Below are 228,053 nucleotides of genomic sequence, written 5' to 3' on the forward strand. Positions count from 1 at the left end.
GGCTCTCCGACAGTTCCCGCTCGGCAGGCAGCCGCGTCTCACCGGCATGATCCATCTGGGCAAGATAGGCCTGCAGCTGAACCAGGGCGGCGTGGCCGCCATTACCGGGATCGTCCATCAATTTAACCAATCCGCATATGATTTCCCTTGTCGGTGTTAAAACGATTAGCTCAAACCGTCAACTGCCGAGTTTTCTGGGCACACCCGTTCGATAGGGTGCAGTTTCTCCTTGACCAATCCGTCCCATAGTCTTAACCAATCAAGGAAATGGTTACAAAAAACGGGAGGAATGACAATGGCCGGCGTGTCCAGACGTACCATCCTTGCCACCGCTTTCGCCGCGGTCCTGGCATGTGCAGCGCCCTTGTCGGCCGCAAATGCGGGCGACATGCGCATCGCATTCGGCGACCTTCCGGGCATCGAATCCATCCAGACGCTCGCCGCGATAGAGCGCGCCAAGGAACGCGGCGTGAATGTCGAGCTCATTGTTCTCAATGACGAGGATCTGGCTGCCCAAGCCATTGTCGGCGGCCAGGCCGATGTCGGCATCGGCGCGCCCTATACCTTGATCCAGAAGGTGGGCGTGCCGATCCGCATTTTCGCGCAGATATCGACGCTGCGCTTCTTTCCCGTCGTCAACAGCGAATTCTACAAGGAATGGAAGGATCTCGACGGGCAGGAGGTCGCCGTCCAGGCGCGCGGCTCCGGCACCGAGGCGGTCATGCTGCTGATGGCGAAAAACCACGGCATCAAGCTCGGCAACATCAGCTATGTCCCGGGTTCCGAGGTTCGCCGCAATGCGCTGCTCCAAGGGACCATCAAGGCGTCGATCGTCGATGCCGCCAACCGGCGTGCGCTCGAGGCCGAAGCCCCCGGCAAGTTCATCGTTCTGCCGGTCGAGGATCTCGGCGCCTCTGACGAAGCGCTTTTCGCGACCGCGGACTATCTGAAGAACAACGCCGCCGACGTCGACATCCTGGTCGAGGAACTGATGAAGACCGCGCGCGAGATCACCGCGAACCCCGCGGTCGCCGTCGAGCTTCGCAACAAATATAAACTGCTGCCGGATCTCGGCGCTGAAGCCGACAGCGAAATCACCGAATACTACAAGGAAACCGCGGAGGCCGGCAGCCTTGCGCTGAACGGCGGCGGAGCCGATGCGGCCAAGGACGACTTTGCCTTCTTCAGCCTTGCCGGCCAGATCGAAGGCGATCCCGCCAGCCTCAAGGTCGAGGACTTTTGGGACGTCTCCGCAATCGACCGCGCCGTCGCAAAGCTCGGCAAGAAATAGGCGCCCAAGCGGATGGCCGTAAGCATCAGAACCGACGGCGAGGCTGCCGGCCTCGCTCCTCTTTCCAATCGCAGCGCAACGGGCGCATCGTGGGACCAGCCGGTCCTGCTCAGGCTGGTGTCGATCGCCCTGTTCGCGGGAATCTGGGAGGTGGCCGGGCGTATTCCCGTCAGCTTCGCTTTCCCGACCTTTTCCGACACGGTCGTCGCGTTCTTCGGACTGCTCGCCGACGGCAGCCTGGCGACCGCCTACCTTTCGACGCTGCAGCCGCTGGTGCTTGGCGTTGTCCTGTCGGCGTTCCTGGGTGTCGGCCTCGGCACGATCTGTGGCCTGTGGCGCACCGGCGAATGGCTGGTGATCCCTGTGTTCATCGTGCTTCAGGCAGCACCGGTCGCCGCCTTCATTCCGATGGTCACCTTTGTCTACGGAATAGGCATGACCGCCAAGACGCTCGCCGTCATGATCCTGGCGCTGCCGGTCATCGTGCTCAATACCTACAAGGCCGTGCGCAACGTCAACGAGTCGCTGCTCGTCATGTGCCGATCGTTCCTCGGCACCCGCTGGCAGACCGTCGCCAAGATCATCCTTCCGGACGCAAGCCCGGTGATTTTTGCCGGCTTGCGCCTTGGAGTCGCTGCCGGCTTCGTCGGCGTGGTGCTCGCCGAACTGCTGATTACCCCGACCGGCATCGGCGACCTCATCACCTTTCACCGCTCGCGCGCAGACTACGCCGAGATGTACGCAACAATCGCCTCGATCATTGCGCTTTCCACCCTGACGCTCGTCTTTCTGCAGTGGGTGGAAGTCCGCGTTTTCAGGCCCGAGAGCAGAGGTGCTTAAGATGGGCGCGACCGCATTGCGAAATGGACCGTCGCCGGTTCCCGCACCGATCGATTCAATCGTGGAAGTGAGGGGAATCTCTAAGACCTACGGCAATGTCGAGGCGCTGCGCGGCATCGACCTCGACTTTCCCAGGGGCAAGCTGACCAGCCTTCTCGGACCCAGCGGCTGCGGAAAGACGACGCTGCTGAAGATCATAGCGGGGCTGATACGGGCCGATGGCGGCACCGTCGCGATCAACGGCAAGCACGTCACCGCACCCGGCCCCGAACGCGCTTTCGTGTTCCAGGATTTTGCGCTGATGCCGTGGGCGACCGTGATGCGCAATGTGGCCTTCGGACTTGAATTGCGCGGCACCAACAAGGCCGAGCGCGAAGCGATCGCCCGACGCTACATCGCCGAGGTGGGGCTCGCCGGATTCGAGGACAAATATCCGCATCAGCTGTCGGGCGGCATGCGCCAGCGCGTCGGCCTGGCGCGCGCATTGTCGGTCGATGCCGACGTCCTGCTGCTCGATGAACCGTTTTCGGCGGTCGACGAGCAGAACCGGCGGAAATTCCAGGAAGACCTAATCCGGCTGCGCACCAACCAGAACAAGACCTTCATCTTCGTGACGCACTCGATCGAGGAAGCGGTCTACATCTCCGACCGCATCGTCTTGCTGTCGCCGAGACCCGGCCGGGTTTCGCAGATCATCGAACCGGAAATCGATCGCTCCGGCGACCCCGAGCGCATCCATCGCGACAGGCACTATCTCGATACTGTCGAGGAGATCTGGCAGGGGCTGAAGCAGTATGTGGAGTGAGCGGCCGTGACCTTGTTTGGCTACCGTGTGCCAATGATGGCGTCCCTGCTGGTCTGGTGCGTCGTATGGGAAATCGTCGGCCGGCTCGACCTTGTCTTTCTGCTGCCGCCGTTTAGCGACGTGCTGGTTGCAGCGGTCAGCCTGGTGCAGACGCCGTCCTGGCAGAGCGCGACAGTCACGACCCTTCGCGCCTTCGCGACGGGCATGGCCCTGTCGATCGTTGTCGGCGTGCCATTGGGTGTCCTGATGGGACGCGTCAAGATCGCCGACGACCTGCTCGGCATGTGGGTCAACATCTTTTCAAGCGCACCGCTCTCGGCGATCGTCCCGGTGCTGATGATCCTGTTCGGCTTCGGCGAGAAGACGATCGTTGCGGCGGTGTTCCTGTTTGCGATCTGGATCATCGTTCTCGACACCCGCGCCGGGGTCCGTCATATCTCGCCGTCGCTGATCGAGATGGCGCGTTCCTACGGCGCCTCGCGCCCGGCGCTCTATAGCAAGATCATCCTGTGGGCGGCCCTCCCGGAAATCCTTGCCGGCATTCGCCTCGGCCTCATCCGCGGCGTCAAGGGCGTCGTCATCGGCCAGTTGCTCGTCGCCATCGTCGGCTACGGTGCGCTGTTCGAAACCTTCTCGCGAAATTTCCGCATGGCCGAATTCTGGGCCTTGACCATCATCCTTTTTGCCTTCGCCCTGCTGATCGCCGAACTGATCGAACGGGCCGAAGCCAAAGTCGAATACTACGCAGGAGCAAGACAGTGAACATGCACGGCACGACTTCAAGCTACGTCATCGAACCGACCGCAATCCCGAGCATCCCGGTGGCGGGAACCGACAAGTTGTTTCCGGTGCACCGGGTCTATTGCGTCGGGCGGAACTATGCCGCGCATGCCGTCGAGATGGGACACGACCCCGACAAGGAGCCGCCATTCTTCTTCCAGAAGAACCCCGACAACCTCGATACGACAGGAGAATTTCCGTACCCTCCGGCCTCTAACGATGTTCATCACGAGATCGAAATGGTCGTGGCGCTGAAGAGCGGCGGTACCGACATCCCGGTCGAAAAGGCTATGGACTGCGTGTTCGGTTATGGCGTAGGTCTCGATATGACGCGGCGCGACCTGCAAGGGAAGGCGAAGGACATGGGCCGTCCATGGGAGGTCGGCAAGGCCTTCGAGGCATCGGCGCCATGCACGCCATTGGTTCCGGCAAGCTCGACCGGCCATCCCAGCCAGGGCGCGATCTGGCTGGACGTCAATGGTCAGCGAAAGCAGACCGGCGACCTCAACCAGATGATTTGGAAGGTTCCGGAAATGATCAGCTATCTCTCAGGGCTTTTCACGCTGATGCCGGGGGACATCATTCTTTCCGGCACGCCGGCGGGCGTCGGCGCGGTCGTGCGCGGTGATGTTCTTCGCGGTCATATCGATGGCGTCGGCGACCTAGAGGTTCGCGTTGTCTGAAGCGGCCTCGATCATTGAGCGGCTTGCCGCCGGAGCCGACGATGCGCCGGCGATTTCGGCACCCGACAGGATCACGCTCGCGCATGGCGGACTGCGCCGCCTGATCTCCGAGACGGCAGCGCAATTGCATGCACTGGGCCTCGGCCGTGGCGACCGGGTGGCCATCGTGCTGCCGAACGGGCCGGAGATGGCGACGGCCTTTGTCGCAGTGGCGGCGGCGGCGTCGACGGCGCCGCTCAATCCGGCCTACCGGGCCGACGAGCTCGATTTCTATCTGACCGACATCGGCGCCAAGGCGATCCTCGTCGCCGAAGACGAAAGCGGCCCGGCGGTGACCGTGGCCGAGCGCCTCGGCATAGCGGTGCTCAGGCTCACGGCACTGCGTGACGCACCAGCCGGCACTTTTGAGATCAAGGGCAAACCGGTTGGTCCGTCTGTTTCGCCCGACCTGGCTGAAGACGGCGACATCGCGCTGTTGCTGCACACGTCCGGCACCACGTCACGGCCCAAGCTGGTGCCGCTCAGCCACGCCAATCTCGCCGCCTCGGCCGCCCATATCGGCGCGACGCTCGGCCTGACGGCCGGTGATCGCTGCCTCAACATCATGCCGCTGTTCCACATTCATGGGCTGATCGCGGCGGTGCTGTCCTCGCTCGCCGCCGGCGGCAGCGTCTTCTGCACGCCGGGTTTCAACGCGCTGCGCTTCTTCCATTGGCTGGGCGAGGCGCGGCCGAGCTGGTACACGGCCGTGCCGACCATGCATCAGGCGATACTGCCGCGCGCAACGCGCAATGCCGAGGCATTGGCGGTGGCGCCCTTACGCTTCATCCGCTCGTCCTCGGCATCGCTGCCGCCGCAAGTGATGGCCGAGCTTGAGGCGACCTTCGGCTGCCCGGTGATCGAATCCTACGGCATGACCGAGGCCGCGCACCAGATGGCTTCGAACCGGCTGCCGCCTGGCTTGCGCAAGCCGGGCAGCGTCGGCGCCGCCGCCGGACCGGAGGTGGCGGTGATGGCGCCGGACGGGCGATTGCTGCAGCCCGGTGACACCGGCGAGATCGTCATTCGCGGGCCTAATGTCACCGCGGGCTACGAGAACAATCCGGACGCCAATGCCACGGCTTTTGCGCATGGCTGGTTTCATACCGGAGACCAGGGCGTGCTCGATGAAGACTTCTATCTGCGCGTCACCGGCCGGCTCAAGGAGATCATCAACCGCGGCGGCGAGAAGATCTCGCCGCTCGAGGTCGACGACGTGCTGATGGACCATCCGGCGGTGGCGCAGGTCGTCACCTTCGCCACGCCGCACGACAAGCTCGGCGAGGAGGTCGCGGCTGCGATCGTGCTGCGCGAGGGCATGGCCGCCACAGAAGGCGACATCCGCAGTTTTGCCGCGACACGGCTTGCCGACTTCAAGGTGCCGCGCATTGTCCTGATCCTGGACGAAATCCCGAAGGGCGCGACCGGAAAGCTGCAGCGCATCGGCCTCGCGACCAAACTCGGTCTTGCCAAACCTGGGCTGGGATAATGCGGATCAGCATTTTTGGCGCTGGCGCGATCGGCGGCTATCTCGCGGCCAAGCTTGCCATGGCCGGCCGCGTCGATCTGTCGATCGTGGCGCGCGGCGCGCATCTCGACGCGATCAGGACGGCCGGTCTTCGCCTGATCGAAGACGGTCATGAAGCCGTCGCCTCGGTCAGGGCCGCCGCGCAGGCGCAGGAGCTAGGCGTCCAGGACTATGTCGTGCTGGCGCTCAAGGCCCATTCGGTCGCACCAGCGCTCGACCAGATCGCGCCGCTGCTGGGCGAGGGAACGGCCGTCGTCACCATGCAGAATGGCGTGCCGTGGTGGTATTTCCACAGGATCGGCGGGCCGCTCGAAGGCACGCGGTTGCAAGCGGTGGATCCCGGCGGGGTGATCTGGGACCGGCTTGGGCCGGATCGCGTCATCGGCTCGGTCGTCTATCCCGCGGCCGAGGTGGATGCGCCCGGCCTGGTTCGCCATATCGAGGGAAAGCGGTTCTCGCTCGGCGAGCCCTCGGGCGAGAAGAGCGAGCGTGTCACGCGGCTTGCCGAGGAGATGGTTGCGGCGGGGCTGCAGACGCCGGTTCGCGACGACATCCGCAGCGAGATCTGGGTGAAGCTGTGGGGCAATCTCTCCTTCAACCCGATTTCCGCGCTGACCGGCAGCACGCTTGCGGCAATCGCTGCCGACGAGGCCACCCGCGCGCTTGCCCGCACCATGATGCTGGAGGCGCAGGCGATCGGCGAAAGCTTCGGCGTTCGTTTCCCGATCTCGGTCGACCGCCGCATCAAGGGTGCCGGCGACGTTGGCGAGCACAAGACCTCGATGCTGCAAGATCTGGAGCGTGGCCGGCCGATGGAGATCGACGCGCTGGTGACGGCGGTCCAGGAACTCGGCCGGCTGACCGGCCAGCCGACGCCGACCATCGACAGCGTGCTGGCGCTGGTGCGCCGCCTCGCCATCGAGCGCGGCTGCTATCTGGTATGAGACATTTTTATCAGGCGCTCGCCTTGAGGAGGTGGGCGGAACGCCCTTGTGAAGAAAGAAGCTTCACAGCCTTTTTGTCAAAGGAAACGAAGACTTCCCCGCCTAGCCAGCTACCATCATAGGCAATCACACCATCAGCAAAATCACCGCCAGCAGCAGGAACCGATAGGCCAGCTTCAACTGCGGGTCGATTGACCACGACATTTTCCGTGTTCAGCAGGGCACGGATCGCGGCGGAAATGTCTTCACAGGCAGTCTTGTATTGGCGCGCCAAGACCCACGTGAATTCACAAAGGGACTGTAAGCTTACAGCCACGATTTCAGCACTTGCCAGCAACTCGACAGCGGCACTCGCCTGCTTGGCGTCGTCAGCCACATAGGCGCGGAGCGGAACATTCGTATCCAGCCGTGATCTTCATTCCTTGCCCGTCCCGGTGGCGGCACCAGCCTCGGCAATTGCCTCATTGATTTCCTCAATAGTGAGGGCTTGGCCATTCGTCTTCCCTTTCAGGAAGCCATGAAGGTCCCGAAACGATCCCATCGGCCGCGATGCCTTTAGCTCTGCGCGGCCATACGGCAGCAAATCCAGTTCGATTTTATCTCCTGGCTTGATGCCGAGGTGTTGAAGCACTTCTTTCCGAAAAGTGACCTGCCCCCGTGCCGTTACGGTCAGTGTCGTCATGGCAGAATCTCCTGATTGGCAGCAAACGTAATGCAAAAGCGCATTACATACGAGCACCGGCCTTACCCGGCCGACTCGATCTCCACTTGACGCTCCAGTTTGTTCCTGTTTTGTTTCACGCCTTCGTCGCATCAAAAGCGGGCGACAATTGCAGGCCATTAGCCTGAACAGGAGGATCATATGACCACCGCGGAAATTGCCAAGGATTTCACAGATCTGCTCAAGCAAGGTCAGAACGATGTTGCGGCTGAAAAGTACAAGGCCGACGACATCGTCAGCTACGAAGCTATGGAAGGGCCGATGGCGGTCTGCAATGGCAAGGAGGCCGTGAAGCAGAAGGGCCAGTGGTGGGAGGAGAACAACGAAGTTCATGACGGCTCGGTCGAGGGCCCATATGTCAACGGCGACCAGTTCGCAGTGCGCTTCAAGTTTGACATAACGCCCAAGGCTACAGGCGAGCGTGTCAGCATGGATGAGGTTGGTCTGTACACGGTCAAGAACGGCAAAATTGCCGAAGAGCGCTTCTATTATTGAGGCTGAAACCGGATTTCCAGAACCCTGAGATGCTCGACCAAGGAGGGCAGGCCATATCGAACGGCTGAGCTGGCTCGCTGACCGAGACGGGGCTTCTGTTCAGTCGCTCGACAGCTCGGCGGCCGCGTTGGATTGGCAAGCGCCCGGAAGACACGGTCGATCGACTGCTGGCTGGTGGAGTGCAGGTTTGTTGCCACGGTCATGTCGTCTCCTCGCGTCACATGCCTGCGGGGCTGGCAATGCTTGAACGGTGGTTTAGGGTGCGGCTGATTCGATGAGCGACCAGCCCGAGGGCCAAAATATTGACGATCACCATGTACGGCATCACCAATTGCGACACGATCAAAAAGGCGCGTATCTGGCTGGAAAGCCACGATGTCGCCTATCGTTTTCACGACTACAGGGTCGAGGGGCTGGAGGCGGATAGGCTCGACGGCTGGTCCAGCAAGGTCGGCTGGGAAACCCTGCTCAACAAGTCGAGCACGACGTTTCGCGAACTGTCGGACACGGACAGGCTGAGCCTCGACGAGAGGAAGGCCAAGGCGCTGATGCTGGCCAAACCGACGATGATCAAGCGGCCGGTCCTCGATCTCGGCGATCGTATCCTCGTCGGCTTCAAGCCTGATGTCTATCAGCAGGCGGTAGGTGGGTTGAAGTAGCCGGACGGACGCTTTTCACGCTCCAGTTCGCCAGGCGAATTGGGTAGCGGAAAAGACCTTGGCCTGCCTGGCCGAGAGCGCGTCCCACGCTGCGCGGCAGCTGGGGTCGGGCTCGATTGTCTCGGCAATGCTCGTCATCGCATCCGCAGCCTCAGCAAAACTTTCGAACCATCCGATGCCGACCGCCGCGCTGATCGCTGCGCCGAGCGAGGAGGCTTCGGCATTGTGACCCTTATGGATCGCGATCCCGGTCGCGTCCGCAATCATCTTTGTCCAAAGCCTGCTGTTGGCGCCGCCGCCGATCGCCACCATTTGCGCCGGCGAAAGACCATGGCTGCGCATCTCTTCGAGAGCCCGGGCGGTTTGCAGCGTCATTGCCTCGAGCCCTGCACGATAAAAATGACCGAGCGTGTGCGAGGGGTGCATGCCGATGAAGCTGGCGCGTGCGCTCGGATCCCAGTGCGGGTCCATGCAGCCGACCAGGGTGGTGCCGGCGAGAAGTCCGTCCGCGCCGATCGGCACGGCCGCCGCTTCCCTTTCGAGGCGGTCGAAGATCGCCGGATCGGAGCGCCCGCCGGCAAACATGTCGACGAACCAGTTGACGAAATAGACACCCGCCCGCTGCACGGCCTCGAGGAAATAGCCATCGCCGGTTGGCGAGGTCATGGTGCGCCAGAAGGCGCCGACCACCGGTTCTGGCGACCAGATTCCCGCGATGATCGCGGTTCCGAGATTGAGATAGACGACGCCGTCGCGCATGGCATTGACGCCGAGCCCGGCGCATTGCCCATCGCCGCCGGCGGCAATCACCGGGGTTCCTTCCGAAAGGCCGGTTGCGGCGGCGGCTGCGGCATGAACAGTCCCGACTCGCGTGCCGGACCGCACCGCATTGGGAAGTTGCGACGGTTTGATGCCGAGATGATCGAGGATCGGCTGCGACCATGCCTTGCGCGAGATGTCGAAGAGACCGAACGGATCGGCGCTGGTCCAGCTCGCGCTTGGCGTTCCCGTCAGTCTCAGCGTCAGATAGCCATGCACGTCGAGGATTTTGTTCGCCTGGTCCAACCGTTCCGGCTCGTTCTCGCGCAGCCATTTCAGGCGATAGACGACCGGCGTCACGTCGATCGGCTTACCGGTGATCTGGTGCAGTCGCTCACGGCCGATCTCCGCCGCGAAACGGTCGACCAGCCCGGCGGCGCGTTCATCGAGCCACAGGCTGGCGGGTCCGATCGGCGCGCCGGCGCCGTCGATGAGGGCAACGGTCTCGCGCTGGTTGGAGATCGCGATCCCGGCGATGCGTGTCGCGTCGACCGCGTCGACAAGCTGTCGCAGCGCCGCTGTTGCGGCCCGCCACCAGTCGGTGACCTCCTGCTCGACATAGTCCGGCCTCGGCTTCATCAGTTCGAGCGGCGCCCGGCCTTCCGCCACGGCTCGTCCGTCCCGGCTCCAGGCAATCGCCTTGCAGGATTGGGTGGAACTGTCGAGGCCGACGACAAGAGGTCCGTCGCTGCTGCCCATGATTGTCCTCCCGAGACGATGAGTTCCACCGGTGCTGGTTGGTCCAAGTGCCGGTTATTCCAAGAGACTGTTCGCGGTGGCCAGGTCGGTGACAAAATGTGTCGCATATCCGCCGCCGAGCCCGGCCCTGATCGCCGCCATCTTGCGGGCGCCACCGGCGGCGCAGATGCGGACCGGCACCGCTTTCAATTCATCGAGCGTGATGCCGACGGTGCGTCCGTCGAGCGGTGTTGCGAAAGGGGCTCCTTGGGCGTCGATGAACCGCCCGATGATGACGCCGAGCGCGCCCTGCTCGATCATGCCGGCAAGTGCGGCGGCATCCGATATCCCGGCTCGGGCATAGGTGCTCTCCGGCCCGATATCGCCGATCCCGAAGATGACTTTGCCGGCGGCATGGATCATGCGGAACTGGTTGACGAGCATCGGCTCCTGCATGAGTTGGTCGTGCAGTTCGTCGGTGGAGACGATCGCCGGGGCAAGCAGGTTTATGCAGCGGGCGCCGAGCCGGTTGGCCATCAGCGAGGTGCAGAATTCCGGCGAGAAATCGCTGGTGCCGATCGAGCTTCCCGAGAGCTGGACGACGGTGAGGTTCCGATCATGCCGTAGTCGTGGGATCGAGCGGGCGGCAGCGAGCACCGTTTTTCCCCAGGCAACGCCGATCGTGTCGCCCGGATCGACCATCGACGCCAGCAGCCGTCCTGCCGCTTCGCCGATGCGGCGGTCGGCATCGTTTGGATCAAGGTCGGGGATAACCGCGGCGCCGCGAAGCCCGTATTTTTCCATGAGACGCCGCGAGGTCAAGGTGCGGGCAAAAGCGTCGTGATCGACCTGCACGGCGACAAGTCCGCTTTCGCGTGCCTCCTGCAGATAGTGCACCACGCTCGCCCTGGAGACGTTCATGACCTTGGCCACATCGCTCTGGTTGAGCTGGTCGACATAGTAGAGCCAGGCAGCCCACGCCACCGCGCTGTCGAATTCGGGCGGCAGTGCCGAGAGCCCAGATGGTCGGACCATGTCGATGTCGGCGTTGGCATTCATGTCCCTTTTTCCGCAGGTTTGCAGAACGAAGTCAAGCGTCGCGGGCGAATGCTTGACAAAAGACAGAGATAGATGACTATTGTTCAATGACGCAACGCTCCTCCGCCTCGATTAGAGGGTTGCCCCAGAATGAGGACGCCATGACGAATCCGGCAGCCGGATACTGGACGACATTAATCGACGACATTTTGGACGGGCGCTGGACCAACCCGGAGACCGGGAAAAAGGCGGTGGTCCCGTATGACCGGATTGTCATTGAAGAAAGCCTCGAAGGGCGGGCGGCCGATCTCGTTTCGGAGCTCGATCTGGGCGAGCGGTTCACGGTCGTGGCGGATGGCGCCACCTATGATGCGCTTGGCGAGCGCGTTGCGCGCGAACTGAAGACGCTCGGCCCTGTCGATGTGGTGATCCTGGATCACCCACATGCCGACATGGCCAATGTCGAAAGCCTGGCCGTCAAACTCGCCGATGCAGACGCCGTGGTCGCGGTCGGTTCTGGGACGATCAACGATCTCTGCAAGTTCGTCACCGGAAGGAATGGACGGCGCTATTGCGTGTTCGGGACGGCCGGTTCGATGAACGGCTACACATCGACGACTGCGTCCATCACACTCGAAAGCGGCCTGAAGGTATCGCTGCCTTCCCACGCCCCATCAGGCTTTTTCGTCGATCTTGGCGTCTCCGCTGCCGCCCCGACCTATCTGTCGGCAGCGGGGTTCGGTGACTGCCTTTGCCGCTCGGTCGCCCAGATCGACTGGTGGATGTCGCACCGCCTGCTTGGCACGGCCTACCATCAGGTCCCGTTTCTCATCCAGGAAAAGGATGAGGCGGCGCTCAACCAGCGTGCGGCAAAGCTTGCCGAACACGACATCGAGGCCAATGGCTACCTCTATCGCGTGCTGACGCTCTGCGGTCTCGGAATTTCCTTCACCGGCGTCTCCAATCACGGTTCCATGGGCGAGCATCAAATATCGCACTACATCGACTGTTTCGCCGGCGAGCGTCACCCCGGCACGCTGCACGGCACCCAGGTCGGCGTCGCTTCGCTCACCATGGCGCGATTGCAGCAGGCAATGCTTGCAAGCGACAAGCCGCCGTTGGTGAAGGCGACGAAGATCGATCCTGACGACATGATCCGTCGCATGGGCCCGGCTGTCGCCGCACAATGTCTCGACGAACTGAAGAAGAAGGCCTTCGACGAGACTGCCGCCGCGGCATTCAACGTGCGGTTGCAGGAGCTCTGGCCGACACTCAGGCAGGAGCTCAAGCAATTCATGGTGCCTGTCGACGAGATGCAGTTCCTGCTGAAATCGACCGGCGGGCCGATTTCAGCGGGCGAATTGGGCACGCCGGCCGATTTCTATCGCGAAGCCGTCGTTCATTGCCGGGAGATGCGCAATCGCTTCTCGTTCCTCGACATTGCTGCGGATGCAGGAATGCTGGAGGATTTTGCGCGTGGGGAAGTCTGACCGGATGCGCGACCTCGCCGAATTCGGACCCGAAACTGCATCGCGCATTCGCGGCGTCTTCTGCGATATCGACGACACCTTGACCACTGAGGGTCGTCTTCCGGCCGACGCCTACCGTGCGCTCGAACGCTTGCACGAGGCGGGCCTTGTCGTTGCTCCCATTACCGGGAGACCGGCAGGCTGGTGCGACATGATTGCCCGGTTCTGGCCGGTCACCGGCGTGGTAGGCGAAAATGGCGCTTTTTACTTCGCTTATGATCAGGCAACGCGAAAGATGATCCGGGTTTTCGCGGCAAGCGCTGACGAACGCCGGGAAAACAGGCGCAGGCTCACCGAACTGGAAAAGCGCATTGTCCAGGAGGTGCCGGGTTCGGCAGTATCCGCCGACCAGCAATATCGCGAAGCCGACCTGGCCATCGACTTTTGCGAGGATGTTCCGGCGCTGCCGCTGTCCGATGCCAGGCGCATCAAGCAGATTTTCGAGGAGGCCGGCGCTGTCGCCAAGATTTCGTCGATCCATGTGAACGGCTGGTTTGGCCGATACGACAAGCTGGCGATGACGCGCCGCTTTGCAAGCGAGAGGCTGGGAACCGATCTCGTTGCTGAAAGGCAGGCCTATGCTTTCGTTGGAGACAGCCCGAACGACGCCCCGATGTTCGGGTTCTTTCCGAACGCGTTCGGGGTCGCGAATGTGGTGGATTTCCAGGGACAGATCGACGCCGAACCCGCTTTCGTCGCCAGGTCGCGGGGTGGCCGCGGCTTCGTCGAGATTGCCGATATGATCCTGGCGAACCGGAGGTCGGGATTGGGCTGATCGGCGGGCGCGAAAAATGCGGACTGCAATAGACGCAAAAAAAAGGATGTTCTGCAGGCGATGGAACCGAACCAGGGACGGCTTAGGCAAGCGGGCGCGATGCGCCAGGCAACATCGCACGGCAGCTTCGGCTGCCGCCGCAACCCCGGCCGGTCACAGCGAACTGCCCGTCCCCTGGTCGGTGATGAGGCCGGTGAAGAATCCCTTTTCCAAGAGCTTGGTCATGATGCCGACCTTGTTCTTTCCGCCGGAAACGAGGATGCGCTTGGGAATGTTCAGCGTGTCGCGAGGATAGACCCCGACAATGCGCTCGTTGACGGGATGGTCGATGAGTTCGGCGTCCCGGTCGAAGAAATAGCCGAGAAAGTTCCCGATCGGCTTCAGTCTCAGGATATCGTCGAATTCCTCGTCGGTCATGTAACCGACGCTCCGCAGCGTCGAACTGGTTGTGCCGCCGACGCTCATCAGCGCAAGGTCGGCGTTCAGCGCCTTCTGGATAACCTCGCGCGCGCTCGGTTGCTGCAGGATCGTCTCACGGCTTTCACGGCTGTCGCAGATGATGGGTCCGGGGAGATAATAGGATTCGGCCTGGGTGCGCTGGGCAAAGACGGCGGCCGCGTCGTATTTGTCGATCGACGACCGGCGCGACAGCGAGCCGAGAAGCGGCACGACGGTAACGTTTCTGAGCGCCACCGGCTCGATGTTGGAAGCGAGCCATCGCATGGTTCGGCCCCACGCCATGGCGACCGTCATGTCGTCCCTGAGCAGCGTCTCGACGGTCTGCGCGGCATAGATGCCGATCACTTCGGAGAGCCCGAGTTCCGACCCGGTGTCATCAGGTGTGACGCTGCATATGTCGAGCCGGTACTTCCGCCTGAGCTGTTCTTCCATTTCGAGCGCCTGGGACGTCCCGGCATTGATGCGGATCGAGACGATGCCGCGCTCCTTCGCCTCCGCCAGCAGCCTGTGGATCTTGGTGCGGTTGATCTGCAGCCGCTCGGCGATGGCCTGCTGCGTTTCGCCCAGCACGAAATACTGATGGGCAACCCGTGCCAGCAGACCGATCGACGTCATGAGGGTCCTCCGATGCTTGTGGCGCACCCATCCGAATGCCGCTGTAGCCGGCCAACAAGTGCTTGCCACAGACAGGGCGACGATATAGCATTTGAACAAATGCACAAGATATGAACATTTGTGCATCGCAAAACGAAGCGGTTCGGGAGGAACGCGTGCGGGTTGCCCAAGCCAGACGTTTCGTCATTTCGGATCACCCGCTGCCCTGGCTGCTGCCGCTGGTGGCGATCCTGCTTGTCTTCACCGTGTATCCTCTCATCTACAACATCTGGCTGAGCTTCCATGAGTTCGTCCCGCGCCGGCGGGCGCTCGAATTCGTCGGAACGGAAAACTGGGTGCAGCTGTGGAACGACACGCGGTTCTGGCAGTCGCTCGTCATCACCTTCACCTATTTCGCCATCGCGCTGATCTTCGAGCTGGTGCTCGGCATGGCGATCGCGCTGCTCCTCGACAGCGACGGCTTCGGTTTCGGATTCCTGCGCGGCGTGCTGACGATGACGCTCGTCATCCCGCCGGCCATTGTCGGCATGATGTATCTGCTGATGGAGGATCCGCAGTTCGGCGTGATCAGCTATCTCCTGCAGTCGATCGGACTGCTCAATTCGAACAACCCCATCCTCGCCACCGCGTCGACCGCGCTTGCCGGCGTTCTCGTCGCGGAAATCTGGCAGTGGACGCCGTTCATGGTGCTCATCTTCCTTGCCGGTCTCAGGGCGCTGCCGCCGGAGCCTTACGAAGCCGCGATGATCGACGGCGCCTCGTCGTTCCAGATCTTCCGGCGCATCACCCTGCCGATGATGTCGAAGGTGATCGCCATCGCCGTGCTGGTCCGCGGCATCGATCTGTTCCGCGTCTTCGACTACGTCTTCGTCATGACCTCCGGCGGGCCGGGAGCGTCGACCTATTCGCTGTCCCTCTATGCATGGCAGCAGACGTTCAGCTTCGTAAAATGGGGCTATGGAGCCACGCTCAGCCTCGTCACCTTGGTGATCATCCTCGTCATTGCCAACCTCTTCATCCGTATCGCCAAGGTGAGGTGGTAGAATGAACGGCTCCTTCTCGACCCGCATGCTTCGCACCATCGCCGCCTGGGTTGTGGTCGCAATCTTCTTCTTTCCGATCTACTACTGGACGTCGGTGGCGTTCAAACACGGCAATGACATCTTCAACCGGCCGCCGAAACTGTTCGCCTTCACGCCGACCTTCGACAATTTCCAGAAGGTGTTCGGGATTTCGCTGGGCAGCGGCGGCATCACGGTGACGCCGGGCGGCGGCAATTTCTACATGGCGCCCCGCGTCTGGGATTCGATTGTGATCGCGACGCTGTCGACCGTGCTCGCCGTCGCCGTCGCCACGCTTGCCGCCTATGCCCTGTCGCGCATGAACTTCCGCGGCCGGCACAGTTTCGTCGGCTGGGTGTTGTCGACGCGCATGATGCCGCCCGTCGCGGTCGCGGTGCCGATGTTCTTCATCTACAAGAATTTCGGTCTCATCGACACCTATACCGGCATGGTGCTGATCCACGCGCTGATGAACCTGCCGCTCGCCGTCCTCCTGATGAAGAGCTTCTTCGACGACATTCCTTCCGAGATCGACGAGAGCGCCATCGTCGACGGCGCCAGCCGCTTCATGATTTTTCGCAGGATCGTGCTGCCGATGGCCAAGGGCGGCATCGCCGCCACGGCGGTGCTCTGCTTCATCTTCAGCTGGACCGAATTCCTCTTTGCGCTAACCCTGACCACCACGTCGCTCAAGACCGTGCCTGTCGTCTCGTCGACCTTCGTCACCTCGATCGGCACCGCCTGGGGCAACATGGCCGCGCTTGGCGCCGCCTCCATCATTCCCGCTTTCATCTTCATTCTGTTGGTTCAGAAGCACCTCGTGCGCGGTCTCACGATGGGATCGTTGAAACAATAGATGGGAGGCTCGAATTCGCAGCCTTGAGAAAATCGCGAATTAAACCGGAGGAGTAGACAATGAAAGACAGCATCAGAAAGACGCATCTTGCCTCTGTCACCGACCGCTTCGTTCGCGGACAGATGGACCGCCGCTCGTTTCTTCGCGCAGCAGGCATTCTCGGCCTCGGCGCCGGCGCGCTCGGCATGGGCCTGGGACGGCGTCCGTTGTACGGCATCAGCCAGGCATCGGCTCAGGAACAGGAACTGAAGCCCAGCGCCGAAATCACCAAATGGCTCTCGGATGTCGGCAAGCCCTTTGCCGGAACGACGCTCCGTCTCGCCACCGAATCGACACCGCCGTCCAATGCCATCGCCACGCAGCTCAAGCAGTATTTCGAGGAGGCTACCGGCATCAAGGTCGAGATCGAAGTGCTGCCGCTCGAGCAGGTGCTGCAGAAGCTGACCCTTGACGTGGCTTCGAGCCTCGGCACTTACGACCTCTACTATATCGACCAGAGCTGGGCGGCGAGCTTCAGCCAGGACGTCTTCGATCCGCGCGAGCAGCTCAAGAACGCCGACCTGGCAATGCCGAACTACAACATCGACGACTTCCTGAAGCCGCTCGTCGACGGTATCGCCATGTACGAGGACCGCATGGTCGGCGTGCCCTACGACATCCCGATCTTCATCATGCAGTACCGCAAGGACATCTGGGACGAGCTCAAGCTGCCGCCTCCGGCGACTCTGGACGATTTGCTGAAGGCGTCTGCGGCGATCACCGACGCCAAGGGCCCCAACATGTACGGCACCAGCGGCCAGATGAAATCGGGCCATTACAGCCTCGAATGCGATTGGACGGCGTGGCTTTGGGGCCATGGCGGTTCGATTTTCGGCCCCGACGGCAAGTTCACCGGCAATGACGACGCCGGCTTGGCTGCCATGGCCTACTGGGACAAGCTCAAGGCGACGATGCCGCCCGGCGTCGACGGCTGGACATGGGATGGCGAGGGCCAGTCGGTCGGCCAGGGCGTCGCCGCCTCGATGCTGTCCTGGGGCGAATTCTTCCCGTTCTTCGACGATCCCAAGGCCTCCAAGGTCTCGGGCCTGATGGAAGCGATGGTTCCGCCGAAACCTGCCGCGACGCTGCGCACCGTCGAGCAGACCGGGTTCGGCGAAATTCCGGGCGTTGGTCACCAGGGCGGCTCTTCGCTCGCGGTATCGAAATACTCGAAGAGCCCGGACGCCGCCTGGATTTTCATGCAGTGGGCGACCTCTGCCGACACCCAGGCGCTGATTACCGTTCTGGGCGGCGGTACCGGGCCAACGCGCACCAGCGTCTATGACGATCCGCGAGTGCTGGCCAATGCGCGTGTCGGCGCCGGCACGACCCGCCACTTGCCGGTCGTGCGCGACACCATCGCCAACTACATGGGATCCGAGCCCGACCTGCCGGCATGGGCAGAACTCTCGAGCGACATGATCCCGGTTGCGCTGGGCAAATATTTCGCCGGCCAGTCGGGCTCGGCCAAGGAGTCGCTCGACGCCCTGAAAACGCAGGTCGACGATCTCGTCGCCAAGGGCTGAGTCTTCCCCCGGGCTGGCTGCCCGAAGGCCGCCAGCCCGGGGTATCGACAATTTCGATTGAGGAAAGCCATGGCTGGAAAACAGCTCGTAGCAGTGACAGGAGCCAGTTCTGGTATCGGCGAGGCGGTCGCCAAGGCGTTTTCCCGCGCCGGCCACCCTGTTTTGATGATGGCCCGCCGTCTGGAGCGCATGGAGGCGCTGAACCTGCCCGACAGCATGGCTCGGCAGGTCGATGTCCGCGACCGCGCCGCGATCGCGGCTGCCGTGAAGGAGGCGGAAGCCGAATACGGACCGGTCGACATGCTGTTTGCCAATGCCGGCATTGCGCGGCTTGCCGACATAGGCCGCCAGCCGCCCCAGGAATGGGACGAGATGATCGACATCAACACCAAAGGCGTGCTGAATTCGGTCCACGCCGTGATGTCGGGCATGATGGAGCGCCGTCATGGAACGCTGTTCATGATGAGTTCGATCGCCGGCCGAAAAGTCTATCCGGATCATACGGTCTACTGCGGGACGAAATTCTTCGTTCACGCCGTGTCGGAATCGCTGCGCGACTATCTTTCCGACTATGACGTCCGCGTCGTCGTGCTTTCGCCCGGGGTGATCGAAACCGAGGTTCTGAGCGGTGTCCTCGATCCGCAGACACTCGCCAACTACAAGGCCAACAAGCTCAAGATCGGCGGCGGCATCGGCCCGGAGCACGTCGCAGACCTCATGCTGCACACCTACCAGCTGCCACAAAACGCTCTCGTGCAGGAAATCGTCATCACGCCGACCAGGCAGAAATACTGACGACCCTGACCCGGGCGTCTGGAGACAGAGAATGGCCACCGTAGAATATAAGAACATCGCCAAGAGTTTCGGCCATGTCGAGGTGATGAAGGATATCTCCTTCGGCATTGCCGACCGCGAATTCGTCGTGCTTCTTGGGCCGTCGGGCTGCGGCAAGACCACGCTCCTGCGCATGACGGCCGGGCTCGAGCGCGTGACCAACGGCGACCTTTTGATCGGCGACAGGCGGGTCAATGACGTTCACCCGCGCGATCGCGACATCGCGATGGTGTTCCAGAACTACGCGCTCTATCCGACAATGAAGGTGTTCGACAACATCGGCTTCAGCCTCGAAGTGGCGAAAGTGCCAAAGGCGGAGATCAGGAAGAAGGTCGAATGGGCGGCGGAAATCCTGAATCTTACGCCCTACCTCGGGCGCTATCCCAAGGAACTGTCGGGTGGCCAGCGCCAGCGCGTCGCCATGGGCCGCGCCATGGTGCGCAATGCCGCCGTCTTCCTTTTCGACGAGCCGCTCTCCAATCTCGACGCCAAGCTGCGCACGCATATGCGCGTGGAAATCCGCCAACTCCATAATCGTCTCGGCACGACCACGATCTACGTCACCCATGACCAGATCGAGGCGATGACGATGGCCGACAAGATCGTGCTGATGCACGCCGGCAGGATCATGCAGATCGGCACGCCCGACGAGGTCTACGAGCGCCCGAATTCGAAATATGTCGCTGATTTCATCGGCTCGCCGTCGATGAACTTCATCGCCGGCGCTGTCGAGACCGCAGGCGGCAGTCCTCGCTTCGTCGCCGAAGGCGTGTCGATCGGCCTGTCACCGCAGATCAAGGCAAAACCAGGCCAAAAAGTCATCATGGGCGTCCGGCCACACGATCTCGGCATTTCGGATACGGGTGAGATCAAGGGCGAGGTCGTGCTGTCCGAAACGACCGGCGCGGATGTCCAGATTCATTTGCGCGTGGCGGGATACGACGCCGTCGCCGTGGTGCCGCGTGACGAGCGCCGCAACGCCGGCGCCGCGATCAACCTTTCGGTTCTGCCGGGCAAGGTGCACCTCTTCGATGCGGCCACGGAACTGCGTGTCGCCTGAGCTAGCGATGACGGCGTCGGCAGAGCGCTGCCTCAGCCCTTCAGGCTGAGATAATCAGCCAAAGCCACTGCGTTGTTGTGCAACTCGTCCTGGGCGCCGTAGAGCAGCGTCACCCGGCCGTTGTCGAGCAGGGCGCGCAACTGGCCGACCGCCTCGCTGTTCCTGTCGAGCTCGCCGCGATAGCGCTGCTGGAATTCCATCCAGCGCGTCGGCTCGTGGCCGAACCATTTGCGCAGTTCATCGCTTGGCGCGACGGTCTTCAGCCACAGTGTCAGCGCGGCGTCTTCCTTGCGGACGCCGCGCGGCCATAGGCGGTCTATGAGCACCCGCTGCCCATCGCCAGGCGAGGCCGGCTCGTAGATGCGCTTGACCCTGATATCGAGTTTCATTGCCAACTCCGGGGTTGGCCGCCATGTCGTCTTGCTGGCCATGTCGTCTTGCTGGCCATCACGGCTTGCTGGCGGCTGCTTACGCCCCCACTCGCCCTTACGCCCACTCGCCCTTGCGCATCACCGGCACGCGGCCGCCGTCCTTGCCGACGCCGTCGATGTCGACCTTGTCCGAACCGATCATCCAGTCGATATGGATGAAGCTCTTGTTGCCGCCGCGCGCCGCGATCTCGTCCTGAGTGAGCGAGGCGCCGTCGACAAAGCACTTCGAATAGCACTGCCCGAGCGCGATATGGCAGGCGGCATTCTCGTCGAACAGCGTGTTGAAGAACAGCAGGCCGCTCGCCGCGATCGGCGAGGAATGCGGCACCAGGGCGACCTCGCCGAGCCGGCGTGCGCCTTCATCGGTGTCGAGCACTTTTTTCAGCACATCCTCGCCGCGGCTGGCCTTGGCCTCGACGATGCGACCCTGCTCGAAACGCACCGCGATGCCGTCGATCAGCGTGCCTTGGTACGACAGCGGCTTGGTGCTCGTAACATGGCCTTCGACGCGCCTTGCATGCGGCGTGGTGAAAACCTCCTCGGTCGGGATGTTCGGGTTGCAGGTGATGCCGTTCCTGGCAGTCGAGGCGCCGCCCATCCATTCATGGCCGTCGGCCAGGCCGACGGTCAGGTCGGTGCCGGGTCCGGTGAAATGCAGCGCATGGAAATTATGGCCGTTCAGCCATTCGGTGCGGCTGCGAAGAGCCGCATTGTGCGCCTTCCAGTTGCCGATCGGGTCGTCGACATCGACCCGTGAGGCGGCAAAGATCGCGTCGGCGAGCCTCGCCACCGCGACGTCGTCGCTGTCGCCCGGAAACACCTGCCTGGCCCAGGCCAGGTCGGGGTAGGCGACGATGTTCCAGTTGATGTCGAAGCCGGTGATCTTTTCCAGTGCCGGCTGGTAGGCGATCGAGTTCGCCTTGTTGGCGCGCGCCACTTTCGCCGGATCCTGCGCCGACAGCAGCGACGGATCCTCGCCGCGCACGGCCAGCCGCGCCGCATTGTTGGCGAAGGCCTTGGCCATGCCCTCGTAAAGCCAGCCGGCGGCGTGGTCGAAACCGGCATCGGCGCCGTAGCGGAAGCGTGCCAGCGTCATCTCGTCGTCGTTGAAGATCGGCGTCACCAGGCCGGCGCCGGCCTTGTAGGCGTGCTCGACGATCCGCCGCGTCAAAGGCAGCGCTGCGATCGACGATGTGAGCACCAGGTCCTGCCCCGGTTGCAATTGCAGCCCGACCTTGATGGCGACTTCTGCCAGCCTGTCGAGCTTCACCGGGTCGATCGTTGCGGAAACGCCGCGCGAATGTGTGGTCATGATCCTGCCTGTCGCGATGTGGGAGCCTGGTTCTTACATAGACCGGTGCCATCGGTCTTTCCACCGTGATCGACCGGGCCTGCTCAGGCCGCGCCGGCGAGCGCGCCGAACTGCGCCATCGTCGCCTCGATCTCCTCGCGGATCCAGATCTTGAAATCGCGCACCTTGCGGCTCTCGCTCTTGCTGGCCGAGGTCACCAGCCAGTAGCCCAGCCCGCTCTCGGCGCGGACGCCGAACGGCGCGACCAGCCGGCCGTCGGCGAGAGCATCAGCCGTCAGCAATTGCCAGCCGAGCATGACGCCGTGGCCGGCGATCGCCGATTCCAGGCACAGCATCGGGTCGGTGAAGCGCGCGCCCTTGAGGAAGCTGACCGGCTTCACCCCGGCCGCCTCGAACCAGCTTTCCCAGCTGATCATCGCTTTTTCGTCGGTGATCGCGCAGGTCAGGGCGAGATCATCGATCGATTTCAGTTTGTCGGCGATCACCGGGGCGCAGACCGGGAAGACTTCCTGCGCCAGCAGCAGTTGCGCGCGCACGCCCGGCCATTTGCCGTCGCCAAGCCGGATGGCGATGTCGATGTCCGAGCGATCGAGATCGGCAATCCGCACCGAGGCGTCGATACGCAAAAGCACATTCGGATGCCGGGCGAAGTGGCGTGACAGTCGAGGCAGCAGCCACTTCGAGGCAAAGGCCGGCGCAACCGAGACCACCAGCGTGCATTCGGAGGCCTCGTCGGCGAGCGCCACGGCTTGGGCGAGCTCGCGGAAACCTGCCCCGAGCCGGGCGGTGAAGACGGTGCCGAATTCGGTCGGCACCAGACCGCTTGCCGTTCGCTCGAACAGCGCCTGGCCAAGTTGCGCTTCCGTCCGCTTGACCTGCTGGCTGACGGCGCTGGCGGACACGTTGAGTTCGCTCGCCGCAGCCGAAAGCGATCCCAGGCGGGCGACGGTTTCCACGGCGCGCAGGCCGTTGAGGTGGACGCGGTTCAGCATGGCCATACAGTTTTTCTAAACCGGCACGGTTGAAATCTCAATTGAACTGCGGGGAGGAACGGCAAATTTTAAGGAACAAGCAGACCTGTGGAGGAAAAATACGATGAAGATTTTGTCACTGCTCGGGGTCTTTTCCGCTGCCGGCGCGCGGCAAAGCCGGTCGCATGAAAGCGAGGCCACCCGATGGGCCACCGATCCGCTGTCGCATCCTGTGCTCGACACCATGTCGGAGCGCGAACTCGGCGACCTGCCATTCCGGATGACAGCCCGGCGCACGGCCTACGAGACGGGCACTGGCCAGGTCGGCTGCGGCTGAAATCCTCCGCACACAGAGGATTTGACTTTAATTAGACCCGAAAAGGACTGCGGGCGGTCGCTGCGGAAACGTTCGCGGGACAGCGCCCCCCTCTGTCCTGCTGGACATCTCCCCCACCAGGGGGAGATTGGCTTTCATCTCCGCTTTCGCCAAATCTCCAGAAGTTGAAGAAGGAGAGCCGGCGCCGAAGCTGCCGATCTCCCCCCTCGTGGGTATGCCCGGCAGGGCAGAGAGGGGCGCGAAGCATCGCCGACGTTCGTTCTGTACCGCCGCGGCGCTCGGATACGGTCCTTGCAACCCGCCCTGGCCCAATAAAAGGCGGATTGTCTCACCGGCTCGTGCACCTATTGTGCACTGCAATGAACATCGCTTCGCCGTCCCCTTTGCGCCTCGCCTTCGCCGGCATGATTGCCCTGGCCGTTGCCATGGGCATCGGCCGCTTCGTCTATACGCCGATCCTGCCCGGCATGATGGAGGAACTTGGCCTGACGCCGGCCGATGCCGGCTGGATCGCGTCCGCCAACTATCTCGGCTATCTCGTTGGCGCGCTCGCAGCCGTCGGCGGCTGGGCACACGGTCGCGAGCGCCTGCTGATGCTTGCCGGTCTTGCCGCCACCGCAGTCCTCACCGGGCTGATGGGCCTGGCCGACACGATGGCGGCCTTTCTCGTCATCCGCTTTCTTGCCGGTGTGGCCAGCGCCTTCGTCCTTGTGTTCATGTCCAGCATCGTTTTCGGCCATCTCGCCGCGGTCGGCCGAAACGACCTGCAGGCGCTGCATTTCGGCGGCGTCGGCCTTGGCATAGCAGCGTCCTCGGCGCTGATGGCAACACTCGTCACCGGACATGCCGGTTGGCCGGCGGGCTGGTTCTGGTCCGCCGCGATCTCGGCCTGCGCCATTGCCGTCGTGATGCTGCTGCTCGGCAGCACTGCGACCGCCAACGGCGCCGATGGTCGCGAACCGGCGCTGCCAAAGGACCGCGCGCTGGTGAAGATCATCGTCGCCTACGGGCTGTTCGGCTTCGGCTATATCGTGACGGCGACGTTCCTGGTCGCCATCGTCCGGCAGGGCGGCGGCGGCCGCGTCTTCGAGGCCGTGGTGTGGATGGTCACCGGCCTTGCCGGGATTCCATCGGTCTGGCTTTGGCAGAAGATCGCGGCAAAGATCGGGCTCTACCGGGCTTATGCCTGGGGGTGCCTCGTCGAGGTGGTTGGGGTCAGCGCGAGCGTCACTATGGGCGGACACGTGGGGCCGCTGCTTGGCGGGTTTCTGCTTGGCGGCACCTTCATCGCCATCACCGCGCTCGGCTTACAGAGCGGAAGGCAGCTTGCCCCGCAAGCGCCACGCCGGATCCTGGCGTTGATGACGGCCTCCTTCGGCCTCGGTCAGATCATCGGTCCGATCGTCGCCGGCCTGCTTGCCGAAGCCTCGGGCGACTTCTTCCTCGCATCGATCGTGGCCGCCGCCGTGCTGCTTGTCTCCGGCGCGGTCATCTGGTCGGCTGCGCCAAAATCGCCATGATTGTGGTCTTGCTCGGTGCCGGGCATCACGCACCGGCCATTTTCATTCCGATCGATGTGTGACCTTATGCCCGCTGAACAGCAACGCCGCTGATTTGCGCATCGACCGAGGATTTCCTAACAGTGTTCGTATCCTTCTTCCCCCAGCCGAAGTTGTTTTTCACTTCGGCCGTCGCCTGGAGCCTTCTGCTCGTCCTCCTGTGGTTTTTCGGCGGCGAGCACCTTGGCACGATGCTCGGCATGCCGCCGGTCGACCCGCAGGCAGCACCAGTCATCAGCCCGATAAGATTCCTGACGCCGGCATTCCTCTGGTTTTACGGATATTTCTTCGCCGGTATGGGCGTATTCTACCTTTTCTGGGCGCTGTATTCCCCGCATCGCTGGCAAAACTGGTCGATCCTTGGCTCTGGTTTGATTATTTTCGTCACCAATTTCATCGTGCAGATCAGCGTGGCGCTCAATGACTGGCGCGGCATGTTTTACGACATGGTGCAGAAGGCGCTGACCACGCCGGGCTCCGTTACCCCTGCCGAGCTGTACTACGGAGTATGGCAGTTTCTGTCCTTGGCGCTGGTCTATATGAGCATTGCCGTCCTGAACGTCTTTTTCGTCAGGCACTATGTGTTTCGCTGGCGCACCGCGATGAACGATTATTTTACCGCTTACTGGCCGCGGCTGCGCCATATCGAAGGGGCGTCGCAGCGCGTTCAGGACGACACGATGCGCTTCTCCGGCACAATGCAGGGGCTCGGCGTGAACTTTATCGACTCCATCATGACCCTGATTGCATTCCTGCCCTTGCTGGCCTCCCTTTCTCTCCATGTCTCAACGCTCCCAATCGTCGGAGCAATCCCTTATCCGCTGGTCATTGCGGCGATCACCTGGTCGCTGTTTGGCACTGGCTTGTTGGCAGTCGTCGGCGTCAGGCTGCCCGGGTTGGAATTTCGCAATCAGCGGGTTGAAGCCGCGCTGCGCAAGGAACTTGTCCTCGGCGAGGACGACACGGCACGAGCGCAGCCACCAACTCTGGCCGAGCTTTTCAGAAATGTTCGCAAGAACTATTTCACTCTCTATGCACACTATGTCTATTTCGACATGGTACGCTATCTATACCTTCAAGTCGACAACGTATTCGCCACGCTTATTCTTGTTCCGACCTTGGCAATCGGCAAGATAACATTTGGCGTTTTCCAGCAGATTGTCACCGCCTTTTCACAAGTCGCCACTTCGTTCCAATATCTCGTGAATTCCTGGCCGACCATCGTCGAGCTGATATCCATCTACAAGCGCCTGCGCGCCTTCGAGGCGACACTTGAAGGGGCGCCGCTGCCGGAAATCGACCAGGCCTATCTGGAGCGAGAGCGAGCCGGCTTGCGGCCTGAGGATCAGCCGGTAAGTTGAGAGTGACGGGGCGGCGAGCGCTTTCGGTTCAGCCGCCCACCGACGCCCACTTTTGCCGGCGTTGGCGCGAAACATAGTCGCGATAGCTGATGCACTCGACATCGGGCCTGGTGCAGACCTCGCCGGCAAAGCGCTCGAGCGCCTTCCAGTAGGCGCCGTCATTCATCAGTGTGAAATGGAAGCCGAGTTCCAGCGGAATGCGTTTGCCCTGATATTGCGCTTCGAAGGCGGCGCGAAAGGCGTCATGGGTCCGGTTGGCGAATTCGTCCGCCTGGCTCGGCCGCTCGAAGCCGCCGGAATGCCTGACATAGAGATTGTAGTCCATCGCGATCACCGGCCTTGTGTCAGGACCTTCCGGAATCTTCGGCAGTGAGAAGCGCGTGATGCCGTCGCTGGTCGGTGGCCGGGCAGGGCCGCGCGACACACCGCTCGCGTCGAACCAATAGCCCGCCCTTGGCAGCGCCTCGTAGAGCGCCTTGTTTGCCGACAGATAGGGTGCGCGAAAGCCAACCGCCTTACGTGCAATTTCGCGCCAGCCTGCGGGTTCGGAGGTAATAGCGTTGATCGAATAGGCATTTTCGAGAATGCGCTTGAACGAACCGAACTCGCTCAGCCAGTCGGCCTTGTTCCAGTCCTTGCCGTCGAAATGGCCGCAAGCGTGGCTGCCGATGTCATGGCCTTCCGAGGCGGCAAGGTTTATCTGCTCGAGCCGGTCAGCGATTTCCTGTTTCGAGGCGGCGAAGCCGATATTGGATTTGCCTGATGCCTTGCCGGGCGCCGTGTATTGCTTGCGCGTCTCCGGCGAGAGCAGGAAGACGCAGGACACGAAGTAGGTGAAATGGGCGCCGGTGCGCTGGGCCAGCGCCCGGCTGCGCTTCCATTGCAAAATATCGCGGGCGCTGTCGAACGAGATGAGGACGGCCTGCTTTGGCTTTGCCGGCGCTGGCGGGTCGGCGACAGCAGCGCCCGCCGCAGCAAGCGACGCGATCGAAAACGCAACAGCGCGGGACAAACGAGGCATCAGTGTCTGATCTGGATTTTGAGGAGGGTTCGCGCACCGGCTATCGGCGAAATGTGGCGTGGGTGCGGTCGCCCTTTGCAGTCATCCTTTACATCGTCGTCCGGCGATTAGCCGATTTTCCGGTCGAACCCCTTCCATGCCGGCAAAATTTCGCTAAAACGCGGGCTACCGCATCGGCCTGAAGTGCAGAATTGATTTTTTTTCAGGAAACACGATGCGCAAATTCAAAGTGTTAGAGCGTACTTTCCATGGACGCACGTCGCTCTAAACCGCCCTGAGGCGGGCAGGATGGTTTTGAGATGTCGGACGACAGTTTTATCCGCGAAGTCAATGAAGAGATGCGTCGCGATCAGGCGCATGCGCTGTGGGACCGTTTTGGTCCTGCCTTGCTTGCGCTCGCGATACTGGTTGTGGTCGGCACCGCCGCCTTCGTCGGCTATCGCTATTGGGACGAGACCCGCGCCAATCGCTCGGGCGATGCCTTCTCGCAAGCGCTGAAGCTCGCCAATGAAGGCAAGAGCGACGAAGCGCTGGCGGCCCTCGATGCGCTGGAGAAGGATGGCTACGGCGCTTATCCGCTGCTCGCCCGCATGCGGGCGGCAACAGTCAAGGCGGACAAGGGCGACGTCGCCGCCGCCGTCAAGGACTTCGACGAGGTCGCCGCCGATGCGCACATTCCATCGGGTCTCCGCGATATGGCGCGCCTCAGGGCAGCGCTGCTGCTCGTCGACCACGGTTCGTTCGCCGATGTTTCGAGCCGAGTCGAGACGCTCACCGCCGACACCAATCCGCTGCGCCATACGGCGCGCGAGGCGCTCGGCCTTGCCGCCTGGAAGGAAGGCAAGGCGACGGACGCACTGAAACTGTTCGACCAGATTGCCTCGGATGACAGCGCCCCGCGCAACGCGCGCGAGCGGGCCACGTTGATGTCCGAGCTGATCCGTGGGTCGGGCGGCGTGTCGTGACAGATGACGTTCAAAGTCGCCATCATTGGCCGGCCTAACGTCGGCAAATCGACCCTTTTTAACAGGCTGGTGGGAAGGAAGCTGGCGCTTGTCGATGATACGCCGGGCGTCACCCGCGATCGTCGCGTCCATGCCGCCAAACTCTACGATCTGCATTTCGACGTCATCGACACTGCCGGCTTCGAAGATGCCGCTGCTTCGACGCTGCCGGGCCGCATGCGCGCCCAGACCGAGATCGCCATCCGCGAAGCCGACCTGATCTTTTTCACCATCGATGCCAAGTCCGGGCTGATGCCTGACGACAAGACCTTCGCCGAGATCGTGCGCAAGTCCGGCAAGCCGGTTGTCGTCGTCGCCAACAAGGCCGAGGCGCGCGGCGCCCAGGGCGGCATGCTGGAGGCCTGGGAACTCGGCCTTGGCGAGCCGATCCCGGTCTCGGCCGAACACGGCCAGGGCCTGCCCGATTTGCGCGATGCGGTGATATCAGCACTGGGCGAGGCGCGCGCCTTCGGCGAAGAAGAAGATGCCGACGAGGAGGCCGCCGCCAGCGAGGTGCTGATCGGCGAGGACATCACCGATCCGGATGCCGAGCCGAGCTATGACGATACCAAACCGCTGCGCATCGCCGTCGTCGGCCGTCCGAACGCCGGCAAGTCGACGCTGATCAATGCGCTGATCGGCGAGGAGCGGCTCCTGACCGGTCCGGAAGCCGGCATCACCCGCGATTCCATCTCCGTCGACTGGGACTGGCATGGCCGCCGCCTGAAACTGTTCGACACCGCCGGCATGCGCCGCAAGTCCCGGATCCACGAAAAGCTGGAAGTCATGTCGGTGCAGGACGGCTTGCGCGCCATCCGTTTTGCCGAGATCGTCATCATCGTGCTCGACGCCACCATTCCCTTCGAGAAGCAGGATCTGCAGATCGCCGACCTGATCATCCGCGAGGGCCGCGCGCCGGTGATCGCCTTCAACAAATGGGATATGATCGACCACCCCCAGGAACTCCTGGCGGAACTGCGCGAGAAGACCGAGCGGCTGTTGCCGCAGGCGCGCGGCGTCCAGGCGGTGCCGGTCTCGGCCGAGACCGGGCGCGGCCTCGACAAGCTGATGGATGCCGTCATCAAGACGCACAGGGTGTGGAACAGCCGCGTCTCGACCGGCAAGCTCAACCGCTGGCTGGAAGGCATCCTGGCGCACCATCCGCCGCCTGCCGTCGCCGGTCGCCGGCTGAAGATCAAATATGTCACCCAGGCCAAGACGCGGCCGCCAGGCTTCGTCGTGTCCTGCTCGCGGCCGGACGCGATGCCGCAATCCTATGTCCGCTACCTCTCCAACAGCCTGCGCGAAGCCTTCGACATGCCCGGCGTGCCGATCCGCATCGCCTTGCGGACCTCGGAAAATCCGTTCGCCGGCAAGGCGAAGAAACGCCGCTGAGCGCCGCGTCTTTTGGGCGCCAGCGTCAGCCACGACGCGCTAATGGGCGGTGTAAGCTCCGTCGACCAGATGGTAGCTGCCAGTGATAAAGCTGGCCTGATCGGACAACAGGAAGCACACAAGAGCCGCTACCTCTTCCGGTTTGCCGCGCCTGCCCATCGGTTGAAGGGCTGCCATGCGCCTGGTATTGGCTAATGCCTCCGCTTGCTCCGATAGAAGAGGCGTTTCGATCCAGCCGGGGCCGACGACATTGATCCGGATGCCCATCCTCGCATATTCAATCGCAGCAACCTTGGTCAGCCCAACGACCCCGTGTTTCGCTGCCGTGTATGCGGACGCAGTCGGCAAGCCGACGGAACCGAGAATTGAGGACATGTTCACGATGGCGCCTCCGCCTCGATCCAGCATGGCGGCGATTTCGTACTTCATGCTGTAGAAAACGCCATTCAGATTGACGTTCATCAGCCTGTGCCAGTTGTCGAGCGGATAGTCTGCCGTCGCTTTTCGAACGCCGTCGATGCCGGCATTGTTTACCGCCATATCCAGTCCGCCGCATTTCTGGACAGTGAACTCGATCAGCTTTTCGACGGCTGCCGCATCCGTGACATCGACCGCAAAATCGTGGGCCCTGCCTCCTTGCGCGCTTATTTCGGCAGCCATGCAGCGCGCGGCCTCGGCATCAAGGTCGGCGACAACAATTTCGGCTCCTTCTTGCGCGAGTTGCCGTGACACAGCCGCTCCTATTCCGGAGCCTGCGCCGGTCACAATCGCGACTTTACCATGGAAGTCAGGCTTCATCGTCTCTGTCCTATGCCCATTGTGGCCTAACCGAACAGAGGCGGACGGTTATCGCAAGAAGTTTCGCTCCAATTCGCTCGTCAATCCTGTGAATTCATTTTGCCACCCCACAGCGAGACTTGGCCCGCAGGCCTTGCAATGGTAGAGACGAGGAAGGGCGGTAGATTGACCAGTTTCCTAGCAGGTAGAAATGGAAGAACACAACATTGCGCGCCGGGGGCTCGTGCTGGGAAGTCTGGCTCTGATGCTCTCCGGGTGTACGTCCACGTTACAGCAGGTGACGGAGCCGATTTCATCCGCGTTCGGACCAAGGAATGGCCTCAATCCTCGTTTCCGACGGAAGCAAGTGCGGTACGACGGGAACGAGCCGCCTGGAACGATCGTCGTCGATACTTCGCAACGTTTTCTCTATGCCGTCGAGGGCGACGGGTGGGCGACGCGCTACGGCGTCGGCGTCGGCGAGCAGGGGCTTTCGTTCAAGGGTACAGCGACCGTCGCCCGCAAGGCGGACTGGCCGTCGTGGACACCCACCACCAACATGATGAGGCGCAAGCCTCGCCTGGTGAAGTATGCAGGCGGGGTCCCTGGTGGACCAAACAACCCGCTTGGTGCGCGTGCCCTTTATCTCTATCGCAACGGGCGCGACACCTACTTCCGGATACATGGTACAAACGAGCCATGGACGATAGGCACAGCGGTATCGAACGGGTGCATCCGTTTGACAAATGACGACATCATCGACCTCTACGAACGGACTCCTTTGGGCACGACGGTGGTGGTGGTTTGATGGTGGGCAGGCCCGATCTCCGTTGCATGGTGAGCCCTGCCGGCACGTCACCGCAACGATTTCGGCTGCAACCGAATGCCGACTGTGTCATTTCTGCACTAGGCTTTGGTGTAGATCGCAGCTAACTTGGTTGGGCTGCATATCTTTTTATTTGTGGCGATTCTATAGGCTGTTCCGCCCCTGGGGAAAGGATTGCTTGATGAGCAGAATGTTGATTGTAATGGTTGCTACCCTCGCCGTTACCAGCCTGAGTGGCTGCGCGAACGGGATCGGTAAAGGAAAGGGGAAGGCTCCTCCGCCGGAACCCGTTGCCGTAGAAGAGCCCGTGATTAAATAAGCACCGGCTTTCGGAGATTTGGGGAAGGGCCGCCAGGCCCTTCCCCATCGATATGCAGGGGCCAAGGCCGGATTCGCAGCCTACATGCGGTTGGCGGGCATAGGCTGGCACCAGGTCTGCCTCGGAGTTCTGGATGAGATGACGCTTGTAAGTGGCCGTTCAACAATTGTGGCCCTGCTCGCGCTTGTCGCGGCGTCATGTCAGTCGCAGGACAACAAACCCCAGCCGACTTTTGTGTCCAATGAACGGGCACTGAGTACCGCGGCGATGCCGGCGCGCGCGGCCCAACGGCATTTCATCGAGTTCCGCTCCCGGTACGCCCTTACCTACGGCCATTCCTACGTGATTTTTGGACGATTGAACCAGGCGGGACGGATGGTCAACCCCGAAGTCGCGGGGCTCGCTCCGAAGTCCGATGATCCCAATGTCTATGTTCTCGGCCATGTGGCGCCCGTGCCAGCCACGACCGGGTGGACGGACGGCGACCTGGAAGATGCCTACCGGTCGGCAAGCTGGCGCGTTTTACTTACCGAAGCCGAATATAGGAAAGTCGTCGCGAGCATACGAAAGCTGCAGGCCAGCTCTCCGCTTTGGCACGCCTCACTCTACAACTGCAACGCATTCGTAGCGGACATCGCCAGATCGATGGGGTATAAGACCCCCGGTACCTGGCTCCGGCCGCAACAATTCATAACCAAGCTTCGGGAGATGAACGGCGGTTGAAATGCGATTTGCAAACCCGCTCTCGCCTCATTCGCCCGGTCAACTCCGAATGCAGCGCGCTCTGAATGTCTTCGGTCGACAATTCGGACGCTGACATCGTTGCGACGGTTTATCGTGGTCCCAGATCGAGAAAAGGCTCCGGTGACCTGAAGTGACCATTTCTGTAGCTTCACTTGGCGAGATCATATGGGTGATCGGTCTCGTTGCCTGGTATGTGATCCGGTATCCCTTCGAGCGCCGGGCAAGGCGCGTGCGAATTGTAGCTGGCGGCCGCTCGCGTTCCGACACCGTCGGGCTTGCATCGGCTCTCCTTGGCCTGGCGATCCTGCCTGGCTTCTATGTCGCCACCGGCATCCCCGCAGCGGCTGACCATCCGGCCAGCGTGTGGTCGGTGGCGCTCGGAACCATCATCTTCTGCTCCGCGCTGTGGATTTTTCGCATGTCCCACAAGGAACTTGGCCGTAACTGGTCGATCACGCTCGAGATTCGCGAACGGCACGAACTGGTCAGCGCCGGGCCATACGCCTTGGTCCGTCACCCGATGTACACCTCGTTCCTGCTTATGGGGCTCGGCCAGCTCTTTCTGCTGCCGAACTGGGTTGCGGGCATATCCGGTTTGATTGGTTTCGCCGTCCTTTTCCTGCTGAGAGTGGACAAGGAAGAGCGTATGATGCTTGAGACTTTAGGCCCGCAATACCGTGCCTATATGGAAAGGACCAAGCGAATAGTCCCTTATCTTTATTAGAGGTCGTTTGATGCGAGGTCGAGCCATCAAGCTTTCGGCGCCCCGGCGCCTTGTTGGCGATCTGATGAGGTTTTCGATCGGCGTGCCACGGGTCGCGGTGCAGCGTCAGATGAATCTCGGCCCACTCGTAAGGGCTAGAATGGCGCAGCAGACCAGGCCCTCGTGGACCGCGATCTTCCTGAAAGGCTATGCGCTTCTCGCCCTGGAGATGCCGGAGCTGCGGCGCGCCTATGTCAAATTGCCCTGGCCGCAGCTTTACGAGTATCCGGCAAGCGTGGCCTCGATTGCCCACGAGCGCGAATATGATGGCGAGCCGGCCGTTCTGCTGAGCTGCATCAAATGCCCGGAACGCTACTCCATCACGGAACTTGAGGGGTCCATCCACGCGGCTCGATCACGGCCGATCCTCGAGGTCCCGGAGTTCCGGCGTGCCTTGCGCATGGCAGCTGCGCCCGCGCCTGTCAGGTGGCTGCTTATGTGGCTAGGGTTGAACATCGCCCGGCAAAGGGCAAATTACTTCGGTACCTTCCAACTGTCCGTCTATTCTGGTCTCGGTGCGGAATCACTCAACCCGCTGACACCATTGACCACGCTTCTGAACTACGGTCCGATCGGCAACGACGGATCGGTGAATGTCCGCATCCACTACGATCACCGGGTGATGGATGGAGCGAACGTTGCCCGAGCACTGGAGCGATTCGAAAAGATTTTGAACGGCACTGTCGCCAATGAAGTGGTGCTGCTCGGTCAGGGTGTTTCCGCTCCTGCAAGACAGAGGAACGCGACGTGATTTCGCACAGTGGATTGCGGCCGGCCGTCGTCGTGATTGGCGGCTCGGGTGGAATTGGCCGGGCAATTGCGAGCGTCGCTGCACGGGAGCACGGCGCGGTTGTGCTGGTTGCCCGCTCGCGCGAGGGTTTGGCCGCCGCGGCGTCTGAGGTTCGGGAGGCGGGTGGCGAGGTATTCACGCTCGAGCTGGATCTCGTGGCAGGCGATGCGCCAATTCGCCTGGAGGGCTTTCTGTCCGCACACGGCCTGGTCTGCGATGTCCTGGTCAACAGCGCCGGCTATGGCCTGCGGGGTGCGACGACGGCGCTGCCTGTTGATGGTCAACTCGGCATCATCGATCTCAACATACATTCCCTCACAGAACTGACCCTCCATTTTCTGCCCGGAATGGTGGCGCGCCGACGGGGCGGGGTGCTCAATCTCAGTTCCGTGGCCGGGTTCCTTCCCGGACCTTATATGGCTCTGTATTTCGCCAGCAAAGGTTTCGTGCGCTTCTTCTCAGAGGCGCTTCACCAGGAATTGCGTCGAACCGGTGTGACGGTCACGTGCGTGGCACCGGGCCCGGTGTCGACGGAGTTTCTCGCAAGGTCAGGCGCCAATCAGACGGTGCTCTTCAACGTCTTGCCCAAGGTGGATGCGGAATATGTGGCCGAACGTGCGTGGCGAGGGTTCAGATCCGGTCGTCGCCTCGTCGTGCCGGGAATCTCGGCCAAGTTGGCTGCCCTTGCGGCATCGCTCCTGCCTTCCGCAGCGCTGCTGCCCCTGGTCGGCCGGCTGCAACGCGGCGGCAATGATCAATGTCCCTGCGGTTCAGGTATGAAGTTCAAGAAATGCTGCGGTACCCGCCAGATCCAGCTGCGCCGGGGTCCTCGGGGAATTGTCCCCTGACCGGACCAGCACGCCACCGAAAAACCTTATTGAGGCAAGAGACCGCTCGCCGATGGCGGGCCGTTAAGCAAGTTCGTGGCATCGCCGTTAAGCATGTTCGTGGCATAGAGGAGGCTCCTCCATCTCTGAACAGCGCTCTGGGGAGTGGTTAACGGGACCGTTGGAGCCGTTTCCAACAAAAGCCTTTGAAATGATTGGCGCCGTCGACCTCCGTTAACGCCCCATCAAGGTTAATGCATCATCGTGCCTCTCCAGTGGGTCCGTTGCGTTTCTGGAGAGTTCCGTGCATCGACGTGTTTTGAAGCGGCTTGTCGCTTTCGCCGGTGAGAAAAGACGTTCCTTTCTGTCTTCTCTGGTCATTGGACTTGGCATTTGGGTCGGCTTTCCCAATGTCATCGCCTACCAGGACATGACGAGCCTGGTTTCGGGCCTCAAAGCGCCGAACGCCCGCTGGAACGCCTATGTCGAGAAATCCGTCGCCGGCTCGGTCCATGCCGCCGAAATGCCTTTCCTCGATACCGACATCACCGGCTCGATCTCGGGTTCCGGCGTCCGGTTGCCCGGCATCGGCGCCGTGTCGTTTCGCGGCAAGGGCAGCGTGGCCAGCACGACGCCCGACGAGGACCGCATCATGCGCGCCGACAAGAAGGGCCGCATCATCATCGTCTCGCCGGTCGCGCCGCCGAGGAACTTCAATGCCGGCTCGGTGTTTGAGCGCACCTCCTCGCTGCTTCGCCCGAGCATGGACAGCGGGCTGAAGATGGCGTTCGCCAAGCCCGAGATCAAAGGCAAGGAGATCCAGATTGCCGCCGCGTTCCATAGGCGCGTAGACAAGAAGCCGGATCCCGGCGTGCCGGCCATGCTGGCCGCGCTGGTCAACAACGACCGCCCCGACGTCCTGGCGACGGCCTACGCAGCGGCCGCGCCTGACTATGCCCAGGCTTCGCCCTTCGAGGCCTTGCTTCAGGACGAGCAGCCGAACGATGGCCGTTTCATTCCGCCGGTGGCAAAGGGCGATCATTCGTGGATGCAAACTCCGCTGCCGGCGAGCGTCTTCTCCAAAGCGGAACAGGCTTGCCTCGCCAACGGCATCTATTTCGAGGCGCGCGGGGAATCGGTGCGCGGCCAGGCCGCCGTCGCCCAGGTCATCCTCAATCGCGTTCGCAATCCGGCCTATCCGAACTCGATCTGCGGCGTCGTCTACCAGAACGACAAATGGTTCAACCGTTGCCAGTTTTCCTTCGCTTGCGACGGCAGGAAGAAGCGCATCCAGAGTCCCGCCCACTACAAGACCGCGCAAGACATCGCCATGGCGGTCACTGCCGGCAAGATCTTCATCCCGGAAGTCGGATCGTCGACGCATTACTACGCCAACTACGTCAACCCGGGTTGGGCGCGGACGATGAAAAAAATGACCAGGATCGGCCTGCACATTTTCTATCGCACCTATGGCGGCGGCTGGAGCTGAGCGCTCCGGCAAGGCCCCGGGCGCGGCCGATCGAAGACCCGTCGCTGCAGGGATTCGGCCGCGACACGCCGGCGGCGGTAGCGGGCACGATGTCGCACCCTGGCAAGTTATTGATTTTCATTGGAAAAATACTTGACGATGAAGTCCTGCCCGTGGCTTGACGGGCGGGGACCCTCTAACTATGTTGCCGGCGACTTAAGAGCGGACGGACGGTGACGATCTGACCGGGCAAGGGGGTTGCGATGGCCGACAAGAATGGGCCAGACGGAACCGGAGAAACCGGCCGCGGCAAACAGCGTCAAGCCGATATCCGCGACGACGATCTTGAGCGCCGCCGGCGCGACCTTGAAGCATCGCTTGCGACAAGGCGGCCGGACCGGCTCGAGGGGAAAGACGACGCGAAAGCGGGCAGTGCGGCCGGATATGGCCAGGCGCTCAAGCTATCCAGCGAATTCATCGCCGGGATAGTGGTTGGTGCGGGTCTTGGCTGGATCATCGACCGTGTGGCGGGGACATCGCCATGGGGTCTGATTGTTTTTTTGCTGCTCGGTTTTGGCGCCGGCGTGCTCAATGTCCTGCGCTCCGCGGGACTTATGGCGGAATTCGGGCAGGGCGATAAAGCCCGCGATCCGAAAGAATGACTTGAGGCGCCGCTTGCCGGCGCAGTGAACAGGACACTAAAGCCGCGCGCGGCTTTGATGGGGATTTAAAGTGGCTGCTGACAAGGTCGATCCGATCCACCAGTTCCATATCAACAAGCTGATTCCGATCGAGATCGGCGGCTACGACCTGTCGTTCACCAATTCGGCGCTCTTCATGGTCGCGACCGTCGCCGTTGCCTCGGCGTTCCTCTATCTCAGCACCTCGAGCCGCAGCCTCGTTCCCAGCCGTCTTCAGTCGGTCTCGGAAATGGCCTACGAATTCGTCGGCAACATGCTGAGGGACGCGGCCGGAACCCAAGGCATGAAGTTTTTTCCCTTGGTATTTTCGCTGTTCATGTTCGTGCTCGTTGCCAATCTGCTCGGTCTTTTTCCATATTTCTTCACCGTCACAAGCCATATCATCGTCACCTTCGGCCTTGCCGCGCTGGTGATCGGAACCGTCGTCGTCTACGGCTTCATGAAGCATGGCCTTGGTTTCCTGAAACTGTTCGTGCCGCATGGCGTGCCGGTTTACCTGCTGCCGCTGGTGGTGCTGATCGAGGTGATTTCCTTCGTATCGCGCCCGGTCAGCCTCTCGGTTCGTCTGTTCGCCAACATGCTGGCCGGCCACATCACGCTGAAGGTGTTTTCGGGCTTCGTGGTGAGCTTGAGCGCGCTTGGCACGCTCGGCATTGCCGGATCGGTCCTGCCGCTGGCGATGGCCGTGGCGCTGACGGCGCTGGAGCTGCTGGTCGCCTTCCTGCAGGCCTACGTCTTTGCCGTGCTGACCTGCATGTATCTGAACGACGCCCTGCATCCCGGGCACTGACCCAGTTGACCCAAGAGTTTCCGGCCCTGCTGCCGGGATAGAAATCGCAACGGAATTTTTAGATCCAAAGGAGTTGAACACATGGAAGCAGAAGCAGCAAAGTTCATCGGCGCCGGCATCGCATGCCTCGGCATGGGTGGCGCCGGTATTGGCCTTGGCAACATCTTCGGCAGCTATCTGGCGGGCGCGCTGCGCAACCCGTCGGCCGCGGATGGCCAGTTCGGCCGCCTGATCTTCGGCTTCGCCGTGACTGAAGCGCTGGGCATCTTCTCCCTGCTCATCGCGCTTTTGGCCCTGTTCGGCTGAGCCCCTGTTCGGCTAACATTGGGAATTGGAAGGGCCGGCCGCAAATCGGCGGCAGGCCTGACATCAGGGGATAGTCGATGTTCGTGACATCTGCCTTTGCGCAAGAGTCCGCGCCCGCCGTCGAAGGCGGCCATACCGGCACGGAAGGCGATACGCATTCCGGCACCGGTGTGCCTGCCGAGGCGCACGGCGTGTTCCCGCCATTCGATCCGGCGACATTCCCGTCGCAGCTTCTGTGGCTGGCGATCACCTTCGGGCTGTTCTACCTGTTCCTGAAGAAGGTGGTGATGCCGCGTGTTGGCGGCATCATCGATGTCCGCAACGACCGCATCACCCAGGACCTCGACCATGCCGCCAGGCTGAAGGGCGAGGCCGATGCCGCCGTTGCCGCCTATGAGCAGGAACTGGCGGAGGCCAAGACCAAGGCCAATGCGATCGGCCAGCAGGCCAACGACGCCGCCAAGGCGGAAGCCGAGGCCGCCCGCAAGAAGGTCGAGGCAGCGCTTGACCAGAAGCTTGGCGAAGCCGAGGCTCGCATTTCGACCATCAAGGCCAATGCCATGAAGGAAGTCGGCACGATCGCCGAGGACACGGCTTCGGCAATCGTCGAGGCGCTTGTCGGCGGCAAGGCCAGCAAGGCCGAGATCGCGGCAGCCGTCAAATCCGTGGCCCGGTGAGGAGCGCATCATGGACGGCACATCACTCGCGACGCTTTGGGCCACCGTTGCCCTCGTCATTTTTCTGGGCATTGCCGTCTACGTCAAGGTGCCTAAGCTGATCGCCAAGGCGCTCGACGCCCGCGCCGACAAGATCAGCAACGAGCTTGAAGAAGCGCGTCGGCTACGCGAGGAGGCCCAGCAACTGCTCGGCCAATACCAGCGCAAGCGCAAGGAAGCCGAGCAGGAGGCCGCCGACATCGTCGCCGCCGCCAAGCGCGAGGCCGACATGCTGGCTGCCGAGGCGCACAAGAAGACCGAGGACTATGTCACCCGGCGCACCGCGCTTGCCGAACAGAAGATCGGTCAGGCGGAGCGCGAGGCGATCGGCGAAGTGCGCGCCAGTGCCGTCGATATCGCCGTCGAAGCCGCCCGCACGCTGCTCGCCGCCAAGATTGACGCCAAGGCGGGCGCCGACCTGTTCCAGGCCTCGCTTCAGGACGTCAAGTCCAGGCTGAATTAAGGAGAGAATCTCCCCCCGTTGAGGGGGAGATGTCGCCGAAGGCGACAGAGGGGGTCGCCTCGGCGTCGCGGCGCCCTATCGGATAATATGTCGAATGAAAGAGGGGCGCGGCGCTTCACGCGCGGCTACCCCCTCTGGCCTCCCGGCCATCTCCCCCTCAGGGGGAGAAAGCGGTCAATCCAGACCCGAAAAACTCTCTTCGTCGAGCACTTCGGTTCCGCCAAGCCGGAACGGTGCGAAGGACGCGCGGTGCAGCCGCGCCACCGGTCCATGCACCTCGATCGCCGTGCGGTGGCGGACCGTGGCGTAGCCCATATGGAGCTCGAAACCGTAATCCGCGTGATGACTGCCGCAGCCGCACATCATGCGGTCGCGCATCACCTTGGCGACGATCGAGGCGGCGGCGATCGACTGCGAGCGCTGGTCGCCCTTGATCAGCGCTCTGCCTTCGCATGGCAGTCCGGGCGGCACGTCGCGACCGTCGGCCAGGGCCAGCTTTGGCTGCACCGAGAGCCCGACCAAGGCGCGGCGCATCGCCTCGAGGCTGGCCTTGAGAATATTGCTGCCATCGATGCCTTCCGCGCTGACCGAGGCCATCGACACGGCAAGAGCGGAGCCGAGGATTTTCAGGAACAGCGCCTCGCGCTGCAGGTGGCTGAGGCGCTTGGAATCGTCGAGACCGTCGGGAATGTTGGCGGGATCGAGGACTACCGCTGCCGCGACGACCGGCCCGGCCAGTGGGCCGCGCCCGGCCTCGTCCATTCCCGCCACCGGCCACAGGCCTTCGGCCATCGCCTTCGTCTCGAAGGAGAAATCGGGTCTCTCAACGATTTCGAAGAGAAGCGGAGAATCAGAACGCGCGCGAGCCATGTTGCGGCGAGGTTCGCATCGGCTCCGATTCTCCGCAAGCCCCTCCGGGTCGGGTGAGGCACCGGACCCGGAGGGCACCGTCTGCAAGCCCGGGGACAGGACAGGCCGGACGGGATTTTTTCATCTGCCGCCGGCGTCGGCGGCAGACGATGTCTTCAAAGCAGCATCAGTTGCTCGGTTGCCTTGGCTGCGGCGACGAACTGGTCGGTCCTGAGCGACCGCCGCTCGGCGTTGAGGCCAAGCCGTTTGGCGGCAATCTCGAAGCGCCGGCCGATCTGCCAGGCATAGGGGCCGGAGCCTTTCATGCGCTTGCCCCATTCCGAATCGTAATCCTTGCCGTCGCGCATCGAGCGGATCAGCGACATGACGTGACGGTAGCGGTCCGGATAATGACGCAGCAGCCAATCCTTGAAGATCGGCGCGACCTCCAGCGGCAGGCGCAGCAGGACGTAGCCGGCCTCGCGCGCTCCTGCCGCACGTGCCGAATCGAGGATTCGTTCCATCTCCTGATCGGTCAGGCCGGGGATGATCGGAGCGACCATGACCGAGGCCGGAATGCCGGCATCCGAAAGCTGCCTGATCGCCTCCAGCCGCTTGGTCGGCGTCGACGCGCGCGGCTCCATCGTTCTGGCCAGCATACGGTCGAGCGTCGTCACCGACAGCGCCACCTTGGCCAGCCCGCGTTCGGCCATGCGCGACAGAATGTCGATGTCGCGCGTCACCAGCGCGGATTTGGTAACGATGCCGACCGGGTGGCCACGCGCCTCCAGCACTTCGAGGATCTCGCGCATGATCCGGTACTGCTTCTCGATCGGCTGATAGGGATCGGTGTTGGTGCCGATGGCAATGGTGCGCGGCTGGTAGCCGTCCTTCGACAATTCCTTGTCGAGCAGCCGCGCCGCATCCGGCTTGGCGAACAGCTTCGATTCGAAATCCAGTCCCGGCGACAGGCCCATGAAGCTGTGCGTCGGCCGCGCGAAGCAATAGACGCAGCCATGTTCGCAGCCGCGATACGGATTGATCGAGCGGTCGAAGGAAATGTCGGGCGATTCGTTGCGGGTGACGATGGTGCGCGGCTTCTCGACCTGCACCTCGGTCTTGAACGGCGGCAGCTCCTCAAGCGAATTCCAGCCATCGTCGAACACATGCCGGCTGACCGGCTCGAACCGGCCGGACGGGTTGATGCCGGCGGACCGGCCGCGATTGCGCTCCGGACGGATACGGACGCCACTCTGCTCGATCATTGCATTGGCCATCTCGGCTCTTCCAGCCCCGAAGGCAGCAATGTCGGCACGCACGATCTGTTCCATTTTCGCCCTCTCCCAGGGACTGTCGGCTGGCTGTCGAATCGCTCTGTTCATGAAAATAATCCTATTTTATCCGTTGGAACAAAGCAAGAACATTTTTATGGAGCGACGCAAAAACTGGCGCTGTGCCCGGCTTTCCGCTATTCGGCTAACGATGCTCAGCGTTCTCATCCAGACCCTGAATGACGAGGAAAGACTCGCCCGCACGCTCGCCTCGCTGATCGGCGGCGCGGTCGAGGGCGTGGTGCGCGACGTCATCGTTTGCGACACCGGCTCGACCGACCAGACGCACCGCGTTGCCGAACATGCCGGCTGCCTTTATGTGGCGAGCGGCGGCATCGCTGCCGGCATCAGGCAGGCCAAGGGCGACTGGCTGCTGCTGCTGGAGCCGGGCGCGCGTTTGGGCGAGGGCTGGATCGACGAGGTCGTCGCCCACACCGCCAGGCAAACCATGCCGGCGCGATTGTCGCGGGCGCGCGGCAGCCGCGTGCCGTTCCTGTCGCGGGTGTTTTCTGGAAACCGGGCACTGGCCGAAGGGCTGGTGATCAGCAAGCGTCAGGCCGCGGCCTTATCGAAAAACGCCCGCAGCGCCGAGGCCATCGCCCGCGGCCTTGCGACCAAGAGGCTCGACGCCGAAATCTGGGTGGCGCCGGTGAAGTGACGGTCGTCTCTTTGCCGGCAAGCGGGCGAGGGTCGGTCGCGTCGTTTGCTGCGGCAATTCGCTGAGGTCGTCTTCTACGAGACCGCAGTTTGCGAGGTTGGGGGGCGATGTGGCGCTTGGATCGGGGTGCCAACCTCTGCGTATTGCCTGAAGCCCGTATATTCCGGAACAAAGGAGCCTTGCCGATGACCATCACCGTCACCGCCGCCGCCGTCTCGAAAAACTTCGGCGCTTTATCAGGATGCCGCGTGCGCGATCCGGTCATCATCACCAAGAATGGCCGCCCGCGCACCGTGTTGCTGGCCTACGAGGATTGTCCGGCTGTCGAAGCGCGACCGGCGGGTCGAGCTGACAGCGGAACTCGGCGCCGACGAAATCGCCGCGGTCGAAGCCTCCGAAATGGATCCGAGTCTCGACCATCTCAATGAGGAACTCAACGGGACAAAGAGCCTGACAGCAAAAAATGCTGCCGGCTGAAATCAAAGTCGGCCACGTCTTTCGTTATTCTTATCTCTGGCATTGGCAACACCGCGAGGGGCCGCATTGGCGCGACATTCGTGGGAGGAATGCACATGCTTGTCGTCCTGCGGGAAACTCGCGATACTCGGCGAGATTTCGGGGAGATCACCGATGAATATATCCAAATTCGTTCGTATCGCCTTGCTGTCAGCCGCTTGCTCAGTTCCGGCGATCGCGGTGGCGCAGGAATCGTCGCTTTGGTCGGTTTATGAGAACACGCTCAAATCGGCCAAGTACATCGATCTGACCCACGCCTTCGAGCCGGTGCAGCCGGTATGGCCGGGCTTCGCCAATGCCAGGTTCAGGCCGGCTGTCGCCGGGAAGGACATCGATGGCTACGTCAAGGCCGGCGAAGAGCTCACTTACGACAAGCACGGGTTTGTCGCGAGCGCCTACGAGTTGACGACGGACCAATATGGCACGCAGCTCGATCCGCCCTCCCACTGGAACCCGCTCGGCGCAACGATCAGCGACCTGCCGGCCACCTATGCCGTGCGGCCGCTCGTCGTCATCGACATCAGCGGCAAGGTGCGGACTGACGAAGGCTATCACCTCCAGGTCGCCGACATCGAAGAGTGGGAAAAGCAGCACGGCCGCATACCGGAAGGTTCAGTCGTCTTCGTGCGTTCGGATTGGTACAAGAAATGGTCCGATGCCGCCCGCTTCAACCAAAAACCGTTTCCAGGTGTCAGTTTGGACGCACTGAAATTCCTGCATCTGGAGCGGAAGATCCTGTTTCATGGTCATGAGCCGCTCGACACCGACACCACGCCCAATCTCGAAGGCGAACACTGGCTGCTTCACAACGATTTCACGCAGGCAGAAGGCGTTGCAAATCTCGACAAGGTGCCAGAGGCCGGTGCGTTGGTCACAATCGGCTTCGCCAAGCCGCTGGGCGGGTCAGGCGGATATGCGCGTTACATCGCGATTGCACCCGCTGACTGGACGGAGGGCGTTTCGGTCACCGAAGCGCCTGGTGCGCCGCTTTCCCGGCAAAAGGCGCCGCTCAAGCGCGACGAGAACGGCGTCTTCCGTCCGACGCCCTGATCTCTGACGATATCATCGGGGCTGCAGGGGCGTGGCGCGTCCCATTCCACGCGATTTGTCGCGTAAGTCGGGACAAAAGGTTCAGACGACCAGCCCCTCCGGCGCTCGCGAAAACGTGACTGTCCCGACGATAGCCATCATAATTGCTGGCGCTATCGTGGCATGAGCGCCGATCCTGCCACGGGAGGCAGTCATGCTCCGCCTATCTGCCGCCGTTCTGCTGACCCTGGCTTTCTGGCCGTTCGCCGCGTCGGCCCAGGAAGAGCCGCCGCCGTCGAGATGCGTTGCGATCGCCGAAGCGCTGCCGTCGGCCACCTATGCCAGCTTTACAGCGCCACAGGCGCAGACGTCACGGCTGGCCCAGGCTTTCGTCGACGGTGACGTTACGATCACCTATGCCGGCCATTCGACCTACGTCATCGAGACACCCGCCGGCGTCAGGATCGCCACTGACTTTTCTGGCGTCTATGGCGCTGACCCGCTGCCGCGCGTCGTGACTATGAACAAGGCCCACCGCACCCACTATTCGGACCATGTCGATCCGGGCATCGAATATGTGCTGCGCGGCTGGAATCCGGACGGCGGTCCGGCGCGCCACGCCCTTGTCGTCGACGATGTCTATATCCGCAACGTGCCGACGGATATCCGCAATGGCGGGGATCTCGGCAAGGACGGCAATTCCATCTTCATTTTCGAAGTGGCTGGACTCTGCATCGGCCATCTCGGCCATCTGCACCACCGGCTGGAGGATGCGCACTACGGCGCCATCGGCCGGCTCGATATCCTTATGGTGCCGATCGACGGCGGCATGACGCTGTCGCTCGACCGGATGACCGAAATCACCGCGCGGCTCTATTCATCAATGATCCTGCCGATGCATCGCCATTCGACCCCGATCAGCGAGTTCACAGGTAGGATGGGCGACGATTTCGCGGTGGAATTCCTCTCCGGCCGGTCGCTGACGGTCTCACTGAAGACGCTGCCCGACCGGCCGACGATCATCATCCTCGAAGGTGTTTGACCGCTTCGTCGCGGCCTTCTCCGCTGTGCGCGGCCTCACTACTCCACCTCGCTCAAATCAGGCGCTGTCGCGAACTCAACGAGCCTTAATGCTCCGTCAAGCTTGCCAGAAGGATTCCGAGATATCCTTTTATTGTGCATTGCACAAAGCCTGACCGGGGATTACCATTCGTGAGGCGGGCGGACGGGTTTGGGTAACGCCTGAGCGGTGAGCGGCCGACGTTTCGTCGGCGCCGCCCTCACAGCTGAGGATCCTGATGACCCCTGACAAATCCGGTGCTGCAAGCCTCGAGTCGATCGCTCGAAACGGCAGCCTGCTGCGCCGCATTGCCGTGCGGATTCCGACCTATCTGTCGGACCTTCGCGAGAACCCGGTATGGCTGCCGATGTTCATGCTGGCGCGCACCATGCCGGCGCGGCGGTTGCATTGGCGTGGCGCAAAACCGGTTCGACCGGCACAACAAGTCCAGGAAACGGTGTTCACTGGCATCGACCGTGATGCGGTGGTCGGCGCGCTCCGCTCGGACGGGCTCTTTTCCGGACTTGCGCTGCCGCAGTCGATTCACGAGGAGATCGCCAGCTTCGCGCAGCGCACGCCTTGCTTCGGTAATTTCGACCGTCGGCTGGAGTTCCTGCCGGCAAAGCACGCAGAGGCCGAGAAGCGCTTCGGCCGTCCCTTGCTCAGCGGCCACTTTTTCGAGCGGATCCTCGACTGTAACGCTGCGCTTACCGTGCAGCGCGATCCGCTGCTTCTCGACATCGCCGCCCATTATCTCGGCAGCCAGGCGAAGCTGATCACCACGCGCGTCTGGTGGAGCTTTCCGACGAGCTCCGCCTCCGACGCCGAGAAGAACCTGGCGTCGCTTGGCAAGTACCACTTCGATCTCGACGATTGGCGGATGCTGAAATTCTTCTTCTATCTCAATCCGGTCGATGCCGAGACTGGCCCCCATGTCTATGTCCGCGGCAGCCACAACCGCCGCACCCTCAAGCACCAGTTGACGCTCCTCGTCGGCCATCCCGCGGAAGAGGTTCTGAATGTCTACGGCGCGCAGAGTCCGATTACGCTGACCGGCGAGGCGGGATCGGGCTTCGTCGAGGATCCCTTCGGCTTCCACATGGGCACCGTGCCGACGCGCAAGCCGCGGCTGATGATGGAAGTCGGCTTCGGCGTATCGCCGCCCTCGCGCCGGCGATTCCACGGCGAGCCGGTTATTCGGTGATTTTCGGCGCTGGTTCTGGTCCCGAACAGCCTTTTGAGAACCTGGTCTAACTTGTCTTGGTGCCGCCGCGCCGCAGATGTTCGTCCAGGCGCGGCATGATCTCGACGAAGTTGCAGGGCATGTGCCGGTAGTCGAGCTGCGGCTTCAAAATGCCGTCCCAGGCGTCCTTGCAGGCGCCAGGCGAACCCGGCAGCACGAAGACGAAGGTCGCGTTGACGACGCCGCCAGTCGCCCGGCTCTGGATCGTCGAAGTGCCGATCTTGTCGTAGGAAATGCGGTGGAACACTTCGGAAAAGCCGTCCATGCGTTTTTCGAAGATCGGCTCCAGCGCCTCCGGCGTTACGTCGCGGCCGGTAAAACCGGTGCCGCCGGTGGTGATGACAACATCGATCGCTTCGTCCCGCGACCAGTTCTGAACCTTGTCACGGATTTTCTCGCGGTCGTCGGTGACGATGTCGCGGCCGGCGAGAATATGGCCGGCCTCGACGATGCGGTCGGCCAGCACCTGGCCGGATTTGTCGTCGGCAGGGCTGCGCGTATCGGAAACGGTCAGCACCGCGATGCGCACGGGAATGAAGGAACGGCTTTCGTCAATCCTGGCCATATGCGTCAGGCTCCGATGTCATGCTTCGCGTCGCGGCGACGAACCAGTCGGGATGGCGGCTGCGGATTTCGACGGCGGCGCGCTTGGCGACATTGCCGGTCTCGAACAGCCCAAAACAGGTCGCACCGGAACCGGACATTCGCGCGAACCCCGCTCCGGCCTTGTTGAGCACCGAAAGCGCCTTGCCGATGGCAGGTTGGATCGCCCGTGCCGCAGGCTCGAGATCGTTGCGGGTGATCTCCAGCCAATTGCGGATGCTGTGGAAGTCGAGGCTGCGCGGCAGCGGCGGCAGTCCCTCATTGTCGCGATCGGAAAGCGCGTTGAACACCTCGGCCGTGGCGATGGTGGTGCCGGGATTGACGAGAACCAGCCCGAGCGCGGGAAAGCCCGGCACGGCCGACAATTCGTCACCGACGCCGCGCGCGATCAGCGGCTTTGCCATAAGGCACATGGGAACGTCGGCGCCCAGCGAGAGGCCGACCCGCGCCAGGTCGGCGTCGTCGAGGTCCAGCCTCCATATCTCAACCAGCCCGCGCAGCGCCGTTCCGGCGTCGCTCGACCCGCCGCCGACGCCGGATGCGACCGGCAGGTTCTTTTCGAGCCTGATTGCGACCGGCGGCGTATACCGCGCACCAGCCTGTTTTCGCAGCGCATCGCGCGCTTTCACGACCAGATTGCTGTCGTCGAGCGGGACTGCGGAGGCATATCGGCCCGACACGAAAAACCCGTCGCTGTCGGCGAGCTCGATGTCAACCCGGTCGCCGAAGCGCGTGAACACCGCCAGGCTCTCGATCGTGTGATAGCCGTCGGCGCGCCTGCCGGTGACATGCAGCGCGAGATTTATCTTGGCATGCGCATGCAATGCCCGGACCCTATTGCCGGAAGCCACAGTGTCAGTCACGAGGGGGATGATGTCAGTCCTTGGCCAGGCGGTATTCGCCGGTCTTCGGGTCCCTGACCAGCGTGCCCATTGTGCCGTTGGTAGCCTGCTTTTCGGTGCGCCGAATCTTGGCCGTCACCCGCTCGGCTTCCCTGACGAAGGAGCGATAGCCGAAATAGGCGAGCAGGCCGACTGCGATAAAGAAAATGATCTGTGGCATGTCAAACTCCTCCCTCGCAAGGCCGACTGCGGCGCCCGTCGGGCCGATCAAGCTTTAAGTTAAACGCTTTCGCCGGTTTTTCAAAGCCCGAAGCGCGCCCACAGCGCGCGCTCTTCTGCCGCGTCGATCACGCCGCTTGCGGCAGCAGCGGCGATCTCGGGCGCCGAAAAGCCGCCTCTGTTTGAGCCGAACCAGCCGAAGCGGCCGAACAGGCCGCGCGGCGCCGTGATCAGCTTGAGCTGGGTTTTCGGCCCGAAGCGAGCCCTCAGCACGCTGCGCATATCGCCGAGCGCATCGACAAGGCCGAGCTCCAGTCCCTTCTTGCCGGTCCAGAACAGGCCGGTGAACAGGTCCGGGTCGTCCTTGAGCTTGGCCCCGCGCCGGTCCTTGACGAGGTCGATGAAGGTCTCGTGGACTTCGAGCTGCAGCTCCTTCAGCCGCTCGATATCTTCCTTCTTCTCCGGCTTGAACGGATCGAGCACCGCCTTGTTCTGGCCGGCCGTATGGACGCGGCGCTCGATGCCGATCTTCTTCAACAGCTCGGGAAAGCCGAACGAGGCCGACACCACGCCGATCGAACCGACGATAGACGACGGATCGGCAAAGATCTCGTCGCCGGCGACCGCGATCATGTAGCCGCCTGACGCCGCCACGTCCTCGACGAAGACCAGAACTTTTTTGTTCTTCTCGCTCGCCAGGTCGCGGATTCGTCTGAAGATCAGCCGCGACTGCACCGGCGAGCCGCCCGGCGAATTGATCGAAATGGCGACCGCGGGCGCGTCGAAGGAAAACGCCTTCTCGATGGGGCCGGCGGTGGATGCCAGCGACAGGCTCGGCCGGAACGGGCCGCCGCCGGGCATGATTGTGCCGTGCAGCCGGATGACGGGAATGGTGACGATGTCGGAGCGCCAGGATTTCGGCAGCAGGCGGTTCAGGAAGCGTTTCACGGGGTCTCCGGTCAAAATTGGCTTGCAGGCATGTAGGGATTCGCCGGCCAACGGCAATGCCGCGACGCCCGGCCGGCCGAAAAGGGTCAGTCGCCGAACAGCGAAGCCATCCCGTTGTTGATCATCTCGGTCCGCTCCGCGGGGCTGTCACCGGATTGCGCGTGCAGCATCAGCGGTGGGCGGATCGACAGTTTTCCGCGTGCGCCGAGGATTGCCCTGACGACGATGCGGATCGCCGCTGCCTCGGGGCGGGGGTGGACGGCCAGCATCTCGGCGTCGCCGAAGCGGCCTGATAGCGCATCGAGGATGGCGCCGAGCTGATCGGGCCTGGCAATCACGGCAAGACCGCCGCGCGGCCTGACCACGGCAGCCGCGCTTCGGATCCAGCTGTCGAACAGCCCGTCCTCCATCACATGCGCCGCCTTCCTGAGCGGGTCGGGCGTGGCGCGATCCTCGGCGGCGTTGAAGGGCGGGTTCATGATGACGAAATCGAAGGAGTTGTCGGCAAGCCCGGTGACGGTTCGCGCCTGGCCCGACAGCGCGACGTCGGCGGCGAGCACCGAGGCGCGGTCGTTGAGATGCGCATTACCGGGGTGGGCAAGCGTCGTTGCGGCGAAGGCCGCCATTTCCGGAGACCGTTCGATGAGCACGGCCTCGGCATCAGGACAGCGCGACAGCACGGCCAGCCCTGCGGCGCCAGCACCCGCGCCGAAGTCGGCAAGGCGCCCGGCGAAGGAGGACGGCACGGCCGCCGCCAGCATCATGGCGTCCATGCCGGCGCGATGGCCTGCCTGTTTCGGCTGCACCAGCCAGAACCGCCCGCGATGGAAAGCATCGACGGTATGGGCCGGCGTGTCCTGGACAAGAGTGGCGCGCGCCGCGGACATTACTTCTGGCGCATCTCGTTGGCGATGCCGGCATCCGTCAGGATACGCCGCGCCGCATCGGCCTGGTCGGCTTCGACCATGATGCGCCTGGGCAAGATGCCGATCGAACCGTCGAGCACGCTCATGTTCTGGTCGGCGACGAAACAGCCGATGCCGGCGTCGCGCATCAGCGATTCGACAAAGGAGATGATTACGGCGTCGTTGGTGCGGATAAGCTCTATCATAGGACGAAACTCGCAGGTTGCAGCGTCTATGTAAACGTGGCTGGCTTCCGTCGCCACCTCGACCGCGCCAAATCGCCTCTTGCCGTGCCTGTGGGTAGCGCCCTAGAGTCTGCTGCGGTATCGGGGTGCCGTCGTGCGCGTGACATAAGACGGGAGTTTGTCGTGGGTGTCGTTCTCAACATCGAAAACGGGAAGCGGGAAGCCGCCTCCATTAAGGATCTCATCGACCTGACTTCGGCCGATATGGGGCGCGTCAACAAATTGATCCTGTCGATGGCCGGTTCCGACGTCGAGATGATCCCGGAGATTGCCAACCACCTGATCTCTTCGGGTGGCAAGCGGCTGAGGCCGATGCTGACGCTCGCCTCAGCCCAGATGTTCGGCTATTCCGGCGAGGGCCATGTCAAGCTCGCCACATCAGTCGAGTTCATGCACACCGCCACGCTCCTCCACGACGATGTCGTCGACGAGAGCGGCATGCGGCGCGGCAAGAAGACCGCCCGCATGATCTGGGGCAACCAGGCGAGCGTGCTGGTCGGCGATTTCCTGCTTGGCCAGGCGTTTCGCATGATGGTCGATGTCGGTTCGCTGGAAGCGCTCGACATCCTGTCCAGCGCCGCCTCGATCATCGCCGAGGGCGAGGTGATGCAGCTCGCCGCCGCCAAGAACCTCGAAACCACGGAGGATGAGCATTTCGCGGTGATCAAGGCCAAGACCGCTGCCCTGTTCTCGGCCGCCGCCGAGGTCGGTCCGGTCATCGCCCAGGCGACGCGAAACGATCGCGCGGCGCTGCGCTCCTATGGCATGAATCTCGGCCTTGCCTTCCAGCTGATCGACGATGCGCTGGATTATGGCGGCACCAGCACGGATCTGGGCAAGAATGTCGGCGACGACTTTCGCGAAGGCAAGGTGACGCTGCCGGTGATCCTCGCCTACCGGCGCGGCACCAAGGCCGAACGCAGCTTCTGGAAGCGCGCCATCGAGGACAATGTCACCGATGACGCCGGGCTGGAAAAGGCAATCGGATTGATGACCCGCCACGGCGCTATCGCCGACACCATCGGGCGCGCCGGCCATTTCGGCGAGATCGCCCGCGACGCGCTGGCGCCGCTCGAAGCGACGCCACAGAAATCGGCGCTGCTCGACGTCATCGATTTCTGCATCAGCCGGGTGAACTGAAGATATCGCCGACATTTGGCCGGCACCGCGCCGGCCCGCCATTTTGGTCTTCCCCGATGAACCATTGCGGCGGTGAAATCATGCACGTTCTGCAGCAGCATGGTTAGCAAGCAGGGCAGGGCTTCGTGACGGTCAGCGCGCCCGGCAAACTGTCGAGGTCATGAAAATGACCACGCGCTCTTCAGCAGCGCCACGAGCTCGCTCTGACGGCTGGTTTCGGTTTTCCGGAAGATTCGCTCGAGATAGGTGCGGGCCGATTTGACGGCGATGCCGATTTCCATGGCCGCCTCCTGCACCGAATGGCCGGAGGCCAGCTCGACGGCGAGCCGGGCTTCCGCCGGCGTCAGGTCGAACAGGCCTGAAAGCACATTGGGCGACGGAACAGTGGCGCCGGTACCGACCGTGGTTGCGACAACCAATACATCTGCACCCGAAAAAATATCGTGTGCGGCGCGGCGCAGCGGCAACAGCTGAATGACCAGCGCGGGCCGCCCTTTGATGGCCGCAACCGGGATGGACCGCACGACGCGGTTATCCCGGTTCTGCGCGATGGCCTGCTGGAAAAGCGCGTTTGCAGTTTGATCGGCAATCGCCATGCCACCATGGGCTGTGGGAAGGAAGACGTCCGCCATGCCTTCGAAAAGCGGATTGGCCGTCAGCACACGGCCCGATCCACTCATGATTGCGGCCGGCAGTCCGATTTCCCGGAGAATGGATACGGCGGTCCTGGCCCGATCCAGACCCAGGCGCCCGGCGACGAGGCCGGCCCGTGCGAGGTGCGGACGCAGTCCGTTCAACAGATCGATTGCGGCCTGGTCATAACTCCCGTCCTTCAGCCAGCGCTGGAAGACAAAAAGGACAAGTTCGCCGCCAGGCATGGGGATGGCTGTGCATAGATGCGGCCCGATGCCAAACGCGGTGGCACTTTTGCGAACGGGATCGCGCTCGATCTCCTCGCAGGTGATGAAATTATCGACCCGCACAAAGCTTGCCGGCTGCGCGGCGCACATGCGCTTCACGCTCTCGGAAAACCGCCAAGTATCACGCTTCGTGAATTCGTCGAGCAAGGGCTGGAGATGCGTTTCGGTGATGGCGCGGACCGGCGAATGATCGCTGACTACAAAGATCGCGCCGTTTGCCGAGCGGGAGATCGCGCTTGCCGCCGCCAATACCTCCGGCCACAGCTCGGCCGCGAACGACGCTTCGTAGATTCGATCGACAATGGCGAAGGCCTGCTGGCCCTGCGGCATTTCCAGCATCGGCATCTTCCTGGGCGAAGCAACGGCATCCATCTGCACGGTTCCACGCATCATTCCGCTGCGGAAACTATCGACGCCCGCCGCTTACGGATCGCTTACGGCATCGCGGCGCCGATGCTGCAGCAGGACAGGCCGGCAGTGCGTCAGGCCGGCAAATCGCGGTCGACGGTCGCAATTTGGCGCCTTTCCGCGTTGTTTTTGATAGCATTACCCGATTGTGAATTCGGGCCGGGTTGAAGCCTCACCCCAAAAAGGCCATGCTTAACGTGGAAAAGATCGAGTCAACGGCGATCCCGCTGACGCGGGTATGGCTTCGACTGAAAGGGATATGATGCGGCAAGGATGTGCGCGCTGGCTGACAGGGCTGGCAATTGTGACGGGCATGGCGGTCTCCGGTCTGCCCGCCTATGCCAAAGAGACCACCGAGCCAGTCAATATCACGTCGTTCTCGGGGGCCTATCTTGCCGCGCGGGTCGCCGAAGGTGACAATGATCTCGACAGCGCCATCGCCTACTACAAGCAGGCGCTCGCCTTCGCTCCCGGTGACACCTCGTTGCAGCAAAGCCTGATGCTGTCGCTGATCGCGCAGGGGCGCTTCGAAGAATCCCTGGTCTATGCCGACAAGCTAAAGACGGTTCCCGACGTCGAGCGGTTCTCGCGCCTGGCGCTGGCCGTCGGCTCCTTTCACAAGAAGGACTTTTCCAAGGCCGAATACTGGCTCAAGCTTTCGCTCGAATCCGATCTCGACCGGCTGATCTCCGGCGTCATGACCGGCTGGGCCAAGCAGGGCGCCGGCGATCCCGGCGAGGCCATGGCCTCCATCGACAAGCTGCAGGGCCCGGACTGGTTCGGCCTGTTCAAATCCTTCCATCGCGGGCTGATCGCCGATGCCTCGGGCCTGCCCGAAAAGGCGGATGCGATCTACGCCGCCACCTTGCAGGACACCGCGACCGGCGCCGCCGCGCCCGAAACCTGGATGCGCAACGCGCAGGCCTATGCCTCCTTCCTTGCCCGCAAGGGTGACAAGGACAAGGCGCTGTCCGTGCTCGATCAGGCCGAGGCATTTGCACCCGCCAAGGTCGAGATATCGGCGCTTCGCGACAGGATCACCAAGGGCGAGAAGATCGAACCCTTCGTTGCCGGCCCGTCCGACGGCGCCTCGGAAATTCTGCTCGATCTCGCCACCGCGCTCAATCGCGGCGGCGGTGAGCCGTTCGTCCGCCTCTATCTGCAATACGCCCTGGCACTGAGGCCCGACAGCGACGCGGCCCTCGTCCAACTCGCCGCCGTCTCCGAGCAGTTGAAGGACGGCGAGGGCGCCATCGCCTTCTATCGCCGCATCCCGGCCAGTTCGCCGCTGAAGACGCTGTCGGAACTGCAGCTCGGCCTCAACCTTGCAGATCTCGACCGCTATGACGAGGCCATCGCCCATCTGAAGGCGCTCGTCGAAGCGCGACCCGACGACATGCGCGCCTATCAGGCGCTCGGTGGCGTCTACGCCTCGAAGGAGGATTTCCGCTCCGCGGCCGGTCTCTATGACAAGGCGGTGGCGATGCTGAAGGCCCCGACCCGCGCCGATTGGAACATTTTCTACCAGCGCGGCATCGCCTATGAGCGACTGAGGGAGTGGCCGAAGGCCGAGCCGAATTTCCGCAAGGCGCTGGAATTGTTCCCCGACCAGCCGCAGGTTCTGAACTATCTTGGCTATTCCTGGGTGGACATGAACACCAACCTCGAGGAAGGCCTTCAGATGATCCAGAAGGCCGTCGAGCTCAGGCCGAGCGACGGCTACATCGTCGATTCGCTGGGCTGGGCCTATTTCCGCCTTGGCCGATTCGACGATGCGGTGCGCGAATTGGAACGTGCCGTTTCGTTGAAGCCGGAAGATCCGGTGCTCAACGATCACCTTGGCGATGCCTATTGGCGCGTCGGCCGCAAATTGGAAGCCACCTTCCAGTGGAACCAGGCTCGCGACCTCAAGCCGGATCCCGGCGTGCTCGCCGCCTTGCAGCAGAAACTGCTGAAGGGCCTGCCGCCGATCGAATCCAACACGGCGCAGGAAACCCCGAAGGTCAAGCCCGAACCGACGGCTGCGCCAAGGGGCTGAATACTTCTGAATTCGATTATGCGGGGCTCGTCGCCGCTGTCGCTAAGGGTCTGGACCATAAGCCATGCTAATCGTGCGCGGTGCCGAGCACCGCTCGGAGCCCTGAGTCGTTCTGTTCCTCGATCCATCGGGTCGTACGGTCGTAGGCATCCGAAAACAACTCGGAATGCCGACTCCAATCCATGAAGCTGATCGTGTTGGAAACCTCCGGACAGATCAGGATATCCTCTTCGCCGACGGCAATGTCCTGCGGCCGGTGTGCCAGCATGCTCGAGGCAATGACCTGAAGCATGCTGGGAACCCGAGGCAAGCGGGCACGACCGAAAGGGTTCAGCAAGGCCAATGCCAGTTCGGAAGCTCCGGGGATGCGGTCATAGTCTATGTCGTATTTCTGCGGTGCACTCGACCCGAAGGTAACGATGACATTGGGTCCGGTCTTGAGCTCCTTCATCTGCTCCAGCGGCAAATTGTTCATGATAGCGCCGTCCACCAGCATATCGCCGTCATCGGTAAAGAACGGCGGCAGGACGCCCGGGATGGAGCCGGACGCCCGAACGGCGTGCCAGAGCTTTCCACGACGGTGGACATGGGGCTGACGGCTGCTCAGATTGGTCGAAAGCGCAAAGAACGGAAGCCAAAGATCCTCGATCAGAACGTCGCCGTATTCCAGCCGAAGGGCCCGATCAAACGCTTTGTGATCCAGAAGCGCGAAATGCGGCAAGGTGGGACGGCGAAACGCCCGGCTCTTGATAAATATGTTGTGGGTGCCTCGGTCGATCTGGTCGGCATCCAAGCCTCTTGCGAAGCCGGCCATCATCGCCGCGCCGGAACTTGTCCCGCCGAGATAGTCGAAGCAAGCGCCCGCCTCAACGAAAGCCTTGTAGACGCCTAAATGAGCGCTGCCGAGGGACCCACCCCCTGCCGCCACGAAGCCCAGTGCCTTGCCCGAAATAAATCGGACCAGGCGCTGGAAATCGGACCCGTCGCCCAGCGCAACATGATGATGCTGGTCAACATAGGGTCGCTCATCGAGCCATGCAGAGGTACCGGAGACCGCAGCCGAGCGAGTGTCGTGAATTAGGACAAGCCGACTGGTCGATGGCGGATGGACCGATAGCGTCAGTTCCTCAGACGGGTTCAGGCGAGGCGAGCAGGACGCGTTGGCCAGCAACAGGACGGTATCGGCCTGGCGAATGCAGACTTGGGTCCATTCATTAGGTTCCTCATCGGCAACATAGACGATGAATTGGGCTTCCGCCTCCAGTTCGTTCAACCAGTTAAGGATCGGCTGGTCGTCGATCGGAAGACCTGGGAACTTCGCTTGGATGTCAAGCCGGGAAACGAACCGAGCGCGCGTGGCCGCGCCGAACGCTTGCCGCAGGTGCTGGATGAACACCGGTGAGAGGCGACTTCCGCCGGCTGCAATGATCGCAAGCGTTCGGATCTTGGCAGGTTCCTTGAGACGCGACGAACTCGGAGATTGGATGGCAAACCGGCGCGCCAGAAATACCGTGACCGCCTCCCTCAGGCTCGGCAATGTCTCGGCCGCCTTCTCGAAATGATTGCGACCGATTTCAAGGACGATCGAATCGCGCGTTGCAAGGACAGTGGCCATGCGGGGTAGTCCCGCGAAGAAACCGATTTCACCGATGAGTTCACCCTGTGCGATCGCGGCGACCGAGCCAGTCGAATCTCCTTTGTGTACCGTAAAGCGTCCAGACAGCACGATGAAAAACCTGTCCGACGCATCGCCTTCGCGAACCAGAACCTCACCGCGTCTCAGGACTCGACGGTCCGATTCGGCAGCTAAAGCCTCGAGCGCCAACAACGACGCCCGATCGAACATCAATGTTGCCGACAATAAACTCGCTGCAAGAGAATCGACGGAGGACATCTGAGCCATCCCTTGGGAATTCATGACTTTTGTCTCCTCGAGGGTGCTGGACGCCCCGCCGGATGATACCACACATGAGAGCCGCCGACGGCTGAGGCGCGGGACTGATCGCTGGGCGCTCTCATCTCTGGCTCCCAGGAAGGGCCACGATCAGGCCGCCACGTCCCTGCCGTTTCGCCGTATGTCACGCGTTAACTCACCCGATTGCCCTGGCTGCGGCCGGCCCCTTGCCTTGACGCTTGCCGGTGGGCGCTCTAGGGAGGGCCGCATCCCCGTCTTTCCCGTCGAGGCCGCCGTGACAGTTGATATCCCAGCCCATATGCATCCCAGCCGCTCGTTCCAGGGGCTGATCCTGACTTTGCATAACTACTGGGCGGACTATGGCTGCGTCGTTCTCCAGCCCTATGACATGGAAGTCGGTGCCGGCACGTTCCACCCGGCGACGACCTTGCGCGCGCTGGGGCCAAAGCGCTGGAACGTGGCCTATGTGCAGCCTTCGCGCCGGCCCAAGGACGGGCGCTACGGCGAGAACCCGAACCGGCTGCAGCACTATTACCAGTACCAGGTGATCCTGAAGCCGAACCCGCCCAACCTGCAGGAACTGTATCTCGGCTCGCTGGCGGCGATCGGCGTCGATCCGCTTCTGCATGATATCCGCTTCGTCGAGGACGACTGGGAAAGCCCGACGCTCGGCGCCTGGGGGCTGGGCTGGGAGTGCTGGTGCGACGGCATGGAAGTGTCGCAGTTCACCTATTTCCAGCAGGTCTGCGGCATCGAATGCGCGCCGGTGGCGGGCGAGCTCACCTACGGGCTGGAGCGGCTGGCCATGTATGTGCAGGGCGTCGACAATGTCTACGACCTCAACTTCAACGGCCGCGATGGCGCCGACAAGGTGACCTATGGCGAGGTCTTCCTGCAGGCCGAGCAGGAATATTCGCGGCACAATTTCGAATTCGCCAATACCGCGATGCTGCTTCGGCATTTCGAAGACGCCGAAGCCGAGTGCAAGGCGCTGCTCGATGCCGGCGCGCCCCTCTCCCCCCTCGAGGGGGAGATGCCCGCGGAGCGGGCAGAGGGGGTCGCCTCAGAAGGCACCGCAAGCAAGGTCCCAGCGACTCCTCCCGCGTCTGGCCACCCCCTCAAGGGGGAGGGGAACCACCGTCTGGTATTTCCCGCCTACGACCAGTGCATCAAGGCCAGCCACGTCTTCAACCTGCTCGACGCGCGCGGCGTGATTTCCGTCACCGAGCGGCAGAGCTACATCTTGCGGGTGCGCAATCTGGCGAAAGCCTGCGGCGAGGCGTTTTTGCTGACGCAGGCAGGTGGTCTGGCGGCTTAGCTCCAGAGGCTGTTTGCGATTTCGACTGATACGCTGATTGGCGATACGCCTTGGCCGCTCGAGCCAGCCATTGTCCGCAGCGCTTGTCTAACGCCGGGCATCGTGAACGTGCCATGAGCCTGCGCCGCAAAACAGGCGCTGAGCGCGAGGATCTGCAGAAATGTCGATGCCGTCTTCATAGTCGTTCAGCCAATAGTTCTCTGCCTGAGCGTTGGTCGCTTCAGCGCTGCGTTCGGTTCATGGAGATCTTTGACCCAAGGACGGATGGTCCCGCTCTGGCCCGACAGGCAGCGGCATATTTTTGGCAATCGTCCGTGGATGCGCCGATTGCATGGGACCAGCCGAGTTGCTATGCCGCCTGGACTATTTCGCCGCGTGAGCACAATTTATGCCCGACCTGCTTTTAGAACTTCGTTCGGAAGAGATTCCCGCGCGCATGCAGCGCAAGGCGGCGGGCGACCTGAAGAAGATGATGACGGACGGTTTGGTCGAGGCCGGGCTGACCTATGAGGCGGCGCGCGAATATTGGACGCCGCGCCGGCTGGCGCTCGACATTCGCGGCGTGACCGCGCGCTCGAAGGACATAAGCGAGGAGATCAAGGGACCCTCGACCAAAGCGCCCGAACAGGCGGTCCAAGGTTTTCTGCGCAAGGCCGGTCTTTCCTCGATCGCCGAGGCGCATGTCCACGCCGATCCGAAGAAGGGCGACTTCTATGTCGCCCATATTGCGAAGCCGGGCCGGGCGGCCGAGACGATAATCGCTGAACTGGTGCCGGGCATCATCCGCGACTTTCCATGGCCGAAATCGATGCGCTGGGGGCCAGCCTCGGCGAAACCGGGATCGTTGCGCTGGGTGCGGCCGCTGCAGTCCATCCTCTGCACCTTCGGCCCGGAGACCGAGGAGCCGGTGGTCGTCGATTTCGAGATCGACGGCATCCGCTCGGGAAACATCACCTACGGCCATCGTTTTCACGCGCCGGGCGCCATCGGCGTGCGCCGTTTTGACGACTATGCCGCCAAGCTGGAGGCGGCGAAGGTTGTGCTCGACGCCGACCGGCGCAAGCAGATCATCCTTGCCGACGCCAGGAATCTCGCTTTCGCCAACGGGCTCAACCTTGTCGAGGACGAGGGGCTGCTTGAGGAAGTGTCAGGCCTGGTCGAATGGCCGGTCGTGCTGATGGGCGAATTCGAGCAGGACTTTCTCGCCATTCCGGCCGAGGTGATCCGACTGACGATCCGCGCCAACCAGAAGTGTTTTGTGACGCGGCCGCAGGGCGCCGGCGAGGAGCTTTCCAACCGCTTCATCCTGACCGCCAACATCGAGGCCAGCGACGGCGGCAAGGAGATCGCCCACGGCAACGGCAAGGTGGTACGCGCCCGCCTTTCCGACGCGCTCTATTTCTGGAAGACCGACCAGGGCGATTTGCCCGACCTCGACCAGTTGCAGGCATCGGCGGAAAAGTTCGGGCTCGATCTCAAAAAGCCGCTCGACCAGCGCATGGCCCGCCTCGACCATCTCGGCGTCACCTTCCACGCCAAGCTCGGCACGCAGGGTGAGCGGGTGGAGCGGATTGCCCAACTGGCTGAAGAATTGGCGCCGATAGTGGCGAGCGGAATCTCCCCCCTTGAGGGGGAGATGGCCGGCAGGCCAGAGGGGGTCGTTGCGCGTGGATCAGCGACCCCCTCTGTCGCCTTCGGCGACATCTCCCCCTCGAGGGGGGAGATTACCGCGCTGGCACGTCGCGCTGCCGTCCTGGCCAAGGCCGACCTCACCACCGAGGTGGTCGGCGAATTCCCGGAATTGCAGGGCGCCATGGGCCGCAAATACGCGCTGCTGCAGGGCGAGCATCCCTCGGTCGCCGCCGCCGTCGAGGAGCACTATAAGCCGCAGGGCCCGTCCGACCGCGTGCCGACCGATCCCGTATCGGTGGCCGTAGCGCTCGCCGACAAGCTCGACATGCTGGTCGGGTTCTGGGCGATTGACGAAAAACCGACCGGGTCAAAGGACCCCTATGCTCTCCGCCGCGCGGCGCTGGGGGTGGTGAGGATTCTAGTCGAGAACGGTATCCGCCTGGCGCTCATGCCCACCTTCGGAAGCGCCTATAAGTGGGCGAACTATCTCGACAAGAATGCGATTACAACGCTGGAAGGGAAGGCGGAGCAAATCTACCCTTCCGACCTCCTCGCTTTCTTCCACGATCGCCTGAAAGTTTATCTGCGCGACCAGGGCGCGCGGCATGATCTGATCGATGCGGTCATCACGCCGCGGTCCGACGATCTCCTGCAAATCGTTCGTCGCGTCCAAGCCCTAGGCTCTTTCCTCGACACCGAGGACGGCAAGAACCTGCTAGCCGGCACCAAGCGCGCGGCCAACATTTTGGCCGCCGAGGAGAAGAAGAAAACGACGATCGCCGAAAATGTTGAGCCGGCTCGATTCCGGGAAGAGGCCGAGAAATCGCTGTTTGCCGCGGTGAATCAGGCCGAGAAGGAAGCCGGCCAAGCGATTCACAACGAAGACTTTTCCGCCACCATGCTGGCGCTTAGCGCGTTGCGTGAACCGGTTGATTCATTCTTCGAACGCGTTCTTGTGAATGATGAGGACCAGGCCGTGCGCGCCAACCGCCTGGCGTTGCTGGCGCGCATCCGGGCAGCGACCGACCAGGTCGCGGATTTCTCGAAAATCGCCGGCTGAGGCTTGGCAATTTAGGCGAGCGTCGTCCTGGCTGCGAACGGCTATCTGGCCTGGTCGATCTCGGGGATGGGCGTTGGTTGCGGTGTTGCGGGCTCGGGCGGGCTGTTCGTTGCGGTAATTTTTTTGTCGGATTTCGTGGCCGCCGCAGGTGCTGCGGCAGCGGTTGTCGCGGCAGGTGCGGGGCTGGGCGCCGGTGTTGCGAAGGCGTCGCCGACGATGCCGCCGCGAATGATCATCGGGCTTTGCGTGAAATCATGCTTGGGCTTGGGCTGGCTCGGGATCGCAGAAACTTTTTCATAGGTGACATCGGGCACTGGTTCGCCGAGCGCCACGATCGATGGCGTCGAGGAGTTGCCAGCCACCTTCGCCGGTTCAGGCGCACCGAGGCTGACGACGGACGGGGTCGAGGATGGTGCAGCAGGAACAACGAAGGATGAAGCCTGTGCTGTGCCCGCCGCCAGAGTGAGGCCAAGCGCCCCCAGGATACGCACCCAGACCATGATAGCTCCCCTTGCCCAACAAGCCGGCACCATAGCGTCCGGGAATTGATGCGGGCTTGCCAGGAAAGCTGGCATTTTAGCTATTGGCAATTCGCTTCCGCCCGGACTTGCCCCGTGAACGTCACCGTATTACGCACCGACATCCGTAAGGTCCCGCTTCTGTAAGGTGATGAGAGTGGCTGAGATACTTGCCGCCGGCGAGGCGATGGAGCGGGCGCTGGCGCTGCTCGAAGGGGGCGATGTCGTCGCCATTCCGACCGAAACCGTCTACGGGCTGGCCGCCGATGCCACCAATGGTGTTGGCGTGGCGCGCATCTTCGAGGTCAAGGGCCGGCCGCGCTTCAATCCGCTGATAGCTCATGTCGCCGATCTGGCGATGGCCGATCGCATCGCGCTGCTCGATCCCGTGTCGAAAAGGCTGGCGCAGACATTCTGGCCGGGACCGCTGACGCTGGTGCTGCCGCAGCGGCCCGGCAACGGCATTCATCCGCTGGTCACCGCCGGGCTCGATACGGTCGCGCTGCGCATGCCGAAAGGCTTTGGCGGCCAACTGATCGCCAGGCTCGGACGCCCGCTTGCAGCGCCCAGCGCCAATTCCTCAGGCAGGATCAGCGCAACGACGGCCGAGGCCGTGGCCGCCGATCTCGGTCCAAAAATCAAGCTGGTGGTCGATGGCGGCGCGACGTCGGTCGGGGTCGAATCGACAATAGTGAAGATAGAGGGCGGAAAGCTGCGGCTGCTGCGGCCGGGCGGCATTGCCGCCGAAGAGATCGAAGCGGCCGCCGGCATGAAGCTGCTGCGCGGCGCGGCGGGCATCGAGGCCCCGGGCATGCTCGCCTCGCATTACGCGCCGGGTGCTGCAGTGCGGATCAACGCCGCAAAAGTCGCAAAGGGCGAAGCCTTGCTGGCGTTCGGCCCGCGCCGCGCCGAAGGCTGGCAAGGCGCAGCCGCCTTGCGCAACCTGTCAGAGACCGGCGACCTGCGCGAGGCCGCGGCCAACCTCTTTGCCCATATGCAGGATCTCGATCGCAGCGGCGCCAAGACAATCGCCGTCGAGCCGATCCCCTCCGACGGGCTGGGCGAGGCGATCAACGACCGGCTTTCGCGTGCCGCCGCCCCTCGTGACAAGATCGACTGAGCACCATAGTTTCCCATCCATGAACGACATCTCAAGGGATATTGACCCCGCCCTCATCGACCGCTTTGCGGCAATCGTCGGCGACAAATATGCGCTTCGCGACCAGCAGGATATCGCGCCTTACCTCACGGAGAGGCGCGGTCTGTGGCATGGCCGGACGGCGCTGGTGCTGAGGCCCGGCAGTGTCGACGAGGTCAGCCGCATCATGCAGCTGGCAACCGAGACGGGAACGCCGGTCGTGCCGCAAAGCGGCAACACCGGGCTGGTCGGCGCGCAGGTGCCGGACACGTCCGGCCGCCAGATCGTGCTGTCGCTGTCGCGGCTGAACCGCATCCGCGAGATCGACGTCCTGTCCAACACGGTCACCGTCGAGGCCGGAGTCATCCTGCAGACGCTGCAGGAAGCGGCCGATGCCGCCGACCGGCTGTTTCCGCTGTCGCTTGCCGCGCAAGGCTCCTGCCAGATCGGCGGCAATCTCTCTTCCAATGCCGGCGGCACCGGCGTTCTCGCCTATGGCAATGCGCGTGAGCTGTGCCTCGGCGTCGAGGTGGTGCTGCCGACCGGCGAGGTGTTCGACGATCTACGCAAGCTGAAGAAGGACAACACCGGTTACGATCTAAAAAACCTGTTCATCGGTGCGGAAGGCACGCTCGGCGTCATCACCGCCGCCGTGCTCAAGCTTTTCCCCAAGCCCAAGGGGCGCGAGGTGGCCTTTGCCGGCCTGTCGTCACCTGAGGCGGCACTGTCCCTGTTCAGCCTGGCGATGGATCGCGCCGGTGCGGCACTCACTGCTTTCGAGCTGATCGGCCAGAGGCCTTACGATTTTACGCTTCTGCACGCGCCAGGCGTCGTGCGGCCGCTGTCCGGCGATTGGCCATGGTATGTGCTGATGCAGATCTCTTCGGGTCGCTCGGCGGAGGATGCCAGGGCCCTAATCGAAGAGGTGCTCTCAGCCGGCCTCGAGCAGGAGATCGTCGGCGATGCGGTGATTGCGGCGAGCATCGCGCAGGGCGATGCCTTCTGGAATTTCCGCGAGCTGCTGCCCGAGGCGCAGAAGCCCGAAGGCGCCTCGATCAAGCACGACATCTCTGTGCCGGTGGCGGCCATCCCGCAATTCATCGAAGAGGCGGCCGGCGCCGTTCAATCAGTCAGCCCCGGTGCGCGCGAGGTGTGTTTCGGCCACATGGGCGACGGCAATCTCCACTACAACATCTCCCGGCCGATCGGCGGCGATGACGAAGCATTTCTCGGGCTCTATCACGCCATGAACAAGGCCGTGCACGATGTGGTGCGCAGCCTTCACGGCTCGATCTCGGCCGAGCACGGCATTGGCCAGCTGAAGCGGGATGAATTGATCGCGACAGCGCCGCCGATGGCGATCGAACTGATGCGCAGGGTGAAGACGGCCTTCGACCCGGCCGGCATCATGAATCCCGGTAAGGTTATCTGATCCTTTCGCCGTCTTATGAATGGTTGCATTCCGATAACCATCCCCTCGAGATCAGCAAAATTTAACCGACTTTCTTAAGCGCTGCGATAAGAAGCCCGCGCTAATGTTTCCCCACAACGAGGCTGGAAAAACCGGCCCGGAGAACCGGAAGACCGGCTCTCAGGAGAGACAGGAAAGGCACGATATGAACACTGGACTGAAGCCAGTCTGGGCTGGGCGCAATATGCGCCTCGACCCACTCCGCCTGCCGCAGGTGGTGAGCTACGCGACGCGCGACGACTATGGCGACGTTACCTTCACCATCGACCATCGTGGCGCCGTCATTCGCCGCGTGCTGGAGATGAGCGGCCTGCCGGCGTTCATCGCTCTGCCCGCCAATGCGTTTCGTGGCGTGGCAGCCCGCGCAATGGAGGACCCGGACGGCAATGTCACGGTGACGCTGGAGCTTCTGCACAATGATCCGATGCTGTCGGTGCCGCTGCTGGTGGCCGACGATCTCGAGGATGTCGCCGCCGACTGGCGCGCCTGGGCCGATGCCTACCGTCTGCCGATGCTTCTGATCGAATCCGACGGCATCGCCCGCACCCTGGAGGAATCGCTTGGCGTCGCCATCAAGACATTACCCGCGCAGGACCGTCGCAGGGGTCGGCTTTCGACCACGCGTCGCCCGCGCTTCCTCGCCCGCCGCAGGGCCGGCGCCCTCGGCCTCAGGCTGGTGATCGGCGGCCAGGAGATTATTTCGCGCGACGAATAGAGTGAGCTTTCCCTTCTCCCCTTGTGGGAGAAGGTGGCCACGAAGCGGCCGAATGAGGGGTGTTCCAGCTTGGGACCAACTGCATTCCGTCCAGCACACGGTCGCTTCGCGACAATCCCACCTTCTCCCACAAGAAGGGGAGAAGGGAAAAAGCCGCTAAACCAGCGGCTTCAGCGCCACCCACAACGCACCGCCGATCAGGCCGAGGAAGACCAGCCAGCCGACCTGGTTGTTCGACCTGAACAAAAGCATGCACTGGTCGGGATCGTCGATGTCGAGCACGGTGATCTGCCGCGCCATATGGGCGCCGGCCGCGACCAGCCCGGCCAGCGCCGGCACTGGCGCCTGCGCTGCCGCGAAGGCGATGGCGAAGCATACCAGCGCTCCGCCATAAAACCCGACGAGCCAGGTCTTGGTGTTGTCGCCGAACAGGCGTGCGGTCGAGCGCACGCCGACGATGGCGTCGTCTTCCTTGTCCTGATGCGCATAGATCGTGTCGTAGCCGATCACCCACAGGATCGAGCCGATATAGAGCATGACGGCCGGGCCATCGAGATTGCCGAATTCGACCGCCCATCCCATCAGCGCACCCCAGGAAAAGGCAAGGCCGAGAACTAGTTGCGGCCAATTGGTAAATCGCTTCATGAACGGGTAGATGGCGACGAAGGCGAGCGAACCGATGCCGAGCAGGACGGCAAAGCTGTTGAACTGCAGAAGCACAGCGAGTCCAACCAGTGCCTGGATCGCGAGGAACGCCCAGGCCTGCCGGCGCATGACCTTTCCCGCTGGCAGCGGCCGCGAGCGCGTGCGTTCCACCTGGTTGTCGATGTCCTGGTCGACCAGGTCGTTGTAGGTGCAGCCGGCGCCGCGCATGGCGACGGCGCCGATCAGGAACAGCACGAGATACCATGGCGCCGGCAGCAGCGAGAGCAGGGGATCAGCAGGGCGTGGATGGGCACTCGCGGCAAGGGCTGCCGACCACCAGCACGGCCACAGCAGCAACTGCCAGCCGATCGGCCGGTCCCACCGGGCAAGCTGCGCATAGGGCCAAAGCCAGCGTGGCAGGATGCGGTAGACCCAGTGGCCGCTCGGCGCATCGGCGACGCGGCCCTGGGCTGCTTTCGACTGGATGGGTTCCATCGTGCTGAAGTGGCAGCAGCGGCGAACGGCGTCAAGCGTCAAGCGGGCCGAACCATTCCCCGTTCCCGTGTGGAATTGCGCTCAAAGTCTTCCAAATGTCTTGACCCATCGCACGGGGCGCAATAGCGCAGTCCTGATCGTGGAATGGCAAGGGATCTGGGCATGCGCGTATTGTTGATCGGCTCCGGCGGCCGCGAACATGCCTTGGCCTGGAAGATCGCGGCCTCGCCGCTGCTGACCAAGCTTTACGCGGCGCCCGGCAACCCTGGCATCGGCCGCGAAGCCGAACTGGTGACGCTCGACATTGACGATCATGCGGCGGTGGCCCGGTTCTGCACGGAGAAGAAGGTCGACCTCGTCGTGGTCGGGCCGGAAGGGCCGCTGGTCGCCGGCATTGCAGACGACCTCCGCGCTGAAAACATTCGCGTCTTCGGCCCGTCCAGGGCGGCGGCGCGGCTGGAAGGCTCGAAGGGTTTCACCAAGGATCTTTGCGCGAAATACGACATCCCGACCGCCGCCTATGGCCGTTTCGGCGACCTGGCGTCGGCCAGGGCCTATGTCGAAAAGATGGGCGCGCCGATCGTCATCAAGGCCGACGGCCTCGCCGCCGGCAAGGGCGTTACCGTCGCCATGAATTTGGCCGAGGCGCTGGCAGCGCTCGATGCCTGTTTCGACGGGTCCTTCGGACATGCCGGCGCGGAGGTGGTGGTCGAGGAGTTTCTCACCGGCGAGGAGGCGAGCGTCTTTTGCCTGTGCGACGGCGCCACCGCGCTGCCATTCGGCACCGCGCAGGACCACAAGCGCCTCAGTGACGGCGACGTCGGCCCGAACACCGGCGGCATGGGGGCCTATTCGCCGGCCCCGGTGATGACGCCGGAGATGATCGACCGCACCATGCGCGAGATCGTCGAGCCGACCATGCGCGGCATGGCCGAGCTTGGCGCGCCGTTTTCCGGCGTGCTGTTTGCCGGGCTGATGATATCAGGCGAGGGGCCGAAGCTGATCGAATACAACACCCGCTTCGGCGACCCGGAATGCCAGGTGCTGATGATGCGGCTGAAGGACGATCTGCTGGTCCTGCTCAACGCTGCCGCCGACGGCCAGCTTGCACATACCTCGGTGCGCTGGCGCAACGAGGCGGCGCTCACCGTGGTGATGGCGGCAAGGGGTTACCCCGGCACGCCGGAAAAGGGCTCAGTCATCCAAGGCGTCGAACAGGCCGCGGACGATGGCGTCGAGATCTTTCATGCCGGCACCGCCATCGACAGCGGCGGGCTGGTCGCCAATGGCGGCCGTGTGCTCGGTGTCACGGCGACCGGCGGCACGGTCGGCGAGGCGCAGCGACGAGCCTACGCCGCGGTCGACCGGATCGATTGGCCGCAAGGTTTTTGCCGCCGCGACATCGGCTGGCAGGCCGTTGCCCGCGAGCAGGCGCGCTGACGTACAAGATTAGCGGGGGCAAGATTAGCGGGGGCGGCGATCCAACTCGGTCGACGCAGTGCTGACCGGATCGGTAGGTGCGGCTTCAGCGGCCGATGCGGAGGGCTTTTCCTTTCGCAGCCACCCCAGATAGTCGGCGATCCGGCGCGGAAGACGCAGCGCTGTCCCTACGGCAGGCATTTGCAAGCTGCCGCGGAACTTGGACCAGCCCGCGCCGAACATGGCGACCATTTCGGTGAAGCTCGGCGGTGGCGACACGGTCGCATAGGTAAGGGTGACATTGCCGGCAAGGCCGGCCGCCCGCGAGAGAGGCAGCGGTATCGAGGCGAGGTAATCCGGCTGCGCGTCGATCAGGCCGCCGAACGGCCATTGCGCGCGCAACGCGGCGGCATCCATCGGTGCGACATTGACGTCGATGTCGTTCGGCGTGCCAGCCACCCGATAGGGGCAGCGGAACCGGCCGCAATTGGCTTTTGCCGAAAACTGCCAGAGTGCGTAGCCTTGCCAGTTGCCCATCGGAAAATGCACGCCGATATCGGGCTTGTAGCGCGCATACCAGAGCGGCAGCCGCGACAGCAGCCGATATTTGTACTTGTTGTCGGCGATGTGCTTGGCGGTTTTGCCGTTGGTATAGAGCACTGGAAAACGGCCAATCCGCCGATGCACATGGCGCACGAATTCCTCTGCATCCTCGAGCGACATCCATTTCGTCGGGTCGTCATCCTCGATGTCGAGGGCGAGCAGGTCGTCCGGACCAGGTTTCGCGAAATTGATGAAATTATTGGCCTGTCCCACTGGGTTGCCGGGTCGGGCGAGGTGATAAGCGCCCCATTTCAGGCCGAGCGCCTTGGCCACCACCTTGCGCGTCTGGAACAGTTCCTGTGCTACCGCATGGCGCTTCCACAGCGCCTTGCAGAGCCGCGTCGCGGTCTCGTCGCCGAAACAGAAATACGCTGGCGGCATCCCGTCGGACGCCTTGTTGATGAAGCCGACGATGCGCTTGTCGGTGGCAAGCTCGGTCCAATCGATGGGATTGTATTCGTAGGCGTCGATCACCAGCGCCCGGTCGGTCTTCTTCCAGGGCGCGGAGAAGTCCGAGGCTTGTGCCGGCGCCAACGCCATTGCCGTCGCGGTCGCGACGGCGAGGAGTCCTGGGCGGCGAAGAGGGTGCGCCGGCGGCTTCAAACAGCAGATCCTTGCTGGCCAAAGCCTGATCCTGAACCGCCATGGTTAAGGAAATACTTTCGGCGGCCCGCGGCGACCGCCGCAATCGTGCCGGGGATGGCTTTGCTGGTCATCAACGGAGGGCGAGCGGGTGGAACGGGTCGGGCGCCGGCGCTTGCGGCAGCGTCCCCTCAGCCTGGCGCTTGCGGTGATGGGCCAGCGAGCATTGCGGCGAACACAGGATGCCGCGATCCGACCAATAGGCGGCGCCGTCCTCGATCTTGCCCCGATGGTGCCAAAAACCTGCCACTCGATAGGGCAGGCCGCACTCGATGCAGCGATAAGCGTCAGGTCTGGCGAGCACGGGCGGTCCGATCCGGTTGAGCTGTCGCCGGTCGACTTGTCCGGCTTTTTGCCGATTTTAGCGTGAACAGTTCCAATTGCAAAATCTGCGTGACAAAATTTGACGTTTACGTAAAAAGAAGGCGGGAGAGGCGACCCAAAAGCGAATGGTTTTATGTCGGCACGGATATTAAGTTTCCCTGCAGGACGGAGGAGGAGCGGCATGTACCGGGCACCAGTCGAGGAAATCGCCTTCACGCTGAAGCATGTGGCCGGCCTGAAGCCGGCGCTTGACGCCGGCACCTTTGGCGACCTTGGCGAAGACCTCGTCGACGCCATTCTGGCGGAAGCCGGCCGCTTTGCCGGCGAAGAGGTCGCGCCGCTCTACAAGGTCGGCGATGAACAAGGCGCGGTGTTGAGCGGCGCGGCCGTCACCATGCCGCTCGGCTGGAAGGAACTTTATCGCCGCTGGATCGACGGCGGCTGGAACGCGCTGTCCGCGCCGGAGGAATTCGGCGGCCAGGCGCTGCCTACCATGCTGGGCGTCGCCGCGCTCGAAATGTGGAACTCCGCCGCCATGGCCTTCGGTATCGGCCCGACGCTGACCATGGGCGCGGTCGAAGCGCTCGACAAGCATGCTTCACCGGCGCTGAAGGCCAAATACCTGGAAAAGCTCGTCTCGGGCGAATGGACGGGCACGATGAACCTGACCGAGCCGCAGGCGGGTTCGGATCTGAATGCCTTGCGCGCCCGCGCCGAGCCGGCCGGCGACGGCACCTACCGCATCTTCGGCCAGAAGATTTTCATCACCTATGGCGAGCACGATCTTACCGACAACATCATCCACCTGGTGCTGGCGCGGCTGCCGGACGCGCCGGCCGGCACGCGCGGCCTTTCGCTGTTCCTGGTGCCGAAATTCCTTGTCGGCGATGATGGCGCGCTCGGCGCACGCAACGACGTCTTTTGCTCCGGGCTTGAGCACAAATTGGGCATCCACGCCTCGCCGACCTGCACCATGATCTATGGCGACGGTTTCGAAGGGACCGCCCCCGGCGCGATCGGCTGGCTGATTGGCGAGGAAAACAAGGGCCTCGCCTGCATGTTCACCATGATGAACAATGCGCGGCTCGCCGTCGGGATGCAGGGTGTTGCGGTCGCCGAAACGGCCACGCAGAAGGCGCTCGCCTACGCCAATGACCGCCGGCAAGGCAAAGCCGCGAGCTATGATGGCAGCGGCATGGCGCCGATCGTCCATCACCCCGACGTGCAGCGCAATCTTCTGACCATGAAGGCGCTGACCCAGATTGCGCGCGCCATCAGCTATTGCTGCGCGCACGCCATTGACCACGCGCGCGTATCCGTCGGCGATGAAGCCATCCATTGGCAGGAGCGCGCCAATCTGCTGACGCCGCTGGCCAAGGCCTTTTCCACCGATGTAGGCGTCGAGGTCGCCTCGCTCGGGCTGCAGGTTCATGGCGGCATGGGATACATCGAGGAGACCGGTGCGGCAGCACTTTATCGCGACGCGCGCATCGCGCCGATCTACGAAGGCACCAACGGCATCCAGGCGATAGACCTGGTGGCGCGCAAGCTGCCGCTTGGCGGCGGCGAGCATGTGCATGGCTACATCGCCGAGCTGAAAGCCGTCGCCAATCAAGCGCGGACCTCGAACCTTCAAGGTTTTGGCCGCACCGCCGATGGCCTCGACCAGGCGCTCGACGATCTCAGCCAGGCGACGCGCTTCCTGCAAGGGCTGCTCGCAGACGGCCGCTCGGACGCGGCGCTGGCCGGCGCGACGCCGTATCTGCGGCTGATCTCGCTGGCGGCGGGCGGCGCCTATCTGGCGCGCGGCGCGCTTGCCGACCAAAGCCGCATCGCCCTTTGCCGCTTCTTCGCCGAAAACCAGCTTGGCGAGGTGGGCGCGCTGAAGGAGCGCGTCGTTGGCGGCGCCGACAGCCTTGCCGCTGCCGGCCAGACACTGATTTCTGCCTGACAGCCACCAGGTTGACGTTTCACAAAGCCCGGCGTCTCACAAAGGATCATCCGTGACAGACCATATCCTCGTCGAGCGCCAGGGCGCCATCCAGATCATCCGCATGAACCGTCCGGACAAGAAGAACGCCTTGACGCGGGCCATGTATGCAAAAATGTCCAAAGCCCTTGCCGAGGGCGACGCCGATCCGGCGATCCGCGTCCATGTCTTCCTCGGTGTTCCAGGCGCCTTCTCGTCGGGCAATGATCTTGCCGATTTCATGGTCGTCGCCACCGGCGGCGACGGCGGCACCGAAGTCTGGGATTTCCTGATGGCGCTGGCCAGGACGGAAAAGCCGATGATCTCCGGCGTCGACGGGATCGCGGTCGGCATCGGCACAACGCTCAACCTGCACTGCGACCTGACCTTCGCCACGCCGCGCACACTATTCCGCACGCCGTTCGTCGATCTCGGACTGGTCCCCGAGGCGGGCTCGAGCCTGCTTGCGCCGCAGATTCTCGGCCGGCAAGGCGCTTTCGCGCTGCTTGGCCTCGGCGAAGGATTTTCGGCCGAGCGGGCGAAAGCCGCCGGGCTGATCTACGCGGTGGTCGAGGAGAACGAACTCGAATCCGCCGTGCTTGCCGCTGCCGGGCAGATCGCGGCCAAGCCGCCGCAAGCGCTGAAGATCGCGCGTGACCTGATGCGCGGTTCGCGTGAAGACCTCGTTGCCCGCATCGGCCAGGAAAGTGAGCATTTTCGCGCGCGGCTCACATCCGACGAGGCCCGCGCCGCCTTGATGGCCTTCATGACCAGGAAGAAGGGCTAGCTGGCGCTACTAGAGTCTAGCATATGTCATGCACATGCATTACATTGTCTGCTGGCGAAGGAGACTGCCATGCCGTCGAACGCACTGGTCCAGACCCGAATTGACGCTGAGGTGAAGGAACGCGCCACGGCGGTTCTGGAAAACATGGGGCTCACGGTTTCCGATGCCGTCCGCATCTTGTTGACGCGCACCGCGAATGAGGGCGCCTTGCCGCTCGAACTCGTCAGCAACAGTGACGCCCACGATGCCTGGTTCCGGGCGAAAGTTCTGCAGGCGATCGAGGATACCCGGCCGGACGTTGAAGACGCCAACGCCGAAACCCATTTTGCTGGACGGCGGGCGGCAGCGCTTCGCAAGGCGGAGGCAGGTGAGTCTTGAGGCTGGTCTGGGCGCGGTTTGCGCTCTCCGATCGCGACGACATCTTCACGTATATCGAAGCCGAAAACCCCAGAGCCGCCGTTCACGTCGACCAGCAGATCGTTTTTGCGACTCACCGTCTCATCGACTTTCCGGAAAGCGGGAGGCCGGATCGCCGGCACGCGCGAACGTGTCGTCGCGCGCACGCCCTACATCGCCGCTTATGCCGTAGTGGCCGACACGGTTCGCATCCTCCGCATCCTGCATGGCGCCCAGATGTGGCCGGACGAAATAGCGACGGAGTAGTCTCCGTTGAAGCTCAGGAACGCGCCAGCGGACGATCATTTCCGCGACTTGACGTATTTTCCGACAACAGCGGCTACATCACGGTCACTGGCAAAGTCGCCGCGCTCGACCTCGGCCAATCCGGCTTCTATCTCGGCGAGTTGCCATTCCTCACGGGCCACGAAGTCCTCGATAGCCTGCGCGGCCACATAGGAGCGCGAGCGGTCGAGCTTTTCGGCAAGCTGGTCAAGCCTCTTTGCGGTTTCGTCCGGGACACGCACGGTAAAAGCCGTCATAGAAAGAACCTTTCATGTTGGTTCACTATGACTATTGGTGAGCCAAGGTGGTTCGGCAAGATTGCCCTAGGCTCCTTGGTGAAGCTGCTTAAGGGCCAGCCGCTCAGGGATAAAGCCTTGTCTTGTCCCAGCCGCCCTCAGCGCTGCGCGAGAAGACAATGCGGTCGTGCAGCCGGAAAGGCCGGTCGTGCCAGAACTCGATCGTCTGCGGCACGATGCGGAAGCCTGACCAGTGTTTCGGCCGTGGGATCTCGCCGATCGCATGGCGCGCCGTGTATTCGGCAACGGCCTTTTCCAGTGCGAAGCGGCTCTCCAGCGGCCGCGACTGTTTCGACGCCCATGCCCCGATGCGGCTGCCGCGCGGACGTGTCGCGTAATACGCGTCCGCTTCCGCCTCGGTAACGATCTCCACCGGCCCCCGTGCACGCACCTGCCGGCGCAGCGATTTCCAGTGAAAGCACATCGCCGCCTTCATGCTGCCAAGGATCTCGCGGCCTTTGGCGCTCTCGAAATTCGTGTAGAACACAAATCCGCTTTCATCGAACCCCTTGAGCAGCACCATCCGCACATTCGGCATGCCCTCGGCATCGACGGTCGCCAGCGCCACGCCGTTGGGATCGTTGATCTCACTCTTCGTCGCGTCGTCAAGCCATGCGGCAAACAGGCGGAATGGCTCCGCAGCCTCGGCAAAGTCACCGCTTGTTAACTCAGTTTCGCTCATAGTTTTTCCAATTTTATTGCCGGCCGGGGGAGATTGCCGATTGTCGCGCATCGCGCAACTTTTTGACAGCAGGCAATGGCGCCTTATTGCTTCCGCCAGCGCGCAAATTGCGGTCAAGGCCGCCGCGATCGTGCTGGTCGCCTTGCCGCTTGCCGCTTGCGGTGCTGGCGGCTTCAGTTTGGAGCAGGCGGAGGTCGACCGTACGATCCTCACCAGCAGCACGCCTGCCTCTGCCATGCCGATCGACCAGGATCGCGCCTCGGACCAGGCGACGATCCGCAACGCGGTGTCTTCAGCCGATATCCAGGAACTTGCCGGTCAGGCCGTTCCCTGGGCGAATTCCGATACCGGTTCGCGCGGCTCGATCACCGAACTGGCGGAGTCCAGGGACAACGGCCAGCTTTGCCGCCGCTTCACCGCCTCACGCGAAAGCTTCGACGGCGTCGCCCTGTTCAAGGGCGAGGTGTGCCTGGCCGGCGCCGGCGCCTGGCAGATGCAGGACTTCAAGGCGCTCTGATTTTCCGCCATCATATGACCGTAAGCTACTGGAATTTCTTCCTATGCGAGCGCATATAGATGGCAATCATGGACTCACTCCTTCTCCAGGGCAGGAAGCATGCGCGACCCCTATGAGGTGCTGGGCGTTGCCAAGAACGCATCGGCCAAGGATATAAAATCGGCGTACCGCAAACTCGCCAAGGAGTATCATCCGGACCAGAATCCGGATCCCAAGGCGAAGGAGCGGTTTGCCGCCGCCAACCAGGCTTACGAGATCGTTGGCGACGAGAAGAACCGGGCGGCTTTCGATCGCGGCGAGATCGATGCCGAGGGCAAGCCGCGCTTTCAAGGCTTCGAGGGCGCCGCCGGCAGCGCCGATCCGTTCGCCGGTTTTCGCCGGCAGCAAGGGCCGGGCGGCTCGCGTTTCGAGTTTCGCTCAGGCCGACCGAGCGGCGATCCGTTCGACGGCAGCAGCGACATTTTCAGCCAGATTTTCGGCGAGACCTTCTCTCGCGGCGCCGGCATGGGCGCCGGCCCGCAGGCGCCGTCCGGCGCCGACCTGAACGTGACGCTCGACATCACCATCGAAGAAGCGGCGACTGCCGAGAAGGTAACGGCGATGTTCCCCGACGGGCGCAAGGTCGCCGTCAAGCTGCCAGCCTATGTCGAGGACGGCCAGACCATCCGGCTGAAAGGCCAGGGCGAGCAAGGGCCGGGGCAACCGGGCGATGCGCTGGTCAAGATCCGCTTCCGGCGGCATCCGCGCTACCGTGTCGAAGGCCGCGACCTTCACGCCGACCTGCCGGTTGCGCTGGCGGATGCCGTGCTGGGTGCCAAGGTGGCGGTCGAAACGCCGACAGGCAAGGTTGCAGTCAATATTCCCGCCTGGTCGAGCTCGGACAAGGTCCTGCGGCTGAAGGGCAGGGGCCTGCCGGAAAAAGTCGGCGGTCACGGTGATCTCTACGCGCATGTGCGGCTGATGCTGCCTGAGGGTGGCGACAGCGATCTCGAAGCGTTGATGCGCAACCGCAAACGCTAGCCTGGCGCGTCAAAGCCGCGCTACGCCGCAAACGCTCCTGTCTCTCACCTGTCCGTTTTGACCGACTGCAGGGCTCAGCCACATTCCGCGACATCGCTCGATGGCCTCCCGGAACATGTCCGGCTCGCGCCAGGCAGGTGAGTCGCTTGTCGCCGGAGCGTTTTCTTATGCGTGGGCGGAATAAACCCGCGGCCGCCCCGTTTCCAACCCGTTGGTCGACTAGCGAAATTGCCCGTCAAACAAATAGCAACGAAGGAGCGCGTCGGATTTGCTGGGTCATGCGTTATCGAGTTTGGAAAGTGCGTTCGGAGAAATCCGGGCTATGTATCGAAACGACAGGCTCAGCAGGGTTTTCGCGCTGATACTAATATGCCTGAATGTCTTCGTCATCACCGTTCCATTCGCGATCGAGGCGCTTCGATCAGCCGGAATTTCACGTTACGACCTGCCTTCGCGTCTTAACATCAGCAGGGATGGATCGCTGCCCGAGATGTTCAACTACGGGCAGGCCGTGCTTTGCGCCCTGTTTCTGTTCGGCATCTGGCTTCGAACCAGGGAGCATATGTTTCTTGCCTGGTCGCTGATTTTCGGTTTTGTCACGCTCGACGACGCCGCCCGTTTCCATGAGCGGGGCGGCCTGCTGCTGTCAGCGACATTCGACCTCGTCTCGCTGCCGGGCATGCGGGCTCGCGACACCGGGGAAATCATCACCTGGTCGGTGGTCGCGCTCGGCCTGCTGGCGCCGCTGCTGTGGTCATTCTGGCAAAGCAGACCGAGGCAACAAGCCCTCGGATCGGTGTTTTTGCTGCTGTTCGCGTGTCTTGTGGGCTTTGCCGTGGCGGTGGACATGCTGCACTTCCTGACTGGCTCGAAGCTCGTTGGCTACGCGGAAGACGGCGGCGAGATGCTGTCGATTGCCGTCGCCTGTTGCAGTGCGTTCATCCTCTATCGCGGGCTGGGGCGTTATGCGGATCTTCAGGCATTGGATCCGAGCCTGCCGTTCTCGAAGCGGACATAACCGAATTGCTGAAACGGCCGCGCGAACAGAAGGAATAAGTTTGGCTCCGAGCCGTTACCTCCCGGGGACCAACCCTGGAGGATGCAGTCGTTTCCGCCCGTTCCAACGCGCAGGTTCTGGCGTCGTTCAGGACACCAGGAGGTGAAGCCGAAGCCTGGTATGCCGGCGAAACCTTGCCGCTGGCGCGCCCTTCACCTCGCCCGGCCACTGATGGTCTTCCTGTGCGACGCTTCGCCAGCGGCCAACGCCAATGTCGTCACAGCAATCGACGTCTCGGACTCGATCGGCCGATATGAGGAATGGCTCCAGCAGGCCGGGCTCGTGCGGGCGCTCGTCCACCCCGACTTCCTGCGCGCCGCCACCGCCGGCCCGCGGCGTGGGATCGGGTTCGCCGTCTTCACATGGTCAAGCGATGGCAAGTTCGACCTGTTGGTGCCCTGGACCGTCATCGACTCGGCCGAGGACGCCGCGCGCGTGTCTCAGGCGCTCGCTTCGGTGACGCTCATCGACCGAACCCATTACGGAGGCGGCGATATGAAGCAAGACGGCAACGCTGATCCCGCAGCGATGCACGATCGTCTGACAGACATGTCGGAGGCGATCGCCCTTGCTTCGCTCCTGTTGACGTCATCGCCGCACGCGACGGAGCGCGCGGTCATGAACATCTGCGCCAACGGAACCGACAATTTCGAGGGCGGAACAGAATCCTCACGAGACGCGGCGCTGGCGCAAGGGACATCTCGGATGCGAAAGACGCCGGTGAATTCATGACCAGGAAACTTGTTCGCGACCTGTTGGCGTCCGCGCCGGCAGATGCGCCTCGTTTCAGGATCGAGTGACCGCTTCGATGCACAACTACTCTTGCAGAACTGCTGCACGACATGGCGTGGCGTCTTTTCGTCAATTCTCGCTTGAGCGTGCCACAAGCGCTTCGCCCAGGCAATCGATACTCAGGTCGGAAGGTCAGCCGGCGGGCACTGTCCGTTTTGAGCGCTTGAAGGGGCTCTGTGCCTGTGCGATAGCCACTCACGAAGCAGCAAATCTTGCGGAGAGCGCTCACATGGCGGGTGGACAAGGCATTATGGCCGGCAAGCGCGGGCTTGTCCTGGGCGTCGCGAACAATCGGTCGATCGCCTATGGCATCGCCAAGGCCTGCGTCGACCATGGCGCCGAGATCGCGCTGACCTACCAGGGCGAGGCGTTCAAGAAGCGCGTCGAGCCGCTGGCGGCGGAACTCAACGCCCATGTCGCCGGCCATTGCGATGTGACCGATCCGACCACGCTCGATGCGGTATTCGACGACATCGCCAAGCGTTGGGGCAAGCTCGATTTCCTCGTCCACGCCATCGCCTTTTCCGACAAGGACGAGCTGACAGGCCGCTATGTCGAGACGACGCGCGACAATTTCCTGCGCACGATGGACATCTCGGTGTTTTCCTTCACCACCATCGCCAAGCGCGCTGAGGCGCTGATGACCGATGGCGGCTCGCTGCTGACGTTGACTTATTACGGTGCGGAAAAAGTGATGCCGCACTACAACGTCATGGGTGTTGCCAAGGCAGCGCTCGAAGCCAGCGTGCGCTATCTGGCCGTCGACCTCGGCGCCAAGAAAATCCGCGTCAACGCCATCTCCGCCGGTCCGATCAAGACGCTGGCAGCCTCCGGCATCGGCGATTTTCGCTACATCCTGAAGTGGAACGAATACAATTCGCCGCTAAAGCAGACGGTGACGCAAGAGGAGGTCGGCGATTCAGCGGTCTATTTCCTTTCAAACCTTTCACGCGGCGTCACCGGCGAGGTCCACCATGTCGATTCCGGCTACCATGTCGTCGGCATGAAGGCGGTCGACGCGCCTGATATTTCGACCGTCAAGGAATAGACCCGCCTCGAATACCCTCTCGCCTGTTCTCGACCGCTCTCCGGATGACCTGATGTATCCGCTCGTCTACATCGCGCGCCATGGCCAGACGGTGTGGAACGCCGAGTCCCGGCTGCAAGGACAGGCCGACACCGATCTCAACCCGCTCGGCCGCGAGCAGGCGACCGGCAATGGCCATCGGCTGGCGGAACTCGTTCAAAACCCCGAAGATTTCGATTTTGTCGCCAGCCCGATGCGGCGAACGCGTGAGACCATGGAACGCATTCGCATGGCGATGGGGCTCGATCCCCAAGCTTACCGCACCGATCCCCGCCTTGTCGAAATGAGTTTCGGCGACTGGCAGGGTTTCACCTTTCCCGAACTTGAGGCCCGGCATCTCGGCTCGGCCAGGGAGAGGCGCCTCGACAAGTGGAATTTCCTGCCGCCCGGCGAGGGCGCCGAAAGCTATCAAATGCTGCTCGAACGGGTAAAGCCGTGGTTCGACGCGCTGGACCGCCGGACGGTCTGCGTGACGCATGGCGGCGTCGTGCGCGTCCTGTTCCGTATGGTGCTGGGAATGCCCGAGAAAGAAGCCGCAAGGCTGAATGTGCCGCACGATCGGTTGCTCAGGCTGGAGGGCCGACGCCTGGAGTGGCTCTAATGCATGTCGCCCAAAAGCATGCCCACGGGCCCGCCTTCTACTGGCCCAACGATCTCAACGCCGCCGCCTCGTCTTTCCGTGACAGAGGCTCATGCGCTCCGGTTGCCGCGAGATAGGAATCGAGCGCTTCCGTAGACGAGGCCGGTGCATATCCGCCGTCGCGCGCGGGCGCAACGACGGCAAAATTCACCGCCCAACCATTATCCGAGTGGCACGCCACGGATATGACGGTCGAGCGGTTGGCGGAATCGATTTCAAATTCGCGGCACAAGGAACCGGTTCCATCGCGAAACGTGGCTACGGCACGGATCCTGTCGGTGGAGCCTGCCAGCACGGTTTCTTCGCCGGACGCCACCTGCCCGAGCGCCTCTGAAAGAGGGCTGTCCTGCCCTGCCACCTCAAGTCCATGCGGCTGGTTTTGGCTGGCAAACCCAAAAAAATATCCGCCGAACCCAAAAACGACTGCAACCAGCGAAGCAGCCAGCGGCATGATCCAGGATGCCTGGGGGCGCCGTATTGCCTGATTGTCCCCCGCCCTGAAGGCAACGACACGCGCGGCCCCGCTGGCGTGCGATGGAACGCTGCGCCACCTGGCTTCGTCGATCATTCGCTGCACGGACTCGCTGAGCCGTTCGGGAACGGGTTCATCGAGAACCGGCATCAGTGCCTCTTTGACCTGAATGCGGGTTTCTAGGAACAGGGCGACCCGGTTGGCGATATCCAGTTGCATGGCTTTCTCGATGGCTGCGGCAGTCGCGTCGTCGAGTTCGCCGTCTGCAAGGGCCATGAGCGTTTCGTCAGCAAACTCGCATCTGATCATTTCTGTTCTCGCCCTTCATGACCGGTGAACGTGGCAAGCCGGGATTTATTCCGACTGCCTCGGCGAGATTTTTTCTGGCGCGCGCCAGCCGGCTCATCACCGTTCCGATCGGGATCCCGAGAACGCCGGCCGCCTCCCTGTAGGAAAGGTCCTCGACGCAGACCAGGAGAATAATTTCGCGCTGATCGTCCGGCAGGTCGGTGATCGCCTGGGCAACGCTGTTCAGGGTAAAGCGTGCTTCGACATCTCGCTCGCCACAGGCGCCGACGAGGTCCTGCCGTTGCTCAATGTCCTCCTGCGGCCCGGCCGTGCGCTGCCTTCTGATGTGGTCAATCCACAAATTTCGCAAGATCCGGAACAACCACGCATCAAAACGGGTTCCAGGTTCAAAGCGCTCGGTGTTGGCAAGCGCGCGTTCGCAAGCCGCTTGCACCAGATCGTCCGCAAGATCGCGGGAACGGCAAAGGGAAATCGCAAAACGGCGCAGGTTCGGAAGAAATGCAACAAGCTGCTTTCCGAATTGATCAGTCTCAATCACGTCGAAGTTTCCGGTTTCTTGAGGACCGAGCGAAGTCAGCCGCCTCCGCACGCATTCGGGGTGGGTCGGTATCTTCATGTGGCAGCATATGACCACGGCGGCTAAACCAGCGTGGGAGTCCGGCTAGATTTCGGGAAGGCCAGGATTAGACTATGGCAAGCATCAGGTTAGAGCTTGGTGAGAGAACTGCCTATTTCCTGAAAACGTCGGTGACCCGCTGGCTTCAAGCCGATATCACGTAGCCGAAGCCCCGCACGGTTTTTATGAGCGGCTTTTCGTCCACGCTTTCGATCTTGCTGCGAAGGTAGCGAATGTAGACATCGACCACCTTCGTTTCCGGGTCGAAGCTCAGATCCCAAACATTGTTGAGCAGCCGGGTTCTGCTGATCACAGCGCCGGAGTGCGACATCAGATACGCGAGAAGCCTGAATTCCTTGGCCGTAAGGCTGATCTCGCGTTCGCCGCGCCAGACCTTCTTGCCGACCGGATCAAGCGCCAGATCGCCAACCCTGAGGACTGGGTCCGTGCCGGTGCTGGAGCCGCGGCGAAGCAGCGCCTCCATGCGCGCGATCAGCTCGTCGAAGGCGAAAGGTTTGGTCAGGTAGTCGTCGGCGCCCCCCTTCAGCCCTTCGACCTTGTCCTGCAGGCTGTCTCTGGCCGTGAGCATCAGGACAAGATGCTGGTGCTGCTCGCGCCGCAACATGCGACATACTTCGAGGCCGTCGATTCCTGGAAGCATTCGGTCGAGAACGATCAGCGCATATGGCGTCTCCCGCACCATCGCCAGCGCATCCCCGCCACTGTCGGTCACGTCGACAACGTAACCCTCGGCTTCGAGCCCTCGCTTGATGAAGCCGACGATGCGATCGTCGTCCTCTACCAGCAGAATCCTTGACATTTACACCACCTTCTCCCCGGGTCGTATTGCGGGGAGTCAGAGAATTCCCCGCCTCGCGGTGGGCGCGGTCATTCCGCCGAGCTCCCGCCTCAACTATCGTAATCCATGAAACGAAGGAGGTCGTTGTTTATTCCGAGCCGGTTTTTGCACGCAGCCTCTTTTTCAGAACGACCACGGCGGCACCTGCGTTCGCATCGGCAGACGCGGTTGCGTCAGCGTGTGGAAGCCGGACCACGACCTCAGTAAAAGACCCGACCTCGCTCGTGAGCGCAATCTCGCCCCGATGCTTTTCGATGAGCCATTTCGCGATCGCCAGACCGAGGCCACTGCCAAGTTGGCGCGACGCCCTTGGGCTTCGGCCACGGTAAAATCGCTCGAACACCTTGGGTATTTCCTCGGCTGGAATGCCCAAACCCTTGTCGCGTATCGCAATCTCCGCATGCCCGTCCATAACGGTCATGCTCAAGTTCACCGAGCGATCGCGCGGAGAATATTTTATGGCATTGTCCAGAATTATCACCAGAGCCTGTTTGAGACGTTGCGCGTCGGCTGTGATCCAGACCGGACGGGTGCTGTAGGCCGCCTTGATCGAGATGCCCTTGGCGCGCCCCAGGATTTCGCCCTCGTGGACCGCATCGGCGACGATGCTCACGAGGTCCGTTCGGCGGGGCTCGAAACGTATTGTATCGGTTTCCGAACGAGAAAGGAAAACGAGGTCGTCGACGAGGCGTCCCATCTCCAGGCTCTGAGTGACAATCCGTTCGAGCGCATCGCGGTACACTGCCTCTGGCTTTGAACCATGGCGCAGCGGAATTTCCGCTTCACCGCGAAGCGCCGTCAGTGGAGTGCGCAGTTCATGGCTGATGTCGGCGAGGAACTGGACGCGCAACCGGTCGAGCTCCGTCAACCGCTGGTTCGCCGCGGCAAGCTCTGCCGTCCGTGTGGCAACTTGCTGCTCGAGTTCTGCTTTGGCATTGAGCAGCCGGTCGCGCTGGTCTTGCTGATGCGTGGCCATTTCGTTGAACCGCCTGGCGAGCGCACCAAGTTCGTCGCGGCCATCGAAGGCGATCCGGTGGTCGAGATCACCACGACTGATCGCCTCTGTGCCTTCGGTCAGCAGGCTGATCGGGCGCATCAATGATCGGGCGAGAAGGAAAGCAGCAACAAAGCAGAGAACCACAGCAGCCAATGCAAGCGCGGCCGTCATCCAGGTCAGGCGTCGCCACAGTGCTTCCGCCTGCAGTTCGGTTCGCACAACCTCTTCCTCTTCGTCGCGCCGCGCGGCTTCCAGGATGTTTTCGAACTCGGCATCGAAACGATTCTCGATGTCCCGGCGAAAAACGCTGACCGCGTCCTCCTGGCGCCCCTGGTTGCGAAGATTGATTGCGTCAGAGGTGGCTTTGGCGATTTCTCCGTAGAGCGTGCGCATCCGCGTGACGCGGAAGATCTCGTCACCGCCGTCCTCCTGTTCGCTGCTGCCCCCGAGAAACTCGGCTTCTCCCCTGGTCAGCTCCGCGAGCTTTTCGAATCCGGCCTCAAGTTCGGCGCGGGCGCTCTCGTAGTCGGGACGCTCCGGTTCGCCAATTAACAGGAACTCGGCGATCTGCTCAGAATATCGGTTGGCGTTGACCGTAAGCGCGGTGACGGCTTCCAGTTGGTTGTTGGCCCATTGCACGCGCTGTGTGTAGTAGGTTGTCGAGCGAATGGTGATGTAGACGATAGCCGCCATAATCACGACTGCCCCCACAACAATGAGCTGAAATACAAGAATGCGAGACCTGATGCCCATCGGTGTCCATCGGCGTTGAGAACCCGAAACCGATCGGATTCAAGAATACCCCCTTCGCGGCAGAGAAGGCCACCGTGCAGGATGGCTCGCGCAGATCGGCGCAACATTTCCGCGACGCCGTTTCAGCACGGAGCAACCATAGAGGACCCGCTATTAAGGATACGAGAGATTCAGGTTAGAAATTGGTGAGAATGCAGTCCTGCCGTCCGAATTTAGCGACTTCACCCCGTGAGAGGTTAAGTTCAGCCGGACGCCGCAAGCCGAGGCAAGACTGGCTTGCCGGGTTTCATTGGGGGCAGAGTTGAAGGCCGTCGCGGGTGACTTGCGAGTCACTTACGAAACCGCCAGGAAGCACCTGAAAGCCGTCTTCGCCAAAACCGAGACCCATAGCCAGCCGGAACTGGTCGCGTTGCTCGCGAGAATAGCCAGCACCGCCCAGACTGAATGAGTCTATTCGGTTGAATCGCTATCCGGCAATTGCATGTCGGTGATGATGTTCTCGCCGTTTGTCTCGTCGTAGGCGATCACGATGTCCATGCCGGGTTTCAGCGCTTCGAGATCGGTTTCGGCGTTCAGCTTGTAGGATTTGCCGTCGTCGAGTGTCAGCGTCAACGTCTCCTTGTCGATCTCTTTGATCAGGCCTTCGGTCTGGCCGGCAAAGGCGGCGGTGGAAATCAGCAACATGGCGGCAACGGCGCCGATCGGGATACGCATCATCGTCCTCTTATCATTGCGCCGGCACAGTGGCGGCGGGTGTTCAACAGACGGTGTTCAACAGACGGGTCGAGGGAAGCAGAAACCAACCGAATGTGTCAAAACTAAATCCGCCAGATCACAGTTTGACCGCTGCGGAAAACGCCAATAGAACGCAGCTACGGCGCCGCGCGTCCTGACGCAGAAACGACGCTGTGGCACTTTTGATTTTGCGCATGATCCTTCCCGAAAATCGCTCCGATTTTCGGGGTCATGCGCTAAGCCGGCTCGGTGCCGGCAGGGCTGGTTTTCATGTCTCACAATACGTTTGGCCATCTTTTCCGCGTCACCACCTGGGGCGAAAGCCATGGCCCAGCGCTCGGCTGCGTCGTCGACGGCTGTCCGCCCGGCCTCCGCTTCACGCGCGCCGAGGTCCAGGCCGAACTCGACAAGCGCCGCCCGGGTCAATCGCGTTTTGTGACGCAGCGTCGCGAACCAGACGAGGTCAAGATCCTGTCCGGCTTCATTCTGGATGACGACGGCGAGACCATGATCACCACCGGCACGCCGGTGTCGATGGTGATCGAGAACGTCGACCAGCGCTCCAAGGACTATGGCGAGATCGCCCGCCAGTACCGGCCGGGTCATGCCGATTATACCTACGACACCAAATACGGCCTGCGCGACTATCGCGGTGGTGGCCGTTCTTCGGCCCGCGAGACAGCGGCGCGGGTGGCGGCCGGAGCCTTGGCCCGCAAGGTCGTGCCCGGCATGATCGTGCGCGGCGCACTGGTCTCGATGGGGGAAAAATCGATCGACCGCGCCAACTGGAACTGGAATTTCGTTGGCGACGCCGAAAATCCATTCTTCACGCCCGATCCGGCATCGGTCGCCGTCTTCACCGCGTATCTTGACGGCATCCGCAAGGCGGGTTCCTCGGTCGGCGCGGTAATCGAGATCGTCGCCGACGGCGTTCCGGCAGGCCTGGGCGCACCAATCTACGCCAAGCTCGACCAAGACATTGCCTCGGGCCTGATGTCGATCAATGCCGTCAAGGGTGTCGAGATCGGCAACGGCTTCGAGGCCGCCCGCATCGCCGGCGAAGAAAATGCCGACGAGATGCGTATCGGCAATGACGGCAAGCCGGTCTTCCTGTCCAACAATGCCGGCGGCATCCTCGGCGGCATCTCCACCGGCCAGGCGATCGTCGCGCGCTTCGCCGTCAAGCCGACCTCGTCGATCCTGACCCCGCGAAAGTCGATCGACAAGGACGGCAACGACGTCGAGATCATGACCAAGGGCCGGCACGATCCGTGCGTCGGCATCCGCGCCGTGCCGGTCGGCGAGGCGATGGTTGCCTGCGCGATCGCCGATCACTATCTGCGTCATCGGGGACAGACAGGGAGAGGAGAGGGCAGTAGGGCAGTAGGGCAGTAGGGCAGTATGTTATCCCGCCGAAGCAGCCAATTTTTTCCTTTTCCCTAATCCCTTACTGCCCTACTGCCTTACTGCCCTATCCCCTGCGAGAGCGAAGCGAGCGTCCATGCCTTACGACCAGAAGAAGATCGTCGAAGCCCTGCGCGCCTTCGAACGCGGCGAGATTGTCGTCGTCATGGACGATGACGGGCGCGAGAACGAGGGCGACCTGATCGTCGCCGCCGTCCATTGCACGCCGGAAAAGATGGCGTTCATCGTCCGCAATACCTCTGGTATCGTCTGCACGCCGATGCCGCGCGAGGAGGCCAAGCGCCTCAACCTGTCGCCGATGGTCGCCGACAACGACTCGGCCCACACCACCGCCTTCACCGTCAGCGTCGATTTCAAGCACGGCACCACGACCGGCATTTCGGCCGACGACCGCACATTGACCGTGCGCAATCTTGCCAACGGCAATGTCGGCGCCTCCGATTTCGTCCGCCCCGGCCACATCTTTCCGCTGATTGCGCGCGAAGGCGGTGTGCTGATGCGTTCGGGCCATACCGAAGCCGCGGTCGATTTGTGCAAGCTTGCCGGCCTGCCGCCGGTCGGTGTCATTTCCGAGCTGGTCAATGATGACGGCACCGTCATGCGCGGCCCGCAGGTGCAGGCCTTCGCCGAAAAGAACGTTTTGAAGCAGATTTCGGTCGCCGACCTCATCGCCTATCGCCAGCGCAAGGAAACGCTGGTCGAGCGTGTCGCCTGTTCGGAGATCGACACGCCCGGCGGCAAGGCGCAGGTCTTCACCTACACGCTGCCCTGGGACTCGATGCACCATGTGGCGATCGTCTTCGGCGACATCCGCGACGGCGAGGAGGTGCCGGTGCGACTGCATTCCGAGGATGTTGTGACGGACGTTTTCGGCACCGGCCACAGGCTGGACGGCATCATGAAATCGATGGGCGAGCGTCGGCGCGGCGTCATCGTCTATCTGCGCGAAGGTTCCGTCGGCGTCGCCCATCAGGAGCGCAACCGGCCGGCTGCCGGCGACCGCGAGGACCATGAAGAGGCGCGCCGCCGCGAAAGCGAATGGCGCGAGATCGGCCTGGGCGCGCAAATCTTGAAGGATCTGGGCATTTCCTCGATCAACCTGATCGCCTCGCGCGAACGCCACTATGTCGGCCTTGAAGGTTTCGGCATCCACATCGCCAAGACCGAGATTCTCTAGGACTGGTTTAGCGGATCGCCGGCATGCGTCCGGTCCCGCTTGGCACCGGACGCATGGAGTCTATTCGGCAGGAACCGCGGCTGTTTCGCGCGCGGAGATGTCACTATCGCCCGTGGCAAGGCTGCGCTGGCCGGCGAGCACGGTGACCAGCGCGACAGTGCCCGCCGCCACCGACACCAGGAAGCCGCTCTGTGCACCGAAGGCGTCCACCACCCATCCGGCGGCGAAGGAGCCGAGCGCCATGCCGATGCCAATGCCGGTCATGACCCAGGTCACGCCCTCGGTCAGCATCGCCTCCGGCACGCGCCGCTCGATCAGGCCGAATGCCGTGATGAAGGTCGGCGAGATCGCCACACCGCTAACGAAGACAGCCAGCGCCAGAAGCGGCACCGTGTCTGCGACAAGCAACGGCAGCGTGGTGAGCGCGATGATGGCGATCGCGATGGCAAGCTGAATTTGCAGCGGTGTTTTCAGGTTCAGAGCGCCGAGGACGATGCCGACGACGAACGATCCGAGGGCATAGACGCCGATGACGAGGCTGGCGGCGCCCGGCTGGCCGAGCTCCTTGGTGATCGCCACGGTGCTCACCTCCGTGGTTGCGAAGGTCGCGCCGATGAAGATCAGGGCCAAGGTGATGATTTGGACCGGCCGCAGGCGGATTGCCGATCCGCGCGAACCCTGGTCGACCGGTCGCACGCGCGGCTCGGTCGAGCGCTGCAGGATGAGGGCTGTCGAGCCGGAGGCGAGGAACAATGTGCTCGCCAGCATTCCCGCTTCCGGGAAAAGCGCGACGCTCAGGCCAACCGACAGCGAAGCCCCGGCGATGTAGACCAGCTCGTCCGCCGCCGATTCGAAGGCGAACGCCGTGTTCATCTCGGGGCGATCCCGGAAGAGCTCTGTCCAGCGCGCGCGCACCATCGCTGGGATGCTGGGCATTACGGCGGCCAGCAGCGCTGACACGAACAGTGTCCATATCGGCAAGTCCTGATTGGCCGCCGTAATCAGCACTACGAAGGCGAGCACGGAAATAACGGTGGTGGGCGCCACAATCCGCGCCTGGCCGAGGCGGTCCACCAGCCGCGATATCTGCGGCGCGACAAAAGCATTGGCCAGCGCATATGTCGCGGAGACGGCCCCGGCCAGCCAGTACTCGCCATGCGTCTGCGACAGCATCGCGACGATTCCGATCGGAGCCATGGCCATCGGCATCCGGGCAACGAAGCCGGCTGCGGCGAAGCCCTTGGCTCCCCTTGCCTTGAAGATTTCGCGATAGGGATTGGGCATGAGAACACTCCTGGATTTTTGAGGCCCAGCCACTTATATACGTGGCGTATGCAAATCAGATAATGACATACGTAGCGTATGTCAATTAATATACGAGACGTATGTGAAGGAATGGGCGAATGGGGCACAAACCTCGCAAGGAGATGATCGCCGAAACCCGCACCAAACTGGTCGCGGCGGCGCGCCATGCCTTTGGCACTGTCGGCTATGCCGAGGCCTCGATGGACGACTTCACCGCATCGGCCGGGCTGACGCGCGGCGCGCTTTATCATCACTTCGGCGACAAGAAGGGCCTTCTCCAGGCGGTTATCGCCGAGATCGACGCCGAGATGTTGGCCCGGTTGAAGATCGTGTCAGTCAGGGCGGACACTCTCTGGCAGGGCTTTGTCGACGAATGCACCGCCTATATCGAGATGGCGCTGGAGCCGGAGATCCAGCGTATTGTCCTTCGCGACGGACCGGCGGTGCTCGGCGATCCTTCGCAATGGCCGAGCCAGAACGAATGCATCCGCTCGATGAGCGAGAACCTTCGAAAGCTGAGGGACGAGGGAACCATCGTTGCCGTTGATCCCGAAGCCGCAGCAAGGCTGGTCAGCGGCGCCTCGCTACATGCCGCGCAGTGGATCGCAAATTCGGAAAATCCAGAAGCGACGTCGAAAAAGGCGGTGAAGGCGTTCAACGTGCTTTTGGAGGGACTGCTCAGGCAAGGCCGCAGGATTGGCCGTCCACAAGCACCGGCTGAGGTGGACAAATCGCCGGCCTGAGCCTGTATCAAGACCACCAAAGGCAAGGCGCGATCTCGAATGGGACGGGCGAAGCGCGCCTCAAGATTCGGGCAGCTCCCGCCGGACCCAACCAGCACCCAACGCCTAAACTCTGTTGAACGTCTGCCTTTGGCGGTTGCAAAACATGGTCAAAGCCGCCGGGCGCGCCTATATCGGGGGCATGGTCACAAGGCTTTATACCCACCCGATCTTCCTCGAGCATATAACGCCGCCCGGTCATCCGGAGCGGCCGGACCGCCTGCGCGCCATCGAGCGCGTGCTCGACGACGAGGCCTTTGCGGCCCTTGATCGTGCCGAGGCGCCGGAAGGCGACGAGGCCACCATCCTCTACGCACACCCGCAGGAATTCGTCGAATGGGTCCGCGCTTTGATGCCGGACACCGGTATCGCTCGTGTCGACGCCGACACCACCGCCAGCCCGAAAAGCTGGCAGGCGGCCGTCACGGCGATTGGCGCTGCCAACGCCGCCGTCGACGATGTCTTTCGGGGCGACGTGGCCAATGTCTTTGTCGCCGCCCGGCCGCCCGGCCACCACGCCGAAAAGACCACGTCCATGGGCTTCTGCCTGTTCAACACCGCGGCGATCGCGGCGCGCTACGCGCAAAGGCAGCACCAGGCCGAGCGTGTTGCCATCGTCGACTGGGACGTCCACCACGGCAATGGCACGCAGGATATTTTCTGGGACGATCCGTCGGTGCTCTATTGCTCGACGCACCAGATGCCGCTTTACCCGGGGACCGGGGCGGTGAGCGAAACCGGCGCCGGCAACATCGTCAACGCGCCGCTGGCGCCGCAGACCGGCAGCGAGGTTTTCCGCGACGCTTTCCTGTCGCGGATCTTGCCGGCGCTCGACAATTTCGCGCCCGACCTCATCATCATTTCCGCCGGCTTCGACGCGCACCACCGCGATCCGCTGGCCGAGATCAACCTGACCGAGGACGATTTCGACTGGGCAACCGGCCAGTTGATGCAGCGCGCCGGTCGCCACAGCGACAACCGGCTCGTCAGCATGCTCGAGGGCGGCTACGATCTGCAGGGATTGGCATTTTCGGTCGCCGCCCATGTCGGGCGACTGATGAAAGGATAGACGATGGCTGGTGAGAGCAACGAAGACGTCAAGGCGATGAGCTTCGAGCAGGCGCTCGACGCGCTGGAGAAAATCGTCGATGATCTGGAGCGCGGCGACGTGCCGCTCGACCAGTCGATTCGCATCTATGAGCGTGGCGAGGCGCTAAAACTCCATTGCGACCGGCTGCTCAAGGCGGCCGAGGACAAGGTCGAGAAGATCAGGCTTTCGCGCGACGGCAAGCCGGTGGGGACCGAGCCGCTGGATGCGGAGTAAAGCACGGTCTCCAACGACAATTTCGCCGTGCGGCTTTTCGACATGATCATGATTGAGGATAATACTCATCCCGCTTGAAACGGCTCCAGGACGAGAGGAGATTGCGAACGATGTGCAGAAACATCAAGACCCTGTTCAATTTCGATCCGCCGGCAACCGATGACGAGGTCCGCGATGCCGCACTTCAGTTTGTCCGCAAGCTGAGCGGAACGACACGGCCGTCGAAACAGAACCAGCATGCGTTCGACCACGCCGTCGAGGCCATAGCCGCGTCTGCGCGCGAATTGCTGGACAGCCTCGAGACGACACAGCATCCGCGCAATCGCGACGAGGTGGCGGCCAAGGCGAAAGCCAGGTCTGCACTCCGCTTCGCCTGAGGAAGACCGCATGAGCTTCTTTCCCGGAAACGACCCTCTGCCCGGTGACGCCTTCGCCAGCGACCAGATCGAACTGATGGTTATTCCGAACGCCAAGGACATTGGCGGCTTTCAGGTTCGCCGTGCCTTGCCGACCGCCAGGCGTCGGCTGGTCGGTCCGTTCATCTTCTTCGATCGCATGGGACCGGCGATTTTGCGGGCCGGCCAGGCGCTTGATGTCCGCCCGCATCCCCATATCGGCCTGTCGACGGTCACTTACCTGTTCGACGGCAAGATCAGGCATCGCGATTCGCTCGGCACCGAAATGGTCATCCAGCCCGGCGACGTGAATTTGATGACCGCCGGTCGCGGCATCGTCCATTCCGAGCGTACGCCGCAGGAGCTGCGCGGTGCGCCGATGTCGGTTTCCGGCCTGCAGACATGGCTGGCGCTGCCGGACGATAAAGAGGAGGTCGACCCGATCTTCGAGAATACCGCGGCCATGCGTCTGCCCGAAATCGACGCTGAAGGCGTCAGCGGGCGCGTTGTCATTGGCGCGTTTGCCGGGCTGCGGTCACCGGTCGTGACCGCTTCGGACACGCTCTATGCAGACCTCAGCCTGGCGCCCGGCGCCAGCGTGAAAATCCCTGCCGATGCCGAGGAGCGCGCCATCTATACGTTGAAAGGCGAGGTTTCGATCTCCGGTGACCGCTTCCCGGCAGAGCGGCTGCTGGTGTTCCGGCCCGGCGACGAGATCGTCGTGTCGTCGGAGGGTGGAGCGCATTTCATGCTGTTCGGCGGCGCCTCGCTCGGCTCCAAGCGCTACATCTGGTGGAATTTCGTGTCATCGTCGAAGGAACGCATCGAACAGGCGAAAGAAGAATGGAAGACAGGCCGTTTCGATATCGTTCCGGGGGATGAAGAAGAGTTCATTCCGCTGCCGGACAATTAATGCATGTCGCGCAAAAGTGTGCAGCGGTTTTGCGATAACGACATGCATAAAACAACAACCTAAAGCGCGTCGCGTCAGGTCGGTCGAACGCGACGCGCTTTAGAGCGCCGCGCGTCCTTTTTGACGCGTAAACGAAACCCTAACAGTTTGAAGCTATGCCGCGTCACTCGCACGCATTTACATTCGCCGGCCAGCAGCCTATTTCGCAGATGAATAAAAAGCAGGCCACAGCACCAGTGAACGCAAAGCTCCATACGCCACTTCTCGACAAGGTCCGCATCCCGGCCGACCTCAGGACGCTTGACGAACGTCATCTGCCGCAATTGGCATCGGAGCTTCGCACCGAGTTGATCGATGCCGTGTCACATACCGGCGGACATCTCGGTGCCGGGCTTGGCGTGGTCGAACTGACGGTGGCATTGCACTATGTCTTCAACACGCCAGACGACCGGCTGATCTGGGATGTCGGTCACCAGGCCTATCCGCACAAGATCCTGACCGGCCGCCGCGACCGTATCCGCACGCTGCGGCAAGAGGGCGGCCTGTCCGGTTTCACCCAGCGCGCCGAGAGCGAATACGATCCGTTCGGCGCCGCCCACTCCTCGACCTCGATCTCCGCCGGCCTCGGCATGGCAATGGCACGCGATCTCTCCGGGGGCCGCAACAATGTCATTGCCGTTATCGGCGACGGCGCCATGTCGGCCGGCATGGCCTATGAGGCGATGAACAATGCCGGCGCGCTCGATGCCCGGCTGATCGTCATCCTCAACGACAACGACATGTCGATCGCTCCGCCGACCGGGGCGATGAGCGCCTATCTGGCCCGCCTGGCGTCGGGCAAGGCCTATCTGGGCTTGCGCGATTTCGGCAAGAAGCTGACCTCCTATCTCGGCGAGCGCGCCGATCGCGCCATCAAGCGGGCGGTCGAGCATGCGCGCGGTTACGTCACCGGCGGCACGCTGTTCGAGGAAATGGGTTTTTATCACATCGGCCCGATCGACGGTCACAATCTCGAGCACCTGATCCCGGTGCTGAAGAACGTCCGCGACAATGCCGACGGTCCGGTGCTGATCCACGTCGTGACCCAGAAGGGCAAGGGCTATGGACCGGCCGAGGCGGCCGCCGACAAATATCATGGCGTCAACAAATTCGACGTCATCACCGGCGCGCAGGCCAAGGCGCCGGCCAACGCGCCGAGCTACACGAAAGTCTTTGCCGAAAGCCTGATCCAGGAAGGCCGCGAAGATGATCGCATCGTCGCCATCACTGCCGCCATGCCGAACGGCACCGGCCTCGACCTCTTCGGCGAGGCGTTCCCGTCGAGGACCTTCGATGTCGGTATCGCCGAGCAGCACGCGGTGACTTTTGCCGCCGGCCTTGCCACGGAAGGCTTCAAACCTTTCGCGGCGATCTATTCGACCTTCCTGCAGCGTGCCTACGACCAGGTCGTCCACGACGTGGCGATCCAGAAACTGCCGGTGCGCTTCCCGATCGATCGCGCCGGCTTCGTCGGGGCCGACGGGGCGACCCATTGCGGCGCCTTCGACACGACTTTTTTGGCGACGCTGCCCGGTTTCGTCGTCATGGCCGCGGCGGATGAGGCGGAACTGCGACACATGGTGCGCACGGCGGCAAGCTACGATGAAGGCCCCATCGCCTTTCGTTACCCGCGCGGCAACGGCGTCGGCGTCGACCTGCCGGAGCGTGGCTCGGTTCTCGAAATCGGCAAGGGCCGTATCGTCAGGGAAGGCACCAAGGTTGCACTGCTTTCGTTCGGCACGCGGCTGCAGGATTGCCTGGCTGCGGCCGAGGAGCTCGGCGCGGCAGGGCTTTCCACCACGGTCGCCGATGCTCGTTTCGCCAAGCCGCTCGACGAGGATTTGATCCGGCGGCTGGCGCGCTCGCACGAAGTGCTGGTAACAGTCGAAGAGGGCGCGGTCGGTGGCTTCGCCAGCCATGTGCTGCAATTCCTCGCCCATGAAGGGCTGCTGGAAAACGGCCTGAAGGTACGCCCGCTTGTGTTGCCCGACACTTTTGTCGATCACGCCAAGCCCGAAAAGATGTATGCCGACGCCGGGCTTGATGCCGCCGGTATCGTGCGCACCGTCTTCGCGGCGCTGGGACACACCGCCAGCGCGCAAAGCGCCTGAATCAAAGTCTCAACGGCTTGCATCAGTTTGCCGACCGACGGTCGTAACTGTCTGTTTGCGTTGTCATTTGGCATTCGCCTACGGTGGTCCTGTCCCCCAAACTTCCGGACATTGTCTACGAATATGATGGAGAGGCGGACTTTCCACGTCGATGCGCAGCGTGCCGCAATAACTTTCATCGCTCGTCGAAAGCTCGTGCCGCCGCATCAATGTTGGGCGTCTCAGTATCTCCGAGGCATGCCTCGTTGTCCTGCCTCAAATTCCTCTCTCTAAGCGAGCGCAGCGACGATCAGGCCGACATAGGTGAGCTGGTGCAAGAACTGGTCAGCCCCATGCAGGGCCCAGTATGTCCGTGTGTCGGGGCCAGCATGGCTGCGCCCGGACAGCCCGGCTTTGGTGTAGTCTGTCGCGTAGTGGACCGTGAATTCCGCGGCAGAAAGCAGGACGATTGCGGTGGGTTCGAGCCCGGCGATGAGAAGGGCCGGCAAGGAGCCTAGCGCATGCAAGCCCGCGTGGACATAGCCGCCGACGCGGCGCAGATCGCCCTTTCCGCCCAACATCCAGCCGGGCTGGAGCAGATAGTCGGCAATGAAGTGCTTTAGCTGGAGGCAGAAAAGCATTGCGAACGTCAAAGTCATCATTTCCATGACCATACTCCATGGCCGCAGCGGTTGTTCAAGTTGCGAGCGTGTGTATCAGGACCGGGACTGTCTTCCCGCGAACATTGGTGATGCCAAGTGGCTGCGCGGCGATCTGGCCGCTTGTCTGCGCAAGCGTCATGTCGCTGAGCACGATTTCGACGCCGTGTTCCTTGGCGACGCCAACGAGACGGCTTGCCAGATTGACCGTATCGCCGATGGCCGTATAGCTCAGCCGTTCGGCCGATCCGACATTGCCGACAATCGCGGTGCCGGTATTGATGCCAATTCGCACCCGTATGTCGCTGTGGTCCGGCGAAACGGCGGGCAGCGCATGCATCGCGGCCCGGATCGCGGCTGCAGCGCTGCATGCGCGGCGTGCGTGATCCGGCACGGCTGTCGGTGCGTTCCAGATGGCCATGACGGCGTCGCCAATGAACTTGTCGACGGTGCCTCCTTCGGAATGAATGGCTTCGACTGCAAGCGTGAGAAAGTTGGTGAGATGCGGCTGGACATCGGGGCCGAGCCGCTCGGTGAGTTCGGTGAAGCCCGGCAGATCGGCAAACATCACCGTCACTTCCACGAGCCTACCGCCGGGCGCAGGCTCAAGCCCGCCCGCGACGAGAGGCCGGACGACGTCGAGCGGCATGTATTTGGCGAAAGCCGACAACCCGACCGCCATGCGCTTCAGCGCCTCCGAGAAATCATTGAGTTCGGCCAGGAATGTCGGAACATGCCGCACCTGGTCGAGCGAGAACCGTTCGATCTCACGGAGCTGCGCGGCAAGCTGGCGGATTGGCCTGGCGAAAAGCAGGTTCGAAAAGAGCACGGCAGTGGCCGCTGCCAGCACGACCAGCCCGGCGACCACCAGCAGCACCCGACGCGTGTTGCGGTCGATCTCTTCCGCGAAGGAGGAGCGCGGTATCGCGGTCAGGAGCCGCCATTGTTCGAATGGGAGCGCAAACGACGAGACGTAGACCGGGCCGATCTCGCCACCATCAACCAGCGTGCGAAATTCGTTCCCTTTCATCATCGAAATGGCGTCGCCCACCGCGGCGGCAAGCGCATCGCTCTTTGGAAAATCGCGAAGATGAGCAGGCATAGGACCGCCGGGCGCATCCGATGCAGCCAGTACTTTGTCGCTACCGCCCAGCACGAACGTCTTGCCGTGACCTGATACTTGCAGACCACTCAGCGCCTGCGACAAATTGGCGAAACTCACGGCCACCATGACCACGCCCTGGTACCTGCCATAGAGCTCGACCCGCTTTGAAACAACCACCGAGGGCTCGAAGCCATTGGGCAGGACGTCGATCACGCTCCAGACAGGTTCCGTCGAGTCCATCGCCCGGCGATACCAGGGCGCACCGAGCGCTAGGTAAGCGGTCTCGCCGTGGATGCGTTCTTCGAACATCACATCGCCGGGGATGGGATGATAGATATCACGGCGCAACGGGCGCGGCTTCCCCCGCATGCCCGGGCCGATTTCAACCATCTCGATCTTGCCGCCGGCCGCCGCGTGCGAGCCGAAAAACCGTCCGTCGGGGAAGCCAAATCCGATCCAGCCGATTGCGCGCTGTTCACGCAGCAGCGACAGGAACAGGAATTCGCGTCTGACCTCGTCATCGGCCTTGATCGTGCCTTGGAACAGGATCGAGCGGATAATCTCGGCCGTGCCTGCCACGACGGCCAGCGTTGATGTCAATTCGCCGCGGACAGAATCGGCACTCTGGGCGCCAAGGCTGGCGACGATCTTCTCGACATTGCGGGTTGCCGTGCGCTCCCAGATGATATGCACCGATGCAGCCGTCGACATGACCGCCATGAGCAGCAGCGCCGTCATCGCCCGCCCAAGCGCTATGCGCGGCAGGCGGCACCTACCGGTCGCGGCGTTCGGTAATGAGTCGCGCGCTGCGGTCAAATGTTGCATAGGCCCAAGCCCAATCGAGGAAGACAACGGTGCGGTTGCGGAAACCGACAAGGAACCACAGATGCGCGAAGCTCCAGAGCAGCCAGGCTAGGAAACCGCTCAGTTGGATGGGTCCCAAATCCGCGACGGCGGCCTTGCGGCCGATTGTGGCGAGATTTCCGTAGTCGGCGTAGCGGAAAGGTTCTGCCGTCCGCCCCGCAAGTCGCGCCTTGATGAGGTCTGCCACATAGCTGCCCATTTGCTTCGCGGCAGGGGCGACGCCCGGAACCGGACGCCCGTCCTTGCCCTTTACCGAAGCGGTATCACCGATGACATAGACGCCTTCGCGGCCGGGCACATGCAGATGTTCGTCGACAACGACGCGGCCGGCGCGATCGGCCGCGACGTCCAGCCATTTCGCCGCCCTCGAGGCCATGACGCCGGCAGCCCAGAGCACACAGGCTGAAGCGACGCATTGCCCATCCGCGAGCGCGACGCCATTGTCGTCGCACTCCGTAACCGCGGCGCCGAGCTTGACCTCGACGCCAAGCTTTTCGAGCTGCGATTTGGCCGATTGCGAGAGCTTCTCCGGAAATGCGGTGAGCAGCCGTTCGTCGGCCTCGACAAGTACAACCCTTGCGGTCGAGGAATCGAAGTTGCGGAAATCGCGAACGATCGCCTTGCGCGCGAGTTCGATGATAGCGCCCGCGAGTTCGACGCCGGTGGGTCCGCCGCCGACAACCACAAAGGTAAGGAGTTTTTCACGAAGAGCCGGATCGTCGGTCACTTCTGCCTTTTCGAACGCGCTCAATATGCGGGCGCGAATTTCGGTGGCGTCGCCTATGGTCTTGAGGCCGGGAGCATTTGCTTCCCAGGCGTCGTGACCGAAATAGGCGTGGCGGGCGCCGGTGGCGATGATCAGGTAATCGTAGGGAATTCGCCTGCTGCCGGTCAGCACAGTCCGCGCAGCGGTGTCGACGCCCTCCACCTTTTCCATCAGGACGGTTGCATTCTTCTGGCTGGCGAGGACGTGCCGGATCGGCGTGGCGATCTGCGCCGGAGATAGGCCGGCCGTCGCCACCTGATAAAGCAGCGGCTGGAACAGATGATAATTGCGGTGGTCGACGACAGTGATATCGACCGGCGTGTTGCGCAACCCGAGCGCTGCGTTGAGGCCGCCGAAGCCCGCGCCGAGAATGACGACCCGCGGCCGGCGCGGTGGAAGCACATCTGTTTTGGCCGGCGTCGCTTCCAATTCTGCCAAGATCATCACTTCTTCGCTGGATTGCCGCAGCATTGTTCACGCTCCGCGACGGAAATAGCCGTCGACCAGATAGTCCAACGATACGACGCCTGCACCGCGAGCCAAAATGAGCAGCAGCAGCGAACTCCACATGAGGTGTTCGCCCCAGTGTCCCGGATAGACGAAGATCTGGATCACCGCGACTACCCCGAGCAGCATCAGCGCGCCGAGGCGCGAGAACAGGCCGAGGAAAAGCAATGCGGCGCCGATGATTTCGGCGGCTGTCGCGAGCGAGGCCGCCAGCGCCGGGTCGATCAGCGGCAGATTATATTCAAACGCGAAAAGCTGTAGCGTTACCGGCCAGGAAGCGAGCTTGGTCTGCGCCGATTGCCAGAACACGTGGGCGACCGCGACGCGAGCCGCCAACTGAACGAGAGAAAGGGGTATGCTGCCCGCCAGGTTCAGAGCCCTGCGGTAGGCGGCGGCTAGGCTGCGGCCACTGGTTGAAGGCATTTCGCGGGTCACGCTCATTGATCTCTCCATTTTCGATTACTGCGGGTGGTCGAAGCCGATGCCGGTCACCAAGCCTTCGCCGAACAGGCTGACGAGGGCGCCGAGGACATCGAACATCGGTTCGTGCGTGAGGGCGCGTGAAACGGCCCTCTCCAGGCCGAGGCCCTTTTTCAGAGAATGGCGGAACGAGAACTGGGCGCTCGTGAGGCGCGCGAAGCGTACATTGTCGCCGTGCCTCCAGAGCGCGATGCGCTCGGCTTTTCGCTGCCAGACATCAGCTTGATCCGGAACGCCTCCGTTCTGATGCGCCGACCAGATCGACAGTACCGGCCAATGCGACATAACGAGGCGCAAGGATGGCTGGAGCATCAGTTCGAGGGTCGAGCTAGAGGCTTCGCCATCCAGTGCCGCCAGGTTCAGGGCCGGCAGTGATGCCGCATCAAGCGCCTCGGCGATCGCCCATTCAAGCCGCGCCGTTTCCGCGACGAAGGGCATTTCAGCCAGACCTTCGAAGGCCCCGAGGAAGCGCGGGAAGTCGGAGCCGTAGCGCACCAGCCTTGGCTCGCTGGGGGGATGCTGACGAATGAACTCGCTTGCGGCATAGCGGAAGAACCGCTCATCGACCATGCGAACGACGACTGGGAATACGGCCATCAGCGTCGCTGTCAGCGAGGCGCGGGTATTGTTCTGATAGATGCGCAGCCGTCGGCATGGATCGGCGCGGCCCGCTGAAACGAGCGACGAAAGGCCGAATTGCGGGTTGCCAAGCACGGACTGCGCGATGATGTTCTGCAGGTGCTCAAGCGGCAGCATGGCGGTTCCTCCTGACGTCACGGTCTGCAGCGAGGCGCGCCGGCTTGATCGCATCGAAAGCGGCAAGCACCGGCATCTGGCCGCGCGGTGCATCGCGTTCGAACGGAACGACGATGCCTGGAGCGGACTGCTTCGGCGCGGAAACAGGAAGGGAATCCTGCCGCTTGCGGAAGGCGATCGAAGCGGCAAGCATATCCGCCCACATGGCTTCGCCCAGCAGCACGTCGAGCACGGGCACGTCGGTATCCCATTCGATCAGCGTGGGGCGTGGGCCGAATTTCTCGATCGCGCCGGCATAGAGTGACCACACGGCGGGCGGCACGCGCGAGCCGTGGTCGTCGATCAGGACCGTGTCATCGCCAACGTCGTTGACGGCATGGCCCGCCAGATGGATCTCGCCGATCGCCTCGGCAGGCAGCACCTCGATGAACGCAGCCGCGTCGAAGCCGAGATTGTGGGCGGAAACGTAGACGTTGTTGACGTCGAGAAGCAGACCGCATCCCGTGCGCTTCACAAGCTCGGCCAAGAACTCGGCCTCCGTCATCGTCGAACCGCTGAACTCGATATAGGCAGAGAGATTTTCAATCAGGATGCGGCGCTTCAGAGTGTCCTGAACGAGCCTGATATTGTTGGCGACGATCGCGAGCGCTGCTTCGTCGTAACGGAGCGGCAACAGGTCGTTGAGGTAGGCGCCATCGGCGCCGCTCCAGGCGAGGTGTTCGGAAACAAGATCGGGTTCGAAGCGCACGCATACCTTGCGCATGCGTTCCAGATGGTCGCGGTCGACGCCGGAAGCGCTGCCGAGAGACAGCCCTACGCCGTGAACAGAAAGGGGGTAGGTCTCACGCAGATTTTCGAGCGCGGCGACGGCAGCAGAACCGCCCATGTAGTTTTCGGCATGAACCTCCAGCCAACCCGCCGACGGGCGGCGGCTCAGCATTTCAGCAATGTGCGGCGAGCGAAGACCGATGCCCGCAGCTTGCGGAATTGGGAGGGTGGGAAGCTTATTGGGCATCAGTCGTCTCCATTGGGTTGCGTGGGAGTGGATCAGGCCTTGGGTTCGGTGCTGCCGCTGGCAAGCTTTCCGCAAGTGCCGGCCGGCACATAGATCCATGCGTCGGACTGGTTGTCGGCCGTAGAGGTCCCGGCGCAAGAATGCGTGGCGGTCTGGCAATCGTTCTGGCCGGCCTTGACGACGCCGTAACACTTTTCGAACGAGAACTCCGGCTGAGCGGCCGGACCGGCGAAGGCAGCGCTGGCGGCGAGCGTGGTAGCCGCGGCCAAAGCCGAGCCGATGAGCGATTTGGTATTGATCATGATTTCCGTCTCCTGGGTTTGTGTTTAGTTCAGACCGGCGATCAGCCCGTCTGAAGCCACTCTCTTCGATCGCAGCCATCAACTGAAATGCTGTCTTGGCATGGTTTCGATAGACGCGCTGTATGCGCCGGCTGCATGAAAAGAGCCCTCCGGAGGGTTGCCGGAGGGCTCAGCAAACCGGCATCCAGAGGGGATAATGCCGGCCCGGGAGTTGTTGTCAGAGGTAGCGTTCGTGGATGTCCACCGTCGAACGCTGTCCGATGTGGTTGTAGTTGGCTTCGAGCCATTCCTCGGCGCGTTCACGGCCGCGGTCGCGAAGATCCGTAAGCAGGCCCCAATCGGCATTGAGCTTGCTGGAGACGCCAAGCTTTTTCATGGTCTCGTCATCCGAAATGCCGTGGACGAAGATGCGCTTGAGGTCGAGCGCCTGGCCCGCCTCCGAGTCGATCAGTTGCGTGACGAAGGCGATCGCCCGCATTTCCCGCAAAAGCGAAGAGTTGAAGCTTATCTCGTTGATGCGATTAAGGATATCCGTCGCCGAGCGCGGCAGTTCGGCGCGTTCTATAGGGTTGATGTGTACGATCAGCACGTCCGGCGTGTCGCAGGAATAGATCAGCGGGAAGATTGCCGGATTTCCCATATAACCGCCGTCCCAATAGGCCTCGCCGTCGATCTCGACGGCTTGGAACAGGAACGGCAGGCATGCCGACGCCATGATGGCGTCGATCGACAGCTCGTCATTGGAGAAAACCTTAACCTTCCCGGTCCGCACATTGGTCGCGCAGATGTTGAGTTTCAGAGGACAGCGCGACATGCGGACGGCATCGAGATCGATAGACTGCTCGAGAACGTTTTTCAGCGGATTGAAATTCAAGGGATTGAACTGATAGGGCGACATCAATCGCGTCACCATGTCGAGCATCAGGAAGGCCGGGGAATATTCGAGCGAACGCGACCCGGTCATCTTGTCAAGCAGGCTCGGCTGCAGAGGGCTGAAGGCCGCCGCGTGGCTGACGCGGCGCCAGAAATTCGCAAGCGCCTTCTGCGCGCCGCGCCGTCCGCCTTCGGCGATCCCGTAGGCAAGCACCGCGGCGTTCATGGCCCCGGCGCTGGTGGCGACTGCCCCCTCGAGGGACAAGTTCTCCTCGTCAAGGAGCCGATCGATGACACCCCATGTGAAGGCGCCGTGCGCGCCTCCGCCCTGAAGCGCGAGGTTGATCGTCCGCTTCCCGCGGACCACGCTGGGCGCGGCCGGTTCCGATTGGCTGGAGGCAAGCTTCACAACCTCGGCATGAGTGTTCATCGGGTACCCTCCTCGCGTAAAATTGCAGACGTTTTGACGATGACGGTGCGCTCAGTGCGCAGTCCAGCCGCCGTCGATCGGCAAGGCTGTCCCGGTGATCGAAGCTGCGCAGTCACTGCAGAGAAACACCGCAAGCGCTCCCATCTCTTCCACAGTCGCAAAGCGCCTGGTCGGCTGGTTCTTCAGAAAGATGTCGCGGATAACGGCGTCGCGGGCGATGTTGTGCGACTTCGCCTGATCCTCGATTTGTTTCTCGACGAGCGGCGTCCAGACATAGCCTGGACAGATCGCGTTCGAAGTCACGCCGTACTCGGCGCCCTCGAGTGCGACCACCTTCGTCAACCCGACCATGCCGTGCTTGGCGGCGACATAGGCTGATTTGAACGGCGAGGCGATCAGCCCATGGGCGGAAGCGATGTTGATGATGCGGCCATAGCCGCGACCCTTCATCGGCTCGAAGGTCGCCTGGATCAGATGGAAAGCCGAACTCAGGTTGATCGCCAGGATCGAGTCCCATTTGGCGACGGGAAATTCGCTGACTGGCGCAACATGCTGTATGCCCGCGTTGTTGATCACGATGTCGATCTGGCCGAAGCGCGCAACGGCCCGTTCCACCATCATGTGGATAGCGTCGCGGTTCGACATGTCGGCGTTGTCGTAAGCGACGTCGACGTCATTTTCCTCGGCCAAGGCGGCACGCTGCGTTTCGATTTCCACCGGATCCCCGAACCCGTTCAGCATGACGGCAGCACCGTTCTGCGCCAGGGCGCGGGCGATGCCGAGGCCGATGCCGCTGGTCGAGCCGGTCACGATCGCCGTCCGGCCTTCCAGGGGGCGGCGCATCGCAAGCGTATCGGTTTCAGGTTTGCTGACGTTGAGCATTTCGGTCTCCGTTGATGTGCCGCAACGCTGCGGCTGTTCTGCGGGACCTTGAGCGAAGCGCGCTCAACAATAAAATGCCGCTGTGCTATCAAATCCATGCGTCCATTGCATTGGCTGGAGAAGGCTCGGGCGCGCTAGGGGATTGGCATGGACATCCACCACATCCGATATTTCCTCGCCGTCTGCGATACGCGGAACTTCACGCGCGCCGCCGAGAAATGCAACGTCACCCAGCCGGCGCTCAGCCGCGCGATCCAGCAGCTCGAGGACGAGGTCGGCGGCCTTTTGTTCCGGCGCGAGCGCAATCTGACCCACATCACCGATCTTGGCGCGCTGCTTCGGCCGCGTTTCCAACAGATATCAGATGAACTGAGCGGCGTGCGTCAGGAAGCCTCGCGCTTCCTTTGTCTCAAGGACGCGAATCTGAAGGTCGGCATCATGTGCACGATCGGCCCGCGCCGCTTCACCGGTTTGCTCACGGATTTCAACATGCGCCACAAGGGAATTCAGTTGCAGTTGGTTGAAGGGGTACCAAGCCGGCTCTCACAACTGCTCGAGGCGGGCGACATCGACGTCGCAATCATGTCGTCGAGTGAAAAGTTCCCGGAACGCTTCGACGTGACGCCACTCTTTCGCGAACGTTTCATGCTGGCGTTCCCGACCGGCCATCGGCTGACGCAGCACGAGACCGTGCCAATCAGCGCGATCGACGGCGAGATCTATCTGAGACGCGTCAACTGCGAGTATTGGGACCATCTCTCTCATCTTTGCGTCGAGCGCGGAGTGAAGCTTCGCATCTCCTATTCCAGCGAGCGGGAGGACTGGATCCAGAACATGGTTGCCGGAGGGCTCGGCATCTGTTTCCTCCCCGAATACACCGCCGTGATTCCAGGGCTGCAGGTGCGGCCGGTGACAGAGCCGGAGGTGACCCGCGATGTGTGCCTCGTCACCGTCGCCGGCCGCCGCTTCTCGCCCGCGGTGTCGACATTTGTCGGTGCGGTCAAATCCTATGGCTGGGCAGAAGGCGCATCACCGGTTTCGATGCGCCGTTCCGCCGCGTAATCGAAACTCCGTCGACTACGCAGGATTACGCCTGCGGTTCGGGTGCGAGCCGGTACGACTGCGCCTAGGCTCACGCGATAGCTTCAGGCTATGGAATTCAGAAGTACCCGGCATTTCTGTTCGCAGCCGTGCTCGTCCAATCTCCACATCACGCCCCGCATGAATTCCCATTGCCGGGCTCGATAAAAGGAGAACCGCAAAATGTTTTTGAAAGTCATAGCACCTCGCAACCCGATCAAACTTGTTCTTGCGTCCGGCCTGCTCGCTTCGGCCGCGGCTTTCGCTGCAGCACCGGCCCACGCCGGCGAATGCCCGGTCGACCAGGTCGCCACCAATGCCGTGCAGTCGATGCCGAGCGCGCCGGAAGGTGTCACCGACGAGGTCATCAGCACGATCGACCTCAGCACGAAGGGCGACGCCTGGAAGGGCAATAGGTTCCGTCTGCGCAAGCTCGTCGTGCAGCCCGGCGGCGTCGTGCCGTGGCACGACCACTCCACGCGTCCGGCAAATATCCTGGTCGTCGAGGGCGCGATCAGCGAATACAGCAACACCTGCAAGGTGGCGATCGAGCACATGGCCGGCGAAGCCACCGCCGAGTTCGGCCAGCTCGCGCATTGGTGGAAGAACAACGGTTCGGTTCCTGCCGTGCTCTATTCGGCCGACATCCTGCCGCCGGACATGGACGCCCACGGCGCGATGTAACCGGACCGCAGCGTCCCGCTTATTGACCCTCAACCTCCATCGACGTTCCCGGTCCCCTTCGGGAGCGTCGAACCATGCACGGATAAATTCCGATGGCCAGCTATGACGAAGCCGTTGCCTCGAAGCTCCGCAGGGTGTCGACGGACAGCCTGCGATTCGGCATCATCGCCTTGATCGCATTTCTGACGCTCGTCGACCTTTTCGCCGCGCAGGCGATCCTTCCCTCGCTCGTCGTCAAATTCAGCGTCAGCCGCGCGACGATGGGTTTCGCGGTGAACGCCAGCACCTTTGGAATGGCGATCGCCGGCGTCGCGGTGGCGCTACTTGGCCGCAACATCGACCGGCGCAACGGGATATGGTTCAGCCTGGTCGTGCTCGCCATACCGACCGCGCTACTTTCGATGACCGACAGCATCGCAATGTTTGCCCTCCTGCGCGTCCTGCAGGGCCTGTGCATGTCGGCGGCCTTCACGCTGACGATCGCCTACCTCGCCGAGCATTTCTCACCCGGCCAGGCGGCAGGCGCGCTCGCCGCCTACGTCACCGGAAACGTCGCCAGCAACTTCTTCGGCCGCATCCTTTCGGCGGCTGTTGCGGACGGCTTTGGCATCTCCATCAACTTCCTGACCTTCGCTGCCCTAAATATTGCCGGCGCGTTGCTGGTCTGGCTGACTCTGAAGAAGACCGACCGCATGATGCGAATCGACGCCGACCACCCTCCCGTAGGTGGCGCCTGGAAAGCCCACTTTAAGAACCGAGAACTGCGCGGCAGCTTCGCGATCGGCTTCCTGATCCTGTTCGTCTTCATCGGCACGTTTACCTATGTGAATTTCCAGCTGGCCGCAGCACCGCTGGCCCTGTCGCCGATGGCGCTCGGTCTCGTTTATTTCGTATTTCTGCCGTCGATGCTGACAACCCCGCTCGCCGGCCGCGTGGCAAGGCGGTTCGGCCCGGCCAGCGGCATCGTCCTGACGCTCGGGATTGCCATCGCCGGCCTTCTGGCGCTGCTCACTCCAAATCTGCCGATCGTTCTTGCGGGCATGGCGCTGATCGCCATCGGAACATTCTTGGCGCAGGCGATCACGACTGGCCATGTCAGCCGCGTCGCCGCCCGCGAAAAGGCCGCTGCGAGCGGTATCTATCTTGCTTCATACTATTCCGGCGGGTTGGTCGGCAGCTTTGTCCTCGGCCAGGTCTATGACCGGCTCGGCTGGACCACTTGTGTTGTTGTTCTCGTCGCTGCCCTAATCGCGGCAACGATAATCGCCCGCCCGCTGACGGCGCCACGCGTCTGATCCCGCTTCACCTCGACGTTTACCGCCGCTCATGAGCGGCGGCATTTCCATGGAACCTGCCAGCCATACGCCGCACTCATCAATTCAGGCAGCAAACGGCATTATCAATCCGCCGAGCCTTTCCGCATCCTTTCTTCCAGCCTGTCATCGGACCGGCTTCACTCACGGAGAAAGAAAAATGATCAATTCAGTCAAATCGACCCTCGCGTCGACGGCGCTTGTCCTGACGCTTGCCACCCCGGGGCTTCTGGCCCAGGCCAATGCTGAGACGGCGTCCGACGGCGTCGTTACAGTCAAGAGCGGCTATTCGGTTGCAGAGACCGTGTCGCGGATCAAGAAGGATGTCGCCGACAAGGGCATCACGTTGTTCGGTGTCATCGACCAGGCCAAGCTCGGCAACGCCGCCGGCAACGTCGTCAGGCCGTCGCGGCTCATCATGTTCGGCAACCCGGCACTCGGCACGACCTTCATCACCGCGAACCCGAAAGCCGGCCTCGACTGGCCGGTGCGCGTCGTCGTCTACCAGACGGCTGATGGCTCGGTCTACGCGGCCTATACCGACTTCGACTACATCGCCAGGCGCCACGGCATCGAAAGCCGCAGCAAGGAATTCAAGATGGCGACCGAAGTGATCCAGTCCGTCACCTCCAGCATCGAGAAATGACCCTTGAAGCGGGGCCGGCCTGCCGGCTAGCCGTCCGGCCCCGAAAGTTTCGCGCCGCGACGGATTTAGTTCCTATGGAAGGGCAGGACAGCTAGCCCCATGCCCAGGCGCGCCTCCACAAGTTGGTTGATGACGCTGTTGGTCCGGTAAACGAAACTCGGAACGAGCCATGAAGAAAGCGTTGGTGCGAGGTCAGGGTCACTCCTCGCCAGCGTGCCTTCGAGGAACGGCGTTCATGATGGCCTCCGCCAGTTCTTCGAGGACGGAAGTATCGCCTTTCGATGCGGCAAATAGCCTGAACTGCGCTTCTGGCAACTCTGGCAGGCCGTAGCTTTCGGGTACACTGACCAGGCCGTTTCTCAGCTGACTGACGGTCATCGGCGCTACAGCGAAGCCTGAGATGGCAGCCGCCCTCAGGCTGGCGTTGCTGGTGCAGATCATCACCATGCGCTGGCTGATCCCGGCCTTGGCAAGCCGTTCAAGAGCAACTTCCCTGTAGGGGCAAGGTTCCGGCAACACGGCCAATGGCAGCGGGTCCGGAAGTTCCACGCCGGTATGATCCGCCCATGCCCAGACAAGAGGCTCGCGCCACAGGAGGCGCCCCATCTCCTCACCCTCACACTGGGATCCGAGCACCAGTTCGATATTGCCCTCCTTCATCTTCGAGAGCAGCGCACCCGGAATCCCGACTTGCACCTCGATCTGCAATCCGCGGCGATCGGCGCCGAATGCCTGCAAGGCGCGAAGGATGGGGACCTGTGCGAAGTCTTCCGAGAGGCCGACGCGAACTCTGCCGTGAAAGGGTGCCTGCGCCAGATCGGCCAAAGCATCCCGGTTAAGGGCGAGCATCGCCCGGGCATAGGCGAGCAGGCGCTCGCCATCTTGTGTCATCTCCAGCGAGCGCGTCGTCCTTTTGAGTAACGGCTTTCCGACCTGCTCTTCGAGACGACGCAGGTGCCCACTGACGGCCGACTGCGTAAGGTTCAGTCGCGCCGCTGCCCGACTGAAGCCGCCTTCGTCGAACACGGCGACGAACGTCCTGAGCAGGACCAATTCCAGCATATATTCTGATCCATGATGAATATTGTCGATAATCTCAATTTTTATATCGAATTAAAATATGACGCAATACGGTTCACAATGAGCAAGGATGATCCATGACCAAGCTGCTGCATATCGTTTCCTCGCCCCGCAAAGAGCGTTCCGCCTCGCGTGAGGTCGCCGAGGCCTTTGTTCAAAGCTGTCGTGCTCGGCGACCCGACTTGGCGATTTCAACGCTCGACCTATGGGATGTCGACCTCCCCGAATTCGGTGAGGACGCGATGTTGGCCAAATATGCCGGGCTCAGCGGCACGCCGCTTACCCCTTCTCAACAGCAGGCATGGGCCACATTGCAAGAATTGGCGCAACAATTGCATTGGGCGGATATTGTCCTGCTGTCGACGCCCCTGTGGAATTTCAGCATTCCCTACAAACTCAAGCACTTCATCGACCTGGTATCGCAGAAGGACATCCTTTTCTCGTTCGACCCTGAACACGGGTTCGCAGGACTGCTCCGGGATAAGACCGCCGTGGTCGTCCATGCGCGAGGTCTCGACTATGCGGCGCAATCCATCACGCCGGCGCAGCGCTTCGACTTTCAAAAACTCTATGTTGAAGCGTGGTTGCGCTTCATCGGTATCGAAGATGTCCGCAGTCTAGTCATCCAGAAAACCCTCTTTGGACCCGATATTGACCATGCGGCTCGCCAGGATGCACGGGAGGCCGCGTTACAGCTGGCGGAAGATCTGCTGTCGCAGACAACAGAGGCGATTGCATGATTACGAAGCGCCCGCTGCGGACAAGAAGGGCGGCTCTGGAGACTGGCCGGGAAGGTCGCCTATTGTGCGACGGAGCACCCTCGGTTCAAGCCCGAGGGCATGTTTTTGCGCGACATGCATCAGAACCACATATCGCGCACGCAGCGACCATCGCGCGGCAGGTCCTCGAACGCGTGGAGACCATCGAAATGATCGATTGGCAAGTCGGCGACGGTGTCAGGCGGCGCAAGCCTCACATTGACGGCGATCCGAGTGCGACCGGCGGCACTGGCGCGCAAACCACGCCAGGCCAGCACAGAGGCGCATGTTGGACAGAACAGAATCTCGAGCGACGGGGCATCCTTTCCGGAGCGCGTGTAAGCACTTGTCGGTCCGGCAAGACGGATGCGTTCGTCAACATAATCGTAAGCCCACAGCGCGCCATAGCGGCGGCAAAGCGTGCAGTTGCAGGCTGTGATCGAGCCGGGATCGCCCTCCAAAGTCCAGTGGGCCGCGCCGCAATGGCAGGTTCCGGTCAGCATTCGTCCTCCTCACCTTCTGGCAGCAACACGAGCATTGTTCCCAACATTGTGCCGGACCCAGTGCGATTTCAACAGGTTGTGGCGCGGCCTGAAGCGCTCGCCGCTTTCGCAAGATGTTCGTTGTCTTGCCCAATATCCTTGCCTTCGTGACAGGCTTTCGCCATGAAGGCCGATGAACTCGCCTTTGCCAGCCAGCACACGCAAGCGGCTCGACGAACTCCTCGTCGCGCGGGGCCTGTTCCCCAGCCGCTCTCGCGCCCGCGACGCGATCGAGCGCGGCACCGTGACGGTTGACGGCGTCATCGCCCGCAAGCCCGGCCAGACGGTCCGGGCTGATTGCCTCATAGAAGTCGATGATCCGGCACAGGGCTATGTGTCGCGTGCTGCGCTGAAGCTGATCGCCGGGCTCGACTATTTCGGCCTCGATCCAGCCGGCAGCGAAGCGCTCGACGTCGGCGCCTCGACCGGAGGCTTCACTCAAGTGCTGCTCGGACGCGGCGCGGCGCATGTCACGGCGATCGATGTCGGGCATGGCCAGATACATCCGGATATCGCCGGCGATCCGCGTGTGACGGTCATCGAGGGATTGAACGCCCGTGATCTTTCGACCGCCGATCTTGCCGATCGCATTCCAGATTTTATCGTCTCCGACGTCAGCTTCATCTCGTTGAAACTGGCGCTGCCGCCGGCGCTCGCCATTGCCAGGAGCGGCGCCAAAGCAATATTTCTGGTCAAGCCGCAATTCGAGGCGGGCCGCGAGGCGATCGGCAAGGGCGGCTTGCTGAAAAATCCATACGATGCCGCGCGGGTTGCCGGCCTGCTGCAGGATTGGTTGGACGGCGTCCCCGGCTGGCGCTCGCTCGGACTGCATCTGTCGCCGATCGAAGGCGGCGACGGCAACCGCGAGTTCCTGCTCGCCGGGATCAAGGACGCCGGTATCGAGAACAGGGGGATCGGAGGCCGATGAACGCGCGCTTCACGATCACACGGCTGGGCTCCCAGGGCGACGGCGTCGCCGAAACCGAAACCGGCGAGCTTTTCATTCCGTTCACGCTGCCCGGTGAAACCGTCACCGCCGCGCGCGAAAAGGACCGCGCCACGCTGATGTCGGTGCTGGCGGCTTCGCCGCTTCGCATCGACCCTGCCTGTCGGCATTTCACCGAATGCGGCGGCTGCGCCATCCAGCATCTCGAGGCCGAAGCCTATCATCGGTGGAAGCACGACAAGGTTGCGCATGCGCTCAACAGCAAGGGCATCAGTTGCGACATTGACGCGCTGGTGCCGTGCGCGCCGCAGACGCGTCGGCGCGTCGTGTTCACCGCCAGGCGCAGCGAGGCCGGCATGCTGCTTGGCTTCGTTCGGGCGTTGTCGTCCGAGATCATTTCCATTGAGGAATGCCCGATCTCGCTGCCCGAGATCGTCGCAATGCTCGACCGTCTGAGAGCACTCGCCGAATTGGTTTGCGCCACGACGAAATCGTTCCGCATGACGGTCACGGCGACCGCTTCCGGCCTCGATGTCGCGGTTCACGAGTCCGGCAAGCTCGGCGAGAACCAGCGCCGCGTCGCCTCGAATTTCGTCATCGCTCAGGGGTTGGCCAGGCTTTCGATCGATGGCGAGATCATCATCGAGCCCAAAAAGCCGGTTGTCACGTTCGGCAGCGTCGCTGTCGCAGTGCCGCCGGGCGCCTTCCTGCAGGCTACCGCGGCCGCCGAGCAGGCGATGGCCGACATCGTCGGCCGGCACCTCGCGCGCGCCAAAAAACTCGCCGATCTCTTCGCCGGCTGCGGCAGCTTTGCGCTGCGTCTCGCCGCCAGGTCGGAGGTCCATGCGGTGGAGGGGGATGCGGCAGCGCTTTCGGCGCTCGACCGGGCATTCCGTTTCGCCAGCGGTCTGAAGCGCGTGACCAGCGAACGCCGCGACCTGTTCCGGCGGCCGCTCACTTTCAAGGAACTGAATGCCTTCGACGGCGTCGTCTTCGATCCGCCCCGCGCCGGCGCCGAAGACCAGTCGAAGCAGATCGCCCGTTCCGACGTGCCGCTGGTCGCCGCGGTTTCCTGCAATCCGGTGACGCTGGCGCGCGACTTGCGCATCCTCATCGATGGCGGCTACGCCCTGAAAAGCGTGACGCCGATCGACCAGTTCCTGTGGTCGCCGCATGTCGAGGCCGTCGCGCTTCTGGAGAAGCCGAAGCGAAGGCGGTAGCGGGTCCGCATTTGTTGAGCTTGAATTTCGCGTAAAATGAGCATACTTTGAGCGTGTTCTGTTCAAAACGTGCTAGGAACCTGTTATGAATACCGCAGCTCTCGATATCAGAGCATCGCGCTTTGGCGACGAGCGCACGCCATTTCTTTCGGCAAGACGGGTGGCTGAACTGCTGGGCGTCAATCTGACCGAACTGGCGGGCCTGATCGGCGTCGCGCGCAACACGCTTGCCGCCAAGACCGGCGCGCGCAAGGTCGACGCCGCATTGAGTCCGATCGTCCGTATCCTTGCGATGGCAGGCGAGATGGCCGGCGATGAACAGCGTGCGGCAATCTGGTTCAAGCATCAGCCGATCCCCGGCTGGGCGGGAAAGACTGCCTACGATCTCGTTCGAGAGGGCAAGACGGACAAGGTGCTTGCCTATCTGGAGGCAGTCCGCTCCGGCATCTATGCCTGAAAACAGACTGAGCCTATGGCGCGCCTTCGTGCCGCGTTGGGCGCATCTGCCGCTTTCCGGCGAAGGAGCAGCCCGCTTTGGCGGTCGCTGGAGTCCAGTGGGCGCCACGACGATCTATGCCGCGGGCGAATTGTCCACTGCTTGGGCGGAGTACAATCAGGGCTTTGTCCAGCATCCGGCGCTGATTGCGCAACTCGCACTTTCAGGCGCGCGCCTGGCCGACCTTACGGACGCTGATGTGCTGACCAGGCTCGGCGTGACGGCGGACATTCACCGATGTGAATGGCGCGACATCATGGATCAAGGCCTTGTGCCTGAGACGCATACGCTGAGAGATCGCCTGATTGCCGATGGGCAGCATGGCGTGATCTACCCCTCCTTCATGTCGCCCGGCGGCACATGCGTCGCGCTGTGGCGATGGAACGAGAGCAACACACCCCGTCTGAAGGTCATCGATCCCGACCATCGCTTGCCGAAAACGCCGGCTTCATGGGTTTAATGCATGTCGCGCAAAAGTGTGCAGCGGTTTTGCGATAACGACATGCATAAAAAACAACCTAAAGCGCGTCGCGGCTGGCCGGTCAAACGCGACGCGCTTTAGGGCAGTTCGAGCCGGCCGCGCCGCCGCGCTTCGGCCAGCACACCCGCGTCCATTTCTTCCAACGTCTTCGGCCTGTCTCTATGGGGCAGGGATCCAAACACGTCTTCTGGCCGTGTCTCGGCGAAGACTGGCGCAGGCTTCAGTAGCACGCCCTCCGGAGTATCTTCGACCAGAAGACGTGTGCCGGCGTCCCATTCCCTCCGCTTGCGGATCGCGCTGGGCAAGGTGACCTGCCCCTTGGTCGAGACAGTGGTTACGAGTCTTTCCGGGTTGGCCATCGCGGCGCATCCTCTGAATGTAAGACAAAAACCGCAGCTTCTATCAAACCCGCGTTCCGCCAACCGTCATCTGGTTCATCCTGAGGTGCGGCTGGCCAACGCCGACCGGCACGCCCTGGCCGGCCTTGCCGCACATGCCGATGCCGGTGTCGAGCTTCATGTCGTTGCCGATCATCGCAACCCGATGCATGGCATCCGGCCCATTGCCGATCAGCATGGCGCCCTTGATCGGCTGCGTCACCTTGCCGTTCTCGATCATGTAGGCCTCGGTGCAGCCGAACACGAATTTTCCCGAGGTGATGTCGACTTGGCCGCCGCCGAAGGAGACGGCATAGATGCCGTTCTTGACCGAGGCGATGATTTCGTCCGGCTCCATGTCTCCTGAAGTCATATAGGTGTTGGTCATGCGCGGCATCGGCTGGTGCGCGTAGCCTTCGCGCCGTCCGTTGCCGGTGGCGTTCATGCCCATCAGCCGGGCGTTCTGGCGATCCTGCATATAGCCGACAAGCTTGCCGTCGTCGATCAGCACATTGCGGGCCGACGGCGTGCCTTCATCGTCGACGGTCAGCGAGCCGCGCCGCTCGGCCATGGTGCCGTCGTCGACGACGGTGACACCTTTTGCTGCCACCTGCTGGCCCATCAGCCCGGCGAAGGCCGATGTCTTCTTGCGGTTGAAGTCGCCTTCCAGCCCGTGGCCGACGGCCTCGTGCAGCATGACGCCCGGCCAGCCGCTGGACAGCACGATGTCAAAGGTGCCGGCGGGGGCCGGAATGGCCTCGAGGTTGACCAGCGCTTGCCGCAGCGCCTCCTTGGCGGCGTGTTTCCAGCTGTCCTCGACCAGGAATTCGCCAAACCCTTTGCGTCCGCCCATGCCGAAGGAGCCGCTCTCCTGGCGGTCGCCGTTGCCGACCACCACCGACACATTGATCCTGACCAGCGGGCGGATGTCGCGCACCATCTGTCCGTCGGCACGCACGATCTCGACATGCTGCCAGGAGGCGGCGAGCGACGCCGTCACCTGTCGCACGCGCGGATCCTCGGCTCGCAGCCACGCATCTATTTCCTGAAGGAGCTTGGCCTTGGCCTCGAAGGAGGGCGAGGGGATCGGGTTGTCGTCGCCATAGAGATGGCGGTTGGTACGGGCCGGAGCCGCAGCAAGGGTGCCGGAGTAGCCGCTCTTGACCGTCGAGACGGCGTCGGCCGCGCGCAACAGCGACGCTTCCGAAAGATCGCTGGAATGCGCGTAGCCACTCGCTTCGCCGGCGACCGCGCGCAGGCCAAAGCCTTGGTCTGTGTTGAAATTGGCGGTCTTCAGCCGGCCATTGTCGAACATCAGCGCTTCGCTCTCGCTGTATTCGAGGAACAACTCGCCGTCGTCGGCGCCGTGGATGGTCTCGGCGACGATCTGCTTGATGCGATCGTCGGAAATGTCGAATTGGCCGATCAGGCTGTTCATGGCAGGTCCGTCCGTGGAAAGAGATTGTCCTCACGATGTAGGCGCGAAGGTGCGTCCAGACAATCGGCAATGACCATTGTCTGTGCATGACCCCGAAAATCGGAATCGATTTTCGGAAAGGATCATGCGCAAAATCGAAGCGCTACAGCGTCCTTTGCGCGTCCTTGGATGCGCGGCGCTGTAGCCAAAGGCGGTCACAATCTCATTTTCGTCAGCAGGGTTTTGGGCCTCTCGCCCGGCTCAAGGCAGGGCGGCGAAACCGTCGGCGAAACCCTTGAGCTCGACCGGGATGCCAATGCCTTCCTCCGGCGTCTGGAAGACGATGAAGGTGGCCGACGTTCCGGTCTTCAGCGTATCGAGCAACGGCTTTTCGAGAATGACCTCGGCATAGCAGCCGTCCTGGAAACAACGCACGAAATAGGCCCGGCCGATGTCCTTGCCGTCGACATTGAGGCCGAGCCCGTTGGGCAACAGCACGCCGAGCGGCGCCAGCACGCGCAGGATTTCGGCCTTGTTGTCGGCAGTGCGCAGCACGACGACGGAAAGCCCCATCTCGGGACGGTCTTCGGCGACGACGTTCTGCATCATCACGCATTGTTCCGATGTGGCGCCAGCCGGCGTGTCGCAGATGATCGACCATGCGCCATGCGTCGTCCGCACCTTGCCGCTTGGCTGCGCGGCATTGGCCTGGCTGACGCCAAACGAGCCAACATAGGACAGGCCGATCCCAGACAAGCCAACGCCAGACAGGCCAACGCTAGACACGGCGAGAAGGATGGCCTTCGCCAAGCTTCTCAAGAGCCCAAGTCTCGAAAGCCCAAGTCTCGAAAGCCCAAGTCTCGAATGCCCAAGTCCCCAAAGCCAAGAGTTCATGACGGCTCCATTGCGAATCACGGCACTTTAAGCCGCGCCAAGGGCAAGTAAAGGATGAGACCACTGCCGGCCTGCCTCGACCAAGGCAATTGTGCGCTTTTCCGTGCCAAATTCGCCCGAATTGCGACCGACCGGCGCATTTTGCCAAGGCACTCCTCGGCTCTGGCATTCGCGGTCCGCCACCGCCGCGGCCGCCGCCACAACGCGCAGCCGCGCTTGCGCGCAAAAATGCCGCACGGTTTCCCCCGCTCCTTTCTTGCAGAGGCAAATAGAGTATGGTTTGAACCAGCCTCGGGACTTTCCGGGATTCCCGTCCCGGCGTTGTTCGATATTCTTGCGATCCGATCGCGAGGAACTGGGAGATAATGACGGCAATGAGAAAATTCCTAGCAGGCGCCAAACTCCTGGCAAGCGCTGCCGCCACACTGTTGACCGGCGCATCCGCCCATGCGGCCCAGCCTGCGCCGTGGGAGATGAGCTTCCAGCCCGCCGCCACCGACATGATGCGGCAGATCGCCTGGTTCGAGGGCTATACGCTGTGGTTCATCGTGCCGATCACCCTCTTCGTGCTCTTTCTCATCGCCTATTGCATCCTGAAGTTTCGCGCGAGCGTCAACCCGACCCCGTCGCGCACCAGCCACAACACGCTGATTGAGGTAATCTGGACGGTCGGGCCGGTCGTCGTCCTGCTCTTGCTCGCCATCCCCTCGTTCCAGCTCTTGACTGCGCAATACACGCCGCCGGAGGAAGCCAAGCTGACCGTCAAGGCGACGGGAAACCAGTGGAACTGGGATTACGAATACCAGACCGAAAACACGCTTTCCTTCAACTCGGCGATCCTGGCGGATGCTGACCGCGCCGCGGCCGGCAAGGAGGACCGCGGCGCTTATCCGCGCCTGCTCGCCGTCGACAACGAGATGGTGGTGCCGGTCAACACCATGACCCGGGTGCTGGTGACGGCGGCAGACGTGATCCACGCCTTTGCCATGCCGTCCTTCGGCATCAAGACCGACGCGGTTCCGGGTCGCATCAACGAGGTCTGGTTCAAGGCGGAAAAGGAAGGCCTCTATTACGGCCAGTGCTCGGAGCTCTGCGGTAAGGACCACGCCTTCATGCCGATCGCGATCCGCGTCGTCTCCGACGCCCAGTACAAGACCTGGCTGGCAGCAGCCGGCACCGACCTTCCCGGCGCCAACAAGGCGCTGATGGCCGAGGTCGACGGCAAAGACAAGGTAGCGGCCGCCGGCAACTGATGCCGCGACCAGAAAAGATCAGGGAACGGAGCCGAACATGGCAGACGCTGCAGCTCACGACCACGACCACAAGCCGTATCATGGCTGGGTGCGGTGGGTGTATTCGACCAACCACAAGGATATCGGCACACTCTACCTGATCTTCGCGATCATGGCGGGCTGCGTCGGCGGTGCCCTTTCGGTCGTCATGCGTATGGAACTGCAGGAGCCTGGGATCCAGATTTTCACCGGCCTGGCGCAGATGGTCTACGGCTTGAACGCCGACGCTGCGCTCGACGGCGGCAAGAACATGTACAATGCCTTCACCACCGCCCATGCGCTGATCATGATCTTCTTCATGGTCATGCCGGCGTTGATCGGCGGCTTCGCCAACTGGATGGTGCCGATCATGATCGGCGCGCCGGACATGGCATTCCCGCGCATGAATAACGTCTCGTTCTGGTTGCTGCCACCGGCCTTCATCCTGCTGATCATCTCGGCCTTCGTGCCGAGCGCGCCTGGCGCCTACGGCGTCGGCGGCGGCTGGACGATCTATCCGCCGCTATCGACCTCGGGCCAGCCCGGACCGGCGATGGATCTTGCGATCCTGTCGCTGCACATCGCCGGCGCCTCATCGATCCTCGGCGCCATCAATTTCATCACCACCATCTTCAACATGCGCGCGCCTGGCATGACGCTGCACAAGATGCCGCTGTTCGCCTGGTCGGTGCTGATCACCGCTTTCCTGCTGCTGCTGTCGCTTCCGGTTCTGGCCGGCGGCATCACCATGCTTTTGACCGATCGCAATTTTGGCACCACCTTCTTCGCGCCCGATGGCGGCGGCGACCCGATCCTGTTCCAGCACCTGTTCTGGTTTTTCGGCCATCCGGAAGTTTACATCCTGATCCTGCCGGGCTTCGGCATCGTCAGCCACATCGTCTCGACCTTCTCCAAAAAGCCTATCTTCGGCTATCTCGGCATGGCCTATGCCATGGTCGCGATCGGGGCGGTCGGCTTCATCGTCTGGGCGCACCACATGTACACGACCGGCCTGTCGCTCGACACGCAGCGCTATTTCGTCTTCGCCACGATGGTTATCGCGGTGCCGACGGGCGTGAAGATATTCTCGTGGATCGCCACCATGTGGGGCGGGTCGATTTCGCTCAAGACCCCGATGCTGTGGGCGATTGGCTTCATCTTCCTGTTCACCGTCGGCGGCGTTACCGGCGTCCAGCTTGCCAATGCCGGTCTCGACCGCCCGCTGCACGACACCTATTACGTGGTCGCGCATTTCCATTATGTGCTGTCGCTGGGCGCGGTCTTTGCCATCTTCGCCGGCTGGTACTACTGGTTCCCGAAGATGACCGGCTACATGTATTCGCCTGTCATCGCCAATACCCACTTCTGGGTTACCTTCGTCGGCGTCAACCTCGTCTTCTTCCCGCAGCATTTCCTCGGACTTTCAGGCATGCCGCGCCGCTACATCGACTATCCGGATGCGTTTGCCGGCTGGAACATGGTGTCGTCCTACGGCTCGTATATTTCGGCCGTCGGCGTGGTCATCTTCCTCTATGGCGTGTTCGAGGCCTTCCAGAAGAAGCGGGTGGCCGGCGCCAATCCATGGGGCGAGGGTGCGACGACGCTTGAATGGCAGCTGCCTTCGCCGCCGCCCTTCCACCAGTGGGAACAGCTGCCGAAGATCAAATAGGCTTCTGCCTGGGCGAATACTGAATCGCCGGTTCGCCCGGCGGTTTTGGCCAACGGAATGATGGACTTTAAGTACGCATGGCCCTTGTCGACGACACATTGACTGACGAACCGGGCTTTCGCATGTCGGAAGCGACGGCGGGCGATTTCTTCGCACTGTTGAAGCCGCGCGTCATGTCGCTGGTGGTGTTCACCGCCTTTGTCGGCCTGGTCGCGGCACCTGTGGCCATCAATCCGCTTCTGGCGGTGATCGCGATCCTGGCTATTGCCATTGGTGCTGGCGCGTCCGGCGCGCTCAACATGTGGTACGACGCCGATATCGATGCGGTGATGACCAGGACCGCCAGCCGTCCGGTGCCGGCCGGCCGCATCCGGCCAGGCGAGGCGCTGAGTTTCGGCCTGGTGCTGTCGGTGCTGTCGGTGATGACGCTCGGCGTGCTGGTCAATTGGTTGTCGGCGACGCTCCTGGCCTTCACCATCTTCTTCTATGCCGTCGTCTACACGATGTGGCTGAAGCGCTGGACCCCGCAGAACATCGTCATCGGCGGTGCTGCCGGCGCCATTCCGCCGGTGATCGGCTGGGCCGCGGTGACCGGAACCGTCAGCCTGGAAAGCGTCGTCCTGTTCCTCATCATCTTCCTGTGGACGCCGCCGCATTTCTGGGCGCTCGCCCTCTTCAAGTCCGAGGACTATGCCAGGGCCGGCATCCCGATGATGCCGAATGTCGCCGGCCAGGCTTCGACCCGACGCCAGATCTTCGCCTATGCGCTGATCCTTGCGCCGGTTGGCGTGCTGCCATGGGCGCTCGGCTTCACCACACCCGTCTATGGCGTCCTTGCGGTGCTGCTTGGCGCCGGCTTCGTCTGGTATGCGTGGCAGGTGCTGCGGATGGCGGATGACGACCATGTGATGAAGCCAGCCAAGGCATTGTTCGGCTACTCGCTGCTCTACCTCTTCGCCATCTTCGCCATCTACCTTGCCGACTGCGTTGTCGGGCGCGCGTTGGCCACGGGCGGAGCATGACCATGGCCGACAAGAAGCTTGAACTCGTCACGCTGACGGAGCGCCAGCAGAAGGCCCGGCGCAACCGCTCGGTAGCCATCGGCCTGGCGCTGGCGGTGCTTGTCGTCATCTTCTACATCGCGACCGTCGTGAAATTCGGTCACAACCTCACCGGAACGATGTGAGGCTCAAGATGAACCGCCAAACAGTGACCAATCCTCAAAAGAAGAACACCAACCGCGTCGTCGCCGGCGTCTGCATCGCCTTTTTCGGCGGCATGATCGGGATGGCCTATGCCGCGGTGCCGCTCTACGCGATGTTCTGCCAGGCGACCGGTTACGGCGGCACTGTGAAACGCGCAACGCAGCAATATGCCGACCGGGTGCTCGACCGCGATATCACCATCCGTTTCGACGCCAACACGGCCGGCGTGCCCTGGCAGTTCGAGCCGGTCGCCCGCTCCGTCACCATCAAGATAGGCGAGACGGCGCAGGCGCATTATAGCGCGACCAACAAGTTCGTTCGCGCCACGACGGCCCGCGCGACCTTTAATGTGCAGCCGGAATTTGCGGGGTCTTACTTCAACAAGGTTGAGTGTTTCTGCTTTACCGATACGACGCTGAAGCCTGGCGAGACGCTGGACATGCCGGTCGTGTTCTATGTAGATCCCGACATCGTCAATGCGCCGGAATTGAAGGACCTGAAGACGATTACCCTGTCCTACACGATGTTCCCGGTCGAGAAGAACGAGAAGACCAAGCCGGTGGCGTCGACAGTGCCGGCCGAAGGCACAAGCAACAAAGTTTCACATACCGAACGAAGCCTCGGGGGTTGATATGGCAGACGCGCACGCAAAACCACAACATGACTACCACCTCGTCGACCCGAGCCCGTGGCCTTTCCTCGGCTCGGTCGGTGCGTTGGTCACCGCGATCGGCGGCGTCTGTTACATGCAGTATCTCAAGGGCGGCGATTTCCCGATCTTCGGCTTCAACATCGCCAATCCGTGGCTGTTCTTCATCGGCCTCTTGATCGTCATCTACACCATGTACGCCTGGTGGTCGGATACCATCAGGGAAGCGCATGAAGGCCACCACACGCGTGTTGTGTCGCTGCATCTGCGCTACGGCATGATCATGTTCATCGCTTCCGAGGTGATGTTCTTCGTCGCCTGGTTCTGGGCTTTCTTCGACGCCAGCCTGTTTCCCGGCGAGGCACAGCAATATGCCCGCGCCACCTTCACCGGCGGTGTCTGGCCGCCGAAGGGCGTTGAGGTCCTCGACCCCTTCCACCTGCCGCTCTACAACACCGTCATCCTGCTTCTGTCGGGCACTACGGTGACCTGGGCGCACCACGCGCTGCTTCATGGCGACCGCAAGGGGCTGATCAACGGCCTGGTGCTGACCGTCGGTCTCGGCATCCTGTTCACCATGGTGCAGGCTTACGAATACATGCACGCGCCGTTCGGCTTCAGGGATTCGATCTACGGCGCCACTTTCTTCATGGCGACCGGCTTCCACGGCTTCCACGTCATCATCGGCACCATCTTCCTGCTGGTCTGCCTGGTCCGCGCGATGAAGGGCGACTTCACGCCCAAGCACCATTTCGGCTTCGAGGCCGCCGCCTGGTACTGGCACTTCGTCGACGTAGTCTGGCTGTTCCTGTTCGCGTCGATCTATGTCTGGGCCTCGAGCGGCGCGGTCATCGAAGGCCACTGAAATCTTCCTGAGGAAATCGATGAGGCGGCTGCGGCGACGTGGCCGCCTTACCTTTTGGAGTGAAGGGCACTAAAGTATCGCAATGAGCGACGACAAGGCGATCTGGCCAGCAATCGATCCGATTTCGGCTGGCCTGCACGGCCGCTGCCCGCGCTGCGGCGAGGGCCGGCTGTTTTCCGGCTTCCTCACCGTCGGCGAACGCTGCGCCAATTGCGGCCTCGACTATTCCTACGCCGATGCCGGCGACGGTCCGGCGGTGTTCGTCATCCTGATCATCGGCTTCATCGTAGTCGGGCTGGCGCTGTGGATGGAGGTGACGCTCAGCCCGCCGCTCTGGCTGCATTTCCTGCTGTGGATACCGCTGACGCTGGTGCTTTGCCTGGGCGCGCTCAGGCTGATCAAGGGCGTGCTCCTGACGCTGCAATACCGCAACAAGGCGGCAGAGGGCAGGCTGGACCTCGGCGAATGAGCACGACATCCGCTTCGATTGCGGGCCGTTCGCGGCCGAAGACGGCATTGCTGCTTGGCCTCGGCCTCGTGCTGTTCTTCATCCTGCTGGCGCTCGGCACCTGGCAACTCCAGCGCCTGTACTGGAAAGAGGGTCTTCTCCATACCATTGACCAGCGCACGCACTCAGCGCCCGTGCCGTTGGCCGAGGTGGAAAAGCGGTTTGCCGCCAGCGGCGATGTGGATTACACGCCGGTGACGGCATCAGGTACCTTCCTGCATCAAGGCGAGCGACATTTCTTCGCGACCTGGGAAGGCCAGTCCGGTTTCGATGTCTTCACGCCCTTGCATCTGGAGGACGGGCGCTTCGTTCTGATCAATCGCGGCTTCGTGCCGTACGATCTCAAGGACGCAGCCAAGCGCCCGCAAAGCCAGGGTGCGGGCCAGGTGACGGTGACGGGGCTCGCCCGCAATCCGCTGCCGGCAAAGCCCTCGATGATGCTTCCCGACAATGATCCGCAGAAAAACATCTTCTACTGGAAGGATCGCGACGCCATGGCGGCCAGCGCCGGTCTGCCGGCAGGTGCGGGGCTGGTGCCATTCTTTATCGACGCGGACGCCACGCCGAACCCGGGCGGGCTGCCGGTCGGCGGCGTTACAATCATCGAGCTGCCGAACAGCCATCTGCAATACGCCGTAACCTGGTACGGCCTTGCCGCTGCCCTTGCCGGCGTCCTCATCTTCAGGCTTCGCCGCCCGGCGAAAGAAGAATGATCAGCACTGGTGCCCTTGACAGGGCAGGGGTGCGCACCTCATTTCGCGCCTTGAGTTCAAGACTTCAGTTCACGCTACGACCAACCGGCCGGGAATCATGCTTCACACGACGACAAAGCCACCGCTGACGATAAGGCTCTGCCAGCCGCGCGGCTTCTGCGCCGGCGTCGACCGCGCCATCCAGATCGTCGTCCTGGCGCTGAAGAAATACGGCGCGCCGGTCTATGTTCGCCACGAGATCGTGCACAATCGCTACGTCGTCGAGGGGCTGCAAAGCCTCGGTGCGGTGTTCATCGAGGAGCTCTCCGAGATACCGGCTGAGCATCGCCAGAGCCCGGTCGTCTTTTCGGCGCATGGCGTGCCGAAGTCGGTGCCGGCGGACGCCCAGGCGCGCAACCTCTTCTATCTCGACGCCACCTGCCCGCTGGTGTCGAAGGTCCACAAGCAGGCAATGCGCCATCAGCGGCTCGGCCGTCACGTGCTTCTGATCGGCCATGCCGGCCACCCGGAAGTGATCGGCACGATGGGGCAGTTGCCGGACGGCGCCGTCACCTTGATCGAGACCGAAGCCGATGCCGCGAATTTGGTGCCCGCCGACCCGCAGGCGCTCGGGTTCGTCACCCAGACGACGCTGTCGGTCGAGGACACCGCCGGCATCATTCGGGTGCTTAAGGATCGTTTTCCCGATTTGCATGCGGCGGCAGCGGAATCGATTTGCTATGCCACCACCAATCGCCAGGAAGCGGTAAAGGAGACCGCCGCGGGTGCCGATCTCTTCCTGATCGTCGGTGCTCCCAACTCCTCAAATTCGCGGCGTCTCGTCGAAGTGGCCGAACGCGCTGGCGCCTCGATGTCGCTTCTGGTGCAGCGCGCCTCCGAGATTCCATGGACCGAGATCGCCGGCATCTCGACGCTCGGCCTGTCGGCAGGTGCATCGGCGCCGGAAATCATCGTCGACGAGATCATCGATGCGTTCCGGCAGCGCTTCGAGGTAACCATCGAGCTGGCGGTGACGGCGACGGAAACCGAGGATTTTCCGGTGATGCGGGTGCTGCGCGACGTCGAGCTGACGGCCGCCGACATGGCTTTCGTCAACGGGGCCGCGTAAGGTTCATGGCGGTCTACACCGACGTCAACGAAGGCGAGCTCGGCGCGTTCCTGAAGGCCTATCCAGTCGGCGATCTCCTGTCCTACAAGGGCATAGCCGAAGGCACCGAGAACTCGAACTTCCTGCTGCACACGACCAGCGGCTCCTACATCCTGACGCTCTACGAAAAGCGCGTCGACAAGGCCGATCTGCCGTTCTTCCTCGGCCTCATGAGCCATCTCGCCAGGAAGGGCATTTCCTGCCCGCTTCCGGTGACCGCGCATGATGGCGACGTCATCGGAACGCTTGCCGGCCGGCCGGCGGTCATCATCACCTTCCTCGAAGGCGTTTCGCTGCGGCGGCCGACATCAGCGCATTGCGGCGAGGTCGGCAAGGCGCTGGCGGCGCTGCATCTGGCCGGCGCCGACTTTCCGATGACCCGTCCGAATGCCCTTGCCATCGATGGCTGGCGCAAGCTGTGGAGCGCCTCTCGCCCTCGCGCCGACGAGGTCGAGCCGGGACTGGCGGCCGAGGTCGATGCCGACTTCGCCGATTTCGAGAGGAACTGGCCGAACGGCCTGCCGGAAGGCATCATCCATGCCGATCTTTTCCCCGACAACGTCTTCTTCCTCGGCGAGAAACTGTCGGGGCTGATCGACTTCTATTTCGCCTGCAACGATCTCTACGCCTATGATGTCGCTACCTGCCTCAATGCCTGGTGCTTCGAGAAGGATTTTTCCTTCAACCTGACCAAGGGCACGGCGCTGCTTGCAGGCTACCAAAGCGTGCGGCCCTTGAGCGGCGAAGAGAAAGCTGCGCTGCCGATGCTGGCGCGCGGCTCGGCACTGCGCTTCATGCTGACCCGGCTTTACGACTGGCTGATCATTGCCAACGGCGGGCTGGTCGTGAAACGCGATCCGACCGAATATATCAGGCGTATGCGTTTCCACCGGGCGATCAAATCTTCTTCCGAATACGGACTGACATGACCAAGCGCGTCGAAATCTTTACTGATGGTGCCTGTTCGGGCAATCCGGGGCCTGGCGGCTGGGGGGCTGTCCTTCGCTTCAAGGGCGTCACGAAGGAACTGTCGGGCGGCGAGGCTGCTACCACCAACAACCGCATGGAACTTTTGGCCGCCATCTCGGCGCTCAATGCGCTGAAAGAACCCTGTGCGGTCGATCTTTATACCGACAGCAACTATGTCAAGGACGGCATTTTCAGCTGGATCGACGGCTGGAAGCGCAACGGCTGGAAGACCGCTGCCAGGCAACCGGTGAAGAATGCCGAACTGTGGCAGGCGCTCGACGAGGCGCGCAACCGTCATCAGGTGATCTGGCATTGGGTCAAGGGCCATGCCGGCCATCCGGAGAACGAGCGTGCCGACGAATTGGCGCGGCTCGGCATGGCGCCGTTCAAGAACAAGACGGCCAGGCCCGCGCCCGTTTCGGCTGGGGAAAACACCCAAGCCAAACAGCCGGCAGCCAGGAAATTGCGCCGCTCGACCCAAGGCTACTGACCAGTCTGGGCTACTGACCAGTCTGGACTACTGACCAGTCTGGTCCGCCATATTCAGCGGATCAGCAGCGCTGTGCCGAAAAGTCCGAGCGCGAACACAGTATGCGATACGAGGTTGAGGGCGCGGATCTGCATCGGGTTGGGGCGCTTTGACGCGGCCCAGCCGGCGCCCATGCCGGGCGCCAGCAGGAACCAGCCGGCGCCTACGGTGACGATGCCGAGGATGAAGGCCGGCAGGAAGGTCGGCGCGGCCAGCCACGCCGCTCCCGCCAAAACGGCCAGAACGATGCCGTAGACGATGCCGACAAAATAGTGGAAGGCCCAGCCCAGCGCCGATTCATACGCATAGGGTGCTGCCTCGCCGATATCGTCATGGAAGACCTTGCCGTCCCTCAGGTGCCAGACCCAGCGACCAACCAGTCCCCAGTTCGGCCGTGGCTGAGCAAACACCGTGTTCAGGAAAATCGCCCAGAGGTCCATGAGCGCCGTGGCGCCGATGCCGATCGCCACAGCGCGCCAGAAGTGGTCAAACATCATTGAGGTCCCCTAAAAGCAGGCAATTCCCTAACAGCGTTCTTTGCACGCCCAATTGGACGCGCGGCTGCCGAAACGAGCGCGATCGTCAGGCCAAAGGACCGCGGCAACCTCGGCCTATGCTGTCGCCAAAACGGAAAGCTGTCCGAGAATGTGAGCAGCACCGGATTCATCAACGCCAGGCTTTGTCTCGACATTGAGCGCGGCGACCCTGCCGTCGTCGACGATCATCGAAAACCGCTTCGAGCGCAGCCCCATGCCACCGCCGGAAAGGTCGGCGTCGAGACCGATCGACTTGACGAAATCGCAATTGCCGTCGGCAAGATAGAGGATCTTGCCTTCACCGCCGCTGAAGCGGGCCCAGGCGCCCATCACGTGAACATCGTTGACGGCGACGACGGCGATGGTGTCGACGCCGCGCGCCAGGATGGCGTCGTAATTATCCAGAAAGCCGGGCAGATGGTTGTTGGAGCAGGTCGGCGTGAAAGCGCCGGGAACAGCGAACAGCACCACCTTCTTTCCCGAGAAAATCTCGGCCGTCGTGATCGCTTTTGCGCTGTCGGCAGTCATCGTCTTGAAGGTCGCTTGGGGCAGCTTGTCGCCAACGGCAATCATCATCGTGGTCCTCGTTTTGACAAATGGAAGGGAGTGTCCTTGCGATAGCGAATTCAGCCGTTTCCCGCAACTGTCGGGGTGGCCGGAGCAAGGGATGTTCGATCTGAACATCCTTTGCTGGGGATCAAGGGAACGGCAGCAGGCCTTCGACGGCGCCGGCCGCAGTTGTCAGCGTGTAGTAAAGTCCGCCATCCGTCGGCGTCGTCGTCGGTCTGTCGAGGATCGGCACGGTAAACACCAGCTTGCCGTCCTTTTCGCTGCGGGCCGGCACGCCGAACATGTAGTCCCGCTCGCCGGCGACGAAGAAATCCGCTGCTTTGGGATTGCCCGGAAAGCTCGCCTCGACAATCAGTGTCGCGCGGTCGCCCGGCAGGATATTGACGCCGAAATCGGGTCTTGCGGGAGCAGGCAGCGTTGCAAGCGCCGCCTTCACCAAAGCGGCGTCTTCGACATTGTCCGGATCGGAGCCCGGATCGATGGTCAGCTTTGTTTGCACCGGGATGCAGATCGTCTCACAAATTCCGAGAAAGATATCGGCAACGATGACGGCCGGCTCGTTCGGCGCCGACAGCGTGAACGTTACCGGCAGCGAAACCGGATGGTCGTAGCCGGCCCATTTGCCGGAGCCGTCGTCGTGGCGCTGGGGTGGTGGAAACGAAAACGTCGCGTTGGCAATGTTGGTGCTGGCCGAGATATCGATTTGCGGCGGCACGCCCGCGTCGCCCGGATCGCGCCAGTAGGTTTTCCAGCCAGGCTTGAGCGAAATATCGAGGACGCCATGGATGCGTCCGGCTGTGTCGGGCTTGCCGCTGGTCACAAGGCGTACTTTGCCGCCTTCGCTTTCGTACCAGATCGACGAGGAGGCTGCGGCGGGAAGACCGGTTCCACATCCGACAGCGGCGCTGAGCAACAGGACCTTCAAGCTTTGCATGGCGGTGATTTGAGCGTCCGTTCATGGCTGCGCAATGACTTCATGGCGTCGCTGCTATCATATTTGCGTGACCTCGGGCACAGCTTTGTGTGACCTCGGGCACAGCTTTGCGTGCCTTGGATGCACATCTGCGACCAAATCGCGCGCGGCGCATCTTTTCGGCGCTCCAGAAACGCGTTACGCTCCCCTCATGGACTTGTTGCGCCACAAGAAGATGGCTGCGGGACGCGGCTTTCTCGACGACCAGTTCCTGATTGCCATGCCCGGCATGAAGGACGACCGATTCACGCGCTCCGTCATCTATATTTGCGCGCACAGCGACGAAGGCGCGATGGGCCTGGTCATCAACCAGACGCAGCAGATGCTGTTTCCGGATCTGCTCGTGCAACTCGGCATCATGAACGAACAGGAGGCGATCCGCTTGCCCGCGCAGGCCCGCGACTTCGTCGTCCGCAACGGCGGACCGGTGGACCGCAGCCGCGGCTTCGTCCTGCATTCGGGCGACTACCGGGTGGAATCGTCGCTGGCCGTCTCCGACGACATTTGCCTGACCGCGACCGTCGACATATTGCGCGCCATTTCGTCGGGCCGCGGGCCTCGGCACGCGCTGATGGCGCTCGGCTATTCGGGCTGGGGCGCCGGTCAGCTGGAAAGCGAAATCGCCGAGAACGGTTGGCTGACCTGCCCGGCAAATGCGGAGCTTCTGTTCGATACCGACATCGAACGCAAATACGACCGGATACTCGCTTCGATCGGTATCGACCTCGCGCATCTCAGCCTGGCCGCCGGTCACGCCTAATGCATGTCGCGCAAAAGTGTGTAGCGGTTTTGCGATAGCGACATGCATAAAACGACAACCTAAAAGCGCGTCGCGTGAGGCCGATCAACGCGACGCGCTTTAGAAGTGAAAACCCGATACCTGGCTGGTTACCGCCGCATTGCCATCGCCAGCCGTTTGCCCAGATCGTAGACGAGATTCTCGAAACCCGACGTCCAGGACAGGTCAGCCTGTTTCACGCGCGTTTCGACATCGCTGTATTTGCCGATGCGGGCTTCCAGGAAGGAGCGCAGGCGCTGGCGAAACTGGCCGACGGTGAGCTGTTTTCCCTCGGCCTTGAAGATCGCAATATTGAAGCGTGCCGCCTTGGGGAAGATTGTGCTGGCCGTGGCATTGGGCTTCTCATCGGCATTCGACAGGAGCGCTGCTGCCCCGTTGGTGCCAAGGAAGTGGGGGAGGTAGAGATCCCTTTCATCCATGGCCTTCTCAAGACGAGCTTCGATGCGTTGCTTGGCCGCAAGAAGGTTCTTTGCCGCAAGTGCCGCCGACAGATAGGGATCGCGCCTGAATTCAAGGATGCGCTGTTCTTCGGCCTTGTCCTCGACGAAATGGTATTCGCGTTTGCCCTCGGGGCGGGTCCGTATCAGTTCCGCTTCGTCGCCCAGGCCGAATTCTGCACCGTGCTTCTTCACCGCCTCGAGCCATGTCTGGTCGAGGAATTGCATAAGACCAAGCGCCGACCCTTTAGACGGGCGATTGTTGATGTCGAAAGAGGATTCCTTTTCGGCGATCGCAAAAAGCGTATCGGCAGGAAATTGGGTGTCCTTGGCTGCACGAAGGATTTCGCTGGCGATGTGCTGCGACACCTTGTACTCGCCGAACTCGTGCATCGACATGCCGATGACGATCTGTTCCGCGCCTTCGGAAAGGATGGAGACGGTGCCCTTCAATGCCTCGGCCAGCGTGCGTTCTCCCTCGCGTCCAGAGGTCGATATGGTGTCTGGATCGATGATGTCGAACTCGGGCGCGGCCGAGGGGAAACTCAGAGCCGAGAACGGAACAGCAGTGGCAACCGCGGCTTCGGTCACGCCGTTGACCAGGACTCCCGAATAGACCGGCCATGGCATGGCTGCCACGGTCGCCGCCAGGCCAAGCCCCGCCATCCTTTTCGACAAAGGCCGTCCGCCCGAAAGGACGAAGGCTCCGCAAGCAAAGAATTCAAATGTTCTTTGGAGTGACGCCAGGTCCCCCTCCGTTCCTTGCCTAGCCGCCCAGATATTTTGGGGCAGGTCTATTTCCAACGTTGAGCCGTCAACGTCGAAAAAGACAAGAAGAACGGTCAGTGCTTCATTCAACTAGTCATGGATAATGGCGGCACAATGGCCACAGTGCGGCAAAATAATTCGAAATGTAAAACAAGCTGGTTTTAATCGAGGGCTGCGTAGCCGATGCGTTGCTTGTGAAGCCTCTCGATTGGCGAGCAGAAATTTCCCTGAGGTGGTCTGCCCTCGACCGCAGCCGGGCAATCCTTTCGGTTCTCGAACGGCAGATTGTGAATGAGCAGCCATTCTCGGCACAATACTCGATCGAACGAGTTCTCCGTTGGTGAGATCATTTAGCCTTTGGCTGTCGCCAGATTGGTGCTGAGCTCGAAGGCCAGTCCCGACCCGATGGTGTATGGCTGCAGCACGGGCGCACTCCCGCTCACGATCGCCTCCACGACGCGCTTGCGTTCCTGATCACCCAATTCCTTGGCTGACGAACTCATCCCGACCAGCGCCATCGTATTCAAATGCAGGAAAGGTACGCCTTCCCCGAAATGGATGGTGCGCGAAACAATCCTCGATCGGACCTCGTGGAAGCCGGCGTCTCGCAGCAGCGCCTCAAGCGGAGCCGCTTCCCCGAAGCTGTACCGCTGATCGGCGATGGCGCCCAGATGACGCTCCGCGACGCGGCGCAGGTCGCGAAAGAACGGAATTTCGTCGTCCGGGCGCCACGTGGCGATTGCCAGCCTACCACCCTTCGTCAGCGCGCGACGCATCTGCGCCGCCGCCGCGGGTTTGTCAGGAAAGAACTGCAGTCCTTGCTGGCAGACGACCACGTCGAACGTCTCACCACTACGCAGAGGCAACTCGCCGGCATTGCCCTGGCGCCAGTCGACGGCTGGTTCTACAGCCCGCGCCACGGCAAGCATGTCCGCGCTGACGTCGACACCGACGATAAATCCGGCTCCACCGAGCCGCTCTCTTGCAACGCGCGCCACTATTCCTGTTCCACAAGCGATATCGAGTACGCGATCGCCCGAAGACAATTCCAACTCGTCAAGAGCCATCTCGGCCCATGGACGGAAGAGAGGGCCGACGAGCCACCGCTCGTACATCTCCGGGAAACTTACCTGGTTCATTGCGTAGCTGGGCAAGGTCATGATCGTCCTCCCTCAAATTTCCATCCGACCATTGTGACCCTTCACCCGCGCTAGATCCAACGGGACCCATCGCACCTGAACAATCTATGCGGCTTTCGGGCAGTCAGGCTCGCATAGGCGATGCGGCCGGAGAATGAGGGTCCGCGCCTGGCGTTTCGAGGATCCGCAAGGCGCGATCAGGCTCGGCAACGTGGCCCTGACTTCAGGCGTTGCTTTCAGCCGTTTTCAACCGTCTGTAGCGAGCAGGGCGCATGACTATGGCAGATCTACTCCACCGGCACCAGCAGGTGCTCGCAAGGCGCATCGGGCCACGTTTGGCGCCATAAAATGACGTTTTGCATCGACGAGAAGCGAAAACCCTTCAGCGGGCTTTGGACCAACTGCCAGAGCGCTCCGCCGGGATGGCAACACTCTTCGCATCACGCGGCTTCGCCGCGTGCAAGGGCCGCCGCCTGCTCCAGGCTCACGCCCTTGACCAGGGGGTCAGCGTGCCGATGCACCAGGCGCCATTCCGCCTCTTCGCGGCGATAGACCAAGGTAACCCGCAGCGGCCAATCCTGGGCTGGCAGACCGCCGACCTCGACGTGCGGGCGTTCAATGATCGCGAGGACCACCATGTCGGCGGAACCATAGGCTTGCAGAAGTTCGTGCTCGAAGGTCCCGTTCTTGAAAAAGCGGCCCATCGCCTCGATCCGCTCCGCAGTCAGTTCAGAAGCCCGCGTGGGCCTTCCGCCGAATGGAGACATCAGCAGGAAGTCCCCGGTACGTGGGATCACCTCGTAGTACTTCGTTATCTCCCCGCGCATCAGCGCCGAATTTGCTTCCGCAGAACGCTCGACGAGATCGGCAACCGTCTGGTCCATGGCAGGCTCCGCAAGAGCCTGTGCCGAGGCGTTCGTTAATCTTGCAGTTTCTGACAATGCCACGCCAGCGCTTGCTGCGGCGAGAAGGGAACGTCGCGATACTGGCATGCGGGTGCTCCTGCATCTGTTTCCGATGCGAAGCGCGCCTTGCGCTGCTCCGCTTGCTCAGGAGATCGCACTTCGATGATGCTGAATCCAGTGATATGATTTCATCGACATGCTGAACAGGATTGATCTCAACCTCCTCGTTCTGTTTGAGATCGTGCACGACGAGTGCCACGTGGGCCGAGCGGCCGAGAAGTTGAATCTGACGCATCTCAAATCAGCAAAGCTCACGCCTCAGCATAAACGCCTAGCCCGGCCAATCGAACGTCTGGGCAGCTCGGACCATTGCCGCCGTCGCCGGGCTATAGGGCCGGCCGGGAATGCTAGCCAGGGACACCGTGCGTGCCACCGCGGGTTCGATCAGCGGACGCTGCAAAAGTTCAGGCGATGTCACCGAATATTCAGGCATGAAGGCGAAGCCGATCCGCGCCAGCACCATTGATTGGATCCAATCCTCGCGCTCGGAACGAAAGCGGGCATAAAGGCTGACGTTTCTTTCCCGGCACGCACCCATTACCAGGTCCCGCATTTCGCAGGACAGACGATCGACATAGGGTTCTTGAGAGAGGTCGACCAACTTGATTGCATTCAGGCTCGCAAGCCGGTGATCCGGCGCGAATACGACGACGTAACGCTCACTGTAGAGATCATGGACGCGGAACGCCGCTCCCAATCCCTCCAGCGGATTGAGAACGGCAAGATCGAGATCGCCTTGCTCAAGCCTGTTTTTCAGTTCCTGAACGCTCGCCTCGCTAACTTCAAGCTCGACGCCATGATAGTCGCGCTGGAACTTTGCGAGGAACCGGGCGAGTTTCACATGGCCGATGGTCGACATGACGCCGAGGCGGATCGGCACCTGGTTGAGCAACCTGAAATTGTCGGCAAGCGTTCTGGTTGCGTGGGCCTCCTGCATGATCTGCTGAAGATGCGGCAGAATGGAGCGTCCGAACTCACTCAGGAGGACGCGCCTTCCCTCGCGGTGGAACAAGGGCGCGCCAAGCTCATCCTCGAGCGTCTTGACCGCTTTGGTGAGCGCCGGCTGAGACACGTTGCAATCAGTGGCGGCCTTGGTGAAGTTCAGCATCTTCGCGGCGGCAAGCACGTAGCGGACCTGAAACATCTCCATGGCGAGCCCTCCCGAGGCGGTTCCACGAAACGACATTGTAATCCTTTCATCGATAACTGTCGGCTATCGATCGATAGAAAAAATGTCGTTCTCTTTCGCCCGCCGCTGCATTCAACTCTTGGGGTCACTGTTCACAGGAGGAGAAGGAAATGACTGTCTACATGGTGGAACGCGATCTCAAGGGCATCAGCATGGAAGCGCTGGGAGATGCGCAGAAGGCGGCGATCAGCAAAGCCGCCGAGATGGCCTCCCACGGCACCGACATCAGCTACCTGCGCTCGACCTTCGCACCGGAGGACGGGCGCTGCATGTGCCTGTTTGACGCTGCCTCCGATGTCGACGTGAAGCGTCTAAACGACGAGGCGGGGCTGCCCTATCACAGAATCGTGCCGGCGCTCGATCTTACCCCATAGGGCCGGCGCGACCGGGCTCGTGATGACTGTCCGGGCGGTGTTCTTGCGGAGTTATGCAGCGCGCCAGTTTGAATCTTTGGAACGACGGAAGGGCCAAGTCGTTCGTGCTGCATCCGCCAGCCACACGCGTTGCCAGGAGAGTCGGAGCATGTTTGGCAATTCGGGCACCCTTCCTCTGCCTCGCCTGCTTGAGCGTCGTGTGGACACCCTTGCGCAGTCGTTCATGCGCCAGCGGCTCGGATCGCAGATGGACTTCTCGACCCCGCAGGGCGAGCCGGCGCTGTTGCCGCCCAGCTCGGTGTCGTGGCGTATTTTCAAGAACCCGGTTGCGCTTTTCATCGGCGGGGTTACGGCGGTGCTGCTCGAATTGGCAGAGCCGCGGGTTCGCGACGCCATTTGGCAGCACAGCACATTCCGCTCCGACGCGCTCCGACGATTACGGCGCACGGGCCTCGCCGCCTTGGTCACGGTCTACGGTCCCCGGACCAAGGCCAAGGCCATGATTGAAGGTGTCGTCAGGAGGCATGGGCGCGTTTCAGGCCGAACCAGCGAAGGTGAGCCATACCACGCCACCGACCCGGAGTTGCTGGACTGGGTGCAAGCGACGGCCGGGTTTGGCTTCATGGAGGCCTATCACATCTATGTGCATCGACTGCGTTTTTTCGAACGAGATGCGATGTTTGCCGAGGCTCGCCCCGTCGCGCTTCTCTATGGTGCGGTTGGCGCGCCCACGTCGCAGGCCGAGCTTTACGCGCTGTTCGACGTGATGAGGCAAAGACTCGTCGCATCGCCGATCGTCCTGGAATTCCTGCAGATCATGGAAGACGTTCCCGTCTTGCCGGGGGTGGCTCAACCGCTTCAGCGGCCATTTCTGAAGGCAGCTGTCGAGATCCTGCCCCGCTGGGTCCGCAAGCGGTTGGCACTCGGCGACCACTGGACGTTGAAGCCGTGGGAGCGTGCTTTTGTGAAGACGACGGCTGCAATCTGCGAGAGCATCGTGCTCCCTTCATCTCCGGCCGTCCAGTCGAGCCGTCGCCTCGGTCTTCCCGAGAACTATCTCTATCGCCGACAGAAGGCACCTAGACACGAGCAGCACGGTCGCGATCATGCGGGATTTGATGCCCGCATAAGGGAAAGCGACGGGTTAAAAGTGCGGCAATGGCCGCCCTAAGGGCGCGTATCTCGTGTTGGGGAATGTCCAGCGAAGGGCCCGAAAGCGACGATCAGCGGAGCCGGAAATTCCTATCATTTCGACCTGGCAGGCTGTCGGACATGCTCCGCTGGTAGCCGCCCAGCAAGTTCCCTCGCGATCCTGTTCAGGGCGTCGCGAGGCCGGTCCCGCGACGGGCCGCATCGACGCTCCACGCGCCGCCTCCCGCGAAAAAGAAGTACAGGAAAATGAAGCAGTAGAGGATCGACGAGTCGCCGTCGTTGACAACCGGAAAGAAGTTTTGCGGCGCATGCGCCATGAAATAGGCGACCGCCATGTTGCCGGACAGAATGAACGCGACGGGCCGGGTGAAGAGTCCGAGGGCAAGCAGCGCGCCTCCGATCAGCTCGATCAATGCCTGGATCACAATAAGCCCCGACAGTTGCATCGGCTCGGGCGCGGGCGGAAAATTGAAGAGCTTTTGAGTTCCGTGCTCCAGAAACAGCAGCGCCGACATGATCCTCACGACGTTTAACCACACCGGAGCCCAGGCAGAAATCTTGTCGAAATTCATCAGTTGGGCCTCCATCATGACCCGGTGATTCCGGGCAGCAGGCTGAATTATCAGCGGGTCCGCTCTTCGCACCGATTTCGCGAAGTCGGTATGATGCACAGCGCGAGCCGCAAACCAATACTCCCAGTTCACAGTCGCGTGACCTCTGGTCGTGCTATTGATGGAGTGCCGAGCCGCGGGAAGCGAGACCTTGCCGATGCGCTTCAGCGGGTGCCAATCGCCAGGCTCATGCCGCCCAAAAAGGGCAGCGGTTTTGGGACAACGACATGAACAAGATCAAGCCCGGGTCAGCGGATACTGTTCCTTCAGCGTCCTCAGCACCTGATCACCGGGCATCGGCGCGCCGAACATGAAGCTCTGCACATATTCGCAGCCCATCTGGCGCAGTTCGAGCGCATCGCTTTCGTCCGAAATGCCCTCGGCCACGACCGAAAGGCCAAGTTCATGCGCCATGTTGACCATCGATTTGAGCAGCACCGCGCGCTTCGGTGTCGTGTCGTCGACAAAGCTCTTGTCGATCTTGATCGTGTCGAAGGGAAAGCGCGTCAGATAGGCCAGCGATGAGTAGCCGGTGCCGAAATCGTCCAGCGACAGGCCGATGCCAAGCTTCTTCAGCTTGTTCAGCACATGGGCTGTCTGCTCGGGATTGTCCATCACCAGCGATTCGGTGAGCTCGAGTCGGAAACAGCGCGGCTTCAGATTGGCCCGCGCGATCACCGAGCGGACGTCGCTGACCAGATCGCGGCGGATGAGTTGTCGGCTGGACAGGTTGACCGAAACCGACAGCGGCGCGTCGCCGATCTGCTTTTGCCATCCCGCCAGATCTTCGGCGGCCTGTTGCATGGCGAACAAGCCAAGCTGCACGATCAGGCCGCAGCTCTCGGCGACCGGGATGAAATCGCCTGGCGGGATCATGCCGCGACGCGGATGATCCCAGCGCAAAAGCGCCTCGAAGCCGGCAACACTGCCGTCTTCCAGCCGCACGATCGGCTGGTAGGCGAGTGTGAATTCGCGCCGTTCGATGGCGCGGCGCAGGTCGGACTCGAACTGCAGCCGGTCGGTGCCGACGGTCCGAAAGGCGGGTCGGAACGGTTCGATCCTGTCGCCGCCAAAACGCTTGGCCTGGTGCATGGCAAGCTCGGCGTCCTTGACCATGTCCTCGGCCGAACTCTGCGCCGAGGTCCAGGTGACCAGACCGATCGAGGCGGTCAGCACGATCTCGCGTTTGGCAAAGGTAATCGGATTGTTGATCGCATGCTTGATGGCATCGGCAACGGCTGCGATGCGGGCCGGGTCCTGCTCGGAAAGCAGCATCAGCGCGAACTGGTCGCCGGCAAAGCGCGACAGCGAATCCTTCGGCTTGAGCAGCCGGTGCAGCCGGCGCGCAACAGTGAGCAGGATGGTATCGCCGGCCGAGATGCCGAGCCCGTCATTGACCTGCTTGAACCGGTCGATGTCGATGACGAAGACGGTGGGACGGACCTTCTCTTCGGTGCGCGCGATCGAGATGATCGCCTCCAGCCGGTTCATAAGCAATTCCCGGTTCGGCAGGCCGGTCAGATTGTCGTGCACGGCATCGTGCAACAGCCTCTCCTCGGACTTCTTCTGCTCCGTCACGTCGACCATGGTGCCGACGCAGCGGATTACCTCGCCGTCCGATCCGATCACCGGCCGGGCGCGCAGCGAAAACCAGTGATAGTGCCCGTCGGCGCCGCGCAGGCGGAAATTCTGCGACACCCGGCCGCGCCGGTGTTCGAGCACCACGTCGAGCGTCGTACGGAAGGTGTCGCGGTCGTCGGCATGGAGTACAGGCAGCCAGTTGCGGGCAGCGCCGCCCAGGCTGTCGGGCGCAAGGCCAAGCTGGATGCTGACATCCGGCCTGGTGACGACGCGGTCGCGCATCACGTCCCAGTCCCACACCGTGTCGCCCGATCCGGCCACGGCCAGCGCCTGCCGTTCGAGATCGGAGAATAGGCCCTGATGCAGCGCACCGCCGGCAAAGGCGTGCTGCATGACGGTGAAGCCGATGAGCAGGATGATGAGGATCAGCCCGCCGCCCAGTGCCGGCTGGGCGATGTCATTGTCGAGCATGCCGGTGATCGCCATCCACGACCCGCATAGCCACAACAGGACCATGACCCAACTGGGCACCAGCATGATGGCACGGTCGTAGCCGCGTATGCCGAGGAAGATGATCAGGCCGAGACCGGTCAGCGCGGTGGCGGCGAAGGACAGCCTGGCGATGCCGGCCGCGACCGCCGGGTCGACGATTGCAACGCCGGCGATCAGCAGCAGCCCCAGAATCCAGACCAGAGCGCCGTAGCTGAAATGGCCGTGCCATCGGTTAAGGTTGAGATAGGCAAACAGGAACACCACGAACGTCGCTGCAAGCGCCACCTCCGTTCCGGCCCGCCACATCTGCTCGTTGCCGGGCGATATTTCCAGGACCTTGTTGAGAAAGCCGAAATCGATGCAGATATAGGCGAGCACCGCCCAGGCGAGTGCTGCGGTTGCCGGGAACATCGAGGTCCCCTTGACGACGAAAAGGATGGTCAGGAACAGCGCCAGGAGGCCGGCGATGCCGATGACGATGCCGCGAAACAGCGTGTAGGAATTGACCGAATCCTTGTAGGATTCCGGCTCCCAAAGATAGACCTGCGGCAGTTTGGGCGACGCCAGTTCGGCAATGAAGGTGATCACCGTTCCGGGGTTCAGCGTCACCCGGAACACATCAGCGTCGGGGCTGCTCTGGCGGTCAAGCGCGAAGCCCTCGCTGGGCGTGATCGCGGCAATGCGGGTCGAGCCGAGATCCGGCCAGAAGATACCGGAATTCACCAGCCGGAAATGCGGTGCGACGATCAGCCTGTCGAGCTGCTGGTCGGTGGTGTTGGCAAGCGCGAACACCGCCCAGTCGCCGGTCGAGCGCGCATCATTGGCCTCGACCTCGATGCGCCGCACGATGCCGTCCGGTCCCGGAGCAGTCGACACCTGAAAATTCTCGCCCTGGTTGCGGTAGATTTCGACGGCGCCCGAAAGGTCGAGCGCCACGTCGTCGCGAGCAATCTTGATCGGTTCGACGGCGAAGGCCGAAGACGCCGCGCAGAGCACGACGATTGCCGTCAGCACAAAGGCGAACAACGACCCGATTCGCAGGAAATTCGTCAAAATCAGTCCTTCGTTTCCGCGCCCGGCGGATCGTCCTCGATCCGGGCGTAGAGGTAGTGGTCCTGCCAGATGCCGTTGATCCTGAGATAGGATCGGAGAAGTCCTTCGCGCCGGAATCCGGCTTTTTCAAGCACGCGGATCGACCGGGCGTTGTCGGGAATACAGGCAGCTTCGATCCGGTGCAACCTCAGCGTATCGAAGGCGAAGCGCGTCACCACCTTGACCGCGTCGGTCATCAGGCCACGGCCGCTGTAGCGCTCGCCGATCCAGTAGCCGATATGGCCGCTTTGCGCGACGCCGTGGCGGATATTGCCGAGGGTGATTCCACCTACAAGCTTGCCGTTGCCTTTGTCGAAGATGAAGAAGGCTATGGCCGTTCCCTGCGCATAGTCTTCGCGATAGCGGCTGAGGCGATGCCGCCAGGCCGTGCGGTCGAGCTCGTCGGGGTTCCAGCGCGGTTCCCACGGCTCCAGGAAGGCGCGGCTTTCCCCGCGCAGCACCGACCATTCACGATAGTCGTTGGTCAGCGGCACGCGCAGCGTGACCCGGTCACCCTTCAGTGCCGGCAGGTCACGGCGAAAGAAAGGGAGCGCGAACATGACGCTTTGATGGACTTAGCCGGCGAGCTTTCGGGCCGTGGTCTGCGTGCCCGAAAGCGACTCGAGGACCGCCTCATAGGGAGCGAGCGTGCCCACCGGTCCGACGGCAGTCAGCGTCGGCTTGGTCGAAAACAGCCGCGACGACAGGTCCGTCAACCGCTCGACCGTCAACGCCGACAGCCGTTCCATCAGCTCTTCCTTGGCGATCGGCCGGCCGAACAGAAGCATTTGCCGGGCGATCTGCGAGGCGCGGCTGGCTGGGCTTTCGGCAGACATGATCAGGCCTGCACGGTACTGGGCGCGTGCCCGGTCGAGTTCCTCCTGCAGGATGTTCTCGCCGACCTTCTGCAACTCGCCGATGACCACCGGCACCAATTCGGCGATATCGCTCTGCCCGGTCGCGGCATGGACGCCGAATATGCCGGTATCGGAAAAACCCCAGTGGAATGCATAGACCGAATAGCACAGCCCGCGCTTTTCGCGGACCTCCTGGAAAAGACGCGACGACATGCCGCCGCCAAGGATCATCGACAGGACCTGCGAGGCGTAGAAGTCGCGTACATGATAGGCGCGGCCCTCGAACCCCAGCACGATCTGCGCGTCCATCAGGTCGCGGTCCTCGCGGAAATCGCCGCCGACATATTGCGCATATTGCGGCATGGTGTTGTCGGACTTGCTGCGGAAACCGCCGAGATGCTTCTCGACCTCGCGCACGAAGTTGTCGTGCTTGATGTCGCCGGCGGCAACGACCACCATGCGCTCGGCGCCATATTGCCGTTCGATGAATTTGTGCAATTGCTTCGAGGTGAAGGATTTGACGGTTTCCGGCGTGCCGAGGATGGAGCGGCCGATCGTCTGGTGGCGGAAGGCCGTCTCGGTGAAGTGGTCGAAGACGACGTCGTCGGGTGTATCGTGTGCGGCGCCGATCTCCTGCAGGATCACATGCTGCTCGCGCTCCAGCTCCTGCGGGTCGAACTCGGATTCCTGCAGGATGTCGGACAGGATATCGACGGCCAGGGGCACGTCGTCGCTCAGCACCCTGGCATAATAGGAGGTGGTCTCGACACTGGTGGCGGCATTGATCTCGCCGCCGACATCCTCGATTTCGGAGGCGATCTCGAAGGCGCTGCGCCTTCTGGTTCCCTTGAACGCCATGTGTTCAAGCAGGTGGGCCATTCCGTGCTCTTCGCTACGCTCATTGCGAGCGCCTGATTTGATCCAGGCGCCAAGAGCGACGGATTCGAGGCTTGGAAGGGTTTCGGTGGCGACTGTCAGGCCGTTCGACAGACGGCTTACCTCAACACCCATATAGCTGATACTCCCTAATTTGCCGCCCGCGTGTGGCGGCTAACATAATCTTCCACCATTTTCAGGTCGGATGGAAGTACCGTGTATTTTTCCTCTGAAGTCATCAACCCGCCTAGCCATGCGGGCAGGGCAGGCGACACGCCGCTGGACGCTTCGACGGCGGCGGGGAACTTTGCCGGATGGGCGGTGCCCAGCACCACCATCGGCACGGCATTGGTGGCTTTTGCAACCGCAACGTGCATGGCCGCGGCCGTGTGCGGGTCGAGCAGATAGTTGCTGGCTGCGAGCGTCGAGCGGATCGTGGCGGCGACTTCGTCCATGGTCGAGCGGCCGGCGTCGAATTCGGAGCGGATCCTGGCGATCTCGCCGGCTTCGATGGTGAAGGCGCCGGACTGCTTGAGGCCGCTCATGTAGCGCCGCACGGTAGAGGCGTCGCGGCCGGCCGCCTCGAACAGCAAGCGCTCGAAATTCGAAGAGACCTGGATGTCCATCGACGGCGACGTGGTCGAAAAGACGCCTTTCGTGCGGTACTCGCCGCTCGACAGCGTGCGCGCCAGAATGTCGTTGTCGTTGGTTGCGATGATCAGCCGCTCGATCGGCAGCCCCATCTTCTTGGCGGCGTAGCCGGCGAAGATGTCGCCGAAATTGCCGGTCGGCACCGTGAACGAAATCGGCCGGTCGGGCGCGCCGAGCGACAGCGCCGATGAGAAGTAATAGACGATCTGGGCCATGATGCGGGCCCAGTTGATCGAATTGACGCCGGACAGCGATACCCGGTCGCGAAAACCGTGATCGTTGAACATGTCCTTCACCAGGCCCTGACAATCGTCGAAATTGCCTTCGACCGCCAGCGCATGGACATTTACGGCGATGGACGTCGTCATCTGCCGCTGCTGCACCGGCGAGACCCGGCCGTGCGGGAAAAGAACGAAGATGTCGGTGCGGTTGCGCCCGGCGAAGGCATCGATGGCGGCCCCGCCGGTATCGCCGGAGGTGGCGCCGACAATGCTGGCGCGCTGGTTGCGTTCGGCAAGCACATGGTCCATCAGCCGGGCGAGAAGCTGCATGGCGACGTCCTTGAAGGCAAGCGTCGGGCCATGGAAGAGTTCCAGAATGAACACGTTCGAGCCGGTCTGCACCAGCGGGCAGACCGCCTCGTGACGGAACGTCGCATAGGCTTCGCGCACCAGGCGTTCGAACACCGGCATCGCGATCTCGCCGCCGAGAAACGGCGACAGCACGCGGATGGCGAGGTCGGGATAGGCAAGGCCGCGCATCGCGCGGATCTCAGCTGCCGAAAACTGCGGCCAGGTTTCAGGGACATAAAGTCCGCCATCGCGCGCCAAACCCGCCAGCACAGCGTCGGAAAATCCAAGCACGGGCGCTTCCCCGCGGGTACTCACATAACGCATCGTCATGTTCCATTGCTGCCGGGCGGTATTGTCCGCGGCAAAGTGGTTAATTTCCGTACTTGCTCAGTCGCATTTTTGCCGCGCGGTTGATATACGTCACCCGCTTTGCGAGAGGGAAGTGCAGTTCATGGCGTTTCATACATTTAACGGTCGTTTTGTCGCGGGTCTGGCGCTCGCCGGCTTTATGCTTACCGCCGCCGGCTGCCAATCAGGCGGCAGCAGCATGCTGGGCTTCGGAAAGAAGGACACGACACCGCCACCACCGCCGGACCCCAAGGTTCTCGCCAGCCAATTGCTGGCCTATTGTCCGAAAGTGACGCTGCGCGACGGCACCGCCTTCTTCAATACCTATGCCAAGGGCAGTCAAAAGCTCAAGAAAAAAGCCGCCACCCTGGATGCGGAAGCTGCTGCGCTTGACGCGAGCAGCGGCCAGCAGGATGATTCCGCCAAGATCGTCTATCAGGCCTCGATCACCGATGTGACCCGCGACTGCATCCGCGCCAACGGCTCGCTGACGATGAAGATCGCCGTCGCCGGCAAGGTCGTTCCGGGACCGATGTTCAGCCCTGGCACCATCACCATGCCGATCCGTATCGCTGTGATGCATGGCAAGGAGGTCCTTTACTCGCAGCTTCACCAACATCAGGTCCAGGTTACCAATCCCTCGAGTGCCACCCAGTTCGTCTTCACCGATTCGAACGTTGTCGTTCCCGAACCCACCGCGCGGGACTATCAGGTGTTCGCCGGCTATGACGAAGGCCCGCCGAAGAAGACTGACAAGAAGGTTGCCGCGGCCGAATAGCCGCGGCTTTGGATCTGCGCGTCCATTTGGACGCCTGCTTCACGCATCCGCCGACCACTCCGACAGGGCGGAGATCACGCTTTTCAGTTCCGCCCAGCGGCGGATGACCGTTTCGGCGCCGGCCTCGGTCAGCGCGTCGGCATGGCCGGGATAGCTGTGCGCCGCTCCGGTGAAGCCGATCACACGCATGCCGGCTGTCCTGGCGCCGGTCACGCCATGCACGGAATCCTCGATGACGAAGGTGTTCGCCGGATCGGCCTGGAGCTTTGCCGCGGCAAAGAGAAACACGTCGGGCGCCGGCTTGGATTTTCCGCTAGGTGTTTCCAGCGAGGAAAAAATCCGGCCGCTGAAAAACGGCAGCAGATGCACCTTCTCCAACATGAATTCGATCCGCTCGGTGCGCGAATTCGAGCAGATGCAGCGCGGCGCCGTCACCGCGGCGACCGCCTCGTGCACCCCGTCGACGGCGCGCACGTCGCTGCGCAGCCGGCGGTCGACCAGGTCTTCGGCGCGATCGATCAGCGAGGCTTGGAATGGGACGCGGGATTTTTCCTCGACCCGCATCATGATGTCCTTGAAGGTCAGCCCGGCATAGGTCTCGGAAATCTCCTCGGCCGATATCTCGTAGCCGGCCGACGTCAAAAGCTCGGCCTCGATGCGCGCGGCGATGATTTCGGAATCGACGAGCACGCCGTCGCAATCGAAGATGACAAGGTCTGGCTGGGGCATAGCGATCCGAAAAGCGGGAGGGAGGAGGCTGGGACGGTTCAGGCGGCGCGGCATACACCAACAGGCGGATCTTCGCAAATTACCCGGGGTCCGCACCCTCGGCCTTCACCGAATATTTACGCTGATCGGTAACCATAACAGGGAGTAAACAGTAACGCGTGCTTTGGGTGTCACAATGTCTGCCGTGCGTCTTCTCGACGAGCTTTCCCATGCTCCCCAGCAATCCGAATGGCTCGATACGATCCTGAAGGGCGATTGCGTCGCCGCGCTCGACCGGCTGCCCGAAAAATCCATCGACGTGATCTTTGCCGATCCGCCCTATAATCTGCAGCTCGACGGCGATCTGCACCGGCCCGACCAGTCCAAGGTCGATGCCGTCGACGACGACTGGGACCAGTTCGCAAGTTTTGAGGTCTACGACGCCTTCACCCGGGCCTGGCTGCTGGCGGCGCGCCGCGTGTTGAAGCCCAACGGCACCATCTGGGTCATTGGCTCCTACCACAACATTTTCAGGGTCGGCGCCAAGATGCAGGATCTGGGGTACTGGATCCTCAACGATGTCGTCTGGCGCAAGACCAATCCGATGCCGAATTTCCGCGGCCGCCGCTTCCAGAACGCCCATGAGACGATGATCTGGGCCTCGCGCGATCAGAAGGGCAAGGGTTACACCTTCAACTACGAAGCGCTGAAGGCGTCGAACGACGACATCCAGATGCGGTCCGACTGGCTGTTTCCGATCTGCACCGGCGCTGAGCGCCTCAAGAACGAAAATGGCGACAAGCTGCATCCGACGCAGAAGCCCGAAGCGCTGCTCGCCCGCATCATGATGGCCTCGACGAAGCCCGGCGATATCGTGCTCGATCCCTTCTTCGGCTCCGGCACCACCGGCGCCGTGGCCAAGCGCCTCGGCCGCCATTTCGTCGGCATCGAGCGCGAGCAGGCCTATATCGACGCCGCCAACGAGCGCATCGATGCAGTCCGGCCGCTGGACGGCGCTGCTCTTACTGTGCTTACCGGCAAGCGCGCCGAGCCGCGCGTCGCTTTCGTCAGCCTCATCGACACCGGGCTGATGCTGCCGGGCGCCACGCTCTACGACGCCAAGAAGCGCTGGGCGGCCAGGGTGCGCGCCGACGGCACTGTGGCGGTCGGCGGCAGCGCCGGATCGATCCACAAGATCGGCGCGGAAGTGCAGGGGCTGGATGCCTGCAACGGCTGGACCTTCTGGCACTATGAGCGCAGCGGCGGCCTGACCCCGATCGACGAGCTTCGCCGCATCGCCCGCCTCGGCATGGAGCGGGCAGGGGCCTGACGATAACCGCTACAGAGGTCTCGTTGCACATCGTTCTCATGCGGCGCGCAGGCCGAGGTAACGAACCATCGGGTCGAAGTCTCGGTCATCATGCAACAGCGCGTGTCCGCCCAGGATGCAGAACGTGCCGATAATCATATCGACTGTCCTGCGGATGGTGATGCCCCGCGGAGCAACGCGACTTCGCGACGGAGTGGCGGAGCTAACCGAAGCGAATCGTGCCCGGAACGGGTCTTCGGCTTACGCGTTGCAACATGGAGGTGACGGCGCGCGTGCATCACGACGCGCGGTTGGGTTCCCATCCAATTGTTGCCGCGATCGGACATGCGAAGCGCGCCGCAGTCATCGAAGAAACGCCCATACATTCGTCATGTCCGCGGCGATGGGAGTGCTGGCACGACGTCGATCCAAAGGAAAGTAGATGAGTGCGTTCTCTCTTTCATCGGACGGGAAACTTGCGATAACGGCGAGCGAGATGTCGTCCAAAAATGACTTCGACTATTTGGTGGGCAACTGGAACATCAGGAATCGCACGTTGAAGGAACCGCTGGCCGGCAGCGACGAGTGGGAGGAATTCGACGCGACCTAGGAGTTCCGCCAAATCCTAGTGGGTTTGGGCAACTTCGACATTTTTCAAACGGAGTTGGGAGGAAAGCCGTTCGAGGGCCTCACCGTGCGATTGTTCGATCCAAAGACGCGTCTCTGGACGATCTACTGGGCCGACAGCAACGCGGGCAAACTCGACGACGGAAAGGTGGGCTCGTTCAATGGCGACGAAGGCGAATTCTTCGGCCGTGAGGTTGTGGCCGGCAAGGACGCTATCGTGAAATTCCACTGGGATAAGCGCAACCCGAAAACCCCGATTTACAGCCGTGCGTTCTCCGCTGATGCAGGCAGAACGTGGGAATGGAATTGGTACTCGAAGTTTTCACGACGGTGACTGACTGAGTTGGCCCAAACTAAATACCGCTCCTTCGCGTGGAGCCAAACTAAATACCGCTCCTTCGCGTGGAGCCAAGAGGAATCCCGAGCCGGACTCTTATGTCAGGTGGGTACCACTAGCGCGGGTAGCCGGTTCGGGTTTTCGGCGCCGCCGGAGGATCACGGTGAGCGATTCCCCAGGAAGAGTTATTGACCTTTGCCCACCGTTTCTCGAATGCTCGATTCTCTTATCCATCGGAGACCAGATCCATGAAAGCTCTTGCCTCGCCGTTTGTCGCCGCCCTCGTCATGGGTTTGTTGGCCTCTCCGGCGATTGCGCAGAACACCGGCGCAGAAAACCAGCTTGATGCGGTTATCAAGAACGGCAAGCTGCGCGTCTGTACGACCGGCGACTACAAGCCCTTCACCTTTCATGACAAGCCCGCGAACAACTACCAGGGCATCGATATCGATCTCGCAAAATCTCTGGCAAGCTCACTAGGGGTCGAGGCGGACTTCGTGGCGACTACCTGGAAAAAATTGCTTGCCGATTTTACGACCGGCAAGTGTGACATCGCGATGGGCGGTATTTCGGTGACCTTGGAACGCCAGAAGCAGGTGTTCTTCAGCGAGCCCTATCTCGTCAATGGCAAGGCACCGATTGCGCGCTGCGAGGACGAGGCGAAATTCCAATCGATTGCCGACATCAACAAGCCGGATGTGACTGTGATTGTTAATCCCGGCGGGACCAATGAGAAATTCGTGCGTGAAAAACTCAGTGACGCTAAAATTGAGATCTACCCGGACAACGTCACGATCTTCCGCCAAATCCTTGACGGCAAAGCCGATATCATGATCGCCGAATCGGTCGAAACCGAGTTGCAGGAGAAACTTCACCCCGGCCTTTGCGCGATCAACCCCGAGAAGCCGCTCCAATATGGCGAAATGGGTTATATGCTTCCTGAGGGTGCCGTTGTCTTCAAGGCCTATGTCGACCAATGGTTGCATCTTGCCAAGGCGACGGGTGAGTTCGATCGCATCTACGCTTCTCACGTCAAGTAGCGCCCGAGACGGATCCAATGGCAGCGCCGTGGACCGCGCGTCTCAGCGACTGCGGTCAGGCCCGTCGCAGTGATCACACTCTGACCCCCAGGCGATCGAGGTCCGCCTCGAGTGTCTTTGCGTCGGTGAACAGCACCGACTGCCAGCCGGCCGCCTTGGCGCCGTCGACATTCTTCTGGCTGTCGTCGATGAACAGCGTGGCCGCGGGCTCGAGGCCGAACGCGGCGACGTGATGGTCGTAAATGCCGCGATCCGGCTTGATCATGCCGATCTCGCCCGAAATGGTCACACCGCGCGGGCGGTTGAGGAAGTCGAAACGCTGCCGGGCTTCGGCAAGCGTGTCGGACGCAAAATTGGTCAGCATGGTGACGTCGTGGCCGCTCTCGATCAGCTTGTCCATGAGCTGGACGCTGTCGTCATAAGCGTGCGGCGTCATCTCGTGCCAGAGGCGGCGGAAGTTGCGGATGTTTTCGGCGTGGTCCGGGTATTCGGCGATCAGCAACGCCTCGGCCTCTTCCCAGGTGCGGCCGCGGTCCTGCTCGATGTTCCAGTCATGCGTGCAGACATTGTCGAAAAACCACTTTCTCTCCTCGGCATCCGGAATGATACGGCTGAACGGCAGGTTCGGATCGTAGTGGATCAGCACTCTGCCGATGTCGAAAACGATGTGGCGGATTTCGGTCATTCTTGTCCTCGTTCAACGCAGTTCAAATGGGGCGACGTGGGCAATTCAATGTGCGCGCTGCTTCTTCGTCGCGCCCGGTATCGCTGCTTCGATTACCTTTTTCATGACGGTGGGCAGTGCTTCGCCGGAAATTTCGTCGGCCAGCGACCAGAAATGACCCGCTGGGGCGGCGACATCGGCCATCGCTTTGAAGATTTCGAGTTCGAGCGCGAAATGGGTGAAGACATGGCCAATCTTCCCGGCTGGCCGCCAGTTGCCGGGGAAGGGCGCCGCCGCCGCTGTGGTGCCGCCGTCGATCCGCGTGTTCCAGCCGGTCGTCGGCACTTCGGTCATGCCGCCGAGCAGGCCCTTATCCCCACGTTTGCGCAACAGGATGGCGCCATCGCCGCGTACGGCAACGAAAGCAGCCCCGCGCCGCAATGGTTTCTCGCCCTTCGGCAGGCGGACAGGGAAGCGTTGGGCATCGCCGGAAATAATGGCGCTGCAATCCTCGCGCAGCGGGCAGAGCCCGCAGCGCGGCCGCCGCGGCGTGCAGATCGTCGCGCCAAGATCCATCATCGCCTGGGCGAAGTCGCCCGGCCTGGTCGCTGGAACCATGCGCTCGACATAGGTGCGTATGTCGCCCTTGGCCTCGCTCAGCGGCGTGACGATCGAAAACAGCCGGGAAACCACCCGCTCGACATTGCCGTCGACGACCGCGGCGGGCTGGTCGAAGGCGATCGCGGCGATCGCCGCCGCCGTGTAGGCGCCGATGCCGGGCAGCTCTCTCAAGCCAGCTTGCGTATCCGGAAACCTGCCGCCTTGCCGCGCGACGAGATTGGCGCAGGCCTTGAGATTGCGCGCGCGGGAATAATAGCCGAGTCCGGCCCAGGCCTTCATGACATCTTCGGTCGCTGAAGCGGCCAACGCCTCGATATCGGGCCATTTCTCGACAAAGGCCCGGAAATAGGATTTTACGGCTTCGACCGTGGTCTGCTGCAGCATGACTTCGGAAAGCCAGACCCGGTAGGGATCGGGTCGTATGCCGCGTGCCAACTCGCGCGGCGCAATGCGCCACGGCAAGTCGCGATGATGCGCGTCGTACCAGGCGAGCAGGCGGGACGCGATCTCGCCACTTTCTCCGGATGCGGCTTTGCCGCTGTCTACGGATGCGGTCTTGCGGGTCTGGTCGTGCAGTGCCATTGATCGAGGACTGGCCTAACCGATGCATGGTGAAGGTCGTGACTGGAGAACGCACATGGCAGGGAAAAGGCCCTTCGGCAATCCCGTTCCGGTGAGTGATCTCGCAACCCAGATCCTCGATCCGGTGCTGCGCAAGCGAGCCGGCATGTCGATCGGGCTCGTCCAGTCATGGGAGGAGATTGCCGGGCCGCGGCTTGCCAGCCGTTCGCGCCCTGAAAAGATCCAGTGGCCGCGCCGAATGCATGAAGATGATCCGTTCGAGCCGGCGGTGCTGGTCATCGCCTGCGAAGGCATGGCGGCGCTCCATCTGCAGCACGAGACCGGCGAGATCATCAACCGGGTCAACGCCTTCCTCGGCTTCAACGCTATCGGCCGGATCAGAATCGTGCAAAAGCCGGTCACGGTTGACAAAGGGCGGCTTAAACCAAGCATCCGGCCGCTGACCGCGGCCGAGAAGGTGAAGCTGTCAGGCACTGTCGGAATGATCGAGGATGATGGGCTGCGCGCCTCGCTGGAGCGGCTCGGCGCCACCGTTCTCGGTCAAAAGAAAACATAATCTCGCGCTTTCGTGATCGCATAGCCAAGTTTTGGCGATTGGAATGGGGACGGCGATGCCTTAATTCGCGCCAACTCTCGCCTTTTCTAGCCTTTGCATTGCAAAATCCAACCATTGTCAGGTGATTCGTATGCTCCGTCTTTTGTCCCGCAGAAACCTCCTGTCGTCACTGGCCGCCATTCCGGCGGTGGCTCTGCTCGCCGCCTGCAGCGACTCGGGCGAGAAAGCCGTGGCGGAGGATGTGAAGCCTGCGGCCCCCGCCGATGCGATGAAGCCGGCCGATCCGGCAAAGCCGGCCGCTCCGGCCGCGGCCAAGGCGCCTGAGGCCCAGGGCACGGTGGACATGGCTGCCTTGCTGAAGCCCGGCGCACTGCCCGACATGCAGCTCGGCAAGGACGACGCGAAGGTCGCCATCGTCGAATATGCCTCGATGACCTGCCCGCACTGCGCGCATTTCCATGAAACCACGCTCCCGACGCTGAAGACGAAATACATCGATACCGGCAAGGCCCGCCTTATCCTGCGCGAGTTCCCCTTCGATCCCAGCGCCGAGGCCGGTTTCATGCTGGCGCGCTGCTCCAAGGACAATTATTTCCCAATGGTGGACGTTCTGTTCAAGCAGCAGGCGAACTGGGCAGGTGTCGCCAATACCAAGGACGCCCTGCTGCAAATCTCCAAGATGGCCGGTTTTACACAGGAGTCGTTCGAGGCCTGCTTGACGGACCAGAAACTTCTGGACGATGTGAGGTCGGTCCAGAAGCGCGGCGCCGATGAATTCAAGGTCGACTCGACGCCGACCTTCTTTATCAACGGGAAGACCTACAAGGGGGCGCTGTCGATTGAGGAAATCTCGGCCATTATCGACCCTCTGCTCTGACGTCTCGGCAGCGCCGAAGCGGCTGCGCTTCGGCGTGCGCAACTTTTTGTTGCGCCGCGAGTTCTTGTCGCCAAACCGCGGAACACTTTTGCAGAACCCGCTTTTGGGGCGGCGCGAATGAAATTCTCGCGCCTTCGCCTGCTCGGTTTCAAGTCGTTCGTCGAACCCGGTGAGTTCGTCATCGAACGCGGCCTGACCGGCATCGTCGGCCCCAACGGCTGCGGCAAGTCGAACCTTGTCGAGGCGCTGCGCTGGGTGATGGGCGAAAGCTCGTACAAGAACATGCGCGCGTCCGGCATGGACGACGTCATCTTTTCCGGTTCCGGAACGCGTCCGGCCCGCAACACCGCCGAAGTCACGCTTTTCCTCGACAACAGCGACCGTAGCGCGCCCTCGGCCTTCAACGACGCGGACGAGTTGCAGGTTTCGCGTCGCATCGAGCGCGAGGCGGGTTCGCTCTACCGCATCAACGGCAAGGAAGCCCGCGCCAAGGACGTGCAGCTGCTTTTCGCCGACCAGTCGACCGGCGCCCGTTCGCCCTCGATGGTCGGGCAGGGCCGCATTGGCGAGCTGATCCAGGCCAAGCCGCAGGCGCGTCGCGCGCTGCTGGAAGAGGCGGCCGGCATTTCGGGTCTGCACACACGTCGCCACGAGGCGGAACTGCGTCTGAAAGCGGCCGAACAGAATCTGGAACGGCTGGACGATGTCGTCGGCGAGCTGGAAAGCCAGATCGAAAGCCTGAAGCGCCAGGCTCGTCAGGCCTCGCGCTTCAAGAACCTGTCGGCCGATATCCGCAAGGCTGAAGCGACGCTGCTGCATCTGCGCTGGACGCTGGCCAAGACGCAGGAAGGCGAGGCGCGCTCGGCGCTGGCGATCGCCACGGCACTGGTCGGCGACCGCGCCGCCGCCCAGATGGCTGCCGCCAGGGAGCAAGGGATCGGCGCCCATCGGTTGCCGGACCTGCGCGACGCGGAAGCCGCCGCCGCTGCCGCCTTCCAGCGCCTGTCGATCGCCAAGACGCAGATCGAGGAAGAATCGGGCCGCATCCGCGCCCGGCAACTGGAGCTCGACCGCCGGCTCCAGCAGCTCGACGGCGACATCGTCCGCGAGGAGCGGATGGTCCGCGACAATGCGGATATTCTTGAGCGTCTCGCCGCCGAAGAAACTGCGCTCAACACCGAGAACGCCGGCGCCGCCGACCGCGAGGCCAGCACCCGCGCGGCGGTCGAACAGGCTGCGTCGACGCTTGCCGCCAGTGAAGCCAAACTCGCCGGGCTGACCGCCGAACGGGCGGAGGCCGCCGCTTCCCGCAACCAGATCGAACGAACGCTGCGCGACACCGCGGAGCGCCGCGACCGTTTCGCCCGCCAACTCGCCGATGTCGACCGGGAATTGTCCGATATCGCCTCCAGGGTCGCCGGCCTGGCCGATCCTGCCGAGAAGCAACTTCTGGTTGAACAGGCGCTGGCGCTGCTGGAGGAAACCGAAGCCGCGGCGATTGCCGCCGAACAGGCTGTCGCCGAGGCGCGCGTGGCGGAGAGCGCCGCCCGCCCGCCGGTTCAGGATGAAAAGGCCGAGCTGGCGCGAATCGAAACCGAGGCCCGCACGCTGGCCAAGATCCTGAATGCCGCGAGCGGCGACCTCTTCCCGTCCGTGCTGGAGCAGATCAGCGTCGAGCGCGGCTACGAGACGGCGCTGGGCGCGGCCCTTGGGGAAGATCTCGACGTGCCGCTCGACCGCAGCGCGCCGGTGCATTGGGGCCAAAGCGAGGTCCAGCCCGGCGACGCCGCTCTGCCCGAAGGCATCAAGAGCCTTGCCAGCGTCGTCCGCGCGCCGGCGCAACTCGCCCGCCGATTGGCGCAGATCGGCATCGTCGACGCTGCTGAGGGAAGACGGTTGCAGGCGCAGCTTGCTCCCGGGCAGCGGCTGGTCAGCCGCGAAGGGGCGCTCTGGCGTTGGGACGGTTTCACCGCCAGCGCCGACGCGCCGACCGCCGCCGCGCAGCGGCTGGCGCAGAAAAACCGGCTGTCCGAGCTCGACGCCGAGGCGGTCCTCGCGAACCGCATCCTGCGCCAGGCCGAACAGGCCCTTGCCCATGCCGAGCAGGCGCTTGCCCAAGCGAGCGAGGCCGAGCGCAATGCCCGTCAGGCCGGGCGTGATGCCCAGCATGGGCTGGACGCCGCCCGCAACGCGCTGGCCGAGGCCGAAAAGGCCGGCGGCGAGCTGTCGAGCCGACGCGCCGCACTTGACGAGGCGCGCGCGCGCGTCGTCGACAGCCATGAAGAGACGGCCGCGGCTTTCGTCGAGGCCGAGATGCTGCTGCAAAGCGCTCCCGATCTCGGTGATCTGCAGTTGCAGCTCGATCAGTCGGCCGCCAACGTCGCTCGCGACCGCGCCACCCTTGCCGATGCCCGCGCGGTCCACGAGGGCTTGAGGCGGGAAGCCGAAGCGCGCACGCGCCGCCTCGACGCCATCGGCGCGGAACGCCGCAACTGGCTGGAGCGCGCCGAAAACGCCTCGACGCAGATCGCCGCACTCGGCGAACGCAAGGCCGAGGCCGAGGTCGAGCGCGAAAGGCTGGCCGACGCACCCGACGAGATCGACGCCAAACGGCGCGCCTTGCTGTCGCAGCTTGCCGAAGCCGAAAGCCTGCGCCAGGCCGCCGGCGACCGGTTGCAGGAAGCGGAAAACAAGCAGTCCGAACTGGACAAGGCCGCGACATCAGCGATCCAGTCGCTGGCCGAGGCGCGCGAAACCCGAGTCCGCGCCGAAGAGCGGCTGACCGCTGCCGATGAAAGACGGCTGGAGGTCGAGGCGCGCATCCAGGAAACGCTGAACACGCCGCCGCATCTGGTCATCCGCCACACCGGCCTGGAGGCCGACCGCCCGATGCCGGAGATGACTGAGATCGAGCGTCAGCTCGACCGGCTGAAGATCGAGCGCGAGCGGCTCGGCGCCGTCAATCTGCGCGCCGAGGAAGAGCAGAAGGAGCTGTCGGACCGGCTGGAGACCATCGTTTCAGAACGCGAGGACATCATCGAGGCCATCCGCAAGCTGCGGCAGGCGATCCAGAGCCTGAACCGCGAAGGCCGCGAACGGCTGCTGGCTGCCTTCGACGTGGTCAATGGCCATTTCCAGCGGCTGTTTTCGCATCTGTTCGGCGGCGGCACGGCGGAACTGCAACTGATCGAGTCCGACGATCCGCTCGAGGCCGGTCTCGAAATCCTCGCGCGGCCACCCGGCAAGAAGCCGCAGACGATGACGCTGCTTTCCGGCGGCGAGCAGGCGTTGACGGCGATGTCGCTGATTTTTGCCGTGTTCCTGACCAATCCCGCGCCGATCTGCGTCCTCGACGAAGTCGACGCACCGCTCGACGATCACAATGTCGAGCGTTTCTGCAATCTGATGGACGAAATGGCGGCCACCACCGAGACGCGCTTCGTCATCATCACGCACAACCCGATCACCATGGCCCGCATGAACCGGCTGTTCGGGGTGACCATGGCCGAGCAGGGCGTCAGCCAACTCGTGTCGGTCGACCTGCAGGCGGCCGAGGCCCTGCGCGAGGCGAGCTGACGCGTCGACGCACAGCTTGTCGGTAGCGCCTATTGGGGCTTTCGGCTAAAACACGAATTGGACTGGGTCGGTTCCGTTCATTCTGATGAGCGTTTTGATGTTGCCATGATCCTCTCCGAAATCGATCTCGATTTCGCGATCATGTGCCAGCATATGCATGGAGAACCTTGTTGCCTGTACTTGTCACCGGAGCCGCAGGATTCATCGGCAGCCATGTTTGCCATCATCTCCTGAGCAGGGGGGAAGCGGTCGTCGGCGTCGACAACATGAACGACTATTACGACCTGGCGCTCAAAAAGGGGCGCCTCGCCCGCTTGCAGCCTTACAAGGATTTTTCATTTCACCAGATCGACATCGCCGAACAGGGCGCTCTTGCCGACGCTTTGGCCGGGCAAGGCATAGTCAGGATCGTCCATCTCGCCGCTCAGGCGGGTGTGCGCTATTCACTCGACAATCCGAGGCTCTATGTCCGTTCCAATGTTGTCGGCCATCTCGAAGTGCTCGAATTCTGTCGCGCGCAGCCCGCATTCGAGCATCTGGTCTATGCCTCGTCTAGCTCGGTCTATGGCGGCAACCGCAAGGTGCCGTTCAGCGAGACCGATCAGGTCGACAAGCCCGTCTCGCTCTACGCCGCCACCAAGAAGTCCGATGAATTGATGAGCCACACCTACGCCCATCTCTTCGGGGTGCCGCAGACCGGTTTGCGATTTTTCACCGTCTACGGTCCCTGGGGCCGGCCCGACATGGCCTATTGGATATTCACCAAGGCAATGCTCGAAGGCAAGCCGATCCGGGTGTTCAACAATGGCGAGATGTGGCGCGATTTCACGTATGTCGAGGATGTGGTGAGAGCTGTCGTTGCCGTGCTCGACAAGCCGCCATCGGCTGAAGTTCCGCCGAGCAGGCTCTACAATGTCGGCAACAACCGGCCGGTGCGGCTCGGCGATTTCATCGCCACTCTGGAAAAACTGCTCGGCGTAAAAGCGATCCGCGACAGCGAGCCGATGCAAAGCAGCGATGTCGAGCGGACCTATGCCGACATGACTGCGCTGGAGCGCGATTTCGGCTTCAAGCCGAGCGTTTCGACAGAAGACGGACTGAAAAAATTCGTCGACTGGTACCGGTCGGAATGGGCTGGATCAACGACAAGGTGACTGCGGCCTGCGGGTCGTCGCGGTGCGCGCCTTTCTTCCTACGACCCCAAGGCCTCGAATCGTCACGGCCATCACTGTCATCCTCAAATAGAAATGGATGATTCCTGAAATTCCACTCACCTGAAAGACAAGTGACGGTGGTTCTGGGACATCGACTTCGGCATCGGTGAAGAGATTGGGAAACAGCCGTTCCCTGAAATCGAGAGGAAAAGCGATCCGGACCGGTGCCTTCGGAGTATCAGATTTCAGGAAACCGCGGTCGACGAGTTCCGACAACGTGTTCCGTGCCGTGCGCTCGGATGTCTTCAGCACCAAATTGGCCTCGCCACGCGGCAGCCTGCCGTGCCGCAATACCGCCGCCACCAGATCAGGCGCCCGTTTGTCGTCAACGATATCCTTCACCAAGGCGCGATAGCGGGCCTCAAGCCGTCTGAGGTCGAACATGGTGATCGAGAACCGCACCTGGTCGAGCGCGACTGTCAGGAACCATTCGACGAAATCCTTGAGTGCTGATTCCGAAAGATTTCCTCGGCCGTCGCGGTCGCCCCGTCTGGGACTGTCTGCGTAATCCATCATGCTCTTGTATTCGCCGCGATCTTTCAACCCACGAGCGAGTCCACGAGATATCGACCATAGGCCATTGCCGCCGATTCCGGCCTTGAGCGCCATAGCGTGAGACATCAGGCGACTGACGCGGCCGTTGCCGTCTGGAAAAGGGTGGATATAGTTGAGGCGGTGATGAGCTGACGCAATCGCGATGATGCGCAGGCTGGCCTGCTTTTCGGTCATCGCGTACCGTTTCTCGAAGTGCTCCATAAAGGCCAACACCCAGTCAGACGATGGCGGCTGATGGCGGCCAACAACAACATCATGCTCTGGAGACGACCGGAACTCGCCAGGCACGATCTCGGCCCTGGTGCCGTCGGGTTTGTCGACGAACCGGAATTCCTCCGGCATCTCGTCGTAGAAGACGCGATGAACCCGCCGGATGAAATCGATCGAAGTCGGGCTCGGCAACTCCCCACGCAAACCGAGGCCGTCAATCATCCTCTGAACTTCGACATGCGCCTTGGCCTCCAAGGGAGAGATCGGCGTTCAGGGTCAATCTCGGCTCCGGCCAATGCACTCTCGATGTCCCGAGGTCGGGCGTTGTGACCTTCGATCAAATTCGAATAGTAAGAATTCATGACGCGCACGAGATCGGCCAGTTCGGCAGCCGATTCCGGATGCAGGGCTCGTCCGAGTTCAACGGCCGCCTTTTGCGTCTCGATCGCGAGATCGGCCAGGACGGTCGGTACGCGTCGTCAAAAACAGCCGCTCAATGCGGGTAGGTGTTTCAAGCATTCTTGCCGATCTCAATCGTCTCTCAATCACCTGCAATGTAAGGCATTTGAGGCCATAAGTCAGCACAATTGCCGATATCGGTTGCCGATCTCAGGCCGGCGATCAAGCCGCGAACCCGAAATGTCCCAAGTGGGCGGCCGGGCAGGGCGCGACTGGCTCCTGGAAATCATAAGTTGCCGAGCGGCGCCAGACGGTCGCGCCATCGCAGACGAACCGCTTGCCCGGGCGAGTTGTCCGCGTGTCTTCGTCGACGGTTCTCGATTGATTCCTCCAGCCGTTTGCGGCGAACCGGTCGTCGCCTCCATTCGAAGCCCCGCAGCTTCGAGCAGCCGGATGGGCTCTGCAGGTCAGCCCTTCCGTAAACCAAGCCCAAGGGCGCGAAGCGATAGATTCAATTCACGCGTGTCTCAATGGCTTGTTATCGCCTCAGCCCACTCATGAAGGTCTTTACACGGGCAGGGTCGACCTGGTTCCACCAGACGCCGTCATGCTTCAGCGCGCTGGCGATGATGATCCCATCGACGATGCCTAGGATATCGTTGGCATTGTCGGGCGTCACGCCGCTGCCGACCAACGTCGGCAGGCCGGCGGCCTCTTTGATCATGCTGATATAGCTCAGATCCGCAGTGTGCCCGGTGCGTTGACCGGTCGCAATGATGGCGTCGGCGTCGAAGAAGACCAGATCCTTGACCAGTTCCTCCACCGGGCGGTCGGCAACGATCGCGTGCGCGCCGTGCTTGACATGAGCATCGGCGAAGACGCGGATGCCGTTGGCGCGCAGCCTGGCGCGGTAGCGTGCTGCGCGACCGGACTCCCCCTCGACAAAACCCTCATTGGCGACATAGGCATTCGCCCATTGATTGACGCGGATAAAGCCCGCGCCGGAGGCGCTGGCGATCGCAAGGGCAGGGATCGCGGCGTTAGCGAGCACATTGATGCCGATCGGCTTGCCGAACTCGCGGCGGATACGGTCGGAAATAACCGCCATATAGGCCGCTGTCTCCGGTCCGATATTGTCAGGTTTGGCAAACGGGATGTCGCCATGATTCTCGACGATCACGCCGTCGCATCCGCCATCGAGATAAGATCTCGCATCGTCCAGACCGCGCTGATAGATCGCCTCGACCGCCTCGCCGTCATAGCGCGGCGCGCCGGGAAGCGGCGACAGGTGAACGACGCCGATCACCACCTTGGTGCGGCCGAAAAGTTCTACGAGCGCGTCGCCGCCTGATTGACCGAGTTGGGTCATGAGAGCTCCGTTTGATCGATGAGCGCCGCCATTTCAGACGCGGAAGGACAGGATATCAATGTGCCCGGGCGAGTCACCGCAATTGCGGCAGCCGCGAGCGCGAACTTCAGCGCTGGGGCAACCGACATTGCCTTGGCAAACCCGCCGGCCAGACAGCCGCAAAACACATCGCCGGCGCCGCTGGTGTCGAGCGCCTCGACACGTGGTGCCGGCAAACGAAACGATCCTCCCTGGTCCGGGCCAAGGGCGAGACAGCCTTCCGCACCGAGCGTGATCACGACTGTCTCGGCGCCTTTGGCCGCCAGCGCGTCGGCGGCGGCTGCCATGTCATCCTGGCCGGTCAGCGCTTTCGCCTCGGATTGATTCACCACCAACACCTGCGCCAGGCCGAAGTCAGGCAGAGCCGCCGCATCGATAGGGCTGGCATTCAGGACGGTGCGCGCGCCATTTTCCTGTGCTGCCCGCAGGCAGGCATCTATCGCGGGGCCTCGCAGGTTTCCTTGGCAGACAACGATGTCGCCAGACGCGATTCGGCCCGCAAGTGCGGTTTGTGCGATCGGATCGAACGCCTCGCTGCAGGCGACGCCGCTGACGATGAAGTTCTCGCCGCCGGCCCCAATGACGATGGTCGAGCGGTCGCTTGGCAGGTCGAATTCAATCGCCTCGAGGTCAGACAACTCCCTGTCGAGGCGGCTCCTGATCCATGCGCCTGCGCGGTCCTTGCCGAGCGCCGTCCAAAACGTTACCGCAGCACCCGTGCGCGCGGCGGCAACCGCCTGGTTTGCTCCCTTGCCGCCGAGGCCGTCGGCGTAGCTGCTGGCATTCAAAGTCTCGCCGGCGGCAGGGAAGCGGCCGACGCGAAAAATCGTGTCGACGCAGGCATTGCCGACGACATGGACATGCATCGCTCAGCTCTCACCGATCGCCCAGCTCAGCATCTGCTCGAACAGGGTTTTGTAGCCTTTCCAGGCGATGAACTCCGGTGGCAGCCAATGCGGCCCGACATCGGACGTCCAGGCCACAGTGCGGCCCTTGCCATAGTGACCGGTGACGAGCAGCGGCAGCGAGCCATAATCCGACGACACGGTTGCCAGGACTTCCGCCCCGTCTTTCAGCGTCACCTCGTTGAAGCCGAGCAGGACTGGCCAATCCGACCCGAGACCCCTGAGGATCGGATGGTCCGAGGAGCCTTTCAGGACAGGCGAAAACCCTTCCGGCACCTCGACGCGGTCGTCGAAGGCGAGGCAGCTCACCGGCAACACCTCCTCGACCGGCGTCTTGCGATAGCGCGCGCCGCCATTGATGCCCTGGAAGCTATAGTAGCCGCCGAACATCAAAAGCCCGCCGCCGTCGCGCACATAATCGCGCAGCAGCCGCAGGCGGTTCGGCGTCGGCTTGGAGTGAACCCAGGTGTCGGGATGCAGAAGCAGCGTGTTGGCGCCGATGTCGGAGAGCACCACCGCGTCATAGGCCGAAAGCGCCTCCTTTGTTTGCGGAAAGCTGCGCTGTGCCTCATGAGCCGGCATGAAGGTCACGTCGAAGTCGGTCGCTTTCAGGGCCGTCAGCAATTCGTCCGCCCCGGTGTGGTAGGTGACCGTCGGAAACTGGTCGAAGCCTTTGATATGGGTGGCGGTCGACACCCAGGATTCACCGGCAAGCAGGATCTTTTTCTTGGACATTTGAACTCCGTCGTAAGTCTCAGCCGTAAGTCTGGGCTTGATTCTGCCGCGAGAACACGGCTTTCGGATTGGCGATCAGCATGCGGTCGATGGCTGGCTGCTCGACGCCATGCCGTTTCAGGCGCGGTATGAAATGCTTGAGGACGTAGACGTAAGCGGACCAGTTTCCGCTGTTTACAGGGAATTTACAGAGAATCTACGTGTTCTTGAGTACGACGAAGGGGCGAAAAAGGTCAGTTTTATTATAAAATTCAGTCAGTTAGAGTTTCCGATGCCGGTTTTCATAGCAGGGAATTGCAACAAGCAATTAATTCGGCGAAACCCGCCGGGTTTCCTACAAAACTGAAATTCAATCGGAAGACGAGAGTTTCAAACCTCTCTCTCAGCACCAGACTATCCCGTTGACTGGGAACAATTATCTGATTTTCTTGGTCTTTTTGCCGCCTGTCTGGTGCACAGGCCGTCGCAATGATGAACTGTGCGCAGAGAGCCGGGGGAGGCACCGCATTAGCCCAAGTGCGGATTGGCAACCTGACGCGAAAATCGTCGCATCGCTCTTTTTTTGGTCGGCCAATCTATGGTGGGAATTTGCGAGTGTTTTTTGCTGTGAAAAACGGGGTTGGAGTTCTTTACGAAACCGTCGATCGCCATTTTGATAGAAATGGAAATAGCCTCCGAGTCGCGCTCTTTATCAGGCGACCGAGAATAGGTCTTAATTACCCCATTTCCGGGAACCAAAAACAGCGGATCAGAAAAGAAAGATCGAGGTCTAGTTTTCGTGCTGGAGCAGGTTGGTCGTCGAGGCATAGTACGAGGAAAATATGAGCCGGTTCAGAGAGTTGGACCCAAAGAGCTTTTCCGATTACCCCGTTGAAGCGCCCATCCGGCTCGTCCTTGCGGCCAGGATCGCGTTTCCCGATGGATCAATGGGAGTCAAAGGTCTTCGAAAGGAGCGCGACGCTGGTCGCCTTACCACAGAAGTAATCGCCAACAAGGAATATACCACCTTGGCCGCGATCGAGCGCATGAGAGAGCTATGCCGCGTCCAAGCAAAGGTGCCCACCTTGTCTGGCACAATGAGGCCCGCAAGGGAGACGGTTCGATCAGGGAACGGGCCGGATGGTTCATTCACGACGGAAGAATTCGACGTAGCACTGGCTGCGCTCGACCTGACTTTGTCGAAGCTGAAAAAAAGCTCACGGCCTACCTCGCGGAAAAGCACCAACCGGCCCGACAGCGGAACCGTGACCCCGATCAGGTAAAAATTATCGATGTTCTTGGCGTGTATGCGGCCGAGATCGCGCCTAATCATGCCGCGCCGAGCGAGACGGCCGCACGCCTGAAGGCTATCGCTAAGTTCTTCGGCCGCCTGATGGTGGCCGACATCAATGGTCAACTCTGCCGCGATTACGTCAAGCAATCGCCTACCGTTCCGGCGGCGCGTCGACAGCTAGAAGACCTCCGCGCCGCCCTGAAGCACTATTATGCCGAAGGCTATGTGACTTCCATCCCGGCAATCGTCATGCCGGAGAAGTCCGTGGGGCGCCAGCGCTGGCTCACGCGGAGCGAAGCCGCGCGATTGATCCTCGCGGCATGGCGAATGCGGCAGACATGGAAAGGCAACGCCAGCGACCGCCGGACAGGCCAACACGTCGCCCGGTTCATTCTTGTGGCGCTCTACACCGGAACGCGCTCCGGCGCGGTCTGTGGCGCCGCTATCCGGCCGACGGAAGGTCAAGGCTACATCGACCTCAATCGGGGCGTGTTCTATCGCCGCGCCGACGGCCAGCGTGAGACCAAGAAGCGACAGCCGCCCGTCCGGCTCCCCGATCGCCTGCTATCGCATATCCGCCGATGGGCGACGACGCCTGTCAACATCAAGACGAAAAAGCGAGGCAAGAGCCTTACGATCGGCCGGATGATCGCGCACGACTTCGTCGTCGAGTGGCAGGGCCGACCCGTCGGCTCCATCAAGAAATCATTCAATAGCGCGTGCGAGGCGGCCGGGCTTGGCTGGTATGACAAAGACGGCAAGTTCGAAACCGACGTGACGCCCCACGTTCTTCGCCACACCGCCGCGACGTGGTTGATGCAGAACGGGACGGAGCTATCTCTGGCCGCCGACTTTCTTGGCATGACGGAGGCGGTTCTCCGCTCGACCTATTATCATCATCACCCCGACTTCCAAGCCGAGGCGGCCGAGCGGATCACGGCGAAGGCTCCGGCCCTGAAGGTGAAAAGACCCTGCGTGGGTTGCCGAGGACGTTGGACGCTCAACGGTATTGGCACATCTATGCACGAGATGAAGACCGACTAGATTTGCACTTCCCCGATCTTCGCCACACAGCGGCGACGAAGTTCCACCTTGGCGGCAGCCAAAAACCGCGGGAAAAGGATTTGAAGTGCACACCAGAGCAAATGTTTTGGCATGCTCAGGATAGGACGGCGGTGACGAGATTTCTTAACGACGAATTGTAGGAATGGAGCGGCGGTCGCTAGCCGGCGATTTTCTCAAGTGCCGCGCCCCTTGGCGACCGTTGGCCCGCTTGTTTAACGAGGTTGCCAACTTGCATCAAAGGATTCAGAGACGTCATGGACGCCGCTCTGGCGTGCGAGAGCGGAATTTATGGCTTTGTCTTTTCTTGGAGCATCGTGCGGGCTCGCCACACAGGATCGGGCGGCGACGAAATTGTCCTGTCCTTGATGGACTCTGTGACGAACTGTGGAAGCCTCTGCAGGCCCTGGATCCACTTGTAGCCCACGATTTGGCATCTCGGCTCGAATCACTTTGACGGCTGTCAAGCGAAATCAGCCTGATCCCCTTCATCCCCACTATCCACCACCTGCCCAAGTCGGTGGACAGAAATTCGACGACGCGGGTGAACGAATCACCACATTTTAGGTCAGTTGCCCCGCGTTCGGCGCTGTCCGCGCTTCGCGTATGTTGTGGTCTACAGCGATGTGCCGGCGCTCAGTTCCAGCTGAGGGCTTGCCGCAGATACGAACAAAAGGATTACACATGACGAACAAAAATAGAATATCTAAATCGGCCCAGGATGGTGGTGAGGGAAAGTCGCCCCATAGCGGCCGAGGCCACGGCGAGGATCTGCAGATCGAGTATCGCCAGGTCGCCACTCTGAAGCCTTATGCACGCAACGCCCGAACCCACTCGCGCAAGCAGGTCAAGCAGATTGCCGAAAGCATCAAGACATTCGGTTTCGCCAATCCGGTCCTGCTCGATCAGGAAGGCACCATTCTGGCCGGCCATGGCCGGGTCGAGGCGGCCAAGCTGCTCGGCATGGACCGGGTTCCTTGCGTCCGGTTAGATACGATGACCCCGCAACAGAAGCGGGCCTTCGTGCTGGCGGACAACAAGCTGGCACTCAATGCGGGCTGGGACCAAGACCTGCTTGCTGAAGAACTGCAGGCATTGCTCGACGTTGATGTCGACCTCGGCTTCAGCGCCGAGATCACTGGTTTCTCCGTCGCCGAGATCCACCATCTCGTCGAAGGGCTGGTTCCCGAGGAGGAAGGCAACCCAAAAGACGATGCCTTGCCGCCGCTCGAAGAAGGCACACCGCGATGCAATCCCGGCGATGTCTGGCAACTTGGTCGGCACCGGCTGATCTGCGGCAACGCACTCGACACCGAGGTTGTCGCCACGGTGATGGATGGCGAAATCGCAATGATGGTATTTTCCAATCCGCCCTACAAAGTGGCGATCCAGGGGCTCTTCGGCGGCTCAATGACCAGGCAACGCGAGTTCGCCATGGCCTCGGGCGAGATGACCTCTTCCGAGTACACCGATTTCCTGGCCGCATCGTTTCGCAATCTCGTGCGTCACTCGTGTGACGGCTCCATACATTTCATCTGCATGGACTCGCGCCATATGGGCGAAATGCTCAAGGCCGGTGAAGGTGTCTATTCCGACCTGAAGGATCTGATCGTCTGGGCAAAGGACAATGTTGGGACGGGCACATTCTACCGCTCCCGCCACGAACTGATCTTCGCCTTCAAGAATGGTGAGGCGCCACATATCAACACCTTCGAAGTTGGCCAGCATGGGCGCCACCGCACCAACGTTTGGCAGTACAAGAGCGTCAACACCTCGAAGGCCGGCCGAATGGACGAGCTTTCTCTCCATCCGAGCGTCAAACCGGTTCAGATGATCGCCGACGCCATCAAGGATTGCTCTGCCCGCGGCGACATCATCCTCGATATCTTCGGTGGCTCAGGCTCAACCCTCATCGCTGCGGAAAAAACAGGGCGACGCGGCTTCCTGTGTGAACTCGACCCGATCTATTGCGATCGCATCATCCGACGCTGGGAGACGTACGCCAGGGACGAAGCGAACCGCATCGCTGAAGGCATCACTTCGAAATTCCAGGAGGCAGCACAATGAGTAAATCACGCAGTGGAGGTAGTGAACCGCCTTCGGACAAGCCGGAGCGGAATTATGAGGTCGGCTATGGAAAGCCGCCTGCCGAGAGAAAGTTCAGGCCCGGCCGTTCCGGCAATCCTGCCGGTCGCCCGCGTGGCTCCAAAAACAAGATCAAGGACAGCGATATCATTTCGCTCGTCTTGAGCGAGGCTCAACGCGTCATCAAGATCAAGGACGGCGAACGCTCTATCAAGACACCAGTCGCCCAGGCCGTGGTGCGCTCCATCGGCATCAATGCGATGAAGGGCGATCCGCGCTCTCAGCGCCAGTTCACGGAGATTCTATTCACCGCTGAAAGGGAACGGGCGCGCATCGAACGGGAAAACATTTCAGCACTGATGGACTACAAGATTCGCGCGGAGAAAGAGCTCGAGCGGCGCGCTCGGCTGCGCATAACTGGGCTGCCTGAAATCATTCCGCATCCGGATCAAATTATCCTCGACCTGCGAAATGAGCGGAATGGGGAGGTCTTGATTGTGGGTCCGTTGACTAAGGAAGAGAAGGACAGTTCGATAGCCTTTTATGAGGAATTCCGAGAGGATTGTCGCCAAATGGTCCAAGTCTTCAAAAACAGACTTGCCGTATCGGAGCAAGCGCTTGGGGAGGAAACCAGGCCTGCGGTGGTGAGACGCCTCAAGAAGGCTATCGAAAGGGACAGAGATGTAATCAAAACGCACAAGAGCAAGTCCGAAGAAATGTGTGGGAAATTTCGGCCGTGGGGTTTCATAGAAACGCGCGATCTTTGGGAGGAGCCGATAGAGCTCAAGTTTCCGTGGGCGCCGTAACTCCTGCTTTCGAGCTGGGCGTCCGCGACGCGCCAAAGCGGTGCGGCTGGAGGCAAATGATCCTCCAGTGCCTACGCCGTCGGATTCGCCTGGCAAGCTGTCGAAGGCATTGGCTCGTATTGCCGCTCCGGCACGATTGGTCGACAGCAGACCGTAGATTTTCCGCAAGCCTTGCAGCACGTCGGAGGAGAACGCCAGCAGAGACGCGGGTCTGAGGGAATGGCGTCAGCGCAGTGGGATGGCGGTCTGGGAAAGCCAGCCGTTGGTAGCATAGAAGCACCGGGCATCTCTGCCAAGGCGGTCAATAAAGGAAGGGCAACTATGAGGCGGACGTGGCGGTATTTCCTGCTCGATCTTGACAATGTCGATATCTACACACTTAGCCAGAAGATCGCCGACAGGTTTGTCCGTTTCTCCGATCTAACGTTTCCGACCTTTGGCGGCCGCCGGATCGGTCTTGGTGTCGCATGCCTTTCAACTGATGAAAGAGGGTTGCCTACCGCCGTCGAGCACATATCTGGAAACAAGGTGGCGCTTACACAGTCGGGTGCGAGGGACGAAGAACAGTGGTGGGCACATTGCGCCGCTGCCATGAACTCGGCCTTTATGTCTGATAAAAGCAAGTCGATCAGCACTCGCTACAAATTCGACAAGCGGCGCGTGGAGGCCGGACGATTTGGTGGTAAATGGCATCAGGACCCAGAACTTTTCGAAGTGATCAAGACCATCTACGTTGACCGTAAGAAGCATCCCCGGCTGCGTGGAAAAGCGCCGACACAGTTCGGTTGACGATTATTGATAATTAGTGTCTCACCAAAGGGGTGCGGTCACTATGTCTCCGGGTTGGACACAGAAAAGATTGGCTGGCGCGCCAGGATTCGAACATGGGACTGTCGGTACCAAAAACCGACGCCTTACCACTTGGCTACGCCCCAACAGCCGGAACATGCCCGCTGCGAGGACGAGCCGACGGAAAGCTCAATGCTGAGAATGGCAAGTGCGCGGAACTGATCCACCGGTCCCGCAGATTGGCGTTCGCATATCATCGTCTGCTGGATCAGGAAGTCGCCGGCCAGGTCGGCACGGCCCCGGTCGAGTGATGTCCAGAGCATTTGCAGCCAAGCGGTTATCGCTCGGCCCCACAGAAATGCGGCTAATACAATCAGGGGTTGCTTGAGTCTATTCGACTTGTCTCGCCAGTCGCCTTGCATCCATAAGCGGCCTTTCCCTTCGGTCGAAATGCACGTGCTTCGCTCGACGGGGCAGTCGCGGGATTGCTGCGATCGGTTGCGCCGCGAAGCAGCCGCGTGAGTGGGTCGCCGTCCCCTGGTCGACCGTCGACAGCCCTTATCCATGAGCCGTCGGGTTGCCTCGTAGGCAATCTGTTCATTGTCGACATCGACATAAGGATACGCGGTGTCCAGGTCGGTTCTCCCAAACGCGACGAATGGCATGCGTTGATCCAGCAGCAGCTTGACGCGCGGATCACCCGAGACCAAGCGCGTGATGATCAGTCCGTCCGTGCTGCGCGCCTGAAGCTGCCGCTGCACACTCTCGACGGGATCGTCGTCGGGCGTGGTGGAAAGTGCACGACCATGATGATTTGGTAGATAGCCGACCCGCTTAGCCGCCTCCTTGACGAGGGCTATGGTCGAGGGCTGCACTTCCGCACTTTTGGGCGACATGCATTAGCCAGGCAGGCTGAATATGCCGTCGATCGCCGGGTCGCCGTCGGTGGTGATAAGGCCGCGGGCCACCAGGTCCTCGAGATGGGCAAGCACCGACAGACCGGCCGCGCCGTGCAGGCGCGGATCGGTATCGTGATAGATCGCCGCGACCATCTTCCTGATCGTCCGGTCGCCGCTTCTGATCCGCTCCAGGATCGCTTGCTCGCGCATCCTACGATGCGACTTCAACTCGCGCATGAAGCTGCGCGGCGCTGTCACCGGCCCGCCATGGCCGGGCAGCAGCAGGCGGTCGTCGCGCTCGATCAGCCGATCCAGCGAGGCCATATAGTCGGCCATGGCGCCGTCCGGCGGCGCGACGATGGAGGTCGCCCAGGCCATGACATGATCGGCCGAGAATAGGATACCGGTTCCTTCCAGCGCAAAGGCGGCATGATTGGCGGTATGGCCCGGCGTCAGCACCGTTCTGATCGCCCAGCCGTCGCCGTCGACCACCATATCGTCGGGAAGCGCGATATCCGGCCTGATGGCGGTGTCGGCGCTGGCGTCGAGCGGATTGATTTCGCCTGTGCGCAGCCGCCTGGCTGGCCGATGCGGACCCTCGGCCAGTATAATTGCACCGGTGTGCTGCTTCAGCCGCGCTGCCAGCGGAGAATGGTCGCGATGCGTGTGGCTGACGAAAATGTGGCTGACCGGCCTGTCTGCGATCACCTCGAGCAGTGTCTTGAGATGCGCATCGTCATCCGGCCCCGGATCGATCACCGCCAGCGTCTCGTGCCCGACGATGTAGCTGTTGGTGCCGTAGAATGTGAACGGGCTGGGATTTTTCGCGGTGACCCGGAGCACGTCGGGCGCAACGGTCACGCCTTGGCCGTAGGCCGGATCGAAGTCTGTGTCGAATTTCAGCGCCATGGCCAATGTCGTTCAGCCCTGTTCCAATGCGTGTCGTGCAAAAAGCATGCCCTCGGGCTTGAACCGAGGGTGTGCAGCGGTTTTGCGATAACGACATACATAAGACAACAGCCTGAAGCGCGTCGCATGAGCCGGTCGAACGCGACGCGCTCTAGAGGCGGCAAAACTGATTGCCGCATAGCACGGAAGCCAATATAGGAAAACGCAAGGCCGCGATCTGCGGCAGTCCGCAATGAGGAAGACCATGGCAATTGCAACGACGCCGCTTGTTTCTCTCGCTCTGCCTGAAAAGGGCGCGACCCGCCTGGCGACGCAGCTTCTGCTCGCGATCGTTGGTACGCTGGTACTGACCTTGTCGGCCAAGACGAGAGTTTTGCTCGGACCGGTCGACATCTCGATGCAGACCTTGGCCGTGTTTCTGATCGCCGCAGCATTCGGCATGCGCCTCGGCGTCGCCACGCTGCTTCTCTACATGGCGGAGGGCGCCATCGGCTTGCCGGTCTTCCAGGGCACGCCGGAAAAGGGCATCGGCATCGCTTACATGCTCGGCTCGACCGGCGGTTATCTTGCCGGCTTCGTCGTCATGGCGGCGATCGTCGGCTGGGCCGCCGATCGCGGCTGGGATCGCCATCCGATCAAGCTCTTCAATGCGATTCTGGTTGCCGAAATCGTCACGATGGCGATGGGCTTTGCCTGGCTGGCACTGCTCATCGGCCCGGAAAAGTCATGGCAGTTCGGCGTCCTGCCCTTCATCGTCGGTGACCTGATCAAGGCCGGCCTGGCGGCGAGCCTTGTGCCAGCCGTCTGGTCGCTGCTCAAACGTCCCTGAACTCTGGTCGATAGATCGGGCGCGGGCACTGATCGAGTGCACGCAACCACAGGATGTGATCGTGGAATGGTCCCGTTTCAGCGACGGCCTGCCACGAGTTCTCGTCAAAGCAGGCCGCCGCCAAGCGGTCGGTAACGCTTTGCTAACGATAACCGTCACACAATGTTCAAATCGACCGATTAAGGACCAGAAGAGCCAGCGGTTCGTCGCGAGTCAGCGTAACCAAGCAGCTACATATCGACGCAATTGCTCGATACCGCTGCTGGATAGCTAAACAAGAAATCGGCGCGATGACTATTAGGTGCAGCTAAAGTAGTGGACAATTAGCAGGATTCGACCAACCCCATGGATTCTCGCGACATGGTTGCTTGCTGATGCCTTTGCGCTGTCGTAACGCTTGCCCCGACCGTGCCAAAGATCGCCGAGAAGGATACTTGTGACCACCCCGGAAAAAGCAACTGTTAAGAGGACTGTGTCGTCGCAACGGCCCGCAACCGGCACCGCAGCACGCTGGTATGCCGCCAGCGTATTTCCGGGAAAAGAAGACGTCGCCGAACGGCATCTCCGGATGCAGGGGTTTCACCCGTTCACGCCTCGCTGCGAGAAGACCACACGTCATGCCCGGCGCATCGAGACGCGACCGGCGGCCTATTTTCCAGGTTACATGTTCATCGCCCTCGATGTCGCGCTGCAGCGGTGGCGCTCGGTCAACGGAACGTTCGGTGTGCGCTCACTCATCATGCAGGGCGAACGGCCATTGCCGGTCCCGTCGGGGTTGGTGGAGCGGTTCATAGCCCTGACTGGCAGGGATGGCCTGCTTGATTTCAGCGGAGGCCTCGCTGCGGGCGCATCGGTTCGGATTCTTTCAGGTCCTTTCGCGGAGATGATCGGTCGCCTTGACCGGCTCGATCCAGCCGGAAGGGCCCGAGTCCTGGTTGCCATCATGAATGGCGAGATCCCTGTTGACATGGATTCAAGGGAACTCGTCGCGATCGCATAACCGCAACTGACGCTCGGTTATGCGATGCAAGCTGCTGCAATGTCGGCTCTCGGGTTCACCCGGGAGTGCGGTAGCCATTGACCGTTTTTCGGTGACCTCACTAGAGAGCGCTCTGAATTGAATATGTCCATCATAAAGCCGAAAAATCAGCGGCACCTGCTGCACCGGATTAGGTTTCAGCTTCTCGGTGGATTGGCTTTTGCAATTCTAACTCCCGCGCTGGTTAGGATGCTAATCGGTCAAAATGTATTGTATTACTCAAACGTTCAGATTACGATTTTCGCAGGTATCGTCGCCCATACTGCAGGCTTTTTTTTCTTTCGCCGAATAATCAATCTGCCTGGCGTTGCGGCTGCTGGTTATATTATGCCAACATTTGCGCTTTCCTACGGACTTGTATATCTAACAATTTTCCTGTTCCGAATTGACTACAGCGCTTTCCAGGCAGCCGGCAGTTTGACACTGTCAATCTTCTGGTATTTCGGTCTGAGCATCCTGAGCCGGCGCCTGGATCCGTATAGTCTCGCCGTGGTTCCAGGCGGGGCTGTCAGTCGTCTTGAAGAGATTGGTGGTGTGAATTGGCATTGGCTCCGCTCCCCCGAAACGGTCATTGACCGCGTGAGCGGCGTTGTTGCCGACCTTCGTGCCGAGCTATCCGATGATTGGGAGCGCTACATAGCCGACCAGGCCCTCGCAGGCGTTCCTGTCTATCACGTCAAGCAGATCAGTGAATCGCTGACGGGTCGCGTCGAAATCGAGCATCTGTCCGAAAATACGTTGGGTTCGCTTAATCCCAACCAGGCCTATCTCAAGATCAAGCAAGCGATCGACTGGATCAGCGCATTTCTTGCGTTCATTTTCCTATTGCCGCTTTTTGCGCTGATCGCCTTGACCGTTCGCCTCGAGTCGAATGGGCCGGTGCTGTTCCGACAGGAGCGCATGGGTTATCGCGGCCAGGTGTTTACCGTCTACAAGTTCCGCTCGATGAAAGCTGACAACGGGCCGGGCGACGAAAAGGACAACGCGATGACGAAGAGCGGCGACGACCGCATCACTCGGTTCGGGCGCTTCATGAGAATAACGAGGATCGACGAGCTGCCGCAGTTGATCAACATCATTCGCGGCGAGATGAGCTGGATCGGGCCGCGCCCTGAGGCGGTGGTGCTGTCGCGCTGGTACGAGGCGGAGTTGCCGTTTTATCGCTACAGACACATAGTGCGGCCGGGAATCAGTGGTTGGGCACAGGTGAACCAGGGCCATGTCGCGGCGGTCGATGAAGTGCTTCAGAAGCTGCACTATGATTTCTATTATATAAAAAACTTCTCGCCATGGCTGGACGTCGTCATTGTTCTGAGGACGATCAAAACTATGCTGACAGGCTTCGGTGCGCGATGAGTCTGGCGCCTATGGGCTGTCCGGCGGCGCAGAGGGCGTCCCTGCTTCGCCGGAGGCGAGGTGCTTAAGCAACGCAGCTTCAAAGCGGTTATTTGGAGCGCTTCCGACGCATTTCTGAGGACAGGCCTTCAGTTCGTCGTTTCAATTGCATTGGCGAGACTCCTAACGCCAGAGGATTTCGGAACCGTCGCGCTACTCTATCTGTTTGTCGGCGTAGCACATGTATTTGTGGACGGTGGCTTCACTTCGGCGCTAATCCAAAAGCAGCATAGCACCCATGCCGACGAGTCGACCGTGTTCTGGTTCAACCTGCTGATGGGCGCAATCACCGCGTCTTTGCTTGCTGCGTTTGCTCCCTTAATCGCCGACTTCTACGACGCTCCGATCCTCGTTCCCCTTGCGAGAATCGTGGCTCTAAGCATTTTCCTAAATGGCCTCTCAGCCTTGCAGATAACGTTGCTTAAGAAGGGTTTACGGTTCAAACTGCTCCTAGCTGTGGGTGGCGTGTCGACCTTTTTTTCAGGTACCGTGGCGATCGTTCTAGCCGTAAAGGGGTATGGTGTTTGGGCGCTTGCTGCCCAGACGGTAACTGCGTCGGCAGTGCTGCTGTTGCTCGTATGGATCCTTCAGGGATGGCGTCCAACGATGAAAATCAGCATTAGTTCAGCACGCAATCTTTTTGGCTTCAGTAGCTATATGCTGGCATCACGCTTGCTCGACGTGACCTACAATCGGCTCTATACGTTGACCATCGGTCGCCTGTACGGAGTGGAAGAGATAGGATATTACATCCGAGCTGATAATACAAAGCAGTTGCCGACTAGTCTACTATCCGGGGTTCTGTCCAGCGTTGCGTATCCGACGTTTGCGACGATTGGCAGCGACAAAGCGCGGCTTCTTCGCGGAGTGCGGCTAGCCGCACGCATAGTTATGGCCATTAATCTGCCCCTGATGTTTGGGCTCATAATTGTCTCGAAGCCAGTTGTTGTTGTGTTGTTCGGTACACAATGGCTGCCTTGCGTGCCAATTTTGCAAATCCTGTGCATGGCTGCGGTGCTAATGCCGCTACAGGTAATTTACGGAAACGCCCTTCTCGCACAAGGACACGCGAATGTATATTTCAGAATAGAGCTCACGAAGAAGCTGTTTGCCATTCTTGCAATCGCAGTATCGTCGCTATACGGGGTAATTTGGGTTGCGTGGGCGCAGGTTGCCATATCAATGATTTCTTTCACAATAAGTGCATTGTATATCAAAAGATATCTGCAATATAGTTTAAGGGATCAATTCTTAGATTGTTTTCCGCCCTTTGGTGTCGCCGTCGCCATGGCCAGTTTAGTATGGTTGATCTCTGACAAATTGGCTGGAGCCCCTATCACATCACTTATACTGACGACGATCCTCGGGGCTTGCCTTTATGCCGGTGTGGGGTGGCTTTTTGGATTAAGGTCATTCAATGAAGTGCGCGGGCTGTTAGCGGAACGCATCGGGCATAGATCGTCATCTTGAGTCAGAAATGAGATACTTTGAATTCCTGAACTGGCTTTCCGTCGGGCTCATGCTCTTCGGAATTTTCCGATCGTATCGAGGGGTGAGGACGCCGTACTCTTGGTTCTGGGCACTATTCGCATTCGGAATAAGTTCGAGTGTTGTACTGACCTCCCTTGACAGTCTCGGGTTAAGGCCGACCGAGCCCAGGGCATCCGATGCCGAATATGAACTTATGTATACCCTTCAGTTAGTCGAAAGCGTTTCTATACTGGTAGGGCATTGGTTTTTCTCTAATTTTTTTGGAGGCAAGATAAAGAAGGTAAAACTTCCTGAATTATCTTTGAGTAGCAACAAATTATATTACATAATATATTGCATTTCAGCTTCGGCTGTATTAATACAGATATACTTGCAATTAAACAGATACTCTGGATACTTTAAGGTTCCTGATTATTTAACAAATCCTCCGAATTGGCTCGACTTTGTTGAGAAGTATATAAGCCTGGGGAACGCTCTTTTCCTAATTGTGGCGGTAGTTGGGCAGATAACTGGCCGGCCTCGTCCCGCATTCCTGCTCGCAATACTGTGGGTTGGGAGTGGGTTTCTCTCAGGTTTCAAGTCCTCGGTTTTCTTGCCGGTCGCCATGATTGTTGTTGCAAGCTGGCTCGCCGGCAACTTGAGGTGGCGTTATATGGCATATGTTATGTTGGCGATGATTGCAGCCTATACCGTGATTGAACCGCTGCGTAAATATCGCGAGCTTACCGGGGAAGTTGATGTTGTCCAGGCGTACAATGAGTTGGGGTCACGTGCTGACATCGAGATTTATACCACAGACGCACTTATTGAACGGGTGGTGAAGAGGTTTGACTACACAGAAATATCGGTGCGAACACTACAGCACTATGAACTCGGACGGCTTGGCGCGTATAAGGACGGGATAGAGGAAATGTATCGCGGCTGGTTTGCCATGGCCGTTGTCCCTCGCTTCATCTGGCCTAGCAAGCCGCTGGCAAATTTGGGAGCAGTCCTTTCCACTGAACTGTCAGGGAATCCGTACAGTTCGATTTCTCCGAGTAGGCCAGTTGGTTCATACATCTGGGCAGGGGTAGTTGGCGTGGCGGTGGTCGGCTTTCTAACTGGAGTGTTTCTGACGATTGCCAGCATCCTTATGTCAATCTGGGTCGTTAATCCGGTCAAGCTATTCCCAGTATTCGTTGCGGCGTTATCCCTTTCGCAGTTCGATGAAGTTGCCATTTATCAATTTATTACGATTACACGCACAGTAATCGTACTTGTCGTCTTTGTATGGGTGGGAAGAATGTTTGGGATTTTAAGATATCATCGGGGAGTCGGCAATCGCGGAGGATATGCGGCTCCTCCTCATATGAGAGCTTAAAGTAAAAATTCTCATTGATCGTTGTAACTGTGCAATCTCATAGCAAGAAATGGTAAGAGTAATGGCGTCTTGGTTCAAACCGAAGCTCGTAGATATTTCTAGAAAAGCGGTTGTCAGTTCGTCCCCGGTTCGTCGCTTCCTCTGGCGCGCTAGCAGATGGCTCTATTGCATGGCGCGAGGTGAGCAGGCAAACAACGACATGCGGTTCAATGGTGAATATTATCTTCAGGCGAGGGTGGTTGACGCTACGCGGTCGGACCAAGAACTTACCATTTTTGACGTTGGTGCTAATCAAGGCGAGTGGACGGTCGCACTCCTTAAGGATGTGAAGAAGCGTCGCCGTGACATTCGCAGTTTGAAGGTCCATGCGTTCGAGCCGACAACGACGACACGTGTTTGTCTTACAGACAGGTTGGCCGCCGAAGGCTTTTCGGGTCAAGTCGAAGTCGCTGAGGCGGCCGCTTCGGATCGCTCTGGCAATCTCAGAATGGCCGTCATGAGTCCCACCGGCGGGACCAATTCCGTCGTTTTCGACAAAACAATGGAAACAGCTGCCGTCGGCTTTATTCAAGTTCCGCTAGTCACGTTGGACCAGTATTGTTTGGACCGAGGCATTCGACATATCCATATGGTGAAGTGTGATACTGAAGGAAATGATCTAAACGTCATGCGGGGCGCCTCGCGACTCCTTTCCGCCGGTGCGATCGATGTCTTCCAGTTCGAATATAACCACTGTTGGGTGCGTGCGCGGGCGTTCTTGAAAGACGTTTTTGAACTCTCGGATGGTTTGCCATACCGGGTAGGCAGGATCATGCCGGACCACGTCGAGTTGTTCGATAGCTGGCATCCAGAACTCGAGCGCTTCTATCAGTCCAATTACGTGCTTGTTAAGGTGACCGCCCTTTCCTGGTTCGAAGCCCGTCCCGGCACTTTTGATCAGTCGAACACCTACGCCTAGCCAGGCCACATGGAATATCGCGGAACCCTGACAATGAAAAAGCCGCGGCTGGCGATCGTCGTTTCGCACCCGATTCAGCACTTCGTGCATTTCTATCGGGCTTTGGCCGCGCGGGAGGATCTGGTCGTCAAGGTCATTTTCTGTTCCCGCATTGGGGTGGAAGCCTATCTCGATAAGGACATGGGCACCATCATTCGTTGGGCGGATGACATGCTGTCGGGCTTCGATCATGAATTTCTGCCGGAAGCCATGCGGATCAGGGGCACGCGACGGCTGTCGCTGAACAATCCGAGCGTCGCCGGCGCGCTCAACGCGTTCGGTCCTGATGCCGTGATAATCTACGGCTATGCACAACCGACCCAGCTGCGGACTCTTGCTTGGTGCCGCTGGAACAAGGTTCCCGTTCTCATGATCGCCGACAGTAATGCGGTCACCAAACGACCCGGCTGGAAAATGGTGCTTCGGCAAACAATCCTCAGGATGCTTTTCTCCCAAGTGACGGGTTTCCTGACAGTCGGCGATCAGAACGAGGATTTGCTTGCCTCACTGGGCGTACCGCGTGCACGGATGTATCGGTGTCCTTTCACCATCGACGAGGACAGGTACCGCCGCGCGCGAGCCGAACGCTCAACTCTGCGGCGGGCGGTCCGAGATCTGCATGGAATCCCCGATGACGCATTCGTCGGGATCGTGGTCGGAAAGCTTATCGCGCGAAAACGAACGCAGGATGCGGTTGTTGCGGTGGCTCAAGCAGCAAAAGCCTGCTCCCGGCGACGCAAGATCCATCTTTTGGTATGCGGCAATGGCCCGGATATGAAATATATAGAAGACATCGTGACAACATTGGATTCACCTACGACTTTCGCCGGTTTTGTGAACATTGATAGACTGCCCGATTATTTCGCCGCTGCCGATGTTTTGGTGCATCCGGCGGACCGTGACGCGCATCCACTCATTTGTTCCGAGGCCGCCTGCGTTGGTCTGCCGATGATACTTAGTGATCTTGTCGGCACGATCGGCCTCACGGACATCGCCAGAGAAGGCGAGAACACGATCGTTTTCAAGTGCGGTGACGTATCTGATTTCGCGCAAAATATTGTTCGCCTTGCCACCAACGATGCATTGTGTCAGTCCATGGGTGGGGCATCTATTCGGATATTTGAGGAATGCAGCTCACAGGCAAGCGTAGCGGGGCTGCTAACTGCCGTGACGGCCGCAACACGAAGGTGTCGGTCGTGAAACGTTTTCCCGTTATGGTTTTTGGCGGACAAGCGGGTCATGGCGATCCGGGAGCAGAAATCGCGAGCGGTTTCCGGGAAATGGGTTGGATTGTTCAGGAGGTCAATTCACGTCACTATCTTGGGCGCACCTCTGGTTCTATTTCAAGGCTCCTTGCTAGATTTAGTCGTTTCAAGGCGGGTCAAACCTATCGTGATGATCTACTCAATGTATGCAATACATTGCGCCCTGACGTTTTCTTGACCGTGAAGGGCGACTTCCTGACGCCAGAGCTACTTGAGAAGATCCGCAAGACCGGCGCGAGGACAGTGAATTATTATCCGGATGTCGACTTTGATCATCCTTGGCTGAACAAGGCCGTGTTGGGCGAGTTCGATCTGTTCTGCACTACAAAGCGGTTCCAAATTCCGTATCTCGAGGAACGGCTGGGTCCCGGACGGGCGGCATATGTTCCGCATGGTTACTCGCCGTCGATGATCCGCCCGATGTACCAAGGGGTTGCAGAGGACGAATATCGCACAGATGTTCTCTATGCAGGAAACCATTCATTCCATAAGCAAGAGTGGCTAGAATCGCTTATGCTTAGGCATCCGGGCCTTGGTCTCGACATTATTGGAGGACGGTGGAAAGAACGAGCTGCCTCTGGCCCGCTTGCCGGCTGCGATTTCCTTGGCATAAGAACAAGTTCTTCCTACGCCGAAGCGCTGCAGACGACAAAGATTAATATTGCGGTTCATTTCGGAAAAACGAAATCGGGTTGGGAGGACATGGTATCAAAGCGAACGTTCGAAATTCCTGCCTGTCGCGGATTCATGCTGCACATCGACAATGAGGAAGTGCGGGAGTTCTTTGAGCCGGGTTTGGAAATCGACGTGTTCGCATCGCCGGATGAACTGGCCGACAAAGTTCGCTTCTATCTACAAAGGCCTGATCTGCGAGCGTCGATGATCGATCGCGCATATCGGCGTTGCGTACCAGCCTATTCCTATCGCGAACGGGCTCGTCAGATAGCCGAACGGTTGTCGCTTTGAGGGCTCACGGCGTTTCGGAAACTTCGCGCGCATTTCGGAAAATGAAGGTATGAGCAGAGATCCATATTCGGGATACGAGGCGTGGAAGGGCTGGGACAAGCTTTTTTCGTATGGTGACGAGAAGGCCCACTATTTTGCTGGCGAGACACGCGATTTGGCAATTTCCGGCGCGACCGTTCTGGAGATAGGCTTCGGCTCCGGTGACTTCCTGAAATGGGCGAAAGATCGAGGTGCCAAGGTAGTCGGTACGGAAATCAACTCTGTCCTGCTCGATGCCGCTCGCATACATGGTGTCGAATTGCTGCCGGCCGACTTCGAGACTATCGCGGAACAGCAGGTCGCGCGATTTGAAACGATCATTGCCTTCGATGTCTTTGAACATTTTACTTTGGACGAGGTGGCGGCGCGCCTGGATGCCGCGGGGCGAATGCTGAAACCGGGCGGGCATATCGCGCTTCGGTTCCCGAATGCCCAAAGCCCTTTCGGACTGGTGCCGCAGCATGGCGATCCGACGCATCGGTCCCACCTTTCTAAAAGCGTGATCGAGCAACTCCTGCAAGACAGCAAGTTAACGGTGTCGAGATACGGTCCGTCTTTCCGTATCCAGACGGGTCGCGCGCAAAAGCGTGTGGTTCGCGCGTTACGGTACTGGTTTCGTGACGCAATATCTGCGGTTTTCAACATGATTTACTCCACGAACATCCCATGGGATCCAGTCGTTGTAATTGTTCTAAGGAAACTATAAGTGGAAAAATTAAGACGATTTGTCAGAAACATAATTGGGTACCAGTCCCCAGTATATGTACTCGGATCGTCGTTGCTTGTGACGTCTACGTTGATCATTCGTGAGGGGATTAAGACCACCGCGGAAGTAAGGAAATTGAACAGGATCACCCGCGGCTCTGAACGGCAGCTGCGCCTGTCGAGGCTAAATCATCCTTTCACCGTCGTTACCGGAACTTCCGACATTCCTGCAGTAATCAACAATGCAGTCCGAGAGGAATGGGGCGTCCCTCTTCCGCCTAGGCTGAGGCCCAAAACCATGATCGATGCCGGAGCGTTCATCGGCGATACCAGCGCATACTTTCTCTCACGCTTCGGCGATTTGCGTGTTGTCGCCCTGGAGCCGAATGAGCGAAACTTCAAGTTAGCCGAGAGAAATCTCGCCCCTTATGGAAATCGTGTCCGCCTGTTAAAGTCCGCTCTGTGGTGGAAGCAGGCCACACTTCGCTTCTCCGGAGAAGCGTTGGGCGGATCGATTGGGGATTCTGGGACGGTAATTTCCGCGACGTCGATTCCGGAGATACTGCGGATGTTGCCTGAAGGGCACATCGATATCTTAAAGATGGATATTGAGGGAGCCGAGGCCGCTATCTTCGAGAACGCACCGGAGGAGTGGCTTCCGCACGTCGACCATATTCTAATAGAGTTGCACAGCGAGCAAATCAAGAATACCGTTCTTTGCAGCCTTGAGAAAAATGGCTTTGCCTTCAATCGGTACCGTTCAGTTTGGCATGGCCGGCGGAAAACTTGACAACAGTAAATCGCAACTCTGATGCGTTTTCAGTTTGTTGCCTCGGAAAGGGAGCGGTGCAGCAGGGGCCAGATTGTCGATCTCAAGCCAGTCCCGAAGCGCGCTGTTCGTCATTTGGCGATCGAAGGGCCGCCCAATCCGATCAGATAGGCGCTAGCGACTTCTCCTGGCGTGTCTTTGCGCTGACGCTATGAGGCACGAAGATTCCGATTTGCTAGCCGAGTCCACGGCAACTGTCCCTTTGGCTTCCCCAATGATCGGGCACGAGATGAGGTCGCGCGAGACGTTGGACAAAGCGGCGGCAGATGCGCGGTATGCTGTGATTCCGGCGGAAAAACGTCCGGTCATCAAGATAACGCAGTTCATGCGGCGGCCGCGAGCCAATGCCTTCAGCATGGAACGGTTGTTCGAGGACGTTCGCGCCCACCTTCCGCCCGACTGCACGGTCAAGGTACATACCTGCCGGAATTTTTCGACCGGGCTTTGGGGGCGGCTGCAGGACATATGGCTTGCCCGCCAAACTCAGGGGGAAGTCAACCACGTTACCGGCGACGTTCACTATCTGACGTTCCTCCTGGAGAAGCGCCGAACCATTCTCACCATTCACGATTTTGTGTTGCTCGGGCGGCTCAACGGCCTCACGCGATTGCTTGTTTGGTTTCTGTGGTATTGGCTGCCGATCAAGCGCAGCGCGGCAGTGGTGGTGATCTCCGAGAGCACAAAGCAGCAGCTGCTGGATGAGGTTCATTGTCCCCCGGACAAAATTCAGGTCGTCCACAATAATGTGTCCGACGAATTCAGGCCTGTGGCAAAAACGTTCGACATGCAGCGCCCGCGTATTCTGCAGATCGGGACGAAAGTAAACAAAAACGTTGAACGGGTAATCCAAGCCCTTGAAGGGATGAACGCGGTTTTTGTCGTGATCGGCCCACTGTCGGTACTACAGCGCAATCTGCTAAAGCGGCATCGCGTAGCTTTCGAGAATTATATCGGGATTTCGCGCGGCGAACTGTTGCAACAATATGTTGCCTGCGACATGATTGTTTTTACATCCACTTATGAAGGGTTTGGCCTGCCGATTGTTGAGGCAAATGCGGTTGGCCGCCCGGTGGTGACGAGCAATCTCTCTTCAATGCCGGAAGTTGCTGGTGATGCGGCCTGCCTAGTCGATCCATTTGACGTGGCTTCGATCCGCAGAGGAATTGAGAGGGTTGTTTATGACGAAGATTACCGCAATAGCCTTGTGGAGAATGGACTCAAAAACGCCGAAAAATTTTCTGTCGACGCCGTGGCTATGAGATACGCCGAAGTTTACCGCCGGGTCGCGGAAGGTCTGTCACAAGCGTGAATATCATACATATTGTCCCTAGTATTGAAGAGGAGGCAAGTGGGCCAAGCTATTCGATACAAGCACTCAACATTACCCTGAGATCGCTTGGTGTGCACTCTCGGATCGCCGTTACAGGAGCGGCGCCTGCGATCTCAGAGGACATCTATACGTTTCGGAGGCAAAAGTTTATCTTCCGCCTGGGCCGATCACCGGAAATGCTTCGCTGGCTCCGCAACGAGGCCAATGGTCGTAAGATTGATATTCTGCATAGCCACAGTCTGTGGATGATGCCGAATGTCTATCCAGGATGGGTTTCAAGGCGTTCTGGAACACCGTTGATAGTATCCCCTAGAGGCACGCTTTCCAGTTGGGCACTCCAACGGTCTCGTTATACAAAGTTCGCATTCTGGTATCTCTTGCAGAAGCGGGCCATCGAAAACGCAACGCTTTTTCATGTCACCTCAGAGGACGAATACAAGGATGTTCGGCGCGCCGGTTTTGGCCAACCCGTTGCAATCATTCCGAATGGTATCGATGTTGCTCCAGGTACTCCGAGCCGCACAGTTGCCGAAAAGAAAACCTTGCTGTTCCTTGGGCGCATTCATCCCGTAAAAGGCGTAGATAATTTGCTGCGTGCATGGGTGGCTGTGCAGCAAAAGTTTCCCCAATGGCACTTACTAATCGTAGGTCCAGGCGACGCTGACTATCTGCGGGAAATGTCGTCACTCGCGACCGCATTGGGGGCTGTCAGAGCCAATTTCCACGGTCCACTCTATGGGGCTGATAAGATTGCCGCATTTCGAGCAGCGGATCTCTTCGTTCTCCCAACATATTCAGAAAATTTCGGCATCGCTGTCGCCGAGGCTCTTGCGGCCGAATGCCCGGTCATCACCACCAAAGGCGCTCCTTGGTCAGGTCTGATTTCGCGACAAGCCGGATGGTGGATTGATATTGGCGTGGCACCGTTGGTATCCGCATTCGAGCAAGCGATGTCGCAGACACCCGAAACGTTGAGAGCGATGGGGGCTGCTGGCCGCGTTTGGATGCAGGATGAGTTTTCGTGGCACAACATTGGATCGAGAATGGTCGCAACATATTCATGGGTACGGAATGGCGGTCCTATCCCGCCCTGGATTAGGGTCGGTTGAATGACAACGAAGCCACCAGCCGGCGGAAGTGTGACTACGAGTGAGTCTAAGGCAGTTTGGCACGCTGGCTCGACCCCATTGGCAGTGGTGATGATCAGCTACAACGAGGCGCACAACATGGGAGTCGTGCTGGAAAACCTCAAGGGATTTGCCCAAGAAGTTTTTCTGGTTGACAGCTACAGCACTGATCAAACAGTTGACATTGCGTTGAGCCATGGGGTCCATGTTGTTCAGAGGCGGTTCCATGGTTTCGGGGACCAATGGAATTTTGCCATAGCAGAGCTCCCCATTACTGCGCCCTGGACGATGAAGCTCGATCCCGACGAGAGACTGACGAACAGTTTAAAAGATAGCATAACGGCAGCAATTAAGGAGGGAAAAGCAGGTGCGTGGAGAGTCCGGCGGCGTCTATGGTTTATGGGATGCCCGCTACCGGTTACACAATTTCTTCTGCGTGGATGGCGTACCGGCACATGTCGGTTCAGCGACGTGCTTGTCAATGAACATCCGTTGGTCTTGGGCAGCATTGGAGATACCCGTGGCGAACTTGAGCACCACGATAGCCCAGACCTGCATCACTGGTTCGATAAGCAGAACCGGTACTCCTCCGCGGAGGCGTTGAGCGCGTTTCGTGGCGCCCCGCTTTCGGCAAAGCCCCGGCTCTTCGGAGTTCCGCTGGAGAGGCGCATGTGGCTCAAACTGTACCTTTCACGCATCCCGCTTCGTTCGCTCATTATTTTCGTCTATTGCTATTTTTGGCAGGGCGCATGGCGTGCAGGTCGACCCGGCTACATTTGGTCACGTCTTCGTGTCGACGTGTATCGAATGCGGATCTTGAAGTTGGCGGAAATGCGCCTTCGGGGTCGCGAGCTCTGGCTACCAGATCCGGTGCTTGGTCCGGCTCATCCTAACGCCGTTCAAGCAGACCTACGAGAAGACTCATCTGGAGAGGTAAGTCAGATGATGCAGAAGTGAGTTTTGCGTTCAATTAAAATTCGCCGCCAGAGGGTAGAGAACGAAGATGTTATCAAGACGAGCAAAGCACGCATTCTATCTGATGGCCGGACCATTCATGGCATTGAACGGAATCCGAATCCGCTATGTGTCAAAATGGGCAAGAATAATAACAGATGAAAAGAAAAAACTGCACCTTGGACCAGGGCAAAGAAATTACATTGATGGGTGGATAAATGTAGACGCAAATATATTTACCGGAAAATGCGATATATGGGCAGACCTAAGGAACAATTTACCATTTCGTGACGGAAGCGTTGATTATGTATACTCGCACCACGTGGTTGAGCATTTGCCGCGGATTGAAAGCCATTTTAAGGATGTTTACCGTGTGTTAAAACCTGGTGGTGTCTATCGGGTTGGAGGACCAAATGGTGACTCCGCCATCAAGAAATTCGTTGAAGGAGATCTGAGCTGGTTTGGCGATTGGCCTGACAGCTATGAGAGCCTTGGCGGTCGGTTCGTGAATTTCATATTTTGCCGGAATGAACATCTGACCATCCTTACGGAGTCGTACCTACAGGAAGTCGCCAAGAGGGCCGGATTTCTTGCAGGAACCGTAAAGTTGCCGACAAAGGAGACCGATTATCCAGAGATTTTTTCAGTGTGCATGGAGAAAGAGCGCCAAGAGGAATCTTCTGCGCCCCGAACCTTAATAATGGAATTCCGGAAGTGACCGGCCGTAATCGTCGCCGATATGTTGAAACGAGGAGTTGTGGTTTGTCGCCGGTTTGTGTTCGATCCTCGTACGGCGTTGAGCGGTGCCAGTTTTCTCAGCACAGTGTGGCCAATTGAAACAGATCCTCCAATCTCTCAAGACCGGTACCACCGAGGTTGCCGAAGTGCCTTGTCCGACCGCAGGTAGCGGACAGCTACTGATCCGGTCGTCACGGACGCTGGTTTCCGCCGGCACAGAACGGATGCTGGTCGATTTCGGCAAGGCCGGGTTAATTGGCAAAGCGAACCAGCAACCTGAGCGCGTCAAGCAGGTTATCAACAAGATTCGAACCGACGGACTTGCTCCGACACTCGAGGCCGTACTCAACAAATTAGACCAGCCGCTGCCGCTCGGCTACTGCAATGTCGGAACGGTGTTGCAGGCAGGCGCGGATGTGACCGCCTTTGCACCCGGCGAGCGCGTGGTTTCCAACGGCAAGCATGCCGAAGCGGTGGTGGTGCCGGTCAATCTCTGCGCCAAAGTCCCTGACGGGGTGTCCGACGACGAGGCAGCCTTCACCGTGCTCGGCGCTATCGCATTGCAAGGTATCAGGTTACTCCAACCCACTCTCGGCGAAGCGGTGGTGGTGACCGGGTTAGGGCTGATCGGGTTGATGGCGGTGCAACTTCTTCATGCGCATGGTTGCCGCGTGTTAGCGCTCGACTTCGACGCGCAAAAGTTGGCACTCGCTGAACAATTCGGTGCTAGCACTGTCAGGCTCGGCTCCGGCGAAGATCCGATTGCAGCAGCATCGGCGTTCTCCCACGGCCGCGGCGTCGACGCCGTCATCATCACAGCGTCGACCAAGAGCAGCGAGCCCGTGCATCAGGCGGCGCTGATGAGCCGCAAGCGCGGCCGCATCGTCCTGGTCGGTGTGACGGGGCTAGAACTTTCCCGCGCCGATTTCTACGAGAAGGAACTGACTTTCCAGGTGTCATGTTCCTACGGTCCTGGGCGCTATGATACCAACTACGAGGATAAGGGGCAGGACTATCCCTTTGGTTTCGTACGCTGGACCGAGCAGCGGAATCTGGAGGCTGTGCTCGATATGATGGCCACCGGCCGCCTCGATGTCGGACCGCTGATCTCGCATCGTTTTAATGTGACTGAAGCCCAAAAAGCCTATGCGCTGATCGGCGGCGCGGAGCCTTCGCTGGGCATCCTGCTTAACTATCCGGGCGGATCGGACAAATCCGTAGAGGCACTTACACTCCGCTCGGTGATATTGAATCCAGCCGGAACGCCTGCCGGAAAAATCGCACTCGGCTTCATCGGAGCGGGCAATTATGCCACGGCGGTGCTAATTCCGGCGTTCAAGGCGACCGAAGCCCGGCTTGCCCTCGTCGCCTCCAGTGCCGGCGTCAGCGGGGTCTACGCCGGCCGCAAATTTGGCTTCGAAAAAACGACGACCGATACATCATCAGTATTTGCGGATCCCGAAATCAACGCGGTGGTCGTCGCGACGCGGCATGACAGCCATGCCGACCTCGTGTGCCAGGCCATCGAGAGGCGAAAGCATGTCTTCGTCGAAAAGCCCCTGGCGCTTTCTCTCGATGATCTGCGGCGGGTTGAAGCTGCGCGGGAAAAGGCTGTCGCATCCGCCTTCACACCAGTCGTGGCTCTCGGCTTCAACCGACGCTTCGCCCCGCATGTTCGAAAGATAAGATCGCTGCTCGATGGCATCGGCGGTCCGAAGACTTTCGTGATGACGGTAAATGCCGGCGCGATACCTGCTGAACACTGGACCCAGGATAAATCTGTCGGCGGCGGTCGGATCGCCGGCGAAGCCTGCCACTTCATCGATCTGCTGCGATTTTTGGCCGCCAGTCGGATTGTTCGACACGCGACCAGCAGCATGGCCTCAGCGAGCCGCGATACGGTTACGATCCAGCTCGAATTCGCCGACGGTTCAACGGGGACGGTTCTCTATTTCGCAAATGGCAGCAAGGCTTTCTCGAAGGAGCGGCTGGAGGTGTTCGCAAGCGGGCGGATTCTGCAACTCGACAATTTTCGCAAGCTGACCGGCTATGGCTGGTCGGGCTTCAATCGGATGAACCTGTGGCGACAGGACAAGGGCCAGAAGGCATGCGCGGCAGCCTTCGTTCGGGCGGTAGAGGAGGGCGGCGCGCCGCCGATACCGTTCGAAGAGTTGCTGGAAGTAAGTCGCGTCACCATAGAAGTGGCCGAAGCGGCTCGCGCATGAACAACACTTCGCCGACCGTGATCGACATTATCGCTGGTGCGCGACCAAATTTCATGAAGATCGCGCCGATCATCAGGGCGCTTGATGAGAGAAAAGTTGCAGGTGGGCGCCTTCGATACAGGCTGGTTCACACAGGCCAGCACTATGACTCCCGCATGTCGGCCGACTTTTTTGAACAACTCGGCATACCGATGCCTGATATCAATCTCGATGTCGGCTCCGGCACCCAGGCCGAACAGACGGCGGCGATCATGACTCGGTACGAGCGTCTGCTGCTCGACCATTCGAGCAGCGTTTGCCTCGTCGTCGGCGACGTCACCTCGACCATGGCTTGCGCGATTGCGGCGCAAAAGCTTGGCGTGCCGGTAGCGCATGTTGAAGGCGGCATCCGGTCGGGCGACTGGGGGATGCCGGAGGAAATTAACAGGATGGTGACAGACGCCATCACCAACTGGTTCTTTACCACTAGCAAGACGGCGAACGACAATCTGCGTCGCGCCGGCATCGAAGACGATCGCCTGTTCTTCGTCGGGAACACGATGATCGATACGCTGCTCGCCCATATGAATCGGCTGCGGCCGCCTTCCTTTTGGGACGACTACGGGCTGCTACCGGGCGGTTATTTCGTAGTGACGCTGCATCGACCGTCGAATGTCGATGCCGGATCATCTTTTGCTCGTTTGCTGCAGGCGATCGGCGAGGGGACGCGCAGTCTGCCGACAATCTTCCCCGTCCATCCGCGCACACGAAAGACGCTGGAGGCGATGGAGGATTTGCCAGCCAATCTCGTTTTCGTCGAACCTCAGCCCTACCTCGAATTCAACTATCTTGTCCGGCACGCCAAAGCGGTCATCACCGATTCCGGCGGGATCACAGAGGAGACGACTGTCATGGGCGTTCCCTGCATGACTCTGCGCGACACGACGGAACGGCCAGAGACGGTGAGCATCGGCACCAATGAAATTCTGGGAACAAACCCGGCCAATCTGTCCAGAGCGCTCGACCGCCTCTTTGCCGGCGGCTGGAAGAAAGGCGGAATCCCAGAATTATGGGATGGTCGAACCGGAGGGCGCATCGTCGCCGCGCTGGAAGAACTGTTTCCGTCCTGATGCCGTCTCTGGAGCAGGCTCGGCTGTTCTGGCACACGGTGCGCTATCTACGGCCAGTACAGATCTACGGGCGCGCCTGGTTCCGCCTGGCCCGACCAAAGCCGGATTTCAGCCCTGCACCGGGCCGACGCTCCGCCACGGGTCTCTGGGTGATGCCAGCGCTGCGGTCGCAGAGCCAAATCGGGCCGCAAGTGTTCCGCTTTCTGAACGTGGAGCGGTCTCTGGATCCGGAGGGCTGGGATGACACTAGCGTGGATAAGCTGTGGCGATACAACCTTCATTATTTCGACGATTTGAACGCCTTGGAGGCGGCCCGACGTCTCGACTGGCATCGGGCGCTCATGGAACGCTGGATTGCTGAAAATCCGGCGGGAGCTGGCACGGGCTGGGAGCCTTATCCAACCTCGCTGCGCATCGTCAATTGGATCAAATGGGTTCTTTCCGGACGATCGCTTTCGGAAACTGCACTTCAGAGCCTCGCCGTGCAGGTGCGATGGCTGAACCGGCGTCTCGAATATCACCTGCTCGGCAACCATCTGTTCGCCAACGCCAAGGCACTTGTCTTCGCCGGTTTGTTTTTTGAAGGGGTGGAGGCTGCCGGTTGGCTGGAGCGAGGCTGCGCAATCCTGGAGCGCGAAGTGCCGGAACAGATCCTTGGCGACGGTGGCCATTTCGAACGCAGTCCGATGTACCATGCGCTGGCCCTGGAAGATATGATGGACCTTTTGAACCTGTCCCGCAACTTTCCGGGTACCGGCGCTGCTCACTGGCAGGCTTTCGCTGCAGCGCTGCCAGGGCAGATCGAGCCGATGCGGCGATGGTTGGCGACGATGTGCCATCCAGACGGCGACATCGCCTTGTTTAATGATGCCGCCTTGGGAATCGCGCCGTTACCGCGCGAGATCGAAGCCTATGCGCTGCGGCTTGGGCTGCCGAGTCTAGGCGTTCAGGCAACGCGGGATGCGAAAACATGGCTGGCTGAAAGCGGCTACATACGGCTGGACGCCAGTGCCGCGGTCGCCCTACTCGATGTGGCCCCCGTCGGGCCCGACTATCTACCCGGCCACGCACATGCGGATACTCTCTCGTTCGAACTATCGTTTTACGGGCAACGTGTCCTGGTAAACTCTGGTACCTCGGTCTATGGAACCGGCGCCGAACGGCTGCGTCAGCGCGGTACCTCTGCCCATAACACTGTCGTCGTCGCCGGCCAGAACTCGTCCGAAGTCTGGTCGGGCTTCCGCGTGGCACGTCGGGCACGCCCATTCAATCTGACGTTTGATAATAGTAACGGGCTGAAAGTCAGTTGCGCGCATGACGGCTATCGAAGACTGAGCGAAAGTCCAACCCACCGTCGGAGCTGGGAACTGCGGCGCAACGAATTCTTGGTTTCGGATCTGGTAACGAGTGGGAATCATAGATCAGAGGCAAATTTTCATTTCCATCCAGACGTTGTGCTGGAGGAGGACGAAACTTGTTCATCGGGACAGGCGCTGTTTCCAGATGGTAACAAGCTGTACTGGAGGATTGAGGTGGGCACAGGTCGTCTGGAACCATCGACTTGGCATCCAGAGTTTGGATTAAACCAGCCGACCACATGCCTTGTCATCTCACTCGTCAACGGCGAGAGCACGATACGGTTCAGTTGGGACGAAAAGATTGCGCTGGAGCGGTCTGAAAGGTAACCGCGTTCATCATGCACATCCTGTTCCTCACCGACAATTTTCCGCCAGAAGTAAATGCGCCGGCCAGCCGTACATTCGAGCACTGTTGCGAGTGGGTGAAAGCCGGCCATAAGGTTACAGTAGTTACTTGTGTGCCCAACTTTCCCAAGGGAAAAGTCTTCGACGGCTATCGCAACCGGCTCTGGCAGCAGGAGGAGATGGCTGGGATTAGGGTCATACGCGTCTGGTCCTACATTACGGCCAACGAAGGGTTTGCGCGTCGCGTCGCCGACTATATCAGCTACATGGTGACTGCGACTCTGGCCGCCCCTTTCGTTCGCGGCGTCGACCTGGTCATCGGTACGTCGCCGCAGTTCTTCACGGCGTGTGCGGCCTATACTGTCAGTCGGCTGAAGCGCATTCCGTTCGTCTTTGAATTGCGCGATCTCTGGCCAGAATCGATCCGGGCCGTCGGTGCGATGAAACAGTCCGCGGTGCTGAACTGGCTCGAACGTGTTGAACTGTTCCTTTACCGCAAGGCCGCGTTAATTGTGTCGGTAACCAATTCCTTTCGCGAGAATCTCGAAGCTCGCGGCGTCGATACGTCGAAAGTCCGCGTGATTACGAACGGCGTCGATTCGACTCGATTTCAGCCACGTGCCAGAGACGAAGAACTGGTCCGCCACCACGGCCTAGAGGGTAAGTTCGTCACCGGTTACATCGGCACGCATGGCATGGCGCATGCGCTAGAGACAATTCTCGATGCTGCCGAAAGGTTTCGCGGGGCTCCCGGTGGCGATGTCTTCCGATTTCTGTTACTTGGTGACGGGGCCAGTAAAGCGGAACTGATGGCGCAGGCGCGCGCGCGGGGCCTCAACTCGGTGATCTTCGTCGATACTGTGTCCAAGGACGAGGTCGTCAGATATTGGTCACTGCTTGATACCTCAATCATCCACCTGAGAAAGAGTGAGCTGTTTCATTCTGTCATACCGTCGAAGCTTTTCGAATGTATGGGCATGGGCATTCCTGTGCTGCTTGGTGTCGAAGGCGAATCGGCTGGCATCGTCGAGCGTGAGGATATTGGGCTGGTCTTCGAGCCCGAAGATGCAGAGGCGTTGTGCCGGCGTCTGGACGAGTTGTTTGCTGACAAGGATCTTCGGCAGCGATTGAGCCGAAACGGACTTAAGGCGGCCGGACGCTACGATAGGAACGCGCTGGCAACTGAGATGCTCGGATATTTGGATAACCTGGTGTCGAGGGCAGACTGATCCGAACACCTCTTTTTTCAGGGAATACCGCGAGAAATGAACGAATTCAGGGAAGATGGCGAGAAATGAACGAACATTTTGGAGTATCAGGCGAAACCTCGCTGGCCGAGCGCCTAGCCACGCGACAAGCGGTGGTAGGGATTATCGGACTCGGTTATGTCGGTTTGCCGTTAGCGGCGGCGTGCGCGCGCGCCGGATTCCCTACGGTTGGCTTAGATGTCGACGAGAGCAAGATAACTCAGCTTAACGCTGGCCAGTCCTATATCGACGCCGTCAGTTCCACCGATCTGGGCGGGTACATTGACAGAAAGAGGTTTCGCGCCACCGCCGACTTCGCCGAACTGTCGATGTGCGACGTCGTGATTATCTGCGTCCCGACCCCGCTTTCCCGCTATCGTGAACCCGATTTGCACTACGTCGAGGCGACGGCCGAATCCATAGCGCGGGAGTTGCGCCGCGGACAGCTAATCGTGCTGGAATCGACCACCTATCCGGGCACAACGGAAGAAATCGTAAAGCCCATACTCGAACGCAAAGGATTGAAGAGCGGCAGCGACTTTTTCCTGGGTTTTTCTCCCGAACGTGAGGATCCCGGTAACGCGATTTTCAAGACCACGACGATTCCGAAAGTGGTGGCGGGCGACGGTCCGGCGGCCGCTTTGATGATCGAGGCGTTCTATGGCGCTGTCGTTGAAAGTGTCGTCACCGTGTCTTCGCCTAAAGTTTCGGAAGCGGTGAAGATCACCGAGAACGTGTTCCGTGCGGTCAATATCGCCCTCGTGAACGAACTAAAGGTGATCTACGACGCTATGGGCATCGACATCTGGGAGGTGATAGACGCTGCCGCGACGAAGCCGTTCGGCTATATGCCGTTCTATCCGGGCCCGGGCCTCGGCGGTCATTGCATCCCGATCGACCCGTTCTATCTCACCTGGAAATCTCGCGAGTACGGACTGTCGACACGCTTCATTGAACTTGCTGGCGAGATCAACATCTCGATGCCACGCTATGTTCTTGGCAAACTCGAAAATGCGCTGGACCGCCTCCAGCAAGTCTCGCTGAGTTCCGCTCGCATCCTCGTTCTTGGCCTAGCCTACAAGAAAAACGTTTCCGACATTCGTGAAAGCCCCTCCTTCAAATTGATGGAAATGCTTGAAGCGCGGGGGTGCAAGGTTGATTTTCATGATCCTCATGCTGCGATTATTCCGATCACACGGGAGCATGCCAGTTTCGCCAATCGGAAATCAGTAGCGCTGAACAGGAGCGGGGTGCAAGACTACAACGCTATCATCGTCGCGACAGATCATGACGCTGTCGACTATCGCCTCGTTGCCGAGCACGCTCGACTGATCGTAGACACCAGAAATGTGTTTGCGAGAAAGGGAATAACAGCCACCAACCTCATTAAAGCTTAACTGACAACAGTACGGAATATCGTCCTGTCCGGAAATCGTCTCGTGAATGATCAGTAAGCTAGGTTACCGTGGCGCTCGTGGGACGGACATCATGCAACCTAAAGCACGTCGCGTTTTAAGGGATTGAACGAAGCCGCTGACGCTGCATTTGGTGCACCGGTTTGCGGATGACAATTCTGTTTGAAGGATTTGCTGCTGTTGAAGCGCAACCTTGAGAAAGGGAGATGGCCGAGTTGAGCCCGCTTCGCCAGCGCATGATCGAGGACATGACGATCCGCAATCTGTCGCCGGCAACGATCCTACATGCACGCGGTAGCGAAGTTCTCCCGCTACTGTGGCCGGTCGCCGGACCGGCTTGACCTGGAGGACGTTCGCGCTGAACCAGACGGTGTGCGCACTGCGGTTCTTTTACGTCGTGACGTTGGGTCATGCCGAGATCCATGAGCGGATCGCCTATGCCCGCGCGCCACGCACGCTGCCGGTGGTTCTCAGCGCTGACGAGGTTGTCCGCTTTCTCGAGGCGGTGCCGAGCCTGAAGACGCGCTCCGCCCTGACGACGGCCTATGCCGCGGGCCTTCGCGCTTCGGAGACTGTCGGACTGAAGGTCGGCGACATCGACAGCGGACGCGGCGTGATCCGGGTCTAGCACGGCAAGGGCGGCAAGGACCGCACGGTGATGCTGTCGGCGCAGCTTCTGATGAGGGCGGGTTGGGCTTCTTCGGCACTACGGCTTCCTCGCCAACGGTAATCGCGCCGCCAAGCTCAGCCTGTGCCACAGGGTGCTGGCCGGATCGCAGCAGAACGATCTCGAACCGGATGCCGAAAGCGCCATCTGCCTCCTTCCCAACGCAATTCCCAACCAGAAACTGCTACCAAAGGAGACTGAAATGCAGAGTATCAGTCGCCGCTCGTTTCTAATGGGCATTCCTGCTGCCGGGGCGGCGGTACCTGTCGCATCGTTGCCCGCCGTCGCTTTGTCTGCCAACAGCGGCAAGCCACGCGTGAGCATCGACGAACTCTTGAACAAGCTGACACCTGAAGTCGCCGCCGAGCTTCGGGAACAGGTTCACGCCATGATCGACCAGGCGATAGCGCGCCATGCGCAGCCGATGGATAGCGATTCGTGGAAGGGCGTTCAGGGTCCGATCAAGGTTGCTGCGTGGGGCTTTCGTGCGGCCGAAACCGGAGCCAACAATACTGCAATTCTCCAGTCTGCGGTCGACCTCGTAATTTACGGAGTATTCAACGCGCCGATTGAACTGCCGTCTGGGGCGTCCATTCCGGTCTCCGGTAGGTTGTTCTTCGGTTACGGAAACACGTTTCACAACGCCACATTGCGCGGCCAAGGCAAGAGATATCGAGGGACTCTTTCGAACGGTTCCGGTACAGGGCTTCTGCATACCGGAACGGCACACTTCATCAACATTCAGTCCGGACGTGGCGTCTCCATGAACGACTTCACGGTCGCCGGGGACAAGGCGGCGTCATACGCGGCTATTATCTCTGCTGCCAGCGAAACAATACTTGACGAAGCAACTTGGACTGCAGTCGGTGGCAATGATAGGTTTTCGCCACATTGCGGGATTTCGATCGACGCCTACATAGGTGATTCGCCGGTTAGCCCCTATCCAGCCTACACGCCTCCCGAATGGACCGGGGCAACAGGCGGGTATACCAAAACCTCCAGCACCATGACTTCGTTTGATGGAGTGGAGGTAGTTGGATTCAACACGGCATTCGGAAACTCGCTTGGGGATGCTGCCTCAAACGGCGACTTCAGCAGCTGGAATAAGTGTCGCGTTGAGGACTGCAAGTATGCGTGGAGCGTTGGCGGGACGCAATCGCGCACAATCGAGATTAAAAACAGTCAAGCCGCTCGCGTCCACACGGTTTTCACCAACTATAAGCATGGTGAACTTTCGGGCCGCTACGGTGGGCTGATCTCCAATGTCTCTATCGGGGACACTGTCCAGATTGTTGATTTTGCCGGGTCGGCCTTCCTGGCAGGTATGACACTTGAAAATATTTATGCAGAAAGTACATGGCGGATGGGCAACATAAGCTCCGCCGCCAGCTATGAGTATCCGATCAGATGGAGCGGGGGTCTCCAGAGCTATCTATGGCAGGACACCTATGGATCGCCTGGTTGGTTCCTCGAGGGGACCACCATGGCCGAAATAACCCTAAGTCACATTGCGTTTACGCTTGTCCCGTCTGTCCTGACCTTCAGGCCCGACAACACGGTCATCGACAAGTGCATACTGAACCAAACCGCTCGGGATGACACGATCACCAATCTTTATGAGGCATACGCGCACAACGCCCTTGGCGGCGGTTTTGTTGTCGGATGCTGGAACTCGGCGCAGAACATCAAAGAGCAGAATCCGGTCTTTCGGCCGGTCAATGTTGATACGGGCGTCTTGCAGACTATCCGCGCCTTACAGAGCGATTACACGCTGACGACGCGCGAATATTGCTTGCCGATCTATCTGAGGCGGTTTCGTCCGGCGAGCGAACCAATGGGCGCGGTCTACACACGCGGCGTTCCAGCGCAATCCCAGACGAAATCGTCGCTCTCCAGCATGACGCGTAGCGGGCGGTTGATAACGATGGTGTTCTCGTCGCTGTCGGATGCGCAGGCGCTTGATCGGGGATGGAACCCGGGCGGCGTGGTTGTCGATCTTGTCAGCGGGACAGTGATGTTTATCTATTCGCGCGTTGGCACGACCGTCAAAGCGATCATGCAGAACAACTACAAGGTGTCCAATGAAGATGAGTCGTTCACGACATTCGACTTGGCTACCGGCAACCTGAACGTTCTGAACGCCAATATCTACGCCTTGCCCTATACAACCACAGGAACTGTCACGTCCGGCAGCGCTGTCATAACGGGCGTCACGAACCTTGCGGGATCATCGGCGCACATATCTGCAATCCAGGTTGGCGATTTCTATATGGGATGGTCGAACACGGGACTGTTTTCGGAAACCAACTCTATCGTCACGGCTGTGGATTCGGCGGCTGGAACCATCACACTTACCGGGAAGGCTACCCGCTCGGCATCCGATGTCGATCTCATGCTTTGGTCGAGACCTGGACCGGCGAATATCGTTCTATGATGGACCAGAGTCCTGTGGCATTCTTCCACTTGCCACGGCTCGCGCCGGCGGTGCTGGTCGCATAACCGCAGTGATAGCGTGACGCGCGGTATTTTTGATTTCTGACATCCGGTTTTTAAGATACTGGCATCTCCGGTATAGTACAAAAGGTCCACCCCGCAGCGGGTAAATGAATAGCCACGGTATTGGAACCGACGTCGGTCCAATGGTTTCAAGTGTCCTAATATGTTGAGATGGGCCCTCTCTGCAATGTCGGTCAGATGGTTTCATCTCGACGAGCCGCGTCCGTATTGTTTCAAGAGATGAGAAAACGTCGCCGTCAACCGTTAGGTTGCTGATGGTGTAACATAAGTCCCTTGTCAGCCTCCGCCCAGGGGAATAGCAAAACGTACGAAAAGGGGTCTGCGAGCCGGAGGATTGCCGAAGGGGCGCAGCTCGCACAAGCTGCTGAGTGAGTTCGGGATCCTGCGCGAGCAATACTGGGGCAACACCAAAGCCAAGAGGCTTGTGAACCGCGGCCATAGACCACGGCAGACTGGCCTCTCTGGGGAATCCTCCGTGCCTCTCCTTGACATTGGTCCGCGTATAGCTTTCCCAAGCATCTGGATCGTCCCGCCGCAGGGGCGGCAACAGATGCGCCGCCGAGACTACGCGGCAGCGCTCCTTGCCTTGTTTGAAAATGTCAGAGGTGTCACCCCATGACCGAGCGGATCGTCAGTTTTGTCATGAGCGGCGGCGTTGGCTCGCGGCTGTGGCCGCTGTCGCGCGAGGACAATCCCAAGCAGTTTCATGATTTTTCCGGCGATGGTTCGATGCTGGTCAAGACGCTGCGCCGGCTGACGGCGCGGCCGAAGGGCGAAACGCCGGTCTTCCTGATCGCCTCGGAGCGGCACGCCGACCGTGTCCACGCCGATCTCGCCGGCCTCGACCTTTCCGGCGGCGGCTCCTTGTTCGAGCCGACCGGGCGCAACACTGCCGCCGCCGTTGCCCTGGCGACGCTGCGCACCTTGTCCGAATATGGCGACAGCCTGGTGCTGGTGGTGCCGTCCGATCATGAGATTACGACCGCACGGCAATTCTGGCAGAGCGTGGAAAACGGCACCGGCGCGGCGCGTGCGGGCCGGCTGGTGGTGTTCGGCATCAAGCCCAGCCAGCCGGAGACCGGTTACGGCTATATCGAGGTCGCCGGCGAGAAGGATGGCATCCATGATGTCTCGCGTTTCGTCGAAAAACCGGACCTCGCAACCGCGCAGAGCTATGTGGCGGCCGGCAATTTCTACTGGAACACCGGCATCTTCCTGTTTCGCGCCAGCGCCATGCGCGACGCCTTCACGGCTTTCGAGCCCGAGATATGGAAGGCCACCGAAACTGCCTACCGGGCGGCGACCTCAGATCTTTCCGGTCTCTATATGCCTCTCGAGCTCTACGCCGCCATTCCGTCGACGTCGATCGACTATGCGATCATGGAGCGCGCCAGCCACATCGCCATGGTGCCGGCCGGCTTCCGCTGGAACGATCTCGGTTCATGGCAATCGCTGCTCGATGTCGGTCCGTCCGACGATGACGGCAACGTCATCGTCGGCGATGTCGTCGCCATCGACTGCGAGAACTCGTACATCCGCAGCGACAGTCGCCTGCTCTCTGCCATCGGCTTGAAGGACGTTGCCATCGTCTCGACCGCCGATGCCACCTTCGTCGCCCCGGTCAGCCGCAGCCAGAACGTCAAGAAGATCGTCGAGCAGCTCGAAAAGAGCGGCCGGCTGGAAACCAGGTTCACACCCGCCGGCGACCGCGTCATCGAAAGCGGCGCCGGGCGGCGCCGGGTGCACCACTGGCTGTTTGAAGAGACGGTGCCGCTGTGGTCCACGGTCGGGGTCGATGAGCGCCATGGCGGTTTCCACGAAGCGCTCGGCTTTGACGCCACACCGCTGATGAAGCCCAAGCGCATGCGCACCATGGCCAGGCAAGTCTACGCCTTCGCTGTCGCCAAGGCGCGCGGCTGGGACGGGCCCGCCGACCGGTTGATCAGCCACGGCCTCGAATTCATGGCCAGGAACGGCCGCACCGACAATGGCGGCTGGGTGCGCACGCTCAATGTCAACGGCACGGTCGCCGACGGCGCCGAGGATGCCTATGATCATTCCTGCGTGCTCCTGGCGCTGGCGCATGCCCATATGGTCGGCAATCCTGATGCATTACGGCTTGCCGAAGAAACGTTTTCGTTTCTCGACGCGCATCTCGAGGATCACCGCATGACCGGCTTTCTCGAAACGTCGAGCGGCGCGGGCGAACGCCGTTCCAACCCGCACATGCACCTGCTCGAGGCTTTTCTGGCCTGGCATCAAGCGACCGGCGAGCTCGCCTATCTTCGCCGCGCCGCGCGCATCGTCGATCTGTTTCGCAGCCATTTCTTCGATCCGGAAAGCTGGACGCTGGGCGAATATTTCGACGCCGAGTGGAGGCCGGCGGAGGGCGAGAAGGGTACATGGACGGAACCCGGCCACCATTTCGAATGGGCCTCGCTGCTGGTCGACTTCAGCGGGCGCAGCGGCCAAAGTGACCTGACCGGCTTTGCCAGAAAGCTTTATGCCTCGGCCATCGCCAATGGCCTCAATCGTGCCACTGGCCTTGCCTATGGCGCCGTCTCGCGGCAGGGCCTGCCGCTCGACCTTGTCTCGCGCAGTTGGCCGCAGGCCGAAGCAATCAAGGCGGCGATTGCACTGGACGGTTCGGGCGGACCTGACCTCAAGCCCGAGATCGAAGCGCGTGTCGGTCGCCTGTTCCGTTGGCACATCAATCCGGCACCGCTTGGCCTGTGGATAGACCGGATCGATGAACGTGGCCGCTCGCTGGCGACCGATGTGCCGGCAAGTATCTTCTACCACCTGGTCTGTGCGCTGACCCAATATCTCGACAGCACCGTCGGCGAGCCTCGGTAGAGCGCCCCGTTTGGACACGCAAAGACGCTCTAACTTTTTGGCTCTGCGCATGACCCTTTCTGGAACACCAATTCCGTTTTCCGGGCGGTACGGCGGTAGGGCGGAATAGAAAATCTCTTGATTGAAATAGGCCAATGTTTTTCTGCCGAACATCGACCAGGCGACGGTGCGGTCGTGCGGATGGTCCGCTAGAGGCAAAGGGACGCGTGCCTGGACGCGGCGGGAGTGAGAATTTTTGTCGTTCAAGAAAATAAGCTTTTTGGCACTCGTTGCCTTGGCGTTTGCGATTGGCTTCTTTGCCATCATCGTGAAAAAAGGGACGCCTGTTCGTCCGCCAAAGCCGCAAGCGGCACTTGAGCCGTTTGACGGCAAGCTTTCCATCCAGACAGTCGATGATCTTCGCGTCGCCGGCCGCAAGATTGTGTTGTGCGGCGTGGCGTTTACCAAGCCGGGATCCATGCGTGCCATGGTAACGGAGGCGGCGCGCCGGGACTACCAAGGGCTCGCTGTGACCTGCAAGCCGGTCGGCAAGGGGACGCCCTGCGACGGCAATGTCGCCGCAAAGTTTGGTGATGCCATCGTTGTGCAATGCCTCACGGCCGATGGCACGGATTTGGCCGCGAAACTTGCCGAGAATGGCATCTTGTGCGGACAGCCCGCGCAGGCGGGTTCGACCTACAAATCTTGCTTGTAGGCTGGTAGCTCGCTGTTTTCGCCAACTGCCCTAGCGTCCGTCCACCCTACGGTTTCGTGACCTGTCGAAAACGAAATTCAGGATGTGCGATAACTCTAACACGGTCGACCGTAATCCCTGTACGAAGCATCTGTGCGATGGCGGTCATCAAAAGCCACGAAAAAGCCCTGCCTTCTCCAATAATTTCCAGAGGGCCGGCAGCGAAAATGGCCGATTCAAATCTGCCAAGTGAGTGTGTCCAATGAAGCACAGCGGAAACTAAAAAGTTGTCCCGCATATGCGAAACATATTGGAATCAAAGCAAAAGGCTGTTATGCGCTCGTCTACATCTTGGTGATCGGGTGGGGCTGAGGTACGGCGGGACAAAAAGGATCGAAAAGAATGAACCTTATAGTTAAAAGTGCGTTAGCCGGAGTTGTCGCCTCGATCGGCTTCGGCCCGGTTTCGTCTTTCGCTCAGGACACGTCATGTACCTGTACGACGTCCTATCAGGCAGCGGCGAATTCGATTGGTTCCATCGGGCACGCAAATGGCGACGTAATGGTTTCGCAAGCCGCTGGTTATGGCCCTGCCAAGGCGGGAAATGCTCTGGATTTCGGTAGCCGTGTAGTGGTCGGTGCCAGGGGATTAGCTTCCGTCAATGTCGGTGGCTGCAACCTGGATGTACCGGCGAATTCCAGCCTCGACATTTCCCGCGTCGAGAACAATATCTGCCTGAAAGTTGTGGGCTCCGAGCAGACGGCTGCCGCCGTTAGTTCTGAGCATACGGGTCAGATTCCCCCGGGCGGCAACCGGTCCAACACCCCTCTCTTTATTTTTGGGGGCATGGTTGGTGCGGCTGGTATCTTGGCTGCAACGCAGGATGACGGCCGCGGCCGCGGCGGCGTCAGCCCTTAAGCCGCCCAGTAGACAATGTAGCAGAGGCATGTGACTGCTGGTGCCTCTGTACCTTTCTTGGCGCGCCGTCTGGAGTCGGGATATTGATGGAATTCGTCAACCATGCCGCTCTATCACTTAAGTTGAAGCTGAATGCGCTTCGTCTTGGGCGGATTCGTCTCGCCCGACTGAGGGGGGCACTGTGACGGGTGGCGCGGCAACGCTGATCGTTAGCTTGCACGCCGTCAGCGAATAGCTTGAATCTGGCATCTACCGTATTGCACGAACTTGACAAATGCGTCATTCGCTCTGGTGCGGGTGGCGCATTTGCCTGTTGTTTGGGAGAAGTCGTCAGTTTGCTTCAGCGCGACCACAAACGCCTATGATCGACCTGCATTCCCACATCTTGCCCGGTCTTGATGACGGCTCGCCCAGTCTTGCTGAATCGCTGGAAATGGCGCGGCTGGCGGTGGCCGATGGAACGACCCATATGGCGTGTACGCCGCATATCGTGCCAGGCTTGTACGAAAATGGATCGGCAAATATTGCCCGAGCGGTTCAAGGGTTGGAGCAGGCGCTACGCCGCGCCGCAATACCGCTTGCTCTTTACGTCGGCGCCGACGTGCATATAGCGCCGGATCTTCCGGAGCAATTGGCGCTAGGTAGCGTGCCGACCTTGAACAGATCGCGTTATTTTCTCTTCGAACCGCCGCATCACGTTTTACCGCCAAGACTGGAAGATCTTGCTCTGCGCCTCATAAACGCCGGGTTCATTCCGATTCTTACCCATCCTGAGCGGTTAACCTGGATCAAGGCAAATTACGGCGTTGTCGAGAGGTTGAATGCAATCGGCTGCCTTGTTCAGCTTACCGCAGACTCGATTGTTGGTGCTTTTGGCCGCACGGCACTTTACTATTCGGAAAAGCTGATTGACGAGGGCAGGGTAGATATTATCGCATCGGACACCCATGGCGCCACCCGCCGGCGACCTGGGCTTACGCAGGCCGTCGCCGCGGCGGCGAAGCGATGTGGGGAAGACGAGGCCCGCAACATGGTGTTGAAACGTCCAGGCGAAATATTGGCGAACCGGACTCTCGAGCCGGTCGGAAAGGCAGGCGCGAAAAAGCCAAGCCCCGGCAACGTCGGTCGCTTCGCAGGATTGGGTCGCTTGTTGAAGGGTGGGACCGCGTAATGGGCGTTTTTCACTTCGCAAAAAGCTATACCGGCACGATATGTGTCTTGCTCGCTTCGCTCACGATGTCCGCCTGCACGAGCACCTCGTCAACGACATCGTCATCGCCGACTTCGGTCGATGCGCTGCAACTGACGTCATCGTCGGCGCCACTCTCGGGCGGCGGTGCCCTGCAGGTCGTAAAGGACCTGCCTGCGCCACAGAACACCCAGAACGGCAACGAGCAGCCTTTGTCGCCGAATGATGTGCTCGAGGTGAATGTGTTCCAGGTCGACAATCTGAACAGAATCGTTCAAGTCGATGCCGGCGGGCAAATTTCGCTTCCACTTATCGGGACCGTCACCGCGGCAGGAAAGACCGTCCGTCAGCTTGAGCAGGAAATTGAAACGGCCTACGGCGCCAACTATCTGCAGTCGCCCGACGTGTCGGTCTACGTCAAGGAATCGATCGGGCAGCGCATCACCGTCGACGGCGAAGTCGCCAGGGCCGGTATTTTTCCGGTGTCGAGCAATTCTTCTCTCATCGATGCGATCGCCCTTGCTGGAGGGTTCAATGCCGTTGGAGACGCAAAAAAGGTCTTTGTTTACCGCAATATCGGCCCAAACACATTGGTCGCAAATTACAATGTGGAAGAAATTCGTGCCGGCAAGAGCCGCAATCCACGTATCTATGGTGGCGACAAGATTGTCGTCTTCGCCTCGAAGTCGAAAATTGCGCTGAACAACCTCAAGGACGCCCTCGGCGTCGCCTCGAGTGCAGCCCGCATTGCGGTGATCCCGTGACGGTAAATCGCAGCCGGCCAGATAAACCTAGGATTACCTCGCACCATGCTCGATCGTAACAGACAGCATCAAATCGCGGGCCCAGGGCATGGCCAAGCCTTGTCCGCCGAACTGTATTATGACGGTGCGCAAAACTATAGCCCGTATGGTCGCGATTATTCGGAGCAGGACGAAGGCTTCAATCCACTTAAGCTACTCTTCTACGTTGTCCAGTATCGGTGGCTGATCGTCATGTTAGCGGTGGCCGGGCTTGTGGCCGGCACCGTTGTTACGATGATGCAGACCCCAAAATATCGTGCAACAACGCAGTTGGAAGTACTGGTTCCATCAGCCAAGGTCTTTCAAGACATCGAAGTGGTTTCTGAAAATGCTGACGTAAGGGCCTTTCTGACCGCCCGGGAAAAGCTCAGAAGTCGTGCATTGGCACAACGGGTCGTATTCCAGTTGGGGCTTAGTGAAAAGCCGGATTTCCTGTTTCCGACTCCGAACTTCTCGCTTAGCAATATTTTCTATCGTGCGTTCGGAATTTCAAAATCGCCTTCCATAGAAGAAAAAACCCCAGAGCAACGTGAGAAGATTGCGATCGGTCGCGTTATGAATGACCTCACGGTCACTCTTGTCACCAACACAAGCTTGCTGTCGATTGCGTTTGCCGACCAGAACCCGAAATATGCAAGTGACATAGCCAATCAGGTCGCACAAAGCTTTATCGATCAACGCCTCGATCAGACCAGCGAAACCTCAGACCTGGCACGGCAGTTCATCCAGGAACAGGTGTTACAAGTAAAGCAAAGGCTCCAGAAATCCGAAGAGGAACTGGTTGCTTATGCCAAAGATGCGGGCATTACAGTAACCGGTGACGCAAAATCGCTGATAGGATCGAACATCGAGGCCCTGAATACTGCCCTCGCAACGGCAATCCAGGATCGTCTCGATGCCGGACGGGTGGTGGACCAGATAGACAAAGGTCGCGGGTCGAGCCTCGGCCCAGTCCTGGAAAGCGAAGGTCTACAGAAGCTCAGCGAGAAGCTGGCAGATTTGACCAGCCAGTATCAGCAGAAGTTGGGAATATTGAAGCCTGGGTTTCCGGAGATGCGGCAGCTCCAGTCGCAGATCAAGGAGTTGCAACGGCTGTATAATAATGGTGTTCTGGCTATAACGGATTCACTGAGATTGAAATACCAGGAGGCGCAGAACAAAGAGATAGACCTTAAATTCAAGCTAGCAGAGATGGAAAAGCAGCAGGTCATCTTCAACGACAAAAATATCAAATATACGATCCTAAAACGGGAGGTTGATTCAAACCGGTCCCAGTACGACAGCCTTATCGCCAAGCTCAATGAGGTCGGGGTGAGCTCTGAACTCAAGACACAGAGCGCAGCAATCGTTGACTTCGCCGCACAGCCGACCTCACCCTATTCTCCGAGCCTGTCAAAAAATCTTGCACTGGCACTGGCTCTTTTTATGGCTCTGAGTGCGGCGATTATTTACATTATTGAGCTACTGAACAACACCTTCACCAATCCTGAGCAGATCGAAAAGGAATTGGGATTGGCGATGCTCGGCATTTTGCCGTTAGTCGATGATAGGGAACTCATAGCCAGCATCACCGATCAGAAATCAGGACTGTCCGAAGCCTACCGTTCGCTTCGAACCTCGTTGCAATTCTCCGGCGCTGAGGGCGCGCCGCGATCGTTGCTGGTCACGAGTGCGGAGCCGTCAGAAGGCAAGTCGACCACCTCGTTCAAACTCGGGCAGGATTTTGCCGCGCTCGGTGCAAGAGTTCTCATTGTCGATGGCGATCTTCGAAAGCCCAATCTTCATCGGCTGTTTGGTCTCGACAACACAATCGGACTGAGCAATCTGCTGACGAACACTGTCCGCAAGGAGGATCTGGCAAGCATCTTCAGGGCGACGAAATATCCTAATGTGACCGTTCTGACTTCCGGAACGATCCCACCGAACCCCGCGGACCTGCTCTCTTCGCCGAAGATGGCGCTGATCATTACCAATCTCGGCAAGCGCTTCGATCTTGTCATAATCGATGCCCCACCGGTCGTCGGCCTTTCAGATGCGCCCATCCTCAGCCGGCTTGCCGAGGGCACATTGATGGTCATCTCTACCAACCAGGTGACGCGCAAGTCAGCGAAGACGGCGTTGAAGCGCCTGCGAGCTGCCGGCGCGAACGTGGTCGGAGCCGCGATGTCGAAGTTTGCGGTGAACAAATTCGACTACAACTACGCCTACAAATATATGAACTACCAGTATTACGACTACGGCACCCCGAAAATTGAGGGCAAAGTCGATGACGGAGCAGACCAGCCCGCTTATGCAAAATCTCCGGCGTTCAAGCGTTTGGTTCGTCGCATCCGTTCTAGCGTTAGCGGCTTCGTCGCTCGGGCTAAGTCGATTTCTTGAAACCGAAACGCCAACCGTTTCCCTCGCGCTGGATCCGTTGAACGTCAATGCCTTGATAGGCGAGATTACCGACGACCTGAACGATAGAAGCAATGCTCCCGATCTTCACGAATTGCTTGCCAGGGCCGAAAGCGCGCTTCGCTTTGATCTTGCCGACGCACGTCTCTATAGCCTGATCGGCGAAATTAAGTACCGACAGGGCGCAAAAGACCAGGCCTACGAATTTTTCGATCAAGCTCGAAAATTATCTAAGACCGAGATCCACGCGCTCCAGAGGTCGATAGGCCGCTCGATCGAAACAGGCGATCTTTCAAAGGCTGTCGGCGAGATCGATATTTTGCTGCGGCGATGGCCAGATCAATTTCCTGAAATCGCCGAGGGGCTGCCGACAATCCTCTCGAACTCCGATGGATACCAGGCTGTGCTGGCAGCCATAAGGGCCGCGGCGCCCTGGAGGGCCAATCTGTTGGTCGCGCTGGGCAAAACCCCCGAGGGGCTCGATTTCGCAAATCGGCTGCTGCTTGATTTGACCGGGTCAGGTGCGCCACCAAGCTCGAGCGAATTGTCCTATGTGATCCACGGCTATATTCGTCAGAAAGAATATGAACAAGCTTATCGGTTGTTTCTTTTCAGTCTGTCCGATCAAGAACGGAAATTGGGCGGATACATTTTCAACGGCACATTCGAGCCTGTGTCCAGCGGCAAGCCTTTTGATTGGCAGGTCGGCGATCAGTCTGGCCTGGAAGTTACGTTTGCAACATCCCAAGATGCGGTCGAAGGTGAGGGGGGAGCGACGGCTCGCTTCCTGAATACGCCCGTCAAGAACACTGCTCTTCAGCAGTATATCCAACTGCCTCCAGGCTCCTACAAGATTTCGCTGGCTGCGTCTGCAAGAAATCTGAAGCTTCCGAAGGAGTTGTTCTGGTCGATCAGGTGCGCGGGGCCTGCTGGTGAAATAGCCCGGTTTAATATTCCGGAGGGTACATATAATCGTCAGTCGCTCAGTCTGGATTTTTCGGTTGGATCGGCTGGGTGCCCCATGCAATTATTGAAGCTGGAAACTGCCGCCATTGCCGAGAGCTGGCGCTTTCGATATGTCGGCACGTTGGTAATGCACAAATTGAGCATCGAGAGACTTTCATCTTGAGCGACCGGCCATCGGAATGGGATAAATATCTCCTCGGATCGGTCCTGTTCATATCGCTGCTGATCGGCGGCGGCACTGCAAGCGGCCTTTACACGGACACGCTGATTGAGGTCGCGGCAATTGTCTCGGCGGCGGCGGTCTTCTCACAGACCTCTGGCCAAAGAATCCCCCATTCTGTTCTGTGGCTGCTTATGTTTGCCGTGGCGCTGCTGATTTTGCAAATTGTTCCGCTGCCTGCGGCTATATTCAGCGGATTGCGACCGGAGCTGTTGCTCGCAGATTCCGGGCTGGTTGGAGAAACCCGATTTCGGTTCGTCAGTGTCGGCGTTGGACGGACGATCGAATGCCTGTTGTATCTGGTGGCATTGGCGGCGTTTTTTTTGAGCGTATTGCGTTTGCGTATCGAGCAGGTTCATGCGCTTCTGCCGTTCTTTTTTATGGGTGTTATCTGCAACGGCTTGGCCGGCGCGATTCAATACTCGCTCTCGGATGACATCGCCATCGAGGGATTGTTGCCTTTCACGATCAATGCCGGGCTTTTTGCCAACGAGAATCATTTTGCGGCATTGCTTTTTGTGTCTATCCCCTTCGTCGCTTATTACGGTCTGTTCCGAGGACATCTTTTGTCCGGATCGCTCGGGCTGGCCACGCTTTTGCTGCTCCTTTTGGCGGCCGGTTCGCGTGCCGGCGTTCTGATCGGGTTGGCGATCACCGTACTGTCCATAGTCTTTCTTTCAGCGCGTTCCAGGGTGAGTGGACTCGGCATCCTTGCCGTTTTCATAGGACTTTCGGCCTATACGATAGGCGCATGGACGAAGATCGAGGCCGACGCGATTGATCCAGCTTTCGGGCGAGGCGAGTTTGCTCGCACCACCATTGAGGGGATCAAAGAGAATTGGGCAACCGGCGTTGGGTTTGGAAATTTCCAAAGGGCCTACCAGATATATGAAAAGGAAGAGATGATTTTTAATAAATATGTCAATCATGCTCACAATGAGTATCTTGAAATAGCTTTCGAAGGCGGAGCTCTTGCTGTACTGTTGATGACGCTTTATTTCGTAATGCTTTTTATGGCGCTTACCAGAGTTCGTCGCGATCCCCTTCAAAAGGCGGCGTTTCTCTCCGTGTCTTTTCTCCTCATCCATTCACTCGTCGATTATCCATTGCGGACCGAGGCGCTTGCGATGACGTTTGCCTTCATGAACGCCATTATCTTCCACAAAGGATTTGCAGTCCGCCAGAAGAGTGAATTGATCGAGATCGACCACAACGGTGAAAAATTACTTGTTCCCATCGGAACGCTGTCCTAGCGCCTCCTAGCCACGGCCTAGCGATCTGGGGCAGGAATTTCCGAGTTATGGTCCCTGCGTGGAAAATTCATTCTCGAACCACTCCCGCGCAGGTCTGTCTTGCATTGTTATAGATAATGGCGATCTGCTAGAACGCCCGCACGAAAACCAGAAGTGAAGCTTGAACCGGGCCGCTGAAAAATTGCGCCTGATGCTTCGGTGCAAGATCCGGGCGGCACGAGAGAACGCTTAAAGTCCATGAACATCGCGCTTACGCATCTGCAGCGGCTTGAAGCCGAATCCATCCATATCTTTCGCGAGGTTGCGGCGACCTTCGCCAAGCCGGTCATGCTCTATTCGGTCGGCAAGGATTCCTCGGTGCTGATGCATCTTGCGATGAAGGCGTTTTATCCGGCCAAGCCGCCCTTTCCCTTTCTCCACGTCGACACGACCTGGAAATTCCGCGAGATGATCGCCTTTCGCGATCAGATGGCGCAAAAGCTCGGCTTCGATCTCCTGGTCCATGTCAACGGCGATGGTGTGCGCGATAATATCAATCCCTTCGACCATGGCTCCAACACCCATACGCATGTGATGAAGACCGTGGCGCTGCGCCAGGCGCTCGACAAATACGGCTTCGATGCAGCCTTCGGCGGGGCGCGACGCGACGAGGAGAAATCGCGCGCCAAGGAGCGGATCTTCTCTTTCCGCAATGCCCAGCACGTCTGGGATCCGAAGAACCAGCGGCCGGAGATGTGGAAGATATTCAACACCCGCATCGCGACCGGTGAATCGATCCGGGTCTTTCCGTTGTCGAACTGGACCGAACTCGACATCTGGCAGTACATCCTCCAGGAAGACATCCCGATCGTGCCGCTCTATTTCGCCAAGCAGCGGCCGGTCGTCGAACGTGACGGCATGCTCATTCTGAGGGATGACGACCGCATGCAGTTGCGTCCCGGCGAGACCGTGGAGAACCGACTGGTTCGGTTCCGCACGCTCGGCTGCTATCCGCTGACCGGCGCGATCGAATCGGACGCCGACACGCTGGAGGCCATTGTCGGCGAAATGCTCACGGCGCGCACCTCGGAACGGCAGGGCCGCCTGATCGACCGTGATGAAGCAGGCTCGATGGAAAAGAAGAAGCGCGAGGGGTATTTCTGAGCATGCGCCACATCACGGCCGAGAGCCTCGCCCCCACCGACGGCATTCGCGACTATCTGGCGGTGCAGGAACAAAAATCGCTGCTGCGCTTCCTGACCTGCGGTTCCGTGGACGACGGCAAGTCGACGTTGATCGGGCGCCTGCTTTCGGACACCAAGCAGATTTTCGAGGACCAGCTTGCCGCGCTCGAGCGTGATTCGCGCAAGCACGGGACGACGGGCGACGACGTCGACTTCGCGCTGCTGGTCGATGGCCTCGAGGCCGAGCGCGAGCAGGGCATCACCATTGATGTCGCCTATCGCTTTTTCGCCACGCCAAAACGCAAATTCATCGTTGCCGACACACCCGGCCACGAACAATACACGCGCAACATGGCGACGGGCGCGTCGACCGCCGATCTGGCCATCGTTCTGATCGACGCCCGGCAGGGCGTGCTGCGCCAGACAAGGCGCCACTCGATCATCGCCTCGCTGCTCGGTATCCGGCACATTGTGCTCGCCGTCAACAAGTTCGATCTCGTCGGCTTCGACAAGGCGGTGTTCGAACGGATCATCGAGGACTATCGGCAATTTTCGCACAAGCTTGGCTTCGAGACGATTGTGCCCATCCCGATGTCAGCCCGTTACGGCGACAACGTCACCAGCCGCTCGGATAAGACGACGTGGTATTCCGGGCCGACGCTGATCGAACATCTGGAAGCCGTGTCAGTCGATGAAGCCGTTGTCGAACTGCCGTTCCGTTTTCCGGTGCAGTATGTGAACCGCCCCAATCTCGATTTTCGCGGTTTTGCCGGCACGATTGCGTCCGGCTCCATCTCACCAGGCGACGAGGTCGTTGTCGCCAAATCCGGCAAGTCCGCTCATGTCAGGCGCATTGTCTCGCATGGCGGCGATCTGAGCCAGGCGGTGGCCGGCCAGGCCATCACCCTAGTTCTCGACGACGAGGTCGAGGTCTCGCGCGGTAACATGCTGGTGTCGCCGGCGGCGCGGCCGCAGGTCGCCGACCAGTTCGCCGCCAACATCGTCTGGTTCGACGAGCACGCGCTGCTGCCGGGCCGCTCCTATATCCTGCGGACCGAGACCGACCAGACCAGCGCTACCGTCACCGACCTGAAATACCGCGTCAACGTCAACGATTTTGCCCATGAGGCGGCCAAGTCGCTCGAAATGAACGAGGTCGGCATTTGCAACATCTCGACGCGGGCGCCGATCGCCTTTGATACGTTCGCCGAGAACCGCACGACCGGCGGCTTCATCCTGATCGACCGCATCACCAACGCCACGGTCGGCGCCGGCATGATCCTGCATTCGCTGCGCCGCGCCGAAAACATCCATTGGCAATCGCTCGATGTCGGCAAGCATGGCCGCGCCGATCTGAAGAACCAGCGGCCTGCCGTGTTCTGGTTCACCGGGCTCTCGGGGTCGGGCAAGTCGACCATCGCCAATCTTTTCGAGAAGAAGCTGTTCGCCACCGGCCGCCACACCTACATCCTGGATGGCGATAATGTCCGCCACGGGCTCAATCGCGATCTTGGCTTCACCGACGCCGACCGCGTCGAAAACATTCGCCGCGTGGCCGAAGTGGCGCGCCTGATGGCCGATGCCGGGCTGATCGTCATTGTTTCCTTCATTTCGCCATTCAGCGCCGAAAGGCGCATGGCGAGGGAATTGATGGCCAGCGGTGAATTCGTCGAGGTGTTTGTCGACACACCCTTTGAGGAATGCGCCAGACGCGATCCGAAGGGCCTCTATGCGCGGGCATTGAATGGCGAAATCAAGAATTTCACCGGCGTCGATTCACCGTATGAAGCCCCGGAAAATCCCGAAATCCATCTCAAGACACTCGGCAAGTCGGCCGAGGAGATGGTAGAGGCCCTGGAACTCTGGCTGAACGAGCGCGACATTGCCGAAAACCAATACGATAGCGGCGGCGGTATCTGACGACGAAGCGATGCTCGGGGTGTTCGAGCGCCTTGCCCTGGCGGCGGGGCGAGAGGTGATGCGTGTTTTTGATGCCGGCTGCGCGGTCGACCAGAAATCTGACAGCTCGCCAGTGACCGAAGCCGATCGCGAGAGCGAAAAGATCATTCTCGCCGGGCTGCGCGCGGCGTTCCCCGATATACCTTGCGTGGCTGAGGAAGAGGCATCGGCCGGCATCGTGCCGCCGGACCTCGACGACGCCTTCTTCCTGGTGGACCCACTCGACGGCACCAAGGAATTCGTCAACCGCAGGACCGACTTCACCGTCAACATCGCGCTCGTTCGCCACGGCGTGCCGGAGATCGGTGTGGTCTTTGCGCCATGCACCGGACGCTTCTTTTCCGGCCGGCCGGGCAGGGCGGAAGCAATCGATATCAATGGCGATTACCAGATCATCGGCCGTCGGCCGATTTCTGCCAGAACGGGCGTGGCGCCACTGACCGTCGTCGCCAGCCGGTCCCACAACACGCCGGAGACCGAAGCCTATATCCGCACGGTGGGCGCTGCCGAGATCGTCTCGGTCGGCTCGTCGCTGAAATTCTGTCTTGTCGCCAGCGCCGAGGCCGACGTCTACCCGCGCTTCGGCCGCACCATGGAGTGGGACACCGCGGCGGGTGACGCGGTGCTGCGCGCCGCAGGCGGGATGACGCGCTTGCTCGATGGTCAGCCGCTGGCCTACGGCAAGCGCAACCAGAGCGATGACGTGGATTTTGCCAATCCGCATTTCATCGCCAGCGGGAAGAGCGCGGGCCAGTAATCTCCCCCCTCAAGGGTGCGCGCCTACGCGGCGGCGATTTGCGCCGAATTCGAGCCGATATAGTTCCGGATCGTCTCGATGATCCGGTCCTGGTCGGCCTCGCTCAGATAGGGATGCATGGGCAGGCACAGGATACGCTTCGGCAGCTCCTCAGAAACGGCAAGACCTGTCGGCGTGCGCGGATAGTCGCGGTAGGCGATCTGGCTGTGCAAGGGCTTCACATAATAGATCACCGACGGGATGCCTTTTTCCCCGAGATGCGCCTTCAGCCCGTCGCGCTTCGGCGTCTCGATGGCATATTGCGCCCAGGCCGAACGGCCGCCGTCCAGATTGCGCGCCGCCTTGACGATATCGCCGAGGCCTTCGGCATACCGATTGGCGACCGCTTGCCGGGCAACCATCTCGTCTTCGAGAATGGCCAGCTTCTCGATCAGGATCGCCGCCTGCAGAGTGTCGAGCCGCGAATTGATGCCGACGCGGACATTGTCGTATTGGGTTTCGCCCTTGCCGTGGAAGGCGAACGAGCGGAGCTGTTCGGCCAGCGCATCGTCATTGGTGAACATCGCGCCGCCGTCGCCATAACAGCCGAGCGGTTTTGCCGGGTAGAAGCTGGTCGAGCCGACCGCGCCGAACGAACCCAGCATCTTGCCGTCGCTCGAGCCGCCGATCGCCTGGGCGGCATCTTCGATCACCATCAGCCCTTCGCGGTTGGCGATGGCCATGATCGCCTCGTAATCGGCGGCGAGCCCGAACAGGTCGACGGGTATGATCGCCCTTGGCTTCAGCCGGCCTTCCGCCTTGATCATGGCGATGGCGGCTTCGAGGCTGGCGATGTCGATATTGTAGGTCTGCGGATCGACATCGATGAAAACCGGCTCGGCCTTGGCCAGCGCCACCACTTCCGCCGTGGCGGCGAAGGTGAAGCTCGGCACGAACACCGCGTCACCTGGACCGATGCCGGCCACAAACAGCGGCAGCAGCAGCGCGTCAGTGCCGTTGGCGCAGGCTACGACATGCTTGATGCCGACATAGGCGGCGAGCTTGTTTTCGAATTCGGTGACCTCAGGTCCGAGAATGTAGCGACCGTCGTCGACGACGCGGTCGATGGCGGCTTTCAGCCTGTCGCGGATTCGTTCGCGCTGCGCGCCTAGATCGATGAACTGCATGTCGGCCTCAAATCGGGACTAGCCAGATAACTGGCCGCTGGTATCAGACTTGGCGCGGCCGAGAAAGCTGCACGGACCAATCGACGAATTGCTCAAATGTCGCAGCCTGTTACCTCTCAGTCCGACAGGTCCCCATCAGACGCCGGAATCCGGGGCCTTGTTGCGCACGACACGGCTTTCGCGTCGCACGCGCTCGGCTGGGCGAAACATAAAGTGATCGACGTCCTGCGCATCCTCAGCGCATCGCCGTCCAATCAGGCGATTTCATGCCGCCAAGGCGGATTGGCGCCGGCCCGCGACACGGTTACCGCCGCAGCCTTGGCGCCGAGCGCCAGCGCCTTGTGGATGGCGCCGTCCGACAGATTGGCGATCGCCTCCTTCGACAGCAGGCCTTGCTCGTGCAGCGAGGCCAGGATGCCGGCGTTGAACGTGTCGCCGGCGCCTACCGTATCGACCACCTCGACCTTGTCCGGCACGACCGTGACCTTGTGATCCCTGGTGTAGCCGATGGCGCCTTCGCTGCCATGGGTGACGACGATCAGCGTCGGGCCGCGCTCCAGCCAGTTGCGGACGACGTCCTCGTGCGAGCCGGCTTCGCCGAACCAGTTGAGGTCCTCGTCCGACAGTTTCACGATGTCGGCCATGGCCATCATCGAGCGGATGCGCCTGAGATGCCTGGCCTTGTCCGCTATGAAATTCGGCCGGATGTTGGGGTCGAGCATCATGACGCGGCGGCTGCGCTCGCGCCGCATGAATTCCTCGTAGGCGGATCCGGCCGGCTCCGAGATCAGGCTGATGGCACCGAACAGCATGGCTTCGATCTCGCTGCCGAGTTTCGGCAGATCGTCGATGGTCAGCATCCGTCCGGCTGTGTTTTCATCGTAGAACGTGTAGGTCGCCTGGCCGTTGTCCAGCCGCACGAAGGCGAGCGTGGTCGGCCGGGGCGATGTGTGCGCATAGGTGGAACTGACTTGGCTTGCCCTCAGCGCGTCCTTGAACTGGCTGCCGAACAGATCCGTCGACAGGCCGGAAAAGAAACCGGCGGGCGCTCCCAGCCGGCCGAGCGCTATTGCCGTGTTGAACACCGCGCCGCCGACATAGGGGGCAAAGGCCGGCTCGCCCTCAGTCGTGGTGCGTGGCAGCATGTCGATCAGGGCTTCGCCGCAACAGAGGATCATGATTTCCTGGTCTCCGGCGGATAGATCACACCCTTGCGGATGATGATGTTGGCGTAGAGCCGCGGCTCGCTTGTCGCGACGATCGCGTGTGCGGACCTGACCCGTTGATAGAAGTCGGCGCCGGCAAGCGCAACCACCTTGCGGCCCGGAGCACGCTCGGCGCAGATCGCCTCCATCTCGTGATGAACGGGATCGGCAAGCAGGGGATCACCTTTGACCGAGGCGCGAAACAGCGCCTCCGGCACCGCGTCATCGACAGGCAATACGCTGAGGATGGCGTCGAGCATCGGAGCAAGATGATGACCGTCGGCGCGGATGAGCCGGTGTGCCTGCTCTTTCGCCGGGTAGTTTCCGTCGACAAGGGCGATCTCGTCGCCATGACCCATGGCACGCAGCGTCGCCAGCAGCTGTGGACCGAGCAGCACCGGGATTCCGATCAGCATCGCTCAGGCACTCCTGGAAATCGTGGTCGAGCCGATGAGGAAGCGCTCGGAAAGCGGCAGGCTGGCACCGCCCAGGGCACGTGCATGAATGCCGACAGTCCCCTCGCGCACAGCCGGAAGTTTCAGGCCTTCACCGTCGATCTTGCCGATAGCATCGATAACGGCATCGACGAGCCGGCGCCGCACGGCCTTCGGCATCCATCCGTCGATCACCGCCGCCTCGAAATCGATAACCGATGACGCCGCCACAATGGCATAGGCGAGCGCCTGCGAGGCGCAGGCGATCCAATCGTCGAGCTCGACGCCGATTTCGCCCCAATCCTCCGGTGACGTCCACAGATGTGAGGCTTCGACGCCGCGCGCGTTGAGTGCCTTTTCCAGCATGGCGATCGACGCCACGTCAATCAATTGGGTCGGCTTGCCGTCCGGTCCAGGCACCGGCATCGAACCCAGCGCGCCGGCATTGCCGGTCGGTCCGCCGAAAAGGTGACCGTTCAGCACGATGCCGCCGCCGGCAAAGGCACCGATGTAGAAATAGACGAAGTCGCGTGCCGTGCCCGCTTTGCCGAACACCAGTTCGGCGCCGCAGGCAGAGGTGGCGTCATTTTGCAGGTAGACGGGGAATTCGCACTGTGCCTGGATGTCGGCGCGGATGTCTCGGTGGCGCCATTCGTCCATGACGTCGCGCGGCGCACCTGCCGTATCGGCCCAGCTCCACAATTCGAACGGCATGGCGATGCCAAGTCCGGCAATGCGCTTGTCCTGCGCCGGGGTGAGTTCGCCGCGCATCGTCTTCATGCCGGAGGTGACGAACTCGACCGTCTCGCGCGGTGCCGGATAGCGGTAGGAATGCTGCAGCATCGAGCGCACATTGCCGAGAAAATCGATCAGCACGAGTTCGGCGCTGCGGCGGCCGATCTTCAGGCCGATGAAATAGGCGCCATCGGGATTGAGCGCCATCGGAATGGAAGGTTGGCCGATCTTGCCGCGCAGCGGCGCCTGGCGGACAAGAAGGTTGTCCTCCTCGAGCTCGCGCATGATGACCGAAACGGTTTGGGCCGAAAGTCCGGTCATGCGCGCAATGTCGGACTTCGCCAGGCTGCCGTGCTGACGCACCAGCGACAGCACCAGCCGCTCATTGTGGTCCCGCATGCCGCTCTGGTTGGTGCCGCGGTGAATGCGGCTTTTGGCTGCCTCGGGCGAACCGTGCCTTGGTATGCCGGTCTCCACCCCTTCTCCTCCCGTCGTTTCCCTTAATGCTTTTGGCCAGAATGAGTGACGGACGCCACGCTGTCAATAATAAATAAGAGTGATTTAATTATTGACAGGAACCTCAGTCTGGTATTCTCTTGGGGCAAGCGTCCACGCTGGGAGAAGTCGCTGGATGCTCATGCGATGCCGGTTGGCCGGCATCCGAACTGGTCCCACTGGGAGGAAAATCGTGACCAAGACAGCACTGCTAAGATCCACCGTTTTTGCCGCGGCCGGACTGGGTCTGATGGCATTCACCACGGCTGCGTCCGCCGCCGATGTCGGCGCCTGCCTGATCACCAAGACTGACACCAACCCGTTCTTCGTCAAGATGAAGGAAGGCGCGAGCGCCAAGGCCAAGGAACTCGGCGTCGAACTCAAAGCCTACGCCGGCAAGATCGATGGCGACAGCGAGAGCCAGGTGGCGGCGATCGAAAGCTGCATCGCCGACGGCGCCAAGGGCATCCTGATCACCGCGTCGGATACCAAGGGCATCGTCCCGGCGGTGAAGAAGGCACGTGACGCCGGTCTGCTGGTGATCGCGCTGGACACGCCGCTTGATCCGCTCGACGCCGCCGACGCGACCTTTGCGACCGACAATCTGGAGGCCGGCAAGCTGATTGGTGCCTGGGCCGCAGCGACGCTCGGCGACAAGGCGAAGGATGCCAGGATCGGCTTCCTCGACCTGACGCCCTCGCAGCCGACGGTAGACGTCCTGCGCGACCAGGGCTTCATGATGGGCTACGGTATCGACGTGAAGGACCCCAACAAGATCGGCGATGAGGATGATCCGCGTATCGTCGGTCACGACGTCACCAACGGCAACGAGGAAGGCGGCCGCAAGGCGATGGAGAACCTCCTCCAGAAGGATCCTGGCATCAACGTCATCCACACCATCAACGAGCCGGCAGCCGTCGGCGCCTACCAGGCGCTCAAGGCCGTGGGTCTCGAAGGCAATGTGCTGATCGTGTCGGTCGATGGCGGCTGCCCCGGCGTGAAGTCGGTCGCCGAGGGCGTGATCGGTGCGACCTCACAGCAATATCCGCTGCAGATGGCGGCACTCGGCATCGAAGCGATCGCCGCTTACGCCAAGGACGGGACGAAGCCCAAGCCGACCGAAGGCAAGGATTTCTTCGACACCGGCGTCAACCTCGTGACCGACAAGCCCGCGGAGGGCGTGAAGTCCATCGACACCAAGAAAGGCCTCGCCAAGTGCTGGGGCTGATGCCGGTCTGACAGGCAACAGACCGAAGCGGCCAGGGGCTTGATCCCCGGCCGCTTCGGGTGGACGATGCGGAAATCGCAAGCGCGAACAATTCCGGCGGCAGATCGGGAACGGTTGGAAGGGCGTCGGCGCGTAGCTGAAGCCTCATGGGAGGAAACATGTCTCAGGTTCAGGAATTCGAAAAGGCTCTCGCGAACAGCGAGACAAGCGTTGCTGCTTTTGACGAGCATGGCACGTCGCTCGTCAAGCGCATCCAGCATTTCCTGCATTCCACTCCGGCTGCGGTGCCGCTGATCGTGCTGGTCCTGTCGATCGCTGTCTTTGGCGTCACGATCGGAGGACGGTTCTTTTCGTCCTACACGCTGACGCTGATCCTGCAGCAGATCGCCATCGTCGGTATTCTCGGCGCCGCGCAGACGCTGGTCATCCTGACAGCCGGCATCGACCTGTCAATCGGCGTGATCATGGTGATTTCGGCCGTGATCATGGGCAATTGCGCGGTCACCTATGGCCTGCCGACCTTGCTTGCCGTGGTGATCGGGCTTGCCGCCGGCGCGGCCTGCGGGCTGCTCAACGGGCTGCTGGTCGCCTACATGAAGCTGCCGCCCTTCATCGTCACGCTCGGCACCTGGAACATCGTCATGGCCACGAACTTCATCTATTCGGCCAATGAGACGATCCGTGACGCCGACGTCGACGCCCAGGCCCCGCTGCTGCATCTGTTTGGCCTGAACTTCAAGGTCGGCACGGCGGTGCTGACGTTCGGCGTCATTGCCATGGTCGTGCTGGTGCTGTTCTTGTGGTACGTGCTCAATCACACGGCATGGGGCCGTCATGTCTACGCTGTCGGCGACGATCCGGAGGCAGCGAAGCTGTCGGGCATCCAGACCAAGAAGGTGCTGATCTCGGTCTACACGCTTGCCGGGCTGATCGCCGCTTTCGCTGCCTGGGTCTCCATCGGCCGCAACGGCTCGATCTCGCCGTCCGCTGCCGTCACCGACTACAATTTGCAGGCGATCACCGCGACGGTGATCGGCGGCATTTCCCTCTTCGGCGGGCGCGGCTCTATTCTGGGCACGCTGTTCGGCGCGATGATCGTCGGCGTCGTTTCGATGGGCCTCAACATGCTGGGCGCCGATCCGCAATGGAAAGTGCTGCTCACCGGTGTGCTGATCATCGGCGCCGTGGCGATCGACCAGTGGATCAGAAAGGTTTCGGTGTAACCATGACCCAGGAGCCCATCCTCACCGCGCGCGGCCTCGTCAAGCGCTACGGCCGCGTCACCGCACTGAACAGCTGCGACTTCGATCTCTATCCGGGAGAGATCCTGGCCGTGATCGGCGACAATGGAGCCGGCAAGTCGACGCTGATCAAGGCGATCTCGGGCGCCGTTGTCCCGGACGAGGGGATCATCGAGTTGGACGGCAAGCAGGTGCTCTTCAAGTCGCCCATCGAAGCCCGCGAAGCCGGCATCGAAACCGTCTACCAGAACCTGGCGCTGTCGCCGGCGCTGTCGATCGCCGACAACATGTTCCTCGGTCGCGAGATCCGCAAACCGGGTTTTCTGGGCGACTGGCTGCGCATGCTCGACCGCCCGGCAATGGAAAAGCGCGCCCGCGACAAGCTCACCGAACTTGGCCTGATGACCATCCAGAACATCAGCCAGGCCGTGGAAACGCTCTCGGGCGGCCAACGCCAGGGCGTGGCGGTGGCGCGCGCCGCCGCCTTCGGCTCGAAGATGGTCATCATGGATGAGCCGACGGCGGCGTTAGGCGTCAAGGAGAGCCGCCGCGTGCTCGAACTGATCCTCGACGTGAAGAAGCGCGGCCTGCCGATCGTGCTGATCTCCCACAACATGCCGCATGTCTTCGAGGTGGCCGACCGCATTCACATCCATCGGCTGGGCCGTCGCCTCTGTGTCATCGATCCCAAGCAATATACGATGTCTGACGCCGTCGCCTTCATGACCGGAGCGAAGCTTCCGCCGGAGGCGGCACTGGCGGCCTGATGCATGTCGCCCAAAGCAAGGTGCCTCGCAGAGGCCCAAACGCGACGCACTTTAAGTTGCTAAACTGCCGCAGGGTAAGCTTCCCCGCGGCAATCTAACTCGATTGAACGCTTAACAATATGAGCTAGCATGGGCTGGGAGGAATGGTGAAAGCCGGTATGATCTTGGCAACCGCACAAGAGGCAGCATGACGCACGCGATAACGACCGAAGCTCCCATTCTCGAAAACTCCGATCCCAAGGCGCTTGCCGAGGAAGTCTTGAAGGCCCTCAAATACAGGCTCGGCAAGGGGACCAGCGTCGCGACGCAATATGACTGGCTCACCGCCTCGATCAAGGTCGTGCGCGACCATATCGTCGATCATTGGATGCAGGCGACGCAAGAGGCCTACGCCCATCAGGAAAAGCGCGTCTATTACCTCTCCCTGGAATTCCTCATCGGTCGCCTGATGCGCGACGCCTTCTCCAATCTCGGGCTGATGGACAATATGCGCGAAGCGCTGCGGTCTCTCGGCGTCGACCTTGACCTCATCGCCGCCCTTGAACCAGATGCAGCGCTTGGCAATGGTGGTCTCGGCCGGCTCGCCGCCTGCTTCATGGAAAGCATGGCAACCGTCGGCATCCCCGCGCATGGCTATGGCATTCGCTACGCCAACGGCATGTTTCGTCAGGAAATCCATGACGGCTGGCAGGTTGAGCTGCCCGAGACCTGGCTCGATCACGGCAACCCCTGGGAGTTCGAGCGGCGCGAACGCGCCTTCGAGGTCGGCTTCGGCGGCTCGGTGGATTCGATCACCTCAAAGGACGGCAGGCTTGAGCGCCACGTCTGGAAACCGATCGAACACGTTTTGGCGGTTGCCTACGATACGCCGGTGGTTGGCTGGCGGGCCAACCGCGTCAACACGCTGCGGCTCTGGTCCGGCATGCCGATCGATCCGATACTGCTCGACAAGTTCAACGCCGGCGATCACATCGGTGCGCTCGCCGAAAGCAACAAGGCCGATGCCTTGTCGCGCGTCCTTTACCCTGCTGATTCCCACAAGGCCGGTCAGGAGCTGCGGCTCAGGCAAGAGTATTTCTTTTCTACCGCATCGTTGCAGGACATCATTCAGCGTCATCTCAGCCAGTATGGCGACCTGCAGTCGCTGCCCGACAAAGCGGCGATCCATCTGAACGATACCCATCCGGCCATTGCGGTGGCCGAGCTGCTGCGCCTGTTGATGGATGTCCACGGCATGGATTTCGACCAGGCCTGGAGTATCACCAAGCGGACCTTCGGCTATACCAATCATACGCTGCTCCCCGAAGCGCTCGAAAGCTGGCCGGTGCCGCTGTTCGAGCGGCTGTTGCCGCGCCACATGCAGATCGTCTACGCCATCAACGCCGAAGTGCTGCTGGAGGCGCGCGCCTCCGAGCAGTTTTCTGACGAGCAGATCAGCCAGATCTCGCTGATACAGGAAAACGGCGAGCGCCGGGTGCGCATGGGCAATCTGGCCTTTGTCGGCTCGCACTCGATCAACGGCGTCTCTGCCCTTCACACCGAGCTGATGAAGGAAACGGTGTTTGCCGAGCTCCACCGGCTCTACCCCGACCGCATCAACAACAAGACCAACGGCATCACGCCGCGGCGCTGGCTGATCCAGTGCAATCCCGGTCTCACCGCGCTTACCCGCGAAGCGATCGGCGACCGCTTCCTCGACGATATAGACGCGATCAAGGAGCTCGATGCCTTTGCTGACGACGCCGCCTTCCGCGACAAGTTCGCCGCAGTCAAGCGGGCGAACAAGGCCAAGCTTGCCAATCTCGTCGCCGACCGCCTCGGCATCAGGATTGATCCCTCGGCGTTGTTCGACATCCAGATCAAGCGCATCCACGAATACAAGCGCCAGCTCCTGAATATCCTCGAAACAGTCGCGCTCTACGACCAGATCCGCTCCCATCCCGAGCGCAGTTGGATGCCGCGCGTCAAGTTCTTCGGCGGCAAGGCGGCGCCCAGCTATCACAATGCCAAGCTGATCATCAAGCTCGCCAACGACGTCGCCAAAGTCATCAACCGCGACCCGGCCGTTCGCGGCTTGCTCAAAGTGGTGTTCGTGCCGAACTACAATGTCAGCCTGGCCGAGATCATGATGCCGGCCGCCGATCTTTCGGAGCAGATATCGACCGCCGGGATGGAAGCCTCCGGCACCGGCAACATGAAGTTCGCGCTGAACGGTGCGCTGACCATCGGCACGCTCGACGGCGCCAATGTCGAGATCAAGGAATGCGTCGGCGACGACAACATTTTCATTTTCGGCCTGACCACCGAAGAGGTCGCCGAGCGGCGCAGCAACGGCTACGATCCGCGAACGGTGATCGAAGCCTCTCCCGAACTGGCGCAGGCCGTGGCCGCCGTTTCGACGGGCGTCTTTTCGCCTGACGATCCGGAACGCTATCGCGACCTGATGAACGGCCTCTATCAGAGCGACTGGTTCATGGTCGCTGCGGATTTCGATGCCTACGCGTCAACCCAGCGCGATGTCGACGCCGTCTGGCGCGACAGCCCGGATTGGTACGCCAAGGCAATCCGCAATGTCGCCCGCGTCGGCTGGTTCTCGTCCGATCGCACGATCCGCCAATATGCGAAAGAAATCTGGAACGTGCCCGTCTGATATGATTGCATGAGGCCACGAACAACGTGGTCCGGGGAGGGTCACTGCCTGATGAGGAAGCCGCGCGCGACCGCTGCGACAAGCGGGCCGGATGGACTGGCGTCAGCCGGCGATGTCGCGGCAATTGTCGCCGGCACGCATGGTGATCCTTTCGCTGTCCTCGGTGTGCACGAGGTCGACAAGGGCTTTGTCGCCCGCTGCTTCGTCCCTCATGCCGAGTTCGTCACTGCCTACACGCTGACCGGCAAGAAAGCCGGCGAACTCGCCAGGCGCGACGAAGCCGGCTTCTTCGAGGGCAGCCTGTCGCTCAGAAAGCGACTGCCGCTGCGCTATCACGCACGCAATGCCGGCGGCGACTGGTGGCTGACCGATCCCTATTCGTTCGGTCCGGTGCTGGGTCCGCTGGACGACTATTACATCGCCGAAGGTTCGCACCTCAGACTGTTCGACAAGCTCGGTGCGCATCTCATCGATCACGAGGGTGCGTCCGGCGTGCATTTCGCCGTCTGGGCGCCCAATGCAAGGCGCGTTTCGGTGGTCGGCGACTTCAACGAATGGGACGGGCGCAGGCATACGATGCGCGTCCGCCGCGACACCGGCATCTGGGAGTTGTTCATCCCCGACATCGGCGCCGGACGGCCATACAAATACGAGATCATCGGGCCCGATGGCGTGAGGCTGCCGCTGAAGGCCGATCCGTTCGCTTTCAAGTCCGAACTGCGACCGGCCACCGCTTCGGTGACGGCGCTTCCGCCGGCGCATCAATGGGGTGACGAGGCGCACCGCAATTTCTGGCGCAACGCCGACGCCCGCCGCGAGGCGGTGTCGATCTATGAGGTCCATGCCGGCTCCTGGCAGCTTCACGACGACGGCAGCTTCCTGTCATGGGACGAGCTTGCCGACCGGCTGATCCCGTATGTCGTCGACACGGGTTTCACCCATATCGAATTCATGCCGATCTCCGAACATCCCTATGATCCGTCCTGGGGCTATCAGACGACGGGCCTCTATGCGCCGTCGGCCCGCTTCGGCGATCCGGACGGTTTTGCCCGGTTCGTCGACGGCGCCCACCGCGCCGGCATCGGCGTCATCCTGGACTGGGTGCCGGCGCATTTTCCGGTGGACGCGCATGGCCTGGCCAATTTCGACGGCACCGCGCTCTATGAGCATGCCGACCCGCGCAAGGGCTTCCATCCCGACTGGAACACCGCAATCTACAATTTCGGCCGGCGCGAGGTGGTCTCGTTCCTGGTCAACAATGCGCTGTTCTGGGCCGAAAAATACCATGTCGACGGTTTGCGCGTCGATGCCGTCGCCTCGATGCTCTACCTCGACTATTCGCGCAAGGCCGGCGAATGGATTCCCAACGAAAAAGGCGGGCGCGAAAACCTCGAGGCGGTCAGCTTCCTCCAGAGGATGAACAAGGAAGTCTATGGTCATCATCCGGGTGTGATGACGATCGCCGAGGAATCGACCTCATGGCCAAAAGTTTCGCAGCCGGTGCATGAGGGCGGGCTGGGTTTCGGCTTCAAGTGGAACATGGGCTTCATGCACGACACGCTGGAGTATTTCTCCAAGGAGCCGATTTTTCGCAAGCATCACCACGGCGACATCACCTTCGGCCTGGTCTACGCCTTCTCAGAGAATTTCGTGCTGCCGCTCTCCCATGACGAGGTCGTGCACGGCAAGGGGACGCTGCTTGGCAAGATGGCCGGCGACGACTGGCAGAAATTCGCGACGCTGCGCGCCTACTACGCCTTCATGTGGGGCTACCCCGGCAAGAAGCTGTTGTTCATGGGGCAGGAATTCGCCCAGCGCCGCGAGTGGAGCGAGGCGCGCGCACTCGACTGGAACCTGCTCGATTTCCGGGCCCACCGCGGCGTCCGGCAGACGGTGCGCGATCTCAACTATCTCTACCGCTCACGGCCGGCGTTGCATGCGCGCGATTGCGAACCGGAGGGCTTTTCCTGGCTGATCGTCGACGACAGCGCCAACTCGGTCTTTGCCTGGCTGCGCAGCGCGCCGGGCGGAAACCCGGTCGCCGTCATCTCCAATTTTACGCCGGTGCCGCGCGACAATTACCGCGTGCCGTTGCCAATGGCTGGAAGATGGTGCGAGATCATCAACACGGACGCCTCCGACTATGGCGGTTCCGGCAAGGGCAATGACGGTGCCGTCGAGGCTCGGAAGGAAGCAGGAGGCATCTCGGCGACGATGCTGTTGCCGCCGCTGTCGACGATCATGCTCGAATTTGCTCCGGACTAGGCGATGTCTCGCAGCGCGTAACTTGGGAGGATAAAAATGGTAGAGATGAAACGGACCCAGCCGCTGGCGCGCGATGCCATGGCCTATGTTCTGGCCGGCGGCCGTGGCAGCCGCCTCAAGGAATTGACCGACCGCCGCGCCAAGCCGGCGGTCTATTTCGGCGGCAAGACGCGCATCATCGATTTTGCGCTGTCCAATGCGCTCAATTCCGGTATTCGCCGCCTCGGCGTCGCCACCCAGTACAAGGCGCACTCGCTGATCCGCCACCTGCAGCGCGGCTGGAACTTCCTGCGGCCCGAGCGTAACGAGAGCTTCGACATCCTGCCGGCCAGCCAGCGCGTATCGGAAACGCAATGGTATGAGGGGACCGCCGATGCCGTCTACCAGAACATCGACATCATCGAGGCCTACGGGCCCGAATACATGGTCATCCTGGCCGGCGACCACGTCTACAAGATGGACTATGAGCTGATGCTTCGCCAGCATGTCGACGCCGGCGCCGACGTCACCGTCGGCTGCCTCGAAGTGCCGCGCATGGAGGCGACCGGCTTCGGCGTCATGCACGTCGACAAGAAGGACACCATCATCTCCTTCATCGAGAAACCCGCCGATCCGCCCGGCATTCCCGACAAGCCGGATTTTGCCCTGGCGTCGATGGGCATCTACGTGTTCAAGACCAAGTTCCTGATGGAGCAGCTGCGCCGCGACGCGGCCGAACCGGGCTCAAGCCGCGACTTCGGCAAGGACATCATTCCCTATGTCGTCGAGCACGGCAAGGCGATCGCCCATCGCTTCGCCAAATCCTGCGTGCGCTCGACTGCCGAGAACGAAGCCTACTGGCGCGATGTCGGGACCGTCGACGCCTATTGGGAAGCCAATATCGACCTCACCGACATCACGCCCGAGCTCGACCTCTACGACCGCGACTGGCCGATCTGGACCTATGCCGAGCTGAAGCCGCCGGCAAAGTTCGTGCATGACGAAGATGGTCGCCGTGGCTCGGCGGTATCCTCGCTGGTCTCGGGCGATTGCATCGTCTCAGGCGCGTCGCTGAAGCGAAGCCTGATCTTCACCGGCGCGCGCATCAACTCCTATTCGACGCTTGAGGACGTGGTCATGCTGCCCGACTGCCAGGTCGGCCGCAGCGCGAGATTGAAGCGCGTGGTGATCGATCATGGCGTCAGGATTCCCGAAGGGCTCGTGGTCGGCGAGGATCCCGTCCTCGACGCCAAGCGCTTCCGCGTTTCCGAAAAGGGCATCTGCCTCGTCACGCAGGCCATGATCGACAAACTGGGGCTGTCGTGAATGCAGGTCCTGTCGGTCACGCCCGAAATATTCCCTCTGATCAAGACTGGCGGGCTTGCCGACGTGACCGGCGCGTTGCCCATCGCGCTCGCCGGCAAGGGCGTGGCGATGCGCACGCTTGTTCCCGGCTATGCCCAGATCATGGATGCCTTCAAGAAGAAAAAACCCGTTCACCACTATCCGCTGCTGCAAGGCGGCAAGGCTTCGGTCCACGCCGTCCAGATCGCCGGGCTCGACCTGTTCGTGCTCGACGCGCCGCATCTGTTCGATCGCCCCGGCGGCCCCTATGGCAATGCCACCGGCGCCGACTGGCCGGACAATTGGCGGCGTTTCGCGGCCCTGAGCCAGGTTGGCGGCGACATCGCCGGCGGCGCCGTCTCGGGCTACCAGCCGGACATCGTCCATGCCCATGACTGGCAATCGGCGATGACGCTTGCGTATATGCGCTACGGCAAGGCGGTCGGCACGCCGTCTATGATCACCGTCCACAATCTCGCTTTCCAGGGCCAGTTCGGCGCCGGCATCTTTGGCGAACTTGGCCTGCCGGCGGCGGCCATGGCGCTCGACGGCGTCGAATATTATGGCGGCGTCGGTTTCCTCAAGGCTGGCCTGCAGGCCGCCTGGGCCATCACCACAGTCAGCCCGACCTATGCGCAGGAGATCCGCTCGCCGGAATTCGGCATGGGGCTCGATGGCCTCATCAACATGCGGTCCGTCGATCTCTATGGCATCGTCAACGGCATCGACACCGAGATATGGAACCCTGAAACCGACAAGCATCTGGTTTCGAGCTACACGGCCAGGACATTGAAGGCGCGGCACCCCAACCGGACCGCCGTCGAGGATCGTTTCAACCTTGACCGCGACGACAGTCCGATCGTCTGCGTGATCAGCCGGCTCACCTGGCAGAAGGGAATGGACATACTGGCAACGGTCGTCGACGGGATTGTTGCGAGGGGTGCCCGCCTGGCGATCCTGGGGTCCGGCGACGCCGGCCTCGAAGGCGCGCTGCTGGCCGCCGCTGCCCGCCATCGCGGTCGCATCGGCGTCGTCGTCGGTTATGACGAGGCGCTTTCCCACACCATGCAGGGCGGCTGTGACGCAATCATCATACCGTCGCGCTTCGAGCCTTGCGGACTGACGCAGCTTTACGGCCTGCGCTATGGCTGCGTGCCGGTCGTCGCCCGCACCGGCGGTCTTGCCGACACCGTCATCGACGCCAATGAAGCGGCGGTTTCGGCAGGTGTGGCGACCGGCTTCCAGTTCGCACCCGCCGATGCCGGCGCCTTGCTGCACGCCATCCGCCGGCTGGTCGCGGCGCACGCCAACCCTGCGATCTGGACGTCGATGCAGCGGCAAGGCATGAAGGCGGATGTCTCGTGGGATAAAAGCGCAGAAAAATACCTCGAACTCTATCGCTTGCTGCTTTCGAAAAGGGCTTGACGCATGATACGCACCGTCGCCACCAAACCTTATCTCGACCAGAAGCCCGGTACGTCCGGGCTGCGCAAGAAAGTGCCGGTGTTCCAGCAGGAGCACTATGCCGAGAACTTCATCCAGTCGATTTTCGATGCGCTGGACGGGTTCGAGGGCAAGACGCTGGTGATCGGCGGCGACGGCCGCTTTTACAACCGCGAGGTCATCCAGAAGGCCATCGCCATGGCCGCGGCAAACGGTTTCGGCAAGGTGATGGTCGGGCAGGGCGGCATCCTGTCGACGCCGGCCGCTTCCAACATCATTCGCAAATACAACACCTTCGGCGGCATCATCCTGTCGGCCAGCCACAATCCGGGCGGCCCGCACGAGGATTTCGGCATCAAATACAATGCCGGCAATGGCGGCCCGGCACCGGAAAAGCTGACCGACGCGATCTTCGCCAAGACCAAGATGATTTCGAGCTTCAAGACCGCCGATATCGGCACGGTCGACCTCGACACGATCGGTACCGTCGAGGCGGGCGGCATGACCGTCGAGGTGATCGACCCGGTCGCCGACTATGCCGAGCTGATGGAAAATCTGTTCGATTTCGATGCGCTGCGTGGGCTGTTCAAGTCAGGCTTCCGCATGCGCTTCGACGCCATGCATGCCGTGACCGGTCCCTATGCCAAGGAGATCCTGGAAAACCGGCTCGGCGCGCCGAAAGGCACCGCCCGCAACTTCGTTCCCCTGCCGGATTTCGGCGGCCACCACCCAGACCCGAACCTGGTCCACGCAAAGCACCTCTATGACGAGATGATGGGACCGGATGCGCCGGATTTCGGCGCCGCTTCCGACGGCGACGGCGACCGCAACCTGATCATCGGCAAGGGCATTTTCGTCACCCCGTCGGATTCGGTGGCTATGCTCGCCGCCAATGCTCATCTGGCGCCGGGCTACAAGGCCGGCCTGAAAGGCATCGCCCGCTCGATGCCGACCAGCGGTGCAGCCGACCGCGTCGCCGAAAAGCTCGGCATCGGCATCTATGAAACGCCGACCGGCTGGAAATTCTTTGGCAATCTGCTCGATGCCGACATGGCGACGATCTGCGGCGAGGAAAGTGCCGGAACCGGTTCCAACCATGTCCGCGAAAAGGACGGGCTGTGGGCCGTGCTTTTGTGGCTCAATATCCTCGCTGCCCGCGGCGAAAGCGCCAGGCAGATCGTCACCGAGCACTGGGCCGCCTATGGCCGCAATTACTACTCACGCCATGACTACGAGGAGGTCGAGACCGACCGCGCCAATGCGCTGGTCGACCAATTGCGGGCCAGGCTCGCTTCCTTGCCCGGCACCAGCGTGCGCGGCATGAAGATCGCCAGCGCCGACGATTTCGCCTATCACGACCCGGTCGACGGCTCGATAGCCAGGAACCAGGGCATCAGGGTGCTGTTCGAAGGCGGATCGCGCGTCGTCTTCCGTCTCTCCGGCACCGGTACCTCGGGGGCGACGCTGCGCGTCTATATCGAGCGCTACGAGCCGGACAAGTCCAGGCACGATCTCGACACGCAGGAGGCGCTTGCCGACCTGATTGCGGCAGCCGAAGATATCGCCGGGATTCGCAGCCATACCGGCCGCGCCAAGCCGAGCGTGATTACTTGAGTTTGGTTGACAGCCGGCCGTCTGAGTTCGGCCTGCGTTGCGAGGCTCCCCCTTCTCCCCTTGTGGGAGAAGGTGGCCGAGCGAAGCTCGGTCGGATGAGGGGTGTTCCAGCTTGGCGCACACCTTTGCTCAAATCGCCCATGCCTCGTTTCTTCCAGCACCCCTCATCCGTCTCGGCGCTGCGCGCCGATCCACCTTCTCCCACAAGGGGAGAAGGGGTCGCCGTATGAACTCACTCGGTGCCACCGTCACCCGCGGCGGTATCCGCTTTGCCGCATGGTCGTCCGCGGCCAGCCGGCTCTGGGTCTCGATCTTCGATGAGCAGGGAGAGGGGGAGATCGACCGGCTCGAACTCCAGCCGGAAGGCGAGGGCGTTCACGCGCTTTTCGTTGCCGGCCTCGCCGCCGGCACCCGATACGGATTTCGCGCCGATGGCGATTATACGCCCGAGAACGGGCTTTGGTTCGATCCCGACAAGCTGCTGGTCGACCCCTATGCCGTCGAAATCGACAGGTCTTATGTCTATGACGTCAGGCTCGCCGCGCGCCGGGGCGAGGGCACGGACACTGCGCCGCTGCTGCCGAAGGCGATTACCGCCACCCTGCCGCGGCCGGTGCCCGTCTTGCCGCCGCTGTTCCAGCCCGGTGGCCTGATCTATGAAGTGCCGGTGCGCGCCTTCACCATGCTGCATCCGGACATCCCGAAGCCCCAGCGCGGGACGGTTGCAGCCCTTGCCCATCCGGCTATCGTCGAGCACCTGAAAAAGCTCGGGGTCGGGGCGGTCGAACTGATGCCGGTGACGGCATCGATCGACGAGCGGCATTTGCCGCCGCTCGGGCTGCGCAATGCCTGGGGCTACAATCCCGTGACCTTCATGGCGCTCGATCCGCGTCTGGCGCCCGGCGGTCTCGCGGAATTGCGGCAGACGGTTGCCACGCTGCGTGGGGCCGGCATCGGCGTCATCCTCGATCTTGTCTTCAACCACACCGGCGAAAGCGACAGGCTCGGGCCGACGCTGTCGCTGCGCGGCCTCGACAGCCGCGCCTACTACCGGCATCGGCCGGACGGCAGCTTGATCAACGACACCGGCACCGGCAACACCGTCGCTTGTGATCATCCGGTCGTCAGGGAAATGGTCCTCGACACGCTTCGTCACTTTGTCCGCCATGCCGGCGTCGATGGTTTCCGCTTCGATCTGGCGCCCATTCTGGGGCGGGTCGATGGCGCGTTCGACGCCGCTGCGCCACTGCTCATGGCTATTCGGGATGATCCGCTCCTTGGCGACCGGGTGCTCATCGCCGAGCCATGGGATATCGGCTCGGACGGCTATCAGCTTGGCAATTTTCCGCCGCGCTTCCTCGAATGGAACGACAGATATCGCGACGACATCCGCCGGTTCTGGCGCGGCGACAGCGGGATGGTCGGCCCGCTCGCCACCCGGCTTGCCGGCTCGTCCGACGTCTTTGCCAAGCCAAGCCAGCAGACGAGCCGCAGCGTCAATTTCATCGCCGCGCATGACGGCATGACGCTGGCCGACATTGTTGCCTACGAGCACAAGCACAATGAGGCCAATGGCGAGCAGAACCGCGATGGCCACGACGACAATCTGTCCTGGAACAATGGCGTCGAGGGCGAGACCGGCGACCGGGCGATCGTTACGGCACGTTTCGATGACCGATGTGCGCTTCTGGCCACGCTGTTTGCCTCACGCGGCACGATCATGCTGACCGCCGGAGACGAATTCGGCCGCACCCAGAAAGGCAACAACAACGCCTATGCGCAGGACAACGAGATCACCTGGCTCGACTGGTCCGGGCGCGATCGGGCGCTGGAACAATACGCCGTTTTGCTCGCCGCGATGCGTCGTTGCGTGCCGGCGCTTTCCGACACGCGCTTCCTGACTGGAGAGCCGCCGCCCGGATCAGAACAACCGGACGCGGTCTGGCTCACTGAAACCGGCACGCCGCTCGACAAGGCAGGCTGGCACGATCCGGCGCGGTACCGCCTGGTCATGATGCTCGGCACCGATGATCGCCGCCTTGCCGTTGTCATCAATGGCGATCGCCGGGCATGTATGTTCACGCTGCCGGAGCGCGACGGATTTCGCTGGCAGCCAGCCATCGAAGCATCGGACGGCGCAGCCGGAATTTCACGGCCGGTGCCGGGGCGAACGGTGATTTTCATGATCGAACACGAAGCCGCGCAGGCTCAGATAAAGGAGAACCCGAGTGGCAAGTGACCACGCCGAGTGGTGGCGCGGCTGCGTCATCTACCAGATCTACCCGCGCTCCTTCCGGGACACGACGGGGGACGGCAGTGGCGATCTGCGTGGTATCACATCGAGGCTGGCGCATGTCGCATCGCTTGGCGCTGACGCCGTCTGGCTGTCGCCGTTCTTCAAGTCGCCGATGGCCGATATGGGCTACGACGTATCCGACTATACAGCCGTCGATCCGATGTTCGGCACAGCAGAGGATTTCGACGCAGTGGTCGCCGAGGCGCACCGTCTCGGTCTGAAAGTCATTATCGACCAGGTTCTGTCGCATTCGTCCGACCGGCACGAATGGTTCATCGAAAGCCGTACGAGCCGCGATAACCCCAGGGCGGATTGGTATGTCTGGGCCGATCCGAGGCCCGACGGCACCGCGCCCAACAATTGGCTGTCGGTCTTCGGCGGCCCAGCCTGGGAGTGGGACGCGACCCGCAGGCAATATTACATGCACAATTTCCTCGCCTCGCAGCCGGACCTCAATTTCCACAATCCGGAGGTTCAGGACGCCCTGCTGGAAACGGTGCGGTTTTGGCTGGAGCGCGGCGTCGACGGGTTTCGCCTCGATACGGTCAACTACTATGTCCATGACCGCTGGCTGCGCAGCAACCCGCCCCTGGCGTCAAGCGTCGCAGGCACCAACACCGAAACCAATCCGTACCTCTATCAGGAGCATTTGTTTGACAAGACGCAGCCCGAAAACCTGGCTTTCCTCAAGCGGTTTCGGGCGCTGCTCGACGAATATGAGGGCCGCGCCGCTGTCGGCGAGGTCGGCGACGAAGCCCGTTCGTTGCAGACGCTCGCCGCCTACACCGGCGGCGGCGACAAGCTCGACATGTGCTACACTTTCGACCTGCTCGGTCCGCAATTCTCGGCAGCACACGTGCGTGGATGCGTCGAAGCGTTCGAGAGTGCTGTCTCCGACGGCTGGGTCTGCTGGGCGTTTTCCAACCACGATGTCGTTCGCCATGTGACACGATGGACAAGGCCCGGCGGCGATCCGGAAAGGACGGCGAAGTTCTCCATCGCGCTGCTGTCATGTCTGCGTGGATCGATCTGCCTTTATCAGGGTGAGGAACTCGGGCTGGAGGAGGCGGAATTGGCGTTCGAGGATCTGCGCGATCCTTATGGCATCCGCTTCTGGCCGGGGTTCAAGGGCAGGGATGGCTGCCGCACGCCGATGGTGTGGGAGAAAGGCGCAGACAATGCCGGTTTTTCAATCGGCAGGCCGTGGCTTCCAATCCCGGAAATCCATCGCGCCCGCGCGGTCGATATCCAGAACGGCGAGGAAAAGTCAGTTCTGGCCAGCTATCGGGCGATGCTGGCGTTGCGCAAGCGGCATGCGGCGCTGGTACAAGGTTCGATCCGCTTTCTCGATGCCGAGGGCGAAGTGCTTGCCTTCATTCGCGAAGGCGGCGGCGAGAAGCTGCTGTGCGTTTTCAACTTCGCCGAGGAGCCAGCCAACTGGCCGTTGCCGCAGGGTATCGATGTCGCAGAGACGATCGACCTTGGCGCTGATGCCGCCTTGCAGGAAAAGATTCTGTCTCTGCCGCCGTTGGGCTGCTTTCTCGGACGAGCCGGCTGATCTCTCCAGCTCACTGAACAAGCACAGAGCGCCCGCAAGTCGCGCCCATGACCCGGACATCGGCCTCGCCGACGCGCACGCCCAGCGCCCCAAGCACGTTGTGAACCAATTCGTCGACCGGCGCCGTCACGCCGTTCAGCGGCGCCACCACTGCCGGCTTCACGGTTCCGAGCAAGGCGGTTACATCAAGCCCGAGGCCCAGCGCACTGACCGAAAGGGACAAATTGTTGACCAGCGACGTGGTGAGAGATTGCGTCAGGTTCTTCGTCGAGGCGTTCTTTATCGTCTTGCTTGGGATGTCGGTGCTGTTGAAGGTCAAGATCGTCGGATGGTTGTTGGCGATCTCAACGGCTGCAGAACCATTCACGCCGATCAGATTGAGGGTGAGAAACAGAAGCTTCACGCTGACCTGCGCGATTTCGGCATTTTGAAACGACTGTGGGTTGCTAAAATCGGCGAAGGCTGAGGGGCTGTTATCGGCATCGCTGGCGCCAAGGTGCAGCGAGGCAAGGCCCGGACGTGCGGCAATGGTAACTTTCAAACTGTCGGGGTGCCCCGTCGGGCAGCTGATGTCGGTCAGCTTGGCCTCGGCAGAGGCCACCTCGACATGCAGCGGCAGTTTGACGGCAAGCAGGCTGATGCCGCCACCGAGAGTCGCATTGCTGCCGCCGACGGACGCCACCAGCTTGATCCGCGTCTGCGCCGTACGCACCACAGCACCCTTCTCGCCGATTGTCAGCCATGGCGAGAATTGTGCAGGTTCGCCGATCGCAATGGCAAGCGTGGTGGAGGCAAGCCCCGGAATGGTGGCTCCGAGATTGAGCTCGACCTGCTTCGAGCCGTTGGCCAGTGCAGCAGCGGTGGTCAGCATGCCCATGGCGCTGGCGTCGACCGAAAAACCGGGCGATTTTTGCCCGAGGCCCAACTGGCCCATTGATCCAAGATCGACAAGATGATTGAGCGGTATCTTGACCGTGCTGGTGGTCCTTGACGCGATTGTCTGCAAAGCAAGCTTGCTGGTGCTGCCAACGGGTGAAACATTGGCCATGGCGGTCGCAATCTGGCCCACAGTCGCTTTCGAAGCCAGCACCTCCGAATAGCTGACACCTGTCAGCTGCATCTCAACGGCAAGGGCATCGATGAACGAAAGCAGGTTCACGTCGGCAGCGATCAGAGCGTTGTAGTCCATGACGCTGAGCGCGATGTTGCCGCCCAGGAACTTGTTGAGAAGAGCGTTGAGGGTGCCGCCATTGACGCTGAGAAGCCTTGACCCGACCGAGAACATCGCCTGCGGCGCTATGCTGGCCACGGCTTGGGTGCCGATCACCGGCGTAGGGATAAGCGAACTCGCGAAATAGCGCGCAGGAACATTTTTTAGCGTGACATGGACGGCGTTGTAGGGCGTTTTGCCGGCCTCGAAGCGCTTGTCGACGCCGAGCGACGACTCTGCTGAATATCGGCCGGGGGTGACCGACACGACAGTCTTTCCGAGGGCAGGGGTGATCGTCTGCCCTGCCTTCTGAACAACGATACCCGGCATTCCGTTGTCGCCCAGCGTGGTCACCACCGCGGCGTCAATGTTGTTGATGTTGGAGGCGGCGGTGATTGCCGCCAGATCGACCAGCGACTGAGCCTCCCGGCGCTCCACATAGATCGAGCCTTCATCGATGGCGAAGGCGGCCAGCGCGAGCGCGAACGGTGCGCACAGCGCCGTCATGACGGCGAAGTTCGCCGTCAGGTCGCTAAGCATCGAGCGGGCGACCCGGCCGATCCTGCCCGCCAAAGTTTGCGACATTCAGATGCCCCAACCCGGATTGTCGACTGGCGTGAGATCGTGGTGCCAGGCATTGGCAGTGCCGGGAACAGATTCCAGACCGGCAGGTTGCGGGCATCATATTGGATGGACACGACGAACTGGTTTCCGTCGGCCGTGCTGTCCTTGGCCTGGTAAGTCAGCTTGTCGGAATCGACGAATGGATATCCCGCGGCATTGGTGGTGACGAAACTGGTCACCAGCGCCTGGCGCTCAACTTCGTTCAGCGCGGCAATCGCCGTGCGTGCGACGTCCGCTGCAATCTGCTGCACGGAGTGACTGGCGCCAAAATAGATGCCATATGCAACCATACCGAGCAGGAGCAAGATGAAAAAGGGCGCAAGCAGTGCGAATTCGATCGCGGACGTTCCGGACGGTTCTCGAAACTGGTGTAATTTGCGTTTTACCTGACGCGTATTGCGCCGCTTTTTAGCTATTGTCCCAGTTTCCGCGCTGTTCATGTCCGTCGCCCATCAAGACATACCGAAGCCCGCAAAAGATGTAACCCGTGGTTGCTTAAAGGCGGCTTAAGACATTGTGGCAAAGTGGAATCGACGACAGATTTCCTGCCGGAGGCGAATGCTTGAAGCGGTTCTTCCGCCAAGTCGTGGAATTCATCAGCCGACGCAGCGCCCCGCTTCGACGCCCGACTTCTTCAACAAAAGCGGCGCAACCTGCTCGTTGCAGAGAAAGCGCCGTCGATCCCATCGACCACAACCTAGGATTTAGTTAGTAAGGGACCCCATTGACTTGCATCAATATCATGCGATCCGCTGAAGGCTATTGCCCAGTCCCCAGTCCAAACTTCCCACGAGGTGCAAGGGTTTTCGCGCAATGTGTAGGATCTGACGTGCGGGTTGTGTCAAATTGCTGCCGCGGCCAATCCTTGGATGACATCTTGCTGCGCTGATCAGAATCTCTATGTGGCAAAGAACAGGGGGCGCGACTGCATCGTCGCAACCACCGGGTTCGGACCGGTATTCGCATGATCGTGACTGGCACGATGGCTCTACCTATCCAAACCCGGATCGGGATTAGAGAGAGGATGAACGCATCGACGTTCTCTGCTGCCTGCGGTTACGCTCTCGTATTCGCAGACAGGCCGCAGATTGAACGGGTGGCTTGCATGGCGCATCATGTGAGACTAACTATTGCCTCACATGGAATGGAGAGTGATATGCTAGCGCTCGGAAATGTCGCCGACGTGTTGGGGCTGCCCGCTAAAGAGGTGGCGGCGCGGTCGCCTTTCGGGCTGATCTCCCGGATCGAGGATGGACTTCCGATTGGCGCACTTGAGCGCGTTGCGCATCTTCTGGCGCCTGGCGATGCTCAGTTCAAATACCGGCTGATCCCCAAGGCGACCTACGAGCGGCGCAAGGCGGTACATCGCCTCTCGTCGGACGAGGGCACGCGATTGGCCCGCGTCGCGCGCGTCTGGGGCCTTGCTGTCGATGTCTGGCAGAACGAGGAGGAAGCGCGCGATTTCCTGTTTCGGCCGCACCCGATGATTGAGGACAAGCGACCGATCGACGTCGTTATCATGAGCGAGTTTGGTGCCGAATTGGTGGTCGATATTCTCGCAGGTCTGAAGTACGGCAGTGCTGCGTGACGGCGCAGACTCTCGATCGCACTCTATCGTCCTTTCGTATCGGCGATCCGGCCGGCACCTACCCGATCTTCGATGCGACCGGCTCGACAATCGCGCCAGGGCGGTGGAACACGCCCGGAAGTCCTATCATCTACACCAGCGAGCACTATTCGACGGCCCTGTTGGAAAAGCTGGTGCATGGCAGCGGCCGACTGCCGCCCAACCAGCACTACATCGAAATCACAATCTCGCGCGGACTGAGTTACGAGGTCTTTTCCCACCCGTCACTGCCCGGCTGGGACACGATGCCGGCGATGGTGAGCCAGGGATTCGGCGAAACCTGGTGTTTAGAACGGCGCAGCGCCATCCTGCTGGTGCCGAGTGTCGTGGCGCGTCTCGATTGCAATGTGCTGATCAATCCGGCGCATCCGGAGTTTTCAAAGATCCACACAGGCCTGCACCAGCCGGTCTACTGGGACCGGCGGCTGTTTGGCGCGTAACGGGGAGGGGCTTTCTCAAGAGGCCTTGGTGAGATTCACCGGTCACGTCGGCGCTGGTATCTGCGAGTCATCGCTCGGCCGAGGCGTGGCCGAGCTGCTTTTGC

General features: G+C 61.1%; 217 protein-coding genes, 1 tRNA gene and 5 pseudogenes (1 of these 223 cut by a window edge). 146 read left to right on the top strand and 77 right to left on the bottom strand.

Features of this window, described 5'->3' with window-relative positions:
• Positions 1–118, bottom strand: the 5' end (the start) of a protein-coding gene (locus AC0L28_RS00245; RefSeq protein WP_128167736.1) for a FadR/GntR family transcriptional regulator. 575 nt of this gene lie to the left of the window's left edge; only the first 118 of its 693 coding nucleotides appear in the window; its start codon is at positions 116–118; its stop codon lies beyond the left edge, outside the window.
• 177 nt (positions 119–295) lie between these two features.
• On the opposite strand from AC0L28_RS00245, the gene AC0L28_RS00250 reads away from it, so the two are divergent.
• From AC0L28_RS00250 to AC0L28_RS00280, 7 genes are read left to right on the top strand one after another with little or no spacing between them, the layout of a single operon-like run.
• Complete coding sequence (locus AC0L28_RS00250; protein WP_473474898.1) at positions 296–1,291, top strand: ABC transporter substrate-binding protein; 996 nt, start codon at positions 296–298, stop codon at positions 1,289–1,291.
• Positions 1,292–1,303: 12 nt separating this feature from the next.
• Positions 1,304–2,131 (top strand): ABC transporter permease, encoded by an 828-nt coding sequence (locus tag AC0L28_RS00255; protein ID WP_023799435.1) that lies wholly within the window; start codon positions 1,304–1,306, stop codon positions 2,129–2,131.
• 1 nt (position 2,132) lies between these two features.
• Entirely contained in the window at positions 2,133–2,936 is an 804-nt protein-coding gene (locus tag AC0L28_RS00260) for an ABC transporter ATP-binding protein (protein WP_023799434.1), read from the top strand.
• 6 nt (positions 2,937–2,942) lie between these two features.
• Positions 2,943–3,698 carry an ABC transporter permease gene (locus tag AC0L28_RS00265; RefSeq protein ID WP_473474900.1) on the top strand — a complete coding sequence of 252 codons (756 nt, stop codon included), beginning with the start codon at positions 2,943–2,945 and terminating at the stop codon, positions 3,696–3,698.
• Between the two features lie 2 nt (positions 3,699–3,700).
• Positions 3,701–4,399 carry a fumarylacetoacetate hydrolase family protein gene (locus AC0L28_RS00270; RefSeq protein ID WP_473475373.1) on the top strand — a complete coding sequence of 233 codons (699 nt, stop codon included), beginning with the start codon at positions 3,701–3,703 and terminating at the stop codon, positions 4,397–4,399.
• Positions 4,392–5,927, top strand: a complete 1,536-nt coding sequence (locus AC0L28_RS00275; RefSeq protein ID WP_473474902.1) for an acyl--CoA ligase — start codon at positions 4,392–4,394, stop codon at positions 5,925–5,927. The genes AC0L28_RS00270 and AC0L28_RS00275 overlap by 8 nt, the downstream gene beginning before the upstream one ends.
• On the top strand, positions 5,927–6,910 hold the full coding sequence (locus AC0L28_RS00280) for a 2-dehydropantoate 2-reductase (protein ID WP_473474904.1): 984 nt from the start codon (positions 5,927–5,929) through the stop codon (positions 6,908–6,910). Before AC0L28_RS00275 ends, AC0L28_RS00280 begins: the two co-directional genes overlap by 1 nt.
• Positions 6,911–6,920: 10 nt before the next feature.
• On the opposite strand, the gene AC0L28_RS00285 is transcribed toward AC0L28_RS00280, so the two are convergent.
• Together AC0L28_RS00285 and AC0L28_RS00290 are read right to left on the bottom strand one after the other, a co-directional pair.
• On the bottom strand, positions 6,921–7,286 hold the full coding sequence (locus AC0L28_RS00285; protein WP_473474906.1) for a type II toxin-antitoxin system VapC family toxin: 366 nt from the start codon (positions 7,284–7,286) through the stop codon (positions 6,921–6,923).
• Positions 7,287–7,325: 39 nt separating this feature from the next.
• Positions 7,326–7,592: an AbrB/MazE/SpoVT family DNA-binding domain-containing protein gene (locus AC0L28_RS00290; RefSeq protein ID WP_023799429.1), complete on the bottom strand. Its 267-nt coding sequence runs from the start codon at positions 7,590–7,592 to the stop codon at positions 7,326–7,328.
• A gap of 180 nt (positions 7,593–7,772) precedes the next feature.
• Between AC0L28_RS00290 and AC0L28_RS00295 the strand changes: the two genes are divergently transcribed.
• Positions 7,773–8,126: a nuclear transport factor 2 family protein gene (locus tag AC0L28_RS00295; RefSeq protein ID WP_128167731.1), complete on the top strand. Its 354-nt coding sequence runs from the start codon at positions 7,773–7,775 to the stop codon at positions 8,124–8,126.
• Positions 8,127–8,428: 302 nt separating this feature from the next.
• On the top strand, positions 8,429–8,785 hold the full coding sequence (locus AC0L28_RS00300) for an ArsC family reductase (protein ID WP_031255011.1): 357 nt from the start codon (positions 8,429–8,431) through the stop codon (positions 8,783–8,785).
• Between the two features lie 15 nt (positions 8,786–8,800).
• Here AC0L28_RS00300 and AC0L28_RS00305 read toward each other — a convergent pair whose 3' ends face one another.
• Together AC0L28_RS00305 and AC0L28_RS00310 are read right to left on the bottom strand one after the other, a co-directional pair.
• Positions 8,801–10,303, bottom strand: coding sequence for a xylulokinase (locus AC0L28_RS00305; RefSeq protein WP_128167729.1), 1,503 nt, complete (start codon positions 10,301–10,303; stop codon positions 8,801–8,803).
• Between the two features lie 54 nt (positions 10,304–10,357).
• Positions 10,358–11,341, bottom strand: coding sequence for a sugar-binding transcriptional regulator (locus AC0L28_RS00310; protein WP_287179744.1), 984 nt, complete (start codon positions 11,339–11,341; stop codon positions 10,358–10,360).
• 140 nt (positions 11,342–11,481) lie between these two features.
• On the opposite strand from AC0L28_RS00310, the gene AC0L28_RS00315 reads away from it, so the two are divergent.
• Together AC0L28_RS00315 and AC0L28_RS00320 are read left to right on the top strand one after the other, a co-directional pair.
• Entirely contained in the window at positions 11,482–12,810 is a 1,329-nt protein-coding gene (locus AC0L28_RS00315) for a sn-glycerol-1-phosphate dehydrogenase (RefSeq protein ID WP_287226026.1), read from the top strand.
• A gap of 4 nt (positions 12,811–12,814) precedes the next feature.
• Entirely contained in the window at positions 12,815–13,624 is an 810-nt protein-coding gene (locus AC0L28_RS00320; RefSeq protein ID WP_023799423.1) for an HAD-IIB family hydrolase, read from the top strand.
• 153 nt (positions 13,625–13,777) lie between these two features.
• Here AC0L28_RS00320 and AC0L28_RS00325 read toward each other — a convergent pair whose 3' ends face one another.
• Positions 13,778–14,698: a sugar-binding transcriptional regulator gene (locus AC0L28_RS00325; RefSeq protein ID WP_023799422.1), complete on the bottom strand. Its 921-nt coding sequence runs from the start codon at positions 14,696–14,698 to the stop codon at positions 13,778–13,780.
• A 155-nt stretch (positions 14,699–14,853) separates the two neighbouring features.
• Between AC0L28_RS00325 and AC0L28_RS00330 the strand changes: the two genes are divergently transcribed.
• From AC0L28_RS00330 to AC0L28_RS00350, 5 genes are all read left to right on the top strand, one after another.
• Positions 14,854–15,741, top strand: coding sequence for a carbohydrate ABC transporter permease (locus tag AC0L28_RS00330; RefSeq protein ID WP_031255008.1), 888 nt, complete (start codon positions 14,854–14,856; stop codon positions 15,739–15,741).
• Between the two features lies 1 nt (position 15,742).
• On the top strand, positions 15,743–16,615 hold the full coding sequence (locus tag AC0L28_RS00335; RefSeq protein ID WP_473474910.1) for a carbohydrate ABC transporter permease: 873 nt from the start codon (positions 15,743–15,745) through the stop codon (positions 16,613–16,615).
• Between the two features lie 59 nt (positions 16,616–16,674).
• Positions 16,675–18,180: an ABC transporter substrate-binding protein gene (locus tag AC0L28_RS00340; RefSeq protein ID WP_473474912.1), complete on the top strand. Its 1,506-nt coding sequence runs from the start codon at positions 16,675–16,677 to the stop codon at positions 18,178–18,180.
• 69 nt (positions 18,181–18,249) lie between these two features.
• Positions 18,250–18,975 (top strand): SDR family oxidoreductase, encoded by a 726-nt coding sequence (locus AC0L28_RS00345; protein WP_473474914.1) that lies wholly within the window; start codon positions 18,250–18,252, stop codon positions 18,973–18,975.
• A gap of 31 nt (positions 18,976–19,006) precedes the next feature.
• The gene (locus AC0L28_RS00350; RefSeq protein ID WP_473474916.1) at positions 19,007–20,074 is read left to right on the top strand and encodes an ABC transporter ATP-binding protein; all 1,068 of its coding nucleotides are present in this window, start codon (positions 19,007–19,009) and stop codon (positions 20,072–20,074) included.
• A gap of 32 nt (positions 20,075–20,106) precedes the next feature.
• Here AC0L28_RS00350 and AC0L28_RS00355 read toward each other — a convergent pair whose 3' ends face one another.
• The 3 genes from AC0L28_RS00355 to AC0L28_RS00365 all read right to left on the bottom strand — a co-directional run bounded on the left by AC0L28_RS00355 (position 20,107) and on the right by AC0L28_RS00365 (position 22,815).
• Positions 20,107–20,463: a DUF488 domain-containing protein gene (locus AC0L28_RS00355; RefSeq protein WP_473474917.1), complete on the bottom strand. Its 357-nt coding sequence runs from the start codon at positions 20,461–20,463 to the stop codon at positions 20,107–20,109.
• 97 nt (positions 20,464–20,560) lie between these two features.
• Entirely contained in the window at positions 20,561–21,817 is a 1,257-nt protein-coding gene (locus AC0L28_RS00360) for an aminopeptidase (protein WP_287251837.1), read from the bottom strand.
• An 83-nt stretch (positions 21,818–21,900) separates the two neighbouring features.
• Positions 21,901–22,815, bottom strand: a complete 915-nt coding sequence (locus tag AC0L28_RS00365; RefSeq protein WP_287213787.1) for a LysR substrate-binding domain-containing protein — start codon at positions 22,813–22,815, stop codon at positions 21,901–21,903.
• Positions 22,816–22,912: 97 nt separating this feature from the next.
• On the opposite strand from AC0L28_RS00365, the gene AC0L28_RS00370 reads away from it, so the two are divergent.
• The 3 genes from AC0L28_RS00370 to sbmA all read left to right on the top strand — a co-directional run bounded on the left by AC0L28_RS00370 (position 22,913) and on the right by sbmA (position 26,045).
• A complete protein-coding gene (locus tag AC0L28_RS00370) occupies positions 22,913–23,125 on the top strand; it encodes a hypothetical protein (RefSeq protein WP_023799412.1) in 213 nt (70 codons plus the stop codon).
• Positions 23,126–23,484: 359 nt separating this feature from the next.
• On the top strand, positions 23,485–24,645 hold the full coding sequence (locus AC0L28_RS00375; RefSeq protein ID WP_473474920.1) for a YbfB/YjiJ family MFS transporter: 1,161 nt from the start codon (positions 23,485–23,487) through the stop codon (positions 24,643–24,645).
• A 122-nt stretch (positions 24,646–24,767) separates the two neighbouring features.
• Positions 24,768–26,045, top strand: coding sequence for a peptide antibiotic transporter SbmA (gene sbmA / locus AC0L28_RS00380; RefSeq protein ID WP_473474922.1), 1,278 nt, complete (start codon positions 24,768–24,770; stop codon positions 26,043–26,045).
• A 28-nt stretch (positions 26,046–26,073) separates the two neighbouring features.
• Here sbmA and AC0L28_RS00385 read toward each other — a convergent pair whose 3' ends face one another.
• Entirely contained in the window at positions 26,074–27,066 is a 993-nt protein-coding gene (locus AC0L28_RS00385; protein ID WP_473474924.1) for a polysaccharide deacetylase family protein, read from the bottom strand.
• A gap of 299 nt (positions 27,067–27,365) precedes the next feature.
• On the opposite strand from AC0L28_RS00385, the gene AC0L28_RS00390 reads away from it, so the two are divergent.
• Positions 27,366–28,031 carry a tetratricopeptide repeat protein gene (locus AC0L28_RS00390; RefSeq protein WP_419696208.1) on the top strand — a complete coding sequence of 222 codons (666 nt, stop codon included), beginning with the start codon at positions 27,366–27,368 and terminating at the stop codon, positions 28,029–28,031.
• Between the two features lie 3 nt (positions 28,032–28,034).
• Complete coding sequence (gene der, locus AC0L28_RS00395) at positions 28,035–29,465, top strand: ribosome biogenesis GTPase Der (protein WP_473474926.1); 1,431 nt, start codon at positions 28,035–28,037, stop codon at positions 29,463–29,465.
• 39 nt (positions 29,466–29,504) lie between these two features.
• Here the strand turns inward: der and AC0L28_RS00400 are convergent, their stop codons facing one another.
• Positions 29,505–30,263, bottom strand: coding sequence for an SDR family NAD(P)-dependent oxidoreductase (locus AC0L28_RS00400; protein WP_023799406.1), 759 nt, complete (start codon positions 30,261–30,263; stop codon positions 29,505–29,507).
• A 190-nt stretch (positions 30,264–30,453) separates the two neighbouring features.
• Between AC0L28_RS00400 and AC0L28_RS00405 the strand changes: the two genes are divergently transcribed.
• From AC0L28_RS00405 to AC0L28_RS00460, 12 genes are all read left to right on the top strand, one after another.
• Complete coding sequence (locus AC0L28_RS00405) at positions 30,454–31,050, top strand: L,D-transpeptidase (RefSeq protein ID WP_023799405.1); 597 nt, start codon at positions 30,454–30,456, stop codon at positions 31,048–31,050.
• 199 nt (positions 31,051–31,249) lie between these two features.
• The gene (locus AC0L28_RS00410) at positions 31,250–31,387 is read left to right on the top strand and encodes an ABC transporter (protein ID WP_084646669.1); all 138 of its coding nucleotides are present in this window, start codon (positions 31,250–31,252) and stop codon (positions 31,385–31,387) included.
• A gap of 138 nt (positions 31,388–31,525) precedes the next feature.
• Complete coding sequence (locus tag AC0L28_RS00415; protein ID WP_031255001.1) at positions 31,526–32,110, top strand: hypothetical protein; 585 nt, start codon at positions 31,526–31,528, stop codon at positions 32,108–32,110.
• Positions 32,111–32,267: 157 nt separating this feature from the next.
• Positions 32,268–32,855: a protein-S-isoprenylcysteine O-methyltransferase gene (locus tag AC0L28_RS00420; RefSeq protein ID WP_031254999.1), complete on the top strand. Its 588-nt coding sequence runs from the start codon at positions 32,268–32,270 to the stop codon at positions 32,853–32,855.
• A 10-nt stretch (positions 32,856–32,865) separates the two neighbouring features.
• Positions 32,866–33,645, top strand: a complete 780-nt coding sequence (locus AC0L28_RS00425) for a hypothetical protein (protein ID WP_023799402.1) — start codon at positions 32,866–32,868, stop codon at positions 33,643–33,645.
• On the top strand, positions 33,645–34,532 hold the full coding sequence (locus tag AC0L28_RS00430; protein ID WP_473475375.1) for an SDR family NAD(P)-dependent oxidoreductase: 888 nt from the start codon (positions 33,645–33,647) through the stop codon (positions 34,530–34,532). Before AC0L28_RS00425 ends, AC0L28_RS00430 begins: the two co-directional genes overlap by 1 nt.
• 283 nt (positions 34,533–34,815) lie before the next feature.
• The gene (locus tag AC0L28_RS00435) at positions 34,816–36,000 is read left to right on the top strand and encodes a cell wall hydrolase (RefSeq protein WP_287363202.1); all 1,185 of its coding nucleotides are present in this window, start codon (positions 34,816–34,818) and stop codon (positions 35,998–36,000) included.
• A gap of 242 nt (positions 36,001–36,242) precedes the next feature.
• Positions 36,243–36,641: an AtpZ/AtpI family protein gene (locus tag AC0L28_RS00440; protein ID WP_023799399.1), complete on the top strand. Its 399-nt coding sequence runs from the start codon at positions 36,243–36,245 to the stop codon at positions 36,639–36,641.
• A 70-nt stretch (positions 36,642–36,711) separates the two neighbouring features.
• Positions 36,712–37,470, top strand: coding sequence for a F0F1 ATP synthase subunit A (locus tag AC0L28_RS00445; protein ID WP_077381387.1), 759 nt, complete (start codon positions 36,712–36,714; stop codon positions 37,468–37,470).
• Positions 37,471–37,551: 81 nt separating this feature from the next.
• The gene (locus AC0L28_RS00450; protein ID WP_023799397.1) at positions 37,552–37,776 is read left to right on the top strand and encodes a F0F1 ATP synthase subunit C; all 225 of its coding nucleotides are present in this window, start codon (positions 37,552–37,554) and stop codon (positions 37,774–37,776) included.
• Between the two features lie 77 nt (positions 37,777–37,853).
• A complete protein-coding gene (locus AC0L28_RS00455) occupies positions 37,854–38,453 on the top strand; it encodes a F0F1 ATP synthase subunit B (protein ID WP_023799396.1) in 600 nt (199 codons plus the stop codon).
• Positions 38,454–38,463: 10 nt separating this feature from the next.
• The gene (locus AC0L28_RS00460; protein WP_473474933.1) at positions 38,464–38,955 is read left to right on the top strand and encodes a F0F1 ATP synthase subunit B; all 492 of its coding nucleotides are present in this window, start codon (positions 38,464–38,466) and stop codon (positions 38,953–38,955) included.
• A 174-nt stretch (positions 38,956–39,129) separates the two neighbouring features.
• Here the strand turns inward: AC0L28_RS00460 and AC0L28_RS00465 are convergent, their stop codons facing one another.
• Both AC0L28_RS00465 and AC0L28_RS00470 read right to left on the bottom strand, forming a co-directional pair.
• Positions 39,130–39,825, bottom strand: a complete 696-nt coding sequence (locus tag AC0L28_RS00465; RefSeq protein ID WP_128167708.1) for a ribonuclease HII — start codon at positions 39,823–39,825, stop codon at positions 39,130–39,132.
• A 155-nt stretch (positions 39,826–39,980) separates the two neighbouring features.
• Complete coding sequence (locus tag AC0L28_RS00470; protein ID WP_027152303.1) at positions 39,981–41,135, bottom strand: PA0069 family radical SAM protein; 1,155 nt, start codon at positions 41,133–41,135, stop codon at positions 39,981–39,983.
• 151 nt (positions 41,136–41,286) lie between these two features.
• Here AC0L28_RS00470 and AC0L28_RS00475 point away from each other — a divergent pair, with 151 nt between their 5' ends.
• From AC0L28_RS00475 to AC0L28_RS00495, 5 genes and pseudogenes are all read left to right on the top strand, one after another.
• Positions 41,287–41,793, top strand: a complete 507-nt coding sequence (locus AC0L28_RS00475; protein ID WP_473475377.1) for a glycosyltransferase — start codon at positions 41,287–41,289, stop codon at positions 41,791–41,793.
• Between the two features lie 185 nt (positions 41,794–41,978).
• Positions 41,979–42,270 (top strand): annotated as a pseudogene (locus tag AC0L28_RS00480) (type II toxin-antitoxin system prevent-host-death family antitoxin).
• A gap of 153 nt (positions 42,271–42,423) precedes the next feature.
• Positions 42,424–43,359: a cyclase family protein gene (locus AC0L28_RS00485; RefSeq protein ID WP_473474935.1), complete on the top strand. Its 936-nt coding sequence runs from the start codon at positions 42,424–42,426 to the stop codon at positions 43,357–43,359.
• 193 nt (positions 43,360–43,552) lie between these two features.
• Positions 43,553–44,380, top strand: a complete 828-nt coding sequence (locus AC0L28_RS00490; RefSeq protein ID WP_473474937.1) for an MBL fold metallo-hydrolase — start codon at positions 43,553–43,555, stop codon at positions 44,378–44,380.
• A 256-nt stretch (positions 44,381–44,636) separates the two neighbouring features.
• On the top strand, positions 44,637–45,602 hold the full coding sequence (locus tag AC0L28_RS00495; protein ID WP_473474938.1) for a phytanoyl-CoA dioxygenase family protein: 966 nt from the start codon (positions 44,637–44,639) through the stop codon (positions 45,600–45,602).
• A 46-nt stretch (positions 45,603–45,648) separates the two neighbouring features.
• Here the strand turns inward: AC0L28_RS00495 and moaB are convergent, their stop codons facing one another.
• The 6 genes from moaB to AC0L28_RS00525 all read right to left on the bottom strand — a co-directional run bounded on the left by moaB (position 45,649) and on the right by AC0L28_RS00525 (position 49,364).
• Positions 45,649–46,206 carry a molybdenum cofactor biosynthesis protein B gene (moaB, locus tag AC0L28_RS00500; protein WP_128172011.1) on the bottom strand — a complete coding sequence of 186 codons (558 nt, stop codon included), beginning with the start codon at positions 46,204–46,206 and terminating at the stop codon, positions 45,649–45,651.
• Positions 46,193–47,095, bottom strand: a complete 903-nt coding sequence (locus AC0L28_RS00505) for a 4-(cytidine 5'-diphospho)-2-C-methyl-D-erythritol kinase (RefSeq protein ID WP_128172259.1) — start codon at positions 47,093–47,095, stop codon at positions 46,193–46,195. The genes moaB and AC0L28_RS00505 overlap by 14 nt, the downstream gene beginning before the upstream one ends.
• 25 nt (positions 47,096–47,120) lie before the next feature.
• A complete protein-coding gene (locus tag AC0L28_RS00510) occupies positions 47,121–47,306 on the bottom strand; it encodes a hypothetical protein (protein ID WP_077381693.1) in 186 nt (61 codons plus the stop codon).
• Between the two features lie 80 nt (positions 47,307–47,386).
• The gene (locus AC0L28_RS00515; RefSeq protein WP_128172012.1) at positions 47,387–48,253 is read right to left on the bottom strand and encodes a S49 family peptidase; all 867 of its coding nucleotides are present in this window, start codon (positions 48,251–48,253) and stop codon (positions 47,387–47,389) included.
• 86 nt (positions 48,254–48,339) lie between these two features.
• On the bottom strand, positions 48,340–49,140 hold the full coding sequence (locus AC0L28_RS00520; RefSeq protein WP_128172013.1) for a tRNA1(Val) (adenine(37)-N6)-methyltransferase: 801 nt from the start codon (positions 49,138–49,140) through the stop codon (positions 48,340–48,342).
• Positions 49,140–49,364: a putative signal transducing protein gene (locus AC0L28_RS00525; protein WP_023799382.1), complete on the bottom strand. Its 225-nt coding sequence runs from the start codon at positions 49,362–49,364 to the stop codon at positions 49,140–49,142. The genes AC0L28_RS00520 and AC0L28_RS00525 overlap by 1 nt, the downstream gene beginning before the upstream one ends.
• A gap of 162 nt (positions 49,365–49,526) precedes the next feature.
• On the opposite strand from AC0L28_RS00525, the gene AC0L28_RS00530 reads away from it, so the two are divergent.
• Positions 49,527–50,543 (top strand): polyprenyl synthetase family protein, encoded by a 1,017-nt coding sequence (locus AC0L28_RS00530; protein ID WP_023799381.1) that lies wholly within the window; start codon positions 49,527–49,529, stop codon positions 50,541–50,543.
• A 158-nt stretch (positions 50,544–50,701) separates the two neighbouring features.
• Here the strand turns inward: AC0L28_RS00530 and AC0L28_RS00535 are convergent, their stop codons facing one another.
• A complete protein-coding gene (locus AC0L28_RS00535; RefSeq protein ID WP_287179736.1) occupies positions 50,702–51,205 on the bottom strand; it encodes a helix-turn-helix transcriptional regulator in 504 nt (167 codons plus the stop codon).
• Positions 51,206–51,439: 234 nt separating this feature from the next.
• Between AC0L28_RS00535 and AC0L28_RS00540 the strand changes: the two genes are divergently transcribed.
• Entirely contained in the window at positions 51,440–52,039 is a 600-nt protein-coding gene (locus tag AC0L28_RS00540) for a hypothetical protein (protein WP_473474942.1), read from the top strand.
• Between the two features lie 94 nt (positions 52,040–52,133).
• On the top strand, positions 52,134–53,909 hold the full coding sequence (locus AC0L28_RS00545; RefSeq protein ID WP_473475379.1) for a tetratricopeptide repeat protein: 1,776 nt from the start codon (positions 52,134–52,136) through the stop codon (positions 53,907–53,909).
• 67 nt (positions 53,910–53,976) lie between these two features.
• Here AC0L28_RS00545 and AC0L28_RS00550 read toward each other — a convergent pair whose 3' ends face one another.
• The gene (locus tag AC0L28_RS00550) at positions 53,977–55,803 is read right to left on the bottom strand and encodes a patatin-like phospholipase family protein (RefSeq protein WP_473474944.1); all 1,827 of its coding nucleotides are present in this window, start codon (positions 55,801–55,803) and stop codon (positions 53,977–53,979) included.
• A 295-nt stretch (positions 55,804–56,098) separates the two neighbouring features.
• Here AC0L28_RS00550 and AC0L28_RS00555 point away from each other — a divergent pair, with 295 nt between their 5' ends.
• Positions 56,099–57,142: a glycine--tRNA ligase subunit alpha gene (locus AC0L28_RS00555; RefSeq protein ID WP_084833728.1), complete on the top strand. Its 1,044-nt coding sequence runs from the start codon at positions 56,099–56,101 to the stop codon at positions 57,140–57,142.
• A gap of 388 nt (positions 57,143–57,530) precedes the next feature.
• Positions 57,531–59,834, top strand: coding sequence for a glycine--tRNA ligase subunit beta (gene glyS, locus AC0L28_RS00560; RefSeq protein ID WP_473474947.1), 2,304 nt, complete (start codon positions 57,531–57,533; stop codon positions 59,832–59,834).
• A gap of 41 nt (positions 59,835–59,875) precedes the next feature.
• Here the strand turns inward: glyS and AC0L28_RS00565 are convergent, their stop codons facing one another.
• A complete protein-coding gene (locus tag AC0L28_RS00565; protein WP_023799373.1) occupies positions 59,876–60,334 on the bottom strand; it encodes a hypothetical protein in 459 nt (152 codons plus the stop codon).
• Between the two features lie 175 nt (positions 60,335–60,509).
• Between AC0L28_RS00565 and AC0L28_RS00570 the strand changes: the two genes are divergently transcribed.
• The 3 genes from AC0L28_RS00570 (at position 60,510) to AC0L28_RS00580 (ending at position 63,676) form a co-directional block, all read left to right on the top strand.
• Complete coding sequence (locus AC0L28_RS00570; protein WP_473474949.1) at positions 60,510–61,472, top strand: L-threonylcarbamoyladenylate synthase; 963 nt, start codon at positions 60,510–60,512, stop codon at positions 61,470–61,472.
• A 19-nt stretch (positions 61,473–61,491) separates the two neighbouring features.
• Positions 61,492–62,922, top strand: a complete 1,431-nt coding sequence (locus AC0L28_RS00575) for an FAD-binding oxidoreductase (protein WP_473474951.1) — start codon at positions 61,492–61,494, stop codon at positions 62,920–62,922.
• Between the two features lie 184 nt (positions 62,923–63,106).
• Entirely contained in the window at positions 63,107–63,676 is a 570-nt protein-coding gene (locus AC0L28_RS00580; protein ID WP_287178869.1) for a DUF6101 family protein, read from the top strand.
• A 156-nt stretch (positions 63,677–63,832) separates the two neighbouring features.
• Here AC0L28_RS00580 and ubiA read toward each other — a convergent pair whose 3' ends face one another.
• The gene (ubiA, locus tag AC0L28_RS00585) at positions 63,833–64,816 is read right to left on the bottom strand and encodes a 4-hydroxybenzoate octaprenyltransferase (RefSeq protein WP_287226443.1); all 984 of its coding nucleotides are present in this window, start codon (positions 64,814–64,816) and stop codon (positions 63,833–63,835) included.
• A gap of 162 nt (positions 64,817–64,978) precedes the next feature.
• Here ubiA and purD point away from each other — a divergent pair, with 162 nt between their 5' ends.
• Entirely contained in the window at positions 64,979–66,256 is a 1,278-nt protein-coding gene (gene purD / locus AC0L28_RS00590) for a phosphoribosylamine--glycine ligase (protein ID WP_473474953.1), read from the top strand.
• 24 nt (positions 66,257–66,280) lie between these two features.
• Here the strand turns inward: purD and AC0L28_RS00595 are convergent, their stop codons facing one another.
• Both AC0L28_RS00595 and AC0L28_RS00600 read right to left on the bottom strand, forming a co-directional pair.
• A complete protein-coding gene (locus AC0L28_RS00595) occupies positions 66,281–67,378 on the bottom strand; it encodes a glycoside hydrolase family 25 protein (RefSeq protein WP_473474955.1) in 1,098 nt (365 codons plus the stop codon).
• A gap of 175 nt (positions 67,379–67,553) precedes the next feature.
• Complete coding sequence (locus AC0L28_RS00600) at positions 67,554–67,784, bottom strand: hypothetical protein (protein ID WP_473474957.1); 231 nt, start codon at positions 67,782–67,784, stop codon at positions 67,554–67,556.
• Between the two features lie 201 nt (positions 67,785–67,985).
• Between AC0L28_RS00600 and AC0L28_RS00605 the strand changes: the two genes are divergently transcribed.
• The 4 genes and pseudogenes from AC0L28_RS00605 to AC0L28_RS00620 all read left to right on the top strand — a co-directional run bounded on the left by AC0L28_RS00605 (position 67,986) and on the right by AC0L28_RS00620 (position 71,223).
• Positions 67,986–69,755, top strand: a complete 1,770-nt coding sequence (locus AC0L28_RS00605) for an acyl-CoA dehydrogenase (RefSeq protein ID WP_473474959.1) — start codon at positions 67,986–67,988, stop codon at positions 69,753–69,755.
• Positions 69,756–69,807: 52 nt separating this feature from the next.
• Positions 69,808–70,560 carry a crotonase/enoyl-CoA hydratase family protein gene (locus AC0L28_RS00610; protein ID WP_473474961.1) on the top strand — a complete coding sequence of 251 codons (753 nt, stop codon included), beginning with the start codon at positions 69,808–69,810 and terminating at the stop codon, positions 70,558–70,560.
• Between the two features lie 69 nt (positions 70,561–70,629).
• Positions 70,630–70,938 (top strand): type II toxin-antitoxin system RelB/DinJ family antitoxin, encoded by a 309-nt coding sequence (locus tag AC0L28_RS00615; RefSeq protein ID WP_473474963.1) that lies wholly within the window; start codon positions 70,630–70,632, stop codon positions 70,936–70,938.
• Positions 70,935–71,223, top strand: a pseudogene (locus AC0L28_RS00620) (type II toxin-antitoxin system RelE/ParE family toxin). Before AC0L28_RS00615 ends, AC0L28_RS00620 begins: the two are co-directional and overlap by 4 nt.
• A 35-nt stretch (positions 71,224–71,258) precedes the next feature.
• On the opposite strand, the gene AC0L28_RS00625 reads toward AC0L28_RS00620, so the two are convergent.
• Entirely contained in the window at positions 71,259–71,498 is a 240-nt protein-coding gene (locus tag AC0L28_RS00625) for a CopG family ribbon-helix-helix protein (RefSeq protein ID WP_473474965.1), read from the bottom strand.
• Positions 71,499–71,601: 103 nt separating this feature from the next.
• Entirely contained in the window at positions 71,602–72,219 is a 618-nt protein-coding gene (gene pdxH / locus AC0L28_RS00630; protein ID WP_419696235.1) for a pyridoxamine 5'-phosphate oxidase, read from the bottom strand.
• 40 nt (positions 72,220–72,259) lie between these two features.
• Here pdxH and AC0L28_RS00635 point away from each other — a divergent pair, with 40 nt between their 5' ends.
• The 6 genes from AC0L28_RS00635 (at position 72,260) to AC0L28_RS00660 (ending at position 77,293) form a co-directional block, all read left to right on the top strand.
• A complete protein-coding gene (locus AC0L28_RS00635; protein WP_128167688.1) occupies positions 72,260–72,736 on the top strand; it encodes an RT0821/Lpp0805 family surface protein in 477 nt (158 codons plus the stop codon).
• 99 nt (positions 72,737–72,835) lie between these two features.
• Positions 72,836–73,756, top strand: coding sequence for a DnaJ C-terminal domain-containing protein (locus AC0L28_RS00640; protein ID WP_287172062.1), 921 nt, complete (start codon positions 72,836–72,838; stop codon positions 73,754–73,756).
• Positions 73,757–74,318: 562 nt separating this feature from the next.
• Positions 74,319–74,774 carry a hypothetical protein gene (locus AC0L28_RS00645; RefSeq protein WP_287258750.1) on the top strand — a complete coding sequence of 152 codons (456 nt, stop codon included), beginning with the start codon at positions 74,319–74,321 and terminating at the stop codon, positions 74,772–74,774.
• A 159-nt stretch (positions 74,775–74,933) separates the two neighbouring features.
• Positions 74,934–75,545, top strand: coding sequence for a DUF1194 domain-containing protein (locus AC0L28_RS00650; RefSeq protein ID WP_473474968.1), 612 nt, complete (start codon positions 74,934–74,936; stop codon positions 75,543–75,545).
• 289 nt (positions 75,546–75,834) lie between these two features.
• Positions 75,835–76,653, top strand: coding sequence for an enoyl-ACP reductase FabI (gene fabI, locus AC0L28_RS00655; RefSeq protein WP_091596015.1), 819 nt, complete (start codon positions 75,835–75,837; stop codon positions 76,651–76,653).
• A gap of 52 nt (positions 76,654–76,705) precedes the next feature.
• Entirely contained in the window at positions 76,706–77,293 is a 588-nt protein-coding gene (locus AC0L28_RS00660; RefSeq protein ID WP_128172028.1) for a histidine phosphatase family protein, read from the top strand.
• 37 nt (positions 77,294–77,330) lie between these two features.
• Here AC0L28_RS00660 and AC0L28_RS00665 read toward each other — a convergent pair whose 3' ends face one another.
• The 4 genes from AC0L28_RS00665 to AC0L28_RS00680 all read right to left on the bottom strand — a co-directional run bounded on the left by AC0L28_RS00665 (position 77,331) and on the right by AC0L28_RS00680 (position 81,278).
• The gene (locus AC0L28_RS00665) at positions 77,331–78,080 is read right to left on the bottom strand and encodes an anti-sigma factor (protein ID WP_473474971.1); all 750 of its coding nucleotides are present in this window, start codon (positions 78,078–78,080) and stop codon (positions 77,331–77,333) included.
• Positions 78,081–78,090: 10 nt separating this feature from the next.
• Positions 78,091–78,729, bottom strand: coding sequence for an RNA polymerase sigma factor (locus tag AC0L28_RS00670; RefSeq protein WP_473474972.1), 639 nt, complete (start codon positions 78,727–78,729; stop codon positions 78,091–78,093).
• 145 nt (positions 78,730–78,874) lie between these two features.
• Complete coding sequence (locus AC0L28_RS00675; RefSeq protein WP_023799350.1) at positions 78,875–79,549, bottom strand: response regulator transcription factor; 675 nt, start codon at positions 79,547–79,549, stop codon at positions 78,875–78,877.
• A 127-nt stretch (positions 79,550–79,676) separates the two neighbouring features.
• Entirely contained in the window at positions 79,677–81,278 is a 1,602-nt protein-coding gene (locus AC0L28_RS00680) for a sensor histidine kinase (RefSeq protein ID WP_473474974.1), read from the bottom strand.
• Positions 81,279–81,639: 361 nt separating this feature from the next.
• On the opposite strand from AC0L28_RS00680, the gene AC0L28_RS00685 reads away from it, so the two are divergent.
• Positions 81,640–81,786, top strand: coding sequence for a helix-turn-helix transcriptional regulator (locus AC0L28_RS00685; RefSeq protein WP_473474976.1), 147 nt, complete (start codon positions 81,640–81,642; stop codon positions 81,784–81,786).
• Between the two features lie 2 nt (positions 81,787–81,788).
• On the opposite strand, the gene AC0L28_RS00690 is transcribed toward AC0L28_RS00685, so the two are convergent.
• A complete protein-coding gene (locus AC0L28_RS00690; RefSeq protein ID WP_031254973.1) occupies positions 81,789–82,052 on the bottom strand; it encodes a DUF1344 domain-containing protein in 264 nt (87 codons plus the stop codon).
• A gap of 291 nt (positions 82,053–82,343) precedes the next feature.
• Here AC0L28_RS00690 and aroC point away from each other — a divergent pair, with 291 nt between their 5' ends.
• Together aroC and ribB are read left to right on the top strand one after the other, a co-directional pair.
• On the top strand, positions 82,344–83,468 hold the full coding sequence (aroC, locus tag AC0L28_RS00695; protein ID WP_473474977.1) for a chorismate synthase: 1,125 nt from the start codon (positions 82,344–82,346) through the stop codon (positions 83,466–83,468).
• A gap of 106 nt (positions 83,469–83,574) precedes the next feature.
• Positions 83,575–84,675 carry a 3,4-dihydroxy-2-butanone-4-phosphate synthase gene (gene ribB / locus AC0L28_RS00700; RefSeq protein WP_287061487.1) on the top strand — a complete coding sequence of 367 codons (1,101 nt, stop codon included), beginning with the start codon at positions 83,575–83,577 and terminating at the stop codon, positions 84,673–84,675.
• A gap of 60 nt (positions 84,676–84,735) precedes the next feature.
• On the opposite strand, the gene AC0L28_RS00705 is transcribed toward ribB, so the two are convergent.
• On the bottom strand, positions 84,736–85,959 hold the full coding sequence (locus AC0L28_RS00705; protein ID WP_128167678.1) for an MFS transporter: 1,224 nt from the start codon (positions 85,957–85,959) through the stop codon (positions 84,736–84,738).
• Positions 85,960–86,078: 119 nt separating this feature from the next.
• Here AC0L28_RS00705 and AC0L28_RS00710 point away from each other — a divergent pair, with 119 nt between their 5' ends.
• The 6 genes from AC0L28_RS00710 to dxs all read left to right on the top strand — a co-directional run bounded on the left by AC0L28_RS00710 (position 86,079) and on the right by dxs (position 91,544).
• On the top strand, positions 86,079–86,723 hold the full coding sequence (locus tag AC0L28_RS00710) for a TetR/AcrR family transcriptional regulator (protein ID WP_287374741.1): 645 nt from the start codon (positions 86,079–86,081) through the stop codon (positions 86,721–86,723).
• A 181-nt stretch (positions 86,724–86,904) separates the two neighbouring features.
• Positions 86,905–87,831 (top strand): histone deacetylase family protein, encoded by a 927-nt coding sequence (locus tag AC0L28_RS00715; RefSeq protein WP_128167774.1) that lies wholly within the window; start codon positions 86,905–86,907, stop codon positions 87,829–87,831.
• Positions 87,832–87,834: 3 nt separating this feature from the next.
• Positions 87,835–88,086: an exodeoxyribonuclease VII small subunit gene (locus AC0L28_RS00720; RefSeq protein WP_023799340.1), complete on the top strand. Its 252-nt coding sequence runs from the start codon at positions 87,835–87,837 to the stop codon at positions 88,084–88,086.
• 110 nt (positions 88,087–88,196) lie between these two features.
• Positions 88,197–88,463, top strand: coding sequence for a DUF2277 domain-containing protein (locus AC0L28_RS00725; protein WP_023799339.1), 267 nt, complete (start codon positions 88,197–88,199; stop codon positions 88,461–88,463).
• Positions 88,464–88,473: 10 nt separating this feature from the next.
• The gene (locus AC0L28_RS00730) at positions 88,474–89,394 is read left to right on the top strand and encodes a pirin family protein (protein ID WP_128167677.1); all 921 of its coding nucleotides are present in this window, start codon (positions 88,474–88,476) and stop codon (positions 89,392–89,394) included.
• A gap of 209 nt (positions 89,395–89,603) precedes the next feature.
• Positions 89,604–91,544, top strand: a complete 1,941-nt coding sequence (dxs, locus tag AC0L28_RS00735; RefSeq protein WP_473474981.1) for a 1-deoxy-D-xylulose-5-phosphate synthase — start codon at positions 89,604–89,606, stop codon at positions 91,542–91,544.
• Between the two features lie 269 nt (positions 91,545–91,813).
• Here the strand turns inward: dxs and AC0L28_RS00740 are convergent, their stop codons facing one another.
• From AC0L28_RS00740 to AC0L28_RS00780, 9 genes are all read right to left on the bottom strand, one after another.
• The gene (locus tag AC0L28_RS00740) at positions 91,814–92,191 is read right to left on the bottom strand and encodes a DUF3307 domain-containing protein (RefSeq protein WP_128172038.1); all 378 of its coding nucleotides are present in this window, start codon (positions 92,189–92,191) and stop codon (positions 91,814–91,816) included.
• 28 nt (positions 92,192–92,219) lie between these two features.
• Positions 92,220–94,025, bottom strand: coding sequence for an adenylate/guanylate cyclase domain-containing protein (locus AC0L28_RS00745; RefSeq protein WP_473474983.1), 1,806 nt, complete (start codon positions 94,023–94,025; stop codon positions 92,220–92,222).
• 34 nt (positions 94,026–94,059) lie between these two features.
• A complete protein-coding gene (locus AC0L28_RS00750) occupies positions 94,060–95,361 on the bottom strand; it encodes an NAD(P)/FAD-dependent oxidoreductase (protein ID WP_473475381.1) in 1,302 nt (433 codons plus the stop codon).
• 30 nt (positions 95,362–95,391) lie between these two features.
• Positions 95,392–95,847, bottom strand: a complete 456-nt coding sequence (locus AC0L28_RS00755) for a DoxX family protein (protein ID WP_473475383.1) — start codon at positions 95,845–95,847, stop codon at positions 95,392–95,394.
• A 36-nt stretch (positions 95,848–95,883) separates the two neighbouring features.
• Positions 95,884–96,660, bottom strand: a complete 777-nt coding sequence (locus tag AC0L28_RS00760; RefSeq protein ID WP_473474985.1) for an HvfC/BufC family peptide modification chaperone — start codon at positions 96,658–96,660, stop codon at positions 95,884–95,886.
• Positions 96,647–97,675 (bottom strand): MNIO family bufferin maturase, encoded by a 1,029-nt coding sequence (bufB, locus tag AC0L28_RS00765; RefSeq protein ID WP_473474987.1) that lies wholly within the window; start codon positions 97,673–97,675, stop codon positions 96,647–96,649. The genes AC0L28_RS00760 and bufB overlap by 14 nt, the downstream gene beginning before the upstream one ends.
• A 32-nt stretch (positions 97,676–97,707) precedes the next feature.
• Entirely contained in the window at positions 97,708–97,977 is a 270-nt protein-coding gene (locus tag AC0L28_RS00770) for a BufA1 family periplasmic bufferin-type metallophore (RefSeq protein WP_091595987.1), read from the bottom strand.
• 217 nt (positions 97,978–98,194) lie between these two features.
• The gene (locus AC0L28_RS00775) at positions 98,195–99,280 is read right to left on the bottom strand and encodes a patatin-like phospholipase family protein (RefSeq protein ID WP_473474990.1); all 1,086 of its coding nucleotides are present in this window, start codon (positions 99,278–99,280) and stop codon (positions 98,195–98,197) included.
• Positions 99,281–99,331: 51 nt separating this feature from the next.
• Positions 99,332–100,162 (bottom strand): 3-hydroxybutyrate dehydrogenase, encoded by an 831-nt coding sequence (locus tag AC0L28_RS00780; protein WP_202363982.1) that lies wholly within the window; start codon positions 100,160–100,162, stop codon positions 99,332–99,334.
• A 147-nt stretch (positions 100,163–100,309) separates the two neighbouring features.
• On the opposite strand from AC0L28_RS00780, the gene AC0L28_RS00785 reads away from it, so the two are divergent.
• The 4 genes from AC0L28_RS00785 (at position 100,310) to AC0L28_RS00800 (ending at position 103,885) form a co-directional block, all read left to right on the top strand.
• Complete coding sequence (locus AC0L28_RS00785) at positions 100,310–101,224, top strand: LysR family transcriptional regulator (RefSeq protein WP_473474992.1); 915 nt, start codon at positions 100,310–100,312, stop codon at positions 101,222–101,224.
• 201 nt (positions 101,225–101,425) lie between these two features.
• Positions 101,426–101,926 carry a cupin domain-containing protein gene (locus tag AC0L28_RS00790; RefSeq protein WP_473474994.1) on the top strand — a complete coding sequence of 167 codons (501 nt, stop codon included), beginning with the start codon at positions 101,426–101,428 and terminating at the stop codon, positions 101,924–101,926.
• A gap of 92 nt (positions 101,927–102,018) precedes the next feature.
• A complete protein-coding gene (locus AC0L28_RS00795) occupies positions 102,019–103,221 on the top strand; it encodes an MFS transporter (protein ID WP_473474996.1) in 1,203 nt (400 codons plus the stop codon).
• Between the two features lie 178 nt (positions 103,222–103,399).
• Positions 103,400–103,885, top strand: a complete 486-nt coding sequence (locus tag AC0L28_RS00800) for a DUF302 domain-containing protein (protein ID WP_473474998.1) — start codon at positions 103,400–103,402, stop codon at positions 103,883–103,885.
• Between the two features lie 198 nt (positions 103,886–104,083).
• Here AC0L28_RS00800 and AC0L28_RS00805 read toward each other — a convergent pair whose 3' ends face one another.
• Positions 104,084–104,947, bottom strand: a complete 864-nt coding sequence (locus AC0L28_RS00805) for a LysR family transcriptional regulator (RefSeq protein WP_473475000.1) — start codon at positions 104,945–104,947, stop codon at positions 104,084–104,086.
• A gap of 95 nt (positions 104,948–105,042) precedes the next feature.
• On the opposite strand from AC0L28_RS00805, the gene AC0L28_RS00810 reads away from it, so the two are divergent.
• A complete protein-coding gene (locus tag AC0L28_RS00810) occupies positions 105,043–105,705 on the top strand; it encodes an FMN-dependent NADH-azoreductase (protein WP_473475002.1) in 663 nt (220 codons plus the stop codon).
• 119 nt (positions 105,706–105,824) lie between these two features.
• Here the strand turns inward: AC0L28_RS00810 and AC0L28_RS00815 are convergent, their stop codons facing one another.
• Positions 105,825–106,226, bottom strand: a complete 402-nt coding sequence (locus AC0L28_RS00815) for a GFA family protein (protein ID WP_287245058.1) — start codon at positions 106,224–106,226, stop codon at positions 105,825–105,827.
• A 172-nt stretch (positions 106,227–106,398) separates the two neighbouring features.
• Here AC0L28_RS00815 and AC0L28_RS00820 point away from each other — a divergent pair, with 172 nt between their 5' ends.
• The 4 genes from AC0L28_RS00820 (at position 106,399) to AC0L28_RS00835 (ending at position 109,387) form a co-directional block, all read left to right on the top strand.
• A complete protein-coding gene (locus tag AC0L28_RS00820; protein WP_473475004.1) occupies positions 106,399–107,193 on the top strand; it encodes a TlyA family RNA methyltransferase in 795 nt (264 codons plus the stop codon).
• Complete coding sequence (locus AC0L28_RS00825; RefSeq protein WP_473475006.1) at positions 107,190–108,431, top strand: class I SAM-dependent RNA methyltransferase; 1,242 nt, start codon at positions 107,190–107,192, stop codon at positions 108,429–108,431. Before AC0L28_RS00820 ends, AC0L28_RS00825 begins: the two co-directional genes overlap by 4 nt.
• A gap of 85 nt (positions 108,432–108,516) precedes the next feature.
• On the top strand, positions 108,517–108,888 hold the full coding sequence (locus AC0L28_RS00830; RefSeq protein ID WP_027152353.1) for an antitoxin Xre/MbcA/ParS toxin-binding domain-containing protein: 372 nt from the start codon (positions 108,517–108,519) through the stop codon (positions 108,886–108,888).
• On the top strand, positions 108,854–109,387 hold the full coding sequence (locus AC0L28_RS00835; RefSeq protein ID WP_473475385.1) for an RES family NAD+ phosphorylase: 534 nt from the start codon (positions 108,854–108,856) through the stop codon (positions 109,385–109,387). Before AC0L28_RS00830 ends, AC0L28_RS00835 begins: the two co-directional genes overlap by 35 nt.
• Before the next feature lie 98 nt (positions 109,388–109,485).
• Here AC0L28_RS00835 and AC0L28_RS00840 read toward each other — a convergent pair whose 3' ends face one another.
• The 3 genes from AC0L28_RS00840 to AC0L28_RS00850 form a co-directional block, all read right to left on the bottom strand.
• Positions 109,486–109,767 (bottom strand): AbrB/MazE/SpoVT family DNA-binding domain-containing protein, encoded by a 282-nt coding sequence (locus AC0L28_RS00840; RefSeq protein ID WP_128179871.1) that lies wholly within the window; start codon positions 109,765–109,767, stop codon positions 109,486–109,488.
• 43 nt (positions 109,768–109,810) lie between these two features.
• Positions 109,811–111,223: a metalloprotease TldD gene (gene tldD / locus AC0L28_RS00845; RefSeq protein WP_473475009.1), complete on the bottom strand. Its 1,413-nt coding sequence runs from the start codon at positions 111,221–111,223 to the stop codon at positions 109,811–109,813.
• Between the two features lie 240 nt (positions 111,224–111,463).
• A complete protein-coding gene (locus AC0L28_RS00850) occupies positions 111,464–112,096 on the bottom strand; it encodes an invasion associated locus B family protein (RefSeq protein WP_128245637.1) in 633 nt (210 codons plus the stop codon).
• 374 nt (positions 112,097–112,470) lie between these two features.
• On the opposite strand from AC0L28_RS00850, the gene coxB reads away from it, so the two are divergent.
• From coxB to rnhA, 11 genes are all read left to right on the top strand, one after another.
• Positions 112,471–113,349: a cytochrome c oxidase subunit II gene (gene coxB, locus AC0L28_RS00855; protein ID WP_128172053.1), complete on the top strand. Its 879-nt coding sequence runs from the start codon at positions 112,471–112,473 to the stop codon at positions 113,347–113,349.
• 37 nt (positions 113,350–113,386) lie between these two features.
• Positions 113,387–115,036 carry a cytochrome c oxidase subunit I gene (gene ctaD, locus AC0L28_RS00860; protein ID WP_128172054.1) on the top strand — a complete coding sequence of 550 codons (1,650 nt, stop codon included), beginning with the start codon at positions 113,387–113,389 and terminating at the stop codon, positions 115,034–115,036.
• Between the two features lie 77 nt (positions 115,037–115,113).
• On the top strand, positions 115,114–116,058 hold the full coding sequence (locus AC0L28_RS00865) for a heme o synthase (protein ID WP_023799324.1): 945 nt from the start codon (positions 115,114–115,116) through the stop codon (positions 116,056–116,058).
• Between the two features lie 2 nt (positions 116,059–116,060).
• Positions 116,061–116,222 carry a hypothetical protein gene (locus AC0L28_RS00870; protein WP_077381685.1) on the top strand — a complete coding sequence of 54 codons (162 nt, stop codon included), beginning with the start codon at positions 116,061–116,063 and terminating at the stop codon, positions 116,220–116,222.
• An 8-nt stretch (positions 116,223–116,230) separates the two neighbouring features.
• A complete protein-coding gene (locus tag AC0L28_RS00875; protein WP_031254967.1) occupies positions 116,231–116,872 on the top strand; it encodes a cytochrome c oxidase assembly protein in 642 nt (213 codons plus the stop codon).
• A gap of 1 nt (position 116,873) precedes the next feature.
• Positions 116,874–117,755, top strand: coding sequence for a cytochrome c oxidase subunit 3 (locus AC0L28_RS00880; RefSeq protein WP_027152361.1), 882 nt, complete (start codon positions 116,874–116,876; stop codon positions 117,753–117,755).
• Positions 117,756–117,837: 82 nt separating this feature from the next.
• Entirely contained in the window at positions 117,838–118,224 is a 387-nt protein-coding gene (locus tag AC0L28_RS00885; protein ID WP_023799320.1) for a DUF983 domain-containing protein, read from the top strand.
• Positions 118,221–118,976 (top strand): SURF1 family protein, encoded by a 756-nt coding sequence (locus AC0L28_RS00890; protein WP_473475013.1) that lies wholly within the window; start codon positions 118,221–118,223, stop codon positions 118,974–118,976. Before AC0L28_RS00885 ends, AC0L28_RS00890 begins: the two co-directional genes overlap by 4 nt.
• A 97-nt stretch (positions 118,977–119,073) precedes the next feature.
• Complete coding sequence (gene ispH, locus AC0L28_RS00895) at positions 119,074–120,084, top strand: 4-hydroxy-3-methylbut-2-enyl diphosphate reductase (RefSeq protein ID WP_023799318.1); 1,011 nt, start codon at positions 119,074–119,076, stop codon at positions 120,082–120,084.
• Positions 120,085–120,089: 5 nt separating this feature from the next.
• Positions 120,090–121,052, top strand: coding sequence for a homoserine kinase (locus tag AC0L28_RS00900; RefSeq protein WP_473475015.1), 963 nt, complete (start codon positions 120,090–120,092; stop codon positions 121,050–121,052).
• On the top strand, positions 121,049–121,582 hold the full coding sequence (rnhA, locus tag AC0L28_RS00905) for a ribonuclease HI (RefSeq protein WP_473475017.1): 534 nt from the start codon (positions 121,049–121,051) through the stop codon (positions 121,580–121,582). Before AC0L28_RS00900 ends, rnhA begins: the two co-directional genes overlap by 4 nt.
• 53 nt (positions 121,583–121,635) lie before the next feature.
• On the opposite strand, the gene AC0L28_RS00910 is transcribed toward rnhA, so the two are convergent.
• The 3 genes from AC0L28_RS00910 to AC0L28_RS00920 all read right to left on the bottom strand — a co-directional run bounded on the left by AC0L28_RS00910 (position 121,636) and on the right by AC0L28_RS00920 (position 123,661).
• The gene (locus AC0L28_RS00910; protein ID WP_128172266.1) at positions 121,636–122,115 is read right to left on the bottom strand and encodes a DUF2938 domain-containing protein; all 480 of its coding nucleotides are present in this window, start codon (positions 122,113–122,115) and stop codon (positions 121,636–121,638) included.
• A gap of 117 nt (positions 122,116–122,232) precedes the next feature.
• Complete coding sequence (locus tag AC0L28_RS00915; protein ID WP_128172055.1) at positions 122,233–122,733, bottom strand: peroxiredoxin; 501 nt, start codon at positions 122,731–122,733, stop codon at positions 122,233–122,235.
• A gap of 121 nt (positions 122,734–122,854) precedes the next feature.
• Positions 122,855–123,661: a protein-disulfide reductase DsbD domain-containing protein gene (locus AC0L28_RS00920; protein ID WP_128172056.1), complete on the bottom strand. Its 807-nt coding sequence runs from the start codon at positions 123,659–123,661 to the stop codon at positions 122,855–122,857.
• 190 nt (positions 123,662–123,851) lie between these two features.
• Between AC0L28_RS00920 and AC0L28_RS00925 the strand changes: the two genes are divergently transcribed.
• The gene (locus tag AC0L28_RS00925) at positions 123,852–124,460 is read left to right on the top strand and encodes a YqgE/AlgH family protein (RefSeq protein WP_023799312.1); all 609 of its coding nucleotides are present in this window, start codon (positions 123,852–123,854) and stop codon (positions 124,458–124,460) included.
• 128 nt (positions 124,461–124,588) lie between these two features.
• Here the strand turns inward: AC0L28_RS00925 and AC0L28_RS00930 are convergent, their stop codons facing one another.
• The 3 genes from AC0L28_RS00930 to AC0L28_RS00940 form a co-directional block, all read right to left on the bottom strand.
• Entirely contained in the window at positions 124,589–125,614 is a 1,026-nt protein-coding gene (locus AC0L28_RS00930) for a transglycosylase SLT domain-containing protein (protein WP_287341578.1), read from the bottom strand.
• Positions 125,615–126,054: 440 nt separating this feature from the next.
• The gene (locus AC0L28_RS00935) at positions 126,055–126,864 is read right to left on the bottom strand and encodes a class I SAM-dependent methyltransferase (protein ID WP_128172058.1); all 810 of its coding nucleotides are present in this window, start codon (positions 126,862–126,864) and stop codon (positions 126,055–126,057) included.
• A gap of 419 nt (positions 126,865–127,283) precedes the next feature.
• On the bottom strand, positions 127,284–127,727 hold the full coding sequence (locus tag AC0L28_RS00940; protein WP_473475021.1) for a nuclear transport factor 2 family protein: 444 nt from the start codon (positions 127,725–127,727) through the stop codon (positions 127,284–127,286).
• A 217-nt stretch (positions 127,728–127,944) separates the two neighbouring features.
• On the opposite strand from AC0L28_RS00940, the pseudogene AC0L28_RS00945 reads away from it, so the two are divergent.
• A pseudogene (locus AC0L28_RS00945) lies at positions 127,945–128,040 on the top strand (LysR family transcriptional regulator); the annotation flags it as partial.
• A 39-nt stretch (positions 128,041–128,079) separates the two neighbouring features.
• Here the strand turns inward: AC0L28_RS00945 and AC0L28_RS00950 are convergent.
• Positions 128,080–128,958, bottom strand: coding sequence for a LysR family transcriptional regulator (locus AC0L28_RS00950; protein ID WP_236388000.1), 879 nt, complete (start codon positions 128,956–128,958; stop codon positions 128,080–128,082).
• Positions 128,959–129,107: 149 nt separating this feature from the next.
• Here AC0L28_RS00950 and AC0L28_RS00955 point away from each other — a divergent pair, with 149 nt between their 5' ends.
• On the top strand, positions 129,108–129,371 hold the full coding sequence (locus AC0L28_RS00955; RefSeq protein ID WP_128167657.1) for a DUF4242 domain-containing protein: 264 nt from the start codon (positions 129,108–129,110) through the stop codon (positions 129,369–129,371).
• Positions 129,372–129,519: 148 nt separating this feature from the next.
• Complete coding sequence (locus AC0L28_RS00960; RefSeq protein WP_128172062.1) at positions 129,520–130,542, top strand: oxygenase MpaB family protein; 1,023 nt, start codon at positions 129,520–129,522, stop codon at positions 130,540–130,542.
• Between the two features lie 145 nt (positions 130,543–130,687).
• Here AC0L28_RS00960 and AC0L28_RS00965 read toward each other — a convergent pair whose 3' ends face one another.
• The 5 genes from AC0L28_RS00965 to thrC all read right to left on the bottom strand — a co-directional run bounded on the left by AC0L28_RS00965 (position 130,688) and on the right by thrC (position 137,579).
• On the bottom strand, positions 130,688–131,095 hold the full coding sequence (locus tag AC0L28_RS00965) for a DoxX family protein (RefSeq protein ID WP_473475023.1): 408 nt from the start codon (positions 131,093–131,095) through the stop codon (positions 130,688–130,690).
• 276 nt (positions 131,096–131,371) lie between these two features.
• Positions 131,372–134,260, bottom strand: coding sequence for an EAL domain-containing protein (locus tag AC0L28_RS00970; protein WP_027152376.1), 2,889 nt, complete (start codon positions 134,258–134,260; stop codon positions 131,372–131,374).
• Between the two features lie 2 nt (positions 134,261–134,262).
• A complete protein-coding gene (locus AC0L28_RS00975; RefSeq protein ID WP_091595953.1) occupies positions 134,263–134,859 on the bottom strand; it encodes a GNAT family N-acetyltransferase in 597 nt (198 codons plus the stop codon).
• A gap of 15 nt (positions 134,860–134,874) precedes the next feature.
• The gene (locus AC0L28_RS00980) at positions 134,875–136,167 is read right to left on the bottom strand and encodes a M16 family metallopeptidase (RefSeq protein ID WP_023799302.1); all 1,293 of its coding nucleotides are present in this window, start codon (positions 136,165–136,167) and stop codon (positions 134,875–134,877) included.
• A gap of 14 nt (positions 136,168–136,181) precedes the next feature.
• Positions 136,182–137,579 (bottom strand): threonine synthase, encoded by a 1,398-nt coding sequence (gene thrC, locus AC0L28_RS00985; RefSeq protein ID WP_023799301.1) that lies wholly within the window; start codon positions 137,577–137,579, stop codon positions 136,182–136,184.
• 127 nt (positions 137,580–137,706) lie between these two features.
• Between thrC and AC0L28_RS00990 the strand changes: the two genes are divergently transcribed.
• Positions 137,707–138,381 (top strand): hypothetical protein, encoded by a 675-nt coding sequence (locus tag AC0L28_RS00990; RefSeq protein WP_023799300.1) that lies wholly within the window; start codon positions 137,707–137,709, stop codon positions 138,379–138,381.
• Positions 138,382–138,420: 39 nt separating this feature from the next.
• Here the strand turns inward: AC0L28_RS00990 and AC0L28_RS00995 are convergent, their stop codons facing one another.
• Positions 138,421–139,110 (bottom strand): HAD family hydrolase, encoded by a 690-nt coding sequence (locus AC0L28_RS00995; protein ID WP_027152381.1) that lies wholly within the window; start codon positions 139,108–139,110, stop codon positions 138,421–138,423.
• A gap of 175 nt (positions 139,111–139,285) precedes the next feature.
• On the opposite strand from AC0L28_RS00995, the gene AC0L28_RS01000 reads away from it, so the two are divergent.
• Positions 139,286–140,419, top strand: a complete 1,134-nt coding sequence (locus tag AC0L28_RS01000) for a site-specific DNA-methyltransferase (RefSeq protein WP_023799298.1) — start codon at positions 139,286–139,288, stop codon at positions 140,417–140,419.
• A 36-nt stretch (positions 140,420–140,455) separates the two neighbouring features.
• Here the strand turns inward: AC0L28_RS01000 and AC0L28_RS01005 are convergent.
• Positions 140,456–140,587, bottom strand: a pseudogene (locus AC0L28_RS01005) (type II toxin-antitoxin system VapC family toxin); the annotation flags it as partial.
• Between the two features lie 439 nt (positions 140,588–141,026).
• Here AC0L28_RS01005 and AC0L28_RS01010 point away from each other — a divergent pair.
• The gene (locus AC0L28_RS01010) at positions 141,027–141,359 is read left to right on the top strand and encodes a hypothetical protein (RefSeq protein WP_023802722.1); all 333 of its coding nucleotides are present in this window, start codon (positions 141,027–141,029) and stop codon (positions 141,357–141,359) included.
• Positions 141,360–141,610: 251 nt separating this feature from the next.
• Positions 141,611–142,402: a transporter substrate-binding domain-containing protein gene (locus AC0L28_RS01015; RefSeq protein ID WP_023802723.1), complete on the top strand. Its 792-nt coding sequence runs from the start codon at positions 141,611–141,613 to the stop codon at positions 142,400–142,402.
• Positions 142,403–142,475: 73 nt separating this feature from the next.
• Here the strand turns inward: AC0L28_RS01015 and AC0L28_RS01020 are convergent, their stop codons facing one another.
• Positions 142,476–143,087: an HAD family hydrolase gene (locus tag AC0L28_RS01020; protein ID WP_023802724.1), complete on the bottom strand. Its 612-nt coding sequence runs from the start codon at positions 143,085–143,087 to the stop codon at positions 142,476–142,478.
• Between the two features lie 45 nt (positions 143,088–143,132).
• On the bottom strand, positions 143,133–144,269 hold the full coding sequence (mutY, locus tag AC0L28_RS01025; protein WP_473475029.1) for an A/G-specific adenine glycosylase: 1,137 nt from the start codon (positions 144,267–144,269) through the stop codon (positions 143,133–143,135).
• Between the two features lie 55 nt (positions 144,270–144,324).
• On the opposite strand from mutY, the gene AC0L28_RS01030 reads away from it, so the two are divergent.
• The 4 genes from AC0L28_RS01030 to AC0L28_RS01045 all read left to right on the top strand — a co-directional run bounded on the left by AC0L28_RS01030 (position 144,325) and on the right by AC0L28_RS01045 (position 150,432).
• A complete protein-coding gene (locus AC0L28_RS01030; protein WP_473475030.1) occupies positions 144,325–144,825 on the top strand; it encodes a DUF721 domain-containing protein in 501 nt (166 codons plus the stop codon).
• 130 nt (positions 144,826–144,955) lie between these two features.
• Positions 144,956–145,702 carry a DsbA family protein gene (locus AC0L28_RS01035; RefSeq protein WP_023802727.1) on the top strand — a complete coding sequence of 249 codons (747 nt, stop codon included), beginning with the start codon at positions 144,956–144,958 and terminating at the stop codon, positions 145,700–145,702.
• Positions 145,703–145,819: 117 nt separating this feature from the next.
• Positions 145,820–149,278, top strand: a complete 3,459-nt coding sequence (gene smc, locus AC0L28_RS01040; RefSeq protein ID WP_473475033.1) for a chromosome segregation protein SMC — start codon at positions 145,820–145,822, stop codon at positions 149,276–149,278.
• A 170-nt stretch (positions 149,279–149,448) separates the two neighbouring features.
• Positions 149,449–150,432: an NAD-dependent epimerase/dehydratase family protein gene (locus AC0L28_RS01045; protein WP_473475035.1), complete on the top strand. Its 984-nt coding sequence runs from the start codon at positions 149,449–149,451 to the stop codon at positions 150,430–150,432.
• On the opposite strand, the gene AC0L28_RS01050 is transcribed toward AC0L28_RS01045, so the two are convergent.
• From AC0L28_RS01050 to AC0L28_RS01070, 5 genes are all read right to left on the bottom strand, one after another.
• Positions 150,418–151,479 (bottom strand): Fic family protein, encoded by a 1,062-nt coding sequence (locus AC0L28_RS01050; protein WP_473475037.1) that lies wholly within the window; start codon positions 151,477–151,479, stop codon positions 150,418–150,420. The genes AC0L28_RS01045 and AC0L28_RS01050 overlap by 15 nt on opposite strands.
• 715 nt (positions 151,480–152,194) lie before the next feature.
• The gene (locus AC0L28_RS01055; protein ID WP_473475039.1) at positions 152,195–153,025 is read right to left on the bottom strand and encodes a BtpA/SgcQ family protein; all 831 of its coding nucleotides are present in this window, start codon (positions 153,023–153,025) and stop codon (positions 152,195–152,197) included.
• Entirely contained in the window at positions 153,022–153,930 is a 909-nt protein-coding gene (locus AC0L28_RS01060; protein WP_473475041.1) for a PfkB family carbohydrate kinase, read from the bottom strand. The genes AC0L28_RS01055 and AC0L28_RS01060 overlap by 4 nt, the downstream gene beginning before the upstream one ends.
• A 3-nt stretch (positions 153,931–153,933) precedes the next feature.
• Entirely contained in the window at positions 153,934–154,704 is a 771-nt protein-coding gene (locus AC0L28_RS01065; RefSeq protein ID WP_473475043.1) for a glutamine amidotransferase, read from the bottom strand.
• 19 nt (positions 154,705–154,723) lie between these two features.
• Positions 154,724–154,900, bottom strand: coding sequence for a phosphotriesterase family protein (locus tag AC0L28_RS01070; RefSeq protein ID WP_473475387.1), 177 nt, complete (start codon positions 154,898–154,900; stop codon positions 154,724–154,726).
• Positions 154,901–155,740: 840 nt separating this feature from the next.
• On the opposite strand from AC0L28_RS01070, the gene AC0L28_RS01075 reads away from it, so the two are divergent.
• From AC0L28_RS01075 to AC0L28_RS01090, 4 genes are all read left to right on the top strand, one after another.
• Entirely contained in the window at positions 155,741–157,021 is a 1,281-nt protein-coding gene (locus AC0L28_RS01075) for a site-specific integrase (protein WP_473475045.1), read from the top strand.
• A gap of 702 nt (positions 157,022–157,723) precedes the next feature.
• Positions 157,724–159,106 carry a site-specific DNA-methyltransferase gene (locus tag AC0L28_RS01080; protein WP_473475046.1) on the top strand — a complete coding sequence of 461 codons (1,383 nt, stop codon included), beginning with the start codon at positions 157,724–157,726 and terminating at the stop codon, positions 159,104–159,106.
• A complete protein-coding gene (locus AC0L28_RS01085) occupies positions 159,103–159,930 on the top strand; it encodes a DUF5681 domain-containing protein (RefSeq protein WP_473475048.1) in 828 nt (275 codons plus the stop codon). The genes AC0L28_RS01080 and AC0L28_RS01085 overlap by 4 nt, the downstream gene beginning before the upstream one ends.
• A gap of 219 nt (positions 159,931–160,149) precedes the next feature.
• On the top strand, positions 160,150–160,719 hold the full coding sequence (locus tag AC0L28_RS01090; RefSeq protein ID WP_473475050.1) for a hypothetical protein: 570 nt from the start codon (positions 160,150–160,152) through the stop codon (positions 160,717–160,719).
• Positions 160,720–160,790: 71 nt separating this feature from the next.
• Here AC0L28_RS01090 and AC0L28_RS01095 read toward each other — a convergent pair.
• The 3 genes from AC0L28_RS01095 to AC0L28_RS01105 all read right to left on the bottom strand — a co-directional run bounded on the left by AC0L28_RS01095 (position 160,791) and on the right by AC0L28_RS01105 (position 162,527).
• A tRNA-Gln gene (locus AC0L28_RS01095) sits at positions 160,791–160,865 on the bottom strand.
• Complete coding sequence (locus AC0L28_RS01100) at positions 160,845–161,615, bottom strand: hypothetical protein (RefSeq protein WP_473475051.1); 771 nt, start codon at positions 161,613–161,615, stop codon at positions 160,845–160,847. Before AC0L28_RS01100 ends, AC0L28_RS01095 begins: the two co-directional genes overlap by 21 nt.
• A 3-nt stretch (positions 161,616–161,618) precedes the next feature.
• The gene (locus tag AC0L28_RS01105) at positions 161,619–162,527 is read right to left on the bottom strand and encodes an MBL fold metallo-hydrolase (RefSeq protein ID WP_473475053.1); all 909 of its coding nucleotides are present in this window, start codon (positions 162,525–162,527) and stop codon (positions 161,619–161,621) included.
• Positions 162,528–162,771: 244 nt separating this feature from the next.
• Here AC0L28_RS01105 and AC0L28_RS01110 point away from each other — a divergent pair, with 244 nt between their 5' ends.
• The 32 genes and pseudogenes from AC0L28_RS01110 (at position 162,772) to cysQ (ending at position 203,628) form a co-directional block, all read left to right on the top strand.
• Complete coding sequence (locus AC0L28_RS01110; RefSeq protein ID WP_473475055.1) at positions 162,772–163,356, top strand: biotin transporter BioY; 585 nt, start codon at positions 162,772–162,774, stop codon at positions 163,354–163,356.
• A 436-nt stretch (positions 163,357–163,792) separates the two neighbouring features.
• Entirely contained in the window at positions 163,793–164,356 is a 564-nt protein-coding gene (nusG, locus tag AC0L28_RS01115; RefSeq protein WP_473475057.1) for a transcription termination/antitermination protein NusG, read from the top strand.
• Between the two features lie 123 nt (positions 164,357–164,479).
• A complete protein-coding gene (locus AC0L28_RS01120) occupies positions 164,480–165,751 on the top strand; it encodes a sugar transferase (RefSeq protein ID WP_473475058.1) in 1,272 nt (423 codons plus the stop codon).
• A gap of 60 nt (positions 165,752–165,811) precedes the next feature.
• The gene (locus AC0L28_RS01125; RefSeq protein ID WP_473475060.1) at positions 165,812–167,260 is read left to right on the top strand and encodes a lipopolysaccharide biosynthesis protein; all 1,449 of its coding nucleotides are present in this window, start codon (positions 165,812–165,814) and stop codon (positions 167,258–167,260) included.
• A 7-nt stretch (positions 167,261–167,267) separates the two neighbouring features.
• Positions 167,268–168,641 carry a hypothetical protein gene (locus AC0L28_RS01130; RefSeq protein ID WP_473475062.1) on the top strand — a complete coding sequence of 458 codons (1,374 nt, stop codon included), beginning with the start codon at positions 167,268–167,270 and terminating at the stop codon, positions 168,639–168,641.
• 169 nt (positions 168,642–168,810) lie between these two features.
• Positions 168,811–169,599: an FkbM family methyltransferase gene (locus AC0L28_RS01135; RefSeq protein WP_473475064.1), complete on the top strand. Its 789-nt coding sequence runs from the start codon at positions 168,811–168,813 to the stop codon at positions 169,597–169,599.
• 33 nt (positions 169,600–169,632) lie between these two features.
• Positions 169,633–170,838: a glycosyltransferase family 4 protein gene (locus tag AC0L28_RS01140; RefSeq protein WP_473475066.1), complete on the top strand. Its 1,206-nt coding sequence runs from the start codon at positions 169,633–169,635 to the stop codon at positions 170,836–170,838.
• Positions 170,835–171,869, top strand: coding sequence for a CgeB family protein (locus AC0L28_RS01145; RefSeq protein ID WP_473475068.1), 1,035 nt, complete (start codon positions 170,835–170,837; stop codon positions 171,867–171,869). The genes AC0L28_RS01140 and AC0L28_RS01145 overlap by 4 nt, the downstream gene beginning before the upstream one ends.
• 49 nt (positions 171,870–171,918) lie before the next feature.
• On the top strand, positions 171,919–172,614 hold the full coding sequence (locus AC0L28_RS01150) for a class I SAM-dependent methyltransferase (RefSeq protein WP_473475070.1): 696 nt from the start codon (positions 171,919–171,921) through the stop codon (positions 172,612–172,614).
• Positions 172,615–172,749: 135 nt separating this feature from the next.
• Positions 172,750–173,403, top strand: a complete 654-nt coding sequence (locus AC0L28_RS01155; RefSeq protein ID WP_473475072.1) for an FkbM family methyltransferase — start codon at positions 172,750–172,752, stop codon at positions 173,401–173,403.
• 286 nt (positions 173,404–173,689) lie between these two features.
• Complete coding sequence (locus AC0L28_RS01160) at positions 173,690–174,751, top strand: glycosyltransferase family 4 protein (RefSeq protein ID WP_473475074.1); 1,062 nt, start codon at positions 173,690–173,692, stop codon at positions 174,749–174,751.
• Positions 174,748–175,881, top strand: coding sequence for a glycosyltransferase (locus AC0L28_RS01165; RefSeq protein WP_473475076.1), 1,134 nt, complete (start codon positions 174,748–174,750; stop codon positions 175,879–175,881). Before AC0L28_RS01160 ends, AC0L28_RS01165 begins: the two co-directional genes overlap by 4 nt.
• A 90-nt stretch (positions 175,882–175,971) precedes the next feature.
• Positions 175,972–176,856, top strand: coding sequence for a glycosyltransferase family 2 protein (locus tag AC0L28_RS01170; protein WP_473475078.1), 885 nt, complete (start codon positions 175,972–175,974; stop codon positions 176,854–176,856).
• 97 nt (positions 176,857–176,953) lie between these two features.
• Positions 176,954–177,571, top strand: coding sequence for a class I SAM-dependent methyltransferase (locus AC0L28_RS01175; RefSeq protein WP_473475080.1), 618 nt, complete (start codon positions 176,954–176,956; stop codon positions 177,569–177,571).
• Positions 177,572–177,686: 115 nt separating this feature from the next.
• Positions 177,687–179,816: a bi-domain-containing oxidoreductase gene (locus AC0L28_RS01180; protein WP_473475082.1), complete on the top strand. Its 2,130-nt coding sequence runs from the start codon at positions 177,687–177,689 to the stop codon at positions 179,814–179,816.
• Complete coding sequence (gene wecB, locus AC0L28_RS01185; protein ID WP_473475084.1) at positions 179,813–180,925, top strand: non-hydrolyzing UDP-N-acetylglucosamine 2-epimerase; 1,113 nt, start codon at positions 179,813–179,815, stop codon at positions 180,923–180,925. The genes AC0L28_RS01180 and wecB overlap by 4 nt, the downstream gene beginning before the upstream one ends.
• 251 nt (positions 180,926–181,176) lie before the next feature.
• Positions 181,177–182,610: a heparinase II/III family protein gene (locus AC0L28_RS01190; protein WP_473475086.1), complete on the top strand. Its 1,434-nt coding sequence runs from the start codon at positions 181,177–181,179 to the stop codon at positions 182,608–182,610.
• A gap of 11 nt (positions 182,611–182,621) precedes the next feature.
• On the top strand, positions 182,622–183,857 hold the full coding sequence (locus AC0L28_RS01195) for a glycosyltransferase family 4 protein (RefSeq protein ID WP_473475087.1): 1,236 nt from the start codon (positions 182,622–182,624) through the stop codon (positions 183,855–183,857).
• A 65-nt stretch (positions 183,858–183,922) separates the two neighbouring features.
• Complete coding sequence (locus AC0L28_RS01200; RefSeq protein ID WP_473475089.1) at positions 183,923–185,272, top strand: nucleotide sugar dehydrogenase; 1,350 nt, start codon at positions 183,923–183,925, stop codon at positions 185,270–185,272.
• Between the two features lie 224 nt (positions 185,273–185,496).
• Positions 185,497–185,984, top strand: a pseudogene (locus AC0L28_RS01205) (tyrosine-type recombinase/integrase); the annotation flags it as partial.
• Positions 185,985–186,159: 175 nt separating this feature from the next.
• Entirely contained in the window at positions 186,160–188,391 is a 2,232-nt protein-coding gene (locus AC0L28_RS01210) for a hypothetical protein (RefSeq protein ID WP_473475091.1), read from the top strand.
• A 698-nt stretch (positions 188,392–189,089) separates the two neighbouring features.
• Positions 189,090–191,330 (top strand): mannose-1-phosphate guanylyltransferase/mannose-6-phosphate isomerase, encoded by a 2,241-nt coding sequence (locus AC0L28_RS01215; protein WP_473475093.1) that lies wholly within the window; start codon positions 189,090–189,092, stop codon positions 191,328–191,330.
• Positions 191,331–191,565: 235 nt separating this feature from the next.
• A complete protein-coding gene (locus AC0L28_RS01220; protein ID WP_473475095.1) occupies positions 191,566–192,024 on the top strand; it encodes a hypothetical protein in 459 nt (152 codons plus the stop codon).
• 381 nt (positions 192,025–192,405) lie between these two features.
• Positions 192,406–192,921 (top strand): hypothetical protein, encoded by a 516-nt coding sequence (locus AC0L28_RS01225; RefSeq protein WP_473475097.1) that lies wholly within the window; start codon positions 192,406–192,408, stop codon positions 192,919–192,921.
• A 361-nt stretch (positions 192,922–193,282) separates the two neighbouring features.
• Positions 193,283–194,092 carry a tyrosine-protein phosphatase gene (locus tag AC0L28_RS01230; RefSeq protein WP_473475099.1) on the top strand — a complete coding sequence of 270 codons (810 nt, stop codon included), beginning with the start codon at positions 193,283–193,285 and terminating at the stop codon, positions 194,090–194,092.
• Between the two features lie 47 nt (positions 194,093–194,139).
• On the top strand, positions 194,140–194,874 hold the full coding sequence (locus AC0L28_RS01235; protein WP_473475101.1) for a polysaccharide biosynthesis/export family protein: 735 nt from the start codon (positions 194,140–194,142) through the stop codon (positions 194,872–194,874).
• A 45-nt stretch (positions 194,875–194,919) separates the two neighbouring features.
• Positions 194,920–197,292 (top strand): GumC family protein, encoded by a 2,373-nt coding sequence (locus AC0L28_RS01240; RefSeq protein ID WP_473475103.1) that lies wholly within the window; start codon positions 194,920–194,922, stop codon positions 197,290–197,292.
• Positions 197,293–197,329: 37 nt separating this feature from the next.
• Positions 197,330–198,439 (top strand): tetratricopeptide repeat protein, encoded by a 1,110-nt coding sequence (locus AC0L28_RS01245; RefSeq protein WP_473475105.1) that lies wholly within the window; start codon positions 197,330–197,332, stop codon positions 198,437–198,439.
• Positions 198,436–199,749 (top strand): O-antigen ligase family protein, encoded by a 1,314-nt coding sequence (locus AC0L28_RS01250; protein ID WP_473475106.1) that lies wholly within the window; start codon positions 198,436–198,438, stop codon positions 199,747–199,749. The genes AC0L28_RS01245 and AC0L28_RS01250 overlap by 4 nt, the downstream gene beginning before the upstream one ends.
• Before the next feature lie 237 nt (positions 199,750–199,986).
• Positions 199,987–200,892, top strand: a complete 906-nt coding sequence (gene cysD, locus AC0L28_RS01255) for a sulfate adenylyltransferase subunit CysD (protein ID WP_128167630.1) — start codon at positions 199,987–199,989, stop codon at positions 200,890–200,892.
• A 2-nt stretch (positions 200,893–200,894) separates the two neighbouring features.
• Positions 200,895–202,832, top strand: coding sequence for a sulfate adenylyltransferase subunit CysN (cysN, locus tag AC0L28_RS01260; RefSeq protein WP_473475108.1), 1,938 nt, complete (start codon positions 200,895–200,897; stop codon positions 202,830–202,832).
• A gap of 10 nt (positions 202,833–202,842) precedes the next feature.
• Positions 202,843–203,628, top strand: coding sequence for a 3'(2'),5'-bisphosphate nucleotidase CysQ (cysQ, locus tag AC0L28_RS01265; RefSeq protein ID WP_027152411.1), 786 nt, complete (start codon positions 202,843–202,845; stop codon positions 203,626–203,628).
• Positions 203,629–203,651: 23 nt separating this feature from the next.
• On the opposite strand, the gene AC0L28_RS01270 is transcribed toward cysQ, so the two are convergent.
• From AC0L28_RS01270 to AC0L28_RS01285, 4 genes are all read right to left on the bottom strand, one after another.
• Positions 203,652–204,794, bottom strand: coding sequence for a DegT/DnrJ/EryC1/StrS family aminotransferase (locus AC0L28_RS01270; RefSeq protein WP_473475110.1), 1,143 nt, complete (start codon positions 204,792–204,794; stop codon positions 203,652–203,654).
• Positions 204,795–205,048: 254 nt separating this feature from the next.
• Entirely contained in the window at positions 205,049–205,972 is a 924-nt protein-coding gene (locus tag AC0L28_RS01275) for a carbohydrate kinase family protein (RefSeq protein WP_473475111.1), read from the bottom strand.
• On the bottom strand, positions 205,969–206,415 hold the full coding sequence (locus AC0L28_RS01280; protein WP_128172083.1) for an RbsD/FucU family protein: 447 nt from the start codon (positions 206,413–206,415) through the stop codon (positions 205,969–205,971). The genes AC0L28_RS01275 and AC0L28_RS01280 overlap by 4 nt, the downstream gene beginning before the upstream one ends.
• Before the next feature lie 3 nt (positions 206,416–206,418).
• Positions 206,419–207,645, bottom strand: a complete 1,227-nt coding sequence (locus AC0L28_RS01285) for an ROK family transcriptional regulator (RefSeq protein WP_128172084.1) — start codon at positions 207,643–207,645, stop codon at positions 206,419–206,421.
• A gap of 268 nt (positions 207,646–207,913) precedes the next feature.
• Between AC0L28_RS01285 and AC0L28_RS01290 the strand changes: the two genes are divergently transcribed.
• The 10 genes from AC0L28_RS01290 to bglA all read left to right on the top strand — a co-directional run bounded on the left by AC0L28_RS01290 (position 207,914) and on the right by bglA (position 224,048).
• The gene (locus AC0L28_RS01290) at positions 207,914–208,891 is read left to right on the top strand and encodes a substrate-binding domain-containing protein (RefSeq protein ID WP_473475389.1); all 978 of its coding nucleotides are present in this window, start codon (positions 207,914–207,916) and stop codon (positions 208,889–208,891) included.
• A 158-nt stretch (positions 208,892–209,049) separates the two neighbouring features.
• Complete coding sequence (locus tag AC0L28_RS01295) at positions 209,050–210,114, top strand: ABC transporter permease (RefSeq protein ID WP_128167623.1); 1,065 nt, start codon at positions 209,050–209,052, stop codon at positions 210,112–210,114.
• 2 nt (positions 210,115–210,116) lie between these two features.
• On the top strand, positions 210,117–210,899 hold the full coding sequence (locus AC0L28_RS01300; RefSeq protein WP_023802796.1) for an ATP-binding cassette domain-containing protein: 783 nt from the start codon (positions 210,117–210,119) through the stop codon (positions 210,897–210,899).
• Positions 210,900–211,086: 187 nt separating this feature from the next.
• Positions 211,087–213,549 carry a glycogen/starch/alpha-glucan phosphorylase gene (locus AC0L28_RS01305; RefSeq protein WP_023802797.1) on the top strand — a complete coding sequence of 821 codons (2,463 nt, stop codon included), beginning with the start codon at positions 211,087–211,089 and terminating at the stop codon, positions 213,547–213,549.
• Positions 213,550–213,600: 51 nt separating this feature from the next.
• Positions 213,601–215,814 (top strand): 1,4-alpha-glucan branching protein GlgB, encoded by a 2,214-nt coding sequence (gene glgB, locus AC0L28_RS01310; protein WP_473475116.1) that lies wholly within the window; start codon positions 213,601–213,603, stop codon positions 215,812–215,814.
• Positions 215,815–215,850: 36 nt separating this feature from the next.
• Positions 215,851–217,119: a glucose-1-phosphate adenylyltransferase gene (glgC, locus tag AC0L28_RS01315; protein ID WP_473475118.1), complete on the top strand. Its 1,269-nt coding sequence runs from the start codon at positions 215,851–215,853 to the stop codon at positions 217,117–217,119.
• Positions 217,120–218,562 carry a glycogen synthase GlgA gene (glgA, locus tag AC0L28_RS01320; protein ID WP_473475119.1) on the top strand — a complete coding sequence of 481 codons (1,443 nt, stop codon included), beginning with the start codon at positions 217,120–217,122 and terminating at the stop codon, positions 218,560–218,562.
• 3 nt (positions 218,563–218,565) lie between these two features.
• Positions 218,566–220,194 (top strand): alpha-D-glucose phosphate-specific phosphoglucomutase, encoded by a 1,629-nt coding sequence (locus tag AC0L28_RS01325; RefSeq protein ID WP_023802801.1) that lies wholly within the window; start codon positions 218,566–218,568, stop codon positions 220,192–220,194.
• A 226-nt stretch (positions 220,195–220,420) separates the two neighbouring features.
• Positions 220,421–222,433 carry a glycogen debranching protein GlgX gene (gene glgX / locus AC0L28_RS01330; protein WP_473475121.1) on the top strand — a complete coding sequence of 671 codons (2,013 nt, stop codon included), beginning with the start codon at positions 220,421–220,423 and terminating at the stop codon, positions 222,431–222,433.
• Entirely contained in the window at positions 222,423–224,048 is a 1,626-nt protein-coding gene (gene bglA, locus AC0L28_RS01335; protein ID WP_473475123.1) for a beta-galactosidase BglA, read from the top strand. The genes glgX and bglA overlap by 11 nt, the downstream gene beginning before the upstream one ends.
• A gap of 10 nt (positions 224,049–224,058) precedes the next feature.
• On the opposite strand, the gene AC0L28_RS01340 is transcribed toward bglA, so the two are convergent.
• Entirely contained in the window at positions 224,059–225,843 is a 1,785-nt protein-coding gene (locus tag AC0L28_RS01340; protein WP_473475125.1) for a pilus assembly protein TadG-related protein, read from the bottom strand.
• A complete protein-coding gene (locus AC0L28_RS01345; protein WP_473475127.1) occupies positions 225,783–226,322 on the bottom strand; it encodes a TadE/TadG family type IV pilus assembly protein in 540 nt (179 codons plus the stop codon). The genes AC0L28_RS01340 and AC0L28_RS01345 overlap by 61 nt, the downstream gene beginning before the upstream one ends.
• 716 nt (positions 226,323–227,038) lie before the next feature.
• Between AC0L28_RS01345 and AC0L28_RS01350 the strand changes: the two genes are divergently transcribed.
• Entirely contained in the window at positions 227,039–227,470 is a 432-nt protein-coding gene (locus AC0L28_RS01350) for an antitoxin Xre-like helix-turn-helix domain-containing protein (RefSeq protein WP_473475128.1), read from the top strand.
• Positions 227,467–227,949, top strand: a complete 483-nt coding sequence (locus AC0L28_RS01355; RefSeq protein WP_473475130.1) for an RES family NAD+ phosphorylase — start codon at positions 227,467–227,469, stop codon at positions 227,947–227,949. Before AC0L28_RS01350 ends, AC0L28_RS01355 begins: the two co-directional genes overlap by 4 nt.
• The last annotated feature ends 104 nt before the right edge of the window (positions 227,950–228,053 follow it).

The sequence above is a fragment of the Mesorhizobium sp. WSM4847 genome (assembly GCF_055811335.1).

What these genes read in the sequence shown, in the direction of transcription:
- AC0L28_RS00345 (WP_473474914.1), top strand. Translation starts at nt 18,250, where the DNA reads ATGGCTGGAAAACAGCTCGTAGCAGTGACAGGAGCCAGTTCTGGTATC.
- AC0L28_RS00485 (WP_473474935.1), top strand. Translation starts at nt 42,424, where the DNA reads ATGAATATATCCAAATTCGTTCGTATCGCCTTGCTGTCAGCCGCTTGC.
- glgX (WP_473475121.1), top strand. Translation starts at nt 220,421, where the DNA reads ATGAACTCACTCGGTGCCACCGTCACCCGCGGCGGTATCCGCTTTGCC.
- AC0L28_RS00740 (WP_128172038.1), bottom strand. Translation starts at nt 92,191, where the DNA reads ATGGAAATGATGACTTTGACGTTCGCAATGCTTTTCTGCCTCCAGCTA.
- AC0L28_RS00680 (WP_473474974.1), bottom strand. Translation starts at nt 81,278, where the DNA reads ATGGCGGCTATCGTCTACATCACCATTCGCTCGACAACCTACTACACA.
- AC0L28_RS00755 (WP_473475383.1), bottom strand. Translation starts at nt 95,847, where the DNA reads ATGCCTTCAACCAGTGGCCGCAGCCTAGCCGCCGCCTACCGCAGGGCT.
- AC0L28_RS00815 (WP_287245058.1), bottom strand. Translation starts at nt 106,226, where the DNA reads ATGCTGACCGGAACCTGCCATTGCGGCGCGGCCCACTGGACTTTGGAG.
- AC0L28_RS00450 (WP_023799397.1), top strand. Translation starts at nt 37,552, where the DNA reads ATGGAAGCAGAAGCAGCAAAGTTCATCGGCGCCGGCATCGCATGCCTC.
- AC0L28_RS00785 (WP_473474992.1), top strand. Translation starts at nt 100,310, where the DNA reads ATGGACATCCACCACATCCGATATTTCCTCGCCGTCTGCGATACGCGG.
- purD (WP_473474953.1), top strand. Translation starts at nt 64,979, where the DNA reads ATGCGCGTATTGTTGATCGGCTCCGGCGGCCGCGAACATGCCTTGGCC.
- AC0L28_RS00325 (WP_023799422.1), bottom strand. Translation starts at nt 14,698, where the DNA reads ATGACGTCGATCGGTCTGCTGGCACGGGTTGCCCATCAGTATTTCGTG.
- AC0L28_RS00830 (WP_027152353.1), top strand. Translation starts at nt 108,517, where the DNA reads ATGAATACCGCAGCTCTCGATATCAGAGCATCGCGCTTTGGCGACGAG.
- AC0L28_RS00340 (WP_473474912.1), top strand. Translation starts at nt 16,675, where the DNA reads ATGAAAGACAGCATCAGAAAGACGCATCTTGCCTCTGTCACCGACCGC.
- AC0L28_RS00710 (WP_287374741.1), top strand. Translation starts at nt 86,079, where the DNA reads ATGGGGCACAAACCTCGCAAGGAGATGATCGCCGAAACCCGCACCAAA.
- AC0L28_RS00890 (WP_473475013.1), top strand. Translation starts at nt 118,221, where the DNA reads ATGAGCACGACATCCGCTTCGATTGCGGGCCGTTCGCGGCCGAAGACG.
- AC0L28_RS00455 (WP_023799396.1), top strand. Translation starts at nt 37,854, where the DNA reads ATGTTCGTGACATCTGCCTTTGCGCAAGAGTCCGCGCCCGCCGTCGAA.
- AC0L28_RS01140 (WP_473475066.1), top strand. Translation starts at nt 169,633, where the DNA reads ATGAAAAAGCCGCGGCTGGCGATCGTCGTTTCGCACCCGATTCAGCAC.
- AC0L28_RS01065 (WP_473475043.1), bottom strand. Translation starts at nt 154,704, where the DNA reads ATGTCCAAGAAAAAGATCCTGCTTGCCGGTGAATCCTGGGTGTCGACC.
- AC0L28_RS00575 (WP_473474951.1), top strand. Translation starts at nt 61,492, where the DNA reads ATGAACGACATCTCAAGGGATATTGACCCCGCCCTCATCGACCGCTTT.
- AC0L28_RS00900 (WP_473475015.1), top strand. Translation starts at nt 120,090, where the DNA reads ATGGCGGTCTACACCGACGTCAACGAAGGCGAGCTCGGCGCGTTCCTG.
- AC0L28_RS00525 (WP_023799382.1), bottom strand. Translation starts at nt 49,364, where the DNA reads ATGATAGAGCTTATCCGCACCAACGACGCCGTAATCATCTCCTTTGTC.
- AC0L28_RS01295 (WP_128167623.1), top strand. Translation starts at nt 209,050, where the DNA reads ATGTCTCAGGTTCAGGAATTCGAAAAGGCTCTCGCGAACAGCGAGACA.
- AC0L28_RS01030 (WP_473475030.1), top strand. Translation starts at nt 144,325, where the DNA reads ATGGCAGGGAAAAGGCCCTTCGGCAATCCCGTTCCGGTGAGTGATCTC.
- AC0L28_RS01240 (WP_473475103.1), top strand. Translation starts at nt 194,920, where the DNA reads ATGCTCGATCGTAACAGACAGCATCAAATCGCGGGCCCAGGGCATGGC.
- AC0L28_RS00260 (WP_023799434.1), top strand. Translation starts at nt 2,133, where the DNA reads ATGGGCGCGACCGCATTGCGAAATGGACCGTCGCCGGTTCCCGCACCG.
- AC0L28_RS01340 (WP_473475125.1), bottom strand. Translation starts at nt 225,843, where the DNA reads ATGTCGCAAACTTTGGCGGGCAGGATCGGCCGGGTCGCCCGCTCGATG.
- AC0L28_RS00520 (WP_128172013.1), bottom strand. Translation starts at nt 49,140, where the DNA reads ATGTCCGCGGCGCGCGCCACTCTTGTCCAGGACACGCCGGCCCATACC.
- AC0L28_RS00865 (WP_023799324.1), top strand. Translation starts at nt 115,114, where the DNA reads ATGGCCCTTGTCGACGACACATTGACTGACGAACCGGGCTTTCGCATG.
- dxs (WP_473474981.1), top strand. Translation starts at nt 89,604, where the DNA reads ATGAATAAAAAGCAGGCCACAGCACCAGTGAACGCAAAGCTCCATACG.
- glgB (WP_473475116.1), top strand. Translation starts at nt 213,601, where the DNA reads ATGAGGAAGCCGCGCGCGACCGCTGCGACAAGCGGGCCGGATGGACTG.
- AC0L28_RS00255 (WP_023799435.1), top strand. Translation starts at nt 1,304, where the DNA reads ATGGCCGTAAGCATCAGAACCGACGGCGAGGCTGCCGGCCTCGCTCCT.
- glyS (WP_473474947.1), top strand. Translation starts at nt 57,531, where the DNA reads ATGCCCGACCTGCTTTTAGAACTTCGTTCGGAAGAGATTCCCGCGCGC.
- AC0L28_RS01090 (WP_473475050.1), top strand. Translation starts at nt 160,150, where the DNA reads ATGGCGTCAGCGCAGTGGGATGGCGGTCTGGGAAAGCCAGCCGTTGGT.
- AC0L28_RS01345 (WP_473475127.1), bottom strand. Translation starts at nt 226,322, where the DNA reads ATGAACAGCGCGGAAACTGGGACAATAGCTAAAAAGCGGCGCAATACG.
- AC0L28_RS00950 (WP_236388000.1), bottom strand. Translation starts at nt 128,958, where the DNA reads ATGGAGATGTTTCAGGTCCGCTACGTGCTTGCCGCCGCGAAGATGCTG.
- AC0L28_RS01225 (WP_473475097.1), top strand. Translation starts at nt 192,406, where the DNA reads ATGAACCTTATAGTTAAAAGTGCGTTAGCCGGAGTTGTCGCCTCGATC.
- AC0L28_RS00975 (WP_091595953.1), bottom strand. Translation starts at nt 134,859, where the DNA reads ATGTTCGCGCTCCCTTTCTTTCGCCGTGACCTGCCGGCACTGAAGGGT.
- der (WP_473474926.1), top strand. Translation starts at nt 28,035, where the DNA reads ATGACGTTCAAAGTCGCCATCATTGGCCGGCCTAACGTCGGCAAATCG.
- AC0L28_RS00250 (WP_473474898.1), top strand. Translation starts at nt 296, where the DNA reads ATGGCCGGCGTGTCCAGACGTACCATCCTTGCCACCGCTTTCGCCGCG.
- glgC (WP_473475118.1), top strand. Translation starts at nt 215,851, where the DNA reads ATGGTAGAGATGAAACGGACCCAGCCGCTGGCGCGCGATGCCATGGCC.
- AC0L28_RS01135 (WP_473475064.1), top strand. Translation starts at nt 168,811, where the DNA reads ATGGCGCGAGGTGAGCAGGCAAACAACGACATGCGGTTCAATGGTGAA.
- AC0L28_RS01075 (WP_473475045.1), top strand. Translation starts at nt 155,741, where the DNA reads ATGCCGCGTCCAAGCAAAGGTGCCCACCTTGTCTGGCACAATGAGGCC.
- AC0L28_RS01055 (WP_473475039.1), bottom strand. Translation starts at nt 153,025, where the DNA reads ATGACCCAACTCGGTCAATCAGGCGGCGACGCGCTCGTAGAACTTTTC.
- AC0L28_RS00280 (WP_473474904.1), top strand. Translation starts at nt 5,927, where the DNA reads ATGCGGATCAGCATTTTTGGCGCTGGCGCGATCGGCGGCTATCTCGCG.
- AC0L28_RS01110 (WP_473475055.1), top strand. Translation starts at nt 162,772, where the DNA reads ATGGCAATTGCAACGACGCCGCTTGTTTCTCTCGCTCTGCCTGAAAAG.
- AC0L28_RS00870 (WP_077381685.1), top strand. Translation starts at nt 116,061, where the DNA reads ATGGCCGACAAGAAGCTTGAACTCGTCACGCTGACGGAGCGCCAGCAG.
- wecB (WP_473475084.1), top strand. Translation starts at nt 179,813, where the DNA reads ATGAACAACACTTCGCCGACCGTGATCGACATTATCGCTGGTGCGCGA.
- AC0L28_RS00880 (WP_027152361.1), top strand. Translation starts at nt 116,874, where the DNA reads ATGGCAGACGCGCACGCAAAACCACAACATGACTACCACCTCGTCGAC.
- AC0L28_RS01120 (WP_473475058.1), top strand. Translation starts at nt 164,480, where the DNA reads ATGTCCATCATAAAGCCGAAAAATCAGCGGCACCTGCTGCACCGGATT.
- AC0L28_RS00920 (WP_128172056.1), bottom strand. Translation starts at nt 123,661, where the DNA reads ATGCAAAGCTTGAAGGTCCTGTTGCTCAGCGCCGCTGTCGGATGTGGA.
- cysN (WP_473475108.1), top strand. Translation starts at nt 200,895, where the DNA reads ATGCGCCACATCACGGCCGAGAGCCTCGCCCCCACCGACGGCATTCGC.
- AC0L28_RS00495 (WP_473474938.1), top strand. Translation starts at nt 44,637, where the DNA reads ATGACCCCTGACAAATCCGGTGCTGCAAGCCTCGAGTCGATCGCTCGA.
- AC0L28_RS01035 (WP_023802727.1), top strand. Translation starts at nt 144,956, where the DNA reads ATGCTCCGTCTTTTGTCCCGCAGAAACCTCCTGTCGTCACTGGCCGCC.
- AC0L28_RS00995 (WP_027152381.1), bottom strand. Translation starts at nt 139,110, where the DNA reads ATGCCCCAGCCAGACCTTGTCATCTTCGATTGCGACGGCGTGCTCGTC.
- AC0L28_RS00915 (WP_128172055.1), bottom strand. Translation starts at nt 122,733, where the DNA reads ATGATGATTGCCGTTGGCGACAAGCTGCCCCAAGCGACCTTCAAGACG.
- aroC (WP_473474977.1), top strand. Translation starts at nt 82,344, where the DNA reads ATGTCTCACAATACGTTTGGCCATCTTTTCCGCGTCACCACCTGGGGC.
- AC0L28_RS00820 (WP_473475004.1), top strand. Translation starts at nt 106,399, where the DNA reads ATGAACTCGCCTTTGCCAGCCAGCACACGCAAGCGGCTCGACGAACTC.
- AC0L28_RS00935 (WP_128172058.1), bottom strand. Translation starts at nt 126,864, where the DNA reads ATGACCTTGCCCAGCTACGCAATGAACCAGGTAAGTTTCCCGGAGATG.
- AC0L28_RS01050 (WP_473475037.1), bottom strand. Translation starts at nt 151,479, where the DNA reads ATGATTGACGGCCTCGGTTTGCGTGGGGAGTTGCCGAGCCCGACTTCG.
- AC0L28_RS00770 (WP_091595987.1), bottom strand. Translation starts at nt 97,977, where the DNA reads ATGATCAATACCAAATCGCTCATCGGCTCGGCTTTGGCCGCGGCTACC.
- ispH (WP_023799318.1), top strand. Translation starts at nt 119,074, where the DNA reads ATGCTTCACACGACGACAAAGCCACCGCTGACGATAAGGCTCTGCCAG.
- glgA (WP_473475119.1), top strand. Translation starts at nt 217,120, where the DNA reads ATGCAGGTCCTGTCGGTCACGCCCGAAATATTCCCTCTGATCAAGACT.
- bufB (WP_473474987.1), bottom strand. Translation starts at nt 97,675, where the DNA reads ATGCCCAATAAGCTTCCCACCCTCCCAATTCCGCAAGCTGCGGGCATC.
- AC0L28_RS00315 (WP_287226026.1), top strand. Translation starts at nt 11,482, where the DNA reads ATGACGAATCCGGCAGCCGGATACTGGACGACATTAATCGACGACATT.
- AC0L28_RS01080 (WP_473475046.1), top strand. Translation starts at nt 157,724, where the DNA reads ATGACGAACAAAAATAGAATATCTAAATCGGCCCAGGATGGTGGTGAG.
- AC0L28_RS00470 (WP_027152303.1), bottom strand. Translation starts at nt 41,135, where the DNA reads ATGGAACAGATCGTGCGTGCCGACATTGCTGCCTTCGGGGCTGGAAGA.
- AC0L28_RS00745 (WP_473474983.1), bottom strand. Translation starts at nt 94,025, where the DNA reads ATGACGGCGCTGCTGCTCATGGCGGTCATGTCGACGGCTGCATCGGTG.
- AC0L28_RS00825 (WP_473475006.1), top strand. Translation starts at nt 107,190, where the DNA reads ATGAACGCGCGCTTCACGATCACACGGCTGGGCTCCCAGGGCGACGGC.
- AC0L28_RS00290 (WP_023799429.1), bottom strand. Translation starts at nt 7,592, where the DNA reads ATGACGACACTGACCGTAACGGCACGGGGGCAGGTCACTTTTCGGAAA.
- AC0L28_RS00385 (WP_473474924.1), bottom strand. Translation starts at nt 27,066, where the DNA reads ATGCCTCGTTTGTCCCGCGCTGTTGCGTTTTCGATCGCGTCGCTTGCT.
- AC0L28_RS00405 (WP_023799405.1), top strand. Translation starts at nt 30,454, where the DNA reads ATGGAAGAACACAACATTGCGCGCCGGGGGCTCGTGCTGGGAAGTCTG.
- AC0L28_RS00400 (WP_023799406.1), bottom strand. Translation starts at nt 30,263, where the DNA reads ATGAAGCCTGACTTCCATGGTAAAGTCGCGATTGTGACCGGCGCAGGC.
- AC0L28_RS01305 (WP_023802797.1), top strand. Translation starts at nt 211,087, where the DNA reads ATGACGCACGCGATAACGACCGAAGCTCCCATTCTCGAAAACTCCGAT.
- AC0L28_RS00720 (WP_023799340.1), top strand. Translation starts at nt 87,835, where the DNA reads ATGGCTGGTGAGAGCAACGAAGACGTCAAGGCGATGAGCTTCGAGCAG.
- AC0L28_RS00750 (WP_473475381.1), bottom strand. Translation starts at nt 95,361, where the DNA reads ATGATCTTGGCAGAATTGGAAGCGACGCCGGCCAAAACAGATGTGCTT.
- AC0L28_RS01150 (WP_473475070.1), top strand. Translation starts at nt 171,919, where the DNA reads ATGAGCAGAGATCCATATTCGGGATACGAGGCGTGGAAGGGCTGGGAC.
- fabI (WP_091596015.1), top strand. Translation starts at nt 75,835, where the DNA reads ATGGCGGGTGGACAAGGCATTATGGCCGGCAAGCGCGGGCTTGTCCTG.
- AC0L28_RS01130 (WP_473475062.1), top strand. Translation starts at nt 167,268, where the DNA reads ATGAGATACTTTGAATTCCTGAACTGGCTTTCCGTCGGGCTCATGCTC.
- AC0L28_RS00425 (WP_023799402.1), top strand. Translation starts at nt 32,866, where the DNA reads ATGCGAGGTCGAGCCATCAAGCTTTCGGCGCCCCGGCGCCTTGTTGGC.
- AC0L28_RS00725 (WP_023799339.1), top strand. Translation starts at nt 88,197, where the DNA reads ATGTGCAGAAACATCAAGACCCTGTTCAATTTCGATCCGCCGGCAACC.
- AC0L28_RS00670 (WP_473474972.1), bottom strand. Translation starts at nt 78,729, where the DNA reads ATGAAGATACCGACCCACCCCGAATGCGTGCGGAGGCGGCTGACTTCG.
- AC0L28_RS01200 (WP_473475089.1), top strand. Translation starts at nt 183,923, where the DNA reads ATGAACGAACATTTTGGAGTATCAGGCGAAACCTCGCTGGCCGAGCGC.
- mutY (WP_473475029.1), bottom strand. Translation starts at nt 144,269, where the DNA reads ATGGCACTGCACGACCAGACCCGCAAGACCGCATCCGTAGACAGCGGC.
- AC0L28_RS00615 (WP_473474963.1), top strand. Translation starts at nt 70,630, where the DNA reads ATGCCGTCGAACGCACTGGTCCAGACCCGAATTGACGCTGAGGTGAAG.
- AC0L28_RS00650 (WP_473474968.1), top strand. Translation starts at nt 74,934, where the DNA reads ATGCCGGCGAAACCTTGCCGCTGGCGCGCCCTTCACCTCGCCCGGCCA.
- AC0L28_RS00490 (WP_473474937.1), top strand. Translation starts at nt 43,553, where the DNA reads ATGCTCCGCCTATCTGCCGCCGTTCTGCTGACCCTGGCTTTCTGGCCG.
- AC0L28_RS00980 (WP_023799302.1), bottom strand. Translation starts at nt 136,167, where the DNA reads ATGGGTGTTGAGGTAAGCCGTCTGTCGAACGGCCTGACAGTCGCCACC.
- AC0L28_RS00790 (WP_473474994.1), top strand. Translation starts at nt 101,426, where the DNA reads ATGTTTTTGAAAGTCATAGCACCTCGCAACCCGATCAAACTTGTTCTT.
- AC0L28_RS00510 (WP_077381693.1), bottom strand. Translation starts at nt 47,306, where the DNA reads ATGCCACAGATCATTTTCTTTATCGCAGTCGGCCTGCTCGCCTATTTC.
- AC0L28_RS00595 (WP_473474955.1), bottom strand. Translation starts at nt 67,378, where the DNA reads ATGGCGTTGGCGCCGGCACAAGCCTCGGACTTCTCCGCGCCCTGGAAG.
- AC0L28_RS01325 (WP_023802801.1), top strand. Translation starts at nt 218,566, where the DNA reads ATGATACGCACCGTCGCCACCAAACCTTATCTCGACCAGAAGCCCGGT.
- AC0L28_RS01350 (WP_473475128.1), top strand. Translation starts at nt 227,039, where the DNA reads ATGCTAGCGCTCGGAAATGTCGCCGACGTGTTGGGGCTGCCCGCTAAA.
- AC0L28_RS00760 (WP_473474985.1), bottom strand. Translation starts at nt 96,660, where the DNA reads ATGCTGCCGCTTGAGCACCTGCAGAACATCATCGCGCAGTCCGTGCTT.
- AC0L28_RS00320 (WP_023799423.1), top strand. Translation starts at nt 12,815, where the DNA reads ATGCGCGACCTCGCCGAATTCGGACCCGAAACTGCATCGCGCATTCGC.
- AC0L28_RS00730 (WP_128167677.1), top strand. Translation starts at nt 88,474, where the DNA reads ATGAGCTTCTTTCCCGGAAACGACCCTCTGCCCGGTGACGCCTTCGCC.
- AC0L28_RS00370 (WP_023799412.1), top strand. Translation starts at nt 22,913, where the DNA reads ATGAAGATTTTGTCACTGCTCGGGGTCTTTTCCGCTGCCGGCGCGCGG.
- ubiA (WP_287226443.1), bottom strand. Translation starts at nt 64,816, where the DNA reads ATGGAACCCATCCAGTCGAAAGCAGCCCAGGGCCGCGTCGCCGATGCG.
- AC0L28_RS00605 (WP_473474959.1), top strand. Translation starts at nt 67,986, where the DNA reads ATGTACCGGGCACCAGTCGAGGAAATCGCCTTCACGCTGAAGCATGTG.
- AC0L28_RS00925 (WP_023799312.1), top strand. Translation starts at nt 123,852, where the DNA reads ATGGACTTGTTGCGCCACAAGAAGATGGCTGCGGGACGCGGCTTTCTC.
- AC0L28_RS01100 (WP_473475051.1), bottom strand. Translation starts at nt 161,615, where the DNA reads ATGTCGCCCAAAAGTGCGGAAGTGCAGCCCTCGACCATAGCCCTCGTC.
- AC0L28_RS00795 (WP_473474996.1), top strand. Translation starts at nt 102,019, where the DNA reads ATGGCCAGCTATGACGAAGCCGTTGCCTCGAAGCTCCGCAGGGTGTCG.
- AC0L28_RS00885 (WP_023799320.1), top strand. Translation starts at nt 117,838, where the DNA reads ATGAGCGACGACAAGGCGATCTGGCCAGCAATCGATCCGATTTCGGCT.
- AC0L28_RS01085 (WP_473475048.1), top strand. Translation starts at nt 159,103, where the DNA reads ATGAGTAAATCACGCAGTGGAGGTAGTGAACCGCCTTCGGACAAGCCG.
- AC0L28_RS00390 (WP_419696208.1), top strand. Translation starts at nt 27,366, where the DNA reads ATGTCGGACGACAGTTTTATCCGCGAAGTCAATGAAGAGATGCGTCGC.
- AC0L28_RS00350 (WP_473474916.1), top strand. Translation starts at nt 19,007, where the DNA reads ATGGCCACCGTAGAATATAAGAACATCGCCAAGAGTTTCGGCCATGTC.
- AC0L28_RS00800 (WP_473474998.1), top strand. Translation starts at nt 103,400, where the DNA reads ATGATCAATTCAGTCAAATCGACCCTCGCGTCGACGGCGCTTGTCCTG.
- AC0L28_RS00840 (WP_128179871.1), bottom strand. Translation starts at nt 109,767, where the DNA reads ATGGCCAACCCGGAAAGACTCGTAACCACTGTCTCGACCAAGGGGCAG.
- AC0L28_RS00940 (WP_473475021.1), bottom strand. Translation starts at nt 127,727, where the DNA reads ATGGACCAGACGGTTGCCGATCTCGTCGAGCGTTCTGCGGAAGCAAAT.
- AC0L28_RS00990 (WP_023799300.1), top strand. Translation starts at nt 137,707, where the DNA reads ATGGCGTTTCATACATTTAACGGTCGTTTTGTCGCGGGTCTGGCGCTC.
- pdxH (WP_419696235.1), bottom strand. Translation starts at nt 72,219, where the DNA reads ATGAGCGAAACTGAGTTAACAAGCGGTGACTTTGCCGAGGCTGCGGAG.
- AC0L28_RS00545 (WP_473475379.1), top strand. Translation starts at nt 52,134, where the DNA reads ATGCGGCAAGGATGTGCGCGCTGGCTGACAGGGCTGGCAATTGTGACG.
- AC0L28_RS00965 (WP_473475023.1), bottom strand. Translation starts at nt 131,095, where the DNA reads ATGAATTTCGACAAGATTTCTGCCTGGGCTCCGGTGTGGTTAAACGTC.
- cysQ (WP_027152411.1), top strand. Translation starts at nt 202,843, where the DNA reads ATGCTCGGGGTGTTCGAGCGCCTTGCCCTGGCGGCGGGGCGAGAGGTG.
- AC0L28_RS00295 (WP_128167731.1), top strand. Translation starts at nt 7,773, where the DNA reads ATGACCACCGCGGAAATTGCCAAGGATTTCACAGATCTGCTCAAGCAA.
- AC0L28_RS00540 (WP_473474942.1), top strand. Translation starts at nt 51,440, where the DNA reads ATGCGGCCCGATGCCAAACGCGGTGGCACTTTTGCGAACGGGATCGCG.
- AC0L28_RS00360 (WP_287251837.1), bottom strand. Translation starts at nt 21,817, where the DNA reads ATGACCACACATTCGCGCGGCGTTTCCGCAACGATCGACCCGGTGAAG.
- AC0L28_RS01105 (WP_473475053.1), bottom strand. Translation starts at nt 162,527, where the DNA reads ATGGCGCTGAAATTCGACACAGACTTCGATCCGGCCTACGGCCAAGGC.
- AC0L28_RS01230 (WP_473475099.1), top strand. Translation starts at nt 193,283, where the DNA reads ATGATCGACCTGCATTCCCACATCTTGCCCGGTCTTGATGACGGCTCG.
- AC0L28_RS01210 (WP_473475091.1), top strand. Translation starts at nt 186,160, where the DNA reads ATGCAGAGTATCAGTCGCCGCTCGTTTCTAATGGGCATTCCTGCTGCC.
- AC0L28_RS01275 (WP_473475111.1), bottom strand. Translation starts at nt 205,972, where the DNA reads ATGATCCTCTGTTGCGGCGAAGCCCTGATCGACATGCTGCCACGCACC.
- AC0L28_RS00715 (WP_128167774.1), top strand. Translation starts at nt 86,905, where the DNA reads ATGGTCACAAGGCTTTATACCCACCCGATCTTCCTCGAGCATATAACG.
- AC0L28_RS00460 (WP_473474933.1), top strand. Translation starts at nt 38,464, where the DNA reads ATGGACGGCACATCACTCGCGACGCTTTGGGCCACCGTTGCCCTCGTC.
- AC0L28_RS00675 (WP_023799350.1), bottom strand. Translation starts at nt 79,549, where the DNA reads ATGTCAAGGATTCTGCTGGTAGAGGACGACGATCGCATCGTCGGCTTC.
- thrC (WP_023799301.1), bottom strand. Translation starts at nt 137,579, where the DNA reads ATGCGTTATGTGAGTACCCGCGGGGAAGCGCCCGTGCTTGGATTTTCC.
- AC0L28_RS01020 (WP_023802724.1), bottom strand. Translation starts at nt 143,087, where the DNA reads ATGACCGAAATCCGCCACATCGTTTTCGACATCGGCAGAGTGCTGATC.
- AC0L28_RS00705 (WP_128167678.1), bottom strand. Translation starts at nt 85,959, where the DNA reads ATGCCCAATCCCTATCGCGAAATCTTCAAGGCAAGGGGAGCCAAGGGC.
- AC0L28_RS00375 (WP_473474920.1), top strand. Translation starts at nt 23,485, where the DNA reads ATGAACATCGCTTCGCCGTCCCCTTTGCGCCTCGCCTTCGCCGGCATG.
- AC0L28_RS00850 (WP_128245637.1), bottom strand. Translation starts at nt 112,096, where the DNA reads ATGAACTCTTGGCTTTGGGGACTTGGGCATTCGAGACTTGGGCTTTCG.
- AC0L28_RS00310 (WP_287179744.1), bottom strand. Translation starts at nt 11,341, where the DNA reads ATGAATGCCAACGCCGACATCGACATGGTCCGACCATCTGGGCTCTCG.
- moaB (WP_128172011.1), bottom strand. Translation starts at nt 46,206, where the DNA reads ATGGCCAGGATTGACGAAAGCCGTTCCTTCATTCCCGTGCGCATCGCG.
- AC0L28_RS01270 (WP_473475110.1), bottom strand. Translation starts at nt 204,794, where the DNA reads ATGCAGTTCATCGATCTAGGCGCGCAGCGCGAACGAATCCGCGACAGG.
- AC0L28_RS00565 (WP_023799373.1), bottom strand. Translation starts at nt 60,334, where the DNA reads ATGGTCTGGGTGCGTATCCTGGGGGCGCTTGGCCTCACTCTGGCGGCG.
- AC0L28_RS00875 (WP_031254967.1), top strand. Translation starts at nt 116,231, where the DNA reads ATGAACCGCCAAACAGTGACCAATCCTCAAAAGAAGAACACCAACCGC.
- AC0L28_RS00415 (WP_031255001.1), top strand. Translation starts at nt 31,526, where the DNA reads ATGACGCTTGTAAGTGGCCGTTCAACAATTGTGGCCCTGCTCGCGCTT.
- AC0L28_RS00805 (WP_473475000.1), bottom strand. Translation starts at nt 104,947, where the DNA reads ATGCTGGAATTGGTCCTGCTCAGGACGTTCGTCGCCGTGTTCGACGAA.
- AC0L28_RS00780 (WP_202363982.1), bottom strand. Translation starts at nt 100,162, where the DNA reads ATGCTCAACGTCAGCAAACCTGAAACCGATACGCTTGCGATGCGCCGC.
- AC0L28_RS00410 (WP_084646669.1), top strand. Translation starts at nt 31,250, where the DNA reads ATGAGCAGAATGTTGATTGTAATGGTTGCTACCCTCGCCGTTACCAGC.
- AC0L28_RS00910 (WP_128172266.1), bottom strand. Translation starts at nt 122,115, where the DNA reads ATGTTTGACCACTTCTGGCGCGCTGTGGCGATCGGCATCGGCGCCACG.
- AC0L28_RS01015 (WP_023802723.1), top strand. Translation starts at nt 141,611, where the DNA reads ATGAAAGCTCTTGCCTCGCCGTTTGTCGCCGCCCTCGTCATGGGTTTG.
- AC0L28_RS01215 (WP_473475093.1), top strand. Translation starts at nt 189,090, where the DNA reads ATGACCGAGCGGATCGTCAGTTTTGTCATGAGCGGCGGCGTTGGCTCG.
- AC0L28_RS00665 (WP_473474971.1), bottom strand. Translation starts at nt 78,080, where the DNA reads ATGGCCCTTGCAGACGGCGAACTCGACGACGCGACTGCCGCAGCCATC.
- AC0L28_RS00660 (WP_128172028.1), top strand. Translation starts at nt 76,706, where the DNA reads ATGTATCCGCTCGTCTACATCGCGCGCCATGGCCAGACGGTGTGGAAC.
- tldD (WP_473475009.1), bottom strand. Translation starts at nt 111,223, where the DNA reads ATGAACAGCCTGATCGGCCAATTCGACATTTCCGACGATCGCATCAAG.
- ribB (WP_287061487.1), top strand. Translation starts at nt 83,575, where the DNA reads ATGCCTTACGACCAGAAGAAGATCGTCGAAGCCCTGCGCGCCTTCGAA.
- cysD (WP_128167630.1), top strand. Translation starts at nt 199,987, where the DNA reads ATGAACATCGCGCTTACGCATCTGCAGCGGCTTGAAGCCGAATCCATC.
- AC0L28_RS01175 (WP_473475080.1), top strand. Translation starts at nt 176,954, where the DNA reads ATGGCATTGAACGGAATCCGAATCCGCTATGTGTCAAAATGGGCAAGA.
- AC0L28_RS00580 (WP_287178869.1), top strand. Translation starts at nt 63,107, where the DNA reads ATGAACACTGGACTGAAGCCAGTCTGGGCTGGGCGCAATATGCGCCTC.
- AC0L28_RS00960 (WP_128172062.1), top strand. Translation starts at nt 129,520, where the DNA reads ATGTTTGGCAATTCGGGCACCCTTCCTCTGCCTCGCCTGCTTGAGCGT.
- AC0L28_RS00625 (WP_473474965.1), bottom strand. Translation starts at nt 71,498, where the DNA reads ATGACGGCTTTTACCGTGCGTGTCCCGGACGAAACCGCAAAGAGGCTT.
- AC0L28_RS01280 (WP_128172083.1), bottom strand. Translation starts at nt 206,415, where the DNA reads ATGCTGATCGGAATCCCGGTGCTGCTCGGTCCACAGCTGCTGGCGACG.
- ctaD (WP_128172054.1), top strand. Translation starts at nt 113,387, where the DNA reads ATGGCAGACGCTGCAGCTCACGACCACGACCACAAGCCGTATCATGGC.
- AC0L28_RS00645 (WP_287258750.1), top strand. Translation starts at nt 74,319, where the DNA reads ATGTTTCTTGCCTGGTCGCTGATTTTCGGTTTTGTCACGCTCGACGAC.
- smc (WP_473475033.1), top strand. Translation starts at nt 145,820, where the DNA reads ATGAAATTCTCGCGCCTTCGCCTGCTCGGTTTCAAGTCGTTCGTCGAA.
- AC0L28_RS00475 (WP_473475377.1), top strand. Translation starts at nt 41,287, where the DNA reads ATGCTCAGCGTTCTCATCCAGACCCTGAATGACGAGGAAAGACTCGCC.
- AC0L28_RS00810 (WP_473475002.1), top strand. Translation starts at nt 105,043, where the DNA reads ATGACCAAGCTGCTGCATATCGTTTCCTCGCCCCGCAAAGAGCGTTCC.
- AC0L28_RS00465 (WP_128167708.1), bottom strand. Translation starts at nt 39,825, where the DNA reads ATGGCTCGCGCGCGTTCTGATTCTCCGCTTCTCTTCGAAATCGTTGAG.
- AC0L28_RS00270 (WP_473475373.1), top strand. Translation starts at nt 3,701, where the DNA reads ATGCACGGCACGACTTCAAGCTACGTCATCGAACCGACCGCAATCCCG.
- AC0L28_RS01300 (WP_023802796.1), top strand. Translation starts at nt 210,117, where the DNA reads ATGACCCAGGAGCCCATCCTCACCGCGCGCGGCCTCGTCAAGCGCTAC.
- rnhA (WP_473475017.1), top strand. Translation starts at nt 121,049, where the DNA reads ATGACCAAGCGCGTCGAAATCTTTACTGATGGTGCCTGTTCGGGCAAT.
- AC0L28_RS01000 (WP_023799298.1), top strand. Translation starts at nt 139,286, where the DNA reads ATGTCTGCCGTGCGTCTTCTCGACGAGCTTTCCCATGCTCCCCAGCAA.
- AC0L28_RS00365 (WP_287213787.1), bottom strand. Translation starts at nt 22,815, where the DNA reads ATGGCCATGCTGAACCGCGTCCACCTCAACGGCCTGCGCGCCGTGGAA.
- AC0L28_RS00550 (WP_473474944.1), bottom strand. Translation starts at nt 55,803, where the DNA reads ATGTCCTCCGTCGATTCTCTTGCAGCGAGTTTATTGTCGGCAACATTG.
- AC0L28_RS00690 (WP_031254973.1), bottom strand. Translation starts at nt 82,052, where the DNA reads ATGCGTATCCCGATCGGCGCCGTTGCCGCCATGTTGCTGATTTCCACC.
- AC0L28_RS00335 (WP_473474910.1), top strand. Translation starts at nt 15,743, where the DNA reads ATGAACGGCTCCTTCTCGACCCGCATGCTTCGCACCATCGCCGCCTGG.
- AC0L28_RS00440 (WP_023799399.1), top strand. Translation starts at nt 36,243, where the DNA reads ATGGCCGACAAGAATGGGCCAGACGGAACCGGAGAAACCGGCCGCGGC.
- AC0L28_RS01170 (WP_473475078.1), top strand. Translation starts at nt 175,972, where the DNA reads ATGATCAGCTACAACGAGGCGCACAACATGGGAGTCGTGCTGGAAAAC.
- AC0L28_RS00955 (WP_128167657.1), top strand. Translation starts at nt 129,108, where the DNA reads ATGACTGTCTACATGGTGGAACGCGATCTCAAGGGCATCAGCATGGAA.
- AC0L28_RS01195 (WP_473475087.1), top strand. Translation starts at nt 182,622, where the DNA reads ATGCACATCCTGTTCCTCACCGACAATTTTCCGCCAGAAGTAAATGCG.
- AC0L28_RS01290 (WP_473475389.1), top strand. Translation starts at nt 207,914, where the DNA reads ATGGCATTCACCACGGCTGCGTCCGCCGCCGATGTCGGCGCCTGCCTG.
- AC0L28_RS00640 (WP_287172062.1), top strand. Translation starts at nt 72,836, where the DNA reads ATGCGCGACCCCTATGAGGTGCTGGGCGTTGCCAAGAACGCATCGGCC.
- AC0L28_RS01060 (WP_473475041.1), bottom strand. Translation starts at nt 153,930, where the DNA reads ATGCATGTCCATGTCGTCGGCAATGCCTGCGTCGACACGATTTTTCGC.
- AC0L28_RS00355 (WP_473474917.1), bottom strand. Translation starts at nt 20,463, where the DNA reads ATGAAACTCGATATCAGGGTCAAGCGCATCTACGAGCCGGCCTCGCCT.
- AC0L28_RS00305 (WP_128167729.1), bottom strand. Translation starts at nt 10,303, where the DNA reads ATGGGCAGCAGCGACGGACCTCTTGTCGTCGGCCTCGACAGTTCCACC.
- AC0L28_RS00775 (WP_473474990.1), bottom strand. Translation starts at nt 99,280, where the DNA reads ATGAACACTCATGCCGAGGTTGTGAAGCTTGCCTCCAGCCAATCGGAA.
- coxB (WP_128172053.1), top strand. Translation starts at nt 112,471, where the DNA reads ATGAGAAAATTCCTAGCAGGCGCCAAACTCCTGGCAAGCGCTGCCGCC.